General features: G+C 65.7%; 214 protein-coding genes and 8 tRNA genes (1 of these 222 only partly in view). 141 read left to right on the top strand and 81 right to left on the bottom strand.

Annotated elements, in window-relative coordinates; genetic code table 11:
- The 51 genes from tuf (DFR31_RS06060) to DFR31_RS05805 all read left to right on the top strand — a co-directional run bounded on the left by tuf (DFR31_RS06060) (position 1) and on the right by DFR31_RS05805 (position 39,582).
- The gene (gene tuf, locus DFR31_RS06060; protein WP_121441718.1) at positions 1–1,191 is read left to right on the top strand and encodes an elongation factor Tu; all 1,191 of its coding nucleotides are present in this window, start codon (positions 1–3) and stop codon (positions 1,189–1,191) included.
- 46 nt (positions 1,192–1,237) lie between these two features.
- Positions 1,238–1,313, top strand: a tRNA-Trp gene (locus DFR31_RS06055).
- A 69-nt stretch (positions 1,314–1,382) separates the two neighbouring features.
- Positions 1,383–1,760: a preprotein translocase subunit SecE gene (gene secE, locus DFR31_RS06050; protein WP_121441717.1), complete on the top strand. Its 378-nt coding sequence runs from the start codon at positions 1,383–1,385 to the stop codon at positions 1,758–1,760.
- A gap of 3 nt (positions 1,761–1,763) precedes the next feature.
- Positions 1,764–2,297, top strand: coding sequence for a transcription termination/antitermination protein NusG (gene nusG, locus DFR31_RS06045; protein WP_121441716.1), 534 nt, complete (start codon positions 1,764–1,766; stop codon positions 2,295–2,297).
- Positions 2,298–2,377: 80 nt separating this feature from the next.
- A complete protein-coding gene (gene rplK / locus DFR31_RS06040) occupies positions 2,378–2,809 on the top strand; it encodes a 50S ribosomal protein L11 (protein WP_121441715.1) in 432 nt (143 codons plus the stop codon).
- A gap of 1 nt (position 2,810) precedes the next feature.
- Entirely contained in the window at positions 2,811–3,506 is a 696-nt protein-coding gene (rplA, locus tag DFR31_RS06035; RefSeq protein ID WP_121441714.1) for a 50S ribosomal protein L1, read from the top strand.
- Positions 3,507–3,780: 274 nt separating this feature from the next.
- Positions 3,781–4,308 carry a 50S ribosomal protein L10 gene (rplJ, locus tag DFR31_RS06030; protein ID WP_121441713.1) on the top strand — a complete coding sequence of 176 codons (528 nt, stop codon included), beginning with the start codon at positions 3,781–3,783 and terminating at the stop codon, positions 4,306–4,308.
- Positions 4,309–4,389: 81 nt separating this feature from the next.
- Positions 4,390–4,767: a 50S ribosomal protein L7/L12 gene (rplL, locus tag DFR31_RS06025; protein ID WP_121441712.1), complete on the top strand. Its 378-nt coding sequence runs from the start codon at positions 4,390–4,392 to the stop codon at positions 4,765–4,767.
- A gap of 236 nt (positions 4,768–5,003) precedes the next feature.
- Entirely contained in the window at positions 5,004–9,071 is a 4,068-nt protein-coding gene (gene rpoB, locus DFR31_RS06020; RefSeq protein WP_121441711.1) for a DNA-directed RNA polymerase subunit beta, read from the top strand.
- Positions 9,072–9,124: 53 nt separating this feature from the next.
- Positions 9,125–13,405 (top strand): DNA-directed RNA polymerase subunit beta', encoded by a 4,281-nt coding sequence (rpoC, locus tag DFR31_RS06015; protein WP_121441710.1) that lies wholly within the window; start codon positions 9,125–9,127, stop codon positions 13,403–13,405.
- A gap of 136 nt (positions 13,406–13,541) precedes the next feature.
- Positions 13,542–13,916 (top strand): 30S ribosomal protein S12, encoded by a 375-nt coding sequence (gene rpsL, locus DFR31_RS06010; protein ID WP_011628203.1) that lies wholly within the window; start codon positions 13,542–13,544, stop codon positions 13,914–13,916.
- Between the two features lie 49 nt (positions 13,917–13,965).
- Positions 13,966–14,436: a 30S ribosomal protein S7 gene (gene rpsG / locus DFR31_RS06005; RefSeq protein ID WP_121441709.1), complete on the top strand. Its 471-nt coding sequence runs from the start codon at positions 13,966–13,968 to the stop codon at positions 14,434–14,436.
- 24 nt (positions 14,437–14,460) lie between these two features.
- Positions 14,461–16,560, top strand: coding sequence for an elongation factor G (gene fusA, locus DFR31_RS06000; RefSeq protein ID WP_121441708.1), 2,100 nt, complete (start codon positions 14,461–14,463; stop codon positions 16,558–16,560).
- Between the two features lie 63 nt (positions 16,561–16,623).
- Entirely contained in the window at positions 16,624–17,814 is a 1,191-nt protein-coding gene (gene tuf / locus DFR31_RS05995; protein ID WP_121441707.1) for an elongation factor Tu, read from the top strand.
- A 4-nt stretch (positions 17,815–17,818) separates the two neighbouring features.
- A complete protein-coding gene (rpsJ, locus tag DFR31_RS05990) occupies positions 17,819–18,130 on the top strand; it encodes a 30S ribosomal protein S10 (protein ID WP_011628206.1) in 312 nt (103 codons plus the stop codon).
- Positions 18,131–18,204: 74 nt separating this feature from the next.
- Positions 18,205–18,861 carry a 50S ribosomal protein L3 gene (gene rplC / locus DFR31_RS05985; protein ID WP_121441706.1) on the top strand — a complete coding sequence of 219 codons (657 nt, stop codon included), beginning with the start codon at positions 18,205–18,207 and terminating at the stop codon, positions 18,859–18,861.
- Positions 18,861–19,478 (top strand): 50S ribosomal protein L4, encoded by a 618-nt coding sequence (rplD, locus tag DFR31_RS05980; RefSeq protein ID WP_121441705.1) that lies wholly within the window; start codon positions 18,861–18,863, stop codon positions 19,476–19,478. Before rplC ends, rplD begins: the two co-directional genes overlap by 1 nt.
- Positions 19,475–19,774, top strand: a complete 300-nt coding sequence (gene rplW / locus DFR31_RS05975; RefSeq protein WP_121441704.1) for a 50S ribosomal protein L23 — start codon at positions 19,475–19,477, stop codon at positions 19,772–19,774. The genes rplD and rplW overlap by 4 nt, the downstream gene beginning before the upstream one ends.
- A gap of 47 nt (positions 19,775–19,821) precedes the next feature.
- Positions 19,822–20,646: a 50S ribosomal protein L2 gene (gene rplB / locus DFR31_RS05970; RefSeq protein WP_121441703.1), complete on the top strand. Its 825-nt coding sequence runs from the start codon at positions 19,822–19,824 to the stop codon at positions 20,644–20,646.
- 22 nt (positions 20,647–20,668) lie between these two features.
- Positions 20,669–20,941: a 30S ribosomal protein S19 gene (gene rpsS / locus DFR31_RS05965; protein ID WP_121441702.1), complete on the top strand. Its 273-nt coding sequence runs from the start codon at positions 20,669–20,671 to the stop codon at positions 20,939–20,941.
- A gap of 9 nt (positions 20,942–20,950) precedes the next feature.
- Positions 20,951–21,286 carry a 50S ribosomal protein L22 gene (gene rplV, locus DFR31_RS05960; protein WP_121441701.1) on the top strand — a complete coding sequence of 112 codons (336 nt, stop codon included), beginning with the start codon at positions 20,951–20,953 and terminating at the stop codon, positions 21,284–21,286.
- A gap of 12 nt (positions 21,287–21,298) precedes the next feature.
- Positions 21,299–21,979: a 30S ribosomal protein S3 gene (gene rpsC, locus DFR31_RS05955; RefSeq protein ID WP_121441700.1), complete on the top strand. Its 681-nt coding sequence runs from the start codon at positions 21,299–21,301 to the stop codon at positions 21,977–21,979.
- Positions 21,980–21,983: 4 nt separating this feature from the next.
- Positions 21,984–22,397, top strand: a complete 414-nt coding sequence (gene rplP, locus DFR31_RS05950) for a 50S ribosomal protein L16 (protein WP_121441699.1) — start codon at positions 21,984–21,986, stop codon at positions 22,395–22,397.
- Positions 22,397–22,594, top strand: coding sequence for a 50S ribosomal protein L29 (gene rpmC / locus DFR31_RS05945; protein WP_121441698.1), 198 nt, complete (start codon positions 22,397–22,399; stop codon positions 22,592–22,594). Before rplP ends, rpmC begins: the two co-directional genes overlap by 1 nt.
- Positions 22,594–22,857 carry a 30S ribosomal protein S17 gene (rpsQ, locus tag DFR31_RS05940; protein ID WP_121441697.1) on the top strand — a complete coding sequence of 88 codons (264 nt, stop codon included), beginning with the start codon at positions 22,594–22,596 and terminating at the stop codon, positions 22,855–22,857. The genes rpmC and rpsQ overlap by 1 nt, the downstream gene beginning before the upstream one ends.
- Before the next feature lie 59 nt (positions 22,858–22,916).
- Positions 22,917–23,285, top strand: coding sequence for a 50S ribosomal protein L14 (rplN, locus tag DFR31_RS05935; RefSeq protein WP_121441696.1), 369 nt, complete (start codon positions 22,917–22,919; stop codon positions 23,283–23,285).
- 10 nt (positions 23,286–23,295) lie between these two features.
- A complete protein-coding gene (rplX, locus tag DFR31_RS05930; RefSeq protein WP_121441695.1) occupies positions 23,296–23,616 on the top strand; it encodes a 50S ribosomal protein L24 in 321 nt (106 codons plus the stop codon).
- 9 nt (positions 23,617–23,625) lie between these two features.
- Positions 23,626–24,165 (top strand): 50S ribosomal protein L5, encoded by a 540-nt coding sequence (gene rplE / locus DFR31_RS05925; RefSeq protein WP_121441694.1) that lies wholly within the window; start codon positions 23,626–23,628, stop codon positions 24,163–24,165.
- Positions 24,166–24,187: 22 nt separating this feature from the next.
- A complete protein-coding gene (gene rpsN, locus DFR31_RS05920) occupies positions 24,188–24,493 on the top strand; it encodes a 30S ribosomal protein S14 (protein ID WP_121441693.1) in 306 nt (101 codons plus the stop codon).
- A 35-nt stretch (positions 24,494–24,528) separates the two neighbouring features.
- Positions 24,529–24,924, top strand: a complete 396-nt coding sequence (rpsH, locus tag DFR31_RS05915) for a 30S ribosomal protein S8 (protein ID WP_121441692.1) — start codon at positions 24,529–24,531, stop codon at positions 24,922–24,924.
- A 13-nt stretch (positions 24,925–24,937) separates the two neighbouring features.
- Positions 24,938–25,471 (top strand): 50S ribosomal protein L6, encoded by a 534-nt coding sequence (gene rplF / locus DFR31_RS05910; RefSeq protein ID WP_121441691.1) that lies wholly within the window; start codon positions 24,938–24,940, stop codon positions 25,469–25,471.
- Between the two features lie 14 nt (positions 25,472–25,485).
- Positions 25,486–25,839, top strand: coding sequence for a 50S ribosomal protein L18 (gene rplR / locus DFR31_RS05905; RefSeq protein WP_121441690.1), 354 nt, complete (start codon positions 25,486–25,488; stop codon positions 25,837–25,839).
- 15 nt (positions 25,840–25,854) lie between these two features.
- Entirely contained in the window at positions 25,855–26,355 is a 501-nt protein-coding gene (gene rpsE / locus DFR31_RS05900) for a 30S ribosomal protein S5 (protein ID WP_121441689.1), read from the top strand.
- 2 nt (positions 26,356–26,357) lie between these two features.
- Positions 26,358–26,546 carry a 50S ribosomal protein L30 gene (gene rpmD / locus DFR31_RS05895; protein WP_121441688.1) on the top strand — a complete coding sequence of 63 codons (189 nt, stop codon included), beginning with the start codon at positions 26,358–26,360 and terminating at the stop codon, positions 26,544–26,546.
- A 1-nt stretch (position 26,547) separates the two neighbouring features.
- Complete coding sequence (gene rplO, locus DFR31_RS05890) at positions 26,548–26,982, top strand: 50S ribosomal protein L15 (protein WP_121441687.1); 435 nt, start codon at positions 26,548–26,550, stop codon at positions 26,980–26,982.
- Positions 26,983–28,326, top strand: coding sequence for a preprotein translocase subunit SecY (gene secY / locus DFR31_RS05885; RefSeq protein ID WP_121441686.1), 1,344 nt, complete (start codon positions 26,983–26,985; stop codon positions 28,324–28,326). It begins immediately after the preceding gene.
- 114 nt (positions 28,327–28,440) lie between these two features.
- Complete coding sequence (gene rpmJ / locus DFR31_RS05880; RefSeq protein ID WP_121441685.1) at positions 28,441–28,554, top strand: 50S ribosomal protein L36; 114 nt, start codon at positions 28,441–28,443, stop codon at positions 28,552–28,554.
- 79 nt (positions 28,555–28,633) lie between these two features.
- Positions 28,634–28,993 (top strand): 30S ribosomal protein S13, encoded by a 360-nt coding sequence (rpsM, locus tag DFR31_RS05875; RefSeq protein ID WP_121441684.1) that lies wholly within the window; start codon positions 28,634–28,636, stop codon positions 28,991–28,993.
- A 69-nt stretch (positions 28,994–29,062) separates the two neighbouring features.
- Entirely contained in the window at positions 29,063–29,455 is a 393-nt protein-coding gene (gene rpsK, locus DFR31_RS05870) for a 30S ribosomal protein S11 (protein WP_121441683.1), read from the top strand.
- A 14-nt stretch (positions 29,456–29,469) separates the two neighbouring features.
- A complete protein-coding gene (gene rpsD, locus DFR31_RS05865) occupies positions 29,470–30,090 on the top strand; it encodes a 30S ribosomal protein S4 (RefSeq protein WP_121441682.1) in 621 nt (206 codons plus the stop codon).
- A gap of 54 nt (positions 30,091–30,144) precedes the next feature.
- Positions 30,145–31,140 carry a DNA-directed RNA polymerase subunit alpha gene (locus DFR31_RS05860; protein ID WP_121441681.1) on the top strand — a complete coding sequence of 332 codons (996 nt, stop codon included), beginning with the start codon at positions 30,145–30,147 and terminating at the stop codon, positions 31,138–31,140.
- A 37-nt stretch (positions 31,141–31,177) separates the two neighbouring features.
- On the top strand, positions 31,178–31,591 hold the full coding sequence (gene rplQ / locus DFR31_RS05855; protein WP_121441680.1) for a 50S ribosomal protein L17: 414 nt from the start codon (positions 31,178–31,180) through the stop codon (positions 31,589–31,591).
- Positions 31,592–31,669: 78 nt separating this feature from the next.
- The gene (locus DFR31_RS05850) at positions 31,670–32,398 is read left to right on the top strand and encodes an SAM hydrolase/SAM-dependent halogenase family protein (RefSeq protein WP_121441679.1); all 729 of its coding nucleotides are present in this window, start codon (positions 31,670–31,672) and stop codon (positions 32,396–32,398) included.
- A 16-nt stretch (positions 32,399–32,414) separates the two neighbouring features.
- Entirely contained in the window at positions 32,415–32,672 is a 258-nt protein-coding gene (locus DFR31_RS05845; protein WP_121441678.1) for a DUF6489 family protein, read from the top strand.
- A gap of 154 nt (positions 32,673–32,826) precedes the next feature.
- A complete protein-coding gene (locus DFR31_RS05840; protein WP_121441677.1) occupies positions 32,827–33,807 on the top strand; it encodes a malate dehydrogenase in 981 nt (326 codons plus the stop codon).
- A gap of 215 nt (positions 33,808–34,022) precedes the next feature.
- Complete coding sequence (locus DFR31_RS05835) at positions 34,023–35,189, top strand: isocitrate/isopropylmalate dehydrogenase family protein (protein ID WP_121441676.1); 1,167 nt, start codon at positions 34,023–34,025, stop codon at positions 35,187–35,189.
- Positions 35,190–35,207: 18 nt separating this feature from the next.
- Complete coding sequence (locus tag DFR31_RS05830; RefSeq protein WP_121441675.1) at positions 35,208–36,599, top strand: MBL fold metallo-hydrolase RNA specificity domain-containing protein; 1,392 nt, start codon at positions 35,208–35,210, stop codon at positions 36,597–36,599.
- Between the two features lie 99 nt (positions 36,600–36,698).
- Complete coding sequence (locus DFR31_RS05825; RefSeq protein WP_121441674.1) at positions 36,699–37,982, top strand: aspartate aminotransferase family protein; 1,284 nt, start codon at positions 36,699–36,701, stop codon at positions 37,980–37,982.
- Positions 37,983–38,112: 130 nt separating this feature from the next.
- Positions 38,113–38,799 carry a class I SAM-dependent methyltransferase gene (locus tag DFR31_RS05820; protein ID WP_121441673.1) on the top strand — a complete coding sequence of 229 codons (687 nt, stop codon included), beginning with the start codon at positions 38,113–38,115 and terminating at the stop codon, positions 38,797–38,799.
- 58 nt (positions 38,800–38,857) lie between these two features.
- Positions 38,858–38,933: transfer RNA gene (locus tag DFR31_RS05815), tRNA-Thr, on the top strand.
- Positions 38,934–39,294: 361 nt separating this feature from the next.
- Entirely contained in the window at positions 39,295–39,582 is a 288-nt protein-coding gene (locus DFR31_RS05805) for a DUF1330 domain-containing protein (RefSeq protein ID WP_121441671.1), read from the top strand.
- 13 nt (positions 39,583–39,595) lie between these two features.
- Here DFR31_RS05805 and DFR31_RS05800 read toward each other — a convergent pair whose 3' ends face one another.
- The 3 genes from DFR31_RS05800 to DFR31_RS05790 form a co-directional block, all read right to left on the bottom strand.
- Entirely contained in the window at positions 39,596–40,315 is a 720-nt protein-coding gene (locus DFR31_RS05800; protein ID WP_121441670.1) for a hypothetical protein, read from the bottom strand.
- Between the two features lie 350 nt (positions 40,316–40,665).
- Entirely contained in the window at positions 40,666–40,848 is a 183-nt protein-coding gene (locus tag DFR31_RS05795; RefSeq protein ID WP_121441669.1) for a DUF1289 domain-containing protein, read from the bottom strand.
- Between the two features lie 87 nt (positions 40,849–40,935).
- Positions 40,936–41,664, bottom strand: a complete 729-nt coding sequence (locus DFR31_RS05790; RefSeq protein WP_121441668.1) for a glycosyltransferase — start codon at positions 41,662–41,664, stop codon at positions 40,936–40,938.
- Positions 41,665–41,789: 125 nt separating this feature from the next.
- Here DFR31_RS05790 and DFR31_RS05785 point away from each other — a divergent pair, with 125 nt between their 5' ends.
- A complete protein-coding gene (locus DFR31_RS05785; RefSeq protein ID WP_121441667.1) occupies positions 41,790–42,338 on the top strand; it encodes a glutathione peroxidase in 549 nt (182 codons plus the stop codon).
- Positions 42,339–42,682: 344 nt separating this feature from the next.
- Positions 42,683–43,579: a VPLPA-CTERM sorting domain-containing protein gene (locus DFR31_RS05780; RefSeq protein ID WP_121441666.1), complete on the top strand. Its 897-nt coding sequence runs from the start codon at positions 42,683–42,685 to the stop codon at positions 43,577–43,579.
- Between the two features lie 108 nt (positions 43,580–43,687).
- On the opposite strand, the gene DFR31_RS05775 is transcribed toward DFR31_RS05780, so the two are convergent.
- Together DFR31_RS05775 and DFR31_RS05770 are read right to left on the bottom strand one after the other, a co-directional pair.
- Entirely contained in the window at positions 43,688–44,110 is a 423-nt protein-coding gene (locus tag DFR31_RS05775; protein WP_121441665.1) for a DUF3617 domain-containing protein, read from the bottom strand.
- 125 nt (positions 44,111–44,235) lie between these two features.
- Positions 44,236–45,063, bottom strand: coding sequence for a TlpA family protein disulfide reductase (locus tag DFR31_RS05770; RefSeq protein WP_121441664.1), 828 nt, complete (start codon positions 45,061–45,063; stop codon positions 44,236–44,238).
- A gap of 98 nt (positions 45,064–45,161) precedes the next feature.
- Here DFR31_RS05770 and thpR point away from each other — a divergent pair, with 98 nt between their 5' ends.
- Together thpR and DFR31_RS05760 are read left to right on the top strand one after the other, a co-directional pair.
- Positions 45,162–45,728, top strand: coding sequence for an RNA 2',3'-cyclic phosphodiesterase (gene thpR / locus DFR31_RS05765; RefSeq protein WP_121441663.1), 567 nt, complete (start codon positions 45,162–45,164; stop codon positions 45,726–45,728).
- 118 nt (positions 45,729–45,846) lie between these two features.
- Complete coding sequence (locus DFR31_RS05760; RefSeq protein WP_121441662.1) at positions 45,847–46,311, top strand: GlcG/HbpS family heme-binding protein; 465 nt, start codon at positions 45,847–45,849, stop codon at positions 46,309–46,311.
- 48 nt (positions 46,312–46,359) lie between these two features.
- On the opposite strand, the gene DFR31_RS05755 is transcribed toward DFR31_RS05760, so the two are convergent.
- From DFR31_RS05755 to purM, 3 genes are read right to left on the bottom strand one after another with little or no spacing between them, the layout of a single operon-like run.
- On the bottom strand, positions 46,360–47,094 hold the full coding sequence (locus DFR31_RS05755; protein WP_121441661.1) for a DUF3108 domain-containing protein: 735 nt from the start codon (positions 47,092–47,094) through the stop codon (positions 46,360–46,362).
- A 40-nt stretch (positions 47,095–47,134) separates the two neighbouring features.
- Positions 47,135–47,818 carry a phosphoribosylglycinamide formyltransferase gene (gene purN / locus DFR31_RS05750; RefSeq protein ID WP_121441660.1) on the bottom strand — a complete coding sequence of 228 codons (684 nt, stop codon included), beginning with the start codon at positions 47,816–47,818 and terminating at the stop codon, positions 47,135–47,137.
- Entirely contained in the window at positions 47,815–48,858 is a 1,044-nt protein-coding gene (gene purM / locus DFR31_RS05745) for a phosphoribosylformylglycinamidine cyclo-ligase (protein ID WP_121441659.1), read from the bottom strand. The genes purN and purM overlap by 4 nt, the downstream gene beginning before the upstream one ends.
- A gap of 104 nt (positions 48,859–48,962) precedes the next feature.
- Here purM and DFR31_RS05740 point away from each other — a divergent pair, with 104 nt between their 5' ends.
- Positions 48,963–49,994, top strand: a complete 1,032-nt coding sequence (locus DFR31_RS05740; RefSeq protein ID WP_121441658.1) for a DUF2066 domain-containing protein — start codon at positions 48,963–48,965, stop codon at positions 49,992–49,994.
- Positions 49,995–50,021: 27 nt separating this feature from the next.
- On the opposite strand, the gene DFR31_RS05735 is transcribed toward DFR31_RS05740, so the two are convergent.
- The gene (locus DFR31_RS05735; RefSeq protein WP_121441657.1) at positions 50,022–50,795 is read right to left on the bottom strand and encodes a DUF481 domain-containing protein; all 774 of its coding nucleotides are present in this window, start codon (positions 50,793–50,795) and stop codon (positions 50,022–50,024) included.
- Between the two features lie 105 nt (positions 50,796–50,900).
- Between DFR31_RS05735 and hda the strand changes: the two genes are divergently transcribed.
- Positions 50,901–51,638, top strand: coding sequence for a DnaA regulatory inactivator Hda (hda, locus tag DFR31_RS05730; RefSeq protein WP_121441656.1), 738 nt, complete (start codon positions 50,901–50,903; stop codon positions 51,636–51,638).
- Here hda and DFR31_RS05725 read toward each other — a convergent pair whose 3' ends face one another.
- Both DFR31_RS05725 and wrbA read right to left on the bottom strand, forming a co-directional pair.
- Positions 51,639–52,055: a DUF2069 domain-containing protein gene (locus tag DFR31_RS05725; RefSeq protein WP_121441655.1), complete on the bottom strand. Its 417-nt coding sequence runs from the start codon at positions 52,053–52,055 to the stop codon at positions 51,639–51,641.
- Positions 52,055–52,654 carry an NAD(P)H:quinone oxidoreductase gene (gene wrbA / locus DFR31_RS05720; RefSeq protein WP_121441654.1) on the bottom strand — a complete coding sequence of 200 codons (600 nt, stop codon included), beginning with the start codon at positions 52,652–52,654 and terminating at the stop codon, positions 52,055–52,057. Before wrbA ends, DFR31_RS05725 begins: the two co-directional genes overlap by 1 nt.
- Positions 52,655–52,778: 124 nt before the next feature.
- Here wrbA and DFR31_RS05715 point away from each other — a divergent pair, with 124 nt between their 5' ends.
- From DFR31_RS05715 to DFR31_RS05700, 4 genes are all read left to right on the top strand, one after another.
- A complete protein-coding gene (locus tag DFR31_RS05715) occupies positions 52,779–54,116 on the top strand; it encodes a virulence factor BrkB family protein (protein WP_170153610.1) in 1,338 nt (445 codons plus the stop codon).
- Positions 54,113–54,382: an acylphosphatase gene (locus DFR31_RS05710; protein WP_121441652.1), complete on the top strand. Its 270-nt coding sequence runs from the start codon at positions 54,113–54,115 to the stop codon at positions 54,380–54,382. Before DFR31_RS05715 ends, DFR31_RS05710 begins: the two co-directional genes overlap by 4 nt.
- Before the next feature lie 127 nt (positions 54,383–54,509).
- Entirely contained in the window at positions 54,510–54,848 is a 339-nt protein-coding gene (locus DFR31_RS05705; protein WP_121441651.1) for a c-type cytochrome, read from the top strand.
- The gene (locus DFR31_RS05700) at positions 54,848–55,192 is read left to right on the top strand and encodes a c-type cytochrome (RefSeq protein ID WP_121441650.1); all 345 of its coding nucleotides are present in this window, start codon (positions 54,848–54,850) and stop codon (positions 55,190–55,192) included. Before DFR31_RS05705 ends, DFR31_RS05700 begins: the two co-directional genes overlap by 1 nt.
- A 40-nt stretch (positions 55,193–55,232) precedes the next feature.
- On the opposite strand, the gene DFR31_RS05695 is transcribed toward DFR31_RS05700, so the two are convergent.
- The 4 genes from DFR31_RS05695 to sufT all read right to left on the bottom strand — a co-directional run bounded on the left by DFR31_RS05695 (position 55,233) and on the right by sufT (position 58,149).
- Positions 55,233–55,889 carry a PP2C family protein-serine/threonine phosphatase gene (locus DFR31_RS05695; protein ID WP_121441649.1) on the bottom strand — a complete coding sequence of 219 codons (657 nt, stop codon included), beginning with the start codon at positions 55,887–55,889 and terminating at the stop codon, positions 55,233–55,235.
- 124 nt (positions 55,890–56,013) lie between these two features.
- Positions 56,014–56,673 (bottom strand): AmmeMemoRadiSam system protein B, encoded by a 660-nt coding sequence (gene amrB, locus DFR31_RS05690; RefSeq protein WP_121441648.1) that lies wholly within the window; start codon positions 56,671–56,673, stop codon positions 56,014–56,016.
- A gap of 241 nt (positions 56,674–56,914) precedes the next feature.
- On the bottom strand, positions 56,915–57,214 hold the full coding sequence (locus DFR31_RS05685) for a hypothetical protein (protein WP_121441647.1): 300 nt from the start codon (positions 57,212–57,214) through the stop codon (positions 56,915–56,917).
- Between the two features lie 383 nt (positions 57,215–57,597).
- Entirely contained in the window at positions 57,598–58,149 is a 552-nt protein-coding gene (gene sufT / locus DFR31_RS05680) for a putative Fe-S cluster assembly protein SufT (RefSeq protein ID WP_121441646.1), read from the bottom strand.
- Positions 58,150–58,333: 184 nt separating this feature from the next.
- On the opposite strand from sufT, the gene DFR31_RS05675 reads away from it, so the two are divergent.
- Complete coding sequence (locus DFR31_RS05675) at positions 58,334–59,065, top strand: DUF3429 family protein (protein WP_121441645.1); 732 nt, start codon at positions 58,334–58,336, stop codon at positions 59,063–59,065.
- A 20-nt stretch (positions 59,066–59,085) separates the two neighbouring features.
- Here DFR31_RS05675 and DFR31_RS05670 read toward each other — a convergent pair whose 3' ends face one another.
- From DFR31_RS05670 to DFR31_RS05660, 3 genes are read right to left on the bottom strand one after another with little or no spacing between them, the layout of a single operon-like run.
- A complete protein-coding gene (locus tag DFR31_RS05670) occupies positions 59,086–60,009 on the bottom strand; it encodes a PA2778 family cysteine peptidase (RefSeq protein WP_170153609.1) in 924 nt (307 codons plus the stop codon).
- Between the two features lie 23 nt (positions 60,010–60,032).
- The gene (locus DFR31_RS05665) at positions 60,033–60,458 is read right to left on the bottom strand and encodes a PA2779 family protein (protein WP_121441643.1); all 426 of its coding nucleotides are present in this window, start codon (positions 60,456–60,458) and stop codon (positions 60,033–60,035) included.
- 26 nt (positions 60,459–60,484) lie between these two features.
- Positions 60,485–62,053, bottom strand: a complete 1,569-nt coding sequence (locus DFR31_RS05660; protein ID WP_121441642.1) for a bifunctional GNAT family N-acetyltransferase/carbon-nitrogen hydrolase family protein — start codon at positions 62,051–62,053, stop codon at positions 60,485–60,487.
- A 193-nt stretch (positions 62,054–62,246) separates the two neighbouring features.
- Between DFR31_RS05660 and tamA the strand changes: the two genes are divergently transcribed.
- The gene (tamA, locus tag DFR31_RS05655) at positions 62,247–63,986 is read left to right on the top strand and encodes an autotransporter assembly complex protein TamA (RefSeq protein ID WP_245971092.1); all 1,740 of its coding nucleotides are present in this window, start codon (positions 62,247–62,249) and stop codon (positions 63,984–63,986) included.
- Positions 63,983–67,846 (top strand): autotransporter assembly complex protein TamB, encoded by a 3,864-nt coding sequence (tamB, locus tag DFR31_RS05650; protein WP_147436948.1) that lies wholly within the window; start codon positions 63,983–63,985, stop codon positions 67,844–67,846. The genes tamA and tamB overlap by 4 nt, the downstream gene beginning before the upstream one ends.
- A gap of 17 nt (positions 67,847–67,863) precedes the next feature.
- Here tamB and DFR31_RS05645 read toward each other — a convergent pair whose 3' ends face one another.
- Entirely contained in the window at positions 67,864–68,715 is an 852-nt protein-coding gene (locus DFR31_RS05645; protein ID WP_121441640.1) for an SDR family oxidoreductase, read from the bottom strand.
- Positions 68,716–68,814: 99 nt separating this feature from the next.
- On the opposite strand from DFR31_RS05645, the gene trmH reads away from it, so the two are divergent.
- On the top strand, positions 68,815–69,477 hold the full coding sequence (trmH, locus tag DFR31_RS05640) for a tRNA (guanosine(18)-2'-O)-methyltransferase TrmH (protein ID WP_121441639.1): 663 nt from the start codon (positions 68,815–68,817) through the stop codon (positions 69,475–69,477).
- A gap of 10 nt (positions 69,478–69,487) precedes the next feature.
- Here the strand turns inward: trmH and DFR31_RS05635 are convergent, their stop codons facing one another.
- The 5 genes from DFR31_RS05635 to DFR31_RS05615 all read right to left on the bottom strand — a co-directional run bounded on the left by DFR31_RS05635 (position 69,488) and on the right by DFR31_RS05615 (position 75,817).
- On the bottom strand, positions 69,488–70,129 hold the full coding sequence (locus DFR31_RS05635) for a lytic transglycosylase domain-containing protein (protein WP_121441638.1): 642 nt from the start codon (positions 70,127–70,129) through the stop codon (positions 69,488–69,490).
- A 27-nt stretch (positions 70,130–70,156) separates the two neighbouring features.
- On the bottom strand, positions 70,157–71,863 hold the full coding sequence (locus DFR31_RS05630) for a proline--tRNA ligase (protein ID WP_121441637.1): 1,707 nt from the start codon (positions 71,861–71,863) through the stop codon (positions 70,157–70,159).
- Between the two features lie 85 nt (positions 71,864–71,948).
- A complete protein-coding gene (locus tag DFR31_RS05625) occupies positions 71,949–74,030 on the bottom strand; it encodes a putative bifunctional diguanylate cyclase/phosphodiesterase (protein WP_121441636.1) in 2,082 nt (693 codons plus the stop codon).
- Complete coding sequence (locus DFR31_RS05620) at positions 74,027–74,365, bottom strand: hypothetical protein (protein ID WP_121441635.1); 339 nt, start codon at positions 74,363–74,365, stop codon at positions 74,027–74,029. Before DFR31_RS05620 ends, DFR31_RS05625 begins: the two co-directional genes overlap by 4 nt.
- Before the next feature lie 171 nt (positions 74,366–74,536).
- Positions 74,537–75,817, bottom strand: coding sequence for an MgtC/SapB family protein (locus DFR31_RS05615; RefSeq protein ID WP_121441634.1), 1,281 nt, complete (start codon positions 75,815–75,817; stop codon positions 74,537–74,539).
- Positions 75,818–76,021: 204 nt separating this feature from the next.
- Between DFR31_RS05615 and ilvN the strand changes: the two genes are divergently transcribed.
- The 4 genes from ilvN to DFR31_RS05595 all read left to right on the top strand — a co-directional run bounded on the left by ilvN (position 76,022) and on the right by DFR31_RS05595 (position 78,844).
- A complete protein-coding gene (ilvN, locus tag DFR31_RS05610) occupies positions 76,022–76,516 on the top strand; it encodes an acetolactate synthase small subunit (RefSeq protein WP_121441633.1) in 495 nt (164 codons plus the stop codon).
- A gap of 54 nt (positions 76,517–76,570) precedes the next feature.
- Complete coding sequence (gene ilvC, locus DFR31_RS05605) at positions 76,571–77,587, top strand: ketol-acid reductoisomerase (RefSeq protein ID WP_121441632.1); 1,017 nt, start codon at positions 76,571–76,573, stop codon at positions 77,585–77,587.
- Between the two features lie 208 nt (positions 77,588–77,795).
- Positions 77,796–78,275, top strand: coding sequence for an NfeD family protein (locus DFR31_RS05600; protein WP_170153608.1), 480 nt, complete (start codon positions 77,796–77,798; stop codon positions 78,273–78,275).
- A gap of 206 nt (positions 78,276–78,481) precedes the next feature.
- Positions 78,482–78,844 carry a phasin family protein gene (locus DFR31_RS05595; RefSeq protein WP_121441630.1) on the top strand — a complete coding sequence of 121 codons (363 nt, stop codon included), beginning with the start codon at positions 78,482–78,484 and terminating at the stop codon, positions 78,842–78,844.
- Between the two features lie 81 nt (positions 78,845–78,925).
- Here the strand turns inward: DFR31_RS05595 and DFR31_RS05590 are convergent, their stop codons facing one another.
- Entirely contained in the window at positions 78,926–79,132 is a 207-nt protein-coding gene (locus DFR31_RS05590; RefSeq protein ID WP_121441629.1) for a DUF3185 family protein, read from the bottom strand.
- Between the two features lie 135 nt (positions 79,133–79,267).
- On the opposite strand from DFR31_RS05590, the gene pssA reads away from it, so the two are divergent.
- Entirely contained in the window at positions 79,268–80,023 is a 756-nt protein-coding gene (pssA, locus tag DFR31_RS05585) for a CDP-diacylglycerol--serine O-phosphatidyltransferase (RefSeq protein ID WP_121441628.1), read from the top strand.
- Positions 80,024–80,047: 24 nt separating this feature from the next.
- On the opposite strand, the gene DFR31_RS05580 is transcribed toward pssA, so the two are convergent.
- Positions 80,048–81,007: a zinc metalloprotease HtpX gene (locus DFR31_RS05580; protein WP_121441627.1), complete on the bottom strand. Its 960-nt coding sequence runs from the start codon at positions 81,005–81,007 to the stop codon at positions 80,048–80,050.
- A gap of 461 nt (positions 81,008–81,468) precedes the next feature.
- Between DFR31_RS05580 and DFR31_RS05575 the strand changes: the two genes are divergently transcribed.
- Genes DFR31_RS05575 through DFR31_RS05560 form a run of 4 tightly spaced genes read left to right on the top strand, consistent with a single transcriptional unit; the run spans position 81,469 to position 84,579 of the window.
- Complete coding sequence (locus tag DFR31_RS05575) at positions 81,469–83,022, top strand: 2-isopropylmalate synthase (RefSeq protein WP_121441626.1); 1,554 nt, start codon at positions 81,469–81,471, stop codon at positions 83,020–83,022.
- A gap of 3 nt (positions 83,023–83,025) precedes the next feature.
- Positions 83,026–83,868 carry a uracil-DNA glycosylase gene (locus DFR31_RS05570; RefSeq protein WP_121441625.1) on the top strand — a complete coding sequence of 281 codons (843 nt, stop codon included), beginning with the start codon at positions 83,026–83,028 and terminating at the stop codon, positions 83,866–83,868.
- Positions 83,869–83,897: 29 nt separating this feature from the next.
- Positions 83,898–84,383: a ribosomal protein S18-alanine N-acetyltransferase gene (gene rimI / locus DFR31_RS05565; protein WP_121441624.1), complete on the top strand. Its 486-nt coding sequence runs from the start codon at positions 83,898–83,900 to the stop codon at positions 84,381–84,383.
- Complete coding sequence (locus DFR31_RS05560; RefSeq protein WP_425452519.1) at positions 84,373–84,579, top strand: DUF2970 domain-containing protein; 207 nt, start codon at positions 84,373–84,375, stop codon at positions 84,577–84,579. The genes rimI and DFR31_RS05560 overlap by 11 nt, the downstream gene beginning before the upstream one ends.
- Before the next feature lie 25 nt (positions 84,580–84,604).
- On the opposite strand, the gene DFR31_RS05555 is transcribed toward DFR31_RS05560, so the two are convergent.
- From DFR31_RS05555 to DFR31_RS05540, 4 genes are all read right to left on the bottom strand, one after another.
- The gene (locus tag DFR31_RS05555; RefSeq protein ID WP_121441622.1) at positions 84,605–87,358 is read right to left on the bottom strand and encodes a valine--tRNA ligase; all 2,754 of its coding nucleotides are present in this window, start codon (positions 87,356–87,358) and stop codon (positions 84,605–84,607) included.
- A 165-nt stretch (positions 87,359–87,523) separates the two neighbouring features.
- Entirely contained in the window at positions 87,524–88,060 is a 537-nt protein-coding gene (locus DFR31_RS05550; RefSeq protein WP_121441621.1) for a GNAT family N-acetyltransferase, read from the bottom strand.
- Positions 88,061–88,145: 85 nt separating this feature from the next.
- Positions 88,146–88,589 carry a DNA polymerase III subunit chi gene (locus DFR31_RS05545; RefSeq protein WP_170153607.1) on the bottom strand — a complete coding sequence of 148 codons (444 nt, stop codon included), beginning with the start codon at positions 88,587–88,589 and terminating at the stop codon, positions 88,146–88,148.
- Positions 88,590–88,591: 2 nt separating this feature from the next.
- Entirely contained in the window at positions 88,592–90,085 is a 1,494-nt protein-coding gene (locus DFR31_RS05540) for a leucyl aminopeptidase (RefSeq protein ID WP_121441620.1), read from the bottom strand.
- Between the two features lie 160 nt (positions 90,086–90,245).
- Between DFR31_RS05540 and lptF the strand changes: the two genes are divergently transcribed.
- Together lptF and lptG are read left to right on the top strand one after the other, a co-directional pair.
- The gene (lptF, locus tag DFR31_RS05535) at positions 90,246–91,361 is read left to right on the top strand and encodes an LPS export ABC transporter permease LptF (protein ID WP_121441619.1); all 1,116 of its coding nucleotides are present in this window, start codon (positions 90,246–90,248) and stop codon (positions 91,359–91,361) included.
- Positions 91,358–92,440 carry an LPS export ABC transporter permease LptG gene (lptG, locus tag DFR31_RS05530; protein ID WP_121441618.1) on the top strand — a complete coding sequence of 361 codons (1,083 nt, stop codon included), beginning with the start codon at positions 91,358–91,360 and terminating at the stop codon, positions 92,438–92,440. Before lptF ends, lptG begins: the two co-directional genes overlap by 4 nt.
- Before the next feature lie 10 nt (positions 92,441–92,450).
- Here the strand turns inward: lptG and DFR31_RS05525 are convergent, their stop codons facing one another.
- Together DFR31_RS05525 and DFR31_RS05520 are read right to left on the bottom strand one after the other, a co-directional pair.
- On the bottom strand, positions 92,451–93,002 hold the full coding sequence (locus tag DFR31_RS05525) for an RDD family protein (RefSeq protein WP_121441617.1): 552 nt from the start codon (positions 93,000–93,002) through the stop codon (positions 92,451–92,453).
- Positions 93,003–93,037: 35 nt separating this feature from the next.
- Positions 93,038–93,112: transfer RNA gene (locus DFR31_RS05520), tRNA-Glu, on the bottom strand.
- An 83-nt stretch (positions 93,113–93,195) separates the two neighbouring features.
- Here DFR31_RS05520 and pcnB point away from each other — a divergent pair.
- The 5 genes from pcnB (at position 93,196) to panD (ending at position 97,354) form a co-directional block, all read left to right on the top strand.
- The gene (gene pcnB / locus DFR31_RS05515; protein ID WP_170153606.1) at positions 93,196–94,563 is read left to right on the top strand and encodes a polynucleotide adenylyltransferase PcnB; all 1,368 of its coding nucleotides are present in this window, start codon (positions 93,196–93,198) and stop codon (positions 94,561–94,563) included.
- A gap of 37 nt (positions 94,564–94,600) precedes the next feature.
- On the top strand, positions 94,601–95,104 hold the full coding sequence (gene folK / locus DFR31_RS05510; RefSeq protein ID WP_121442184.1) for a 2-amino-4-hydroxy-6-hydroxymethyldihydropteridine diphosphokinase: 504 nt from the start codon (positions 94,601–94,603) through the stop codon (positions 95,102–95,104).
- Positions 95,105–95,158: 54 nt separating this feature from the next.
- Complete coding sequence (panB, locus tag DFR31_RS05505) at positions 95,159–95,992, top strand: 3-methyl-2-oxobutanoate hydroxymethyltransferase (RefSeq protein ID WP_121441615.1); 834 nt, start codon at positions 95,159–95,161, stop codon at positions 95,990–95,992.
- Positions 95,989–96,849 (top strand): pantoate--beta-alanine ligase, encoded by an 861-nt coding sequence (gene panC / locus DFR31_RS05500; RefSeq protein WP_121441614.1) that lies wholly within the window; start codon positions 95,989–95,991, stop codon positions 96,847–96,849. The genes panB and panC overlap by 4 nt, the downstream gene beginning before the upstream one ends.
- Positions 96,850–96,973: 124 nt before the next feature.
- A complete protein-coding gene (gene panD / locus DFR31_RS05495) occupies positions 96,974–97,354 on the top strand; it encodes an aspartate 1-decarboxylase (RefSeq protein WP_121441613.1) in 381 nt (126 codons plus the stop codon).
- An 89-nt stretch (positions 97,355–97,443) separates the two neighbouring features.
- Here the strand turns inward: panD and queG are convergent, their stop codons facing one another.
- A complete protein-coding gene (gene queG, locus DFR31_RS05490) occupies positions 97,444–98,517 on the bottom strand; it encodes a tRNA epoxyqueuosine(34) reductase QueG (protein WP_245971091.1) in 1,074 nt (357 codons plus the stop codon).
- A gap of 49 nt (positions 98,518–98,566) precedes the next feature.
- On the opposite strand from queG, the gene DFR31_RS05485 reads away from it, so the two are divergent.
- The 12 genes from DFR31_RS05485 (at position 98,567) to DFR31_RS05430 (ending at position 112,264) form a co-directional block, all read left to right on the top strand.
- Positions 98,567–100,045 carry an NAD(P)H-hydrate dehydratase gene (locus DFR31_RS05485; RefSeq protein WP_121441612.1) on the top strand — a complete coding sequence of 493 codons (1,479 nt, stop codon included), beginning with the start codon at positions 98,567–98,569 and terminating at the stop codon, positions 100,043–100,045.
- Positions 100,042–100,545 (top strand): tRNA (adenosine(37)-N6)-threonylcarbamoyltransferase complex ATPase subunit type 1 TsaE, encoded by a 504-nt coding sequence (gene tsaE, locus DFR31_RS05480; protein ID WP_121441611.1) that lies wholly within the window; start codon positions 100,042–100,044, stop codon positions 100,543–100,545. Before DFR31_RS05485 ends, tsaE begins: the two co-directional genes overlap by 4 nt.
- A 72-nt stretch (positions 100,546–100,617) precedes the next feature.
- Positions 100,618–101,967 (top strand): N-acetylmuramoyl-L-alanine amidase, encoded by a 1,350-nt coding sequence (locus DFR31_RS05475; RefSeq protein ID WP_121441610.1) that lies wholly within the window; start codon positions 100,618–100,620, stop codon positions 101,965–101,967.
- A 5-nt stretch (positions 101,968–101,972) separates the two neighbouring features.
- Complete coding sequence (gene mutL / locus DFR31_RS05470) at positions 101,973–103,886, top strand: DNA mismatch repair endonuclease MutL (RefSeq protein ID WP_121441609.1); 1,914 nt, start codon at positions 101,973–101,975, stop codon at positions 103,884–103,886.
- A gap of 42 nt (positions 103,887–103,928) precedes the next feature.
- A complete protein-coding gene (gene miaA / locus DFR31_RS05465; RefSeq protein WP_211328265.1) occupies positions 103,929–104,834 on the top strand; it encodes a tRNA (adenosine(37)-N6)-dimethylallyltransferase MiaA in 906 nt (301 codons plus the stop codon).
- Positions 104,835–104,968: 134 nt separating this feature from the next.
- A complete protein-coding gene (gene hfq / locus DFR31_RS05460) occupies positions 104,969–105,235 on the top strand; it encodes an RNA chaperone Hfq (protein WP_121441607.1) in 267 nt (88 codons plus the stop codon).
- Positions 105,236–105,266: 31 nt separating this feature from the next.
- On the top strand, positions 105,267–106,565 hold the full coding sequence (hflX, locus tag DFR31_RS05455; RefSeq protein ID WP_121441606.1) for a ribosome rescue GTPase HflX: 1,299 nt from the start codon (positions 105,267–105,269) through the stop codon (positions 106,563–106,565).
- Positions 106,566–106,658: 93 nt separating this feature from the next.
- The gene (gene hflK, locus DFR31_RS05450; protein ID WP_121441605.1) at positions 106,659–108,041 is read left to right on the top strand and encodes an FtsH protease activity modulator HflK; all 1,383 of its coding nucleotides are present in this window, start codon (positions 106,659–106,661) and stop codon (positions 108,039–108,041) included.
- A complete protein-coding gene (gene hflC / locus DFR31_RS05445; protein WP_121441604.1) occupies positions 108,041–108,928 on the top strand; it encodes a protease modulator HflC in 888 nt (295 codons plus the stop codon). The genes hflK and hflC overlap by 1 nt, the downstream gene beginning before the upstream one ends.
- Before the next feature lie 132 nt (positions 108,929–109,060).
- Positions 109,061–110,266 carry an ATP phosphoribosyltransferase regulatory subunit gene (locus DFR31_RS05440; RefSeq protein WP_121441603.1) on the top strand — a complete coding sequence of 402 codons (1,206 nt, stop codon included), beginning with the start codon at positions 109,061–109,063 and terminating at the stop codon, positions 110,264–110,266.
- Between the two features lie 97 nt (positions 110,267–110,363).
- Complete coding sequence (locus tag DFR31_RS05435; RefSeq protein ID WP_121441602.1) at positions 110,364–111,659, top strand: adenylosuccinate synthase; 1,296 nt, start codon at positions 110,364–110,366, stop codon at positions 111,657–111,659.
- Between the two features lie 140 nt (positions 111,660–111,799).
- On the top strand, positions 111,800–112,264 hold the full coding sequence (locus DFR31_RS05430) for an RT0821/Lpp0805 family surface protein (RefSeq protein ID WP_121441601.1): 465 nt from the start codon (positions 111,800–111,802) through the stop codon (positions 112,262–112,264).
- A gap of 88 nt (positions 112,265–112,352) precedes the next feature.
- Here the strand turns inward: DFR31_RS05430 and DFR31_RS05425 are convergent.
- A tRNA-Leu gene (locus DFR31_RS05425) sits at positions 112,353–112,439 on the bottom strand.
- Positions 112,440–112,635: 196 nt separating this feature from the next.
- On the opposite strand from DFR31_RS05425, the gene rnr reads away from it, so the two are divergent.
- The 10 genes from rnr to radA all read left to right on the top strand — a co-directional run bounded on the left by rnr (position 112,636) and on the right by radA (position 122,143).
- On the top strand, positions 112,636–114,912 hold the full coding sequence (rnr, locus tag DFR31_RS05420; RefSeq protein WP_121441600.1) for a ribonuclease R: 2,277 nt from the start codon (positions 112,636–112,638) through the stop codon (positions 114,910–114,912).
- Entirely contained in the window at positions 114,909–115,652 is a 744-nt protein-coding gene (gene rlmB / locus DFR31_RS05415) for a 23S rRNA (guanosine(2251)-2'-O)-methyltransferase RlmB (protein ID WP_121441599.1), read from the top strand. Before rnr ends, rlmB begins: the two co-directional genes overlap by 4 nt.
- 118 nt (positions 115,653–115,770) lie before the next feature.
- On the top strand, positions 115,771–116,130 hold the full coding sequence (gene rpsF, locus DFR31_RS05410; protein ID WP_121441598.1) for a 30S ribosomal protein S6: 360 nt from the start codon (positions 115,771–115,773) through the stop codon (positions 116,128–116,130).
- An 11-nt stretch (positions 116,131–116,141) separates the two neighbouring features.
- Positions 116,142–116,483, top strand: a complete 342-nt coding sequence (gene priB, locus DFR31_RS05405) for a primosomal replication protein N (protein WP_121441597.1) — start codon at positions 116,142–116,144, stop codon at positions 116,481–116,483.
- Positions 116,484–116,488: 5 nt separating this feature from the next.
- Positions 116,489–116,713 carry a 30S ribosomal protein S18 gene (gene rpsR / locus DFR31_RS05400; protein ID WP_011628333.1) on the top strand — a complete coding sequence of 75 codons (225 nt, stop codon included), beginning with the start codon at positions 116,489–116,491 and terminating at the stop codon, positions 116,711–116,713.
- Between the two features lie 23 nt (positions 116,714–116,736).
- The gene (locus DFR31_RS05395) at positions 116,737–117,615 is read left to right on the top strand and encodes a YybS family protein (protein WP_121441596.1); all 879 of its coding nucleotides are present in this window, start codon (positions 116,737–116,739) and stop codon (positions 117,613–117,615) included.
- A gap of 40 nt (positions 117,616–117,655) precedes the next feature.
- Positions 117,656–118,111 (top strand): 50S ribosomal protein L9, encoded by a 456-nt coding sequence (gene rplI / locus DFR31_RS05390; RefSeq protein ID WP_121441595.1) that lies wholly within the window; start codon positions 117,656–117,658, stop codon positions 118,109–118,111.
- Between the two features lie 99 nt (positions 118,112–118,210).
- The gene (dnaB, locus tag DFR31_RS05385) at positions 118,211–119,599 is read left to right on the top strand and encodes a replicative DNA helicase (protein ID WP_121442182.1); all 1,389 of its coding nucleotides are present in this window, start codon (positions 118,211–118,213) and stop codon (positions 119,597–119,599) included.
- Between the two features lie 34 nt (positions 119,600–119,633).
- Positions 119,634–120,737 carry an alanine racemase gene (gene alr / locus DFR31_RS05380; protein ID WP_121441594.1) on the top strand — a complete coding sequence of 368 codons (1,104 nt, stop codon included), beginning with the start codon at positions 119,634–119,636 and terminating at the stop codon, positions 120,735–120,737.
- Positions 120,738–120,787: 50 nt separating this feature from the next.
- Positions 120,788–122,143: a DNA repair protein RadA gene (radA, locus tag DFR31_RS05375; protein ID WP_121441593.1), complete on the top strand. Its 1,356-nt coding sequence runs from the start codon at positions 120,788–120,790 to the stop codon at positions 122,141–122,143.
- Between the two features lie 7 nt (positions 122,144–122,150).
- Here the strand turns inward: radA and DFR31_RS05370 are convergent, their stop codons facing one another.
- Positions 122,151–122,525, bottom strand: coding sequence for a PilZ domain-containing protein (locus DFR31_RS05370; protein ID WP_121441592.1), 375 nt, complete (start codon positions 122,523–122,525; stop codon positions 122,151–122,153).
- Positions 122,526–122,619: 94 nt separating this feature from the next.
- Complete coding sequence (gene folD / locus DFR31_RS05365; protein WP_121441591.1) at positions 122,620–123,480, bottom strand: bifunctional methylenetetrahydrofolate dehydrogenase/methenyltetrahydrofolate cyclohydrolase FolD; 861 nt, start codon at positions 123,478–123,480, stop codon at positions 122,620–122,622.
- Positions 123,481–123,660: 180 nt separating this feature from the next.
- Here folD and DFR31_RS05360 point away from each other — a divergent pair.
- The 4 genes from DFR31_RS05360 (at position 123,661) to DFR31_RS05345 (ending at position 124,058) form a co-directional block, all read left to right on the top strand.
- Positions 123,661–123,737: transfer RNA gene (locus tag DFR31_RS05360), tRNA-Pro, on the top strand.
- 47 nt (positions 123,738–123,784) lie between these two features.
- Positions 123,785–123,861, top strand: a tRNA-Arg gene (locus DFR31_RS05355).
- A gap of 39 nt (positions 123,862–123,900) precedes the next feature.
- A tRNA-His gene (locus DFR31_RS05350) sits at positions 123,901–123,976 on the top strand.
- 6 nt (positions 123,977–123,982) lie between these two features.
- Positions 123,983–124,058 (top strand) — tRNA-Lys (locus tag DFR31_RS05345).
- Between the two features lie 117 nt (positions 124,059–124,175).
- Here the strand turns inward: DFR31_RS05345 and egtD are convergent.
- From egtD to lgt, 6 genes are all read right to left on the bottom strand, one after another.
- Positions 124,176–125,165: an L-histidine N(alpha)-methyltransferase gene (gene egtD, locus DFR31_RS05340; protein ID WP_211328237.1), complete on the bottom strand. Its 990-nt coding sequence runs from the start codon at positions 125,163–125,165 to the stop codon at positions 124,176–124,178.
- A gap of 6 nt (positions 125,166–125,171) precedes the next feature.
- Complete coding sequence (locus DFR31_RS05335; RefSeq protein WP_121441590.1) at positions 125,172–125,651, bottom strand: DUF427 domain-containing protein; 480 nt, start codon at positions 125,649–125,651, stop codon at positions 125,172–125,174.
- The gene (locus tag DFR31_RS05330) at positions 125,648–126,874 is read right to left on the bottom strand and encodes an SUMF1/EgtB/PvdO family nonheme iron enzyme (RefSeq protein ID WP_121441589.1); all 1,227 of its coding nucleotides are present in this window, start codon (positions 126,872–126,874) and stop codon (positions 125,648–125,650) included. Before DFR31_RS05330 ends, DFR31_RS05335 begins: the two co-directional genes overlap by 4 nt.
- On the bottom strand, positions 126,849–127,625 hold the full coding sequence (locus DFR31_RS05325) for a class II glutamine amidotransferase (RefSeq protein ID WP_121441588.1): 777 nt from the start codon (positions 127,623–127,625) through the stop codon (positions 126,849–126,851). Before DFR31_RS05325 ends, DFR31_RS05330 begins: the two co-directional genes overlap by 26 nt.
- 160 nt (positions 127,626–127,785) lie before the next feature.
- A complete protein-coding gene (locus DFR31_RS05320) occupies positions 127,786–128,973 on the bottom strand; it encodes a M24 family metallopeptidase (protein WP_121441587.1) in 1,188 nt (395 codons plus the stop codon).
- 81 nt (positions 128,974–129,054) lie between these two features.
- Positions 129,055–129,840, bottom strand: a complete 786-nt coding sequence (gene lgt, locus DFR31_RS05315; protein WP_121441586.1) for a prolipoprotein diacylglyceryl transferase — start codon at positions 129,838–129,840, stop codon at positions 129,055–129,057.
- A 402-nt stretch (positions 129,841–130,242) separates the two neighbouring features.
- Between lgt and DFR31_RS05310 the strand changes: the two genes are divergently transcribed.
- From DFR31_RS05310 to DFR31_RS13850, 4 genes are all read left to right on the top strand, one after another.
- Positions 130,243–131,325 carry a porin gene (locus DFR31_RS05310; protein WP_121441585.1) on the top strand — a complete coding sequence of 361 codons (1,083 nt, stop codon included), beginning with the start codon at positions 130,243–130,245 and terminating at the stop codon, positions 131,323–131,325.
- Between the two features lie 398 nt (positions 131,326–131,723).
- Complete coding sequence (locus tag DFR31_RS05305) at positions 131,724–132,776, top strand: porin (RefSeq protein ID WP_121441584.1); 1,053 nt, start codon at positions 131,724–131,726, stop codon at positions 132,774–132,776.
- Between the two features lie 178 nt (positions 132,777–132,954).
- Positions 132,955–134,367 (top strand): DUF945 family protein, encoded by a 1,413-nt coding sequence (locus tag DFR31_RS05300; protein ID WP_121441583.1) that lies wholly within the window; start codon positions 132,955–132,957, stop codon positions 134,365–134,367.
- Positions 134,368–134,492: 125 nt separating this feature from the next.
- Complete coding sequence (locus DFR31_RS13850) at positions 134,493–135,548, top strand: hypothetical protein (protein WP_170153604.1); 1,056 nt, start codon at positions 134,493–134,495, stop codon at positions 135,546–135,548.
- A gap of 56 nt (positions 135,549–135,604) precedes the next feature.
- Here the strand turns inward: DFR31_RS13850 and rimK are convergent, their stop codons facing one another.
- A complete protein-coding gene (gene rimK, locus DFR31_RS05290; RefSeq protein ID WP_121442180.1) occupies positions 135,605–136,510 on the bottom strand; it encodes a 30S ribosomal protein S6--L-glutamate ligase in 906 nt (301 codons plus the stop codon).
- 20 nt (positions 136,511–136,530) lie between these two features.
- Entirely contained in the window at positions 136,531–137,019 is a 489-nt protein-coding gene (locus DFR31_RS05285; RefSeq protein ID WP_121441582.1) for an ATP-dependent zinc protease family protein, read from the bottom strand.
- An 83-nt stretch (positions 137,020–137,102) separates the two neighbouring features.
- Here DFR31_RS05285 and rnt point away from each other — a divergent pair, with 83 nt between their 5' ends.
- Positions 137,103–137,753, top strand: coding sequence for a ribonuclease T (gene rnt / locus DFR31_RS05280; RefSeq protein ID WP_121441581.1), 651 nt, complete (start codon positions 137,103–137,105; stop codon positions 137,751–137,753).
- A 78-nt stretch (positions 137,754–137,831) separates the two neighbouring features.
- Here rnt and grxD read toward each other — a convergent pair whose 3' ends face one another.
- The 3 genes from grxD to pyrC all read right to left on the bottom strand — a co-directional run bounded on the left by grxD (position 137,832) and on the right by pyrC (position 140,805).
- Positions 137,832–138,161 carry a Grx4 family monothiol glutaredoxin gene (gene grxD / locus DFR31_RS05275; protein WP_121441580.1) on the bottom strand — a complete coding sequence of 110 codons (330 nt, stop codon included), beginning with the start codon at positions 138,159–138,161 and terminating at the stop codon, positions 137,832–137,834.
- A gap of 134 nt (positions 138,162–138,295) precedes the next feature.
- Positions 138,296–139,699, bottom strand: coding sequence for a ribosome biogenesis GTPase Der (gene der / locus DFR31_RS05270; protein WP_121441579.1), 1,404 nt, complete (start codon positions 139,697–139,699; stop codon positions 138,296–138,298).
- A 74-nt stretch (positions 139,700–139,773) separates the two neighbouring features.
- Entirely contained in the window at positions 139,774–140,805 is a 1,032-nt protein-coding gene (gene pyrC, locus DFR31_RS05265; RefSeq protein ID WP_121441578.1) for a dihydroorotase, read from the bottom strand.
- A 235-nt stretch (positions 140,806–141,040) separates the two neighbouring features.
- On the opposite strand from pyrC, the gene DFR31_RS05260 reads away from it, so the two are divergent.
- Together DFR31_RS05260 and DFR31_RS05255 are read left to right on the top strand one after the other, a co-directional pair.
- Positions 141,041–142,249, top strand: a complete 1,209-nt coding sequence (locus DFR31_RS05260) for an argininosuccinate synthase (RefSeq protein ID WP_121441577.1) — start codon at positions 141,041–141,043, stop codon at positions 142,247–142,249.
- Between the two features lie 25 nt (positions 142,250–142,274).
- Positions 142,275–143,966: an EAL domain-containing protein gene (locus DFR31_RS05255; protein ID WP_121441576.1), complete on the top strand. Its 1,692-nt coding sequence runs from the start codon at positions 142,275–142,277 to the stop codon at positions 143,964–143,966.
- Positions 143,967–143,989: 23 nt separating this feature from the next.
- Here DFR31_RS05255 and DFR31_RS05250 read toward each other — a convergent pair whose 3' ends face one another.
- Genes DFR31_RS05250 through DFR31_RS05235 form a run of 4 tightly spaced genes read right to left on the bottom strand, consistent with a single transcriptional unit; the run spans position 143,990 to position 147,137 of the window.
- The gene (locus DFR31_RS05250; RefSeq protein ID WP_121441575.1) at positions 143,990–144,592 is read right to left on the bottom strand and encodes an LON peptidase substrate-binding domain-containing protein; all 603 of its coding nucleotides are present in this window, start codon (positions 144,590–144,592) and stop codon (positions 143,990–143,992) included.
- Positions 144,589–145,230, bottom strand: coding sequence for a flavin prenyltransferase UbiX (locus tag DFR31_RS05245; protein WP_170153603.1), 642 nt, complete (start codon positions 145,228–145,230; stop codon positions 144,589–144,591). Before DFR31_RS05245 ends, DFR31_RS05250 begins: the two co-directional genes overlap by 4 nt.
- Positions 145,230–146,597, bottom strand: coding sequence for a UDP-N-acetylmuramate:L-alanyl-gamma-D-glutamyl-meso-diaminopimelate ligase (gene mpl, locus DFR31_RS05240; RefSeq protein WP_121441574.1), 1,368 nt, complete (start codon positions 146,595–146,597; stop codon positions 145,230–145,232). Before mpl ends, DFR31_RS05245 begins: the two co-directional genes overlap by 1 nt.
- A gap of 36 nt (positions 146,598–146,633) precedes the next feature.
- The gene (locus tag DFR31_RS05235) at positions 146,634–147,137 is read right to left on the bottom strand and encodes a hypothetical protein (RefSeq protein ID WP_121441573.1); all 504 of its coding nucleotides are present in this window, start codon (positions 147,135–147,137) and stop codon (positions 146,634–146,636) included.
- A 155-nt stretch (positions 147,138–147,292) separates the two neighbouring features.
- Here DFR31_RS05235 and ppa point away from each other — a divergent pair, with 155 nt between their 5' ends.
- The 7 genes from ppa (at position 147,293) to purD (ending at position 153,217) form a co-directional block, all read left to right on the top strand.
- Positions 147,293–147,820: an inorganic diphosphatase gene (ppa, locus tag DFR31_RS05230; protein WP_121441572.1), complete on the top strand. Its 528-nt coding sequence runs from the start codon at positions 147,293–147,295 to the stop codon at positions 147,818–147,820.
- Between the two features lie 325 nt (positions 147,821–148,145).
- Entirely contained in the window at positions 148,146–148,472 is a 327-nt protein-coding gene (locus DFR31_RS05225) for a hypothetical protein (RefSeq protein WP_121442178.1), read from the top strand.
- 9 nt (positions 148,473–148,481) lie between these two features.
- The gene (prmA, locus tag DFR31_RS05220) at positions 148,482–149,369 is read left to right on the top strand and encodes a 50S ribosomal protein L11 methyltransferase (RefSeq protein ID WP_121441571.1); all 888 of its coding nucleotides are present in this window, start codon (positions 148,482–148,484) and stop codon (positions 149,367–149,369) included.
- Between the two features lie 3 nt (positions 149,370–149,372).
- Complete coding sequence (locus DFR31_RS05215; RefSeq protein WP_121441570.1) at positions 149,373–149,876, top strand: DUF3426 domain-containing protein; 504 nt, start codon at positions 149,373–149,375, stop codon at positions 149,874–149,876.
- Positions 149,877–149,975: 99 nt separating this feature from the next.
- Entirely contained in the window at positions 149,976–150,263 is a 288-nt protein-coding gene (gene fis / locus DFR31_RS05210) for a DNA-binding transcriptional regulator Fis (RefSeq protein WP_121441569.1), read from the top strand.
- Positions 150,264–150,305: 42 nt separating this feature from the next.
- Positions 150,306–151,886: a bifunctional phosphoribosylaminoimidazolecarboxamide formyltransferase/IMP cyclohydrolase gene (gene purH / locus DFR31_RS05205; protein ID WP_121441568.1), complete on the top strand. Its 1,581-nt coding sequence runs from the start codon at positions 150,306–150,308 to the stop codon at positions 151,884–151,886.
- 35 nt (positions 151,887–151,921) lie between these two features.
- Positions 151,922–153,217, top strand: coding sequence for a phosphoribosylamine--glycine ligase (purD, locus tag DFR31_RS05200; RefSeq protein WP_121441567.1), 1,296 nt, complete (start codon positions 151,922–151,924; stop codon positions 153,215–153,217).
- A gap of 108 nt (positions 153,218–153,325) precedes the next feature.
- Here the strand turns inward: purD and DFR31_RS05195 are convergent, their stop codons facing one another.
- Positions 153,326–153,859, bottom strand: coding sequence for a phasin family protein (locus tag DFR31_RS05195; RefSeq protein WP_170153602.1), 534 nt, complete (start codon positions 153,857–153,859; stop codon positions 153,326–153,328).
- A 133-nt stretch (positions 153,860–153,992) separates the two neighbouring features.
- Between DFR31_RS05195 and DFR31_RS05190 the strand changes: the two genes are divergently transcribed.
- Positions 153,993–154,298, top strand: coding sequence for an RNA recognition motif domain-containing protein (locus DFR31_RS05190; protein ID WP_121441565.1), 306 nt, complete (start codon positions 153,993–153,995; stop codon positions 154,296–154,298).
- Between the two features lie 74 nt (positions 154,299–154,372).
- On the opposite strand, the gene DFR31_RS05185 is transcribed toward DFR31_RS05190, so the two are convergent.
- From DFR31_RS05185 to DFR31_RS05165, 5 genes are all read right to left on the bottom strand, one after another.
- Positions 154,373–155,536: a ParM/StbA family protein gene (locus DFR31_RS05185; RefSeq protein ID WP_170153601.1), complete on the bottom strand. Its 1,164-nt coding sequence runs from the start codon at positions 155,534–155,536 to the stop codon at positions 154,373–154,375.
- 154 nt (positions 155,537–155,690) lie between these two features.
- On the bottom strand, positions 155,691–156,395 hold the full coding sequence (locus DFR31_RS05180) for a bactofilin family protein (protein ID WP_121441564.1): 705 nt from the start codon (positions 156,393–156,395) through the stop codon (positions 155,691–155,693).
- Positions 156,305–157,264 carry a M23 family metallopeptidase gene (locus DFR31_RS05175; RefSeq protein WP_121441563.1) on the bottom strand — a complete coding sequence of 320 codons (960 nt, stop codon included), beginning with the start codon at positions 157,262–157,264 and terminating at the stop codon, positions 156,305–156,307. The genes DFR31_RS05180 and DFR31_RS05175 overlap by 91 nt, the downstream gene beginning before the upstream one ends.
- Before the next feature lie 54 nt (positions 157,265–157,318).
- Positions 157,319–157,606, bottom strand: a complete 288-nt coding sequence (locus tag DFR31_RS05170; RefSeq protein ID WP_121441562.1) for an FxsA family protein — start codon at positions 157,604–157,606, stop codon at positions 157,319–157,321.
- Between the two features lie 84 nt (positions 157,607–157,690).
- Entirely contained in the window at positions 157,691–159,604 is a 1,914-nt protein-coding gene (locus DFR31_RS05165) for an ATP-binding cassette domain-containing protein (RefSeq protein ID WP_121441561.1), read from the bottom strand.
- Between the two features lie 133 nt (positions 159,605–159,737).
- Between DFR31_RS05165 and DFR31_RS05160 the strand changes: the two genes are divergently transcribed.
- Together DFR31_RS05160 and DFR31_RS05155 are read left to right on the top strand one after the other, a co-directional pair.
- A complete protein-coding gene (locus tag DFR31_RS05160; RefSeq protein WP_121441560.1) occupies positions 159,738–161,045 on the top strand; it encodes a DUF3422 family protein in 1,308 nt (435 codons plus the stop codon).
- 24 nt (positions 161,046–161,069) lie between these two features.
- Entirely contained in the window at positions 161,070–162,485 is a 1,416-nt protein-coding gene (locus tag DFR31_RS05155; protein WP_121441559.1) for an RsmB/NOP family class I SAM-dependent RNA methyltransferase, read from the top strand.
- A 50-nt stretch (positions 162,486–162,535) separates the two neighbouring features.
- Here DFR31_RS05155 and DFR31_RS05150 read toward each other — a convergent pair whose 3' ends face one another.
- The gene (locus tag DFR31_RS05150; protein ID WP_121441558.1) at positions 162,536–162,745 is read right to left on the bottom strand and encodes a hypothetical protein; all 210 of its coding nucleotides are present in this window, start codon (positions 162,743–162,745) and stop codon (positions 162,536–162,538) included.
- A gap of 152 nt (positions 162,746–162,897) precedes the next feature.
- On the opposite strand from DFR31_RS05150, the gene DFR31_RS05145 reads away from it, so the two are divergent.
- Complete coding sequence (locus tag DFR31_RS05145) at positions 162,898–163,773, top strand: AEC family transporter (protein ID WP_121441557.1); 876 nt, start codon at positions 162,898–162,900, stop codon at positions 163,771–163,773.
- A 10-nt stretch (positions 163,774–163,783) separates the two neighbouring features.
- Here DFR31_RS05145 and DFR31_RS05140 read toward each other — a convergent pair whose 3' ends face one another.
- Complete coding sequence (locus tag DFR31_RS05140; protein WP_121441556.1) at positions 163,784–164,455, bottom strand: ArsR/SmtB family transcription factor; 672 nt, start codon at positions 164,453–164,455, stop codon at positions 163,784–163,786.
- 348 nt (positions 164,456–164,803) lie between these two features.
- Here DFR31_RS05140 and trxA point away from each other — a divergent pair, with 348 nt between their 5' ends.
- From trxA to DFR31_RS05120, 4 genes are all read left to right on the top strand, one after another.
- Positions 164,804–165,139 carry a thioredoxin gene (gene trxA, locus DFR31_RS05135; RefSeq protein WP_121441555.1) on the top strand — a complete coding sequence of 112 codons (336 nt, stop codon included), beginning with the start codon at positions 164,804–164,806 and terminating at the stop codon, positions 165,137–165,139.
- 65 nt (positions 165,140–165,204) lie between these two features.
- On the top strand, positions 165,205–166,170 hold the full coding sequence (gene trxB, locus DFR31_RS05130; RefSeq protein ID WP_121441554.1) for a thioredoxin-disulfide reductase: 966 nt from the start codon (positions 165,205–165,207) through the stop codon (positions 166,168–166,170).
- Positions 166,171–166,172: 2 nt separating this feature from the next.
- On the top strand, positions 166,173–167,153 hold the full coding sequence (locus DFR31_RS05125) for an arsenic resistance protein (protein WP_121441553.1): 981 nt from the start codon (positions 166,173–166,175) through the stop codon (positions 167,151–167,153).
- Positions 167,154–167,390: 237 nt separating this feature from the next.
- Positions 167,391–168,110, top strand: coding sequence for a sulfite exporter TauE/SafE family protein (locus DFR31_RS05120; RefSeq protein ID WP_170153600.1), 720 nt, complete (start codon positions 167,391–167,393; stop codon positions 168,108–168,110).
- On the opposite strand, the gene DFR31_RS05115 is transcribed toward DFR31_RS05120, so the two are convergent.
- The 4 genes from DFR31_RS05115 to DFR31_RS05100 form a co-directional block, all read right to left on the bottom strand.
- Positions 168,103–168,894, bottom strand: coding sequence for an IclR family transcriptional regulator (locus DFR31_RS05115; RefSeq protein WP_170153599.1), 792 nt, complete (start codon positions 168,892–168,894; stop codon positions 168,103–168,105). The two genes, DFR31_RS05120 and DFR31_RS05115, sit on opposite strands and share 8 nt — an antisense overlap.
- Before the next feature lie 162 nt (positions 168,895–169,056).
- Complete coding sequence (locus DFR31_RS05110) at positions 169,057–170,343, bottom strand: TRAP transporter large permease (RefSeq protein WP_121441550.1); 1,287 nt, start codon at positions 170,341–170,343, stop codon at positions 169,057–169,059.
- Between the two features lie 14 nt (positions 170,344–170,357).
- A complete protein-coding gene (locus DFR31_RS05105) occupies positions 170,358–170,948 on the bottom strand; it encodes a TRAP transporter small permease (RefSeq protein WP_211328236.1) in 591 nt (196 codons plus the stop codon).
- Between the two features lie 119 nt (positions 170,949–171,067).
- A complete protein-coding gene (locus tag DFR31_RS05100) occupies positions 171,068–172,297 on the bottom strand; it encodes a TRAP transporter substrate-binding protein (RefSeq protein ID WP_170153598.1) in 1,230 nt (409 codons plus the stop codon).
- A gap of 302 nt (positions 172,298–172,599) precedes the next feature.
- Between DFR31_RS05100 and DFR31_RS05095 the strand changes: the two genes are divergently transcribed.
- Positions 172,600–174,237 (top strand): GMC family oxidoreductase, encoded by a 1,638-nt coding sequence (locus DFR31_RS05095; protein WP_121441549.1) that lies wholly within the window; start codon positions 172,600–172,602, stop codon positions 174,235–174,237.
- Between the two features lie 92 nt (positions 174,238–174,329).
- On the opposite strand, the gene DFR31_RS05090 is transcribed toward DFR31_RS05095, so the two are convergent.
- From DFR31_RS05090 to DFR31_RS05075, 4 genes are all read right to left on the bottom strand, one after another.
- Entirely contained in the window at positions 174,330–175,043 is a 714-nt protein-coding gene (locus DFR31_RS05090; protein ID WP_121441548.1) for a flagellar brake protein, read from the bottom strand.
- Positions 175,044–175,121: 78 nt separating this feature from the next.
- On the bottom strand, positions 175,122–175,928 hold the full coding sequence (gene phnE / locus DFR31_RS05085; protein ID WP_121441547.1) for a phosphonate ABC transporter, permease protein PhnE: 807 nt from the start codon (positions 175,926–175,928) through the stop codon (positions 175,122–175,124).
- A 24-nt stretch (positions 175,929–175,952) separates the two neighbouring features.
- The gene (phnC, locus tag DFR31_RS05080; protein ID WP_121441546.1) at positions 175,953–176,774 is read right to left on the bottom strand and encodes a phosphonate ABC transporter ATP-binding protein; all 822 of its coding nucleotides are present in this window, start codon (positions 176,772–176,774) and stop codon (positions 175,953–175,955) included.
- A gap of 96 nt (positions 176,775–176,870) precedes the next feature.
- Complete coding sequence (locus tag DFR31_RS05075) at positions 176,871–177,728, bottom strand: phosphate/phosphite/phosphonate ABC transporter substrate-binding protein (RefSeq protein WP_121441545.1); 858 nt, start codon at positions 177,726–177,728, stop codon at positions 176,871–176,873.
- Positions 177,729–178,045: 317 nt separating this feature from the next.
- Here DFR31_RS05075 and DFR31_RS05070 point away from each other — a divergent pair, with 317 nt between their 5' ends.
- Positions 178,046–179,203, top strand: a complete 1,158-nt coding sequence (locus DFR31_RS05070) for an OprO/OprP family phosphate-selective porin (RefSeq protein WP_121441544.1) — start codon at positions 178,046–178,048, stop codon at positions 179,201–179,203.
- 122 nt (positions 179,204–179,325) lie between these two features.
- On the opposite strand, the gene chrA is transcribed toward DFR31_RS05070, so the two are convergent.
- On the bottom strand, positions 179,326–180,525 hold the full coding sequence (chrA, locus tag DFR31_RS05065; protein ID WP_121441543.1) for a chromate efflux transporter: 1,200 nt from the start codon (positions 180,523–180,525) through the stop codon (positions 179,326–179,328).
- Position 180,526: 1 nt separating this feature from the next.
- Positions 180,527–180,793 carry a hypothetical protein gene (locus tag DFR31_RS05060; protein ID WP_121441542.1) on the bottom strand — a complete coding sequence of 89 codons (267 nt, stop codon included), beginning with the start codon at positions 180,791–180,793 and terminating at the stop codon, positions 180,527–180,529.
- A gap of 184 nt (positions 180,794–180,977) precedes the next feature.
- On the opposite strand from DFR31_RS05060, the gene DFR31_RS05055 reads away from it, so the two are divergent.
- Positions 180,978–182,306, top strand: coding sequence for a porin (locus DFR31_RS05055; RefSeq protein ID WP_121441541.1), 1,329 nt, complete (start codon positions 180,978–180,980; stop codon positions 182,304–182,306).
- Positions 182,307–182,437: 131 nt separating this feature from the next.
- Here DFR31_RS05055 and DFR31_RS05050 read toward each other — a convergent pair whose 3' ends face one another.
- Genes DFR31_RS05050 through DFR31_RS05040 form a run of 3 tightly spaced genes read right to left on the bottom strand, consistent with a single transcriptional unit; the run spans position 182,438 to position 186,416 of the window.
- Positions 182,438–183,544: an ABC transporter ATP-binding protein gene (locus DFR31_RS05050; protein WP_121441540.1), complete on the bottom strand. Its 1,107-nt coding sequence runs from the start codon at positions 183,542–183,544 to the stop codon at positions 182,438–182,440.
- On the bottom strand, positions 183,541–185,310 hold the full coding sequence (locus tag DFR31_RS05045; RefSeq protein WP_245971090.1) for an ABC transporter permease: 1,770 nt from the start codon (positions 185,308–185,310) through the stop codon (positions 183,541–183,543). Before DFR31_RS05045 ends, DFR31_RS05050 begins: the two co-directional genes overlap by 4 nt.
- A gap of 20 nt (positions 185,311–185,330) precedes the next feature.
- A complete protein-coding gene (locus DFR31_RS05040) occupies positions 185,331–186,416 on the bottom strand; it encodes an ABC transporter substrate-binding protein (protein WP_121441538.1) in 1,086 nt (361 codons plus the stop codon).
- A 226-nt stretch (positions 186,417–186,642) separates the two neighbouring features.
- Here DFR31_RS05040 and DFR31_RS05035 point away from each other — a divergent pair, with 226 nt between their 5' ends.
- Together DFR31_RS05035 and DFR31_RS05030 are read left to right on the top strand one after the other, a co-directional pair.
- Positions 186,643–187,122 (top strand): SRPBCC family protein, encoded by a 480-nt coding sequence (locus DFR31_RS05035; protein ID WP_245971089.1) that lies wholly within the window; start codon positions 186,643–186,645, stop codon positions 187,120–187,122.
- Between the two features lie 21 nt (positions 187,123–187,143).
- Positions 187,144–187,602, top strand: a complete 459-nt coding sequence (locus tag DFR31_RS05030; protein ID WP_121441537.1) for a PAS domain-containing protein — start codon at positions 187,144–187,146, stop codon at positions 187,600–187,602.
- A gap of 59 nt (positions 187,603–187,661) precedes the next feature.
- Here DFR31_RS05030 and ubiG read toward each other — a convergent pair whose 3' ends face one another.
- The 9 genes from ubiG to DFR31_RS04985 all read right to left on the bottom strand — a co-directional run bounded on the left by ubiG (position 187,662) and on the right by DFR31_RS04985 (position 199,514).
- On the bottom strand, positions 187,662–188,429 hold the full coding sequence (ubiG, locus tag DFR31_RS05025) for a bifunctional 2-polyprenyl-6-hydroxyphenol methylase/3-demethylubiquinol 3-O-methyltransferase UbiG (protein ID WP_121441536.1): 768 nt from the start codon (positions 188,427–188,429) through the stop codon (positions 187,662–187,664).
- A gap of 97 nt (positions 188,430–188,526) precedes the next feature.
- On the bottom strand, positions 188,527–189,786 hold the full coding sequence (locus DFR31_RS05020; protein ID WP_121441535.1) for an FAD-binding domain-containing protein: 1,260 nt from the start codon (positions 189,784–189,786) through the stop codon (positions 188,527–188,529).
- Positions 189,783–191,048 (bottom strand): M20/M25/M40 family metallo-hydrolase, encoded by a 1,266-nt coding sequence (locus tag DFR31_RS05015; protein ID WP_121441534.1) that lies wholly within the window; start codon positions 191,046–191,048, stop codon positions 189,783–189,785. The genes DFR31_RS05020 and DFR31_RS05015 overlap by 4 nt, the downstream gene beginning before the upstream one ends.
- A 35-nt stretch (positions 191,049–191,083) precedes the next feature.
- Complete coding sequence (locus tag DFR31_RS05010) at positions 191,084–191,383, bottom strand: hypothetical protein (protein ID WP_245971088.1); 300 nt, start codon at positions 191,381–191,383, stop codon at positions 191,084–191,086.
- 102 nt (positions 191,384–191,485) lie between these two features.
- Positions 191,486–191,977, bottom strand: a complete 492-nt coding sequence (locus tag DFR31_RS05005; protein WP_121441532.1) for a hypothetical protein — start codon at positions 191,975–191,977, stop codon at positions 191,486–191,488.
- 230 nt (positions 191,978–192,207) lie between these two features.
- The gene (locus tag DFR31_RS05000) at positions 192,208–194,160 is read right to left on the bottom strand and encodes a sigma-54-dependent Fis family transcriptional regulator (RefSeq protein WP_121441531.1); all 1,953 of its coding nucleotides are present in this window, start codon (positions 194,158–194,160) and stop codon (positions 192,208–192,210) included.
- Between the two features lie 223 nt (positions 194,161–194,383).
- The gene (locus DFR31_RS04995) at positions 194,384–194,890 is read right to left on the bottom strand and encodes an acetone carboxylase subunit gamma (protein WP_121441530.1); all 507 of its coding nucleotides are present in this window, start codon (positions 194,888–194,890) and stop codon (positions 194,384–194,386) included.
- A 70-nt stretch (positions 194,891–194,960) separates the two neighbouring features.
- Positions 194,961–197,300: a hydantoinase B/oxoprolinase family protein gene (locus DFR31_RS04990; protein ID WP_121441529.1), complete on the bottom strand. Its 2,340-nt coding sequence runs from the start codon at positions 197,298–197,300 to the stop codon at positions 194,961–194,963.
- A 60-nt stretch (positions 197,301–197,360) separates the two neighbouring features.
- Complete coding sequence (locus DFR31_RS04985) at positions 197,361–199,514, bottom strand: hydantoinase/oxoprolinase family protein (protein ID WP_121441528.1); 2,154 nt, start codon at positions 199,512–199,514, stop codon at positions 197,361–197,363.
- Between the two features lie 618 nt (positions 199,515–200,132).
- Here DFR31_RS04985 and DFR31_RS13760 point away from each other — a divergent pair.
- From DFR31_RS13760 to DFR31_RS04955, 7 genes are all read left to right on the top strand, one after another.
- Positions 200,133–200,951 carry a hypothetical protein gene (locus DFR31_RS13760; RefSeq protein ID WP_147436947.1) on the top strand — a complete coding sequence of 273 codons (819 nt, stop codon included), beginning with the start codon at positions 200,133–200,135 and terminating at the stop codon, positions 200,949–200,951.
- A gap of 84 nt (positions 200,952–201,035) precedes the next feature.
- A complete protein-coding gene (locus DFR31_RS04975) occupies positions 201,036–202,697 on the top strand; it encodes an ATP-dependent nuclease (protein ID WP_121441526.1) in 1,662 nt (553 codons plus the stop codon).
- 95 nt (positions 202,698–202,792) lie between these two features.
- Entirely contained in the window at positions 202,793–203,293 is a 501-nt protein-coding gene (locus DFR31_RS04970; protein WP_147436946.1) for a hypothetical protein, read from the top strand.
- Between the two features lie 80 nt (positions 203,294–203,373).
- Positions 203,374–203,865 (top strand): hypothetical protein, encoded by a 492-nt coding sequence (locus DFR31_RS13755; protein WP_147436945.1) that lies wholly within the window; start codon positions 203,374–203,376, stop codon positions 203,863–203,865.
- Between the two features lie 138 nt (positions 203,866–204,003).
- Entirely contained in the window at positions 204,004–204,726 is a 723-nt protein-coding gene (locus DFR31_RS04965) for a hypothetical protein (protein ID WP_121441524.1), read from the top strand.
- A 97-nt stretch (positions 204,727–204,823) separates the two neighbouring features.
- Positions 204,824–206,131, top strand: coding sequence for a hypothetical protein (locus tag DFR31_RS04960; RefSeq protein WP_211328235.1), 1,308 nt, complete (start codon positions 204,824–204,826; stop codon positions 206,129–206,131).
- A 127-nt stretch (positions 206,132–206,258) separates the two neighbouring features.
- On the top strand, positions 206,259–206,537 hold the beginning of the coding sequence (locus tag DFR31_RS04955; RefSeq protein ID WP_121441522.1) for a hypothetical protein. It continues 549 nt past the right edge of the window; 279 of the gene's 828 nt are visible here — the first part of the coding sequence; it begins with the start codon at positions 206,259–206,261; the stop codon falls past the right edge of the window.

Raw genomic sequence — 206,537 nt, 5'->3', positions numbered from 1 at the left:
ATGTCCAAGAGCAAGTTTGAGCGTAAGAAGCCACACGTAAACGTAGGGACCATTGGTCACGTGGACCATGGTAAGACGACGCTGACGGCGGCGATGACGGTGGTGCTGGCGGAAGCGTTTGGCGGTGACGCCCGGGCCTTTGACCAGATTGACAACGCGCCGGAAGAGAAGGCGCGTGGTATCACGATTGCGACGGCGCACGTGGAGTACGAGACCAACGAGCGTCACTATGCGCACGTGGACTGCCCGGGTCACGCGGACTACGTGAAGAACATGATCACGGGTGCGGCGCAGATGGACGGTGCCATTCTGGTGGTATCGGCTGCTGACGGTCCGATGCCGCAGACCCGTGAGCACATCCTGCTGGGTCGCCAGGTGGGTGTGCCGTACATCGTGGTCTACCTGAACAAGGCGGACATGGTGGACGACGAGGAGCTGCTCGAGCTGGTGGAGATGGAGGTTCGGGAGCTGCTGAGCGATTACGACTTCCCGGGTGACGACACCCCGGTGATCACCGGTTCGGCGCTGAAGGCGCTGGAGGGTGATGAGTCGGAGATTGGCAAGCCGTCGATCATCAAGCTTGCCGAGGCGATGGATGAGTACATTCCGACGCCTGAGCGTCCGGTGGATCAGCCGTTCCTGATGCCGATTGAGGACGTGTTCTCGATCTCGGGTCGGGGCACGGTGGTGACCGGTCGTGTGGAGCGTGGTGTGATCAAGACCGGCGAAGAGGTGCAGATTGTGGGTCTGAAGGAGACCCAGAAGACCACCTGCACGGGTGTTGAGATGTTCCGCAAGCTGCTGGACCAGGGCGAGGCGGGCGACAACATTGGTGCGCTGCTGCGTGGTACCAAGCGTGACGAGGTGGAGCGTGGTCAGGTGCTGTGCAAGCCTGGGAGCATCACGCCGCACACCAAGTTTGAGTGTGAGGTGTATGTTCTGAGCAAGGACGAGGGTGGTCGTCACACGCCGTTCTTTAACGGTTACCGTCCGCAGTTCTACTTCCGTACGACGGACGTGACGGGCTCCTGCGAGCTGCCTGAGGGCGTGGAGATGGTGATGCCGGGTGACAACGTCAAGATGACGGTGACCCTGATTGCCCCGATCGCCATGGAAGACGGGCTGCGTTTCGCGGTTCGCGAGGGCGGCCGCACCGTGGGTGCCGGCGTCGTCGCCAAGATCATCGAGTAAGTCGAGTTTCGGGTCGGGGTGTCTGCTGATGCCTCGCCCGTGTTACAGGCCAGTAGCTCAATTGGCAGAGCAGCGGTCTCCAAAACCGCAGGTTGGGGGTTCGAGTCCCTCCTGGCCTGCCATCTATACGAAAACCCAGCGGGCCTAGGTGGCTCGCTGGGCTTTCACGTGTTCGTCCAACCGGTCCCCGAATGAAATCCAGCGTAGAGAGCCAGAGTTCCGGTCTAGACAAGGCCAAGATCATTGTCGCAATCGCCCTGGTCTTTGGGGCCATTGCCGGCTTCCACTATTACGGTGACGAGCCCTTGCTCTTCAGGGTGCTTGGTCTGCTCGCCGTGGTGGCCGCTGCCGGCGGGGTCATGATGACCACCGCGGCGGGCCAGGCCGTGTGGCAATTCGCGCGAACCTCCCGCCAGGAGTTGCGCAAGGTGGTCTGGCCGAATCGGCAGGAGACCCTGCAGACCACCCTTATCGTGTTTGTCATGGTGGTGCTCGTGGCCCTCTTCCTCTGGCTGGTGGATTTGCTGGCCGGTTGGGGTATCGGGCGCATCATTGGCCTGGGAGTCTAATCGATGGCGAAGCGCTGGTACGTGATCCACGCCTATTCCGGCTTCGAGAAGCAGGTTAAGAAGTCTCTTGAGGAGCGCATCAAGCGCGCCGGCATGGAAGACAGGTTCGGCGAGATCCTCGTCCCCACCGAAGAAGTGGTGGAGATGCGCGAGGGCCAGAAGCGCCGCAGCGAGCGCAAGTTCTTCCCAGGCTATGTCCTGGTGCAGATGGAGCTGGACGACGAGACCTGGCACCTGGTGAAGGAAGTGCCCCGGGTCATGGGCTTTATCGGTGGGCGCAGTGATCGCCCGGCGCCGATCTCGGATCGCGAGGCCGAGCAGATCCTGGACCGGGTCAAGGAAGGCGCCGAGAAGCCCCGGCCCAAGGTGCTGTTCGAGGTGGGCGAAATGGTCCGGGTTACCGATGGGCCGTTCGCTGACTTCAATGGCGTCGTTGAAGAAGTCAACTACGAGAAGAGCCGCCTTCGCGTTGCGGTGCTGATCTTCGGGCGTTCCACCCCGGTCGAGCTTGAGTTCGATCAAGTGGAAAAGGGCTGATCGCGAGCCCTGATCGCGACACGTTCCCAATCGTCACAGGGGGAGCCGAGAGGCGCTAGCACCCCGCAAGGAGTCTATCCATGGCGAAGAAAGTTTCTGCCTACATCAAGCTGCAGGTTGGCGCCGGCAAGGCCAACCCCAGCCCGCCGGTCGGCCCCGCGTTGGGTCAGCACGGTGTCAACATCATGGAGTTCTGCAAGGCCTTCAATGCGAAGACCGAGGGCCTGGAAGCCGGTCTGCCGGTGCCCGTGGTGATCACGGTCTACAACGACCGCAGCTTCACCTTTATCACCAAGACCCCGCCGGCCGCCGTGCTGCTGCGCAAGGCCGCCGGCATCCCGAAGGGCAGTGGTGAGCCGAACACCAACAAGGTGGGCACCGTCAGTCGCGAGCAGTTGGAAGAGATCGCGAAGACCAAGGAGCCCGATCTGAACGCTGCCGACCTGGACGCCGCCGTGCGTTCCATCGCCGGCACGGCCCGCAGCATGGGCCTGGACGTGGAGGGTCTGTGATATGGCACGTCTGACCAAGCGCCAGAAGGCTATTCGCGAGAAGGTCGACCTGACCCATCAGTACCCGGCCGCCGAGGCCCTGGGCCTGTTGCGTGAGTTGCCCCGCGCCAAGTTCGAAGAGTCCGTCGAGGTGGCGGTCAACCTGGGTGTTGACCCCCGCAAGTCGGACCAAATCGTCCGTGGCTCCACCGTCCTGCCCAACGGCACCGGTAAGAGCGTCCGCGTTGCCGTCTTCGCCCAGGGCGATGCGGCGGAGGCGGCGAAGGAAGCCGGCGCCGACGTGGTCGGCATGGACGACCTGGCCGAAGAGGTCAAGGGCGGCCACATGGATTTCGACGTGGTGATTGCCGCGCCGGACGCCATGGGTGTCGTGGGGCGGCTGGGCCCGATCCTGGGTCCGCGCGGCCTGATGCCGAACCCCAAGGTGGGCACGGTTACCCCGGATGTGGCCGGGGCGGTCAAGAACGCCAAGGCCGGGCAGGTCCGGTATCGCACCGATAAGGGCGGCATCATCCACTGCGCGATCGGCAAGGTCGACTTCGAAGTTGAGTCGCTGCAGCAGAACCTGCAGGCCCTGATCACCGATCTGCAGAAGTTGAAGCCGGCCAACTCCAAGGGTGTGTACCTGAAGAAGGTCTCGGTGGCTACCACCATGGGCCCCGGCCTGGCGGTGGACCTGGGTTCGCTGGAGATCTGATTACGCATTACCCGGGCGCCCTCGCGGCGCCCACGATGTCTGGAGGCTGTCGATATTAGACGCGGCAGCCGTCTTAGACCGCACGGTGCGCTTCGGCGCTTAAAGGTTCGACCGCCTGCGCAGACGGTGCAGCTCAGACAGGATATCCCTGCATGAGGCCACCGTTGGCACCCCGGCATGCCGGGGTGCAGGCCCTGCTCTCCGGGGCAGGTGCCACGCGGGCCGTCGCAGTCGCGGCGGCTCTGACAACGAGTGTTCCAGGAGGTTTTTTCAGATGGGACTGAGTCTGGAACAGAAAAAGGCAATGGTTCAGGAAGTCGCCGCGGTGGCCAAGGAGGCCTATTCGGCCGTTGGTGCCGAGTACCGTGGTCTGACTGCCGGCCAGATGGACGAACTGCGCCAGCAGGCCCGTGAAAACGGGGTCTACCTGCGGGTCGTCAAGAACCGCCTCGCCAAGCGGGCGGTCGAGGGGACCGAGTTCGAGTGCATTCAGTCCGAGCTTTCCGGTCCGCTGCTGCTGGCCTTTTCTCTGGAAGAGCCGGGTGCCGCCGCGCGCGTCATCAAGGCCTATTCCAAGGAGAACGAGGCTCTGCAGACCCGCCTGGTTGCTGTAGGCGGTGAGGTCTATCCGGCTTCCGAGCTGGAGCGCCTGGCCAGCCTGCCGACCCGCGATGAGGCACTGGCGATGCTGCTGGCGACCATGAAGGCGCCGGTCCAGAAGCTCGCCACCACCCTCAACGAGGTTCCGGGCAAGCTGGTTCGGACGGTGGCCGCAGTCAAGGACGCCAAAGAGGCGGCCTGAAGCCAAGCCCTTTTCTGTTAATCACGCAATGTGGGCCCTGCAGGGGCCTGTTGACTAGAACGCGTCACAGGAGACACAACGATGGCCGTTTCCAAAGAAGATATCCTCGAAACCATTTCCAACATGACCGTAATGGAGGTCGTGGAGCTGATCGAGGAAATGGAAGAGAAGTTCGGCGTGACCGCCGCTGCTGCCGTGGCCGCTGCCCCGGCTGCCGGTGGTGGCGAAGCCGCTGCCGCCGAAGAGCAGACCGAGTTCGACGTGGTGCTGTCCAGCTTCGGCTCCAACAAGGTCGCCGTCATCAAGGCGGTTCGCGGCATCACCGGCCTGGGCCTGAAGGAGGCCAAGGAAGTCGTGGAAGGTGCGCCCTCCCCGATCAAGGAAGGCGCCTCCAAGGAAGAGGCCGAGGAGATCAAGGCCAAGCTGGAAGAGGCGGGCGCCAGCGTCGAGGTCAAGTAACGCTTGTCCTGGACGACGTCCAACGCCTCAGGCGTGCATGGCTGGTGGCGGATTCCGCCACCGGCCTTTTCCTGTTTTCGGGTGCCTGCCCCGAAGGCAGCAGAAATCGGCCGCTAAACCCGCGGTCAGTCAGGGCATTGAAACGTTATCAGGGTTGCGTGGTCCAAAACCACCCGTCCGGGTCTGCCCGCCGGGTATGGCCAGCCAACCCTAGAGCCAAATGCTGAGGAACCTCGATGGCCTACTCGTTCACCGAAAAAAAGCGCATCCGCAAGGACTTCGGCAAACTGCCGAATATCCTCGAAGTGCCTTATCTGCTGGCGACCCAGATCGACTCGTATCGCCAGTTCCTTCAGGAGGACAGGCATGCGGAGAGCCGTGAGGACGTCGGGCTGCACGGTGCCTTCCGCTCCGTGTTCCCCATCACCAGCCACTCCGGCACGGCTGCCCTGGAATACGTCAGCTATCGCATCGGTGACCCCGGCTTCGACGTCAAGGAGTGCCAGTCGCGCGGGCTGACCTACGCGGCGCCGCTGCGCATGCTGGTGCGCCTGGTCATCTATGACAAGGACGGCCAGTCGGTCAAGGACATCAAGGAGCAGGAAGTCTACATGGGCGAACTGCCGCTCATGACCCGCAACGGTACCTTCGTCATCAACGGTACCGAGCGCGTGATCGTCTCCCAGCTGCACCGCTCCCCCGGTGTCTTCTTCGATCACGACAAGGGCAAGACCCATTCCTCCGGCAAGCTCCTGTTCTCCGCCCGGGTCATCCCCTATCGGGGTTCCTGGCTGGATTTCGAGTTTGATCCCAAGGACAACATCTACGTGCGCATCGACCGTCGGCGTAAGCTGCCGGCCACCGTGCTGCTGCGCGCGCTGGGCTTTGACACCCAGCAGATCCTGGATCTGTTTTTCGACAAGAACACCTTCCACTTCCGTGACGATGGCACGGTGGTGCTGGACCTGGTACCGGAACGCCTGCGCGGCGAGACCGCGGCGTTCGATATCAAGGCCAACGGCCAGGTGCTCGTGGAGGCGGGGCGCCGGGTCACCGCGCGCCACATCCGGGAGCTGACCAAGGCCGGTATTGAATCCCTGGAGGTGCCGGCGGAGTACCTGGAGGGCAAGATCGTCGCCCATGATGTGGTGAACACCGCCACCGGCGAGATCATCTGCGAAGCGAACAGCGAGTTGACTGCCGATCTGGTCCAGGCGATCACCGACGCAGGCGTCAAGCAGGTGGATACGCTGTTCGTCAACGACCTGGACCGGGGCCCCTACGTCTCCCAGACGCTGGCGATCGATCCGACCCGGACGCAGCTGGAGGCGCTGGTCGAGATCTACCGCATGATGCGACCCGGCGAGCCGCCGACCAAGGAGGCCGCGGAGAACCTGTTCGAGAACCTGTTCTTCAGCTCCGACCGCTACGACCTCTCGCCGGTGGGCCGGATGAAGTTCAACCTGCGGGTGGGGCGTGACGAGGTCACCGGCCCCGGCGTGCTGGACAACGACGATATCCTTGCCGTCCTGCACGAGCTGATTAACATCCGTAACGGCAATGGTCAGGTGGACGATATCGACCATCTGGGCAACCGCCGCGTGCGGTGTGTCGGTGAGATGGCCGAGAACGTGTTCCGCGTGGGCCTGGTCCGGGTGGAGCGTGCGGTGCGTGAGCGCCTGTCCCTGGCGGAGAGCGAGGGCCTGATGCCGCAGGAGCTCATCAATGCCAAGCCGGTAGCGGCGGCGATCAAGGAGTTCTTCGGCTCCTCCCAGCTGTCGCAGTTCATGGACCAGAACAACCCGCTGTCGGAGGTGACCCACAAGCGGCGCGTGTCCGCGTTGGGCCCGGGCGGGCTGACCCGCGAGCGCGCGGGTTTCGAGGTCCGGGACGTTCACCCGACCCACTACGGCCGGGTCTGCCCGATCGAGACCCCGGAAGGTCCCAACATCGGTCTGATCAACTCTCTGGCGAGCTATGCGCGGACGAACCGCTACGGCTTCCTGGAGACGCCTTACCGACGCGTGGAGAATGGCGTGGTCACCGACAAGGTGGATTACCTCTCCGCCATCGAAGAGGCCCGCTATATCATCGCTCAGGCGAATGCGCGGGTTGGCGAGGACGGGAATCTGCTGGATGAGCTGATCTCGATCCGCCACCAGAATGAGTTCGGCATGGCCACCCCGGACAAGGTCCAGTACATGGACGTGTCGCCGAAGCAGATCGTCTCGGTGGCCGCGTCGCTGGTGCCCTTCCTCGAGCACGACGACGCCAACCGCGCGCTGATGGGCTCGAACATGCAGCGCCAGGCCGTGCCGACGCTGCGCGCCGACAAGCCGCTGGTGGGCACCGGCATGGAGCGTGCCGTGGCCCGGGATTCCGGGGTCATCGTTACCGCGGAGCGGGGCGGTGTTGTCGAGCAGGTGGACGCCGGCCGGATCGTTGTCCGGGTGAACGACGACGAGACCGAGGCGGGCGAGCCGGGTGTCGACATCTACAACCTGGTCAAGTACCTGCGTTCCAACCAGAACACCTGCATGAACCAGAAGCCCCTGGTCAAGCCGGGCGACGTGGTCGCCCGCGGCGATGCCCTGGCGGACGGCCCGTCCACCGACATGGGTGAGCTGGCCCTGGGTCAGAACATGCTGGTGGCCTTCATGCCCTGGAATGGCTACAACTTCGAGGATTCAATCCTGATCTCCGAGCGGGTGGTGAAGGAGGACCGCTACACCACCATCCATATCGAGGAGCTCACCTGTGTCGCCCGCGACACCAAGCTGGGCACCGAGGAGATCACCTCCGATATCCCGAACGTCTCCGAGTCCGCCCTGAACCGGCTGGACGAGGCGGGCATCGTGCACATCGGCGCCGAGGTCAAGGCCGGCGATATCCTCGTGGGCAAGGTCACGCCCAAGGGCGAGACCCAGCTGACCCCGGAGGAGAAGCTGCTGCGCGCGATCTTCGGCGAGAAGGCCTCGGACGTGAAGGACACCTCGCTGCGCGTGCCCACCGGCATGGACGGCAAGGTGATCGACGTGCAGGTCTTCACCCGCGACGGCGTGGAGAAGGACAGCCGTGCGCTGGCCATCGAGCAGGGCGAGCTGGCCGCCATCCGCAAGGACCTCAAGGACCAGGAGCGCATCTTCGAGGACGATGCCTTTGCCCGTCTCGAGCGCACCCTGGTGGGCCAGGTGGCCGAGGGTGGCCCCTCCGGTCTGGCCAAGGGCAGCGAGGTGACCGCTGAGTACCTGCAGAAGCTCGACCGCAAGCGCTGGTTCGAGATCCGCATGCGGGACGAAGAGGCCAACCGCCAGCTGGAGGCCGTGCGCGCTCAGCTGGAAGCCCAGCGCGACTCCCTGGAGCGCCACTTCGAGGAGAAAAAGGGCAAGATCACCGCCGGTGACGATCTGGCCCCCGGCGTGGTCAAGATGGTCAAGGTCTACCTGGCGGTCCGTCGCCGCCTGCAGCCGGGCGACAAGATGGCCGGCCGCCACGGTAACAAGGGCGTCATCTCCATGATCGTGCCGGAGGAGGACATGCCCTTCTCCGAGGACGGCGAGCCCGTCGACGTGGTCCTGTCCCCCCTTGGCGTGCCCTCGCGCATGAACGTCGGCCAGGTGTTGGAAACCCACCTGGGCTGGGCGGCGCGGGGCCTGGGCCGACGCATCGGTGAGATGCTGGAGGCCCATACCAAGATGCAGGAGCTGCGCGAGTTCCTGGCGAAGGTCTACAACGCCAGTGGTCAGAAGGTGGACCTGGACAGCCTCAGCGACGATGAAGTGATAGAGCTGTCCAACAACCTGAAGGGCGGCGTGCCCATGGCTACCCCGGTGTTCGACGGCGCCCAGGAGCCCGAGATCAAGAGCATGCTCGAGCTCGCGGGGCTGCCGGAGTCGGGCCAGGCCATCCTGTACGACGGCCGTACCGGTGAGGCCTTCGACCGGCCGATCACCACCGGCTACATGTACATGCTGAAGTTGAACCACCTGGTCGACGATAAAGTTCACGCGCGTTCTACCGGGCCATACTCCCTGGTCACCCAGCAGCCGCTGGGCGGCAAGGCGCAGTTCGGCGGTCAGCGCTTCGGCGAGATGGAGGTCTGGGCCCTGGAGGCATACGGGGCGGCCTACACCCTGCAGGAGATGCTGACGGTGAAGTCCGACGACGTGGCGGGCCGCACCAAGATGTACAAGAACATCGTGGACGGCGACCATCGCATGGAGGCCGGCATGCCCGAGTCCTTCAATGTGCTGGTCAAGGAGATCCGCTCGCTGGGCATCAACATCGAGCTGGAACAGGACTGAGCGCCCGTCTGACGGGGACTCACTGACACCACTGATCTGTACAGGCAGCGGATATGAAAGACTTGCTGAATCTGTTCAAGCAACCGGGCGCACAACTCGAGGACTTCGATGCCATCCGAATCGGACTGGCATCGCCGGAGATGATCCGGTCTTGGTCCTACGGGGAGGTGAAGAAGCCCGAGACCATCAACTACCGCACCTTCAAGCCGGAGCGCGACGGGCTGTTCTGCGCCAAGATCTTCGGCCCGGTGAAGGACTACGAGTGCCTCTGTGGCAAGTACAAGCGGCTCAAGCATCGCGGCGTGGTCTGCGAGAAGTGCGGCGTTGAGGTCACCATTGCCAAGGTGCGCCGCGAGCGCATGGGGCATATCGACCTGGCCAGCCCGGTCGCCCACATCTGGTTCCTGAAGAGCCTGCCGTCCCGCATCGGCCTGCTCCTGGACATGACCCTGCGCGATATCGAGCGGATCCTCTACTTCGAGGCGTTCGTCGTTATCGAGCCGGGGATGACCCCGCTGGAGCGCGGGCAGCTCCTCTCCGACGAGGCCTATCTGGACGCCATCGAGCAGCACGGCGATGAGTTCGAGGCCAAGATGGGCGCCGAGGCAGTGCTGGAACTGCTGAAGAGCCTGGACATGGAGGGCGAGGCCCGCACCCTGCGCGAGGAGATCGAGGGCACCAACTCGGAGTCCAAGATCAAGCGCCTGTCCAAGCGCCTGAAGCTGATCGAGGCCTTCCTCGAGTCCGGCAACAAGCCGGACTGGATGATCATGGACGTGCTGCCGGTGCTCCCGCCGGACCTGCGGCCGCTGGTGCCGCTGGACGGCGGCCGGTTCGCCACCTCCGATCTGAACGACCTGTACCGCCGGGTCATCAACCGGAACAACCGCCTCAAGCGGCTGCTGGAGCTCTCCGCGCCCGATATCATCGTGCGCAACGAGAAGCGCATGCTGCAGGAGTCGGTGGACGCGCTGCTGGACAACGGTCGTCGCGGCCGGGCCATCACCGGCACGAACAAGCGCCCGTTGAAGTCGCTGGCCGACATGATCAAGGGCAAGCAGGGCCGCTTCCGCCAGAACCTGCTGGGCAAGCGCGTGGACTACTCCGGCCGTTCGGTCATCGTGGTCGGTCCGACGCTGCGCCTGCACCAGTGCGGTCTGCCCAAGCGCATGGCGCTGGAGCTGTTCAAGCCCTTCATCTTCTCCAAGCTGCAGTTGCGCGGCCTGGCCACCACCATCAAGGCGGCCAAGAAGATGGTGGAGCGGGAAACCGGCGAGGTCTGGGACATCCTGTCCGAGGTGATCCGGGAGCACCCGGTCATGCTCAACCGGGCACCGACCCTGCACCGTCTGGGCATCCAGGCCTTCGAGCCCGTGCTCATCGAGGGCAAGGCCATCCAGCTGCACCCGCTGGTCTGCACCGCCTTTAACGCCGACTTCGACGGCGACCAGATGGCCGTGCACGTCCCGCTGTCGCTGGAAGCGCAGCTGGAAGCCCGCGCCCTGATGATGTCCACCAACAACATCCTGTCGCCGGCCAGCGGTGAGCCCATCATCGTGCCGTCGCAGGACGTGGTGCTGGGCCTTTATTACATGACCCGCGAGCGTCTGGATGCCAAGGGCCGCGGCATGCTCTTCGCCGACGTCCAGGAGGTCCACCGGGCCTACCAGAACGGCCAGCTGGATCTGGGCGCCCGTGTGCAGGTGCGGATCCGGGAGGCGGTCTTCGACGATGAAGGCGGCATGAACGAGCGTGTCCACCGGGTGGAGACCATCGCCGGGCGTGCGCTGCTTTACGAAATCGTGCCGGATGGTCTGCCCTTCGAACTGGTGGACCGGGACATGACCAAGAAGTCGATCTCCTCGCTGGTCAACGCCTGCTACCGGCGGGTGGGGCTCAAGGGCACCGTGGTCTTTGCGGACCAGCTCATGTACATGGGCTTTTCCATGTCCACCCGCGCCGGCGTATCCATCGGCGTCAATGACATGGAGGTGCCGGCCGAGAAGGAGCGAATCCTGGCCGAGGCCGAGGAGGAGGTGAAGGACATCGAGGATCAGTACGCCTCGGGTCTGGTCACCAACGGCGAGCGTTACAACAAGGTGGTGGACATCTGGTCCCACACCAACGAAGCGGTCGCCAAGGCGATGATGGAAAAGATGGGTAAAGACGTCGTCGAGGTGGACGGCGCCGAGAAGGAGCAGAAGTCCTTCAACTCCATCTTCATGATGGCCGACTCCGGCGCCCGTGGCTCGGCAGCGCAGATCCGTCAGCTGGCCGGCATGCGGGGCCTGATGGCCAAGCCGGACGGCTCGATCATCGAGACCCCGATCACGGCGAACTTCCGTGAGGGGCTAAACGTGCTGCAGTACTTCATCTCCACGCACGGTGCCCGTAAGGGTCTCGCCGACACCGCTCTGAAGACGGCGAACTCCGGCTACCTGACCCGGCGGCTGGTGGACGTCTCCCAGGACCTGGTGGTGACCGAGGAGGACTGCGGCACCACGGAAGGGCTGCACATGACCCCGATCATCGAAGGCGGGGACGTGGTGGAGACCCTGGCCGACCGTGTCCTCGGCCGTGTGGTCGCCGAGGATGTCTACAAGCCTGGCACCGACCAGGTGGTTGCGGCGGCCGGCACACTGTTGGACGAGGACTGGGTGGAGCACCTGGAGCAGCAGGGCGTGGATGAAGTGCTGGTGCGCTCGCCCATCACCTGTGCCACCCGCCACGGTGTCTGCGCCCAATGTTACGGGCGTGACCTGGCACGGGGCCACGGGGTCAACGTCGGTGAGTCGGTTGGTGTTATCGCCGCCCAGTCCATCGGCGAGCCCGGCACCCAGCTGACCATGCGGACCTTCCACATCGGTGGTGCCGCCTCCCGCGCGGCCTCCATCAACAACGTCCAGGTCCGCAACACCGGCTCGGTCCGGCTGCACAACGTGAAGGTGGTCAAGCACCACTCCGGCAACTACGTTGCGGTCTCCCGCTCCGGTGAGGTGACCGTGATGGATGATCACGGTCGTGAGCGTGAGCGTTACAAGATCCCGTACGGTGCGGTCCTGTCCGTGGCCGACGGTGACCCGGTGGAGTCCGGGCAGATCGTCGCCAACTGGGACCCCCACACCCACCCGATCATCACCGAGGTGGAGGGGCGGGTGCGCTTCTACGACTTCGTAGAGGGCGTGACCGTGTCCCGCGAGGTCGACGAGGTTACGGGGCTCTCCAGTCTGGTGGTCACCGATCCGAAGAGCCGGGGCAACGGCGAGCACCGCCGGATGGTGACGGACGCCAGCGGCAAGCAGGTCGAGGAGCGCGTTGCCTATAAGGACCTCCGGCCCATGATCAAGCTGGTGGACGCGGACGGTAACGACCTGAATATCGCCGGTACCGACATCCCGGCCCATTACTTCCTGCCGGCCGAGGCGATCATCAGCCTCGAGGACGGGGCGGAGGTGAAGGTCGGTGACGCCCTGGCGCGTATTCCGCAGGAGTCCTCCAAGACCCGTGATATCACGGGTGGTCTGCCGCGGGTGGCCGATCTGTTCGAGGCGCGTAAGCCCAAGGAGCCGGCTATCCTGGCCGAGGTCTCCGGCACCGTCGGCTTTGGCAAGGACACCAAGGGCAAGCAGCGTCTGGTCATCACCAAGGCGGACGGCGAGACCTACGAAGAGCTCATCCCCAAGTGGCGCACCGTCACGGTGTTCGAAGGCGAGCACGTGGAGAAGGGTGAGGTCATCGCCGACGGCGAGCCGAACCCGCACGACATTCTCCGGCTGCTGGGCGTCACTGCGTTGGCTGCCTACGTGGTGAAGGAGATCCAGGACGTCTACCGCCTGCAGGGCGTGAAGATCAACGACAAGCACATCGAGGTGATCTGCCGACAGATGCTGCGCAAGGTCGGTGTCAAGGATCCCGGTGACAGCCAGTTGTTGCGCGGCGAGCAGGTGGATCGCGCCCGCGTGCTGGAGATCAACGACACGCTCGAGGATGCCGATAAGGCGCCGGCGACGTTCGAGCCGTTGCTGCTGGGTATCACCAAGGCATCGCTGGCAACCGAGTCGTTCATCTCCGCAGCCTCGTTCCAGGAGACCACGCGCGTGCTGACCGAGGCGGCCACCCGTGGCGCCCGGGACGACCTGCGGGGGCTCAAGGAGAACGTCATCGTTGGCCGCCTGATCCCGGCCGGCACCGGTTTTGCCTACCACGAGGAGCGTCGGCGGGCACAGGCCGACCCGATCGCGGCGGCGGAATCCGCCATGGGGTTGAGCGGTAGTGCACAGCCCGCGGAATCAGACGCGGGTTCTGAGGGCTCCGATACGTCGGAGGAAGGGTAAGGGCTTGTAACCTGCGGGCCTTTCCGGCCCGCAGGCTGTTGACACTCAGGGTGTACAAGCCTAAAATTGCCGACCTTCGACAGGCCGGGCCGCACCCGGCCTGTCGTTTATTCTAATCAGGAAGTGAGCGTTTCCTATGGCGACGATCAATCAGCTGGTCCGTAAGGGGCGTAAGCGCCGTGTGGCCAAGAGCAACGTTCCAGCGCTGGAGGCTTCGCCTCAGAAGCGCGGCGTCTGCACTCGGGTCTACACCACTACGCCGAAAAAGCCGAACTCGGCGCTGCGTAAAGTCGCGCGCGTGCGGCTTACCAACAACTACGAGGTGAGCTCCTACATCGGTGGTGAGGGGCACAACCTTCAAGAGCACTCCGTTGTTCTTATTCGGGGTGGTCGTGTCAAGGACTTGCCGGGTGTGCGCTACCACGTGGTTCGTGGTGCGGCGGATACCGCCGGGGTCGACAAGCGCCGCCAGGGCCGTTCCAAGTACGGCGCCAAACGGCCCAAGTCCTGATCGGCCACGCGGTCGGCAGTCCGGTTTTCTCAAGGGTTAGGTAAAGACCATGCCGAGAAGAAGAGAGGTTCCCAAGCGTAAAGTTCTTGCGGATCCGAAGTACGGAAGCGAGTTGTTGACCAAGTTCGTCAACATGGTCATGCGCGACGGCAAGCGTTCCGTCGCGGAGCGGATCATGTACGGCGCGCTTGAGCGCATTGAGAGCAAGGGTCACGAGACGCCCATGGAGGTGCTCGAGACTGCGCTGGAGAATGTCCAGCCGAAGGTCGAGGTGAAGTCCCGCCGCGTGGGCGGTGCCACCTACCAAGTGCCGGTGGAAGTGCGCCCCGAGCGTCGTACCACCCTGGCCATGCGCTGGCTGCTCGACGCTGCTCGCAAGCGCGGTGAGACCACCATGGCGCTGCGTCTGGCCGGCGAGATGCTGGATGCTGCCGAGAGCCGTGGGTCCGCCGTGAAGAAGCGTGAGGACACGCACCGTATGGCGGAGGCCAACAAGGCCTTCTCCCATTATCGCTGGTAAGCAACGCCAACCGGGGTATTAGCTGTGGCACGCAAGACACCCATTAATCGGTATCGCAACATTGGCATCATGGCGCACATCGATGCCGGCAAGACGACTGCGACCGAACGCATCCTGTTCTACACCGGCATCTCCCACAAGATCGGGGAGACCCACGAGGGCGCCGCGACGATGGACTGGATGTCGCAGGAGCAAGAGCGTGGGATCACCATCACCTCTGCCGCGACGACTGCGTTCTGGCAGGGTATGGACCAGCAATACCCCCAGCACCGGATCAACATCATCGACACCCCCGGGCACGTGGACTTCACCATCGAGGTGGAGCGCTCCCTGCGGGTTCTGGATGGTGCGATCGCGGTGTTCTGTGCGGTTGGTGGTGTGGAGCCCCAGTCGGAGACGGTGTGGCGGCAGGCCACCAAATACGAAGTGCCGCGCATGGCGTTCGTCAACAAGATGGACCGTGCCGGCGCTAACTTCGGGCGCGTCGTCGAGCAGATCCGCACCCGGCTCAACGCCAACGCCGTTCCGCTGCAGTTGCCGATCGGTGCCGAGGACGAGTTCAAGGGCGTTGTCGACCTCATCCGCATGAAGGCGATCTACTGGAACGAGGATGACATGGGCGCGACCTATGAGCAGACCGACGTTCCGGCCGAGCTCGCCGACCAGGCGGCCGAGGCCCGCGAATTCCTGATGGAAGCCGCGGCCGAGGCGGACGAGGAGCTCATGGAGAAGTACCTCGAAGAGGGTGAGCTCACCGTCGAGGAGATCAACAAGGGCATCCGCGTCGGCACCCTCGCCAACGAGATCGTTCCGGCGTTCTGCGGCAGTGCGTTCAAGAACAAGGGCGTCCAGGCGCTGTTGGACGGCGTCATCGAATACCTTCCCTCCCCGGTGGACGTGCCGGCGATCGAGGGTGAGTTGGACGATGCCGAAGGGACCGTTGCCTCTCGGCAGGCGGGCGACGACGAGCCGTTCGCCGCCCTGGCGTTCAAGATCGCGACCGACCCCTACGTGGGCACGCTGACCTTCTTCCGCGTGTACTCTGGCGTGGTGCAGACGGGCGATACCGTCTACAACCCGGTGAAGGGCAAGAAGGAGCGGCTGGGCCGTATCGTCCAGATGCACGCCAACTCCCGCGAGGAGATCAAAGAGGTGCGTGCGGGTGACATCGCCGCTGCGGTTGGCCTGAAGGATGTCACCACCGGCGATACCCTGTGCGACATCACCAACAAGATCACCCTGGAGCGCATGGAGTTCCCGGACCCGGTGATCTCCGTCGCGGTGGAGCCCAAGACCAAGGGCGACCAGGAGAAGATGGGTATGGCCCTGGGCAAGCTCGCCCAGGAGGATCCGTCCTTCCAGGTTCGTACCGACGAAGAGTCAGGCCAGACCATCATCTCCGGGATGGGTGAGCTGCACCTGGATATCATCGTCGACCGCCTGAAGCGCGAGTTCAAGGTCGAGGCGAACGTCGGCGCGCCGCAGGTGGCGTACCGCGAGACCATCCGCAAGACCGTCGAGCAGGAAGGCAAGTTCGTGCGCCAGTCCGGCGGCCGCGGTCAGTACGGCCATGTTCATCTGCGGATCTCGCCGCAGGAGCGCAACGCCGGCTACGAGTTCAAGAATTCCATCGTCGGGGGCGTTGTTCCGAAGGAATACATCCCGTCCGTCGACAAGGGTGCCTTTGAGGCGCTGGAAAATGGTATCCTCGCCGGCTACCCGGCTATCGACATCAAGGTAGAGCTCTACGACGGCTCGTATCACGATGTCGACTCCTCCGAAGCGGCGTTCAAGATCGCCGGTTCGATGGCGATGAAAGAGGGCTTCATGAAGGCCGATCCGGTCCTTCTGGAGCCGATCATGCGCGTCGAGGTCGTTACCCCGGAAGAGTACATGGGTGACGTAATGGGTGACCTCAACCGGCGTCGCGGTACCGTCCAGGGTATGGAAGATGGCCCGTCCGGCAAGATCATTCGGGCGCAGGTGCCGCTGAAGGAGATGTTTGGCTATGCCACTGATCTCCGGTCCGCGACCCAGGGCCGTGCGTCCTATGTGATGTTCTTCGACGAATACCAGGAAGCGCCGGCCAGCATCGCCGACGAGATCGTCAAAAGCGCATCCTGAAGCGAAGCAAAATTTATACGGGCGGGCGCTGGTCGCCCGGGCAAATAAGTAACGAGGTGTGTCGTGTCCAAGAGCAAGTTTGAGCGTAAGAAGCCACACGTAAACGTAGGGACCATTGGTCACGTGGACCATGGTAAGACGACGCTGACGGCGGCGATGACGGTGGTGCTGGCGGAAGCGTTTGGCGGTGACGCCCGGGCCTTTGACCAGATTGACAACGCGCCGGAAGAGAAGGCGCGTGGTATCACGATTGCGACGGCGCACGTGGAGTACGAGACCAACGAGCGTCACTATGCGCACGTGGACTGCCCGGGTCACGCGGACTACGTGAAGAACATGATCACGGGTGCGGCGCAGATGGACGGTGCCATTCTGGTGGTATCGGCTGCTGATGGTCCGATGCCGCAGACCCGTGAGCACATCCTGCTGGGTCGCCAGGTGGGTGTGCCGTACATCGTGGTCTACCTGAACAAGGCGGACATGGTGGACGACGAGGAGCTGCTCGAGCTGGTGGAGATGGAGGTTCGGGAGCTGCTGAGCGATTACGACTTCCCGGGTGACGACACCCCGGTGATCACCGGTTCGGCGCTGAAGGCGCTGGAGGGTGATGAGTCGGAGATTGGCAAGCCGTCGATCATCAAGCTTGCCGAGGCGATGGATGAGTACATTCCGACGCCTGAGCGTCCGGTGGATCAGCCGTTCCTGATGCCGATTGAGGACGTGTTCTCGATCTCGGGTCGGGGCACGGTGGTGACCGGTCGTGTGGAGCGTGGTGTGATCAAGACCGGCGAAGAGGTGGAGATTGTGGGTCTGAAGGAGACCCAGAAGACCACCTGCACGGGTGTTGAGATGTTCCGCAAGCTGCTGGACCAGGGCGAGGCGGGCGACAACATTGGTGCGCTGCTGCGTGGTACCAAGCGTGACGAGGTGGAGCGTGGTCAGGTGCTGTGCAAGCCTGGGAGCATCACGCCGCACACCAAGTTTGAGTGTGAGGTGTATGTTCTGAGCAAGGACGAGGGTGGTCGTCACACGCCGTTCTTTAACGGTTACCGTCCGCAGTTCTACTTCCGTACGACGGACGTGACGGGCTCCTGCGAGCTGCCTGAGGGCGTGGAGATGGTGATGCCGGGTGACAACGTCAAGATGACGGTGACCCTGATTGCCCCGATCGCCATGGAAGACGGGCTGCGTTTCGCGGTTCGCGAGGGCGGCCGCACCGTGGGTGCCGGCGTCGTCGCCAAGATCATCGAGTAAAATCATGGCGAATCAGAGAATCCGAATTCGGCTGAAGGCGTTCGATCATCGCTTGATCGATCAGTCTGCGCGAGAGATCGTAGAGACTGCCAAGCGGACCGGGGCGCATGTAAAGGGCCCGATCCCATTGCCAGTGAAGAAAGAAAAGTTTACGATCCTCATCTCCCCGCACGTTAACAAGGACGCGCGGGATCAGTACGAGATCCGCACGCATAAGCGTCTGATGGATATCATCGATCCCACCGATAAGACGGTCGATGCCCTGATGAAGCTCGATCTCGCCGCTGGCGTAGACGTTCAGATCAAGCTTTACTGAACCCGTCCGTCAAAGCCTATGCCGCCCCGCCGCACTCGCCGGCGGGGGGTACGCTTTGTTGATAGGAGTTAATCATGTCTATCGGAATAGTCGGCCGCAAAGCCGGCATGACGCGCGTCTTTACCGAAGACGGCGCGTCTGTGCCGGTTACGGTTATTGAGGCATCGCCGAACCGGGTGACCCAGGTTCGTACCCCGGAGCGCGATGGCTACAGCGGAATCCAGGTCACGGCCGGTAGCCGCCGGGCCAACCGCGTCAGCAAGCCGCTGGCAGGCCATTTCGCCGCCGCGGGTGTTGATGCCGGGCGTGGCGTGTGGGAGTTCCGCCTGCAGGACGGCCAGGCCATCGAAATCGAGGCAGGTGGCGAGCTCACCGTAGAGGGCTTCGAGGCGGGCCAGGTGGTCGACGTCACTGGCACCAGTAAGGGTAAGGGCTTCGCCGGTACCGTGAAGCGCCATAACTTCAGCACCCAGGACGCCACCCACGGGAACTCGCTGGCGCACCGTGCGCCGGGTTCCATCGGGCAGAACCAGACCCCCGGGCGCGTCTTCAAGGGCAAGAAGATGGCCGGCCAGATGGGTAACAAGCGCAACACCGTCAAGAACCTTGAGGTGGTGCGTGTTGACACGGAGCGCCATCTCCTCCTGGTCCGGGGCTCCGTTCCCGGCGCGGTGGGCAGTGATGTCATCGTGCGCCCCGCGCGCAACCAGCGAAAGAAGGGGGATAGCTGATGGAACTTCAGCTTACGAACGCGCAGGGTCAGGCCGACGGCTCGGTGCAGGTGGCGGATGCGGCCTTTGCTGACCGGTTCCGCGAGGCGCTGATCCATCAGGTGGTCGTGGCCTACCTGGCTGGCGCCCGCGCCGGCACCCGCGCGCAGAAGACGCGCGCGGAAGTTCGGGGCGGTGGCGCCAAGCCCTGGCGGCAAAAAGGCACCGGCCGGGCCCGTGCGGGCACGATCCGTAGCCCGATCTGGGTCGGCGGTGGCCGCGCTTTCGCGGCCAAGCCGCAGGATCATGGGCAGAAGGTCAACAAGAAGATGTACCGCGGCGCGATCCGCTCCATCTTCTCTGAGCTGGCACGCCAGGAGCGCCTGGTGGTCGTCGAGTCGGTCGGGGTCGACGCCCCCAAGACCGCCCAGCTCGCGGAGCGGCTCTCTCAGCTCGGCGTGGAGAGGGCGCTGATCGTGGCCGACGAGGTGGATCAGAACCTCTATCTGGCCGCGCGGAATCTGCCGGGCGTGGACGTCCGGGACGTCCCGGGTCTCGACCCGGTCAGCCTGGTCGGCGCCGAGCAAGTGGTGATCACCGTTCAGGCCCTGCGTCAGGTTGAGGAGTGGCTGTCATGAGAGTTGAGCGTTTGTACGAGGTTGTGCGAGCTCCGCACATCTCCGAAAAGAGCACTTTGGCAGCCGAGGAACGCAACGAAGTCGTGTTCAAGGTCGCCGTCGACGCGCGCAAGCCGGAGATCCGGCAGGCTGTGGAACAGCTGTTCGACGTCAAGGTCCGCGATGTGCGCACCGTCAAGATGAAGGGGAAGCGCAAGCGCTTCGGCCGGCTTGAGGGCAAGCGGCCCGGCTGGAAAAAGGCCTACGTCACCCTGGAAGAGGGTAACGAGATCGACTTCCTCGGCGGGGCCGAGTAACGTTCACGGGCAGCGGCAGGCTGCCCCAGACTGGAACGGGCAGAATAATGGCACTGGTTAAGGCAAAACCGACTTCTCCGGGGCGCCGCTTCGTAGTGACGGTGCGGAACAAGGAGCTCCATGCCGGGGCACCTTACGAGCCGCTGGTCGAGAAAAAGACCCGCAAGGGCGGTCGGAACAATACCGGCCGGATTACCACGCGTCACCGTGGCGGCGGCCACAAGCAGCGCTACCGGGTGATCGACTTCCGGCGGGACAAGGTCGGTATCCCCGGCCGGGTCGAACGCCTGGAATATGATCCCAATCGCAGTGCGAATATCGCATTGGTACTTTATCGGGACGGCGAGAGAAGGTATATTATCGCGCCTCGCGGCGTCTCGACCGGCACGGAAGTCGTTTCGGGCATTGAGGCGCCGATCAAGCCGGGCAATGCCCTGCCCCTTCGGAACATTCCGGTGGGTACGCAGGTGCATTGTATCGAGCTGCGGCCGGGTAAGGGTGCGCAGCTGGCCCGCTCGGCGGGTGCGGGCGCGCAGCTGGTGGCCCGCGAGGGGCGTTACGCCACGTTGAGGCTCCGCTCCGGCGAGATGCGCCAGGTACTCGCGGAGTGCATGGCCACCGTTGGTGAGGTAGGTAACTCTGAGCACGCGCTGCGTTCTCTCGGCAAGGCCGGCGCCACGCGCCACAAGGGTATTCGTCCCACCGTTCGCGGTGTCGCGATGAACCCGGTAGATCACCCGCACGGTGGTGGTGAGGGCCGGACGTCCGGTGGCCGCCACCCGGTATCTCCGTGGGGTGTCCCTACCAAGGGTCACAAGACCCGCACCAACAAGCGCACCGACAAGTTCATTGTGCGCCGTCGGAAACGCTAAGGATTAACGAGGGTCGTCTACCGTGCCACGTTCAGTCAAAAAGGGTCCGTTCGTTGATGGCCACCTTCTGCAGAAGGTGGAAAAGGCGCGCGAGAGCAACAGCAAGCGGCCGATCAAGACCTGGTCGCGGCGGTCTATGGTCCTCCCCCAAATGGTGGGCCTGACTATCGCCATCCATAACGGTCGCCAGCATGTTCCGGTGCTGATCAACGAGAACATGGTCGGCCACAAGCTCGGTGAGTTCGCAGCGACCCGCACGTATCGCGGTCACGCGGCGGACAAGAAGTCCAAGTAGGGGTAAGGCATGGAAACTTCCGCCAAACTCAGGTTCTCGCGTATTTCGCCGCAGAAGACCAGGTTGGTCGCGGACCAGGTGCGCGGGCTGCCGGTTGAGAAGGCTTTAGAGATTCTCGAGTTCAGCCCGAAGAAGGCTGCTGCCATCGTTCGCAAAGTGCTCGATTCGGCGGTCGCCAATGCTGAGCACAATGATGGCGCTGACATCGACGCGCTGCGCGTATCGCGCATCTTCGTGGATGAAGGGCCGATGCTCAAGCGGATTCGCCCGCGAGCGAAGGGGCGGGCCAACCGCATCCTGAAGCGGACCAGCCACATCACCGTCACGGTGGCAGAGCAGCAGTAAAGAGGGGCCGTAATGGGGCACAAAGTACATCCTACGGGTTTTCGTCTCGGTGTCACCGAAGACTGGCGGTCCATGTGGTACGCCGGGAGCAGCAACTTCGGTGAGTATCTGAACACCGACCTGAAGGTGCGCAACTTCATCCGTAAGAAGTTGGCGCACGCCTCGGTGAGCCGGATCCGCATCGAACGGCCCGCGAAAAACGCGCTGGTGACCATCCACACCGCCCGGCCCGGCATTGTGATCGGCAAGAAGGGCGAGGATATCGACCGGCTGCGCGGCCAGGTTGCCCGGCTGATGGGTGTGCCGGTGCACATCAACATCGAGGAGATCCGCAAGCCGGAGCTCGATGCCAAGCTGGTGGCCGAGAGCGTGGCGCAGCAGCTGGAACGGCGCATCATGTTCCGGCGCGCGATGAAGCGGGCCGTCGGCAACGCCATGCGCCTGGGGGCGCAGGGCATCAAGGTGCACGTTTCCGGGCGCTTGAACGGGGCGGAGATTGCCCGCAGCGAGTGGTATCGGGAAGGGCGCGTGCCCCTGCATACGCTCCGCGCGGATATCGACTACGGGGTCGCCGAGGCCCACACGACTTATGGCGTAATCGGCGTCAAGGTCTGGGTCTTCAAGGGCGAGATCATCGACACTGACGCACAGCCGGCGGCTGGCGGTGAAGGCGCCCGGCCGGGCAAGGGTTGAAGTCATGTTACAGCCGAAGAGAACTAAATTTCGGAAACAGCAGAAGGGCCGTAACCACGGTCTGGCGAGTCGCGGGAATTCCGTCTCCTTCGGTGAGTTCGGGCTCAAAGCCGTGACCCGGGGCCCGATCACGGCCCGGCAGATCGAGGCCGGTCGTCGCGCCATCAACCGTCACGTCAAGCGTGGCGGCAAGGTGTGGATCCGGGTGTTCCCGGACAAGCCGATCACGGCCAAGCCCCTGGAGGTCCGTCAGGGTAAGGGTAAGGGCAACGTGGATCACTGGGCCTTCCCGGTCCAACCCGGCCGTGTGCTCTACGAGATCGAGGGCGTATCCGAGGAGCTTGCGCGCGAGGCCTTCCGCCGCGCGGCCGCAAAGCTGCCGGTTAAGACCACCTTTGTGCAGCGGACGGTGCTGTGATGAAAGCGAACGAACTCAGAGAGAAAGACACCAATGCTCTGCAGGCGGAGCTCGGTGAGCGCCTCAAAGAGCGGTTCAACCTGCGGATGCAGCAGGCAACGGGTCAGCTGGCGCGGCCGGATCAGCTCAAGAAGGTTCGTCGCGATATCGCCCGGATCCAGACCGTGCTCAACGAGAAGACTGCAGGTAAGGCGTGATGACTGAGAATCAGAAGGTAACTCGGAACCTCCAGGGCCGGGTAATCAGCAACAAGGCCGACAAGACCATCACGGTGCTGGTGGAGCGGCGGGTTCGTCATCCGCTTTACGGGAAATATATCCGGCGTTCCTCCAAGATGCACGCCCACGACGAGAGCAATGAGTGCCGCGTGGGGGATGTGGTCTCCATCGAGCAGTGCCGGCCGATCTCTAAGAGCAAGGCCTGGCGGCTCGTCAAGGTTCTGGAGCGCGCGGCTCAGTGAGCGCGCGGTAGTCTCGGCCCCAGCGGCCGCAGTGCGGACACAGATAGCGGGATTTCGCCATGATTCAGATGCAGACCACCCTGGGTGTTGCCGACAACTCCGGCGCGCGCCAGGTCCAGTGTATCAAGGTGCTCGGGGGTTCCCGACGCCGCTACGCCGGCATCGGCGACATTATCAAGGTGAGCGTCAAGGATGCGATCCCGCGGGGGCGGGTGAAGAAGGGCGAGGTGTACAACGCCGTCGTCGTTCGCACCCGCAGCGGCGTGCGCCGTCCTGATGGCTCCGTAATCCGTTTTGACGGCAATGCTGCCGTGCTGCTGAACAACCAGCTTCAGCCCATTGGTACCCGCGTATTCGGGCCGGTGACAAGGGAACTGCGCAGCGAGAAGTTCATGCGCATCATCTCCCTGGCGCCCGAGGTTCTTTGAAGAGGTAGTCATGCGCAAGATCAGGCAAGGCGACGAGGTCGTCATCATCGCCGGCAAGGACAAAGGCCGTCGCGGGCGCGTCATTCGGGTTTTCCCAGACCAGGAGAAGGTCCTGGTCGAGAACGTGAACGTGGTTAAGCGCCACCGCAAAGGCAACCCGCAGCAAGGGGAGGCCGGCGGCATTATCGAGCAGGAAAAGCCGGTCCATCAGTCCAACGTGGCGCTCTTTAACCCGGCGACGGAAAAGGGCGATCGGGTTGGTATCCGGGTGCTTGAGGACGGGACCAGAGCCCGTTACTTCAAGTCGAACAACGAACTGGTCGACGGGTAAGGTGCGGTGATGGTCAGGCTGCAAGAACAGTATCAGGCCGAGGTGAAGAGCGCGCTTTTGGAGCGCTTCGGCTACGAAAACGTCATGGAGATTCCGCGGCTCACCAAGGTCACCCTGAACATGGGGCTTGGCGAGGCGGTGCGCGACAAGAAGGTCCTGGAGAGCGCGCAGGCCGAGCTGGCGGAGATCACCGGTCAGAAGCCGATCCTGACCTATGCGCGGAAGTCCGTGGCCGGGTTCAAGATCCGCGATGGCTGGCCGATCGGTTGCAAGGTCACGTTGCGCCGTGAGCGGATGTACGAATTCCTCGACCGGTTCGTCAACGTGGCTGCACCCCGCATCCGCGACTTCCGCGGCTTCAACCCGCGGTCCTTTGATGGCCGGGGCAATTACAACCTCGGTGTCCGGGAGCAGCTGATTTTCCCGGAGATCGACTACGAGAAAGTGGACGCCGTGCGCGGTATGGACATCACCATTACCACTACGGCGAAGACCGACGAGGAAGGTCAGGCCCTCCTCGAAGGCTTCAACTTCCCGTTCCGCAAGTAAACAGACGAGATAGGTTCCGGCGATGGCAAAGGTTTCGATGGTTGAGCGCGAGCGCAAGCGGCAGCGCGCGGTTCGCCGCTATGCAGCCAAGCGCGAGGCGCTGAAGGCAATTATCAACAGCGTTGATGCCACCCAGCAGGAGCGGTTCGAGGCGCAGCTGAAGCTTCAACAGCTGCCGCGTGACTCCAGCCCTGTCCGGGGGAGAAACCGCTGCCGTGTCACTGGCCGCCCGCGCGGCTATTACCGGAAGTTCGGGCTGGCGCGGAACAAACTTCGCGAGGCCGCCATGAATGGCGAGATCCCTGGGCTGGTCAAGTCCAGCTGGTAAGCCGGTCCGCGCTACCCACACAGGCAGGTAAAACCATGAGCATGACCGATCCGATTGCTGACATGCTGACCCGTATCCGCAACGCGCAACGCGCGGAGAAAGCGGAGGTCAGCATGCCGTCATCCAAGATCAAGCAGGCTATCGCCGGTGTCCTCAAAGACGAAGGCTATGTCGAGTCGTTTGAGGTGGTTGGCGATGAGAAAAAGCCGGAGCTTAAGCTGAGCTTGCGTTATTACCAGGGCGAGCCCGTGATCCGGGAGTTGCAGCGGGCCTCCCGGCCTGGTCTCCGGCTGTTCAAGGACAAGGCGTCCCTGCCCCAGGTACGTAATGGGCTGGGTGTCGCGATTGTCTCCACTTCGAAGGGCGTGATGACCGACCGTGCCGCCCGTGAGGCCGGGCACGGTGGTGAGGTGCTCTGCTACGTCTTCTAAGGCAGGTTGAATAATGTCGAGAGTAGCGAAACGACCCGTCAAGGTGCCGTCCGGAGTGGAGGTCAAGCTTGACGGGCAGCAACTGAAGGTGAAGGGCCCGAAAGGGGAGCTGAGCTGGACGGTGCACGATTGGGTGGCCGTTGAGCAGGCGGACGGGGAGCTGCGTGTCCAGGCCCAGTTGGACGACCGCCGCGCCGTGGCGCTGGCAGGTACAACCCGCGCGCTGCTGAATAACATGGTGACCGGTGTCAGCACCGGCTTCGAGCGCAAGCTTGAGCTGCGCGGCGTCGGTTACCGCGCCCAGGTGCAGGGGGCCAACCTGAACCTGACGCTGGGGTTTAGTCACCCGGTCGCGTACGAGATCCCGCAGGGGATCACGATTGAAGCGCCCAGCCAGACCGAGATCGTCGTCAAGGGCGCCGATAAGCAGCAGGTCGGTGAGGTGGCGGCACAGATTCGAGCATTCCGTCCGCCGGAGCCCTACAAGGGCAAGGGCGTTCGCTACGCGGATGAACGCGTGGTCCTCAAGGAAGCCAAGAAGAAGTAGGCAGGTTCAGGCGTATGGATAAGAAAGCAACCCGTTTGCGGCGTGCGCGCCGGGCCCGCGCCAAGATCGCTGAGCTCAAGGTGCACCGGTTGACCGTGCACCGCACGCCGCGACACATGTATGCGCAGATCGTCGCGCCGGAAGGGGGCCGGACCCTGGTGGCCGCCTCCACGGTCGAGAAGGACCTGCGTGGCCGGTCCGAAGGGACCGGGAACTGCTCGGCGGCTGCCGAGATTGGCAAGCTCATCGCTGAGCGCGCCAAGGCAGCGGGCATTGAGCGCGTGGCCTTCGACCGCTCCGGCTTCAAGTACCACGGCCGGGTGAAGACGTTGGCAGATGCCGCCCGCGAGGCCGGCCTGCAATTCTAATCAGGGGCAGGATTCATGGCGAATACTGACGCACAGAGTGACGGCCTTCGCGAAAAGCTCGTCGCGATCAACCGCGTAGCCAAGGTCGTAAAAGGCGGCCGGCAGTTTGGCTTCACCGCGCTGGCGGTCGTTGGCGATGGCGAGGGCAAAGTGGGCTTCGGTTACGGCAAGGCCCGTGAGGTCCCTGCCGCCATCCAAAAGGCGATGGAGAAGGCCCGTGCCAACATGAAGCAAGTTCATCTCGACGGTGGCACGCTGCAGTACCCGGTGACCGCTAACCACGGCTCCAGCAAGGTCTACATGCAGCCCGCCTCCGCGGGTACCGGGATCATCGCGGGCGGTGCCATGCGCGCGGTCTTCGAGGTGGTCGGCGTACAGGACGTTCTGGCCAAGGCCATCGGTTCGCGTAACCCGATCAATGTGGTGCGGGCGACTATCAATGGCCTGACCCAGGTCGATTCCCCGGACGCGGTCGCGGCCCGTCGCGGCAAGAAGGTTGAGGACATCGTAGGCTAGCCATGACGACTCAAAAGCAGCTCAAGGTGACCCAGACGCGCAGCACCATCGGGCGACTCGCGAGCCACAAGGCTTGCGTCGCCGGGTTGGGCCTGCGGCGGATCAATCACAGCGTGGTGGTGGCCGATACCCCGGAAAACCGTGGGATGATCAACAAGGTGGCCTACCTCCTGAACGTCGAGGAGTGCTGAGATGCGACTGAATACGCTTAGCCCTGCAGAGGGCAGCCGCCCGGATGCCAACCGTGTGGGCCGCGGTGCGGCCACCGGGAACGGCAAGACCGCCGGCCGGGGCCACAAGGGGCAGCACAGCCGCTCCGGTGGTTTCACCAAGGTCGGCTTCGAAGGCGGCCAGATGCCGTTGCAGCGGCGCGTACCGAAGGTCGGGTTCCGCTCCCGCAAGGCGTTGCGGAATGCCGAGGTGCGGCTTTCTGAGCTGAACGGCGTCGAGGGCGACACGATTGACCTGCTCAGCCTGAAGCAGGCTGGCGTGATCAACCACGGTGTCCGCACCGCGAAGATCATTGCGTCCGGTAAGGTCGAGCGGGCCGTGACCGTGAGGGGCGTCGGCGTGACCAAGGGTGCGCGCGAGGCCATCGAAGCAGCTGGCGGAAAGGTAGAGGCGTAAGTGGCCACCGGCGGTAGCAATGCGGCGGCGCTGGGCGGCCTCGGTAAGCTTACCGAGGTCCGGCAGCGCCTGGTGTTCGTGCTGTTGGCGCTTATCGTCTATCGCATTGGCACGCACATCACGATTCCCGGCATCGATCCCGATGCGCTGGCTGCCATGGTGGAGCAGCAGCGCGGGACGATCCTGGAGATGTTCAATATGTTCGCGGGTGGGGCGCTCGAGCGGCTCTCCATTTTCGCGCTCGGCATCATGCCGTACATCTCCTCCGCCATCATTATGCAGCTGCTCACCGCGGTCATTCCGACGCTGGAGCGGCTTAAGAAAGAGGGTGAGGCGGGGCGCCGGAAGATAACGCAGTACACCCGGTACGGTGCGCTGGCGTTGGCCATCTTCCAGGGTATCGGGATCAGCATTGCGCTGCAGAGCCAAGGGGTCGCTGCGACACCCGGGCCGGCCTTCGTCTTTATCAGCACGGTGACGCTGGCTACCGGGACGATGTTCCTGATGTGGCTTGGCGAGCAGGTGACGGAGCGGGGTATCGGTAACGGTATCTCGATCATCATCTTCGCCGGGATCGTGGCGGGCCTACCCAGCGCGATCGGCGGCACCCTGGAGTTGAACCGCACGGGCGAGATCGGCGCTGGGGTTATTCTGGCACTGGCTGTCCTCGGCGTGGCGGTGGTGAGCTTTGTTGTCTTTGTCGAGCGAGGGCAGCGCCGCATCACGGTAAATTACGCCCGGCGGCAACAGGGCCGAAAGATGTACCAGGCCCAGAGCAGCCATCTGCCGCTGAAGCTGAACATGGCTGGGGTGATCCCGCCGATTTTCGCATCGAGCATCATCCTGTTCCCCTCGACGTTGGGGCAATGGGTTGGCGAGGGCGCAGGCATTGGTTGGCTGGGGCCGCTGGCGGCGACACTGAGTCCCGGGCAGCCCCTGTATGTCGGGTTCTATGCGGTTGCGATCATCTTTTTCTGTTTCTTCTATACCGCGTTGGTGTTCAACGCACGGGATACGGCGGACAACCTGAAACGGTCCGGCGCCTTTATTCCGGGTATCCGTCCCGGGGAGCAGACAGCGAAGTATATCGACGGGGTGATGAGCCGCCTCACGTTCTGGGGTGCGATCTACATCACTGCAGTGTGCCTGCTCCCGGAGTTCCTGATCCTTTACTGGAATGTCCCGTTCTACTTTGGTGGGACGTCGTTGCTGATCATTGTCATCGTCATCATGGATTTCATGGCGCAGCTCCAGGCGCACCTGGTTTCTCACCAGTATGAGCCCCTGATGAAGAAGGCAAACCTGAAGGGACAGGGTCCCGCCGGCGGTGGGCTCCTCCGATGAGTCCGGGCGCCCTCGGGTGCTACCGGGGGCGCGCTTAACGGGATTTTCTGATATGCTTCGCGCCCACCCGGATCCGGGCAGGCGGGTGAATGGCTTTGGTTTTGGAGACGAATCATGAAAGTACGTGCGTCGGTCAAGAAGATCTGCCGCAACTGCAAGATCATTCGCCGCAACGGTGTGGTGCGAGTGATCTGCTCGGATGGTCGCCATAAGCAGCGGCAAGGCTAAGCGGCCGGTATTGCAGCAGGCCTATTGGTTTAGATACAATCGCGGGTTTTCCGCGGACTGAGACTGGGAGAGAGGGTTCATGGCCCGTATTGCAGGTGTCAACATTCCCGTCCACAAGCACGCCTGGGTGGCGCTGACCTCCATTTACGGCATCGGCCGTACCCGGGCCAAGGCCATCTGTGATGATGCAGGCGTGCCGCGGGACCGCAAGGTGAAGGAGCTGACTGAGCAGGAGCTCGAGGCGATTCGCTCCGCCATCGGCAAGTTCGAGGTGGAAGGCGATCTTCGTCGCGCCGTTGCGATGGATATCAAGCGGTTGATGGATCTGGGCTGCTATCGCGGCATCCGTCACCGTCGTGGTCTCACGGTGCGTGGGCAGCGCACCCAGACCAACGCCCGCACCCGCAAGGGCCCGCGGCGCGGTCCGGCAGGCAAGTAAAAGCCTGGGTGCCCAGCGGGGCAGGGCCTTAAAGGGTTCGAGTGAATCTTCAAGATCAGGATTTAGCAAATGGCGAAAGCAGCGACCCGGTCACGCAGTAAGCGGGCCAAGCGTACGGTGGTTGACGGTATCGCGCATATCAACGCGACCTTCAACAACACGGTCATCACGATCACCGATCGTCAGGGCAACGGGCTGGCCTGGGCCAGCGCTGGCGGCAGTGGTTTTCGTGGCTCCCGGAAGAGCACGCCCTTTGCGGCCCAGGTTGCTTCCGAGCGGGCCGGTCGGGCAGCTCTGGACTACGGTCTGAAGAACCTGGAGGTCCGGGTCAAAGGGCCGGGGCCGGGGCGTGAGTCGGCGGTACGCGCCCTTAACGCCGTGGGCTACCGGATCACCAATATCTCTGACGTGAGCCCTATCCCGCACAACGGCTGCCGGCCGCCCAAGAAGCGCCGCGTCTGATCCAGGAGTAAATCATGGCAAGGTACATCGGTCCCACGTGTAAGCTGGCCCGTCGAGAGGGTACAGACCTCTTTCTGAAGAGCGGGGTTCGTCCGCTCGACAGCAAGTGCAAGCTGGATCAACCCCCGGGGCCCAAGGTTCAGCGCCGCAGCCGGATGTCCGACTACGGGCTGCAGTTGCGCGAAAAACAGAAGGTGCGTCGGATCTACGGCGTGCTGGAGAAGCAGTTCCGGAACTATTACAAAGAGGCGGCACGCCAGAAGGGTGCTACCGGCACGGTCCTGCTGCAGCTTCTGGAAAGCCGGCTCGACAACGTGGTCTACCGTATGGGCTTTGCCAGTACTCGCGCCGAAGCGCGCCAGCTGGTCAGTCATCGCGGCGTCACGGTGAATGGACGGGTGGTCAACGTGCCGTCCATGCAAGTGAAGCCGGGCGAAGTGGTCGGGGTCAAGGAGAAGGCGCAGAAGCAGCTGCGTGTGCAGGCTGCGCTGGAAATGGCGCAGCAGCAAGGCCTTCCGGCATGGGTCGAGGTCGAGCCCAAGAAGTTCGAGGGGACCTACAAAGCCCGCCCGGACCGCGCTGACCTGAGCGCTGAGATCAACGAGTCGCTCATCGTCGAGCTGTACTCCAAGTAATGCCGTCGCGGGCGCTCCGGCGCCCGTGCGTCCAGTCGTAGAGAGGTTTCACCGATGCAGGGGACCTTCAGGGATTTCCTCAAGCCGCGCACCGTCGATATCCAGGAACAGGGGGAGCGCCGCGCCAAGATCGTGCTGGAGCCCCTTGAGCGGGGTTTCGGCCACACGCTGGGTAACGCCCTGCGCCGGGTGCTGCTCTCCTCCATGCCGGGCAGCGCCGTTGTCCAGGCAGAGATAGAGGGCGTGGAGCACGAGTACAGCAGCATGGAAGGGGTTCAGGAGGATGTCGTCGACATCCTGCTCAACCTGAAGTCTCTGGCCGTGCGCATGCACGATCGGGAAGAGGCGGAGATTTCGCTGGAAGTGCAGGGGCCCGGGCCGGTGAAGGCCGGCGATATCGAGGGCGCGCACGACGTCGAGGTGAAAAACCCCGATCTGGTGATCTGTAACCTGACCAAGGACGTCGCCTTCAAGGCGAAGTTGGTGGTGGCCCGCGGTCGCGGCTACGAGCCGGCGACCCAGCGCGAGGGTGAAGAGGATCGGGTCATCGGGCGGCTCCAGCTCGACGCAAGCTACAGCCCGGTCAAGCGCGTCGCGTACACGGTGGAAAGTGCGCGGGTCGAGCAGCGGACCAACCTGGACAAGCTCGTGCTGGACGTAGAGACCAACGGGGTCCTCGAGCCCGAAGAGGCCGTCCGGCTGGCAGCGGGCCTGCTTCGGGATCAGCTGTCGGTCTTTGTGGATCTCGAAGGCGGGGAGTTCGAGGCGGAGCAGGAGGAAAAGGAGCCCGAGGTGGATCCGATTCTGCTGCGGCCTATCGACGAACTGGAGCTCACCGTGCGCTCGGCCAACTGCCTGAAGGCGGAGAGCATCCACTATGTCGGCGACCTTGTGCAGCGCACCGAGGTTGAATTGCTGAAGACACCAAACCTGGGCAAGAAGTCCCTGACCGAGATCAAGGAGACGCTGGCCTCCCATGGGCTGTCCCTTGGTATGAGGCTGGAGAACTGGCCGCCGGCGGGTCTGGGCGACGATCGCGTGGCGGGCTGAAGCCCGGTCGGAAACCGAACAGGAAGGGATCAGGAAAATGCGTCACCGTAAATCCGGACGTCAGCTGGGGCGCAACAGCGCGCACCGTAAGGCGATGTATCGCAACATGGCGGCCTCGTTGTTCAAGCACGAGGCGATCAAAACGACTCTGCCCAAGGCGAAGGAATTGCGCCGCGTTGCCGAGCCGCTCATCACTTTGGCCAAGAACGATAGCGTTGCCGCTCGGCGGAGCGCATTCGATCGGCTGCGTGATAAAGAAGTGGTCGGTAAGCTGTTCGAGGAGTTGGGTCCGCGTTACCAGGACCGCCCGGGCGGCTACCTGCGCATCCTCAAGTGCGGCTTCCGCCCCGGGGACAACGCGCCTATGGCGTTTGTCGAATTGGTGGATCGTCCCGAGCCCGTCGAGGTTGAGGACGAGGAAACCGAAGAAGAGGCCGCCGAGACCAATTGAAGGTCGGAAGCAGCCGCCGTATAAAGAAAGCCGGGCTTCATGCCCGGCTTTTTTTTGGACCAGAATTAAAGAGGCGCCATGTTTATCCTGTTTACCGATTTCGGGTATGACGGACCCTATGTCGGGCAGCTTAAAGCGGTCCTGCTGGGTGGGGCACCGGCGGTACCGGTTGTGGACCTGATGCATGACGCCCCGGTCTTTCAGCCCGAGGCGGCCGGGCAGCTTCTGGCAGCGTATGGGGGTGGGCTGCCCGCCGGCACGATCACCGTGGCGGTGGTTGATCCGGGGGTGGGTGGAGACCGGCGCATGATCGCGGCGCGCGGGGACGCGCGGTGGTGGCTCGGGCCCGATAACGGGCTGCTTGTGCCGACCTTGCGGCGGTGCGCGGACGTGGAGGTGTGGGAGTTGGAGAGGCCGGCGAGCGCAGCACCCACCTTCCATGGCCGGGATGTCTTTGCCCCGGCGGCGCTGGAGGTTCTTGAAAATGGGCGGGTTGAAGGAGAGCCGGTGCCGGCGGGTGACCTGGTCGGCTGGGACAGCCCGCCGTCGCTTTCGCGGATCCTCTATATTGACCGTTACGGTAATGCCGTGACCGGCCTGCAAGGAGAAGCGGTTATGGATCAGGCGGTGATTCGGATCGGGTACCGGGAGTTGCGTTTTGCGCAGACCTTCAGCGCGGTGGCGCCGGGAGAGGCGTTCTGGTATCGGAACTCCAGTGGTCTGGTAGAACTGGCGGTCAATCAGGGAAGGGCGGATGAATGGCCCGGAGTGGAATTAGGGGCCGAGGTGACGGTGAGCACGGCATGAGAATGGAGGTTATCGCATGAAGATCCGGATCGATATCGACGGTAAGCCGGAAGAATTGAGGTCCTTTCTCGGGCTGCCGGATCTGAACCCCGTCCACGAGGCGTTGGTGAAGCAGTTATTGGATCAGCTGGAGGAGACTCGCGACCCGCAGGCGCTGTTGCAAAAGTGGTTTGCCGGGGGAGTACAAAGTGCGGAAACCCTTCAGCGCCTGATTCTGGAGTCGTTGCATGCGCCGGCCGGCGGCCCAGGGCGGTCAGACCAGAAAACCAGGTAAGGTGCTGATTTCGAAGGGGCAAGTGGGGTGCGTTAGGTTTTGCCATGCAGTAGCCGCGCATCTGCTACAATCCGGGCTCCGATAACCAGACCCGGCCTTTGGCCGTTACGAGGCAAAGGGTCAGACATCCGAGAGTTCGAGAGGAGATCGCCCGATGAAAGCACCTGTGCGCGTCGCGGTGACCGGTGCCGCCGGTCAGATTGGTTACAGCCTTTTATTCCGTATTGCTTCCGGCGACATGCTGGGCAAGGACCAGCCGGTAATCCTGCAGCTGCTGGAAATCACCCCTGCCCTGGAGGCGCTGAAGGGGGTCGTGATGGAGCTGGAGGATTGCGCGTTCCCGCTGGTCGCCGGGATCACGACCTCCGACAAGGCCGAAGAGGCTTTCAAGGATGCCGACATCGCCCTCTTGGTCGGTGCCCGTCCGCGTGGCCCGGGCATGGAGCGCAAGGACCTGCTGGAAGCGAACGCCGCGATCTTCTCGGCTCAGGGTAAGGCGCTGAATGACGCCGCCAGCCGTGATGTGAAGGTGCTGGTGGTCGGCAACCCCGCCAACACCAACTCGCTGATTGCCCAGCGCAACGCGCCGGACCTGGATCCGCGGAACTTTACCGCCATGACCCGCCTGGACCACAACCGGGCCATTGCGCAACTGGCGAACAAAACCGGTGCCCATAACACCGAGATCAAGAACATGATTATCTGGGGCAACCACTCCGCCACTCAGTACCCGGATATCAGCAAGACCACCGTCAAGGGTGAAGCCGCGCCCGGGCTGGTGGAGCGCGACTGGTACGAGAACGACTTCATCCCCACCGTCCAGCAGCGCGGCGCCGCCATCATCAAGGCGCGTGGGGCCTCCAGCGCCGCCTCCGCGGCCGGCTCCGCCATCGACCATATCCGCGATTGGGTATTGGGCACGCCGGAAGGTGAGTGGACCAGCATGGCGGTGCCGTCCGATGGCAGCTACGGCATCGAGAAGGGCATCATTTACTCCTTCCCCTGCGTCTGCAAGAACGGTGACTACGAGATCATCCAGGATCTGGAGATCGATGAGTTCAGCCGCGAGAAGATGAAGGCCACCGAGCAGGAACTCAGCGAAGAGCGCCAGGCCGTGGAGCACCTGCTGCCCTGATCGACTGATCGAGTCAGCGTGCGACGGGCGCCCCGGTCGGGGTGGCCTGCACAAAGCGCCGGTGCCCGGATTGGGGCCGGCGCTTTTTTGTGGCTGAAAGGTTCGCGGTGTGCGGGGCGCGCGCATCGTCACGCTACGCCGAGTAGGTTAGGGTGAGGGTATAGGGGCGAGTGGCCAGCGGTGCTCGGCCCCACCGTCCGATAGGAGATGTGCAGATGGCGAAAAACAGAACATGGGGGGTGGCGGTCTGCCCCGGTGACGGCATCGGGCCGGAAGTGATGGCACCCACCGTGGCGGCCTTGCAGAAGGTGGCAGCGAAGGAGGGCCTGGAGCTGAGGCTGCAGCATTACGACTGGCCCGCCCACGCCTGGCACCGAGACCACGGGGAAATGATGCCAGCGGACTGGCGCGCACAGCTGGCCGAGCACGATGCGATCCTGCTTGGCGCGCTGGGGGACCCGGGGCCGAGCAGCGACCCCGACCGGCACCTGCTCCCCGACGGGGTCTCACTGGCACCGCTACTGGCATTGCGCAAGGGGTTTGACCTGTGGGCCTGCGAGCGCCCGGCGGTGCGCCTGCCGGGGACGCCGCAGTACCTCGCGGACCCCCGGGCAGAGGGCCTGGACATGCTGGTGATCCGCGAGAACAGCGAGGGGGAGTACGTGGCCCAGGGCGGACGCCTGGCGCCGGGCACTGCCCGCGAGGTGGCCACGCAGGTGGAGGTGTTCACGCGGCTGGGTACTGAGCGCATCATCCGCCACGCCTTCGAGCGCGCCAGCGCGCGGGCGCAGGCGCGCCAGGCGGGTGAGCGGCCGCCCCGGACATTCCCGTTGCCAGGGGGCGGCGAGGCGGCCGCACAGGTGTGTGCCATCACCAAGCGGAACGCACAGGCCCATTGGGGTGAGATGTGGACGGAGATCTTCGCCGAAGTGGCCGGGGACTACCCGCACATCGCCACCCACCACGAGTTGGTCGATGCGGCGTGCATGAAGTTCGTCACCCGACCGTGGGAATTTGACGTGGTGGTGGCCAGTAACCTGCATGGTGACATCCTCACCGACCTGGCGGCGGTGCTTTGTGGCGGCATGGGCGTGGCGCCTTCCTGCAACATCAATCCGCTGGATCGCAGCGTGCCCCCGCTGTTCGAACCGACCCACGGGAGTGCGCCGGACATCGCTGGCCAGGGGTTGGCCGGTCCGGAGGCCATGTTGCTTACCGCGGCCATGATGTTGGACTGGATGGGTGAGGAGGACCCGGCCGCAGCGCGCGCCGGTGAGCGGTTGCGCTTGGCCGTGGCCGCGGATCTGCAGGAACGAGACGGCGAGGCATCAGGCACCCGGGCAGTGGGTGACGCGGTCCTGGCGCGCCTCGACCAGCTCTGAACGGGGAGGGATTGGCCCATGCAGGTGGAGTTTTTCGGTGCGGCTCGCCAGGTGACCGGCTCCTGTTTCCTGGTTCACTGCGGCAAGAGCCGGGTGTTGGTCGATTGCGGCCTTATCCAGGGCGGGCGCAAGCAGGAGGCGCGCAACCGAGAGGCCTTCCCCTTCGATGCGAGCCAGATCGATGCGATGGTGCTTACCCACGCGCACCTGGATCACTCCGGGCGCATTCCCCAGCTGGTGGAGGCGGGGTTCAGCGGCCGTATCTACACTCAGCGCGCTACCCGCGATCTCTGCCACATCATGCTTAAGGATGCCGGCTTTCTGGCCGAGAAGGATGCCGAGATCGAGAACCGCAAGCGCCAGCGCAAGCACCTGCCGGCGGACGTGGAACCGATGTACACGGTGCAGCAGGCAGAGGCGGCGATGCGCAGCTTCCGCGCCGTGGACTACGACCAGATCATCGATATCGCCGACGGCGTGCGTCTGAGGCTGCGCGACGCCGGTCATATCCTGGGCTCGGCGATCGCCGAGTTGTGGCTGGAAGCGGGTGGCAAAAAGCGGAAACTGGTCTTCAGCGGCGACCTGGGCCACGCCGACGCGCCCATCCTGTGTGACCGCGCCCACGTGGAAGAGGCCGACCTGGTGGTCATGGAGAGCACCTATGGCGATCGTCTGCACCGGCCCTGGGATGAGACCTGGGATGAACTCGGTGAGATCATCTCCAGCGCCAAAGCGGAGCGCGGGAACATCTTGGTACCCGCCTTCGCGGTCGGTCGGACCCAGGAATTGCTTTACGTGTTGGGCCGCAATTTCGACGCCTGGGAACTGTCAGACTGGAGCATCTTTCTGGACAGTCCCATGGCCATCGAGGCCACCAAGGTGTATGCCCGCCATCGCGGGCTGTATGACGATGAGGCGCGGGAGCAGCTGCCCGACCGGAAGAACCCCTTTGAGCTGCCCAACCTGACCCTCAGCCGGACCACCGAGGACTCAATGGCGATCAACCGGATCCAGTCCGGTGCCCTCGTGATCGCCGGCAGTGGCATGTGCAACGGGGGCCGGATACGGCACCACTTCAAGCACAATCTCTGGCGCTCCTCCTGTCACGTGATCATTGTTGGCTTCCAGGCCGCGGGGACCCCGGGCCGGGCCCTGGTCGACGGGGCGCGGGAGCTCAAGCTCTGGGGCGAGACCGTGCGTGTCGGTGCCCAGATCCACACCGTCGGTGGTCTTTCTGCCCATGCAGACCAACGAGAGTTGCTGGCCTGGTATGAGGGCTTCCGCGACCACCCGCCGGTGGCGTTAGTCCACGGCGAGGAGGGGGCCATGGACGCCCTCGCGGAGGAGTTGCACCGGCGTTACAACACCAGCGTGCGCACCCCGTCGGAGGGCCAGGCCATCACCCTCTGATGGCCGCGCGAGACGTTGGTTCGCGGAGGTTTGGCGCCCGTGGAAAGCCGGGTGTAGACTGCGAGACAGGCCAACCCACACAAGCGGAAGGAGGCGACCATGAGCGCAGCCCAGGACACCGGCGGCCGGCACGGCATGCTGTCCCCATTGCTCAAGCAGTCCAGCGGGGTGGTCGCCGAACGCGGCGAGGGGGCCTACATCTTCGACAGGGATGGTACCCGGTACCTCGACTTCACCTCCGGTATCGGGGTCACCGCCACGGGTCATGCCCACCCGAAGGTGGTGGCCGCAATCCAGGCGCAGGCGGAGAAACTGCTGCACGGCCAGTACGCCATTGTCCGGCATCCGGCCATCGTCGAACTGGCGGACCGGCTCGGAGAGCGGATGCCGGGTGATATCGACTCGATTTTCTTCTCCAACGCCGGCACCGAGGCCTGCGAGGCAGCGCTGCGGTTGGCCCGTCACGCCACCGGACGGCCCAACATCATCGTATTCCACGGCGGTTTCCATGGCCGGACCATGGGGTCGCTGTCCATGACCACCTCCAGCGTGGGGCTGCGCGCCGGCCTGCAGCCTATGATGGGGGGCGTCGTGGTGGCGCCCTTCCCCAATGCCTACCGCTACGGCTGGGACGAGGAGGCCGCGGCGGAGTTCTGCCTGCGCGAACTGGACTATATCTTCGCCACCTACAGCAATCCCTGCGAGACGGCCGGGGTGTTCATCGAGCCCGTCCAGGGCGAATCCGGTTACGTGCCTGCGAACACACGGTTCATGCAGGGGCTTCGCGAACGGTGCGATGAGCACAACATGGTCATGATCATGGATGAGGTGCAGTCCGGCTACGGTCGCACGGGCCGCTTCTGGGCCCACAGTCACTTCGATGTGCAACCGGATATCGTGGTGACCGCCAAGGGGCTGGCCAGTGGCATGCCGCTGTCCGGCGTCGGTGCCCCCGCGGCGCTCATGGAAAAGGGCTGGCCCGGTTCACAGGGCGGTACCTATGGGGGCAATGCAGTGGCCTGCGCCGCCGCCCTGGCCACCCTGGACGTCATCGATGACGAGGGCCTGGTGGAGAATGCCGGGGAGCAGGGTGCCTACCTGATGCAGCGCCTGAAGGAGGTGCAGCAGGACTTCCCCGAGGTGGCAGACGTGCGGGGCATGGGGCTGATGATCGGCACCGAGATGGTCGATGAGGCCGGTAAGCCGGACGGTGATCGGGCGGCCCGCATCCTTAAGGCCATGGAGAAACGCAAGGTGCTGATGATCCGCTGTGGCGCCTTCGGCGGCCAAGTGGTGCGTTGGCTGCCACCGCTGATCGTCAGCCGCGAACAGGTGGATACCGCAGTGGATGCCTTCATCGAGGCCTTGCGGGAGACGGCCTGATCGGTACCGGTGAATCGCGACGGCCGTCGGTTACCTTGCCGGCGGCCGACTTGCGACCGGGGACTTGAACAGGTACAAGTTTAGCCAAGGGGCCGAAAAGGTTCGCAGCAAGCGCCGAGAATAAAGAATCATGGACGTATCCTCCATTAAAAGCGCCTACAAGCGTTACGCCCGCCATTACGATCGCTTCCTCGGGCCCATCTTCAATCCCGGGCGAAAGCTTGCCGTACAGATTGCCAATCCCGAGCCCGAGCAACGGATCCTCGAGGTGGGCGTAGGTACCGGTTTGTCGCTGCCCTACTACCGCCAGGATGCCCAGGTGGTCGGTATTGATATCAGCACCGATATGCTGGACATCGCCCGGCAGCGTGCCGATGACGAGGGGTTGCAGCAGGTGGAAGACTTGCTGGAAATGGACGCCGAGGACCTGCGCTTCGACGACAACACGTTTGATTGCGTGGTGGCCATGTACGTGGCTTCGGTGGTGCCCAACCCGGACCGGCTGATTGCGGAAATGCGGCGGGTCTGTCGGCCGGGTGGTGACATCCTGATTATCAACCACTTCGCCTCGCGAAACCCGGTATTGCGCGGCCTGGAACGCGGGCTTAGGCCGTTGTCCAAGCTGTTGGGCTTCCGTCCGGACATGGATCTCGACGTGCTGCCGGACACCGCGGATTTCCCCCAGCTTGAGGTGCGCCCGACGAATCTGGGGGGGTATTGGAAGCTGGTTCACTACCGTAACGGTGATCCGGACTCGGCAACCGCCGCAGCGCCCGTCGACGCCAGCGCTGAGCCGGCCCAGGCCGCCGCGCGCTGAACGCGCGCCCTCTGGCCTTGGGCCGACGGGTGGGGTACAATCCCGCCCTTCTGGCAGTGCCGACGTAGCTCAGTAGGTAGAGCAACTGATTCGTAATCAGTAGGTCGGGGGTTCGACTCCCTCCGTCGGCACCATCTTTCAAGGGGTTATGAGAGCCCTCCACACCCCTTGAAGCCCCATGACGCGTCTGCAGTACCGCTTGATCCCCTCGCTTCCCCGCGTCGAATCATCCGAATATCGCCTCTGCCCTTGCCGGCACATCACCTCCAGCACGTCCCTTTTGAGGGGCTCGGCAGCATCGAGCCTTGGCTCGCCTTGGCGGGGTATAAGGTTTCTACTACCCGGTTCTTCGAGACCGCGGAACTTCCAGACACGGAGGATATCGACCTGCTGGGCTTCCTCACCGGAGGACGCGCTGGGCGTTAGGCCCATGGCACCGGGCGGCGATATGATGCATCGTCTTATGTGACTGGGTTGGTGTCGGGGGCTAACAGCATGGCGGAAGCCTATCTCATTGGACAGATTCGGGTGCGCGACTCGGCCAAATGGGCGGAGTACGTTGCGGCCGTTGGCGATACGCTGACGCCCTGGGGTGCGGAGGTTGTGTTCCGGGGCCGCAAGGCCAACAGCTTTTCCGGTGATACGCCGTTCCAGACGGTGGTCGTGATCCGCTTTCCCACGCTGCAGGCCGTGGACGACTGGCACGCCTCGGCGGCCTACCAAGCGCTGATCCCGCTGCGCGACGAGGCGGCCGAGGTCGTATTGCAGGCGTGGGAGAACTGATCGACGGCAGGCGCTAGGATGTCCGCCGCCGAAGACCTGTCGCGAACAGACCGATCAGGCCTGCAACCAGAAGTGCCAGGCTGTTAGGAACGGGAACGGCCACAGGATCGTCCTCGGAGAAGTCCCAGAAACTCGTGGTCATGCCCCATTCAGGACTCGGTGCGCCCGGGTCGTCCTCGCTCCTGGTGCGACCCCGCCACATCCCCTCGGTGCTCTCTTCGTGGGCCGTTGAAACGAAGGTGGCCCAGTCGCCCTCATGGGTGATCTCGCCATCAGCACGGATATCGATCAGCAGGTTGCCGTCGTCAGGGTCGTAGTAGAAGCTGTCGCCACTGATGCTAAACGGGTGGTCGGAGCTCCCATCCAGCGTCAGGTGCGTAAAGTAGTGTTCGGTCTCGCCAAAATTGTCTTCCAGTGGAAGGTTGGTTTCAGCGGGATCAGCGTCGGTCACCGAGAAACGGATATCGAAAGAACCACTGACTAGGTTGCCTACCCCCGGTGCTGACCAGAACCCGAAAGAATCTATGGTCATTGCCCCAGAGAAGAGGTCACCGCCGTAAATCAACTGAGTCTGATGCGCCAAATCGCAGCCGAAGGGGATGCAATTCCGTCCATCGAGCGACTCTCCGACATCGATCCGGGCCGCAGAGGTCGTACCGGACAGAAAGGCGCCCGGTACTGATAGGGCGATTGCCACCACGATGGGTGTTGTCCAGTTCCTGGTCGGATACATCCCGGCACCTCATGTTTTCGACTGACACGTGCGTTTATAAGCGCAAATGACGTGCCATCCGAATCCCCCGCTGCGTGAAAGGCGCTCATAACGGCCTTCTTGGCAGCATCCACATGCGTGACGACCAGCGTAGAAAAACGGAACGGAGGTGTGTGTAAAGTCTGCTTTACGCGAATCGGATCGGTGCCATCCTAGCGCGCCTGAGTGCGTAAAAACTTCCGACGCATAAGATAATGAGGGCGTCGTGCCGGCAGCTAACAGAGCGCCCCTGGCACGCAAAAGCGACGACACGCTCAGCGTGGTGTTGATGAACCGCTCGGTCATCGACGACTCGCGGTGCGTTAGCTCCTTCAGGGAAGCGCCCGGTGGCCCTGAGCCCAAATTCGGGCCCGTTCCGGGAGCTCTTCCATCACGTCGCGCCGTTCCTGGTCGCTCATGTCACGCCAGCGACCGATCTCATCCAGGCTACGGTGGCAACCGATACACCGTCCGTCCTCGACTTTGCAGATCTTCTTGCAGGGGGAGTCCATCATTCGATTGTCTCAAGTTTTTCAGCCCGCGGGAATTCTGTAAGGGGCTGTTGGGTCGCCCGATTGCTACCGGCGTTGGCATGGGCATGGTCAGCGGTTGCCCGGTCTCCGATACCAGAACCAACTCAACCGCCGAAACCGCCCAGCCCAAGGGAACACCACGAAGACCAGCACCACGAGCGCATGCTGCCAGGTGGCGTACCAGTCCAGCTTACGGCCGGAGGTGACCACCGGGTCGGTGTCCAGGATGCCGAAGGTCAGGCCCTGGCGGCGGGCGCGTTGTCGGAGTTGCCGCGAGTGCCCGATCTCCTCGCCTGCATAAACATGCTCCGGAAACCCGCCGAGCGACCGGTGCCAATCCGCCCGTACGAAAAAGAAACAACCGGCCGCCAGAGAAAACCGGCGCGATAATGCGTTCCAGAAGGACAGCCCCAGCGCCGGGAAGCGGGGGAGGGGGCGATCCATGGCAACGGGCACACCGCCGCCGATCCATCGGTCCGCGAGTGCGTCCCGCACGGCGAGCAGGTGCTCAGATGTGACCCGGGTGTCGGCATCGAGGAACAGCAGCCAGGGGCTCCGGGCCAGTTCAGCGCCCCGGTTTCGCACCCGGGCAATGCGTCGCTCGGGCTCGCGCACTACCCGTGCCCCGGCCTCTTGGGCGATCGCTGCGGTATCGTCATCGGAGCCGTTATCCACCACGATGATCTCCACGCCAAGGTCAGATGCGGTGATGGCATGCCGCAGTGCATCGAGCGTGGCCGGCAGTTGGTCGGCCTCGTTCCAGGCCGGGATGATCACGGAAAGACTGGGCGGCGCCATCCTGAAGTCCGGTGGAGTTTATTGGCTGAACGAGCCGACAAGCATACGGCCTGAATCCACGGGTTGCAGCCACAGGAGCGTGGTAACTTAAGCGCTCTGGCCAAGCGCGTTTGCGGAGGATCGCCATGGGTCGTCTCATGATGGTGGCATGTTTCGTGGCCGGGCTGTTGGCATCGGCCCCTGCCCACGCCGATGGGGTGGATCGCGACGCGCTTTTTGACCACGATTTGCGAGAGCTCCACTCGGACCGGGTGTTAAGTCTGCGAGAGGTCCTGCAAGGGGCGCCGTTGCTGTTGGTGAACACGGCAAGCCGTTGTGGGTTTACCGGCCAATTCGAGGGGCTGGAGGCGCTCCACCGCGAGTTCGGTGACCAGGGCTTGAAGGTGGCCGGATTCCCGTCCAACGACTTCCGCCAGGAACTGGAGGATGAGGCCGTGGTGGCCGAGGTCTGCCGGGTCAATTTCGGCGTGACCTTCACCATGTTCTCACCGATATCCGTTCGGGGCGACGACGCCCACCCGCTGTTCAGGGAGCTGGCGCGCCAGAGCGAACAGCCTGCCTGGAATTTTCACAAGTACGTGCTCGACCGAGACGGCAACGTGGTCGCCAGTTTCCCCAGCCGGGTGGCCCCGGACGATCCGAGGCTGCGCGCGGCCATTCGATCCGTTCTCTGACGACCGGCTTCCCAAGTCACCAGCCTGCCCGGGCCATCCTTTTCCCTGGGTGCGGGCCTAACCGGCGCACCCCTACCCGTAAGCCCTGGGGCGCATGTCTGCTCCCCCCTATGCAGCGTCGTGTAAAAAATGATGACAGACGAGTCCTGGGCAAAGCCAATAGCTATCAGCTCCATGTCACAGTTTTTTACATGCGTAATGGTGCACGGGTGAAGTCCCGCGGAAAAGCCCATAAGAAATAACAGGATCCAGTATTGGCCTAAGTTTTGCTTTGCCATGGGAAGGTAATCCTATTGGACGGCCCACTTGACCAGGGCCGCTGACGTCATCGAGAGGTAATAGCAATGAAAACCAGGGCCTTGGGCGTATCAGTGGCACTGAGTGGGGTTTTGGCCTGTTCCGTCGCCAATGCATCGCTGATCAACTTGCCGGATGTGGACGAGACCTTCGACGGCATTCCGCTGGCGCTCCAATACAACGACTTCTACTCCTACTCCGGGTCGCTGCTTCGGCAGTGGGACTACATCACTCAAGCTCAGTACACCGGACAGGGCACGGGCACACTGGACCTGATCATAGGCACGGGGGCCGGGGGTGCGAACAACCAGGGGGTCGGACCGGATGGCGATTTTAACTTTGAGAACCCCATGCCCTTTCCCGGTGGGGGAACGTCCGAGTTCACGGGCCAGTGGGGTGTGGGTACCCAGGCCAATGGGCCGGTGTTGGTCGACAACCTGCTGGCCTACCTGAATGCGATCAATCCGAGCTCGACTATCCCCGTGTTTCTGTTTGACCACAATCAGACGGGGGGCCAGCCGGACCTGTTTGTACAGGCCGAGGTATACATTCAGGACCCGACGACCGGGGAGCGGGTTGCTCGCTGGTTCTTTGACGACGGGGCGGGCAATCCGGTGTTGGCCCCTGGCGAAGTGGAACTGGTGGGGGATTCCGGTACGGAGTACGTTGCCAATCACAACCTGGGCAGCGGTCGTCTGGACTATATCGTCTTCGCGCCTACCATGGACCTCAGTCAATATGCCGGTCTTGATTATCTGTTTGGGATTGACTTCTTCATGGACGACCTGAACAACGGCTTCGAGGAGTTGTTCCTCAGCGGGCGTTTCGTGGTCAACGACAACGGGAACGGGCAGGTGCCGGTACCCGCTTCAGGGTGGTTGTTCGGGCTCGGGCTGCTCGCCCTGGGGCTCGTGCACCGGCGGCGCACACCCGACCCGGTGTGATCATCTGCGTTCCGGATTGAAACAAGCCAGATTGAAACAAGGAAGGCCCTGACTCAGAGCACCGAGCCAGGGCCTTTTGTACAGTCGTGCGGGAGGGCCCTGCGCCCTTCAGCAGTCGCCGATGCGCTCCCCGACAATCTCCATGTTCATGCGCATGTCACCCATCGGGGTCTCGAAGTCGCCGGTCATCTTGCCCTCCATGCGATCCCCCATCAGCTGCATGTTCATGTCCATCTCCATGGTGCCGCCCTGAGGGTCGGCGCAGCTCAGCCGGTAGCTCACCTCATCGCTGCTGATGGATTCATCCACGACCTCACAGCCATCCTCGTCGTGGAGTTGGATGCCCGCGTCCAAGTCGTCTTCGGTAATGCACTCCTGCGTGGTCTCGGTGTGGTCCGGCATGTCCATCTCGCCTTCCATCACCGTGGTGTTGGTGTATTCCCACAGCCCCGGCTCCACGTTGGGACGGTCGGCCCAGGCCATGGCGGGCAGGGCGAGCAGGGCAGCGGCGGGCAATGCATAGCGCATCATGAGTGCATCTCCTTTGGCGTATCGTTGGCTGAGTCGTTTTCTGATGATGGCCGTTCATGGCCGGGCTGCTGTAGTAACAACCCTCTGGCTCTAGGGTAGCTGCTTCTGCCCCTGCTTTCAGGGGCTCAGTCGGCCACGATGGCCTCTATGCCCCGGGAGAGCCGCGCGCGGCTCAGCTCCCCGAGGTGGCTGTCGACCACGCGCCCCTCTGCATCAATGAACAGGGTGGTCGGCAGGGCACCGGAGCCGTAGTGTCCAGAGAGCCCGGAGCGGGGGTCGAGCAGGATGTGCTCCAGCGGCGCGTCCAGCTCGTTCAGAAAGGCCTGAATGGTGGCCGGGTCCTCGCCCTGGTTGACCAACAGGATGGTGACATCATCCCGTTCCTGCTGGACGTCGCTGAGTACCGGCATTTCCCGGCGGCAGGGCGGACACCAACTGGCCCAGAGGTTGATCACCACGGGTTCACCTCGCCAGTCCCCAAGCGGCCGGACATCGCCGGCCAGGGTCTGTACGTGGGCATCGGGCAGGGTCGGGGGCTCTGGGCTGAGGGTGTGTATGGCCGCGATGCCGACGCCCCAGGTGGCGAGGCCGCCCGCCAGGGCACCCGTCAACGCCCAGCGCTGCAGCGGGCGCCGCCAGGCGAGCAGCGCCCCCAGTGCCAGCATGGCGGCGATTGCGGCCAGCGGTGCGAAGCCGCCGTCGGTGACGTTGATGATGCTCATGGGGGCGGCCAGGTAGTCGTCCCGGTACTGCAGGACAAACCCCAGCCGCCCCGCCAGCAGGCCGGTCAGCCCGGTCAGCAACAAGGGGCCGTCGGCATTGCCGCCCTGGCGGCGACCAATCAACCAGCTCAGGAGCAGGGCCACCACCAGGGCGGCGAGCAGAGGCAGGCGATCCAGCGGCAGGGCCAGCGGGCCCAGGTTGAGTGACATCATCTCGGTAGCAGCGTCCATAGCTTTACGATTGCGGTGTCGGCAGGCCCGCACCGGGCGTACCTTAACAGAGTGGTCCACGACCAGACGGTTCCACGGACGGGTATTCAGGAGGGTTGATGAGCGGGGAAGGACAGGAATCGACGCGCCACCGGGTGTTCTTCGCACTCTGGCCCGAACCTGCGCTGCGCTGCGCGTTGCATCGGCTGGCGTTGGAACTGCGCGGCGGGCGCGCAGTCCCGAAGGGGCATCTGCACCTGACTTTGGCATTCGCCGGTCTGGTCACCCCGGAGCAGTTGACCTGTCTCAAGGCGCAAGCGGACGAGGTGCGTGTGCCAACTTTCCGGCTGCAGTTGCAGCGACTCGCCGGGTTCCGCCGGGCCGGCGTGGCGCACGTGGGTCCGGAGGTGCAGGCGATCCCGGAGGCGCTGATGGAACTGGCCCGGCAGCTGAATCAGGTCCTGGCCGAATGCGGGGTGGCCGCGGAGCGGCGCCAATTTCGCCCTCACGTGACGTTGCGGCGCAAGACGCACCCCCCGAGGGCGCGGGCGGTGGCGCTGCCGGAGTGGAGGGTGCAGCGGTTTGTGCTGGTGGAGTCCGGAGATGCCGGCCGCCCGGGGGCCTATCGATTGCTCGGGGAATGGCCGCTGCGGGACGAATCGGGTGAGGGTGGGGCCGGTGACTGAGCAGGCTACGGACTGCTATGCTTTCATGGTTTGACCAGCTGACCATTGGCAGTCGTGCCCGGTCGGTTGATTCACCGTGTTAGTCACTCAGGCCGCAATACAAAGCGAGGAGAGATCAATGCCTGCAGATGTATATCGCTTGAAAGTCAGCCTGCCCCTGGAGCAGGCCCGCAAGATCATTGCCGGTGCCCTGGCGAAGGGCCGGGACCTGGGGCTGCAACCGCTGACGGTGGTGGCGCTGGATGCCGGCGGCCATCTGGTCGCGGCGGAGCGTGAGGATGGCTCCGGCAACGTGCGTTTTGAAGTGGCCCGCGGCAAGGCCGGGGCGGCGCTCGGTATCGGGATCAGCAGCGGCACCGTTGGTGCTCGCAACCAGGGGCGTGATGCCTTCCTGGCCGCCGTGGCCACGGCCTCGGGTGGCCAGGCCGTGCCGGTGCCCGGTGGTGTGCTGGTGCTTGACGATCAGGACCAGATCATCGGTGCGGTGGGTGTCAGCGGTGATGCCTCTCCGGAGGACGAGAAGGCGGCCGTGGCCGGCATCGAAGCGGCTGGCCTGAAGGCGGGGATCGACCCGGCGGCCTGATCCGTCGGTGCCCTGGGTTCTCCGGCCCGGCGCCGTCGCGGCGTCGGGCTAGAACCCCTCGAAGTGGTCCAGGGTCATGCGGAAGGTGGTGCCATCGGACTCCACGTGCTCCACCCGCACCGGCAGGTAGTGCAGCTCCGGCGCTGACCAGACCCGGGTTTCCCGGCTGCTGCCTTCGCGCAACCGCACGTACTTGATGGCTTCGTAGGTGCCCACCGGGGTTTCCACGGTCTCCTCCCCGGTCAGGCGGAAAGTGTACTCGTCGATATCGCCGTCATCGGCCACGCGGTAGCTCAGGTCGCCGGAGCGGCCCCGCGCCAGGTCCTGCATTAGCGCCAGCGTGGTGACCACGCGGTCCTTGATGCCGTCGGACAGGTCTATTTCCCAGTCACTGTCCGCATCCCGGGCGATACCCGCATCCCAGTCGAAGAGCAGGGTCTCCTGTTCGTCCCGACGGCCCGTGCGCTCGTACTCGTAGCGCTCCGGCCGGAAGCCGTTTTCCCCCACCCAGCCTTCACTGACTTCCCGGGTCTCGTCCCGGTAGGCCATGCGGACGATCCCCCGCGGCGTTGTGGTGACCTCGTAGCGGTAACGGTCCGCCTCCGGGCGTTCGAAGCGGAACCAGCCCTCGCCGATGGTGAAGGCGCCCATGTGCACCCGGTACTGCGCGGCAAAGGGAGGGAGGTCGGTGGCCGCCGCGTCCTGTTCACCGGGAAGCGCGGTGTGCCACGGGGCGAAGAGTGCCGCCAGGGTGATGGTCAACAGGATTCGGCGCACGGGCATCGGTCCCTCCTCGGCAAACAAGGGGCGCGCAGCAGCGCCCCTACAGGGTTTCGGTTCGGGTCTCGGCGGTGATCCGCGGTGTCTGCTCCAGTGGCTGGCCGTCCATCCAGGTGCGGCCGTCGCGCATGCAGACGCGGCCCTCGGCCAGCCAGCGCACCGCCAGCGGGTAGATGCGGTGCTCCTGCACCTGTACCCGCTTGGCCAGGGTCTCCGGGGTATCCTCGGGTTGGACGGGCACCTCCGCCTGCACGATCAGCGGTCCAGCATCCAGTTCGGGGATCACGAAGTGCACGCTGCAGCCGTGAACTTGGACACCTGATTCGAGCGCGCGTTCATGGGTATGCAGCCCGCGGAAGTCGGGCAGGAGAGAGGGGTGGATGTTGATCAGCCGGCCCTCGTAGTGGGCCACGAAGGCATCGGAGAGGATGCGCATGAAGCCGGCCAGCACCAGCAGGCCGGGGGCATAGCCGTCGATCAGCTCGGCCAGCGCGCGGTCGTACCCGGCGCGGTCCTCGAAATCGCGATGCGACAGCACCCGTGCCGGGATGCCCGCCTTCCGGGCGCGCTCCAGGCCGAAGGCATCGGCCTTGTTGCTGATCACCGCCTTGATCTCAATGGGCAACTCGCCGCTGGCCTGGCCGTCGATAAAGGTCTGCAGGTTACTGCCGCTCCCGGAGATCAGTACCACGACCGGCAGCGGCTGACGTCCATCGCCACCGCTCATGCCTGTGCCACCCGCACCCGCGGCGCGTCAGCGTCCGCAGTGACGATCTCGCCGATGCGCCAGGCCTGTTCCCCGGTCTGCAGCAGGCGTTGCACGGCAGCATCCGCCTCCGCGGCCGGCACCACCAACACCATGCCCACCCCGCAGTTGAAGGTACGGAGCATCTCGTCCTCGGCGACCCCGCCGGTCTGTTGCAGCCAGCGGAATACCGCCGGCCAGTCCCAGGGCTGCAGTTGCGCGCCCAGGCCCTCGGGCAGCACGCGGGGCAGGTTCTCGGGCAGGCCGCCCCCGGTGATGTGGGCCATGGCGTGCACCGGTAGGTTGCGCACCAGGTCCAGTACCGGTTTGGCGTAGATGCGCGTGGGGGCCATCAGCAGATCGGCCACCGGCTGGCCGTCCACCTCGGTGGCGGCCCCGTCGGGGGCGCGCTCGAGCACCTTGCGGATCAGCGAGTAGCCATTGGAGTGGGGGCCGGAGGCGCCCAGGGCGATCAGCGCATCGCCGGCCGCCACGCGGCTGCCGTCGATGATCTCGTCTTTCTCCACCACGCCCACGCAGAAACCGGCCAGGTCGTAGTGCCCCTCGGCGTACATGCCGGGCATCTCGGCGGTCTCGCCACCGATCAGCGCCGCGCCGGCCTGGTGGCACCCCTCGGCGATGCCGCGGATGACCGCGGCCGCCACCTCCACGTCCAATTGCCCGGTGGCGTAGTAGTCGAGGAAGTAGAGCGGCTCGGCCCCGGTGACCAGCACGTCGTTGGCGCACATGGCCACCAGGTCGATGCCGATGCCGTCGTGGCGGCCGGTCTCGATGGCCAGCTTGAGCTTGGTGCCCACGCCGTCGGTGCCGGAGACCAGCACCGGGCGGCGGTAGCGGTCCACCGGCACCTCGAACAGCCCGCCGAAGCCGCCCAGCCCGCCCAACACGCCGGGCCGCATGGTACGCTTGACGTCGTCGCGGATGCGATCGACCAGTTCGTTGCCGGCGTCGATGTCCACGCCGGCAGCCTTATAGGTGAGGCCTTCCTGATCCGGACCCACTTGCAACTCCCCCGGGGCTAGATAGTCAAATGAACCCGATATGGTAGCGATCCGGTGGGCCGAAATATAGCCCGGCGCCTCCGACAGCCTGGAGACAATACCTTATGCGACTGGTGTACCTGACCCCGCTGTTGCTGATTGCGCTGATGGCGTTGCCCGCCGGCGCCGCGCCCTTCTACACCGTGGAGGTCTCCGCCGAGACCCGCAGTGACGAGGACCGCGGGCTGGCGCTGAAGGCGGCACTCGCCCGCCAGCTGCAGCGCATGACCGGTACCGCCGACCCCGCGGAGGCGGAGGCGCTGGCCGACCTGATGCTGGCCCCGGAGCAGTTGTTGGCCGGGTATGCCTGGCGTGGCGAGGCGGGCGAGGACCTGCGGTTGCAGGCGCGCTTTGACCCGGAGGCCCTCCAGGCGGCCCTGGCCGATTACACCGGCGAGGTGTGGCTGGGTGAGGGGGCCCGGGTGATCGTCTGGGCCGGTGAGGAGGTGGACGGCAGCCGCAACCTGATGGCCGAGGGCAGCGGGGACACGCTGGCCGAGCGGGTCCGTGCCGAGGCGGCCGCGGTGGGGCTGACGCCCCTGCTGCCCCTGTTGGACCTGGAGGACCGGCGCAACCTGGAGTACAGCCACATCTGGGCCGGCTTCACCGACCGCATCGCCGAGGCCAGCCAGCGCTACGGCGCTCAGCCGGTCGTCACCCTGGCCCTGCGGGAGCGCAGCGGCGGGGACTGGGAAGGGCGGTGGCTGCTGCTGGACGGCCGGTCCACGGGCCAGGATCGCGGCCAGGCCGATAGCCGTGAGGAACTGGTGCAGCAGGCCATGCAGTGGGCGGTGACCACCCTGGCCCAGGCGCGCGGCGTCGTGCTGGCGGGCGAGGCGCAGGCCAGTCTCGATATCCGCGTGGCCATCGACAGCCTCTCGGCCTATGCCGCCGTGCTGGAGTACCTGCAGGGGCTGCCCGAAGTGCGCGAGGCGCGGCTGGCGGGCACCCGCGGCGATGCGTTGGCCCTGGAGCTTGACCTGGCCGTGTCGCCCGAGCGTGCGCTCTCGGCCCTGGAAGGGTCCCGCAGCCTGGAGCCGCAGGCCGAGGGCGAGACGGGAGAGGAGGCGCCGCCGCGCTTCCGCTGGCGGCGTTAGCGATACCCCCGCGGGCGGGGGCGGCGGCTACCAGGTCCAGTTCACGTTCAGCAGCAGCGCGCTGTCGTAGGCTTTCCGGTCCTCGGCGGGCTGGTTGTCGTAGTCGTACTGGTACTGGATGCTCCCGGCCAGGTCGCCGATGACCGGAAAGCGCAGCCCCGTGCGGCTGCTCCACACCCAGTCCTTGGGCTCATCCAGCACCACCAGGCCCTCCTGGCGGTGGAACAGCGTGACGCCGCTTTCCAACTCCTGCTGGTAGTCCATGGCCCAGCGCCAGGCCGGCTCACGCTGCGTGTCCTGCACGTACCGCGTCTCGTGGATGTAGGACAGGCCGGTTTCGGCGGAGAGCTGCACCCGCTCGGTGTCCAGCAGCTGGACGCCGGGGCCGAAGCCGACGGTGCGGCGCAGGCGGATATCCCGGAACTCGTCCCGCAGCAGACTCGCGCTGCTGTTCAAGTACAGGCGGCGGGTCAGGAAGTAGTCATGGCGCAAGGAGCCGCGCAGGTTGTAGACACTCAACTCCCCGTCATCTCTGGCCCGGTTACCCTCGGCACTGGCCAGCACCCGGTTGCGCGGCGAGCGGCTGCGGTGATCCAGCGCCAACTGGCCCGATTCGGTGCGGGTATTGCCCCGGGTCACGCTCAGCCCGGCCGAGATGCGCCCCTCATGGTTCCAGTCGTCGTTCTCCTGGGCATCGGGCGGGCTGGGTGCGCCGGGCAGTGACTGGGCAGCCGTCCACGGCACGAACAGGGCGGCGAGGAGTACCGGGGCGAGTTTCTGGGAGGGTCTGGGGTGCCGCATAAGGATCTGGAACGGGCCTTGCCTGGAGCGTGAATGAGCTGACCGGCTCTTGACACCCCACGGGTCTAGGGGTGCAATGCGGGCCTCCTCCGGAACAGGCGCGACATGGTAACAGACTCCGAGAACAAGCCGACCCCGCCTGCGCAACAGATGGCGCTGGACATCCGCTGGACCGATATCGCCAGCCTGGACTCCTTCGTCGTCGGCGCCAATCAGCAGGCACTGGATGCCGTGAGGCGGGCCGCCATGGGCTTTGGCGAACGGTTGCTCTTCCTTTACGGCAATGGCCCCGTGGGCAAGAGCCACCTGTTGCAGGCGGCTTGCCGGGATGCCGGTGAGCGGGGGTTCAAGGCGGCCTACCTGCCGCTGCGCGAGTTCCAGGGAATGCCGCCGGCCTCGGTGCTGGCGGGCATGGAAAGCATGGAACTGCTGGCGCTGGATGACCTGCAGGTGCTCGCCGGTGAGCCGGACTGGGAGGAGAACTTCTTCTACCTGTTCAACCGCACCCGGGCCAGTGGCGGGCACATGCTGCTGAGCGCGGACTGCCGACCCGCCGACCTGTCGTTGATCCTGCCCGATCTCGCCTCCCGCCTGCAGTGGGGGCTCACCCTGCGCCTGGAGCCGCTGGACGACGAAGGCAAGCTGCAGGGCCTGCAGGCGCGTGCCGCCGCGCGTGGGCTGGAGTTGCCGGAGGACACGGGCCGGTTTCTGCTCTCCCGCTTTCCGCGGGACCTGGGCGGGCTCTTCGAACTGCTGGACCGGCTGGACGGTGCCTCGCTGGCCGCGCAGCGCCGGCTGACCATCCCCTTTGTGCGCCAGGTGCTGGGCGCCGGCGAGGGGTAATCAGCCGCTGTCCTTCTCGCTGTCCGGCACGGCGACCTGTTTCTCCCCGCGTCGGCGCCGGCCGTGCGCCTTGCTGCCGGTAGCTCGGATGTACAGGATGGCCGTTGTGAAATAGACCACCACCAGCGCCACCTCCGCCAGTCCGAGCCAGCGATTGATCCCCGGTGTGGCGGCACTGGCCGCCCCGTGGACGAAGTAGACCAGGATCAGCATGGTGCTCCAGGCCATGGTGTAGCGCCGGGCATGGAGTAGCCCCCGCAGCGGCAGCAACAGGGGCCCGACCAGCGCGATGACCGCCACGGAGATCAAGGCCTCCGGCGGTGGCGACAACCAGATCAGCCAGGCCAGCAGCAGCACCAGCAGGCTCAGGTAGCTGACAACGGCGAGCCGGTGCAGGGTGCGCGGCGATTTCAGCATCAGTTACCCTCCAGCCGGGCCGCTGCCCGGGCCACCCGGCGACCCAGCGCCCGGCAAAGTTCCTGCTCGTCCTCGCTCAGGGGCTGCCGCCCCTCGCCGCCGGCGTGGTGGCTGGCCCCGTAAGGCGTGCCGCCGGTGCGGGTCCGGGCCAGGGCCGGCTCCGAGTAGGGCAGGCCCACCAGGTACATCCCGTGGTGCAGCAGCGGGAGCATCATGCTCAGCAGGGTGCTCTCCTGGCCGCCGTGCAGGCTCGAGGTGGCGGTAAACACGGCGGCCGGTTTGTCACTCAACGCGCCGTTCAGCCACAGGCTGCTGGTGCCGTCCAGGAAGTACTTCAGGGGGGCTGCCATGTTCCCGAAGCGGGTGGGGCTGCCCAGGATCAGCCCGGCGCACTCGCTGAGGTCATCCAGGGTGGCGTAGGGTGGGCCGCTGTCCGGCACCTCGTCGGCGGTGGCTTCGCAGACCGTCGATACCGGGGGTACCGTGCGCACCCGGGCGCGGGAATCCGGCCCGCTCTCCTCGACACCCAGTGCGATCTGCTCGGCCATGTCGGCCGTTGCACCATGTCGGCTATAGTAGAGGATCAGGATATCAGGCATCGTGATGCATCCGCGTGGGGCTGCCGGCCGCTCTGGGGCTGCACCGGCCAGCGGGGTTGAAGGCCCGGCCGATTGTAGCGCACGCCGGGGCGGCTTACAGGCCCGCAACAGCTCAGGAGGCAACTTGGCAGACCCGGTCCGGGCAATTCAGCAACGCTGCCTGGCGGCCAGCGAACGCCTGCAGGGCATCGACTGGCTGCGCGTCAGCGTGGACTTCCTGCGCTACGTGGCAGAGCGTTTCCGGCGGGATGCCTGCCTGCAGAACGCTGCCACGCTCTCCTACACCACGCTGCTGGCGCTGGTGCCGCTGCTCACCATTGGCTTCTCCATGTTTGCCGCGTTTCCGGTGTTCTCCGGTCTGACCGGGCAGCTGCAGGATCTGCTTTTCCAGAACCTGGTGCCGGCCTCCACCGAAGTGGTGCAGCAGCACCTGCAGAGCTTCGTGGACCGGGCTGCCGGGCTTACCGTGGTTGGCCTGATCGCCTTGGTCGTTTCGGCGCTGCTGATGATGGCAGCCATCGACCGGGCCATGAATGATATCTGGCGGGTGCAGCAGCGGCGGCGGCCACTGCAGGGCTTCATGGTCTACTGGACGGTGCTGACCCTGGCGCCGATTCTCATGGGGGCCAGCCTCGGGGTCAGCTCCTACGTGGTATCCATGGCCAGTTTTGGTGATATCGATGCGCTCAGTGGTGTGCGCGGTGGCCTGCTTGCGGCCATGCCGTTCGTCGCCGAAACGCTGGCCTTTACCTTCCTTTACGCGGCGGTGCCAAACCACCGGGTACCCGTCCGCCACGCCCTGCTCGGCGGGGTGCTGGCGGCGGTGCTGTTCGAGATCGCCAAGGGCGGGTTCGGCTGGTACGTGCGTAACATTCCCACCTACGAGGCGATCTACGGGGCGCTGGCGGCGTTGCCGATCTTCCTCATCTGGATCTACCTCAGCTGGATCGTGGTGCTGGTCGGGGCGGAGTTTACCCAGGCACTGGGCAGCTATTCGCTGGCGCGGCATCGCGCGGCCGGCACCGGCCGGGATGCCTTCCGTCTGGCGGTGCACGTGCTCGGCCACCTCTGGAACGCGCAGCGTGATGGGCGCGGGCTGAGCACCCGCGCGCTGGCCCGCCTGGAGCCGGAGGCGGGCGAAATGGGGGTGCTGGAGGTGTTGCGCCCGCTACGCCGGGCCCGGGCCATTCAGCTCAACGGTGATGGCGACTGGATACTGGCCAGGGATCCCTCCCACTACACTCTGCTGGATCTCTACCGCAGCGAGACGTTCCCATTGCCCAGCGTCGCCGCTTTGCGCAAGGATGGAGACGATTGGGACCAGCGGCTGGCCGACACTCTGGAACAGGCCGACACCGGCCTGGCGGAGGGCCTGGCAGAGTCGCTGGATGACATATTCACCACACGGCCCCAGATCCGGTCGGTGGTCCGTCAGGCCAACAGCCCGAGTGAGGAGCAATGAACGAGAGCAGACGTTTCTTTGTGTCCGGTACTGTGCAGGGAGTCTTCTTCCGCTCCAGCACCAAGCGCCATGCCGAGCAGTTGGGGCTTAGCGGCTACGCTCGCAACCTGGTGGACGGGCGGGTGGAGGTGCTCGCCCATGGGCCAACGGATGCCCTGGATGAACTCGCCGCCTGGCTGGAAGAGGGCCCGCCCAACGCCCAGGTCACCGGGGTGGAGGCCGCGCCCGACACGGAGCAGCCGACGGAAGGGTTTCGCACCCTCTGAGCCGTATTGCCCGAGTAGGGTAATCGGGCAATTTCCCCTATCTGTGCTAAACAGAAGAAAGAGAAAAAAGAAAGGGTTTTGGGGGTCGTGGGGCCCACCAGCCCATCCAGCACAAAGGGGGAGATCTATGCCCATCATCCGATCCACGGCTGCCGGGGTTACCCTGGCCGCCGCCTTGTTCTTGGGGCCGGCGCAGGCTGGTGACCCGGTGGCCGGCCAGCTTAAAGCCGATACCTGCATGGGCTGCCACGGCGTGGTCGGGCAACGCAACGTGTACCCCAGCTACCACGTCCCCAAGCTGGGGGGACAGCATGCCGAGTACCTGGTCGATGCCCTCATGGCGTTCCGTGAGGGCGTCCGCGATCACCCCACCATGAACGCCCAGGCGCGCAGCCTGAGTGAAGAGGATATCGAGGATATTGCGGCTTATTTCGCGGCCAGTGAGCCGTCTTCCAGGGGGCGTTGATGATGAAGGGTTTCAGTGTCTGGGTGATCATGGGCATGGGGTTCGCGATGGCGCTGCCGGCAGCGGCCATCGAGCGGGGTGACCCGGTGCGGGGCGAGGATTTGTCTGCGGCCTGCATTGCCTGCCACGGTGAGGATGGCAACAGCCCCGATCCGCAGTATCCCAAGATCGCGGGCCAGCATGCGGACTACCTCGCCCGGATGCTGCGGCGTTACCGGGATACAGACATCGCCAACCCGATCATGAACGGCATCGCGGCCGAGCTGAGTGATTCGGAAATCCGGGATCTGGCGGCATTTTACGCCGAGCAGGAGGGGCCTTTGCATACCCCGCGCCGGCGTTAGCCGGCCGGCGGTGGTGCGGCCGCCCGTGGCAGCCGGGAGCTCAGCGCAGCCGGACCAGCAGGGCCGAGGCATCCCCCTCGCCACCCGCCTCGCGTGCCTGCATGACGATATGCCGGGCGGTGTCGGTCAGGTCGTCCGCAGCGCCCTGCAGCAAGGTCTTCAGCGTGGCGCTATCCACCGCAGAGGAGACCCCATCGGAGCACAGCAGGAACAGATCCCCGCTTGCCCGGTCCAGGTCGTGCAACTCCGGGCGCACGCGGGGGCGCTCCCCCAGCGCTTCGTAAGCCCCTCGCCCCGAGCCCAGGCAGAGCAATTCGCCGTCCCGCAACCGGTAGACCGGCGAGTCCCCCACCAGGGCCAGACTGACCGACGCCGGTGCGACGGTGAGCAAGGCCAGGGTGCTGCCCATGCCCCGATGGCGCCGATTGCGCTCCGTGTGCGCCAGGAGCGCCTGGTTGGCCAGCTGAGCAAGCTTGCGGGGCTCACCGCCGGACTCCAGCCACGTGTGATCGGCGCCATGGTGATTGCGGGTGATGGCCAGGATGGTGTCCACCGCGAGCCCTGCAGCCACCTCGCCATGGGGGCGGTTACTGGCGCCGTCGGCCAGTACGGCCACCCCGGCGGGCAGGTCGTAGCCGAAATGGTCTTCATTGTGGGAACGGCCGGGGCCCGGTTCGGTGAAACCACCTGCTTGCATGGCGAGACGCCCTCGTGATCTGCGGGATGACTGTCCGGATTGTGCCAAGCCCCGTGCTTTCAGGAAAGCCGGGGCCCGGGCACCAATTGGTGGCGCCCGCTCGCCCGCAGCGGCATCGGGGCGGTCAGGGATAGAAGCTCAGCGCCAGAGGGCGACCGTGCTCCGCCTCGGTCACGGGTTGGCAGGTCAACCGGCGCGTCGCTGCCTCGGCCTCCAAACGCCGGGCCAATGTGCTTTCCGGTTGATCCACCACGATCAGCAGGCCCTCGTCATCGTTCAGCGCGCCCTGCAGCAGGCGGGTGGCGGCGCGGGCTGCGCCCACGGGCAGCAGCGCTGGCACTAGGCGGAACCGGTGCAGGGTGCGCTGCAAGTAGGGCAGCGGGGCCTCCAGACGGTGTTCCAGGTCATGGGCTTTGTCGTCCGTGAAGCCGCCCAACTCGTCCACCAGCTCTGCAACCCGCTGCTGATCAACCGCCAGGCGGCCCAGCGGGGTTTGAAAGTGGCCGTGACCATCGAAATGAGGTGCGTCGTCATGGCCGGTGTAGGGGCTCTCGGCCACCAGGTAGACCCGCCGCAGTTGCGACGCACAGCCCTGCAACAGGGTGCACGCGCTTGCAATGGCCTCGCCCGCCCGGGCCTGGCTGCGCGGTGGCAGCACCATGGCCCGTGGCGGGCTGCCCAGCAGTGGTCGGGCCTGCAGCAAGGCATCGAGTGAGCGACGCAGAACCTCCGGATGCCCCGGGTAGAACAGGCCTGCGACGACAGGACGGCGGACATGGCTCATGGTGATCTCCCCTGGCGACAACGACCGGAGCGCGGTGCGGGCTGACAAAAACCCGGCCGCGTCCCCGCATGACCGGCAACTGCTGGCTTACTGCAAATCTATGTCATGGGGGGTGGCTTGCAAGGGGCAGCGGGCTGTTTTCCGATCTGCAGCATCGGCGTGGGGTGGGGCAAACGAAAAGCGGCCACCCCGTCCCCGGGGTGGCCGCCGATACGCGCGGGCCTGTTGCCGTGCTTCGGGATCAGGCCACGCGGCGATCCCGGGCCTCGTTGCTCGCCTCGGCGTGGGCGTTTACCGCGTGCAGGGTGTGCTCGTCGTACTGATCGGGGCGCGGCTGCTCCTCTACCGGAAGCACCTGGCCACGACGGCCCAGCATGGCGGAGAGCTTGCGCCCAAGCCCCTGCAGCGCCGCACGCAACACCATGGCCCGCTGCTCGGCCATGGCCTGCTGCATCCAGGCCTGACGCTCTGCCTCGGTCATCTCGGTGAGCTGCTCGCAGGTTGCTGTCACCCGATCCAGATCACGTACCATTTCAGCCATACCGCACCTCCTGAAGGCGTATCGTCATCGCGACGATCGCCGCACCCGTCGATTCAAAAACCTGCTCCGAATATCCGTTTCACGACGCCCTTGGCGGGCGTGTTGCCCGGTGGTCACCGGGCCAGCTGTCTGGTGTTGATGTCCGGCGCCGGAGGGCTGCCTGGAGCGCGGGGTGTCAGCGGGATGATGCCTGCCCCTCAACGTTGGCCGTATGGTATGACCACGCACCGCCTTGGGGCAATGGGTGCAAGCACCGAAAATGATTCAAGGTTTTTATGGTTCCCTGCAGGTCCCTTGGTTATACCTGATGTACCCGTCAAGGGCTAAGGGAACTGGTTGATTAATAAAGGGTTTGGCGGGCGACAAGGGCGCCCGCCGGAAGGTTAGATCAGGCCGGTCTGCAGCCGTGCCGCCTCGGACATCATGCTCTGGTTCCAGGGTGGGTCGAAGACCAGTTCCACGTTGACGTCCTTGACCGTCGGAATCATCCCCACCTTGACACGAACGTCGTCGGCCAGGATATCGCCCATGCCGCAACCGGGTGCGGTCAGGGTCATGCGGATGTCCACCCGCCGCTGGCCATCATCGTCCTTGGCAATGTCGCAGCCGTAGATCAGGCCCAGTTCCACGATGCTGATCGGGATCTCGGGGTCGTAGCAGGTATCCATCTGCTCCCAGATCAGTTTCTCCACGTCCTCGTCGGTGGCATTGGGGGGGAGTTCCGGGGGTTGTGGCGGCTCCTTGCCAATGGCGTCGGCGTCCTTGCCATCCAGCCGGAACAGGTGCCCCTGGATGTAGACCGTGAAGCTGCCGCCCAGCGCCTGGGTCAGCACGCCCTCGGCGCCTTTGGGGATGGTGCCGGACTCGCCGGCCGGGATGACGACTGCCTCGCAGTCGCGTTCGAACACCACCGGTTCGCCCCTGGGGCTGTACATGAACGCCTCCTAAACCCAAGTGTTTGGCTCAGCAATTGCCGTATTCTACCAAGGGCGTAGCCAGACGCCAGCGGTGTGACCTGCGGGCGCGGGGTCCGTGGCGTCTGCCCATTGTCGCACCGGGGTGAGCCCCCTAAGCTGTTCCAGTGACCGGCAAGCGGCCCTAGGGGCCCTGGGAGGGGCAGTGACAACGCACGAAGAAGCCATTCAACAGGAGATCGATGACCACGGGGTCGTGGTGTTTTGCTCCGGTTTGACCGAGACCGAGCTGCTGAGGGAGGCGGCGCAGGCGCGCGGACACGCCTACCGGGAGGTCCGGATGGGTATGGGTGATGCGGCCATGCGCGAGCGCTTCCACACGCTGCAGGCCATGACGGGGCGGGAGACCCTGCCCCAGGTGTTCGTGGACGGGCAGTTCGTTGGGGGCATGCAGGATTACCTGGCCCAGGGTGCGGCGGCCGGCATGGGGGCGGAGGCGCAAACCTGGGTCAAGCGCCTCGGTTATGCCGGCCTCCTGCCCTTTGCCTTCGGCGTGCTGGTGCTGCTGTTCGCCTCGGCGCACTCCCCGACCGGGCAGTTCTTCTCCCTCTGGACCATGGCCTACGGGGCGGTGATTCTCAGTTTCCTGGGTGCCACGCACTGGGGCGTGGCATTGGCCCGGGGGCAGGCGACCGGGGGCGCGGCCGACTACATCGCCAGCGTCGTGCCCGCGCTGGTGGGCTGGCTATCACTGCTGCTCCTACCCTGGGCGGGGATGCCGCTCCTGCTGGCCGGCTTCCTCGGTTGGTGGGGGTACGAGCGCAGGGTTGCCGCCCGCTTGCAGCTGCCCGACTGGTACCAGCGTCTGCGGTTCCGGCTGACCGGCCTGGTGAGCCTGATGCTGGCGTTGGCGGCACTGCTGGTCTGGCTGGGTTAGCGCGGCCGGCGGATTGACGGTCAGTCGTTGGCGGCGCGGTCACCGGCCTGTTCCCGCAGCGTGTCCAGCGTCTGCTGGAACTGGTTCCGGTGCGGGCCGCCCTTGGCCACCGCCCGTTCCGCCATGTCCAGTGCGGAGGACCATTGGCCCTGCTCGGCGAGTATCCAGGCCAGGTTGTTGTAGACGGCACCGGATGCCGCACCCCGGTCCAGGGCCTGCTTCAGGTGGGTCTCCGCTTCCTCCAGCTCGCCCCGGGAGAAGTGCAGGTTGGCCAGCGCCACCGCCATCTGGGGGCTCAGAGGCCAGCGGCTGATGCCGGCCTGCCAGGCCTGCTCGGCCGCCTCCTGCTGGCCGGTGGCCTCCAGGGCGTGGGCCGCCTCCATGTAGCGTCCCGGGTCGGCACTGGCCGGGACGCGCCCGGGCTCCACCACGACCAGCGCCCAGCGCTCCCCGCGGTTCCAGGTGCGCAGGAAGGTGTTTACCGCGGTGCGGTGCCGTTCGTGGGGACCGGAGCGCAGGATGAACTCGTCGGTCTCCGGGTCGAGCCCCACCAGCACCGCGTAATGCCATCGGGGCGCGATGGCCAGCCCCAGGTTCTGCAGGACCACGACCGGGTGGCCCGCCTCCAGTTCTGCCAGCACCGCCTCGGTGCGCGGGCGCAGCACGTAGGCCAGTCGCCCCTGGTGGCGGGCCTGGGCCACCAGCTCGCTTTGCAGGCTGCCGCTGCGCTCCGGGACATGCAGTGACGGGATCAATTCCTCCGGGGTGGTGTCGACACCGCTCCAGCCGAGCACCGTGGCCAGGGAGGCCGGGCCGCAATAGAGTGTCTCGTCCGGGTGAAATGGCACCCCGGCGATCTCCTCTACCGCGGGCGGCTCCTCCGGCATGCCGTCGCGAAGACTGCTGGTGCTGGCGCAACCGGCCAGCACCAGCAGGCTGATCAATATCGCACCACTCCGCCAGAGCATTACTGCGCCGTGCGGGTGACGAACGGGTAGACGTCGGTGAAGCCGAGGATGTCAGTGATCAGCAGCACGAGGAAGATCAGGACCGCAGCGCCCACGACGCTCCCCACGCCGGCTCCGGCGGGCATCTCCTCGATGCGCTCATGCATCTCGGCTACCTCCTGATCGGTCAGCAGATCCACCCGCTGCTCCGCCTCGGAGGGGTCCACGCCCCATTGCACCAACCGGTCGCGGACATCATCACGGGCCAGGAAGGCCTGTACTTCGGCGCGCTGCTGCTCCACGCGCATCTCATCCACCAGGGTCTCGGTGCCCACCATGCCGGGGTGGTCCATCTGGGCGGCGATGGGCGCGGCCATGCTGAAGAGCATCAGCGCGGCGAGGAGCAGGGCAGTGAAGCGGCGGACTTCGGGGTGGATCAGGCTCATGGCGTCACTCCTTGATGGCTTTGGGGTCAATCCTGGCGGCCGAGCCACTGGATGCGGTAAAGGTCCAGCCGCCGGTCTCGGTAATTGCGCACGGAACCCTCGTTACGCAGTTCGGTGAGCTTTTCCAGGTCCAGGTCGACGATCAACGTCATTTCCGTGTTGGGGGTGGATTCCGCCACGATGGCATCGTGCGGAAAGGCGAAGTCGGCCGGCGAGAAGACGGCCGACTGGGAGTACTGGATGTCGATGTTCTCGATATCCGGCAGGTTACCGACACTGCCGGTAATCACTGTATAGCATTCATTCTCTATGGCACGTGCTTGCGCACAGCGGCGCACACGCAGGTAACCGGTCTTGGTGTCCACCCAGTAGGGCACGAACAGGATCTCCACCCCCTGCTGGGAGAGGATGCGCGCCAGCTCGGGGAATTCCGAGTCGTAGCAGATCAGCACCCCCACCCGACCGGCGTCGGTGTCGAACACCTTCAGGCTGTCGCCGCCCCGTACACCCCAGTAGCTTCGCTCATCCGGCGTGATGTGCAGCTTGTACTGGTGGTCGATGGTGCCATCGCGCCGGCACAGGAACGAGACGTTGTAGAGCACCTGGTCCCGGTAGACCGGCATGGAGCCGGCGACGATATTGATATTGTAGGACACCGCCAACCGGGACATGGCCTCGCAGATGTCGTCGGTGTACTGCGCCATGCCGCGGATGGCCTCGGCCGGGTTGTCCTGGTTGAACTGCGCCAGCAGCGGGGCGTTGAAGAACTCCGGGAACAGGGCAAAGTCGGCGTTGTAGCCGGCCACTGCGTCCACGAAGAACTCCACCTGGCCCATCAGGTCCTCCAGCGAGCTGACCGTGCGCATCTGCCACTGCACGGCGCCCACCCGCACCACCTTGCTGCGGGTGGCGATCAGCGGGGTTTCATCCGCCTCATAGAAGATGTTGTTCCACTGCACCAGGGTGGCGTAGGCGTGGGACTCCCGGTCCTCCGGCATGTAGTCGGTGATCACCCGGCGCACGTGGAAGTCGTTGGCGAGCTGGAACGAGAGGATGGGGTCGTGGATCTCGCTCTGCTTGACCAGCTCGATGTAGTGCTCCGGGGTCATCTCGTCGGCGTGCTTGCGGTAGCCGGGGATCCGGCCGCCGGCGACGATGGCGCGCAGGTTGAGTTGCCGGCAGAGCTCCTTGCGGGCGTCATACAGCCGCCGGCCAAGGCGCATGGCCCGGTACTCCGGATCGACGAAGACGTCCACTCCGTAAAGCACGTCGCCCTTGGGGTCGTGGGTGGTGAAGAAACCGTTGCCGGTGATCTCCTCGTAGGTATGGCGATCACCGAAGCGGCTGTAGTCCACGATCAGCGTCAGGGCGGCGGCCACCACCCGGCCGTTGTCCTCCACGCAGATCTGGCCCTCGGGGAAGCGGTTGATCTGCGCCGCGAACTGCTCCCGCGACCAGGCGCCCCCCATGGCCCCGGGGTAGACATGGTCCATGATGTGCTTGATGTCCGGGTAGTCCTCCAGGGTGAGGTTGCGGAGGCGTAGCCGATGTTCCTCGAGGTCGGAGCTGGTCGGGGCGTTGTCCTGTTCGCTCATAGGGCGGATTCCGGAAGCGGGCGCGATGCAGCGATTGTATAGGCGATCTTCCGCGCGGGGCCAGCCCGATGGCGAGCCAGGCGGCCAGGCGCGCCTTGCGCGGGTGCTGTGTCGGTTGCTACAAATGCGGTAATGTTTCCGGCCCGGCCCGGATACCCCGACAGGGAGCCCGCCTCTTCCCGTGAGAACCCGTTTGCACCCAATTGCCCGCCGCTGCCTCGTTCCCGTGGGCGTGCTGGTGCTGTTGTTCCTGCCTGCCCTGCAGGCCGCCTGGGCGGTGGAGGTGCAGGTGGAAGGGGTCAGCGGTCAATTGCGCGACAACGTCGAGGCCTGGATCGGCGAGCCTGCGGGGGACAGCCGCAGGGCGCTGCGGGCCTACCAGCGCCAGTTGCCGGAGCGGGCCGGGCAAGCGCTGCAGGCACTGGGTTACTACGAGCCGGAGATCGACGTGGAGCGCGAGGAGACCGACAACGGGCCCCGTTTCATCCTGCGCATCGATGCCGGCGAGCCGGTGCGTATCGCGCTGGTGGACCTCCGCATCGACGGGGAGGCCGCGGAGGACAGCGCCTTCGACGGCATTCAGGCGCGGTTGCCGGTCCAGCCCGGGGCGGTGTTGCGCCATGACCGTTACGAGACCGCCCGCCGCCAGTTGCAGACCCTGGCCCTCGACCGGGGCTATTTCGACGCCCGCTACACCCAGCGGCGGGTGGAGGTGGACGTGGAGGCCGGCGAGGCCACCGTCATCCTTCATTTCGACAGCGGTCGCCGCTACAGCATGGGTGATGTGCAGTTCTCCGAAACCGCGCTGGCGCCCTGGTTCCTGGAGCGGCTGGTGCATTTCGAGCCGGGGGACCCCTACGAATCGCGCCACGTGAGCGAGTTGAACCGTGCTCTGCTGAACAGCGGCTATTTCGCCCAGGTGTCTGTCCGCCCCGAGCCGCGCGAGGCCGATGAAACGCTGCGTGTCCCGGTGCAGGTGGAGTTGACCGCCGAGCGGCCCCACCAGGTGCGCACCGGTGTGGGCTATTCCACGGACGTCGGGCCGCGGATCCGTGCCGGCTGGTCCCGCCCGTGGGTCAACCGGCGTGGGCATACCCTGTCGGTGGACACGGAACTGTCCGAGAAGCGCCAGAACATCTCCACCCGCTACGGCATTCCGCTGCGGGACCCACTGCGCACCCAGCTGGTCCTGCAGGGGGGCTTCCAGTACGAGGACATCGAGGACACCGAGAGCGAACTCTACACCCTGTCGGTGCAGCACCAGCACCGCTTTGAGAGCGGCTGGCAGCAGAATCTGGGCATCCGGTGGGACCGGGAGCGGTTCACCATCTCCGACGAGACCCGCACCACCACGCTCTACCTGCCCGGGGGCAGCTGGTCGCGGAACCGCGCCCGCGGTGGCGCCGACCCCCATTGGGGTGACCGGCTGCTGTTCAGCGTCGAGGGCACGGATGAGTGGATGGGTTCCGATATCGACGTCTTCCGGGTGCGCACCGGGGCGCGGCTGCTGCGCAGCTTTGCCGATAACCACCGCGTCCTCCTGCGTGCCGACCTGGGCGGGCTGACCTCCAGCGAGTTCGAGAAGGTGCCGCCGACGCTGCGGTTCTTTGCTGGCGGCGACCAGAGCGTGCGTGGTTATCGCTACCAGACCCTGGCCCCGGAGGATGACGAGGGCGACGTGATCGGCGGTAAATACCTGGCGGTGGCCAGCGCGGAGTACGGTTACACCTTCCGGCCCAACTGGCGCCTGGCCGCCTTCACCGACGCCGGTAACGCCTTCGATGACTGGGATGACCCGGACCCGCAGGTGGGCGCCGGTTTCGGTATCCGCTGGATCTCGCCGGTGGGCCCCATCCGGCTGGACTTCGCCTCGGCACTGAGCAAGTCGGGTAACCCCTGGCGGCTGCATTTCTCCATGGGGCCGGAGATATGATGCGGGTAGTGCGGCTCACCCTGCTCGGGTTGCTGGTCCTGGTGTCTCTGCTTGCCGGGACGCTCACCTGGCTGGTGGGCACCCCCTCCGGCGCCCGGGCCGCGGCGGACCTGGCCCAACGGTTTGTGCCCGAACTGGAGCTTGAGGTGACCGGTGGCAGCCTCTGGAGCGGCCTGGAGCTCTCATTCGCCCGCTGGCAGGACGGCGAACTGCGGGTGGAGACCGGGCGCGTGGTCACCGGCTGGGATATGGGCTGCCTGACGCGGCGGGCCTTTTGTCTTCAGGCCCAGGTCCATGACCTGGAGGCCCTCATCCCCGAGGGCGACCCCGGCGACGCCCCGGACCCGGAGGAGGGCGCGCCCGATACCCCCATGGAGCGGCTCGACCTGCCCCTGGCCATCCAGGTGGAGCGGCTGGAACTCCGCGGTGCTCGGGTGCAGGTGGCAGAGCACGACATCGCGCTCGACTTCCTCAACCTGGAGGGGGACTTGAGCGGCGATGTGCTCAACCTGGAGCGGACGGAAACGCGGGGGCTCCGGGTCCGCCTGCCCGAGCCGGCGGACGAGGAGGACGCGGCCGACGCCGGAGAGGCCGCGCCGATGGCCGACTTCCAATATCAGCCGCCGGAACTGCCCGACCTGCAACTGCCGCTGGATGTGCACCTCCAGACCCTCCGTATGCGCGACAGCGCCCTGTGGCTTCCCGGCGAAGATCAGCCGATGCCCCTGCCCGATGTGGACCTTACGGCCAGTCTTGAAGGTCAATCCCTGGGGCTGGCCCGCCTGGACCTCTCTCACCCCTACGGGGAGCTGCGCAGCCGCGGGCAGCTGGCGTTGGGGGGCGACTGGGACGTGGCCCTGGATCTGGACGTGGTGGCCGGCGAGGCGCTTGCCGACAGCCTGCCACTGGTCCTGCCCGGCGCCCCGGAATTCAGCCTCAGGATGGAGGGTGCGCTCAAACAGGAGCTGCAGCTCGCCCTGGAGGCGGTCACCGGCCACCAGGCACTGGCATTGGATGCCCGCCTGACCCCCTTGGATGAGCAATTGCCCTTCGAGCTGACGCTGCGCTGGCCGCACCTGGGCTGGCCGCTGGACGATCCGGGGGGTTACCGCAGCCGCGACGGGGCGCTGAACCTGACCGGCGACCTGTCCGGGTGGCAGGCCAGCCTGCGCAGCGAAGTGGCCGGCCCCGAGCTTCCGGCCGGGCTGCTGAGGCTGGACGCCCACGGCGATCTCACCTGGGCGCGGCTGGAGGCCCTGACCCTGGAGGCGCTGGAGGGCACCGCGGAACTCTCCGGCGCCGTCGACTGGTCCGGGGTGCTGCAGTGGGATATCGACCTCGCGCTGCGAGACCTGAACCCGGGGAGCTTCTGGGAGGGGGCGCCGGAGCAGGTCTCGGGCCGGGTCGAGAGCCAGGGGCAGCTCACCGAGGCCGGGCCGGACCTTCGCGTGCGGATCCCCGGCATTGAGGCCCTGGTGCAGGACTACACCCTGGCGCTCGATGGGGCGGCCGGAATGGACCCGGCCGGCCACCTGCACTTCGACGACATCAACCTCCGGGTGGACGGGCAGGCGGGGCTCACGGTGGCCGGGGCTCTCACCGACCGCTGGGACCTGGACGGCGAGATCAGCCTGCCCGACCTGTCGGCGCTGGGCGTGCCGGACCTGGCCGGCGCCCTCGCGGGGCGTTTCCAGTTGCGCGGCGAGCGCGACCGGCCCGACCTGGAGGCGGAGCTCAGCGGCGATACCCTGTCCGGCCCCGGGGGCGTGGGGCTGGGGGCATTGGAGTTGACCGCCCGCGTGCCCGCCCTGGGGCAGGAGGACAGCCGGCTGGCCCTGCGCCTGTCCGACCTGTCGGCCGGGCCCGAGCACCTGAACGACGTGGCACTGGAGATCACCGGCCGCGAGGCGGCGCACCGGCTCGACCTGCTGGCGGATGGCCGCGGCGGGCTCGAGCTGGACCTCGCCCTCACCGGTGCCTTCGACCGCGAGACCGGCGACTGGGAGGGGGAGCTGGCCCACGCCCTGGCCATGGCCCGGCGTTACGGCCACCGCCTCAACCTCGAGCAGCCCCTTGACCTGGCCTGGGACGCCGAGGCGGGCCGTCTGCGGCTCGCCGCCCATTGCTGGACGGTCAATGAGCAGGGCCGCCTCTGCATCGACGAACCCGCGGCGCTGGGCGCCGACGGTGAACTGGCCTTCAGCCTCAGTGATTACGACCTGCAGGCGGGGCTCAGGCCCTGGCTGCCGGAGGACCTGGCGCTGGTCGCGGGGCTCGATGCGGAGGGGCAGGTGGCCTGGGGCGATGCGCTCACCGCCCAGCTCGCCCTGTCCAGCGAGGACGGCCTGCTGCGGCTGCGCCTCGACGAGGAGGACGAGGAGGAGGACTTCGAGGAGCTTCGTTACGACGCCTTGACCGCACAGCTGGACTACCGCGAGACCGAAGCCACCCTGGCGGTCGATTTCACCACCCCGGAGCTCGGCGGCGCCCGCCTGCGCGTCACCACCGACCCGCGGCCGGAGGCCCGCGAGCTGGACGGCGAATTGGTGCTGGAGGATCTGGATCTCTCCATGGCCCGGCCCTTTGCCCCCGACCTGAGCCGCCTCGAGGGGGTGATCGCTGCCCGCGCCGAGATCGGGGGGCATTGGGAGGATCCCCAGGTTACCGGCCAGGTCACCCTGGCGGACGGGCTGGTGGACGGGCCGGACCTGCCAGTCACCCTCAGCGATCTCCGGCTCGACGTGGACGTGGCCGGCAGCCGGGCCGACTATCGGGGCGAGTTCCGCGCCGGCGACGGCCGCGGGCAGCTGCACGGGCGGGTGCTCTGGGGCGGCGACGAGTGGCGCGTCATGGCCAACCTGGACGGTGACGCCCTGGAGGTCTTCCTGCCGCCAGGGCTGGACCTGGCGGTCTCCCCGGCCCTGCGCGCCGTGGTGCGGCCCAACCACGTGTTGCTGCGCGGTCGCGTCGATGTGCCCCGGGGCATGATCGATATCCAGGACCTGCCGGAACAGGCCGTTGGTCTCTCCCGTGACGTGGTCGTGGTGCGCCGCACCGAAGAGATGCCGGTCACCGATGAACAGGCCCTGGAGGGCTGGGACCTGGACGTGGATATCGAACTGCGCCTGGGCGCGGACGAACTGGCGCTGTCCGCCTTCGGACTGACCGGGCGCCTGGAAGGCAATATGCGGGTCCGCCTGCGCGACGACGTGCCGGAGGGGGTGGGCGAGATCCGCATCGTCGACGGCCGCTACCGCGCCTACGGCCAGAACCTGCGGATCCGTCGCGGCACCCTGCTGTTTGCAGGGCCGGTGGATCAGCCGGAGCTGGATATCGAAGCGGTGCGCAATGTGAGTCGCTACGACGTGGTGGCCGGCATCCGCGTCGAGGGGCGCGCCGATGATCCACGCGCCCGCCTGTTCGCCGAGCCGGCCATGCCCGATGACGAGGCCCTCTCCTACCTGATCCGGGGCCGTCCGCTGAGCGCTGAAGGCGACGGCGCCGAGGCGATGATGGCCTCCGCGGCCCTGGGGCTTGGCGTCAGTGGCGCCTCCGGCATCATCGGTGGGGTCGGCGAGGCGCTGGGCGTGGAGGACGTGGAGGTGGAGGCCGTGGGCGAGGGCGACGAGACCCAGGTGGTGGTCGGCGGCTACCTGAACCCGCGGCTCTACATCAGCTACGGCGTGGGGGTGTTCAGCCCCGACAACACACTGACCCTACGCTACCAGCTGGCCCGACAGCTGTTCCTGGAGGCGGTCAGTGGCGTCGAGAACGCCCTGGACCTGATGTACCGGTTCGAGTTCGGTGGCCGGGGCGGGGAGGCCGCGCCACCGGAGCCGGCCACCGACAACGGGGAATAGCCCGGGCCCGAGCGGGATCAGGAGGGGGGCTGGTCCCGGCACCGGCGTACAAAACCGTAGCCGCTGCGGAAATCCGGGTACATGAAGCGGAAGCCGGAGGCCAGCAGAAAGCTGTTGCTCAGCCGTTTGCCGGTGACCGCCGTTTCGTTCTCGTCGCGCGGCGGGTAGGGCACGCCCAGCCGGTCCGCCAGCCAGTCCGCCACCACGCAGTGCTGCACCGGCTCGCAGTCGGTGCCGATGTACAGGGTCGGTTCCACCTCGGGCAGCGCCAGGTGGGTCAGCACCCGCACGCAGTCCTCCTCATGGATCCGGTTGGTCCAGTGATGGGGCCGGCAGGGCTTACCCTGGCGGACGGCCTCCACCAGGTGTTCCCGGCCCGGACCGTAGATGCCGGAAAAGCGCACCACGGTCGCTTCGCTGTCGCTCTGAAAGGCCAGTTGTTCCGCCGCCAACAGGGCCTCCGCCCGCTGGGTGGCCGGCTCCGCTTCGGTCCATTCGTCGACCCAGCGGCCGTCGTCCCGGCCGTAGACGGAGGTGCTGGAGACGAAGATCAGGCGCCTTGGTGTTGCCCCCGCACGCTGCAGGCCGTGCAGCAGGCCGATCATGCCGTCGTGGTAGGTGCGCCAGTAGCCGGCATCGCTGTAGTCATCCGGCGTCAGGATGCAGTAGATCAGGTCCACGTCCCCCGGCAGTTGCAGCAGGCTGTCCGGTTGGTGGAGGTCCGCGGCCAGCGGCGTCAGCGGGGCGGGAATGGCCTCGGGATGGCGCCGCAGGCCGGTGACCCGGTGGCCGGCATCGGCCAGGGCCTGGCCCAGGGCGATGCCCAGCCGCCCACAACCGGCGATCAGTACGTGTTCCTGGCTTGCCATGGTGCTCTCGCTTTCCGAAAACGCCCGCCACAAGCGGCCCGGCGGGCAATGGGTGTATAGTAGCGTCCCCCAAAACATGCAATGGATCAAACCGGAGTCATGACCGCACGACGCCTGCACCGTATGCGCCAGACCCTGGAGCACCGCCAGCCCGACCTGCAGGTCCTGCTGGACCAGGTCCACAAGCCGCACAACCTCTCCGCCATCCTGCGCACCTGCGATGCGGTGGGCGTGCCCCGGGCGCACGCGGTCTCGCGGCACCAGGACTTCACGGTACACCGCGCCGCCTCCTCCGGTACCGGCCAGTGGGTGGACGTGCAGACCCACACTGACCTGCCTGCTGCCATCCGCACCGTGCAAGGTGCAGGGATGAAAGTTTACGCCGCCCACCTCTCGGAGGTTGCGGTGGACTACCGGGCGGTGGACTTCACGCAACCCTGCTGCCTGCTGCTGGGCGCGGAGAAGGAGGGGGTGAGTGCCGAGGGGGCCGAACTGGCGGATGGGCACGTGATCATCCCCATGTTCGGGCTGGGCGCCTCGCTGAACGTCTCGGTGGCGGCGGCGGTGATCCTGTTCGAGGCCCAGCGCCAGCGACTGGCCGCCGGTCTCTACGAGCAGCCTCGGCTACCGGAGGCGGAGATCCGCCGCACCCTGGTAGAGTGGCTGCACCCGCGGATCGCCGAGCGTTGCCGCAACGAGGGGCGCCCCTACCCGGAACTGGACGAGGATGGGGCCGTTATCTGGCAGCCGGCCACGTCGTAAAGCGCCCGGCTCAGTCAAACCGGTAGTGGCGGTTCAGCGCCCGGTAGACCCGCTCCGGGTACCAGGTCTGGCCCAGGCTGCCGTTGTAGCGGGCCAGCGCGCGGGTCGTGTCGCCGTTCTCGATGTCCAGGTAGTGGGCCAGGATGGTGGTGCCGAAGCGCAGGTTGGTCCGCAGGTCGAAGAGGTTGTCGCCCGCCTCGCCGATCTCGTCCAGCCAGAAGGGCATGATCTGCATGATGCCCCGCGCCCCGGCGGTGGAGACGGCGAAGCGGTTGAAGTTGCTCTCCACGTGGATGACCGCCAGCACCAGCTGCGGGTCCAGCCCGGCGCGGCTGGCCTCCGCGTGCACCTTGCGCAGGATGCGCATGCGTTTGTCCGGATCGGGCACCTGTCGGTCGAGCTGCTGCGACATGGCCACCAGCCAGACCTGGGCGGCGTGGCGGTTGTCGAAGCTCTCGTTGCTGTCCATGGCCTCGCGCAGCGCCTCGCGCAGGGCCGGGTCCGGCGCTTGGCCCTGACTCGGTTCACCGGCCGGCAGGGCGGCGCTGAACAGCAGGAACAGCAGGGCGGCGAGGCCCGCGGCCCGGCGCCAGTACTGGGGCGCCGCGCTCCGGCGGGCGGCCGCGTGGTCGGGACCGGGCTGCGCTTGCATGGTTATCCTGCCGCTCGTGTGCGACGGTTAACCTAACCGCGCCTGCAGGAACCCATGCACCTCGGCCAGCGGCACCTCGGTACTCTCGCTGTCCCGCCGCCCGCGGTACTCCAGCACGCCGTTCTTCAGCCCGCGGTCGCCAATCACCACCCGGTGGGGGATGCCGATCAGCTCCACGTCGGCGAACTTGACCCCGGGGCGGGCATCGCGGTCGTCGAAGAAGACCTCCACCCCTGCATCTAGCAGCTCGGCGTAGAGTTTTCCCGCCTGCTCGGCCACCGCCTCGGAGCGGTTCATGCCGATGGGCACCAGGGCGACCTGGAAGGGGGCGATCGGCTCGGGCCAGATGATGCCGTTGTCGTCGTGGTTCTGCTCGATGGCGGCGGCCACCACGCGGGAGACGCCGATGCCGTAGCAGCCCATGGTCACGGTCTGAGCGTCGCCGTCCTCGTTCAGCACGGTGGCCTTCATCTTCTCGCTGTACTCGCGGCCCAGCTGGAAGATATGGCCCACCTCAATGCCGCGGGCGATCTCCAGCGTGCCCTTGCCGTCCGGGCTGGGGTCGCCGGCCACCACCTCGCGCAGGTCGGCCACCTCGGGCAGCGCCACGTCGCGGCCCCAGTTGATCCCGAAGTAGTGCTTGTCATCGCTGTTGGCACCGGCGGCAAAGTCGCTCATCACCGCCACGCTTCGGTCCACCACGCAGGGGATCGGGAGGTTGACCGGGCCCAGTGAACCGGGGCCGGCACCGATGGCGTCGCGGATCGCCGGTTCGTCGGCCATCACCAGCGGCTCGGCCACTTGGGGCAGGGCAGTGGCCTTGACGTCGTTCAGGGTGTGATCACCGCGCACGATCAATGCCACCAGCCCGCCCTCGGCGCCGTGCACCACCAGGGTCTTGATGGTTTTCTCGATGGGCAGCCCGTAGTCCTTGACCAGGTCGTCGATGGTGCGGGCGCCGGGGGTGTCCACCAGGCGCATGTCCTCGCCGGGGGCCGGAGTGCCGCCGGCGGGGGCCGGAGCCTCGGCCAGCTCCACGTTGGCGGCGTAGTCGCCCTCCGTGGAGAAGGCCACCGCGTCCTCGCCCGACTCGGCGAGGACGTGGAACTCGTGGGAGACGCTGCCGCCGATGTTGCCCGAGTCGGCCGCCACCGCGCGGAACACCAGCCCGGTGCGCTCGAAGATCCGGCTGTAGGCGTCGTACATGACCTGGTAGGTGCGCCCCAGGCAGTCGTCGTCCAGGTGGAAGGAGTAGGCGTCCTTCATCAGGAACTCGCGGGCGCGCATCACCCCGAAGCGGGGGCGGATCTCGTCGCGGAACTTGGTCTGGATCTGGTAGAGGTTGAGCGGCAGCTGGCGGTAGCTCTTCACCTCGCGGCGCACGTAGTCGGTGATGACCTCCTCGTGGGTGGGGCCGAAGCAGAAGTCGCGCTCATGCCGGTCCTGCAGGCGCAGCAGCTCCGGGCCGTACTTGTCCCAGCGGGTGGACTCCTGCCAGAGCTCCGATGGCTGTACCGCCGGCATCAGCAGCTCATGGGCGCCGGCGCGGTCCATCTCCTCACGCACGATCTGCTCCACCTTGCGCAGCACCCGCAGCCCCAGCGGCGTCCAGGTGTACAGGCCGGCCGCCAGTTTGCGGATCATCCCGGCGCGCAGCATGAGCTGGTGGCTGACGATCTCGGCGTCGGCGGGGGTCTCCTTGCTGGTGGAGAGCGGAAACAGGCTGGCTCGCATCGGCGTCTTTTCCTTCTTGATTGAAAACCTGGCCCGGAAGGATACAACAGCCCGGGGCGGGGACGAACCCGGTGCCCGACCGGCCCTACCCGCGCAGCCAGCTCTTGAGCGGGGCCAGAGGTTGCGGGCGGGCATACAGGTAGCCCTGGGCGTGCGGGCACCCGTTGCGTGCCAGAAAATCGGCCTGGGTCCGGGTCTCGACGCCCTCGGCAATCACATCCAGGTCCAGCGCCCGGGCCATGGCGAGCAGCGCCCGGACCAGTTCGCGGTCGCCGGGATCGTGCTCCAGGTCGGCGATGAAGGATCGGTCCAGCTTGAGCCGGTGAATGGGCAGGAGCTTGAGCCGGGCGATGTTGGAGTAGCCGGTGCCGAAGTCGTCTACCGCCAAACGGATTCCTGCCGACCCGATGGCATTCAGCGTCTCGGTTACCCCCGCCTGGTCGGTAAAGAGTGCGGATTCGGTGATCTCCACCTCCAGGCAGTCGCTCGGCAAACCGGCCCTGGCGAGACGTTCGGTGAGCATTGCCGGCAGGGATTCATCCAGCTGGCAGGGAGAGAGGTTGAGGGCGAAGCGGGCATGTTGCAATGCCGGCCAGGTCTGCAGCAGGGTCCTTGCTTCCGAGATCGCAGTGTCTATCACCCATCGCCCCAGATGAAGGATCAGCCCCGACTGCTCGGCAAGGGGGATGAACTCGGCGGGACTGATCGGCTGCCCGTCATCGCGCGGCCAACGGGCCAGGGCCTCAAGGCCGGTTACCCGGCCATCCTCCAGGCTGACCTGGGGTTGCCAGGCCAGTTCGAGCCTGTCGTTTTCCAGCGCCTCGCGAAGGTCCGCAACCCGACGTACCCTTTGCCGGGCGCGTTCATGGGCATCAGGTGAGTAAAGGCTGAAGCCGCCCTTGCCGGCGGTCTTCGCCTGAAAGAGGGCCGAGTGGGCACTGGCCAACAGGGTATCCGCGTCTGCGCCATCGTCCGGGTAATGACAGATGCCGAGGCTGGCGGAGACAAAGAACGATTCCTGGTCCACGGGAATGGGGCGTTCCAGGGCGTGCAGCAGGCGCTGGGCAAGGGTGTGAATGTTGACCTCGCCACCTTCTGAGAGGATGACAAACTCATCGCCCTCGAGGCGCGCCAGGTCGTCGCTCTCTCGCAGACAGCCCTGCAGTCGCTTGCCGATCTCCACCAGGACCTGATCACCGCTGTTGTGGCCATAGGTGTCGTTGATCTCCCGGAACCGGTCCAGGCCCAGGCAAAGCAGTGAAAACGAGAATTTGCGGTGTCCAGCCAGTGCGGTGATCCGCCTGAGGCGCTCAAGGAAGAGAGCCCGGTTGGGCAGTCCGGTCAGGCTGTCGTAGTTGGCCAGTATATGCAGCCGATCGCGCAGCTCCTTGTGTTTGGTGATATCGGAGAAGACCCCGACGAAATTGGTGATGCGACCTGTCTCGTCCCGGATGGCATCCACGTGCAGCCACTCCGGGTAGACGTCGCCGTTTTTTCGCCGGTTCCAGATCTCCCCCTCCCAGCGCCCGTGCGCCTGCAGTTGCTGCCACATATTCCCGTAATACTCGGCGCCATGCCGCCCGGAGGAGAGCAGGCTGGGGGTGTGGCCGAGGGCCTCCCGGGGGGCATAGCCGGTGGTCTGCGTGAAGGCGCGGTTGACGGAGATGATCCGCTGCTCGGCATCCGTCACCATGATGCCCTCGGAGGTGGCGTTGAACACCGCACTGGCGATCTCGTGGGCGTGGAGTTCGTCCTGCAGTTGCGCGATCAGGGCCTCGCGCTCCTCGCGGAGTTTCTGTTCGCGGGCCAACAGAACCGAAAAGAGGCAGGTATGGGAGGTGACGCCGATGCACTCGCCCTGCGCATCCACCACCGGCAGGTGCAGGGTGTGCGCGTGGTCCAGTGCATCCAGCACTTCCTTTACCGGGGCCTCTGCGCTGAGGGGTTTCGGGGGGCGTTTGACCAGCAGGTCGGCGAAGATCCGGCCGGGGAAGAGGGCGGCCTGGCGCTCCTCCACCAACCCCATGAAGCGGCCCGACTCGTCGAGCACGACAAAGGCACGCACCGGTTCCTTGCTGTCGCGCACCACGTCGCGGTAACGCTGAATGGTGGCCACCTCGATCCAATGACCGCAGAGCAGGTCCGAAGCCCGTAGCTCCCCGTTCATCTTGCCTCCGAGTCAATCTGGACCTCGATCTCCATCTCCAGATGGACGATCTCCTCCGGGCCCATCAGGGGCTTGACTCGACTGAGAACGAAATCCCGGATCTGGTCGCGACTGAGCTTGCGCAGCACCGCACTGCGTACCAGGACATCGCCGATGACTTCATCCTCAATTTCCAGGTGTTCGTATGGTGTGATGGTGAGCAGGTCCAGCGCCTTAGCCACGGCCATGTGGCCGATGGGCGATTCGCACCCCAAGACCAGGCCATCGTGGATGGGCGGCAGGGAGAACTCCTTGACGCTGGCGCGGATGACGTAACGGCTGCTGTCCCTTGGCATGATTCTGGTTTTGATTGGGCTGGCTTTGTTCAACGGGAAAGAGGGTTGCGCGTGCCCGCAGTGGGCCCGCGGGACTCGCCGGCAGTACCGCCGAGAACCGCAATGCGCAAAGGTTCAATACGCCAAAGATTAGCAGGTTTTCCACTGCGGGTCGTTGATCCCCGGGCAGAGCTATTGCCACCAGGCGACGGTCAGTCCGGCGGCCAAGGACAGCAGCATCGGGCCGGTGACCCGCTTGCCCAGCGCCCCGGTGCCGATCACCCCGGCCAGTGCGCCCTTGATGAGGTTGTTCACCGAGGCGGCGATGACGATGCCCAGCACCGCCGTGTCCAGGCTGATAGAGACATTCGACATGCGCGTGAGCGACAGGGTGATGGCGTCCACGTCCGCCAAGCCGGACGACGCGGCCAGCAGGTAGATGCCGGCATCGCCCAGCCAGTCGCGCAGCCACTCGCCCAGGAACATGATGGCGGTGAGCAGTGCCCCGAACACCAGCGCCGACTTGAGATCCAGCGGATTCTGCTTGAGCTTGGGCTGCGTCACCTCCCGCGACTGGCGCTGCCGATACCAGATGAGCAGCGCGGGCAGATAGAGCAGGCTGGCCATGACGATCACCGGCAGCACCAGCGGCGGAATGAGCGCCGGGTTGATGATCAGCCCATAGAGCAGGATGCGCGGGAACATGGTGCCGCAGGCGATCAGGATGCCGGCGGCCAGCAGGGGGCTGAGCCCGGGGGCGTGGCGCGACTGCCGGGAGAAGTGCAGGGTGAGGGCGGTGGAGGAGCTCAGGCCCGCGAACAGGCTGGTGAACAGTATCCCCTTCTCGGTGCCCCCCACCCGCACCGCGAAGTAGCCCACGAAGGAGACCGAGGCGATCAGCACCACCAGCCACCAGATTTCGTAGGGGTTGATGGCCCCGCCGGGGCCCATGCCCTCGTCCGGCAGCAGCGGGAGGACCACCACCGAGATCAGCAGCAGCTTGAAGGCCGCGTCCAGCTCGTGGGCGTGCAGCCGGTTGATCAGCCCGTGAATCTCCTGCTTGTTGTCCAGGATCACGGCGGTGATCACCGCACCCGCGGTGGCGATCACCAGGTCCACGGCCACGGCAATGGCGCCGAAGGCGAAGGTGAGGAGCAGGCCGACCGTGCCGGTGATGCTGACGTTGCCCGCGTGCTCCGCCTGGGTGCGGTACGCGACCAGCACCAGGGCGGCGAGACCGATCAGCATGACCGGGAAGGCCCAGGGGGTGAGGTGCTCGGAGAGTACCGCCGAAAGCCCGCCGAGCAGGCCCACCAGGGCGTAGGTGCGGATGCCCGCCACCCGACGGCCAGCCTCCAGCGCCCGCGATTCCCAGCCGCGCTCCAGGCCGATCAGTGCGCCCAGTAGCAGTGCCACGGCCAACTGCAGGATGGTCTCGTTGCCGGCGATGAACTGCTCGGTGAGTTCTTCCATAAGGTGTCCGCCCCCCTGTGGTCACCTTAGCGGTTGTCAGGGGCTGGTAACAGCGGCAGCGCGCCACCTTGACGCTTTGCCCCATCCCGAGTAGTTTTGCTCCCTTTCCTGCGAGCGCTTTATTCCAAGCCTCGGTGCGGCTCAGCCCGGTGGCCCGGGCGCTTGTCGCCACTCCGGGGCAGATCCAGAAGGGACCAGCGGACCATGCGGCATATCATTTCCATATTGGTGGAGAACGAGTTCGGCGCGCTTTCGCGCATCGCCGGGCTGTTCACGGCACGGGGCTACAACATCGAATGCCTCACCGTAGCCCCCACCGACGACCCCACCCTGTCGCGCATGACGCTGGTGACCATCGGTGATGACCGCATCATCGAGCAGATCATCAAGCAGCTGAACAAGCTGCTGGACGTGGTCAAGGTCATGGACATGACCGAGGGGCGGCACATCGAGCGGGAAATGATGCTCATCAAGGTGGCCGCCGCCGGTGCGGAGCAGCGCGAGGAGTTCAAGCGCCTGACCGACATCTTCCGCGGGCGCATCCTCGACGTGACCGATCGCATCTACACCATCGAACTCACCGGGCCCAGCGACAAGCTGGACGCCTTCCTGGATGTGCTGGGCCACAGCGCCATCCTGGAGGTGGTGCGTTCCGGTGTCATCGGCATCGCCCGCGGCGAGAAGCACCTGCGGGTCTGATCTTTCAAGCTATGGGCGCCGTGGCGCCGCAACGTGAATCCTGAAGGGGTAGTCATGCAAGTCTATTACGATAAAGACGCCGATCTCTCCATCATCCAGGGCAAAAAGGTGGCCGTCATCGGCTACGGCTCCCAGGGCCATGCCCACGCCAACAACCTGAAAGAGTCCGGCGTGGACGTCGTGGTGGGGCTGCGTGAAGGTTCCGGCTCCGCGGCCAAGGCCAAGAACGCCGGCCTGGAAGTGGCCAGCATCGAGGAGGCCGCCGCCCAGGCCGACGTGGTCATGATCCTGGCCCCGGACGAGCACCAGGCGGTGATCTACCACAACCAGATCGCCCCCAACGTGAAGTCCGGCGCCGCCATCGCCTTCGCCCACGGCTTCAACATCCACTTCGGCCAGATCCAGCCCGCCGACGACCTGGACGTGATCATGATCGCGCCCAAGGGCCCCGGCCACCTGGTCCGCTCCACCTACGTGGAGGGCGGTGGCGTGCCCAGCCTGATCGCCATCCACCAGGATGCCAGCGGCAAGGCCAAGGACATCGCCCTGTCCTACGCCTCCGCCAACGGCGGCGGCCGTGCCGGTGTCATCGAGACCAGCTTCCGCGAGGAGACCGAGACCGATCTGTTCGGTGAGCAGGCCGTGCTCTGCGGCGGCATCACCGCCCTGATCCAGGCCGGTTTCGAGACCCTGGTCGATGCGGGTTACGCCCCCGAGATGGCCTACTTCGAGTGCCTGCACGAGACCAAGCTGATCGTCGACCTGCTCTACCAGGGCGGCATCGCCAACATGCGCTACTCCATCTCCAACACCGCCGAGTACGGTGACTTCACCCGTGGCCCGCGTGTGATCAACGAGGAGAGCCGCGAGGCCATGCGCGAGATCCTGGCCGAGATTCAGGAGGGCGAGTTCGCCCGCGAGTTCGTGCTGGAGAACCAGGCCGGCAACCCCACCCTCACCGCCCGTCGCCGGCTGGCCGCCGAGCACGAGATCGAGGTGGTGGGCGAGCGCCTGCGCGGCATGATGCCCTGGATCAACGCCAACAAGCTGGTGGACAAGGACAAGAACTGAGTCCTGCAGCCTGACGCTCGCCCTGGACGGGGCGGGCCGTTCTCGGAGGCCGGGTTCCCCTTGGGGGGCCCGGCCTCCGTGCGTTCCGACCCGTTCATTGGCGGTGGGCCGGGGTTTCGGGCCGCCCCTGGGCTTGCCAGGCCCCACATGACACGGGATGCTGTGGCAAACGATGGGACCCTGGCATGGACTCAAGGAGAGACAGGGCATGAGCGAGCATTTTGATCCCTGGGTGGTGTGGCTGGTCGCCGGGCTGGCGCTGATACTGGCCGACCTTTTCCTGGCCGGTGGTACCAGTGGCGTGTTGCTGCTGCTCGGGCTGATGGCCTTGGCGGGCATGGCGGCCGCGCTGCTGGGGCTTGAGCTGACCGGGCAACTGGCGGTAGCGGGGGTGGCCGGACTGCTCCTGTTCCCGGTGGTGCTCTGGTTCATGCGCCGGATGAGCGGTCGGCGCAGTGGCGCGGCCGGGCAGGATACGCGGGTAAGCGGGGAGATCTACGCGGTGCAGCAATGGGGCGACCGGTTGGGGATCCACGTGCTGGGTGATTTCTTCCCTACCCGGCTTGAGCCCAGTTCAGCGGAGCCGGACCGGCCCCTGGCCCCGGGCGAACGGGTGCGGGTGGTGCGTTTCCGGGGGATCACCGCCGAAGTGGTGCGGGTTACCGACACCGACGAAGGGGCGGAGTGACCGGCAAAAATATGACTGATTGATCAGTCACCTGGCGTGTTACGGCGTTCCATTCAGATCGGTGTGGGGGATATTCGAGAAAGGTCTACCCCATCTTTGAAAATCATGTTGCGGCGCACCAAATGCTTTGCTATTGTGCACTGCATCAGGACGAGGTTGCTTCCGATCCTGAACCCCAATTGCAGAGTATCTTTAAGGTGACGCACATGAGCAACGAGACTATCCAGCAATTCAGCGATCAAGCCAGCAAGTTCTTCGTGGACCCGGCCCGCGCCTACGCCGGCCTGGGCCTGGACTACTTTGAGAAGCTGGTCAACATCCAGTTCGAGGCTGCCAAGGCCAACACCGAGACGGCCCTGAAGCAGGCCCGCGCTGCGCTGGACATCAAAGACCAGAAGGACTTCCAGAGCTACGTGGAAGGTCAGCGCAAGCTTGCCGAAGAGATCGGTCAGCGCGCCAAGGGTGAAGCCGAGAAGGTCGTGGCCCTGAACCAGGAACTGGCGCAGAACGCCCAGAAGCTGGCCCAGGACAGCGCCCGTGAGTTCGGCAAGGTGGCCCAGTCCAAGTAAGGACTGACCACTGCGGGTGCTCCGCGCCCGTCACTGGCCGGAAAAGGCCCCGGGGTGCTGCACTCCGGGGCCTTTTCGTTGTTACCGCTTGCCGAAGATCAGCAGCATCAGTCCCACGAAAGCGCCCACGCCGCCGCTCAACAGCACCATGGCCGTCTGATCGGTGAAGTTGCCGGTCGCTTCCCACTGGGCCTGCTCCTCCGGCGTCTGGGCCATGCCCCAGCCGAAATAGAGCACCACGGCGGCCGCGGTAAGAATGACGAGCCCGAGTATCCGTTTCCAGTGCATGTGCCTACCCTGTCTGCCTGTTGTCTGCCAACGTTGCGATGGACCACACGGCGGGTCTCGCCCGGGGGTCGGTCCGATCCGGCTTCAGAGGTTACACTAGGCTACTGATCCCGACAGCCAGTAAAGCGAACCCCAATGGATGCGACCAAGCGCCGCCGCGGTATCTACCTTCTGCCCAACCTGCTGACCACCGGCTGCCTGTTCTTCGGCTTCTTTGCCATCATCTCCGCCTTCAACGGCGATTTCCGGAACGCCGCCCTGGCGATCTTCATCGCCATGGTCTTCGATGGTCTCGATGGCCGCGTCGCCCGTATGACCAACACCCAGAGTGACTTCGGCGTCCAGTACGACAGCATTGCCGATATGGTCAGCTTCGGGGTGGGGCCGGCACTGGTGGCTTGGCTCTGGGCGCTGTCGGGCACCGCGGTGCTGCCCGGGCCTTTCGCCAAGCTGGGCCTGCTGATCGCCTTCATCTACGCGGCCTGTGCGGCGCTGCGCCTGGCCCGGTTCAACACCCAGGTGGGCGTGGCGGACAAGCGCTACTTCCAGGGGCTGCCCAGTCCCGCCGCTGCGGGGGTGGTCGCGGGCCTGATCTGGGTGGGGGATCACCTGGGGGTCAGCGAGAGCAGCGCACTGATCACTGCCAGCGTGGTTGTGCTGGCCGCCGGGCTGCTGATGGTCAGCCGGATGCGCTACTACAGCTTCAAGGAGGTGGACTTCCGCTACCGGGTGCCCTTTTTCACCATGGTGGTGGTGCTGCTCGGGCTGGCCTTTCTGCTCATCCACCCGCCCACGGTGCTGTTTGTCGGCTTTCTCGCCTACCTGGTCTCCGGGCCGGTGATGACGTGGAACCAGCGGCGTCGACGGTTGCGTGGTGGTCGCGCCGGCTGATGGGGCCACGGCGGCTCGACTGCATCAGGGCCAGCGCCGCCGGACCAGCCAGTACCGTCGCCGGGCGCGCGGCGGGGCCTTCATCCTGAGGGCCACCGGCTCGCTCGGTAGCCCGTGTAATGCCGTATCGGGCGTTGCCTGCTTTTCCAGCCTGTGCAGCCGTTCGATACGCACCTCCGTGGGCGGGTGGGTGCGTAACCAGGGTGGGGCCAGCCGGGGGCGGCGGCCGAACAGGCTGCGCAGCCAGCCGCCGTTGTAGCGTTCCAGCTTCACCAGGGCCGAGACCAGGCCCTGGGGGTCACCGGTCAGGCTGGCGGCCTCGATGTCCGCGGCGTACTCGCGGTTGCGTGACAGCGCCAGCTGGAGCAGCGTGGCGGCGCTGGGCGCGATCAGGATGGCCAGGAACAGCAACCAGGGCAGCGCCAGATCCCCCGCCATCCACCAGGGCAGCAGTATGAGCAGCGTCAGCTGGCCCAGCACCGCGGCCCAGAAGGTCAGGCGCGCCATGGCATCGGCCATGGCCATTACAGTGGTGTCGTTGTGGCGCAGGTGGCTCACCTCGTGGGCCAGTACCCCGGCCAGCTCCCGCAGTGTGAGCGTGCGCAGCAGGCCACCGCTCACCGCGATGCCGCCGTCATCCCGGTGGCCCACCGCAAAGGCGTTCAGGGCCGGTGAGGGCAGGTAGTAGAGTGTCGGGTCATGGCGCAGGCCGGCCCGTCGGTAGAGCGCCGCCAGCAGCCGGTAAAGGTCCGGGGCCGCTCCGGGCGGCAGCGGGGAGGCGCCGGAGCGGGCGAGTAGCAGGCGCGCCGGCAGGCTGCGCGCCACCAGGCTGGTCACCACGGCCAGTGCCATGGCCCAGACCAGGCCGACGCCGCCGGCCAGTAACCAGCCCATCAGCCCCAGCAACAGGGTCAGGCCGGTGAGCAGCAGGACGGCGCCCAGCAGGTTTTGCAGCTTGCGCTGTGCAAGGTGTGTCGGGTCCATCGTCCCCTTATCTCCGATTGGCGCCGCTCCGCGCAAGCGCAATACGCGCTACCCGTGGCGGCGGGCAAACGACGCGGGGCGCGGTCAATGGGGGCGATTGGAAAAAGTCATCAACGGCCCGGCCACCGGGGTTGCCAGCTCACTGGAGAGGCGTTTATAGTCAAGTTCATCCGGTTATACCGACACGCGTTTTAATCATCACGGGCAGAGTGCTCTACACCGAATGATCTTCCAAGGGTTATCCAGCGACGCAATGCCTACCGGCGCCTCCCGGCGTCGTGCGTCGTCCCTGTCCGGTCGCCCGCTGCTCACCTTCACCAGTCTGCGACTGCTGCTGCCGTAAGGCAGCCTATCCGACCCGATCCCACAGCCCTGAATTCCCCCAGGCCCGCGCCTCGGCAGCGGGATGGTATTCGTTTAAGGTAGGCGGCACGCACGGCCGGCCTCCCGGGAGAGTCATCATGAGCGACAAAGAACATCTCATTATCTTCGATACGACCCTGCGCGACGGTGAGCAGAGTCCCGGCGCCTCCATGACCCGCGAGGAAAAGGTGCGCATCGCCCGGGCGCTGGAGCGGCTGAAGGTGGACGTGATCGAGGCGGGGTTCCCGGCGGCCAGCGTCGGTGATTTCGAATCGGTGAGCGCGGTGGCCCGCGCCGTGAAGGACAGCCGGATCTGCGGACTGGCCCGTGCCCGGGAGGACGATATCCGGCGCGCCGGCGAGGCGCTGCAGGAGGCCGAGGCCGGCCGTATCCACACCTTCATCGCCACCTCGCCCATCCACATGGAAAAGAAGCTCCGGATGACGCCCGACGAGGTGGTGGCGGAGGCGGTGAAGGCGGTGAAGCTGGCCCGCTCGCTCTGCGATGACGTGGAATTCTCGCCGGAGGACGCGGGCCGTTCCGACCCCGAGTTCCTCTGCCGGATCATCGAGGCGGTGATCGATGCCGGCGCCGGCACGGTGAACATCCCGGACACGGTGGGGTACAACCTGCCGGAGCAGTTCGGCGCGCTGATCAAGCGGTTGCGCGAGAACGTCCCCAACTCCGACAAGGCGGTTTTCTCGGTGCACTGCCACAACGACCTGGGGGTGGCGGTGGCCAACTCCCTGGCAGCGGTGATGAACGGCGCGCGGCAGGTGGAGTGCACCATCAACGGGCTCGGCGAGCGTGCCGGCAACGCCGCGCTGGAGGAGCTGGTCATGGCGGTGCGTACCCGGCAGGACTACTTCCCCTGCGACACGCGCATCGAGGCGAGGGAGATCGTGCCCGCCAGCCGCCTGGTGGCCAATATCACCGGCTTTCAGCCCCAGCCCAACAAGGCCATCGTCGGGGCCAACGCCTTTGCCCACGAGTCGGGTATCCACCAGGACGGGGTGCTCAAGCACCGCGAGACCTACGAGATCATGCGCGCCGAGGACGTGGGCTGGCACACCAACCGGATGGTGCTGGGCAAGCACTCCGGGCGCAACGCCTTTCGGGCCCGGCTCAAGGATCTGGGCATCGAGTTCGACTCTGAGGAGCAGCTCAACGAGGCCTTCCAGCGCTTCAAGGGTCTGGCGGACAAGAAGCACGAGATATTCGACGAGGACCTGCAGGCATTGGTCACCGAAGCCAACATGGCGTTGGAGAACGAGCGCTACCGCCTGGTGGCCCTGCATGTCTGCTCCGAGACCGGTGAAACGCCCGAGGCCACCGTCACCCTGATGGTGGACGGCCGGGAGCGGCGCGCCGTGTGTCCGGGGAGCGGCCCGGTGGATGCGGCCTTCAAGGCCATAGAGGAGTTGATCGGCGCCTCCGACACCGAGCTGCTGCTCTACTCGGTGAGCAACATTACCACCGGCACCGACTCCCAGGGCGAGGTGACCGTGCGCCTGGAGCGCGGCGGGCGAATCGTCAACGGCCAGGGCTCGGACACCGATATCGTGATCGCCTCGGCCAAGGCCTACCTGAACGCCCTGAACAAGATCGACCAGGGTGAGTTGCGGCGCCACCCGCAGGCGGCGGACGTATAAGCCATGGACGAGGAGGCCGCTCGCCAGGCCCGTCAGCGTGTGCGCCTGCAGCAGCTGGGCGTGACCTGCTATCGGCCGCGGCCCGCGGCGGTGGCGGCGCCGGTCCGGCGGCCGGTTCCGGCAGAAGCGGCGCAGGCGTCGGGGGAGGCGGAGCCGCCCCCAGAGCCGGTGCTTGAGCCGGTGGTGCAGCCACAAGGCGGGCCGGCGTCAGCGCCGGACCAGGGCCAGTCGCCGGGTACGGAACAACCGCCGGCCCCGGCCCGGGCGCCGGTCGAATCCGGTCTCGACGGCCTGGACTGGGACGCCCTTGAGGCTCGGGTGGCCGACTGCCGGCTCTGCGGGCTGTGCGAGGGGCGGACTCGTACGGTCTTCGGTGTGGGTGACCGGCAGGCGGACCTGGTGCTGGTGGGCGAGGGCCCCGGGGTGGAAGAGGACCGGCGCGGCGAACCGTTCGTGGGCCAGGCGGGTCAGCTGCTGGACCGGATGCTGGCGGCTATCGGCCTGGACCGCCACCACGGGGTCTATATCTGTAACGTGGTCAAGTGCCGGCCGCCGCGCAACCGCGACCCGAAGGCGGATGAGGCCGCCGCCTGCCAGCCCTACCTGCAGCGGCAGCTCTCGCTGCTCCAGCCCCGACTCATCGTCGCCCTGGGGCGTGTGCCGGCGCACCACCTGCTGGGGGTCACCACTCCGCTCGGGCGCCTGCGCGGGCAGCTTCACCGTTATGCACCGGTGGATGTCCCCTTGCTCGCCACCTATCATCCTGCGTATCTGTTGCGTAATCCCGCGGACAAGGCGAGGGCCTGGGCGGATCTCAAGTACATCCGCCGCATCCTGGCGGAATAGCCTCGTCCCCCGGCCCACCGGAGGCGCCCATGGTAGCCGTTGTAGCCCCGCAACCCGGACGGATCCGGGACATGATTGAGGCGGATCTGCCCGAGGTGCTCCAGGTGGAGCAGCGCGCCTACTCCTGGCCCTGGACCTACGGTATCTTCCGCGATTGCCTGCGTGCCGGTTACCCGGGGTGGGTGTGCGTGTGCAGCGGGCATATCGTCGGTTTCGTGCTGGTGGCGGCGGCCGCCGGCGAGGGGCACATCCTCAACCTTTGTGTCAGCCCCGACAGGCGCCGAGAGGGCGTGGGGCGCGCCCTGATCGACCGGGTGATCCAGGAGGCGCCGGCCCACGAGGTGCAGGAGCTGTTCCTGGAGGTGCGGCCGAGCAACAAGGCGGCGCAGGCGCTTTACCGCAGTGTCGGCTTCGAGCAGGTAGGCCGCCGGCGGGGCTACTACCCGGCCGCCGGCGGGCGGGAGGACGCCTTGGTGCTCGCGCGGCTGATCGAGGAGGATGGCCGTGGGGCGTGATCAACTCAGCTGGTGGCAGGTGCTGCTGAGTACCCTGGCGGCCGCCTTCGGGGTGCAGTCGGAAGCGGCTCGCCGGCGGGACTTCGCGCAGGGGCGCCCCGGCGTTTTTATTGTCGCCGGGGTGGTCTTCACCCTGCTGTTCATCCTGGTCCTGGTGCTGATCGTGCGGGTGGTTCTGGCCCAGGCCGGCGGTTAGCGCCGCCCGCCCGGGGCCGGCCCGGTCAGACCCGGGCGATCTTCTCGCGCTGGGCCTCTATCTTCTCCAGTGCACTGCGCTGCTCGGTGAGCTTGGCCCGCTCCTTCTCCACCACGGCCTCGGGCGCCTTGCTGACGAAGTTCTCGTTGGCCAGCTTGCCCTCCAGCCGCTGCACCTCCTTCTGCAGCCGCTGGCGCGCCTTGTCCAGGCGGGCCAGCTCGGCCTCCTTGTCGATCAGGCCGGCCATCGGCACCAGGACCTGCATATCGCCCACCAGCGCGATGGCCGACTCCGGCGCCTCGCCGCCCACCTCCTCGATGGACTCGAGCCGTGCCAGGGTCTTGAGGAAGGCCTGGTAGTTCTCCAGCCGGGCCCGGTCCTCCGGGGTGGTGTTCTGCAGCAGTACCGGCAGGGGTTTCGCCGGGGACAGGTCCATCTCGCCGCGGATCCGGCGCACGCCCAGCACGAACTGCTTGATCCAGGCGATATCCGCCTCGGCGGCGTTGTCTACCAGGCCGGCCTCCGCCACCGGGTAGGGCTGGGTCATGATGCTGTCACCCTGCTTGCCCGCCAGCGGCGCGATCTGCTGCCAGACGGCCTCGGTGATGAAGGGCATGATCGGGTGGGTGAGCCGCAGGGCGGCCTCCAGCACGCGTACCAGGGTGCGCCGGGTGCCGCGCAGCAGCGCCTCGTCGTCCGACTGGGTGAGCACCGGCTTGGACAGCTCCAGGTACCAGTCGCAGTACTCGTCCCAGATGAACTCATGAATGGCCTGGGCGGCGAGATCGAGCCGGTAGCCGTCCAGCGCCTCGCGCACCCGCAGCTCGGTGCGCTGCAGCTGCGAGATGATCCAGCGGTCCGCCACCGAGAGCTTGATGTTCTCCGCGGTCAGGCCGGTGTCCTGGCCCTCGGTGTTCATCAGCACGTAGCGGGCCGCGTTCCAGATCTTGTTACAGAAGTTGCGGTAGCCCTCGGCCCGGCCCAGGTCGAAGACCACGTCGCGGCCGGTGGTGGCCAATGAGGCGAAGGTGAAGCGCAGCGCATCGGTGCCGTGGGCGGGGATGCCGTCCGGGAATTGCCGGCGCGTGGTCTTTTCGATCTTCCGGGCCATCTGCGGCTGCATGAGCCCGCTGGTGCGCTTGGCCACCAGGTCGTCCAGCTCGATGCCGTCGATGATATCCAGCGGATCCAGGACGTTGCCCTTGGACTTGGACATCTTCTGGCCGTCCGGGTCGCGCACCAGGCCGTGGATGTAGATCTCGCGGAAGGGCACGTCCCCCATGAAGTACATGCCCATCATGATCATCCGGGCCACCCAGAAGAAGATGATGTCGAAGCCGGTCACCAGCACCGAGGTGGGGTAGAAGGTGCGCAGGGCCTCGGTGTTGTCGGGCCAGCCCAGGGTGGAGAAGGGCCAGAGCGCGGAGCTGAACCAGGTGTCCAGCACGTCCTCGTCCTGGTGCAGCGGCACGTGGCCCAGGTTGTGGCGCGCGCGCACCTCCTCTTCGGTGCGGCCCACGTAGACGTGGCCTTCGGCGTCGTACCAGGCGGGGATGCGGTGGCCCCACCAGATCTGACGGCTGATGCACCAGTCCTGGATGTTGTGCATCCACTCGTAGTAGGTGCGGTCCCAGTTGCCCGGGATGAAGCGGATGCGGCCGTCCTCCACCGCCTCGATGGCCGGCTTGGCCAGCGGTTCGGCGCGCACGAACCACTGGTCGGTGAGGAAGGGCTCCAGCACGGCGCCGCTGCGGTCGCCCCGTGGCACCATCAGGGTGTGCTTCTCCACCTTCTCGAGCAGGCCCTGGGCTTCCAGGTCGGCAACGACGCGCTCGCGCGCCTCGAAGCGGTCCAGCCCCTGGTAGGCCTTGGGGGCGTGCTCGTTGATGGCGGCATCCGGTGTCAGGATGTTGATCTTGGGCAGATCGTGGCGCTCACCGATGGCGTAGTCATTGAAGTCGTGGGCCGGGGTGATCTTGACGCAGCCGGAGCCGAATTCCGGGTCCACGTAGTCGTCGGCGATGATCGGGATCTGGCGCCCGGTCAGCGGCAGGTCCAGCGTCTTGCCCACCAGGTGGCGGAAGCGTTCGTCCTCCGGGTGCACGGCCACGGCGGTATCACCCAGCATGGTCTCCGGGCGCGTGGTGGCCACCACCACGTGGTCCGACGCGTCGGAGAGAGGGTAGCGCATGTGCCAGATGTGCCCCTGCTCCTCCTTGCTGGCCACCTCCAGGTCGGAGACGGCGGTGTGCAGCACCGGGTCCCAGTTGACCAGCCGCTTGCCCCGGTAGATCAGGCCGTCCTCGTAGAGCCGCACGAAGACCTCGCGCACGGCGTGGGACAGGCCCTCGTCCATGGTGAAGCGCTCGCGGGACCAGTCCACCGACGCCCCCATGCGCCGCAACTGCCGGGTGATGGTGCCGCCGGATTCGGCCTTCCACTGCCAGACCCGCTCCAGGAATTTCTCCCGCCCCAGGTCGAAGCGGGACTTGCCCTCGGCCTCCAGCTGGCGCTCGACCACCATCTGGGTGGCGATGCCGGCGTGGTCGGTGCCCGGCTGCCAGAGCGTGTCACGGCCGCACATGCGCTGATAGCGGATCAGCGCGTCCATGATGGTGTCCTGGAAGGCGTGGCCCATGTGCAGGGTGCCCGTCACGTTGGGTGGCGGGATCATGATGCAGTAGGGCTCGCCCTCGCCGGCGGGTGCGAAGTGCCCGTGCTCTTCCCAGTAGGCGTACCACTTGTCTTCGATGGCTTGCGGCTGGTAGGTCTTTTCCATGTATCCGGTCTGATCCGATTGGCTTGGGGGCGTGGAAAACTCGTTATCTTACCGCAGTTTCCGGCGAAAAGCAGGGCAACACCGCCGCCCCGGCGCCGGGTTTCCGGCAGGCCGGGGTGCTCGTGCGCGCGGCAAACGGTGAAGCCGGCGGGTTGCAGGTGATGTCTAGGGCGTCAGCGTCTTTTCCGCGATGACGCAGGCGGGGTCGTCCGGGTCCTGGCGGATGTTGAAGCCCAGCAGCACGGCCAGGTTGATCATGCCGCGGTTGTCCCGGGAGATGGTGCCGTACGCCCGTTGATAACCGGCAGCGGCGGCGAGCTGCAGGGCCATGCGCAGGGCCTGCTGGGCCAGGCCCAGGCCGCGCACCTCGGGGCGCAGGGAAACGGAGAACTCGCAGTCCCGGCCGTTGTGCTCGCCGGTGATCCGGGCGCCGCCGAGTATCTCCCCGGCCAATTCATCCTGCCCCTCCAGTACCAGGCAGAAATCGCGCGTCAGGTCGGGCGTGCAGAAGGCCTCCGCCGCCGCCTCGCTCAATTCCGGCACGGCGTGCAGCATGCGGAACCAGCGTTCCTGCGGCGACAGGGCCTGATAACCGCGCATCAGCGACGGGGCGTCGCTCGGCTGGATGGGGCGCAGCGTGTAGCGTCGGCCATCTTTGGCCTCGACGACAGCGCGTGGCAGTGTGTTGTCAGTGTCCGTCATCAGTATGCAATGTCTGCGGTGCAGGGTTTACGGCCATGAGCCTGATAGGGGTAAGCTTAGCCCATCCCGCATCAGCCCCTCGGCGCTAGTCCACGTCATATTTCTCGGGCGTCACGCCGGCCTGGTGGTAATGCCGGAAATGCGCGCGGGTCTGTTCCAGGACCTCACGGGCCTGCACCACGACCTCAAAGACCCGCCGGAAGGCCTGCCATGCCGGTGGCACCTCCGGGCCGAGGTTGATCAGCAATGCGTCCTCGGAGAGGGCCTCCGGCCGGTCGCCGATGACCACCGCCTCGCCCTCGGCCTGCGCCTGCAGTGCGTGGGGGATGAAGCTCTCCTTGCGGAAGGTCCACAACAGGGTGTCCAGGCGCTCGGCCTGCTGTGCACCGCCCACCTGGATATGGATATGCCCCACACCGTGGGCCAGGCCCTTGGCGACGAGCCCGCAGGCGAAACGTTCCCGCTGAACCGGGTCATGGGCCCGGTTCAGTACGTAGAAGCGCACGACGGGGTTCGTGGAGTCGCTCACCTTCAGACCCCGGCCCGGTCCATCAGGTAGCGGGTCAGCAGCGGCACGGGGCGGCCGGTAGCGCCCTTCTGGTCGCCGCTGAGCCAGGCGGTGCCGGCGATATCCAGGTGGGCCCACTGGTACGCCTTGGTAAAGCGGGCCAGGAAGCTGGCGGCGGTGATGGTGCCCGCCGGGCGGCCACCGATGTTGGCCATGTCGGCGAAGTTGCTCTTCAGTTGCTCGTCGTACTCCGGGTCCAGGGGCAGTTCCCAGCAGGGGTCGCCGCTGGTCTCACCGGCCTCGCGCAGGGCCTGGACCAGCGGTGGGTGGTTGCCCAGCACCGCACTGCGGTGGTGGCCCAGGCCGATGATGCAGGCACCGGTGAGGGTGGCGATGTCGACGATCTCCTGCGGCTTGAACTGCTCTGACCAGGTCAGGGCGTCACACAGCACCAGCCGCCCCTCGGCGTCGGTGTTGAGGATCTCCACCGTCTGCCCGGACATCGTCTTGACGATATCGCCGGGGCGGACGGCCTTGCCGTCGGGCATGTTGTCACTGGCCGGGACCACGCCCACCACGTTGATCGGCAGGTTCATCTCGGCCACCGCCTGCAGGGTGCCGAACACGCTGGCCGCGCCGCACATGTCGAACTTCATCTCGTCCATGCCCGCGCCGGGTTTCAGCGAGATGCCGCCGGTGTCGAAGGTGATGCCCTTGCCCACCAGCACGTAGGGCTGCTCGTCCTTCTTGCCGCCATGCCACTCCATGGCGATCAGCCGCGGCTCCTCCTGGCTGCCCCGCGCCACCGCCAGCAGGGCGCCCATGCCCAGCTTTTTCATCTCCTTGCGGTCGAGGCTCTGCACCTTCAGCTTGTCGTGGCGCTTGCCCAGCGCCTTCGCCTGGTCGGCCAGATAGGTCGGGGTGCAGACGTTGCCGGGCCGGTTCCCCAGATCGCGCGCCAGGCTCATGCCCTGGCCCACGGCCATGCCTTGGGCCAGGGCGGTCTCGGCCGCCTTGGCCTGGTCCTTGTCGGTGACGCCCAGGGTCAGTTTCTTGAGCGGCTTTTTCGGCGTCTCCGCCTCGCTCTTCAGCTCGTCGAAGCGGTAGAGGGCGCCGACCACGCCGATGGCCAGCTGCTGCACCCGCCAGGCCAGGTCACGGGCCTTGACCTTCACCTCGTGCAGGTAGAAGGCGGCCTCGCCGGCGGCGCAGTCCTGCACTGCCTGGGCCGCCGCGGCGACCGCCTTGCGGTAATTGCGCTCGTCGAGCTCGCTCTCCTTGCCCAGGCCCACCAGCAGAACCCGCGGGGCCTTGACGGTGTCCAGACCGGTGAGCAGGCGGGTCTGGCCGGGCTTGGCCTCGGTGTCGCCCCGTTTCAGTGCGGCGGTCACGGCGCCGCCGCTGGCCTCGTCCAGCTGGGCGGCGGCGGGGGTCAGGCGCCGGCGTTCAAAGACGCCCACCACAATGCAGGGACTGCTGATGCTCTCGGCGCTCTTGTTCTTGATGGTGTAATCCATGGATCGCTCCCTTGTGGGCCTGGAAGGGCGCCGCGGCTCGCCAGGGCGGGCGGCCCTCGGTTAAGCTTCGGCGCCTTGCTTCGAAGTGTTAGTCACCGTGTCTGCCGTCGAGTAGTCTAATCTGCGCACCGTTCGCTTTGCAGCCGTAGAGGCCCCCGGTTTGTCGCCAATCCGTATCCCCATCGTCGACCGCTACCTGGTACGCGAGGTGTTGTTCGCCTGGCTGGCGGTGCTGTTGGTGCTGTTTGCGGTGCTGGCCACCAACCGGCTGATCCGTTACCTGGGTGACGCCGCCGGTGGCGAACTGCCGGCGGGAGTCATCCTGACCCTGCTGGGGCTGCAGACGGTGCGCTACCTCGGGCTGATCCTGCCGGCGAGCTTTTTCCTGGGCATTGTCCTCGCCTTTGGCCGCTTGTACCGCGACAGCGAGATGGCGGTGATGTCCGCCTGCGGCATCGGCCCCTGGCGCCAGTTCCGTGCACTGCTCTGGCTGGCGGTGCCGCTGGCCGCGCTGGTGGGCATGCTCTCCCTCTACTGGGGGCCCGCCGCGGCGCACAAGGCGGAAGTGGTGCAGGCCGAGGCGGAGGCGGATATGGAGTTCGCCGCCCTCCAGGCCGGGCGCTTCCTCCAGGCGCGGGGCGCCACCGAGGGTACCCTCTACCTGGAGCGGCTGAGCGAGGACCAGCGCGAGATGGAGGATGTATTCATCCGCTCGCAGAACAACGACGACCGGGTGATCCTCGCCGCTCGCCGCGGCATCCAGGAGGAGGACCCGATCACCGGGGACCGCTACCTGGTGCTGCTGGATGGCTGGCGCTACGACGGCGAGCCCGACCGCGCGGACTGGCGGGTGACCCGCTTCCAGCGCCACGGGGTCCTGGTGGAGGAGCGGCCGGAGGATATCGATATCCGCGCGCGGCGCAACGCTCAGCCCCTGGCCGAGTTGTGGGGGTCGGATACCGCCGCTGACCGGGCCGAGGTGCAGTGGCGCCTGGCCATGCCGGTGATGACCCTGTTACTGGCCTTGCTGGCGGTCCCCCTGAGCAAGAGCGCACCGCGGGACGGCCGTTACGGGCGGCTGCTCTCGGCGGTGCTGGTCTACGTGGGCTATTTTCAGCTGCTGACCGTGGGCCAGGACTGGCTGGAGGGGGGGCAGGTCCCCGCCGCGCTGGGCTTGTGGTGGTTGCACGGGGCAGTCCTACTGGCCGGGGTCGTGGGGCTGCTCTGGCGCTTTGATCTGCTGCCCTCCCGCGGTGGGCGGAGGGAAGCCTCATGATCCGGCTACTCGACCGCTACCTGATCGTGACCGTGGTGGGCAGCGCCCTGGTGGCGCTGGTGGTCATCATGTCACTGGATTTGGTGTTCACCTTTGTCGACGAGGGCGGTGACATCGGTACCGCCGACTACGGCGCGCTTACCGCACTGGGGTACGTGCTGCTCAGCAGTCCGGCGCGCGCCTACGAGGCCTTTCCCTTCGCCACGCTGATCGGCGCACTGATGGGGTTGGGGGCACTGGCCTCGCGCAATGAGCTGACGGTCATGCGCGCCGCCGGGGTGTCGGTGCTGCAGATCGCCCGGGCGGTGGCCGCCGGGGGGCTGATCCTGGCCATGATCGCCATGGCCATGGGCGAGTGGGTGGTGCCGCCGGCAGAGCGTGTGGCCACCGAACTGCGCGCCAGCGCCATGGCGCGCGAGGTGGGCATCAGCGGGGCCGGGGGGCTCTGGGCCCGGGACGGCACCCAGTTCATCGAGGTGGGGCGGGCGCGCAGTGCCGGTCACCTGGAGGACGTGACCATCTACGAGTTCGAGGAGCGGGCCGGCGAGCCCATGGCCCTGCGCCGGGTGCTGAGCGGCAGCGAGGCGTTCTACCGCAACGGTCACTGGGCTCTGAGTGAGCCGCGCGAGGTGCACCTGCATGACGAGGGCATCTCCACCTCGGAGCTGGGTGAGAGCAAGAGGTGGGAGAGCGCCCTGTCCCCGGCGGTGCTCGGCGTGGTGGTCGTGGACCCGGAGAGCCTCTCCATGGCCGACCTGCGCACCTACATCAATTACCTGGAGGCCAACGAGCTGGACAGCAGCGAGTGGCGTCTGGCGTTCTGGGTGAAGGTGGCCACGCCCATCTCCACCCTGGCCATGCTGTTGCTCACCATTCCGCTGGTCTTCGGCGCCGTGCGCTCCACCGGGGCGGGGCAGCGCATTTTCATCGGCGTGCTGGTGGGGGTGGTCTTCTTCCTGGTCAACCGCATGCTCAACCACGCCGGGGTGGTGTTCGGCCTGCCGCCGGCGGCCAGCGCGCTGTTGCCGGCCATCGCCTTTCTGCTGGCCGGCATCGTCGGCATCATGCGGGTACGCTGAGCCGGCGCGGTCAGTCCGCCGGGTCGGCCTTGGGCCGCTTGGGTTCGCGCACCACCAGGGTGTTGGCCAGCCGGTCGTGCCAGCCGCGCCGCCACTCGTCCACGCGGATCCAGCCGAACATCAGCACCAGCGGTAGGCTGGCGAGCAACAGGGTGAAGTGCTGTGAGCCCCGGCTCTGCACCTGGGACCAGTCGGAGAAATAGGCCCAGTAAAGCCCCGCGAAGACCAGCGCCCAGCCGATGGCCGGCAGCAGGATGCGCACCAGCGCCGTACGCACGCCGATCAGTTGCCCGTCGGGGTGCACCACCCGCAGCCGCCAGGTCTTCATGCCCAGGGTCTGGCCGCCGCGTACCCAGAAGAAGACGAAGAAACCGCCGGTGAGCAACAGCAGGTAGAGCTGGTAGAGAAAGCCGGCCACCGTGCCCGGCTCGATGGCGTCGCCGCCGGTGAAGACCAGGGGCAGCGCACCGCCGATCAGGAGAATGGCGATCACCAGCATCAGGTCGTAAACGAACGCCAGGATCCGGACCGTGAGACTCGCGGGGTAGGCGTGCTGGGACATCGGCGGGGTCTGGTGCTTTGAATTAAGAGGGGAGATGGCGCTCCCACGGGGAATTGAACCCCGGTTTCCGCCTTGAGAGGGCGGCGTCCTGACCGCTAGACGATGGGAGCGTTTCTGGTTTGCCTGCTCGGCAGCGCCGAACAGGGGTGGTATTATACGCGCCCATTTCGCAGTCTCAAGTGCCAATTTCTACGTGACGGAACAGACCATCAACCCTAACAACCCTGCGATCATCCCCCGGGATCGGCATCGCATCTCCCGCGCTGACATCAGCGAGAACGCGCTCAAGGTGCTCTACCGGCTGAAGAACGCCGGGTACGGCGCGTATCTGGTCGGCGGCGGCGTGCGCGACCTCTCCCTGGGGCACGAACCCAAGGATTTCGACGTGGCCACGGACGCCCGGCCGGAGGAGGTCCGGGAGTTGTTCCGCAATTGCCGCCTGATCGGCCGCCGATTCCGCCTGGCCCACGTGCAGTTCGGACGCGAAATTATCGAGGTTGCCACCTTCCGCGCCCTGCACGATCCGGACAGCCCGGATGAGGACGAGGACGAGGCGGAGGGCAGCGAGGCCGAGTTCGACGGCGGCGATGGCGACAACGGCGAGGTGGCCTTCGAGAACGGCCGCATCGTGCGCGACAACGTCTACGGGACCCTGGAAGAGGATGCCCTGCGGCGCGATTTCACCATCAACGCCCTCTACTACAACATCGCCGATTTCACGGTGGTGGACCACGCCGGCGGCCTGCAGGACCTGGAGCAGGGCGTCATCCGCCTGATGGGGGACGCCGAGACCCGCTACCGGGAGGATCCGGTGCGGATGCTGCGGGCGGTGCGGTTCGCGGCCAAGCTCGGCTTCCGCATCCACCCCGACACCGCCCGGCCCATCCCGGAGATGGCGCACCTGCTCGCGGAGGTGCCCCCGGCACGGCTGTTCGAGGAGGTGCTGAAGCTGTTCATGGGCGGCCTGGGGGCGGAAACCTTCGAGATGCTGCGCCAGCATGGGCTGTTCGCGCCGCTCTTCCCCATGACCGAGCGCGAGATCGAGGCGGACGAACACGGCCTGGTGCTCAGCTTTATCGCCCAGGCGCTGAAGAATACCGACGAGCGTATCGAGAACGGCAAGCCGGTCACCCCGGCCTTCCTGTTCGCCGCGCTGCTCTGGCCGGCGGTGGTGTCCCGCTCCCTGGCCCTGCAGGCCGAGGAGGATGTGCCGCCGGTGCCTGCGCTGCAGCAGGCGTCGGCCGAGATCCAGCGCCGGCAGCGCCAGAGCGTGGCCATCCCCAAGCGTTTCGGTATCCCCATGGGCGAGATCTGGACCCTGCAGCCGCGCTTCGACCAGCGGGCCGGCAAGCGGCCGCTGCGTTTCATGGGCCATCCGCGTTTTCGTGCCGCCTACGACTTCCTGCTGCTGCGCGCCAACATCGGTGAGGTGCCCGGGGCGCTGGCCCAGTGGTGGACGGAGTTCCAGGAGCTGCACCCGGAGCAGCGCGCCCAGGTGGCCCTGAACAACCAGCCCGGGGGGCGTGGTCGGCGTGGCGGCCGTCGTCGGCGGCGGCGCTGAGGCCCCGCGGGGCGGTCTCCGCCCCGGGAGTACGGCAGTGGCCGAGTGGGTGACCGCGTACCTGGGGCTGGGCAGCAACCTCGACGGCCCCTGCGGGCAGGTGGAGCGCGCCATCGATGCCCTGGCGCGCTTGCCCGGCTGCCGTGCGGCGCGCAGTTCCTCGCTGTACCGCAACCCGCCCATGGGGCCCGTCGACCAGCCCGATTACGTCAACGCGGTGGTGGCCCTGGAGACCCGGCTGGCGCCGCTGGAACTGCTCGACCACCTGCAGGCCCTGGAGCGGGCCCACGGCCGGGTGCGAGGGCGGCATTGGGGCGAGCGCACCCTGGACGTGGACATCCTGCTCTACGGCGATCAGCGCATCCGTGAGCCCCGCCTGACCGTGCCCCACCCCGGGCTGCCGGAGCGCGCCTTCGTGCTGTATCCTCTGGCCGAACTGGTGGCCGCGCCGCCGCTGCCCGGCCTCTCGTCCCTGAAGGCGCTGCTGGCCGGCTGCGACGGGGAGCAACTGCAACGTATCGCGCCGCCGCCTCTGCCCTGAAGCCTCGGGCGGGGGCGGGCCCTGTTACACCCAGTTGGGAGATAAGCTGTAGCCATGTATTCCGGTGATCAGTCCCAGACCCGCCGTCCGGTCACCACCGGACGGCTGCAACGGATGAAGGCCGACGGCGAGAAGATCGTCTCGCTTACTGCCTACGACTATACCTTCGCCGTGGCCGAGGATCGGGCCGGCGTGGACGTCATCCTGGTGGGCGACTCCCTGGGGATGGTAATGCAGGGGCGGGAAACCACCGTGCCGGTCACAGTGGATGACATGGTCTACCACACCCGCTGCGTGGCGGATGCCCGCACGGCCGCCCTGGTCGTTGCCGACATGCCCTTCATGAGTTACGCCACCGTCGAGGACGGCCTGCGCAATGCCGGCCGGCTGATGCAGGCGGGCGGGGCGCAGATGATCAAGCTGGAGGGGGCCGGCGAGCAGGCGGAACTGGTCTCGCGCCTGGCCCGGGCCGGTATCCCGGTCTGCGCCCACCTGGGCCTGCAGCCGCAGCTGGTGCACAAGCTAGGCGGCTACCGCGTCCAGGGCCGGGACAGCGCCGCGGCCGATGCCATGCTGGCGGACGCGCAGGCCCTGCAGGACGCCGGCGCCGACCTGCTGGTGTTGGAGTGCGTGCCGTCCGCGCTGGGCAAGCGGGTCAGCGGGGGGCTGGAGATCCCGGTGATCGGCATCGGGGCCGGCCCCGACTGTGACGGCCAGGTCCTGGTGCTACAGGACATCCTCGGCATCACGCCGGGCCGTATCCCGCGCTTTTCCAGGAACTTCATGGAGGGAGCAGAGAGCATCCCCGGGGCGCTCGAGGCGTACGTCTCGGCCGTGCGCGAGGGCCGCTTCCCCGATGCCAGCCACTCCTTCGGGGACGCGTCGTGAAACGCCTGCGGCGCACCGCCGACCTGCAGGCGCAGGTGGCCGACTGGCGCCGCGCCGGCCTGCGCGTGGGCCTGGTGCCCACCATGGGCAACCTGCACGAGGGGCACCTGGCGCTGGTGGACCACCTGGCGCCGCGCTGCGACCGGCTGGTGACCAGCATCTTCGTCAACCCGTTGCAGTTCGGCCCGGGCGAGGACTACGAGAGCTACCCGCGCACCTTCGCCGAGGACTGCAGCAAGCTGGAGGCGCGGGGGGTGGACGCCGTGTTCGCGCCGCCGGTGGAGGACATGTACCGCGGCGGTACCCGCCAGGCCACCCGCGTGGAGGTGGGGGCGCTGGGTGAACGGTTGTGTGGTGCCAGCCGCCCCGGCCACTTCACCGGCGTGGCCACCGTGGTGGTCAAGCTGTTCAATCTGGTGCAGCCGGACGTGGCGGTGTTCGGGCGCAAGGACTACCAGCAGCTGCGGGTGATTGAGCAGGTGGTCTCGGACCTGAACCTCCCGGTGGAGGTGCTGGGCATGCCCACCGTGCGCGAGGCCGACGGCCTGGCCATGAGCTCGCGCAACGGTTACCTCACCCAGGCGGAGCGCCACCAGGCGCCGGCGTTGCAGCGCACCCTGCAGGGCATGGTCAAGCGGCTCCGGGCGGGGGATACCGATTTCCGCCGGCTGGAAGCGCGGGGACGGGCCATGCTGGAGGAGCAGGGCTTCAGGCCCGATTACCTGGAGATCTGCCGTGCCGATGACCTCACGCCCGCCGGTCCGGGGGATCATCGCCTGGTGCTGGCCGGGGCGGCCTGGTTGGGTCGGGCGCGATTAATCGATAATATCGAGTTGGAATTGAACCCGACTGAATAAATCAGCATAATCCGCGACTGAAATGTGCGGTTGCACATGAACGCCTCGTCACTCCTGCCGCGTGTGCCATTGCGCGGCCGCGGACCGAACGGCGAGTTGTACGGCAATAGAACGGTGATTCGGTATGCAATTGAACATGCTGAAATGCAAGCTGCACCAGGCCTGCGTGACGGACACGGAGCTGGACTACGAGGGCTCCTGCGCCATTGATGCCAACCTCATGGATGCCGCCGGCATCCGCGAGTACGAGCAGATCCACGTCTACAACCTGGCAAACGGTGAGCGTTTCACCACCTATGCCATCCGGGGCGAGGCGGGTTCGCGGATGATCTCCATGAACGGTGCGGCCGCGCACCTGTGCAGCGACGGTGATCGCATCATCATCTGCTGCTACGCCAACGTGGATGAGGCCGATCTGGACAAGCATGAGCCGGCGCTCGTCTACTGCGACGGTGACAACCGGATCACCCATCAGCGCAACGGGATCCCGCTGCAAGTGGCCTGATCCTGCCGGCCCGGCCGCCGGGTCGCAGCAGCCGCAAAAAGCCGTCCCCGGTGATGCCGGGGGCGGCTTTTTGCCGTCCGGGCCCGGCCTCAGCCGCCGGACGGGGATCGTAGCCGGTTCAAGGCCCAGGCCACATGCTCGCGCACCAGTTCTGACGGATGCGCCCGCCGCGCCTCCAGGGCCGCCACCGCCTCGGCGCTGGCGGGGCCGTTCCCCAGCGCAACGGCCAGGTTGCGCAGCCAGCGCTCGTGCCCGAGGCGGCGGATCGCCGAGCCGGCCATCCGGTCCAGGAACTGCTGCTCCGTCCAGCCGAAAAGCGTTACCAGGTCCGTCTGGTCCAGGCCGTGCCGGGGCTGGAAATCCGCCTCGGCGGTGGGCTGGGCGAACTTGTTCCAGGGGCAGACCAGCTGGCAGTCGTCGCAGCCGAACACCCGGTTGCCTATCAGCGGGCGCAGCGCCTCCGGGATCGGGCCGTCGTGCTCGATGGTCAGATAGCTGATGCAGCGCCGGGCGTCCAGCTGGTAGGGGCCGATGATGGCCCGGGTGGGGCAGATATCGATACAGGCCCGACAGCTGCCGCAATGGCCCTGCCGGCGGGGCGGGTCGGCGGGCAGGGGCAGGTCGGTGAACAGTTCCCCCAGGAAGAACCAGGAGCTGGCATCCCGGTCCATGAGCAGGGTGTGCTTGCCAATCCAGCCCAGGTTGGCCTCCCGGCCCACCGCCTTCTCCAGCACCGGCGCACTGTCCACGAACGCCCGGTAGCCGTGCGGCCCCACCTCGGCCTCGATCCGCCGGGCCAGTCGTTGCAGCCGCTGGCGCATCAGCTTGTGGTAGTCCCGGCCCAGGGCGTAGCGGGCGACGTAGGCCTTGCGGCCATCCTGCAGAACGGACCAGGGCTCGGCCCCTTCGGGCTGGTAGTTCAGGCGCACGGAGATGATCCGACGGGTGCCGGGGAGCAGGCGCGCCGGGCGGCTGCGCTTGACGCCGTGGCGCCCCATCCAGCCCATCGTGCCCTGCCAGCCGTGCTGGAGCCAGCGCAGCAGCCAGTATTCGTCCTGGCGCAGGTCGGGGTCGGCGATCCCCACCCCCGTGAAGCCCATCTCCCGCGCCCAGCTGCGGATGCGGCCGGCGAGCGCCTGCATGCTGTCGGCTGTCATATCCATCCGTGTATTGTAAGGTTTCAGGACATCAATCGCGCTGTGGACTGTACGCATGGAAAGACTCCCGGAATACCTCTACACCCCGGTCCAGGTCCAGGAATTGGACCGCCGGGCCATCCAGGATCACGGCCTGCCCGGACTGTCGTTGATGGAGCGTGCCGGCCGGCGAGGCTGGGAGGTGCTGCTTAACCACTGGCCCCACGTCCGCCGTCTGCGGGTGCTCTGCGGTGGCGGGAATAACGGGGGCGACGGTTACGTGGTCGCGCGCCTGGCCCGGCGCGCCGGACTGACGGTGACGGTGCAGGCGCTGTCGGACCCGGACAAGCTCCAGGGCGATGCCGCCACGGTGGCCAAGCGTTACCGGGAGGAGGGCGGCCGGATCGAAGCCTGGAATCCGGCCGGCCTGGCGGACGAGGACGTCGTAGTGGACGCCCTGCTGGGCACCGGGCTCGACCGGCCCGTGGAGGGGCGCTACCTGGAGGCCCTTCGGGCAGTCAAGGCGGCGGAGGTGCCCGTGCTGGCCATCGACGTGCCTTCCGGGCTCAATGCCGCTACCGGGGCGGTCATGGGCGAGGCGGTCGAGGCGGCGTGCACCGTGACCTTTATCGGCCTCAAGCCCGGGCTGCTCACCGGGGCCGGGCCCCATTGCGCCGGCCAGCTCCATTTCGACGACCTGGGCGTGCCGGCGGAGATCTACCAGGGCATGAAGCCGGTGGCCGCACTCTGCCGTGAGGCGCTGCGGTTGCAGCGCCTGGCTCCGCGTCAGGCCCACGCCCACAAGGGCAATTTCGGTCACGCCCTGGTCATCGGTGGCGACCTGGGCATGGGTGGCGCCGTGCGGATGGCCGGCGAGGCGGCGGGTCGCGCCGGGGCGGGGCTGGTCAGCCTGGCCACCCGGCCGGCCCACGTCTCGGCCATCCTGGCCGCCCGGCCGGAGATCATGGCCCACGGCCTGGAGGGCCCGGAAGGGCTGGTGGCCCTGCTGGACAGGGCCACGGCGTGGGCCCTGGGGCCGGGGCTGGGCCAGGACCCCTGGGGCCAGGCGCTGTGGGACGTGGCGATGCAGACCGATCATCCCTGCGTGCTGGACGCCGATGCCCTCAACCTGCTGGCGCGGGCCCCGCGCCCCTGTCCCAACGCGGTACTGACCCCGCACCCGGGCGAGGCTGCGCGCCTGCTCGGTGTCAGCACCGCCGAGGTCCAGGCCGACCGGCTGGACGCCGCCCGCAGGCTGGTCGAGCGTTACCAGGCCGTGGTGGTGCTCAAGGGGGCGGGCAGCGTCATCGCTGCCCCGGACGGGGGGCTGCGCCTGGCCACCGCCGGCAATCCGGGCATGGCCAGCGGCGGCATGGGGGATGTGCTCACCGGCGTGGTGCTGGGGTTGCTGGCGCAGGGCATTGCCCCGGCGGAGGCCGCCGAGATCGGCGTGCTGGTACATGCGCGGGCCGCCGACCGCGCTGCGGAGGCCGGTCAGCGCGGACTGCTTGCCGGTGACGTGCTGGATGCCCTGCGGGCGGAGGTCAACCCGTGAGCGTGCTCAACAGCCTGACGTTGACGCTCCCGGACGAGGGCGCGACCCGGTCGCTGGGCGCCGCGCTGGCAGAGGCGCTGCCCGCCGGACTGGTCTGCCTGCGCGGTGAGCTGGGGGCCGGCAAGACCACCCTGGTGCGCGGCCTGCTGCGCCACCTGGGCCACGAGGGCGCGGTGCGCAGCCCCACCTACACCCTGGTGGAAACCTACACCCCCGGGCAGCGCCGGGTACACCACCTGGACCTCTATCGTCTGGCGGATCCGGAGGAGCTGGAGTTCATCGGGCTGCGCGACCTGCTGCAACCCGGGGACCTGGTGCTGGTGGAGTGGCCCGAGCGGGGCGCGGGGGTGCTGCCTGAACCGGTGCTCACGCTCACCCTGGAGCACACCGGCGCAGGGCGCGAAGTCCACCTGGAGCGTGGGCCAGACCCAGAGGCGGTGGACCTCAGCCGGCTTCATCTGGTTTACAAGGAGTTGGCCGCAACTCACCAGTCAGGCTGAAAATTCCTTGAAAAAATAGCGGCGCTGTGTCTTACTGAAAGGCGTACTGTCCCGTTTTTCAGGCGCTGTCCCATGTCGCTGCGATTGCAGATCATCCTCTTCCTGCTGCTGCTCGGTCTGACGGCCACCGCCGTGGCCCAGACAGAGATCAGCGGCGTGCGTACCTCCGATTCGGGGGATACCACCCGGGTGGTCTTCGACCTGGGGGGCGCGGTGGAGCACAAGGTCTTTACCCTCCAGGACCCGGACCGGGTGGTCATCGATATCGCGGGCGCCAGCGCGGGCGACCTGTCGCTGGCCGAGGCCGGGGTCGTCCAGCGGCTGCGGACCGGCAGTCGGGACGACGGTGTGCGGCTGGTGCTGGATGTCTCTCGCCAGGTGCGGCCGCGCTCCTTCCTGGTCGCCCCGGGCGGTGACCGCGGGCACCGGCTGGTCGTTGACCTGGAGCCGCACGGGCGGGATGAGAGTGGCGACGGGGGCGAGTCGACCGCCTCGGCGGACAGCGAGCGCTCCAGCGCCTCGCGCAGCGCGCCCACTCGGTCGATGAGTAACGGCGCGCGCCAGCGCGACCTGGTGGTGGCCATCGACGCCGGCCACGGCGGGGTGGACCCCGGTGCCATCGGGCCGGGGGGCACGTTTGAAAAGGATATCGCCCTGCAGGTCTCGCGGCGCCTGGCCCGCCTGCTGGAGGACATCGACGGCCTCAAGCCGTTGATGATCCGCGATGGCGATTACTACATGGGGTTGCGCGACCGCACCCGCCGGGCGCGCGAGAACAACGCCGACCTGTTCGTCTCCATCCACGCCGACGCCCTGGACAACCCCAGTGTACGCGGCAGCTCGGTTTACGTGCTCTCGGAGCAGGGCGCTACCTCCGAGGCGGCGCGCATGCTGGCCCAGCGAGAGAACGCCGCGGACTTCATCGGAGGGGTCTCGCTCAAGGACAAGGATGACATGGTGGCCTCCGTGCTGGTGGATCTCTCCCGCGCGGCCACGGTGGAGTCCAGCCTGGAGCTGGGGGACAAGGCGCTGGAGGAGCTGGGGCGGACCAACCGCCTGCTGCGCGGCCGGGTGGAGCAGGCGGGCTTCGCGGTGCTGAAAAGCCTGGATATGCCCTCCATGCTGGTGGAGCTGGGCTTTATCTCCAACGCCGAGGAGGAGCGCCTCCTCAACCAGTCGGAGCACCAGCAGAACCTGGCGCGGGCGCTGGCCCGCTCCATCGAACGCTATGCCGAGGATGTCATGCTCCCGGAGCTGCGGATGGCATCCGAGGAGGGCGGTGGCGGTGAGTACGTGGTGCAGCGTGGCGACACCCTGTCAGGCATCGCCCAGCGCCACGACGTCCCCGTCAGCCGGCTACGCGACGCCAACGACCTGAACGGCGACAACATCGTGGTGGGGCGGACGCTGGTGATACCATAGGTCCGATGGTCAGGCCCATTCAGCAATTACCCCTGCAGCTCGTTAACCAGATCGCCGCCGGCGAGGTGGTGGAGCGCCCCGCGTCCGTGCTCAAGGAGCTGGTGGAGAACAGTCTGGACGCCGGTGCACGCAGCCTCGCGGTGGAGCTGGAACAGGGCGGCAAGCGCCTCATCCGCGTGCGCGACGATGGCAGTGGCATCCCCCGCGAGCAGCTGGCCCTGGCCCTGCAGCGCCATGCCACCAGCAAGATCGCCTCGCTCAGCGAACTGGAGCAGGTGGCCAGCCTGGGGTTCCGCGGCGAGGCCCTGCCGAGTATCGGCGCCGTCTCCCGGCTGCGGCTCACCTCCCGTCCCCCGGAGGAGGGGCACGCCTGGTGTGTCCGTACCGACGGCGACAGTGCGCCCGCCGGCCCCGAGCCGGCGCCGCACCCGCCCGGGACCACCGTGGAGGTGCGCGATCTTTTCTTCAACACCCCGGGCCGGCGCAAGTTCCTGCGCACCGACCGCACCGAGTTCAACCACGCCCAGGAGGCCCTGCGCCGCCTGGCGCTGGGGCGCTTCGATGTGGCCTTCCGGCTGCAGCACAACGGACGGAGCGTCATCGACCTGCCGCCGGCCGGTGACCGGGAAGCCGCCGAGCGCCGGCTGGCGCAGCTGCTGGGCGAGGGCTTCCTGGGGGAGTGCATCCACGTGGAGTGCGCTGCCGCCGGGCTCAGCCTGCGGGGCTGGCTGGCCCTGCCCACCTTCTCCCGCAGTCAGGGGGATCTGCAGTATTTCTACGTCAACGGCCGCATGATCCGCGACCGCATGGCCGGCCACGCCCTGCGCCGGGCCTACGCCGACGTGCTGTACCGCGACCGCTACCCGGCCTACCTGCTCTACCTGGACATCGACCCGGACCGGGTGGACGTGAACGTGCACCCGACCAAGCACGAGGTGCGGTTCCGGGACAGCCGGCTGGTCTACGACTTTCTCTTCCGGCAGGTGCGGGAGGCGCTGGCGCAGGTGACGCCGGGTGCACCGGAAGGCGTCGCCGGGTCGCCCGGCCCCGTGGATACGGGCCCCCCGCCGGGGCAGGCCGATGCCCGGGCGGGGCACCAGGCGCTGGTGGGGCGGGGTGCTGCCCCGGCGACCGGTGGGCCGCCCGCCGGACCGCCACCGCGTCAGCACGGCTTGGGGTTGCCGCTGGCCGAGGCGCGGATGCTCTACGGCGAGCGGCAACCCGGGCAGGGGGCTGGCGAACCACCCGCCGGCCCGGCGGATGTGGCTGCTGCCGGGCCGTCCGGGCCCGTGGCTGACGGGGAAGCGGCGGGGGTCGTCGGCACCGCGCGTCACGGCCCCCCGCTCGGCCACGCCCTGGCCCAGGTGCACGGGGTCTACATTCTGGCGCAGAACGACCAGGGGCTGGTCCTGGTGGACATGCACGCTGCCCACGAACGGGTGGTCTACGAGCGCATGAAGGCGCAGCTGGCGGCCGATGGCGTTGCCAGCCAGTCATTGCTGGTGCCCGAGGGGTTGAGCGTGGCCCCCGCGGAGGGGGAGCAGGTGGAGCAGTCCGGCGATCTGTTCCGCCGTCTGGGCTTCGAGGTGGACAGGGTGGCCCCGGACCGGGTGCTCGTTCGCGCGGTGCCGGCGCTGCTGGCGCAGGCCGAGCCGGCGTCCCTGGTCCGCGACGTGCTCACGGACCTGCAGGCGCAATCGCGCAGCCGCCGGGTGGAGGAGGCGCTCAACCACGTGCTCTCCACCATGGCCTGTCACGGCTCCGTGCGTGCCAACCGCCGGCTGACCCTGCCGGAGATGGACGCCCTGCTGCGCGACATGGAGGCCACCCCCAACAGCGGGCAGTGCAACCACGGGCGGCCCACCTGGACCGTGCTGGACATGGACGCCCTGGACCGACTGTTCATGCGGGGGCAGTAGGCGGTGAGCGCGCAGGAGCAGCCCCTGCCGGTCCTCTTTCTGATGGGGCCCACCGCCACCGGCAAGACTGACTGCGCGGTGGCGCTGGCGCGCGCCCTGCCGGTAGAGATCATCAGCGTGGACTCGGCGCTGGTCTACCGCGGCATGGATATCGGTACCGCCAAGCCCCCACCGGAACTGCTGGCGGAGATCCCGCACCGGCTTATCGACATCCTGGACCCGGCGGAGGCCTATTCTGCCGCCCGCTTCCGCGCGGACGCCATCGCCGCCATCCGCGAGATCCACGCCGCCGGCCGGGTGCCACTGCTGGCCGGCGGGACCATGCTCTACTTCCGTGCGCTGGAGCACGGCCTGTCGGAATTACCCGAGGCCGACCCGGCGGTCCGTGGGCGCCTGGAGGCGGCGGCCCGGGCACGGGGCTGGGGGGCGCTGCACGCCCGCCTGGCGGATGTCGACCCCGAGGCGGCGGCGCGCATCCACCCCAACGACGCCCAGCGTATCCAACGGGCGTTGGAGGTTTGGGAACTTACCGGCCAATCCCTGTCTGACTTACAAAGGGCGGGGCAACAACAGTTGCCCTGGCCCGTGGCCAAGTGGGTGCTGATGCCCGAGGCGCGGTCGGACCTCCACCGGCGTATTGCCCGGCGGTTCGATCAGATGCTGGCGCAGGGGTTTATCGACGAGGTGGCCGCCCTGCGCGCTCGGGGCGATCTGCACCCGCAACTGCCGTCCATGCGTTCGGTGGGTTACCGGCAGGTCTGGGATTACCTGGACGGCCGGTATGGGCGCGAGATGCTGCGCGAGCGCGGTATCGTCGCCACCCGGCAGTTCGCCAAGCGCCAGATCACCTGGCTGCGCCGTGAGCGCGGGGTGACCGCCTGGTTGACGCCGGAGCAGGCGCAGGCGGCGCTGCTGGGGCAGGTGCGGCGCACTCTGGCCCAAACGTAATGCGGTCGCGTCTGTGAGGCCCTGTGATAGACTTTGTACAGCACTATTTTTTGGGGCGAGCCCGACGTCTTTTGGGCGGAATTTGAGTGACCGGCGCAAGCCCGGACAACAAGAAAGGTTTAGGAGTCAAGCTGATGGCCAAGGGGCAATCGTTGCAGGAACCCTTCCTGAACGCACTGCGCAAGGAAAAGGTGCCGGTATCCATCTACCTGGTCAACGGGATCAAGCTGCAGGGGCAGATTGAATCGTTCGACCAGTTTGTGATCCTGCTGCGTAACAATGTAAACCAGATGGTTTACAAGCATGCCATCTCCACTGTCGTGCCGGCCCGTAACGTGCGCACTGCGCCGCCGGCCGTGCCCGACACCCAGCAATCCAGCGAGGAATTCGGCAATATCTGAAGTCACCCCCACAAACACGGCCCCGGCGGCCTTGTTCGATCGCCCCGAAGGCGGTGAACGGGCGCTGTTGGTCCATCTGGACCTGGATGGTGACCCCCGGGATACCCTGGATGAGTTCCAGGCGTTGGCCGAGTCGGCAGGGGCCGAGACGGTGGATACCGTCCGGCACCGGCGCCACAGCCCCGACCCACGGTATTTCCTGGGCCGGGGGAAAGTGGAAGAGATCGCGGCGCGCATTCCCGCCGACGGCATCGAGTTGGTGTTGATCGATCACGCCATCAGTCCGGCGCAGGAGCGTAACCTCGAGCGCGAGTTCCGTTGCCGGGTACTGGACCGCACCGGGCTCATCCTGGACATCTTCGCCCAGCGCGCCCGCTCCCACGAGGGCAAGCTGCAGGTGGAGCTGGCGCAGCTGCGCCACATCGCCAGCCGACTGGTACGGGGTTGGTCCCACCTGGAGCGGCAGAAGGGCGGTATCGGCCTGCGCGGCCCGGGTGAGACCCAGCTGGAGATGGACCGCCGGATGCTCGGCACCCGCATTAAGCAGCTGGAGCGCAAGCTGGACAAGGTGCGGCGTCAGCGCGCCCAGGGGCGCCAGGCGCGGCGCCGGCAGGAGTTCCCGGTGGTCTCGCTGGTGGGTTACACCAACGCCGGCAAGTCCACCCTGTTCAATGCACTGACCGGCTCCGGCATCTACGCCGACGACCGGCTGTTTGCCACGCTGGACACCACCCTGCGCCGCCTCGAGTTACCCGACGGCCAGCCGGTGATCATGGCCGACACCGTCGGTTTTATCAGTGACCTGCCTCACGGCCTGGTGGCGGCATTCCGCTCCACCCTGGAAGAGGTGGGCGAATCGGACCTGCTGCTCCACGTGGTGGACGCCGCCGACCCGGACCGCGCCGACCACAGCCGCGAGGTGCAGGGCGTGCTCGCCGAGATCGGTGCCGGCGAGGTGCCGGTGCTCACGGTCTACAACAAGGCGGACCTCTGCCAGCACCCGGTGGGTGTCCTGCGCGACGAGGAAGACCAGCCGGAGGCCGTCTGGGTGTCCGCGGCCGAGAGCCGGGGGCTGGATGACCTGCTCGGCGCGGTGGCCGAGGAACTGGGCAGTGGCCGGGTGCGGGGTCGGGTTCACCTGCCCGTACACCAGGGGCGCCTGCGGGCCCGGTTCTATCAGCTCGGTCAAGTGCTGGACGAGCAGGTACAGGACGACGGCTCGCTGGACCTGCTGGTGGACCTGCCCCGGCGCGAACTCGAGCGCCTGCAGAGCAACGAAGGCCTGGAAACACCGCTGGAACCGGAGTACCCGGCGGACAGTCCATCCTGAAGGGCGCCTTGCGGTTTTCACTGCGGCGTCATTACAATCACCGGTTGCGCCTTCCGGCGCATCTAGATCCAACCCTTAACCACGGAGACATCCATGGCGTGGAATGAGCCAGGCGGCGGCAACCGCGATCCCTGGGGTGGTGGCGGCAACCGCGGTGGCGGGGGCGGCGGCGACAATCAGGGCCCGCCCGACCTCGACGAGGCCATCAACAAGATGCGTGACAAGGTCACCCAGCTGTTCGGCAGCAAAAAGGGTGGCGGCGCCGGTGACGGCGGTGGTTCCGGCCAGAACTTCAAAGGGCCGGGTGCCAAGGGCATCGCGCTGCTCGGCGGCCTGGTGGTGGCCGGCTGGCTGGCCTCCGGCATCTACATTGTCGACGAGGGCCAACGCGGCGTGGAGCTGACCTTCGGCGCCAACACCGGCGTGACCCAGCCGGGGCCCCACTGGCACTTCCCGCGGCCCATCGGCAGCGTGGAGCGGGTGGACGTCTCCGAGGTGCGGACCATCGAGATCGGTTACGAATCCATGGGTGATCGCACCCGCGCCGTGCTCCGTGAGGCGCTGATGCTTACCCGGGACGAGAACATCGTTAACCTCAAAGTGGCGATCCAGTACCGGATCAGCGACCCGGCCGAGTACCTTTTCAACTTCCGTCAGCCGGACGACACCCTCAAGCAGCTGGCCGAGAGCGCCCTGCGCGAGGTGGTCGGCAAGGCCGAGGCCCCTGAGGATGCTGATGTGAGTCCGGGCGAGGAATTCGGTCAGATTGCCGACGAACTCGCCGACGAGCTCACTGAGGAAGAGCTGGAGTCCCTGCTGGCCGGTGCCGACGACACCGCCAGGGCGGCCATCACTCCGCTGGAGTGGGTGCTGACCCAGGGGCGTGCCCAGGTGGCGGATGAGTCCGAGCAGCTCATTCAGACAGCCTTGGACCGCTACCAGGCCGGCCTGACGCTGGTTCGGGTGGCCATCCAGGACGCCCAGCCGCCGGAAGAGGTTCAGCCGGCCTTCGCGGACGCCATTCGCGCCCGTGAGGACCAGCAGCGCACCATCAGCCGGGCCCGTGCCTATGCGAACGCACTGATTCCGCGCGCCGAGGGTCAGGCGGCCCGCCAACGCGAGGAGGCGCAGGCCTACCGTGAGCAGGTCGTGGCGCAGGCCGAGGGTGAGACCGACCGCTTCACCGCGCTGCTGGGCGAGTACCAGAACGCACCGGAGGTTACCCGTCAGCGCCTCTATCTGGAGACCATGGAGCGTGTCCTGAGCAGCACCAGCAAGATCATGATGGACGTGGAGAGTGGCCAGTCACTCATGTACCTGCCTCTGGACCGCATGCTCGAGCGTAGTGACGCCGTGCAGGAGGATGACAACGATGAGGCGCGGGATCTTTCCATGGCGCCTCCGCTGGGCGGCAGGGATGCGGTCACACCGACCGAACGCGCCCGTGACTCGCTGCGGACCCGGGAGGTGCGCTGATGAACCAGATGGTCAAGACAGTCGTGGTGCCGGTCCTGGTAGTGGCCGCCATCCTGGCCTACTTCTCGGTCTTTACCGTGGACGAGCGGGAGTTCGCCCTGAAATTCCGCTTGGGTGAGGTCGTGCGTGACGACTTCGAGCCCGGGCTGCATTTCAAGCTCCCCTTCGTCAACAACGTGCGCAAGTTCGACCGCCGGGTGCAGACGCTGGACGCTGAGCCACAGCGCTTTCTGACCGCCGAGAACAAGAACCTGATCGTGGACTCGTTCGTCAAGTGGCGGATCGAGGACCCGACCGAGTTCTTCGTCTCCTTCGCGGGCGGTGACTTCCAGCGGGCCAACTCCCGGCTGCGAGAGATCGTGCAGCAGGGCTTGCGGGACGAGTTCGGCCAGCGCACGGTGGAGAACGTTATCTCCGGCGAGCGCGTGGAGATCATGGACATCCTGCGGGAGCGGGCCGCGGACTCCGCGAAGGACGTGGGCATCGAGGTGCTGGATGTCCGGCTGAAGCGCATCGACCTGCCGGAGGATGTCAACGAGTCCATCTTCCAGCGCATGGCGGCCGAGCGTGAGCGGGTGGCCCGCGAGCTGCGCGCCCTGGGTGAGGAGGCCGGTGAGCGGATCCGCGCCGAGGCCGATCGCCGCCGCACGGTGATCCTGGCCGAGGCCTACCGTGATGCCGAGCGCCTTCGTGGTGAGGGTGACGCCCAGGCCGCGTCGATCTACGCCAACGCCCACGGCGAGGATCCAGAGTTCTACGCGTTCCACCGGAGCCTCGGGGCCTACAGCGCCACCTTCCGCTCCAAGGAAGATATCCTCGTGTTGTCGCCGAACAGCGAGTTCTTCCAGTACTTCAATAATGGTATGAACGGGCTGGAGATGCCGTAACCGGTTTCCAGCGCCGGAATCGGGGCCGGGCCGAGAGGCCCGGCCTTTTTTATGGCAGGTAAACGGGTATCATGCTCGGCAAACGCACGTGCACCGGACCTGTCGTACTTTCCCGGAACTGAAGGACTTCCCATGAGCGATTCCGCCTTCAGCAAAGACAACCGCTGGCTGCTGCCAGAGGGCGTGGACGAGTTGCTGCCCGGCCAGGCCGGGCAGCTGGAGGGCCTGCGCCGCAAGCTGCTCGACCAGTTCAACAGCTGGGGCTACGAGTTGGTGATGCCGCCGTTCATCGAGTACCTGGACTCGCTGCTCACCGGCACCGGCCACGACCTGGACGTGCAGACCTTCAAGCTGACCGACCAGCTTACCGGACGGCTGATGGGGGTGCGCGCGGACATCACCCCGCAGGTGGCGCGCATTGATGCCCATCGACTTCGGAGGGAGGCGCCCACCCGCCTCTGCTACATCGGTAGCGTCCTGCATGCGCGACCGGAGGGCATCTCCCGTTCGCGCAACCCGGTGCAGCTGGGTGCCGAGCTGTTCGGGCACGCCGGGGTGGAAAGCGACATCGAGATCATCTCGCTGGCGGTGTCCAGTCTGCGCACGGCCGGCATCAGCCAGCCCTACCTGGATCTGGGCCACGTGGGTGTCTTCCGCGGGCTGGCCCGGGCGGCCGGCTGCGACGCCGCGCAGGAAGCGGCGTTGCTGGAGGCCCTGCAGCGCAAGGCGGTGGCCGAGATCGACGAGTTGCTGGACGAGGCCGGCATCGATCAGCCCTGGCGGCGCATGCTCCGCGCGCTGCCCCAGCTCAACGGCGGCGTCGAGGCCCTGGATCACGCCGGCGAGGTGCTGGCGGAGGCGCCGGAGAGCGTCCGTCAGGCCCTGCGCAATCTCTGGGGCGTGGCCGCCGGCCTCGAGCGCCGGCTGCCCGACCTGCCGCTGCACTTTGACCTGGCCGAGTTGCGCGGATACGGCTACCACACCGGCATCGTCTTCGCGGCGCTGGTGCCCGGCTACGGCTCCGAAGTGGCCCGCGGCGGCCGGTACGACGACATCGGCCGCGTGTTCGGCAACCCGCGCCCGGCCACCGGCTTCAGTGCCGACCTGCGCACGCTGGTCCAGGTCTCGGACGGCGTGCCGACGGCAACGGCCCGTGGCGGCATCCTCGCCCCCTGGGGCGACGAGCCGGACCTCATGCGCGCCATCGAGGCCCTGCGCGGTGAGGGGGAGCGGGTGGTGCAGGCGCTCCCCGGTCAGCAGGGTGGCGCCTCAGCGCAGGGCTGTGATCGCCGCTTGCAACAGGACGATCAGGGGCATTGGGTCACCCAGCCCCTTTAGCGGTGGTGGCATCGTGGGCGTGGCCCGCTCAACCGCGTGAACCCCGGCCCGCGCCGGAAACCAGAATCAATCGGACATACCGGATAACGGCAAGATCATGGCAAAGAACGTAGTTGTAGTCGGCTCTCAGTGGGGTGACGAGGGCAAGGGCAAAGTGGTGGACCTGCTCACCGAGCGCACCGGTGCGGTGGTGCGTTTCCAGGGTGGCCACAACGCGGGCCACACGCTGGTCATCGACGGGGAGCAGACCATTCTGCACCTGATCCCCTCGGGCATCCTGCGCGAGGGTGTCCAGTGCCTGATTGGCAACGGCGTGGTGCTGGCGCCCGACGCCCTGCTGGAAGAGGTGCAGGAGTTGGAGGGCAAGGGTATACCGGCCCGCGAGCGCCTGCGCATCAGCCCGGCCTGCCCGCTGATCCTGCCCTGCCACGTGGCCCTGGACAAGGCGCGCGAGACGGCGCGCGGCCAGGCCCGCATCGGCACCACCGGGCGTGGCATCGGGCCGGCTTACGAGGACAAGGTGTCGCGCCGCGGCATTCGCGTCGCCGACCTGTTCCACCGCGAGCGGCTGGCCGCCAAGCTGGGCGAACTGCTCGACTACCACAACTTCGTGCTCCAGCACTTCTTTCATGAGCAGCCCATCGACTTTCAGGACGTACTGGAGCGCTGCCTGAATTACGCCGAGGAGCTGCGGCCCATGGTGGCCGACGTGGGGCTGCTGCTGCAGCAGCACATGGAAGCGGGCCGTGACCTGCTGTTCGAGGGGGCCCAGGGCACGCTGCTGGATATCGACCACGGCACTTACCCCTTCGTGACCTCGTCCAACACGGTGGCCGGTGCCGCCGCAACCGGTACCGGGGTGGGGCCGCGCGACCTGCACTACGTGCTGGGCATCACCAAGGCCTACACCACCCGGGTCGGTTCCGGCCCCTTCCCGACGGAGCTGGACGACGAGATCGGCGACCTGCTGGGTGAGCGTGGCCGCGAGTTCGGCGCTACCACCGGGCGCAAGCGCCGCTGCGGCTGGTTCGACGCCGTGGCCCTGCGCCGCGCCGCCCAGATCAACAGCCTCTCCGGCCTGTGCATCACCAAGCTGGATGTGCTGGATGAGCTGGAGACGTTGCGCATCTGCGTGGGTTACCAGTGCGGTGATGAGCTGTGGGAGAGTCTGCCCCCGGGGGCGGAGCTGCTCGCCGACTGTCAGCCGCAGTACATCGACCTGCCGGGCTGGCAGTCCAGCACGCTCGGGGTGCAGGACTGGGAAGAGCTGCCGGAGAACGCGCGCAACTACCTGCGCAAGCTGGAAGAGCTGATCGGTGTGCCGGTGGCGATCGTGTCTACCGGGCCTGATCGCAACGAGACCATCGTGTTGCAGAACCCCTTCGAGGCCTGATCTCCCGGCTATCGCGCGTCCGGTGGGCTGTTCGCCGGGCGCGCGTCCCTCCCCGTGGCCCCTTCCCGGTCCGTGGAACGGCGTTGCCCTCCCCATTGTCCAACGGCCGTGACACGTTTGGACAAGCGAGGGAAGGCATTATGCAGAAGCGAACCACCATGCTGGCTGCGTTACTGGCCGCGGCGCTGGTGCTGGGCGGCTGTGCCCAGCAGGGCGGACCCACGCAGGAGCAGACCGGGGCGGTGGTCGGCGGCGCGCTGGGCGGCATTCTCGGTTCCCAGGTGGGTGGCGGCACCGGGCAGACCGCGGCCATTATCGGCGGCACGCTGGCCGGCTCCGCGATCGGCGCCAGTATCGGCGAGACCATGGACGAGGTAGACCGGCAGCGGATGGGGCAGACGCTGGAGACGCAGCCCGACCACCAGTCCTCCGAGTGGCAGAACCCGAACACCGGCCATGAATACCAGGTCACGCCTACCGAGACCCGGGATGCGGGCGGTCAGCCCTGCCGGACCTTCGAGACAGAGGCGGTGATCGACGGACAGCGCGAGACCGTGACCGGCGAGGCGTGCCGTACGGCGGACGGGCAGTGGGAGATGCAGTAGGCGCCCCTCGTGGCGCCGGCGGCTGCGCCGCTCGCCCAAACCCAAACAAAAAAGGCCGGACCCTTTCGGGACCGGCCTTTCGCGGTGTTGGTGCCGAGGAGAGGACTTGAACCTCCACGGGGTTGCCCCCACCAGCACCTGAAGCTGGCGCGTCTACCAATTCCGCCACCTCGGCGTGTCGTGGTGATGACTCACCGTCGACTGGGCGCAAACTATACGGATCCGCCCCGGGGTCGTCAACACCTCCGGCGCGATTTCTCGTGCCGCGCGGTTTGCATTGGCCGGTGCAGGGCGTATCCTTCGAGCCATTGACCCCGGGTGTGGCCGACAAATAACTGACACGATTCGAAAACAGGACCGAAGATAACAGAATGGCAAAACGCAAACGCAGCAAGTTACCCCAGCAGGGCCCCTACCTGGACCGCGAGCAGCAGAAGTACGACCGCCCGGTGCCCAGCCGTGAGTACCTGTTGGAGGTGATCGGCGCCCATGGTCGCCCCTTTACCCGCCAGGAGCTGGCAGAGCTGCTGGAGTTGACCGACCCCGACCAACAAGAGGGCCTGCGCCGCCGCCTGCGTGCCATGGAGCGCGACGGTCAGCTGGTGCGCAACCGCCGACGCGGTTACGTCATTGTCGACAACCGGGACCTGGTGCGCGGCCGCATCCAGGGCCATCAGAACGGCTCCGGCTGGTTGCGTCCGGACGACGGCAGCGCCTGGGTCTACCTGCCCCCGCGCCAGATGCGGGCGCTGATGCACGGCGACCGGGCCATTGCCCGCGTGGTCGGTCTGGGCGAGGACAAGCGCCCCGAGGGGGAGCTGGTCGAGGTGCTGGAGCGCGCCAACAGCCGGTTGCTGGGCCGCTACTTTGAAGAGAGCGGCATCGGTTTCGTCATGCCCGAGAACAAGCGCATGAGCCACGACATCATCGTGCCGGCCCACGAGGGCGCCGGCGCGGTGAGCGGCCAGATGGTGGTGGTGGAGATCCGGTCCCAGCCCACCGAGCGCCGCCAGGCCCTGGGTCAGGTGGTCGAGGTGCTCGGCGAGCACATCGACCCGGGCATGGAGATCAAGGTCGCGGCCGAGACCTACGGTATCCCCGTGGAGTGGCCCGAGGCCGTGGATCGCGAGATCGCCCACCTGGGCGAGCAGGTGCCGGAGGCGGCCAAGGCCGACCGGGTGGACTTGCGCGATACGCCGCTGGTGACCATCGACGGCGCCGATGCCCGCGACTTCGACGACGCGGTCTACTGTGAGCCTACCCCCAGCGGGTGGAAGCTCACCGTGGCCATCGCCGACGTCTCCCACTACGTGCGCCCGGGCACCGCGCTGGATGACGAAGCGCAGAACCGCGCCACCTCGGTCTACTTCCCGCGCAACGTGGTGCCGATGCTGCCCGAGGTGCTCTCCAACGGCCTGTGCTCGCTCAACCCCAAGGTGGACCGGCTGTGCATGGCCTGCGAGATGCTCATCGACCGCAACGGTGAGATCAAGCGCTCGCGCTTTCTGCGCGCGGTCATGCGCTCCCACGCCCGCTTCACCTACGAGCAGGTCTGGGGTCTGCTGCAGGGAGATGACCCGGAGGGCGCCGCCGAACACGCCGACCTGTTGCCGCACCTGCACCACCTCTACGAGCTGTACGGGGCCCTGCGCAGCGCACGCGAGCGGCGCGGCGCCATCGACTTCGAGAGCAGCGAGGCGGACATCGAGTTCGACGAGCAGGGACGCATCGTCAGCATTGCGCCGACCCGGCGCAATGACGTGCACAAACTGATCGAGGAGTGCATGATCGCCGCCAACGTCTGCGCCGCCCGCTTCCTGGAGCGTCAGCGCATCGGCGGACTCTACCGCGTGCACGACACCCCGCCGGAGGACCGGCTGGTCTCGCTGCGCGAGTTCCTCAGCGGTATCGGTCTGCAACTCGGGGGCGGCGACAAGCCGCGCGCCGCCGACTACGCCGAGATCATGCAGCAGGTGAAGGACCGGCCCGACCGCCACCTGATCGAGACCGTGATGCTGCGCTCCATGCAGGCGGCCGACTACCGACCGGACAACTCCGGCCACTTCGGCCTGGCGCTGGACGCCTATGCCCACTTCACCTCGCCCATCCGCCGTTACCCCGACCTGATGATGCACCGGGCCATCGGCCACATCCTCGACGGCGGCACCGGCGGCAGCTACCCGGTGCGCCACGATGAGCTGGTGGCCCTGGGCGAGCATTGTTCCACCTGTGAGCGGCGGGCCGACGATGCCACCCGCGATGCCCTGCTCACGCTCAAGTGCGAGTACATGCAGCAGCACCTGGGCGATGAGTTCAACGGCGTGATCAGCGGTGTCACCAGCTTCGGCCTGTTCATCGAACTGGAGGACCTGTTCGTCGACGGCCTGGTCCACGTGACCCAGCTGGAGAGTGACTTCTTCCACTTCGACCCGGTGGGCCACCGCCTGCTCGGCGAGCGCAGCGGCAAGGAGTACCGTCTGACCGACCGCGTGCGCGTGCAGATCGCCCGGGTGGACAAGGACGAGCGCAAGATCGACTTCAGCATGGTCGCCCACCCGCTGGACGCCGAGGGCAATCCGCTGCCCGGTGCCGAGCAGGGCGGTGGCAAGCGCGGCGGGGGGCGCAAGCGCCGGAGCCGCCGGCAGTGAGCGAGACGGAGCTGCTTTACGGCCTGCACGCGGTGCGGGCCGCGGTGGCGTGCGATGCCGATGCCATCGAGGCGGTCTGGGTGGAGAAGGGTCGCCGCGACGCCCGGCTGGCCCGGGTGCTGCGCACCCTGGAGGGGCGCGACCTGCCCATCCAGCGGGTACCGCGCAAGCAACTGGACGAGCTGACCGGCGGTGCCGTGCACCAGGGGGTGGTCATCCGTTACCGCGGCCCGACGCCGCTCGATGACAACGACCTGGCCGCCCACCTGGACGGGCTGCCCGCCCCGCCCCTGCTGCTGGTGCTGGACCAGGTGCAGGACCCGCATAACCTCGGCGCCTGCCTGCGCAGCGCCGAGGCCGCCGGCGTGCACGGGGTGATCGCCCCCCGTGACCGGGCGGTGGGCCTGACGCCGGTGGTGCACAAGGTCTCCAGCGGGGCGGCAGCGCGGGTGCCCTATTACCAGGTCACCAACCTGGCCCGCACGCTGGCCGGACTGCGCGACCGCGGCCTGTGGGTGGTGGGCGCGGCCGGCGAGGGTGGGGCCGAGCACTGGCAGGCCGACCTGACCGGGCCGCTGGTCCTGTGCATGGGGGCCGAGGGCAAGGGCCTGCGCCGGCTCACCCGCAAGGCCTGTGATGTGCTGGTGCGCATCCCTATGACCGGGCGGGTGGAGAGCCTGAACGTCTCTGTGGCCACCGGCATCCTGCTCTGGGAAGCGCTGCGCCAACGCCAGCTTTGATCTTTGTTGACAGGCGCCTTATACTTGCGCGCTTGTCAAAACCTTGCCTCACGGTTGTATGCCGGAGGCTGTTCAGGCCGGCAACGCAAAGTCGGCCGGATACCCGAAAGGAGTGAAAATGCGACACTACGAAATCGTTTTCATGGTCCATCCGGACCAGAGCGAGCAGGTGCCCTCGATGATCGAGCGCTACACCGGCATCGTCGAGTCCAAGGGCGGCAAGGTGCACCGCCTGGAAGACTGGGGTCGCCGGCAGCTCGCCTACCCGATCAACAAGCTCATCAAGGCCCATTACGTCCTGATGAACGTCGAGTGCGGCAAGGACGAGCTGGACGAGCTGGAATCGCTGTTCCGCTTCAACGACGCCGTCATCCGGAACATGGTCCTCAGCCGTGAAGAGGCCGTGACCGAGGCCTCCCCGCTGGCGCGCAGCCAGGAGAAGGACGAGGAAGAGGGCGACCGCAAGGCCGAGGCCTGAGGCCCGTCCCGGTGCCCGACGGGCAGCCCAGTAACCGGGTGATCTTCACCGGGGTGCTGGTCGACCGGGTCAGCCTCCGCGAGTCCCCCGCCGGCATCCCCATCGCCCGCTTCGCGCTGGACCACCAGTCGGAGCAGATCGAGGCCGGGGTGCCCCGCAGCCAGACACTGCGGCTGGGGGTCAGGGCCGCCGGCAAGGCGCTCTGCGAGGGGTTGGGCCAGTTGCCCGCCGGTACACCGCTGGAAGTCCGGGGCTACCTGGCGCGTACCGACCAGCGCGAGGACTACAAGCTGATCCTCTGCGCCCGGCGCATCACCCGGCTGGACACAACCGAAGAACATCATCAGGAGTAATCGACATGGCACGCTTCTTCCGTCGCCGCAAGTACTGCCGCTTCACCGCCGAGGGTGTGAAAGAGATCGACTACAAGGATCTCAACACCCTGCGCAACTACGTCACCGAAACGGGCAAGATCGTCCCGAGCCGGATCACCGGCACCAGCGCCCGCTACCAGCGTCAGCTGGCCCGGGCCATCAAGCGGGCCCGTTACCTGGCCCTGCTGCCCTACACCGACCGCCACTGATTCGCGGTCACGGCAGATAGGTCATGCGCGGTCTCGCCACCTTCGTGATGGGTGGGCGCTGGCAGGCGGTGGCCGTGGCGGCCGGCGCCGGTCTGGTGCCCCTGCTGGGGTGGGTCGGTGCCGCCGTACTGGCCCTGGTGACCCTGCGCCGCGGGGTCGCCGATGGCCTGGGTGTCGCGGTACCGGCCCTCGCCGGATTGGGGGCGCTCTACTGGCTGCTGATGGGCACGCCAGCCCCGGCGTTCCAGCTGGGGATCGAGCTCTGGGCGCCGGTGCTGCTGCTGGCCTTCTGGCTGCGGCGAACGGTCTCGCTGAGCGCCACCCTGCAGATCCTCGGGGTGCTGGGCGGGCTGGCGGTGCTCAGCCTGCACCTGATGCACGGCGATCTGCACGCCTACTGGCGTGAGGTCATGGACGGCATCCTCGGGGGCATGCCGGAGGGCGACCCCACCTGGCAGATGTTCGACGAGAGCATGCTGCCGCGGATGACCGGCTTCTGGGCCGTGGGGCTCATGGGGGCTGCGCTGCTGGCGCTCCTGCTGGGCCGCTGGTGGCAGGCGCTGCTCTACAACCCGGGTGGCTTCCAGGCCGAGTTCCACGGCCTGGACCTGGGCCGGGAGGCGGGCATTCTGGCGCTGATGCTGGTCGCTGCCAGCATGTTCACCGGAGTCGGCCTGGTGGCTGACCTGGCCCTGGTGGCCAGCGCACTGTTTGCGGTGCAGGCCATGGCCGTGGCCCACGCCTTCGTCAAGGCGCGGGGCATGAGCGTGGCCTGGCTGGTGACGGCCTATCTGCTGATGCCGATCGTGTTTCAGTTGGTGGCCCTGATCGGCATTGCGGATGCCCTGTTCAAGTGGCGCCGCAAGCTGGACGATCAGGATCAGAACGATTACCCGGGCTGAGTGCGCGGGTCTACATTCCGACTGTCGAGGTCTGAGAACGATGGAAGTCATACTGCTGGAAAAGGTGGCCAACCTGGGTGATCTGGGTGATCGCGTGAAGGTCCGTGCGGGCTACGGCCGCAACTACCTGCTGCCCCAGGGCAAGGCCAAGCCGGCCACCCAGGAAAACATCCGCTACTTCGAAGAGCGGCGTGCCGAACTCGAGCGTCAGGCCCAGGAGGTCCTGGCCGCGGCCGAGGCCCGCAAGGAGCAGCTCGAGGGGCTGTCCGTCACCATCAGCGCCAAGAGCGGTGACGAGGGCAAGCTGTTCGGCTCCGTCGGTACCCAGGACGTGGCCGATGCCATCACCGCCGCCGGCGTCGAGGTGGAGCGCCGTGAGGTGCGGATGCCCGAGGGCCCGATCCGCGTCACCGGCGAGTACGAGCTGGAGCTCGGCCTGCACACCGACGTGACCGCCATGGTCAAGATCGTGGTGCAGGGCGGCGACGAGGCCTGAGCGGCGCCCACGCGCAGGCCACGCGACCCGCGCCCCGGCATGCCGTCGCGCCATTAGCGCGGTACAATGCCGGGGCCGGTCCGCGATCCGCTCGGTGATATGGTGCAGAACCCTTCCGATAGCGCTGAGACAGAAGCCCTCAAGGTCCCGCCGCACTCGCTAGAGGCGGAGCAGGCCGTCCTCGGCGGCCTGATGCTGGACAATAACGCCTGGGACCAGGTTGCGGACCGGGTCACCGAGGAGGACTTCTACCGCCGCGATCACCGTCTGATCTGGCGGGCTATTGCCACCATGGCCGACGAAGGCCACCCGGTGGACGCGGTCACCATCTCCGAGTGGCTGAAGAACAACGAGCTGCTGGAGGCTGCCGGCGGCATGGCCTACCTGGGTGCGCTGGCCAGCGACACCCCCAGTGCCGCCAACATCAAAGCCTACGCGGACATCGTCCGCGAGCGCTCCGTCATGCGGCAGCTTATCCGCGTCGGTACCGACGTGGTGCAGAGCGCGTTCCAGCCCGAGGGCCGCGACAGCAAGACCCTGCTGGACGAGGCCGAGCGCAATATCTTCCGCATCGCCGAGCAAACCGGCCGGCACAAGCAGGGCTTCCGCGGGCTGAAGGAGCTGCTGCCGGGCGTGGTGGAGCGCATCGACCAGCTCTACCGCCAGGAGGGCGAGGTCACCGGCCTGGCCACCGGGTTCGACGACTTCGACCGCATGACCTCCGGCCTGCAGGACGGCGACCTGGTCATCGTTGCAGGACGCCCGTCGATGGGCAAGACCACGTGGGCGATGAATATCGTCGAACATGCGGCCATGAAGCAGGACGCGCCCACGGCGGTATTCAGCATGGAGATGCCGGGCGATTCGCTGGCCATGCGTATGCTCTCCTCGCTGGGGCGGGTGGAACTGCAACGCATTCGCTCCGGCCGGCTGGAGGATGACGACTGGCCACGGCTCACGTCTACCCTAAGCCTGCTCTCCCAGGCCAAGCTGTTCATCGACGATACCCCCGGGCTATCGCCCTCGGAGATGCGCGCCCGCGCCCGCCGGCTCAAGCGCGAACATGGGCTCGGGCTGATCGTTATCGATTACCTGCAGCTGATGCAGGTGCCCGGTGCCAAGGAGAACCGCGCCCAGGAGCTCTCCGAGATCTCCCGCTCCCTCAAGGGCATCGCCAAGGAACTGGACGTCCCGGTCATCGCCCTGTCCCAGCTCAACCGCTCGCTGGAACAGCGCCCCAACAAGCGTCCGGTCATGTCCGATCTTCGCGAATCTGGCGCGATTGAGCAGGATGCAGACGTGATCGTCTTTATCTACCGGGACGAGGTGTACAACCCGGACACGCCGGAGAAGGGCGTGGCGGAGATCATTATCGGCAAGCAGCGTAACGGCCCCATCGGCACGGTGAAGCTCACCTTCCTGGGCCGGTTCACGCGCTTTGAGAACCACATCGAGGAATACTACCCCGCCGGCGGGATGCCCGAATGAGCCGGCACCGCGACGGGGCAGGGAGGGGGCGCTGATGCGCGGCGAGGCCAGGCCAACCCGGGCACGAATCTCACTGGACGCCCTGCGTCACAACTACCGGGTGCTGCGCGCCAGTGCCTCCGATGCCCGTGTGATGGCGGTCATCAAGGGCGATGGCTACGGCCACGGGCTGGAGCGGGTGGCACGCACCCTCATGCCCGAGGCCGAGTGCTTCGCCGTCAGCGGTGTGGACGAGGCGCGGCCAATCCGCGCCGCAGGTGCCACGCAACCCGTGGTGTTGCTGGGCGGCTTCTTCTCCGCCGACGAGATCCCGCTGCACGCCCGCGAGGCCTTCCAGCCCGTTATCCACTCCCACTGGCAGGTGGAGGCCCTGGCGGCCGCCGGCCACCATGAGCCGCTGGATATCTGGATCAAGGTCGACAGCGGCATGCACCGGCTGGGCTTTCTGCCCGACGAGGTGGCCGGGGTGCACCGCCGCCTGTCGGCGCTGCCCGGTATTCGCGAGATCGGCTTTCTCACCCACCTGGCCGAGGCCGACGATCGCGACAGCCCGCGAACCCCGGAACAGCTCCGCACCTTCGAGCAGGCCTGCGCCGGCCTGCCCGGGCCGCGCAGCGCGGCCAACTCCGCCGGCACGCTGGGCTGGCCCGCCGCCCATTGCGACTGGGTTCGGCCGGGCATTTCGCTCTACGGCGCCACGCCCTTTGTCGACCAGGGCCGTGCGCGCCCCGACCTGCGCCCGGTTATGACCCTGGAAAGCGGCCTGATCAGCGTCAAGCAGCTCCCCGCCGGCGCACCCATCGGCTACGGCAGCACCTGGCGTTGCCCGGAGGCCATGCCGGTGGGGGTGGCGGCCATCGGCTACGGGGATGGCTACCCCCGCCACGCCCCCAGTGGCACGCCGCTCCTCGTGGATGGTGTCGAAACACAACTGCTTGGGCGCGTCTCCATGGACCTGATTACCGTGGACCTGCGCCCCTGCCCACAGGCCCGGCCCGGTGCCCGGGTGGTGCTCTGGGGCGACGGTCTGCCGGCGGAGACCGTGGCCGACCGCGCCGGCACCATCGCCTACGAACTGTTCTGCCAGGTCACGCCGCGCGCACCGCGCCAGGTGGTCGAGAGCCAACCCCGGACCTGAGTACCGCAGCCGGTCCGCCGGAACTGTCACAGGAACCGCGAAACGCAACCATGGCCCGTACCAAGACCGAATTCGTCTGCACCGACTGCGGGGGCATCACCCCCAAGTGGCAGGGCCAGTGCCCCGACTGCGGGGCCTGGAACACCCTGGAGGAGACCACCCGCGCACCGGCGGCCCCGGGCAAAGGGCGCGTGGGTCTTGCCGCCCGCTCCGCCGTGCAGACCCTGGACCAGGTCTCGCTGGAAGAGGAGGCCCGCCATCGCACCGACTCGCGGGAACTGGACCGGGTGCTTGGCGGCGGGTTGGTCAACGGCGCGGTCATCCTCCTGGGGGGCGATCCGGGCATTGGAAAGTCCACCCTGCTGTTGCAGACCCTCTCCAACCTCGCGCGGGACCACGCCGCCCTCTATGTCACCGGCGAGGAGTCGCTGCAGCAGGTGGCCCTGCGCGCCAGCCGGCTGGGGCTGCCCCGGGACCGGCTGGAGGTGCTGGCGGAGACCAGTGTCGAGGCCATGCTGGCCACCGCCGAGGCCCGTCGGCCCCGGGTGATGGTGGTGGACTCGGTGCAGACCGTCTTCACCGAGGCGCTACAGTCCGCCCCCGGCTCCGTCTCCCAGGTGCGCGAGTCCGCCGCCCAGCTGGTGCGCTACGCCAAGCGTAGCGGTACCGCGCTCTTCCTGGTGGGACATGTCACCAAGGAGGGGGCGCTGGCCGGGCCCCGGGTGCTGGAGCACATGGTCGATACCGTGCTCTACTTCGAGAGCGACTCCGGCAGCCGCTTCCGCCTGCTGCGGGCGGTGAAGAACCGCTTTGGCGCGGCCAACGAGCTGGGCGTCTTCGCCATGCAGGAGGACGGTCTGAAGGAGGTGCGCAACCCCTCGGCCATCTTTTTGTCCCGCCATGAATCGGCGGTGCCCGGCAGTCTGGTGACCGTCACCCGCGAGGGCAGCCGACCGCTCATGGTGGAGGTGCAGGCGCTGGTGGCCGACAGCCCCCTGAGCAACCCGCGCCGGGTGGCCGTGGGGCTGGATGGCAACCGCTTGTCGCTGTTGCTGGCCGTGCTGGCCCGCCACGGTGGCGTGGCCATGCACGGGCTGGACGTCTTTCTGAACGTGGTCGGGGGTGTGCGGGTCAGCGAGACCGCCAGCGACCTGCCGGCAGTGCTGGCAGTGCTCTCCAGCCTGCGTGACCGGCCGCTGCCATTGGATACGGTGGTGTTCGGGGAAATCGGGCTCGCCGGCGAGATCCGCCCGGTGCCCAACGGCGAGGAGCGGTTGCTGGAGGCCGCCAAGCACGGCTTTCGTCGCGCCATCGTGCCGCGCAAGAACCGGCCGCGGAAGCTGCCGGAGGGGCTGGAGGTGGTCGGCGTGGAGCGGCTGCAGGAGGCCATGGAGGCCGTGTTCTAGCGCACCGTCAGTCCTGAGGCGCCAGCTGCTCCAGCTCCCGGTGGATCAGCTCCACGTCGCCGGAGTTGGCCTCCAGCAGTTGGCGCAGCAGGGTCAGGCTGTCCACATCGATCCGCTCGCACCGGAAGCCGATCACCTTGCCGTGCAGGTGCGCCGGCTTCAGCTCCATGACGATCCGGTCCTCTGCCGTGAGGCTCAGGGTCAGGGTATACAGCGCCTCCGCCTCGGCCGTCTCGCCCCAGGTCGCCGGCACGGCCAGCATGGCGCCCTTCATCGACAGGTCCACCACCTCAACCGGTACGGCACCATCGGGCCCGTCCAGCCGGGCCGGGGCCTGGAAGCGCACCCGGGTGAAGCGCCGGCGGTCTGCTTGGTCGGTCATCTGGCCTTCCCTTGTCCGTTGCTTGAAGCGGCGCCGTCGACCGGCGGCGCGCGGCCCGTCGGCTGAAACGGCAGTGCCTCAACTATAGAGCCGTTCAGCCCCGGCTGTCACGGGCCCGGGCGGCCTCCAGGGTGTTGGCCATCAGCGTTGCCACGGTCATGGGGCCGACACCGCCCGGCACCGGGGTGATCCAGCCGGCGTTCTCCTTCGCGCCCTCGAAGTCCACGTCGCCGGTGAGCTTGCCCGACTCCAGCCGGTTAATGCCCACGTCGATGACGATCGCCCCGGGCTTGATCCAGTCGCCGGGCACGAACCCGGGCCGGCCCACCGCGGCCACCACGACATCCGCCGCCTTCACCCGCTCGGCCAGGTTCTGCGTGCGGCTGTGGCAGATGGTGATGGTGCAGCGGGCGTTCAACAGCTCCATGGCCATGGGGCGGCCGACGATGTTGGACTGGCCGATGATCACCGCGTCCTTGCCTACCAGGTCGATGCCGGTCTTCTCCAGCATGGTCATGACGCCGTGCGGGGTGCAGGGCCGCAGGCCCGACAGGCGCAGGGTCAGCCGGCCCATGTTCACCGGGTGGAAGCCGTCCACGTCCTTTTCGGGGCTGATGCGGTCGATCACCGTCTGCTCGTCGATATGATCGGGCAGGGGGAGTTGCACCAGTATGCCGTCGATCTCGTCGCGGCCGTTCAGTTCGTCCACCAGGGCCAGCAGTTGCTCCTGGGTGGTCTCCGCGGGCAGCTCGTGGGCGGTGGAGTGCATGCCCAGCTGTTCGCAGGCCTGGCGCTTCTTGCCCACGTACACCGTGGAGGCGGGGTCGGCGCCCACCAGCACCACGGCCAGTCCCGGCTGGCGGCCACCGGCGGCCACGCGGGCCTCCACCTGCTTGCGAACGTCCTCCCGCAGCTCTGCCGCGATGGCCTTACCGTCCAGAATCTGTGCGCTCATGCTGGTACCCGCTGATTGATGCGAAGGGTGGGGCCGCGACGGCCCGTGACTGGAAAGCCCCGAATTCTGTCACGCCCTACCGGCTGCCTCAACTTGGGTCATAATTTCATTTGACCCGGCTGTGGGGCAGTTGTATTATCTGCGTCCCGATCACGCTGCCCGGGCAGCCGGGTATTGCAACGGGGTGTAGCGCAGTCTGGTAGCGCTCCTGCTTTGGGAGCAGGAAGTCGGGGGTTCAAATCCCTCCACCCCGACCAAATCCTGCAAAGCAGGGCCAAGTCGGCTGGGCCGGGGCACCGAACAAGCGCCCGTAGCTCAATCGGATAGAGCATCGGCCTTCTAAGCCGACGGTTGCAGGTTCGAGTCCTGCCGGGCGCGCCAGTTTTCGGCCCCGCAGGCAGCGTTGTAACAAGCATTATGGTGGGCGTAGCTCAGTTGGTAGAGCTCCGGATTGTGGCTCCGGCGGTCGTGGGTTCAAATCCCATCGCTCACCCCATCTTCAGGGCCGTTAGCTCAATTGGTAGAGCAGCTGACTCTTAATCAGTAGGTTCGGGGTTCGAGTCCCTGACGGCCCACCAGTAAAATCGGGCGGTTACATCCGTAGCCGCCGGTTTTCCTCCAGTCAGTACCCCCCGCGCCAGCCAAACCGGCCCCTTACTGCGTTCTGCCACCGCAAGCGTCGCAGCTCCGGGCGATCACGTCGTGAGCCAGAGGACGCTGAACCATTCACGGTCATCGCTCCACTGTGCCGAGACCCGGAACCCCGCCTGCGCGGCGAGGCGCTGCATGCCCTCGGCGGAGTACTTGTAGCTGTACTCGGTGACGATGTGCTCATCGTCGTGGAACCCGTGCGTCCGGCCGCCAACGCGGATGGTCTGCCGCCCGCGGCTCACCAGGTGCATCTCGATGCGGCTGCACTCGTCATTCCACAGCGCCCGGTGGCGAAAGCCCGCCGGGTTCACCTCGGCGCCCAGCTCGTCCCGCATGCGCACCAGCAGGTTTCGGTTGAACGCGGCGGTCACCCCGGCGGCATCGTCGTAGGCGGCCTCCAGAATGCGCGGGTCCTTGCGCCGGTCCACGCCGAGGAGCAGCCCGCCCCGGTCGTCCAGCAACCCGCGGAACCCGCGCAGCAGGTCCACCGCCGCCTCCGGCGGGAAGTTGCCGATGGTGGAGCCGGGGAAGAACACCACCCGTCGGCGCGTTTCCGGGATGTCCGACGGGAGGCTGAACGGTGTGGTGAAGTCCGCGCACACCGGGGTGATGGGCAGGTCGGGGAATGCCCCGCGCAGATGCGACAGATTGGCGTGCAGGTGCTCGCCGGAGATCTCGACGGGGGCATAGCCGGCGGGGGCGCAGAGGTGTCGCAATAGTCGGCCCACCTTGGCGCAGCTGCCGCTGCCGGGCTCGATCAGCAGCACCCCGGGGCCGAGCTGGTCGGCAATGGCTGGCGCTGAACGCTCCAGAATCGCCATCTCCGTGCGCGTCAGGTAGTACTCCGGCAACTTGCAGATCCGATCAAACAGCCGGGAGCCGGTCGCATCGTAGAAGTACTTGGGGGACAGCATCGCCGGTGATTGCGCCAGCCCTTCCAGGACATCATGCAGGAACCCCTGTGTGTCCTCAGCGTGGTTTATCGGTGCCTCGGCGTACTCAACGCCTGCCTGCATTGCGGTGTGATCGCCCATGGCCGTCTACCATCCCTCCGTCCCAGGTTCGCCCTTGAAGGGGCCGTGAATATTGCTGGTGATCCAGCCGCCGTAGAAGCTTCCCGCCTGGGCCCGAACGCGTTCGTCGCCCACGTAGCAGGCGTCCACCCGCCCAGCATAGAAGGAGACGTAGCCCGCGATATCTGCATGGGAGGCCACCGGGTCGTCGTAGGCCCAGCAGACGTCTCGCACGGTGCCCGACGCCGTCTGCAGGTCCCAGTAACGCGCGTGCCCCTTGAATTCGCAGAAGGTGCGCGTCTCGCTGGGCGTGAGCCGGGACCAGTCGATACGCGCGGGGGGAAGGTAGTAGCAGGGTGGGTGGGACGTCTCCAGCACCCGGAACCCGCCGTCGGCATCCGCCAGGGGCCCGCCCTCATGGATGACCCGGAGGCGCGCATGCACGGGCTCTACCCGGGGTGGGCGCGGGTAGTCCCAGACGGACTCGGTCTCAGATGGACGGGTCATGGCGTTTTTACCTCGCTTGGCGGCGTATCCCAGGCCAGCCGCAGGCCGGCCTGCTGATGCCGGACGTGACGCTGGAAAAAGTTGCGGAAAGAGGACCGCTTGATGCCCGGATGCGTGAATCGGCAGCCACCGCGCAAAACCGGGTGTTCGCCGTCGAACCAGGGCATGGAATAGCCGTCGTAGGGGAACGGCCTGAAACCGGGGTAGGGGGCCAGGGGGTTGCTGCACCACTCCCAGACCCGACCGGTATCGGTCAGCAGCCCCTGGCGGTCGGCCGCCTCCCACTCGAACTCGTGGGGCAGGCGGGCCCCGGCCCAGCGCGCGAACGCCTCGGCCTCGTAGTGGCTGATGCCGCTGACCGGCGCATCGGGCTGGAGCGGCTCGTATCCGAGGGGGCCGCTAGAAATGAAGCGCCCCCCTTCGAGCGGATGCCAGTTCCACGGGTATGTGACCCGATTCCGCTCGCGCCAGGCCGCGCCCTCGTTCGACCAGCAGGTGTCGTCGCCGTAACCGCCGGCCGCCATGAAGGCCAGCCACTGGGCGTTGGTTACCGGGCGGCGCGCCAGCCAGGCGCCCTCCAGTTGCACGGTGTGGCTCGGCCGCTCGTTATCGTAGGCGCGCACATGGTCGGCCCCGACGCGGTACCGCCCCGGGGCCAGGTGAATGGCGTCGGGCCCGGTTGGCGCGGAGTAGGGTGTTCCGTCTCCATCGGGCCCGGGCGCTGAGGCGGGCTCTGATGCGGTGATGGCCGTCAGACAGTAGAGCAGCGTCTCGTGGTGCTGGGCGAAGTGCTGCTCCAGAAAGTGGAGCAGGTAGTCATCCGCCATCAGGGGGTGGGCGTTCAGCCAGCCGGGCGGGTCGGCAAACCGGCTCAGGGTGCGCTCATGCACCCCGGTGGTCCACGCCATGAGCGCGTCCCTCGCCGGCAGGCGGGTTGCGCGCTCATCCTTTGGGCTCAGTTCCGGGAAATAGAGGGCGTGCAGCGCGCTGTCCGGGGCAGCCTCGCCCACACGTTCTTCCACCCAGTGGTGTTCCATCAGGGCGCAATGGCCAAGGTGCCAGCCGACCGGGCTCAGCTCCGGATGGTATTGCCGACGCAGTTGCGCCTCGGTAAGCGTCTCGGCGAGAGCCCGCGCCCGCCCATGGTGGCTGGCCAGGGCCTGAAGCGCGTCGGCCCGGTCCCGTGGCGCGACCGCTTCAGAGGGGTATAGGGGAAACCGCATCGGCGCCAGGCTCCAGGGTGAACGTATGGTGCGGGGGGATGGGTGTCCAACCGTCGTGGTTGTCCAGAGGCTCCGAGGCAATCAGGGCGCCGCCGCGGAACGCCGGATGTGCGGGGTGGGCGTACAGGCTGGGGCAGTCCATGCCAACGGCATGGCGCACACCAATGAGCCGAGCCCCCTGCGCCACGACCAGGTTGAGTAGTGCATGGGCGTCGGCGGTGGCCAACCAGTCCTGAACCCGTGCCAGTGTGGGCCGCAGGGCGGCTTCCAGTCCGTTGTCAGATGACGCTGCCTCCTGGCGCAGCAGGGCAAACAGGTATTCAGAGTCGGTGGTGCCGTGAATGTCCGCCTCAAATCGGCTCTCCAGAGCACGCCGGAAACGACCTCGGAGGGCAGTGCCAAACGCTTCCATGAAACCGTTATGCAGAAATAACAGGTCGTCCCCGATAAAGGGCTGCGTGTTGGCGTATCCGTTGGATAGCGGGTCTGTTGCGCTGCGGACGTTACCTACCCAGAGGGCGCTCTCCAGCGACCGGCCCAGTGATTCCAGGTTGGGGTCTGCCCAGGCGGGCAGTGTTGAGCGGTAGGTGGCGGGGCGCCCGGCGGCATCAAGCCACCCGATACCCACACCGTCGGCATTGACCGTGGCGGACAGGGTCTCACGTGGGGCGTGCGCCTGCTGGATCAGGCTGTGTGGCGGGTGGTTCAGGAAGATTTCCAGCGGTAGCCGAGGCCCGGTATAGGCTGCCATTCTGCACACGGTGCTGGTCCCTCAATCAGCGTCATGTCACGAACCGCGTGGTTACGGGTTCAATATCAACATATATTCATATAGCCGCCGTATAGCTTCAGTACAAGTATTTCAGGTATCTTGCTGTGGTTCACGCTTTGCGCAGCCCGCCACTCCAGCCTCATGGCCGCTCATTAAGCGCCCAGTCGTTGTTGGTAAGGGGCACGCCGCCAGTGGCGGTGACCTGCACGGTATCGCTGATGCCAATGCCCCACTGCCCGGGCAGGCGGAGGCAGATCGGCAGATGCAAGACCATGTTTTCCTCGAAGGGGCGCATTTGACCGCGGGCGATAAAGCCCGTCCCCTCCACCCAACTGGGCGGGAACTGCGCGCCCACGGCGTAGCCGAACACGCCGGAGAAAAACAGGCGATCGGCGTGGGGCGCCAGCACTTTCTCCGCCGCCTGCGCCGCATCATCAAACGTCCGGCCGGGCCGCATGGCGTCTGTCAGCGCTTCAAAAATACCCCGGCAGACATCCCGCACCGCCTGCATCTCGGGGCTGGCGCGGCCGGCCACCGCGGTGCGCATCATGGGCGCGGTGTAGCGCTGATAAGCCGATCCAAACTCCAGAAACACCGGATCGCCGGCAACGATCGGTGTGCGCTTGTGGTTCAGGTGAATCACGCTGCTGCGTTGCCCGCTGGTGACGATCGGCTGCAGGCTCATGAATTCACTGCCTTCTGCCATAAGCGCCCTGGCACCCTCGGCGGCCACATCACTGTCCGTGATACCGGGCGTGATGATTGCCTCGGCCGCAGCCAGCCCGGCGGCGGTGATCCGGGCACTTTCCCGCAGACAGGCCAACTCCACCTCCCGTTTGACCAGTCGCTGACCATCCAGTAGCGCTCCGCCATCGCCATGAAAACGCTCCTGCCCCAGGCGCTCCTGCAGGGGCTGGATGACGCCCAGGCGCAGCCCGGCGCTGAAGGTGTCCAGTCCGATAGCGCGGCAGGGTGCCAACAGATCGGCCAGCGGCGTGATCACCTCATCAATGCCCTCCCACCGGTAACCGATCACCTCATCCACAGTGGCAGTCACCACGGCGGGGCCTGTCTCGATGGATGGCACCTGCAAGACCAGGCGGTTCGCCGTCACCACCAGCGCGGTGTGCACCGAAACCTCAAAGGTGTGGTAGCCGGTGAGGTAGAAGATGTCGGCCGGATCAGTGAGCAACAGGGCGTCTCGGCCTGCGTGCTGCATCAGGGCGCGGGTCTGGTTCAGGCGGGTGGAGAACTCCTCGTTGGAGAAGGGCAGTTCGGCCCCTTGCAGCCAATCAGAGAGGGCTTGGCGATAGGCGTTGAAATCCATCAGGGCTCCCGGGCGAACAGGTCCATGCGGCCGTGATTATTGCCCCGGATTGTAGAAGCCGGCTGGCCGACCCGCTCAAGGTCAGCCCTTGCTCTTGCCGTAAGCCAGCCACAGCAGCAATGCCCCGCCCAGAATCATCGGCAGCGTCAGCACATGCCCCATGGTCACCCAACCGAAGGCCAGGTAGCCGATGTGCGCGTCCGGGAGCCGGACGAACTCCACCAGGAAGCGGAAGGTACCGTAGCCGACCAGGAAGACCCCGCTGACCGCCATCGCCGGGCGGGGGCGGCTGGAGAACCACCAGACGATAGCGAACAGTACCAGCCCCTCCAGCAGGGCCTGGTACAGCTGCGAGGGGTGGCGCGGATCCGGGCCCAGGGGTGGGTAGACCATGGCCCAGGGCAGGTCGCTGGGCGCCCCCCAGAGCTCGCCGTTAATAAAGTTGCCGATGCGTCCGAAGCCGAGCCCCGGTGGGATCAGCGGTGCCACGAAGTCGGTCATGCGGAAGAACCCGCAGCCCACCTTGCGCTGGAACAGCCAGCAGGCGATGAATACCCCCAGCATGCCCCCGTGGAACGACATGCCCCCCTCCCAAAGCCGCAGCAGCGAGAGCGGGTCTGCGGCGATGCCGCCCAGGTTGTAAAACAGGTGGTAACCCAGCTTGCCGCCGGCCACTATGCCCACCGCGATATAAAAGACCAGGTCGTCCACCTGGGTCGGGGTGAGGGGCGAGTGGGGCCGTTTCGCGCGGATGCGGCCCAGCCACCAGCCGGCGGCAAAGCCGAACACGTACATCAGGCCATACCAGTGCACGGCCAGGGGCCCGAGCTGGATGGCGACCGGGTCGATGTCAGGATAAGTGATCATGCGCGCATCATACCCGTTCGCCCGGCTGACGCGCAGCGCCCGACGGTGTGGTTTGCGCACTGCCCACCCATCCCCTCGGTGTCCGCGCCCAACCCGGCCAAACTTTCCTCAGCACCTGAGCTTCTGCCTGCAAGCTGCTGCAAGGAAAGAGATTTCTCGGTCTATTCAGCATGTTGCGCGAAAAAAACAGCAATAGTGCCGGGGCGATGCCGCCTAATGTCGTCAAAAAACAACGCCATCGCCTTAATTTTTTTGCTTTTCAGACTTGCACGCCTCCAGAGCGTGTTGTATAAAACTCCCACGTGACGTTGCCACGCGACATCACTAAAAAATGTTGCAGGTAAGCAACAACCCGAGAGGGAAGCGAAATTCGCCGCTACTGTTTCTGAGGAGAAACGCCCCATGAAGAAGATCATCACCTTTGCCGCCGCCGCGGCCATGGCCTCCCCGCTGGCCATCGCCACCGCCGCCGCCGGCGACCTGGACATCTACGGCCGTGTTCACATGTCCGTGGATCACCTGGACGACCGTGACGAGTCCAGCCAGTTCCTGTCCTCCAACGGTTCCCGCCTCGGCATCCGCGGTTCCGAGTACCTGGGCATGGGCCTGACCGGTATCTTCCAGTACGAAGTAGCCGCTATGCCCACCAACAACGACGATGGCCTGTTCCGCGACAACCGGACCAGCTACCTGGGTCTGCAGGGCGATTTCGGCACCATCCTGGGTGGCCGCATCGACGACCCGCTGAAGACCGCCATCGACCAGAACCAGCTGTTCGGTGACCGTCTGGGTGACGTGCAGAACCTGACCAGCACCCCGGGCAACAACACCCGCCACGACAACGTGCTGGCCTACGTGACCCCCGAATTCGAGGGTTTCAGCGGCACCTTCGTTTACGGCCCGGATCAGGGTGTGGACAAGGGTGACCGCTTCGTGGTCGAAGGTCGCTACGACAACCAAGTCGGCGCAGGCAACCTGTTCTTCTCGCTGGCCTACCTGCAGGCGAACGAGGGTGTGGTCGACGAAAAGCTGGACCTCGGCTTCGACGAGAAGCACAAGGTTTGGCAGGCCCTGGCTTCTTACTCCGTAGCCGACACTTGGCGCGTCATGGCGCTGTATCAGGATTACAGCAGCAGCGATCTTTTTGACGAAGCGCAGGGTGATGATGGCAGCGGCGATGACCGGGTCTACGGCATTGGTGCTGGCTTCCACGTCGCCCCGCAGGTCGAGCTCAAGGCGCACGTGATGCATTATGACTCCGACCTGAGCAGCGACGACTCCACCATGTACGCCCTGGGCGCGGACTACTACTGGACCGACCGCACCACCCTGTACGGTGTTTACTCCATCATGAACAACGACAGCAACGCTGCTCGTGACATGAGCTCCTTCGGTCGCGAGACCGGCACTGGTGATGAAGGCACCACCGTTGGTGCTGACGACAACCAGTGGGGCCTGTCCGTCGGCATCATCCACAACTTCTGATCAACGATCAGCAGTTGTCTGATGTCCGCCTGATCTGATCAGGCGCACTCAAACGGCCACCCAATCGGGTGGCCGTTTTTGTTCATCGCTCCCCTTCCTGTTTTCCCCACACGATGGGCAGCAACGCGCCCCATCGGTCGCACGGTTAGACCGTCGGCGGCTCTCGCCTGCCTTCCCCAGTGTCCCTTGTAGGTATGCCCCAAAACAGTGCGTCCAGCCCGCGCGGCACTTCCGTTGGGCAAAAGCAACGCCCTGTTTGCCGCACTGCAAAAAAATGCTTGCAAATCCCCTGGAGAGGGCTTAAAACGACGGATGACAGTGAGGTGCAGCACACGGTGGCCGTTGTGTAATCGCAACACTCACTGGCTTTTCTCAGGCAAGTAGCAAGGACTGACACCATGAAGAAGCAATTCATCGCAGCATCCGCGGCGGCCCTGATGGCCTCCCCCCTGGCCGTCATGGCCGGCGACCTGAACATCTACGGCGAGGCCCACCTCTCCGTCGATCACGCCGACGACCGGAGCGACAGCAGCCAGTTTATCGGCAACCGCTTCTCCCACCTGGGCATCACCGGTTCCGAATACCTGGGCATGGGCCTCACCGGTATCTTCCAGTACGAGACCACCGTTGAGTTCACCGATGGCGGAGACCTGTTCGGCGACAACACGGAGTCCTTCCTGGGTCTGCAAGGCGGCTTCGGCACCCTGATCGGCGGTCAGCTGGACGATCCGCTGTTCGCCACCCTGGACGGCCTAGACCTCTTTGCCGACCGTGTCGGCAGTGTGCACACCATGGCACGCCCCGATGGCGCGGTTAGCCACAACAACGTGCTGGCCTACGTGACCCCCGATTTCAACGGCTTCTCCCTCTCCGCCGTTTACGGTCCGGAGCAGGGCACCGATAAGGGTTCCCGCTTCGTTGGTCAACTGGACTTCGAGGGCGAGGTCGAGGCCGGCGGCACCATCAGCGCTAGTCTGGGTTACTTGCAGGCCAATGAGGGCGTCGTCGATCCGGCTGACCCGGATTCAGAAGACAAGCTGAAAATCTGGCAGGCCACGTTCGGCTACGAGATGACCGACGTCTGGCGCGGTTTCGCCTTCTATCAGGACTACAGCAGCAGTGATGAAGGCACTGGCCTGGAAGATGACAAGGCCTATGGTGCCGGTGTCGGCTTCATGGTCAGCCCGCAGGTCGAGCTGTTGGCCCAGATCAGCCACTACGACGCCGATGACAGTGACATGCGCGCTACCACTTACGCGCTGGGCGCGGATTACTTCATCAGCGATCGCACCACCCTGTACGGCATCTTCGGCATGACTCGCAACAAGAGCGACTCTTCCGCCGTACCGACCGATGTCGACTACTACGCTAGCTCGGGCAGCGAAGGCATCAGCCCCGACGCCGGCGATAACCCTTGGGTCCTCTCCCTGGGTGTGGTCCACAGCTTCTGATCAGCCCTGCTGACCAGGAAGGACCGGGGAAGGCGTCAGCCGATTGGCTGGCGCCTTCCTTCGTTTTGGGCTGGTGGCACGGCTGCGTCGGGGTGCGCTTTGCCCCGAGGCGACGGCGTTGCCGGCCTTCAGGGCGCCTGCTACTGTTAGCCCTCCCTCCCAACAAGGATTTAAGCATATGAAAAGGATCTTCTTCGCGCTGGCGGCCATCGTTGCTCTGACACTGGCTGCCGCACCGGTAATGATGGCCGGCCCCACCCAGGATCATTTCGCTGAGTGGGTTGATCTGCTCGACAGCTCTCAGCAGGTCCGTGCCTCCGGGAATGGCTACGAGCGCGGCCTGTACACCAGCACCGCGGAACTGGAACTGCGTTGGCCCGAGTTGGCCGGCCCGGGCGAGGATGCCCCGGGCATGCGGGTGCATCTGGATATCGGCCATGGGCCCTTCGCCGGCGGCGGCCTGAATGCGGCGCGCATCCAGACCCGGCAAATCGACCTGCTGGACGTGGACCCGGGCATCGAGGATGCCCTGGCGGGCATCGACCTGCTGGGGCTGGATGCGCGCGTCGGTTTCGACGGGGCGCTGAGCGGCACATTCAACGGTGATGCCTATCGGTCGGAGGTGGTCGATTGGCTGGGGCTTGCCGGCCGCTTCTCGGTGCCCGCTGCCCAGGACGAACTGGCCCTGGATGCCACCGCCCCCGGGCTCAAGCTGACCGAGCCGGACGACGCGGCCCACGCCATCCATATCCAGGGTATGCGGCTGACCGGTGACCAACGTCTCGCGGCACCGGCGCTCTGGCTCGGCGACAGCGAGCTGACCGTGGAGCGCTTCACGGTGGAGGCGGAGGGCGAGACGGTCGTCCTGGAAGACCTGGGGCTGGACATGCGCATGGCGCGTGAACCCGAAGGGTTGAGTGTGGCCATGGGGCTGCGCAGCGGCCCCTTCGACCTGGCCGGCCAGTGGCAGGGCGAGGCCCTGCAGTTCAGCACGGCGCTGTCGCGCATCGACTGGGACAGTGCGGTGCGGCTGGCGCCGCTCCTTCAGCGCTACGAGCTGGAGCAGGACGACCCGCAATACCAGGTGGAGCTCTTTTCCACCCTGGCCAGCAGCACTGCCGACCTGCTGGCCGCGGCCCCCGAACTGCGACTGGGGCCGCTCAGCCTCGACCTGGGCGAGGGGCCGGTGGCCAGCCGCCTGCAGGTGCAGGTAGTGCCCGAGGCGCTCGGACCCATGGCGATGATGGGGGAGCCGGAGGCGATCCTGTCCGCCCTGCGCGCCGAGTTTGAACTGGAGGCCAGCCGCGATTCGCTGGTGGACCTGGTGGCGGGCGCCTTGGCCGGCACGATGATGACCCGGATGCTGCAACAGGGTGAGCTGCCCGACGATGACATGCAGGCAATGCTGGAGGCGCAGGCGGACGCCGAGGCGGCACAGACCATTCGCGGCCTGGAAGGGGCCGGCCTGCTGGTGCCGGGTGAGAACGGTGGCCTCAGCATGCTGATCCGCATGGACCAGGGGCAGTTCTCGCTGAACGGTGAATCGATCACCCTGGCCGAACTCGAGTGGCTGCTCGGTGGTCTGTTGTAAACGAAGAGCAGGGGCCCGGTTGCGTGCCGCCGGGCCCCAATTCGGGCTTGCCGCGAGCTGGCGGCAGGCTTACCCTTGAGCCCTTCTGCGTCCCATTCCTATTGACCTGCCGGGTGATCATGTCCGTGTCACGCAAGTTGCTGTCTTTGTTTGTCCTGTTGTTGACCGCCGCCCTGCTGGCGGCCTGCGGCACCGGTGGTTCCGGGTCGTCGGAGCGCGAGCACCGTACCCCCTGGGACCATGATCGTGGGGATCAGCGGGGTGTGCTGACCTGCGTCTTCTGGCCCGAGCAGTGCGAGGACGACGAGGACGCCGAAGAGGAGCGGCGTCCGCTGCTGGACCGGCTGCTCGGCCGTGGTGGTGATGACGACGCCGCCAGTGAGCGCGAGGAAGCGATGGAGCGCCGCATCCAGGAGCTGGAGCGTTCCCTGCAGCAACAGGCGCTGGCCGCCGAGGGCACCGAGCGCGGCGTGCACCGCCCGGCGGAGCGCCCGGAAGGCGAGCTGCTGCCCCACGTGGGTGTGATCATCCAGTCCCCGGACGGTGAGCTGGAGACCCGCCTGGGCAACACCCTGGCCGGCGTGGCCCGGGACTACCCCCTATTGTTCTCTGGCAGCGAGCTGGTCCGCACCCAGATCGCCGATTACGGCTGCACCGAGGGTGACATTACCGATTGCCTGGCCGGCCTGTCCCGCTACCCGGGGCTGCGCATGCTGGCGCTGATTGAGGTGGAGCCGCGCGGCGATGACCGGGTGCGGATGCGCACCACCACCTTTGACGTGGGACTGGACGCGGAGTACGGCAGCAATTCGGTGGAGTTGCCGGCCCTGGAGGGCCAAGTGGCCCGGCCGGCGCTGGAGGCCTACGCGGACCGGGTCCTGCTCGGCCTGCTGGACCGCATGGGCAACGCGCCCTGGTTCACCCACAGCTTTGCCGAAGAGGATGGCGTCTACTTCCTTGGTGCCGGTGAGGCCGCCGGCCTGAGCGAGGGCATGGAGCTTAAGGTGCGCGATGGCGGTCGGGTGATCCGCTCCCCGAGCGGCCGGCCCGTGGCCTGGGTGCCGGGCGCGGTGAAGGGCGTACTCGAGGTGGAGACGCTGGTCGGTGAGAACCTGGCCCAGGCCCGCCTGGTCAGCGGTGATGGCCCGTCCGAGGACGACCCGGTGATGCCGGCGCGCTGATGGCGCCGGCCCCCCGCCCATCCCGGTTCGAGTGGGGCGGGCAGGGGGGTGGCCCGCTAGCCCCGGCCCCGGGTGCGGGTCTTGCCCAGCCGGGCATGCTTTTCCATGAACTGGTAGATCGTGCCGGCAATGTCCTTGCCGGTGGACTTCTCGATGCCCTCTAGCCCCGGTGAGGAGTTCACTTCCAGCACCAGCGGGCCGTGGGCCGAGCGGATGATATCTACCCCGGCCACGTTCAACCCCATGATGCGCGCCGCGCGTACGGCCATGGTGCGCTCCTCCGGGGTGATGCGGACCACGCTGGCCTGACCGCCCCGGTGGATGTTGGAGCGGAACTCCCCCTCCTTGGCCTGGCGCCGCATGGACGCCACCACCCGCTCGCCCACCACGAAACAGCGGATGTCGGCCCCGCCGGCCTCGCGGATGTACTCCTGCGCCAGGAAATGCACGTTGAGCCCGCGGAAGGCGTCGATCAGGCTCTCGGCCGCCTGACGGGTCTCCGCCAGCACCACGCCCTTGCCCTGGGTGCCCTCCAGCAGCTTGATCACCATGGGCGCGCCGCCCACCAGGTCGATCAGGTCGTCGGTGTCGTCCGGCGAGTAGCCGAAGGTGGTGCGGGGCAGGCCGATACCCTTGCGGGCCAGCAGTTGGGTGGAGCGGAGCTTGTCCCGGGCGCGGGTGATGGCCACGGACTCGTTCACCGGGAAGGTGCCCATCATCTCGAACTGGCGCAGCACCGCCGTGCCGTAAAAGGTGATGGAGGCGCCGATGCGCGGGATAACCGCGTCGATGGCCTCCAGGTTCTCCCCCTTGTAATGGATCTCCGGCCGGTGGGGGCTGATGTCCATGTAGCAGCGCAGTGGATCGATCACCCGCACCTGGTGGCCACGCTCCCGCCCGGCCTCTACCAGCCGCCGGGTGGAGTAAAGCCGGCTGTTGCGGGAGAGGATGAGAATGTTCATCGGTTCGGCCATGTAAGCGGTTACTCGTGGTGGTGCTGAATGGGCCGGCGGGGGCCGGGGGCATGGCTGTCGGCACCGCCGAGCCAGGAGCGGCTGGGGTCTACCAGCAGGTGGCCGCGCATGGCGCGCCGGCCGATTAGCATGCGAAACCCCATGCTGTCCCGGTTGGTCAGTGTCAGTTCGATATTCCAGCGTTGATCGCCAATCTGCAAGGGGGTGCGGATGACCAGGCGGCGCTCCCGGTGGCCGGTGGAACTGGTCACCACCCGCTCATCCAGCAGGTCGGCCACGCAGTCCACCGTCGTGTGGGTGTCGCGCTGGATGGGGTGGACCTGAAAGACCACCCGGTCGCGTCCGGCCTCGCGGAAACGGTGCACGTGGATGGCGTGGATGGCCGAGGTGGCCGCGCCGGTATCCACCTTGGCCTTGATCGCGTCGATGCCCAGGGCGGGCAGGGCCACCCACTCGCGCCAGCCCACCCAGAGCCGCTTGCGTGCCTTTGGTGCCATCACTGCCTTCCTCGCCGGTAGCCGGTTGCAAGCGGGTAACCGGCTGCTTAAGATGCGCCGTTCACCTTCCGTCCGAGATCACCATGAGCGAACCCAACCCGGTAGGCAACAATTTCAGTCAGCGCATCAGCAAACGGTTCCGCGGCTTTCTGCCCGTCGTCGTGGACGTGGAGACCGGTGGTCTGAACTCCGCCACCGACGCCCTGCTGCAGATCGCGGCCGTGGTCCTGCGGATGGATGAGCACGGACGGCTCTACCCGGCAGCCACGCACACCTGCCACGTGAAGCCCTTCGAGGGGGCCAACATCGAGCCCAAGGCGCTGGAGTTGAACGGGATCGACCCCGACCACCCGCTGCGCATGGCGCTGCCGGAGGACGAGGCGCTGAAGAAGATCTTCCGCCCGATCCGCCAGGAGGTGCGTCAGACCGGGTGCAACCGTGCCGTGTTGATCGGCCACAACAGCTTCTTCGACCTGGGGTTTCTGAACGCGGCGGTGGAGCGCTGCGGGATCAAGCGCAACCCCTTCCACCCCTTTACCAGCTTTGATACCGCCACGCTGGCGGGGCTGGCCTATGGGCAGACGGTGCTGGCCAAGGCGCTGGTGGCCTCGGGGGAACAGTGGGACGGGAAGGCGGCCCACTCGGCCATCTACGACGCCGAGAAGACCGCGGACCTGTTCTGCGGCATCGTCAACCGCTGGGACGCGAATATCGGTATCCCGGAACCGTTCTGACTCTGGGGCCGCCAGGGCGGGCGCGGTGCGGCCTGACGGGGCTGTCAGGCACCCCGGCCGCGCCCCCGAGGCCGGTACTCAGGAGTCGGCACTCTCCGCGGCCTTGTCGACCATCTTCTGCAGGTCGCCGCTCTCGTACATCTCCATGATGATATCGCAGCCGCCCACCAGCTCGCCGCCGATGTAGAGCTGGGGGATGGTCGGCCAGTTGCCGAACTCCTTGATGCCCTGGCGGATGGCCTCGTCCTGCAGCACGTCCACGTAGGCGAACTCCTTGCCGCAGCCGGCCAGGGCCTGGGCCGCGCGCATGGAGAAGCCGCACTGGGGCTGCTGGGGGGAGCCCTTCATGTACAGCAGAATGGGGTTCTCTTTGACTTGCTTGCCGATGGCTTCCTGTACCTGATCCATGCTGATTAACCTGTCTCGTTGGCGAATGGGTTAGCCCTGATTCTAAGGCGAAGCCGCCCGGGTAAAAACCCAGCAGCGCGCTCGAAAACCTAGTGTAACACTCAGCTTTCGTCCGTGGCGTAATCGCCGGCAGGTCAGCGCTTGACCATGCGCATCAGGCGCTTGCGCCGCTTCTGCTGGCGCGGGGTGAGTTTGTTTTTGCGGCCCTCGTAGGGGTTCTCGCCGCTGCGGAACTCCAGCCGCACCGGGGTGCCGTAGAGATCCAGCTCGTCCCGGAAGGCGTTCTCCAGGTAGCGCTTGTAGGCGCCGGGCAGCTTCTGCACCTGGTTGCCGTGGATCACGATGACCGGCGGGTTCTTGCCCCCCTGGTGGACGTAGCGCAGCTTGATCCGCCGGCCCTGCGCCAGCGGCGGGGCGTGAGCGGCCACGGCGTCGGACAGGATCTCGTTGAGGATGGGGGTGGGCAGGTCGCGCCGGGCGGCCTCCAGCGCCTTGTCCACGGCTCCAAAAAGCAGCCCCACGCCGGAGCCGTGCAGCGCGGAGATGAAGTGGCGGCGGGCGAAGTTCAGGAAGGCCAGCTTGCGGTCCAGCCCGGTCTTCACCGCCTGGCGCTTGTCGGCGTTGAGCCCGTCCCACTTGTTGACTGCCAGCACCAGGGCACGCCCGGACTTGAGTACGTGGCCGATCAGGTGGGTGTCCTGGTCGGTGATGCCCTCGCGGGCGTCGATCACCAGGATGACCACGTGCGCGGCCTCGATGGCCTTGAGGGTCTGGATGACGGAGAACTTCTCCACCGTCTCGCGCACCCGGGCGCGGCGACGCATGCCCGCGGTGTCGATCAGGGTGTAGGGCCGGTCGTCCCGCTCGAAGGGGATGAAGACGCTGTCGCGGGTGGTCCCGGGCATGTCGTAGACCAGCACCCGCTCCTCGCCCAGCAGGCGGTTGACCAGCGTGGATTTGCCCACGTTGGGCCGGCCGACGATGGCGATACGGGTAGCGCCCTCCGCCTCCTCCACCTGCAGCTCGTCGTGCGCAGAGGTGAAATCCTCGGGCAACTCGTCCAGCACCCGGTCCATCAGGCCGGCCACGCCCCGGCCGTGCGCGGCGGCGATGGGCAGGGGCTCGCCCAGCCCCAGGGCGTGGAAATCAGCGGTGGCCAGGCGGTGGTCCACGCCGTCGGTCTTGTTGACCACCAGCCAGACCGGTTTGCCCTGGCGGCGCAGGTGGGCGGCCAGTTCCTCGTCCGCGGCGGTGGCGCCGGTGCGGCCGTCCACCATGAACAGGATGGCGTCCGCCTCTTCGATCGCGGCCAGCGCCTGAGCCCGCATGCCGGCCTCGACCCCCTCGGGGTCGTCGCCCAGCCCACCGGTGTCCACCACGATGTAGGGCCGCTCACCCACCTTGCCCACGCCATACTGGCGGTCGCGGGTCAGCCCGGGGTGGTCGGCCACCAGCGCGTCGCGGCTGCGGGTCAGTTGGTTGAACAGGGTGGATTTGCCCACGTTGGGGCGGCCCACCAGGGCGATTACAGGGTCCATGCGGCCTTCTTCAACGGGATCGGATGCCTTGCGGGACGGCAAGAATACCAGATGCCGCCCCGCACCACGCAGCTTTACGCCACCCGCCAGGCGACCTCGCCGCCGGCGCGGAAGGGCACCAGTGTGTCGTCGCCCGCGGGGTAGGCTTCGGGGACGGGGGTGGGCGCCTTCTCGAGGGTGACGGTGTCGGCGTTGCGCGGCAGGCCGTAGAAGTCGGCGCCGTGGTGGCTGGCGAAGCCCTCCAGCTTGTCCAGCGCACCGGCCGCCTCGAAGACCTCGGCGTAGAAGGGCAGGGCGGCGTGGGCGCTGTAGACCCCGGCGCAGCCGCAGGCCGACTCCTTGGCGCCCTTGGGGTGCGGGGCGCTGTCGGTGCCCAGGAAGAAGCGCGGATGGCCGGAGGTGGCCGCGGCCACCAGCGCCTCGCGGTCCCGTTCCCGCTTGAGGATCGGCAGGCAGTAGTAGTGCGGCCGCACCCCGCCCACCAGCATGTGGTTACGATTGGCCATCAGGTGCTGGACGGTGAGGGTGGCCCCCACCCGGTCCGGCGCCTGCTCCAGGTAGTCCACCGCCGCCTTGGTGGTGATGTGTTCGAACACCACCCGCAACCCGGTGTGCCGTTGCACCAGCGGGTCCAGCACCTCGTCGATGAAGTGCGCCTCACGGTCGAAGATGTCCACCTCGTCGCGGGTCACCTCGCCGTGCACGCACAGCGGCAGGCCCTTCTCCGCCATGGTGGCCAGGGTCTCGTCGCAGCGGGCCAGGTCGGTGACGCCGGCGTCGGAGTTGGTGGTGGCGCCGGCCGGGTAGAGCTTGACCGCGTGCACGAAGCCGCTTTCCGCCGCTTTCTCGATCTCAGCCGGTGGGGTGTTGTCGGTGAGATAGAGGGTCATCAGCGGTTCGAAACGCATGCCCGCCGGCAGCGCGGCCAGAATGCGCTCGCGGTAGGCCGCCGCCTGGTCCACGGTGGTCACCGGCGGTTTCAGGTTGGGCATGATGATGGCCCGGCCGAAGACCGCGGCAGTGTGCGGCAGCACGGTGGCCAGCAATTCCCCGTCGCGCAGGTGCAGGTGCCAGTCGTCCGGTCGGGTCAGGGTGATACGTTGCACGGTGCGGTTCCTCTGTCGATGGCCGTGGGACAGCGGCAATGATACGCGTCCCGCCGTTTGCCGTCAGGTCGCTCCGGGCCTGGGTACGGGAGCGGGTGCGCTTGATTTGAAATCCCGCTGCAGGGATGATGATTCGCCTGATCCATCCATTTTTCCCGGCCGCCGGGGGTGCGCATGAGCACCCGGGCGTCGGGCCCCGTGGGGCACGGGGTACAGCATGAAGCGAAGGGGAGACATGAGCGACGTCAAAAAGGTGGTGCTCGCCTATTCCGGCGGCCTGGATACCTCGGTGATCCTGCAGTGGCTGCGTGAGACCTACGATTGCGAGGTGGTCACGTTCACGGCCGACCTGGGCCAGGGTGAGGAGCTGGAGCCGGCGCGCAAGAAGGCCGAGGCCTTCGGCATCAAGGAGATCTACATTGACGACCTGCGCGAGGAGTTTGCCCGAGATTTCGTCTTCCCCATGTTCCGGGCCAACGCCATCTACGAGGGTGAGTACCTGCTGGGTACGTCCATCGCCCGGCCGCTGATCGCCAAGCGCCAGGTGGAGATCGCCCGCGAGACTGGTGCCGATGCGGTCTCCCACGGTGCCACCGGCAAGGGCAACGACCAGGTACGCTTCGAGCTGGGCTACTACGGCCTGGAGCCCAACATCAAGGTCATTGCCCCCTGGCGCGAGTGGGACCTCAACTCCCGCGAGAAGCTGCTGGCCTACGCCGAGAAGCACGGCATCTCCATCGAGGGCAAGCAGGAGGGCGGCTCGCCCTACTCCATGGACGCCAACATGCTGCATATCTCTTACGAGGGCGGCGTGCTGGAGGACACCTGGACGGAGTGTGAGGAGGTCATGTGGCGTTGGACCAACTCGCCGGAGTCCGCCCCTGACGAGCCCCTGTACATCGACATCGAGTTCCAGGGCGGCGACCCGGTGGCCATCGACGGCGAGAAGCTGAGCCCCGCCGGGCTGCTGGGCCGGCTCAACGACCTGGGCGCCAAGCACGGTATCGGCCGGATCGACATCGTTGAGAACCGCTACGTGGGCATGAAGTCCCGCGGCTGCTACGAGACCCCGGGCGGCACCATCCTGCTGCGTGCCCACCGCGCCATCGAGTCCATCACCCTGGACCGCGAGAGCGCCCACCTGAAGGACGAGGTGATGCCCAAGTACGCCGAGCTGATTTACAACGGCTACTGGTGGAGCCCCGAGCGCGAGGCCATGCAGGCCCTGATCGACGCCACCCAGCGGCGGGTCAACGGCGTGGTGCGGCTCAAGCTCTACAAGGGCAACGTGATCCTGGTGGGGCGCGATTCTTCCAACGACTCGCTGTTCGACCAGACCATCGCCACCTTCGAGGACGACCGCGGCGCCTACGACCAGAAGGACGCCGAAGGCTTTATCCGCCTGAACGCCCTGCGCCTGCGCATCGCCCAGCGGCGCGGTTAGCCCCGCGCACGGCGAGCGGGTGCACATGGACTGGGCGCAAGGGCAGGGCCCCGAAGGGGCGGCGGAGAGGGATGCGCTGCTGCTGGAGCGCGTCCTGGACCTGGTGGGCGATGGCGTGGTCATCGCCGACGGGGCCGGTCTGGTGCTGTCGCTCAACCCGGTGGCGGAGCAGTTGACCGGCTGGTCCATGGCGGAGGCCATCGGCCAGCCGGTGGACCGGTTGCTGCCGCTGGTGGACGAGACCACCGCCGAGCGGCTGCCCGACCTGGCCGCGCTCTGTCTCGCGGACGGCGAGACCCGCCAGGAGGACGAGGCGGTGCTGCCCGACCGCTACGGCGAGGGCGAGGCCTGGGTCAACGTGACCGTGAACCTCTGCCGGATGCCCGGCGGCGAGGACCGCCTGCTGGTGACGCTGCGCGATGTCACCGAACAGCTGGGCATGGCCCGGGTGATGTTTTACCAGGCCAACCACGACGCCCTCACCGGACTGGTCAACCGCAAGGAGTTCGAGACCCGGCTCTGGCACGCGCTGGAGAACACCGGCGAGCTCGGCCGGCCGCACGCCCTCTGCTACCTGGACCTGGATCAGCTGCAACTGCTCAACGACACCTGCGGCCAACTGGCCGGGGACGAGTTGCTGAAGCAGGTGGCGGACCTGCTGCAGGACCAGGTCCGCGATTCCGACACGGTGGCCCGCCTGGGCGGGGATGACTTCGCCATCCTGCTCTACGGCTGCCCGATGGACGAGGCCAAGCGGCTGGCCGGACGGCTGTCGGCGGCGGTGGCCGGGATGGGCTTTGCGTGGGGCGGCCAACCCTTCCCGCTGAGCGCCAGCCTGGGCCTGGTGGCGCTGGACGACGACCACACGCCGGGCGAGTTGCTGGCGGCGGCCGAGGCGGCCTGTGACATGGCCCAGGAGGGCGGACAGGGCCAGGTGCGGGTGGTGCGGGCCGGTGACCGCCTGCTGGCCGAGCGCCACGGCGAGATGCAATGGACCCGGACCATCCGCAACGCCCTGGACGAGGACCGCTTCCGCCTGCGTATGCAGCGCATCGACCCGCTCAAGCCGGGGTTGCCGCAGATCGGCGAGGTGCTGGTGAGCCTGGTCTCCCCCGAGGGCGAGCCGGTGGCGCCCGGCGCCTTCCTGCCGGCGGCCGAGCGCTACCAGCTGATGCGCGCCATCGACAGCTGGGTGGTCACCGCCACCCTGGAGGCGCTGGCGGATGGCGGCACGGTGCTGTCCGGGCTGGACCTGGTCAACATCAACCTCTCCGGTCAGTCCCTCGGCCAACCGGGGTTCATGGATGATCTGGTCAAGCAGTTGGCGCGCACCGGTGTTGACCCGCGCCGGATCTGCCTGGAGATCACCGAGACGGCGGTGATCCGCAATCTGTCCCACGCCCGCCTGTTCATGCGGGCCCTGCGGGGGCGGGGCTGCCGCTTCGCGCTGGATGACTTCGGCTCCGGCCTGTCCTCTTTCGGTTACCTGCGCAAGTTGCCGGTGGACTACGTGAAGATCGACGGCCAGTTCGTGCGCAACATGGTGCGGGACTCGGTGGACCGCTCCATGGTGGAGTCCATCCACAACGTGGCGCAGGTGATGGGGCTGAGGACGATTGCGGAGTTTGTCGAGGACGACGCCACGCTGCGGGCGCTGCGTGCGCTGGGGGTGACCTACGGCCAGGGCTTCGGGCTGCACCGCCCGGAGCCGGTCTGAGGCCGCGCGGGCCCCGAGGCGGGCTATTCCTGTGGCGCGTCGTCGGTCGTCTGGGCGTGGTTGAGGGCCTCGTGGAGCACGGCCAGGCGCTCCACCGGGTCATCCAGCTCCAGCAACTGCTGCCGGTCCTGTGGCGGGATGGGCAGCAACTCCGCCAACCGGCAGCCCACCCATTCGGCGTCCCCGGGGTGGCGGGACAGGGCCGCCCAGGGCCCGCGAATCTGTTCAAGGATGCGGTCCAGCAGTGCCGCCAGTGCGGCGTGCTCTTCCGGCAGCGGTGTGGCCGGCGGCTGCGGCAGCCACTCCACCTCCGCCCGCTGCAGCCCGTTCTTTTCCACCTCGCGCGAGACGATGCGAAAGCGCTGCTCGCCGCGGACGGTGATCCCCAGCAGGCCGTCAGTGCGTTGCTCCCAGTCGACGATCCGGGCCAGGGTGCCGACCGCTTCCGGTTCTGCCGGCTGGCCCGCCTCCCGGCCGTCCACGATACGGCAGACGCCGAAGCCCCGGTCCTCGCGCAGGCATTCGGCCACCATGTCCAGGTAACGGGGCTCGAACAGCCGAAGCACCAGGGGGCCGCCGGGGAAGAGTACGGTCTGCAGTGGGAAGAGGGGGAGCCGGTTGTTCACGCCTTGCCCCCTCCGCTGGCCGTGGGGCTCAGCCGCTCGCCCCAGGCGGGCAGCAGCGCCTGGGGGGCGCCCAGTTGGTCGAGTATGCGTGCCACGATGAAGTCCACCAGCGCCTCCACCGATTGCGGGTGATGGTAAAAGCCCGGGTTGGCCGGCAGGATGACGCTGCCCATGCGGCTGAGTCGCAGCATGTTCTCCAAGTGGATGTCGGAGAAGGGCGTCTCCCGGGGCACCAGGATAAGCCTACCCCTCTCTTTTAGCACAACGTCCGCTGCGCGTTCGATCAGGTTGTCGCTGGCACCGGTGGCGATGGCCGAGAGGGTCCCCATGCTGCAGGGGCAGACCACCATCTGCCGGGGGGCGCCGGAGCCGGAGGCCACCGGCGCGGTCCATTGCCGCTCGCTGAATACAGCCAGCGGGGCACTGTCGGGCAGCCGGCACCACTCGAGCAGGCGCCGCTCCATGGCCGCCGGTTTGCTGGGCAACTGCAGCTCGGTCTCCATTCCCAGAACCACCCGCGCCGCCTCGGAGAGCAGCAGGTGGACCGGGGTGTCGGTGTGCAGCAGGCACTGCAGCAGGCGCAGCCCGTAGGGCATGCCGGAGGCGCCGGTCAGGGCGAGGGTGACGTGGTTGCGCATCAGCTGGAGACCTCCTGTGGTGCCAGCGCGGCCAGCAGCCGGGTGTGTATGCCGCCGAAGGCCCCATTGCTCATCACCACCACCCGGTCGCCGGCGCGGGCTTTTTCCCTGATCTCCTGGACCAGGCCCTCGACGCTGTCGGCCACGGTGGCGGCCGGTTCCATGCCATGCAGGGCATCGGCGACCCGCCAGTCCAGGCCGGTCCCCTGCAGGGCGAAAACGGCGTCCGCCGGGGCCAGGGCGGTGCGGAGTTGGTCGCGGTGGAGGCCCATGCGCATGGTGTTGGAGCGCGGCTCCAGCACGGCCAGCAGCCGCCCGGGCCCGGGGCGCATCGCCTCCAGGGTGGCGCGGATGGCGGTGGGGTGGTGGGCAAAGTCGTCGTACACGCGGACGCCGCCGGCCTCGCCGCGCAGCTCCAGCCGCCGTTTGACGCCGCGGAAACCTTCCAGCGCCGCCAGACCAGTCGCCAGGGGCACGCCCGCGTGGCGGGCGGCCAGCAGGGCGGCGGCGCAGTTGGCGGCGTTGTGGAGCCCCGGCAACGGCAGTCGGGCGCAGTGCTCCGCGCCGTCTGGGCCGCGCAGCAGCAGGTCGCCGCTGTCGTTCACCCGGTAGCGCCAGTCGCTGTCCACGCCGGTGCCCAGGCCCAGGACGGGCGTCCAGCAGCCCTGGTCGAGGGTTTCGGCGACGCTGGCCTGGTCTTGGTTGGCGATGATCAGGCCCTGGCCGGGCACGGTGCGCACCAGGTGGTGGAATTGCCGCTGGATGGCCGCCAGGTCGGGGAAGATATCCGCGTGATCGAACTCGATGTTGTTGATGACCAGGGTTCGGGGGCGGAAGTGGACGAACTTGGAGCGCTTGTCGAAGAAGGCGCTGTCGTATTCGTCGGCCTCGATCACGAAGAAGGGCCCGCCGCCCAGTCGGGCCGAGCGGCCGAAGTTGGCCGGTACACCCCCCACCAGGAAGCCGGGCTCCAGCCCGGCGTACTCCAGGATCCAGGCCAGCAGGCTGGCCGTGGTGGTCTTGCCGTGGGTGCCGGCGACGGCCAGCACCCAGCGCCCCTGCAGCAGGTGCTCGCCGAGCCATTGCGGCCCGGAAGTGTAGGACATGCCCTTGTCGAGGGCGTGCTCCACCGCCGGGTTGCCGCGGGAGAGGGCGTTGCCGACGATCACCTGGTCCGGTGCCGGTGGCCCCTCCAGGTGCTCGGCGTGGTAGCCCTCGCGCAGGTCCACCGCCTGCTCGGCCAGCATCGCGCTCATGGGCGGATAGATCCCCTGATCGCTGCCGCTGACCGTGTAACCGGCCTCCCGCGCCAGCAGCGCCAGTCCGCCCATGAAGGTGCCGCAGATACCTAGTATGTGTAGATGCATGTCGGCTCCCTGGTTGGTGCCGTGGTGCCCCGGGGATCAGTCCAGGGCGGTCACGATCTGCAGCACGATAATCATATAGGCCACGGCCGCCAACACGCCCAGGCTGCGGCGGATGTCCATGGCCTCGGAGAGGATGAAGCCCAGCACCGCCAGGCGCCAGGCCCAGATGGCCAGCGCCACGATCAGGAGGCCCGCGCCCGCCTCGTCGGCCCCGGCCACCTGCAGCTGCACCCCCAGCATCGGGATGCTGAGCAGCAGGTCGGTGCCGAAGACCGCGCTGGCGGTCTGGTTGAACCGGGGCAGCGCCCCGCGCAGGCGCAGGGCCAGGTAGACCAGCCCCAGCGTGACCCCGGCGGCCACCAGCAATTGCAGTTCCACGGGGCCCGAACCGGGCAGTATGCCGGCGGCCAGGTAGCCGATCCCGAGGCTGCCGGCGACCAGCAGTACCAACAGGTTAGGCGAGGCGGAGAGGTCTGCCGGGCTGGACCGGAAGACCAGAATGCGCAACAGCGCACGCAAGTTTTCCACAAAAAAAGGCATAGTTGGGTGATTGTCCCGGTGGTGGGTGATGGGGTGGAAGATTCCTTATCCTGCAATGCAGCATTTTCCGGCTTGATCCATTATACTCCCGCGTATTCCGCGCCCGGGCAAGGCTCCGGGCCCCGGCAACATGCACGACACAACGGAGAGCGCTCATGATCCTGGAACGGGTAGGCCCTGGCGACAAAGCCCCTGAAGAGGTCAATGTCATCATCGAGATCCCGCTGCGCGGCGAGCCGGTGAAATACGAGGTGGACAAGGACAGTGGTGCGATGTTCGTGGACCGTTTCATGGGCACGGCCATGCACTACCCCTGCAACTACGGCTACATCCCCAACACCTTGTGCGACGATGGCGATCCGGCCGACGTGCTGGTCCTGACCCCCTTCCCCGTGATCACCGGCTCCGTCATCAAGTGCCGCCCCATCGGCGTGCTGAAGATGACCGACGAGGCGGGCGAGGACGCCAAGGTGCTGGCTGTGCCGGTGGGCAAGCTCACCGCCATGTACGAGGACGTGAACAACCCCAGCGACCTGCCTCAGATCATGCTCGACCAGATCAGCCACTTCTTCGAGCACTACAAGGACCTGGAGCCGGGCAAGTGGGTGCGTATCGATGGCTGGGAGGATTCCGAATCCGCCCGCGAGGAGCTCCGCAAGTCCATCGAGAATTACGAGGGCTGAGCTGCCCGACGCAAAGCGCTGGGGCGGAGAAGCTGCAGTATTTTCTCCGCTTTGGCGCGCATCGGACTAAAAATTCTTGAGAAAATTGGATTCCGGCTTGGCCAGTTCGGAATTCGGTCTTACACTAATACCAAGGAATCCGTCAGGAGTTCTGGGGCAGAGGTATCGCCGGGCATTTATTGCCCATCCTGCGGTCCAAGGTACAGACGGTCGGTGACAGTTCGTTGGACTTCCTGTTACAGGTTCGCGATACTGCGCCGCTAACTCAGACACAGGCGACTCGCCGCTGCTCTTGCAGGGCAGCGACCAGCTAGAGGTGGTGATCATGGCCCGTGCCATGACGGCAGATCAGCTGCGTAGAGAGAACGAAGCCTTTCGGTGTACGGCCGGCGTCAGCCAGCACAACCGTAAGGAAGGGTTCCGTCCGGCGTTTCTCGACAGTGAGACGGGGGTAGTCTACCTCTCCCGCAACCGGGACGGCTCCGTGGCCCCCTTCCACCGTCTGGACGGCCTCCCGGAGGAGCTGGTCTGGCGGCGCGACGAGCAGGGCCGTGTCTTGGCCGTCAAGCCCTCGCTGGTCTCGGGCTTCGAGCGCGACGGGCACTTCTTCACCCGCGAGCAGGCCGCCTGTCTGGTCATCGACGCCAGCTGAGCCCGCCCCGTGTCCCATACCCAGATCACCCTGGACTGTGACCAGTCGCAGTTGTCGCGCGTCGAGGCATTGCTTGAAGACCTGGGCGCGCTCGCGGTCACCCTGAATGAACCCGACGATGAAGAGGTGCTGGAGCCGGGGCCCGGCGAACAGCGCCTCTGGTCGCACATGCGGCTGACCGCGCTGTTCGATCCTGACGCGGTGGACCCGCTACACGTTCAGGCCCGGCTCGGCGAGGTGCTTGGCGCAGCACCTGCGGGCTGGCACGTGGAAGCCTTGGAAGACCGGGCGTGGGAGCGGGCCTGGATGGACGACTTCCACCCCATGCGTTTCGGCGAGCGGCTCTGGGTGGTGCCCTGGGGGCAGACCCCGCCCGCAGCCGACGCGGTCAATCTGCGCCTCGACCCGGGGCTCGCGTTTGGTACCGGCACCCACCCCACGACCGCGCTCTGCCTCCGCTGGCTCGACGCTCAGCCGCTGGATGCCCGCACGCGCCTGGTGGATTACGGCTGTGGCTCCGGCATACTCGCCGTCGCCGGTTGTTTGCTGGGTGCCGGCGAATGCATTGCCGTGGACAACGACCCGCAGGCCCTGCAGGCCACCGCCGAGAACGCCCGCCGCAACGGGGTTGGCGAGCGGATCCGCATTCAGGCCCCGGACCAGGGCCTGCCCCGCGGGCGGGCGGATGTGCTGGTGGCCAATATCCTGGCCGGTGTGCTCCTGGCGCTGGGGGAGCAACTGGCGGAGGGCGTGCGGCCTGGGGGGCGGGTGGCCCTGTCCGGGATCCTGCGCAGTCAGGTGGCGGCGGTGCAGGCATGCTATAGTTCGTGGTTTGAAATGGGTGAACCGGCGTACCAGGGGGACTGGGCCTTGCTGACAGGTACCCGGCGGGGGTAAGGGATGACCGCAGAGCACCGCCCGGGAACCGGCCCCGCGTGGGCGGCTTGGGGCCTTTCGGCGCTGCTTCTGCTGCTGTTGCTGGGGCAGCTCAGCTACCTTTACCGGGAAGCGTTGGCGCAGCAGCCACAGCTGCGGCCCTGGGCAGATGGGGTCTGCGCAGTGGCCGGCTGTACCCTTCCCCGCTATCGCGAGCCCGAGGCGTTTCGGGTGGACGAGCGCACATTCGAGTTTCACCGGCACCGGGATGACGTGCTCGTCCTGCGTGGCAGGCTGGTCAACGGGGCGCCGTTCCGGCAGGATTTCCCCGAAATGCACGTGCACATGCGTGACATGGACGGGCATACGCTGGGGGCGCGCTGGTTCACCGCCGAGGAGTACCTGGACGCCGCCGAGCCCGTGGCACCGGGCCGGGCGGGCCTGGCCCCGGGACAGGTGGTAGGCCTGCACCTGGAGTTGATGGTGCCCCTTGATGAGGTGCCCAGCGTGGCACTGGGCTTCCGGTGAGGCCCGTAGCACCCGTTTGTGATGGCCCCGGGTTGCGGCTTGCATTGCCCGGGGATCCGCAGGACACTCTGCAGCCTTTCCCCGTGACAGATGCGCCTTATGGAACAACAGTTACCCTCCAAAACAACGAATTCCTCCACGGGCGTGGACAACGGCGGCGCGATCGCGCCGCTGCGCGAGGCCGTCTCTGAGGCCCTGGATCAGTATTTTCAGCAGCTAAACGGGCATGATTGCTACGGCCTGCACCAGCTGGTGATGCGCGAGGTGGAAGTGCCGCTGATCCAGGCCGCGATGGCGTACGCTGACGGCAACCAGACGCGCGCCGCCCAGCTGCTGGGGATCAACCGCGGTACGCTGCGCCGCAAGCTGCGCGAGTACCAGCTGTAACGCCCGATTTCAGCCCCAATCCAACCCAGAAGGACAGCTCCCATGGCCACAGCGAGTGACCTCCGGCCGGTGCGCCGGGCGTTGATCAGTGTTTCCGACAAGACCGGCATCGAGCAGTTCGCCCGGGCCCTGCACGAGCAGGGGGTGGAACTGCTCTCCACGGGCGGTACCGCGCGCCTGCTGCGCGACGCCGGGCTGCCGGTCACCGAGGTTTCGGACTACACCGGCTTCCCCGAGATCATGGCCGGCCGGGTCAAGACCCTGCACCCCAAGGTGCACGGCGGCCTGCTGGGGCGCCGTGGCACCGATGACGCGGTCATGGCCGAGCAGGGCATCCAGCCCATCGACCTGCTGGCGGTGAACCTCTACCCCTTCGAGCGCACCGTCGCCGACCCGGACTGCAGCCTCGAGGACGCCATCGAGAACATCGACATCGGCGGGCCGGCCATGCTCCGTGCCGCCGCCAAGAACCACGCCGACGTGGCCGTGGTCACCGATCCGGCGGACCACGAGGCGTTGATCGACGCGCTCAAGCGCGAGGGCGGTCTGCGCCTGGCCACCCGCTTCAACCTGGCGGTGAAGGCCTACGAGCACACCGCCCGTTACGACGGGGCCATAGCCAGCTACCTGGGGGCCCGCGTGGAAGAGGGCGAACCGGCCCGGTTTCCGCGGACCTTCAACGTGCAGTTCGAGAAGGCGCTGGACATGCGCTACGGCGAGAATCCCCACCAGGCGGCCGCCTTCTACCGCGAGCACGATATCGCCGAGCCCTGCGTGGCCACCGCCGAGCAGTTCCAGGGCAAGGCACTGTCCTACAACAACGTGGCCGACACCGACGCCGCCCTGGAGTGCGTGAAGGCCTTCGAGGCCCCGGCCTGCGTCATCGTCAAGCACGCCAACCCCTGCGGCGTGGCCATCGGCGAGGACCTGCTCAGCGCCTACGACCGCGCCTTCGAGGCGGACCCCACCTCGGCCTTCGGTGGCATCATCGCCTTCAACCGCGAACTGGACGGTAAGACCGCCGCGGCCATCGTCGAACGCCAGTTCGTGGAGGTGATCATTGCCCCCACGGTGAGCAGCGAGGCCCGGGAGGCGGTGGCCGCCCGCAAGAACGTGCGACTGCTCGCCTGCGGCCAGTGGGGCGCGGAGCGTGCCACGGGGCTGGACTACAAGCGGGTCGGCGGGGGGGTGCTGGTTCAGGAGCGGGACATCGCCCGCGTCCCCCGCGCGGACCTCAAGGTGGTCACGAAAAAGCAGCCGGACGAGCAGACCTGGAACGACCTGCTGTTCGCCTGGGAGGTAGTGCGCTACGTCAAGTCCAACGCCATCATCTTCGCCTCGGGCGGGCGCAGCCTGGGTATCGGTGCCGGGCAGATGAGCCGGGTGTTCAGCACCCGCATCGCCCGCGACAAGGCCGCCGAGGCGGGCCTGAGCGTGCAGGGTGCGGCGATGGCCTCCGATGCCTTCTTCCCCTTCCGCGACGGCTTGGACCAGGCCGCAGAGGCGGGGATCGGCTCGGTGATCCAGCCGGGTGGCTCCATGCGCGACCAGGAGGTCATCGACGCCGCGGACGAGCACGGCCTGGTCATGGTATTCACGGGTATGCGGCACTTCCGGCATTGAGCCGGGCCGCCCAGCAAGACGACGGAGTACGCTAAATGAAAGTGCTGGTAGTGGGTAATGGCGGGCGCGAGCATGCCCTGGCCTGGAAGCTGGCGCAGTCGCCGCGCGTCGAAGAGGTGTTGGTGGCGCCGGGTAATGCGGGCACGGCCCTGGAGCCCGGGGTGCGCAACGTGGCCGTGGGGGCCAGCGACATCCCCGCGCTCGTTCAGCTGGCGCGCAACGAAGAGGTGGCGCTGACCGTGGTCGGCCCCGAGGCCCCGCTGGTGGCGGGTATTGTCGATGCCTTCCAGGACAACAACCTGCGCTGCCTGGGCCCCACCCGCAGCGCGGCGGAACTGGAGGGCTCCAAGGCCTTCACCAAGCACTTTCTCGCCCGGTACGAAATCCCCACCGCCGAGTACCAGGTGTTCACTGACCTGGAGTCGGCCCAGGCCTATATCCGCGAGAAGGGCGCGCCCATCGTGGTCAAGGCCGATGGCCTGGCGGCCGGCAAGGGCGTCACCGTGGCGCAGACCTTGGGCGAGGCCCTGCTGGCCGCCGAGGAGATGCTGAGTGGCACCGCCTTCGGCGAGGCCGGGCAGCGGATCGTGGTCGAGGAGTTTCTGCAGGGCGAGGAGCTGAGCTTCATCGCCCTGGTGGACGGCGAGCACGTGCTCCCGCTGGCCTCCTCCCAGGATCACAAGGCCCGTGACGAGGGCGACCAGGGCCCGAATACCGGCGGTATGGGGGCTTACTCCCCCGCGCCTGTCCTTACCGCGGAGCTGTATGACCGGGTGATGGAGCAGGTCATTCACCCGACGGTGCGGGGGCTGGCCGAGGAGGGGCGCCGTTACACCGGTTTCCTGTACGCCGGGCTCATGGTGGACGGGCAGGGCGGCGTGAAGGTGCTGGAGTACAACTGCCGACTGGGTGACCCGGAGACCCAGCCCATCCTCATGCGTCTGGACAGCGACCTGCTGAGCCTGTGCGAGGCGGCATTGGATGGCCGCCTGCCGGAGGTCGAGGCGGAGTGGAAGCCGCAGGCGTCGCTGGGCGTGGTCCTGGCCGCGGGTGGTTACCCGGGCAGCTACCGCAAAGGGGATGTGATCGCCGGGCTGCGCGAGGCCTACCCGGAGGGCATCAAGGTGTTCCACGCCGGGACCGCGCTCGATGATGACGGCCAGGTGCTGACCAACGGCGGGCGGGTGCTCTGCGCCTGTGCGCTGGGGGACACCGTGGGTGAAGCGCAGGCGGGGGCTTACCGGTTGGTGGACGAGATCAGCTGGGAGGGTGCCTTCTGCCGGCGGGACATCGGCTACCGCGCCATTGAGCGGGAGCAGTCACAGGGCTAAACCGCTCCGACGCCATTCCCGCGGCAGAAAAAAGCCGCCGTCCCCTGGAGGGGGCGGCGGCTTTTTTTGGTCGCCTGCCGCGAGGGCAGGCGGCGCAGCCTCTGCCGCTTACGCGGACTTGCTGCTGGAGCTGGAGCGGCTGCTGGTCTTGCTGCTGCTGCCGGCCGTGCTGGAGCTGCTGCGACGGCTGCTGCTGGCACCGCTGGTGCTCTTGCTGGTGGTAGAGCTGCTGCCGGTGCTCTTTTTGGTCGAGTCAGCGCTGCTGCTGGTGCCCGGGATGACGGTCAGCGGCACGCCGGTCTCGGTGGCCAGCTTGCTCACCTGCTCGCCAAAATCGCGGCCCAGGTCGGCCAGCTTGTTGGCGTCCTCGTTGATCTTGCGGTTGCACTGCTCCGCCAGGGCCTTCTGGCTCTCCAGGTAGTTCTGGAGACTGGCCTGATCGCTGATTTCCAGGATCTGGCGCGCCTGGTTGAAGGTCAGCTCGGACCAGGAGCGGGCGATGTCCAGCTGCAGCTGGCTGTACTGCTCGACACCGTCCAGCATCAGGCTGAACATGCGGCGCATGGGCTCGCCCTGGCTCTCCAGCTGCTTGCGGACGGTCTCGATCTGAGACTGCATCTGTTCGTTGATCTGTTCGTACATGGTGATACCTCCAAAGGCATGATTGATAGCTTGTGCGTTGCAACATAGCACGCGTTTTGGTGCGTTGCAACAAGCGCCAAAAAGCCTTCTATACTGCTTGGGTAGGCCATGCCGGACGGGAGAGGATGCCACCATGACAAGGCAGCAGATCTACGTGGGCAACCTGCCCACGGACTGTGACGAACAGGCACTGCAGACGCTATTCCAGCCCTTTGGTCGGGTCTGGTCCGCGCGCCTGGTGCTGGATCGCAGCAGCGGTGAGCCCAGGGGGTTCGCCTTTGTGGAGATGGACCCGGAGGCGGCCCGGGAGGCTATTGCCGCGCTGGATGGGCGCCATTACCGGGGGCGCGCCCTGCGGGTGAACCCGGCCCACGAGAAGCAGCCCCGGGGGCCGCGCGCCCTGCGCCTGCGCCGACGGGTGGTTCACCGATCGCTTTGACCGCCCGGCCGGGCACAAAAAACCCGGCAGGCCCCACAGGCCTGCCGGGTTCGTGTGCCGGCGAGCAGCGGCGTTTACCGCTCCTGGCCGCCGCCCCCGTAGGGGGTGCTCTGCTGACCGGGCGACTGGTCCAGGTTGCCGTAGCTGCTGCCGACCGGCTGTTGCTCGCTGCCGGCCGGCGGCGGCGTTTGCGGCTGTTGACCGGTCGGTTGCTGGGCCGGTGCCTCGCTGGCCATGGCCTGCTGGGTGTTGTGGTAGGCCCAGGCGAAGTAGCCCCGCGCGTTGGCGGTGACCGGGTCGTTTACCAGCAGGGCCTGGGACATGCGCGGGCGCAGGTATTTCTCCAGCACCTGGCCGCCACCGCCGGTGATCAGGATGTGATCGTACTCGGCGAGTTGCCACTGGGAGCGCACCTCCACCAGCAGCTTGGTGGCCAGCTCCTCGAACACCTGGTCGCGCAGCCCGCTGATGTCCACCGGCTGGCCGGAGACATTGATGGAGCCGGAGATGATGGAGTCGTCCAGCGTGTAGGTCTCGCGCTCCAGGCCGTACTCGGTGCTGAGCGACGAGGAGATGGTGTCGTAGCCGGTGGAGATGCCGATGGGCACGGTGCGGCTGAACGCCGGCGAATACTCGCCGTCCACGATGGTGGCCAGGTCGCTGGTGCGGAAGCCGATATCGATGATGCCGATACGGCCCTTGAGCATCGGGTTGCTCGCGCGCAGCTGCCCGCGGTTGTCGAGCACCTCGGACCAGTAGGTGCCCACCGGCTGAGGCACCACCTCGATCCGGTCGATGCGGATGCTCACCCCGAAGCGCTGACCGCCGGTCTGGCGGATGACCTCGTGGTCACCGCGCAACTGCCGTGTAAGGTCGTCCGCCAGGTGCATGCGGCCCGGGGGCAGACCGGTGACCACGTAGAAGTTGTTCATGGTCTCGCGGCAGTACATGGAGAGCGCGCCGAGAAAGAGGATGCGCAGGTCGTCGCCTTCGGAACGGGTGGGGGAGAGGCCGCGATGGGCGATCCGGGAGTGGCGGATGGCCAGGTCACCCAAAAAGTAGTGCTTGCCGTTTACGGTGACCCGCAGGTCCTCCGTGGGCGGCGGCTGGCGGAAACCCAGCGCCATGGGGGCCCCGGAGGAACCCTCGCCGACCACGCTGGGGAAGACGTGCCCCTCCCGGCCGTCATCTGATTTGATGAAGCCGTAGCCCATGTCCAGACCGATGCAACGTTCCACTGGCAGATCCCCCCTGGATGACTGTCTGCTGTCGCCGTCCCGGCCTGGCTCAATGAAGCCGGGCGGGCGCGCCGATGACTACTGATTCATTAACGTTATTGCCGGATGCTATCACAGCCCGGCAGCCGGCCACCATGACCGGTCCGCCGGGTCTTCACCGCCGGTCCCAGACCGTCTGGTGGGGCGCGGGCTGCGGTGTCACCTGGTTGTCCTTGCTCGCGGAGCGACCCGGGGCTTCGGCCATGTTGTCCCGGGCTGCGGCGGGCGGCCGGTCGGTCTCTACCTCCTCGGCGGGGGTGTCGTCCTCGGGCTGTGACGCCTCCGGCAGCGGTTCCTCTTCGGTGGTGGCATCGTCTGCCTCCGCTTTGGCGGGCGCCGGCTCCGGCGCTTCCTCCGCATCCACCTCGTCGTCGGTAGTGGCGGTGGGCTCGTTAACGGCGGGCTGGTCCTGGACAGACCCGGCTGCGAGGGCCTGCGCCTGCTGGTCCGGCAGAGCCAGCCGCTCCTCGTCCCGGGAGTGGCTCTGACCGCGGAACAGTCCACCCGGCTCAATGACAAAGGCATCGCTGTAGACCTCGCCGAAGACCTTGCCGTTGGTGACGATCTCCAGCGAGTGGCAGTCGACGTCACCCTCCAGGTGACCGCTGACCACAAGCCGTTCGGCCTGGATGCCCCCTTCCAGCCGGCCGCTCTCGCCGATGGATACGTCACCTTGGGCCCGGATGGTACCGCGTACGGTGCCGTCCAGGTGCAGTGCCGATTCGCAGGTCAGTTCTCCGGAGAACTCGGTGCCCGCAGCGATAACTGTTGTTCCTGAAGGCTTAGATTGCGTTTTATTCCCTTTGCCAAGGAGTCCCATTGTACCCGGCCCTCTTCTTCAAACAGTGCTTCGTAGTTATCGATATCCCAGGCGACGAACGGCTCCGGGTTGAGTTTGCGTTGCAGGTGCCAGACCTCGTAGTGCAGGTGCGGCCCGGTGGCCTGCCCGGTGCTACCCACCGTGCCGATCACGGTGCCCTCGCGGACGAACTCGCCCTGCTGGACCTGGATCTCGTGCAGGTGGGCGTAGTAGGTCTTGAAGGAGAAGTTGTGGTCGACGATGACCAGCTTGCCCAGACCGCTGTTGTGGCGGGCGGCGTAATTGACCACCCCGTCGGCGGTGGCCACCACCTCGGTGCCCCGGTCCGCCGCGTAGTCGGCCGCGCCATGGAAAGAGCGCTCGCCGGTGACCGGGTGCTTGCGCCAGCCGTAGCCGCTGGTGAGCCGGCTGTCGCCGTCCACCGGGTGGCCGCTGGGGAGTTGTTGCAGCATCAGCGCGCGCTCAAGCGCGGTCTGGCTGGCTACGTCCAGGCGCTGGCTGCGCTCCTGCTCCGGCTCCGGGCGCAGGCCCACCATGGCCTCAATGTGCCCCAGCTCCAGGTCGAGCTGGTTGAGTTCTGCGGACTGTTCGTCGATGACCCGGCTCAGTTCCGAGTTGCGCCGCTCGATGGCCTGCACCACCCGGGTCTTGTGCTCCTGCAGGTGTTCGTACTCGCGTTGGACGTGGTCGCGCCGTTCGGCCAGTTCGGCCAGGTTGTGGTTGAGCCACCAGATGAGCGCCGTGCCGACCAGAAACGCCAGGGCTACAGCCCCGACCACCCCCATTGCCACCCGCTTGACCAGCTGGTGCAGTGAGTAGTGCCGGGACCCCCGGTAATCGGTAATCGTCAGGGTGAAACGATCCCTCACAGTCCTTCGCCCGTTTTGTTCTGTGGTGTGCCCGGGGCAGGACGCCGGCGGCGACTAGGGTCGCTGATCCTCGTCCCGGCGGTACTCGCCTTCGATGATGTTGCCACCGCCGCGAGGCTGCTGTTGCTGGTGACGCGCCCGGCCGCGTTCTGCGGCCTGACGCAGCTGGCGGCGCAGCCACCACAGGCGTGCCGCAAAGACCACGGCCCCCACGGCGGCCACACCGAGCAGGGCCAGGAAGACAAAAATGCCCAGAAAGGCGGTGAAGCCGATCACCACGATGGCGCCGAGCACGCCGATGACCCGGCCGATCAGGTTGCCGGGGGTATTTGCTGTTTGCATACGACCTCTGGTTTCGCCGGGCGACCCGGCGACCAATGTAACACCATATCCCGGCAGGCAGAATGCCGGCCGGGCCTGGTGGAGTCAGACCTGGCGCTGGGCCTCCAGTTCCTCCCAGCGTTCGAAGGCGGTCATCAGCTCCGTCTCCAATTCGTTCAGCTCGGCCTGGAGTCGGGGGATGTCATCCGGGCTGTCCCGGTAGATGGCGGGGTCGGCCAGCCGTTGCTGCACTTCGGCCTGCCGCGCCTCCAGCCGTTCTATGGTCTCCGGCAGGCTGGCCAGTTCCCGCTGCGCCTTGTAGCCCAGCTTGGCCGGCCGGCGGCTGCTGGCCGCTGGGCGCCCGCCGTCGGGGCGGACGGCGGCCGTGGCAGCGCGGGCCTGCCGCGCCTGTTCGGCATCGCGCTGTGCACGGTAGCGCAGCCAGTCACTGTAGCCCCCGGCGTGCTCGGTGATGCGCCCCTCGCCCTCGAACACCCAGGTGCTGGTGACCACCTGATCCATGAACTCGCGATCGTGGCTGACCAGCAGCACGGTGCCGTCGAAATCCGCCAACCGATCCTCAAGCAGCTCCAGCGTCTCCATGTCCAGGTCGTTGGTGGGTTCGTCCAGCACCAGCAGGTTGGCCGGACGGGTGAACAGCCGGGCCAGCAGCAGCCTGGCCCGCTCACCGCCGGAGAGGCTGCGCACCGGGCTGCGCGCCCGGTCGGGGGTGAACAGGAAGTCCTGCAGGTAGCCCAGCACGTGGGTGCGCTTGCCGCCCACCTCGATGAACTCGCGCCCCTCGGCGATGTTGTCCGCCACGCTGCGGTCGTCGTCCAGCGTCTCGCGCAGCTGGTCGAACCAGGCCACCTCCAGCCGGGTGCCGGTGCGGATGTGCCCCTCGGTGGGCTGGATGCGTCCTAGCAGCAGGCGGAGCAGCGTGGTCTTGCCCACGCCGTTGGGGCCCACCAGTCCGATGCGGTCGCCGCGCAGCACCGTGGAGGAGAAGTCGCGGATCAGCGCCCGGCCGTCGGGTAGCGTGAAGCCCACGTGCTCGGCCTCGGCCACCAGCTTGCCCGATTGCTCGGCCGACTGGATGTCCAGGCGGCTGGTGCCCTGGGTGGTGCGGCGGGCAGCGTGCTGCTCACGCAAGGCCTGCAGGGCGCGGACCCGGCCCTGGTTGCGCGTGCGCCGCGCCTTGATGCCCTGGCGAATCCAGGCCTCCTCCTGTGCCAGCAGCTTGTCCTGCCGCGCCTGGGCCTGCGCCTCGGCGTTCAGCCTCTCGTCGCGCCGGCGGAGGTAATTGTCCCAGTCGCCCGGGTAACTGTGGGCCTGCCCCCGGTCGATCTCGACGATGCGGGTGGCCACCCGGCGCAGGAAAGCGCGGTCGTGGGTGACGAAGACCACGGCGGCATCGGTGGTGGCGATCACCTCCTCGAGCCGTTTGATCGCCTCCAGGTCCAGGTGGTTGGTGGGCTCGTCCAACAACAGCAGGTCCGGTTCGCGGACCAGTGCCCGGGCCAGCAGCACCTGCCGGCGCAGACCGCCGGAGAGCTCGTCGAAGCGGGCGTCCGCCGGCAGGCCCAGCCGGCTCAGGGTGGCTTCGACGCGGTTGTGCAGCGCCCAGCCGCCCCGGCTTTCCAGCTCGTGCTGCACCCGTTCCAGGCTGTCCATGGCGGCGGGGTCGCCGGTGGCCACCTGGCCGCTGATGCGGTGGTAGCGCTCGACCAACTCACCCAGCTCGCCCAGCCCTTCGGCCACCACGTGGTAGACGGAGCCGGCCATGCGCTCGGGGATGTCCTGGGGCAGCAGCGCCACGTTGAGTTTGTCCAGTCCCTCGATGCGGCCGCTGTCGGGGATGTGCTCGCCGGCCAGCAGTCGCAGCAGCGAGGACTTGCCGCAGCCGTTGCGGCCGAGCAGCGCGATGCGCTCACCCGGTTCCAGTTGCAGGCTGACCCCGTCCAGCAGGGTCGGGCCGCCGAAGGCCAGGTGGATGTCGTGCAGGTGGAGCAGCGCCAATTCAGGTCCTCATCGCATTGCCGAGGGGGCAGACATTCTACATCGTCCGGAGGCCACCGTAGAGCCGGGCGTGCGCGAGTGCGACAGAACACCAGCTTTGCCCCGGCCACGCGCTGCGGTATCTTTCCCCCGCATGAACCAAGACAGCGAGAACCAGCACCTGCCCGATCACCCGCTACGCCGTGCGATTCACGACGAGGTCCATGCCCGGCCTTTCGAGATCCTGCGCGCACCGGTGCGGGTGTCGCACCTGGCCATGCTCTCCGGCCGTTACGGGGCTGCTGATGACCGTGAACACGTGGCCGAATTGTGCCGCCGCTTCGGTGTCGCGCCGCCAACGCCGGGTGCCACCCACCTGAGCGCTGACTTCGGGCCGTTCCGCTTGAAGTGGGAACGGCGTACGGAGTTCTCCACGTACACATTCTTTGTCCAGGGTGAGTTCGATAACCCCTTTACCGAGCCCGCGATCTGTCAGGTGCCGCTGGACTGGCTGCAGGCGCTGCCTGGCCAACGCATGGTGGGCATCCACCTCGGGCTGGAGGCCGCGGACATGCCCGCCCGCAGCCTCACCGAGACGGTAGCCCTGTTTAATCAGAACACCGTCGTGGGCAGTGTGGTGTCCGACGGTGCGGCCCGGGCCTGGACCGATTTCCGCATCCACCAGGACGGCTACTCGCGCTTTCTGGTGCGAGACATCCGCCTGCGGGAGCGCCAGGCGGGCCGTGTGGTGCAGCGGCTACTGGAGATCGAGACCTACCGCATGATGGCCCTGCTCGCCTTCCCGGTGGCGCAGGAGGTCAGCCCGGAGCTGACGGCGCTGGAGGAGCGGTTGGCGGACATGACCCAGCAGCTGGCGGACATTCGCGCGCTGGAGGACGAGCAGGGGCTGCTTGCCGAGCTCTCCTCGCTGGCCGCCAAGGTGGAGCGCATCGGCAACGCCACCCACTATCGCTTCAACGCGGCGCGGGCCTACTACTCGCTGGTGGGGCGACGCATGGCGGAACTGCGGGAGCAGCGGGTGCCGGGCTTGCAGACCGTCAAGGGGTTTCTGGATCGGCGCCTGGAGCCGGCGATGCAGACCTGCGAGTCGGTGGCCCGTCGCCAGGAGTCCCTGGCGTTGCGGGTGGCACGCACCGCCGACCTGCTGCGCACCCGTGTGGACGTGGCCCTGGAGGCGCAGAACCGCGATCTTCTGGACTCCATGAATCGCCGTGCCCGCCTGCAGATGCGCCTGCAGGAGACGGTGGAAGGCCTGTCCGTGGTGGCCATCAGTTACTACGGCGTCTCGCTGGTGGGCTACCTGCTCGGCGCTGGCCATGCCGCTGGCCTGGACGTCCCCGTGGACCTGCTGCGCGGCGCGGCGGTGCCCGTGGTGGTGGCCGCTGTCTGGCTGGGCGTGCGCTGGGTCAAGCGGCGCGTGGTCGGTCGCAGCGGACACTGACCCGGCGTGGATACAGGAACCCCGATGCCCGTCAATGACTGCCTGGACCGCTACCGCGAGGTGGTGGATGACTGGCCGGCCTTCCGGGCCGCGGTCTCCACGCCCCTCCCCACCACGATCTGGGCCCATCCCGAGCGCATCAGCCGCGACGCGCTGCAGGCGCTGCTGGCAGAGGACGGGGTGGAAGCCAAGCCGGTAGGCTGGCACCCGCGCGCCCTGCGCCTGGCCGAGGGGCTGCGCCCGGGGGTGCACTGGGGCCAGGCCGCCGGGCTGTACCACGCCCAGGAGGAGGCGAGCATGGTGCCGGTCACCCTGCTGGACCCGCAGTCCGGCCACCGGGTGCTGGACCTGTGCGCCGCGCCGGGTAACAAGACCGCGCAGGCCGCGCTGGCACTGGGCAACCGCGGCACCGTGGTGGCCAATGACGTGGCCAAGGGGCGTTTAGCGGCCATCCGCCACCTGATCAAGCGGCTGGGCCTGATGAACGTCTCGGTCACCTGCCGCCCGGCGCAGGACTACTCGCCGCAGGCCGGCGGGTTCGACCGCATCATCGCCGACGTGCCCTGCACCTGCGAGGGCACGGTGCGCAAGTCCAGCCAGCGCTCCGCGCAGGCGCTGTGCGAGACCCGCGAGCGCCTGACCAGCCGCCAGGTGGCCATTCTGGACAAGGCCGTGCGCCTGTGTCGGCCCGGCGGGCGGATCGTCTACTCCACCTGCACCTTCGCCCCGGAGGAGAACGAGCAGGTGGTGGACACCCTGCTGCGCCGTTATCCGGACGACCTGCGGCTGCTGCCGGTGAGCCTGCCGGGGCTGCACCTTTCTTCCGGGCTGACCGAATGGCAGGGGCAGAGCTTCCTGCCCGCCCTGGTGAATGCTGCGCGCCTCTGGCCGCACCACAACAACACCGGCGGGTTCTTCATAGCACTACTCGAAAAGGTCGGGGGCAGTTGCCGCGAAGCGGAACGTGCCGAGGAGGTGCCCGCCGACGATCACTGGATCCGCGGCATCCTGCAGCGCTACGCCATTCCCGACACGGTGCTGGAGGGTCTGCGCCTGGTGCACCGCGGGCGCAAGTACGCCCAGCTGATCGCCGCCGACCACGAGCCGCCGGTCCGGCCGGAGCGCGCCTTCTTCGGTTTGCCGACGGTGGGCGTGCAGGTCAAACCGCCCAAATTGACCACTGCCGGGGTGATGGCGCTGGCCCCTCATGTCCGGCGCAATGTGGTGGATCTGGATGATGTGCAGGCCCAGGGCTATACCGCCCGTCAGGTGGTCACGCTACGGCCGGGGCAGGGCATTGAGCTGGGTGAGAGCGGCTCAGTGGTGGTGCGCCGCCGAGGTTATGGCCTGGGGCTGGGTGTCGTCAGCCCGGTGGAGCAGGATGGCAGCCGCCAGCTGACCAGCCTGTACCCGCGGAGCTGGGCCTCAGAGGTGTCCTGAGCGGCTGCCTTCGGGGACCATGAGCGGGGAGCGTCGCCCGAGGTTTGCGGTCAGCGTTGGTGCCGCCAGATGCGCAGCCGCGTGATGACGTACCAGGCGAAGCCGCCCAGTACCAGTACGTGGGGCAGGCTCGCCTCCAGGTCACTGACCGGGCTGTCGCTGCGCCACTGCACTATCAGCCAGATGACGCCGGCCAGAATGACCAGCAGGGCGGCGATGATGTGGAGCATCAGGTGGCGGGGCGTCGGTTTCGGGTCCATGGGCGTGGTGTGTGTCGTCCGTCGAAGGCGCACATTGTAGCGATCCCCGGGTTGCCGTGCAGCGGTTGCACCGGGCCGGCCGGTTGCGCCGGGGTGCAATCCTGCAGAGAATACTCGGCTTTTCGCCCACTGCTTACCCCGGACCACGCCGTATGCTTGCCGAACTGTTCGCTGTCATGGCCCCCGTGCTCGCCGGTGCCGGGCTGGGGTTCACTTGGGTGAAGCTCGGTCACCCCTACCCGGTGGATTTTGTCACCCGCCTGGTATTCAACATCGGCACGCCGGCGCTGGTGCTGGCAGCGGTCTCCGGGGCGGACATCGATCTGGGCGGCTTTGGCCGCACCATGCTGGCCACGGCACTGGTGGTGCTGGCGATGGGGGCGGCGACGGTGTTCATGGCTCGGCTGCTGAACAGGGACTGGCGCGTGGTACTGGCGCCGATGATGTACCCCAACACCGGCAACATGGGGCTCCCGGTGGTGCTCTACGCCTTCGGCGGTACCGGCTTCGCCTTCGGCATCACGGTGATGATCACCGTTACCCTGTTCCAGTTCACCCTGGGGACGGTCATGGCCAGCCGGGGCAACCCCCTGAAGACCCTCGTTCGGACCCCCACCGTCTACGCCATCGTCATCGTGGTGGCGCTCCTGATCACCGACACCGATCTGCCCCTTTGGCTGGACAACACCGTGGACCTGATCTCCGGTTTCACCGTGCCGCTGATGCTGATCACGCTGGGCGTTTCCCTGGGCAGCATCCAGGTGACCAGCCTGATGTCGGGGGTGACCTTCAGCCTGTTGCGGATCCCGGTGGCAGCGCTACTGGCCTGGGGCGTGGGCTATATGGTGGGGTTGCCGCCCATGGCCCACGCCATCCTGATCCTGCAGATGAGCATGCCGGTGGCGGTGTTCAATTACCTGTTTGCGGTACGCGCGGACCGTGAACCGGAGTACGTGGCCAGCCTGGTCTTCGTCTCCACGTTGCTGTCTTTGGTCTATCTGCCGGTGCTGCTGGCCATTCTGATGTAAGTGAACGGAATCAGTCATCCTCCACTGGCAGGCCAGCGGCCTTCCACTCCGGGTAGCCGGACTCCAGCCGCAGCGCCCGGACACCCCGCTCGCGTAGCAGTCGCACCGCGTCGTGGGAGAGGGCGCAGTAGGGGCCGCGGCAGTAGGCGACTACCTCGCGGCCCTCAGGCAGGTCCCGCAGCCGCCGCTCCAGTTCCCGGGCGGGGATGTTGATGGCACCCGGTAGGTGGCCCACGCGGTATTCCTCTTCCGGGCGCACGTCCAGCAGGGTCACTGAACCCTCCCGGACCCGCTCTAGTAGATCATCCGTGGGCAGGGCCTCCAGCGCCTCCGAGCCATCAAAGTAGTCCTGAACCAGCCGCTGCACCTCGGAGAGGTTGTTTTCAGCTACGGCGCGCAGGCTGTTGACCAGGTTGACCACGTCGTCGCCGGCCACCCGGTAGTGGATGTACTTGCCCTCACGACGGGTGCGGACCAGCCCGGCGCGGCGCAGGTGCTGCAGGTGTTGGGAGACGGTGGCCAGGCGCAGGCCGGTCAGTTGGGTGAGGGTCTCCACCGTCCGCTCGCCCTGGGCGACATGCTCCAGCAGTTCCAGCCGGTAGGCATGGCCCAGGGCCTTGCCGACGGTGGCGATCTGGGCGAGGAGGTCGCGCTTGCGGGTGGTTTCGGGGGTGTCGGTCATGGTTATTCCTGCGTTGCTGCCGCCCGCGCGTCTGGGGCAGCTTGGGCCAGCGGGCCTAGTCTATGTCGATCGGGGGCGGCGTGCACATGGGACCGTATAAAAACCATCCGGTGTCTTCTGCCTGCCGTTGGCGCCGACCACGGCGTCGGCCATCAGAAAGACATCGACCCGGTGCAACACTAACCGAGTACAGAGAGGCCGCCGGGCGTGACGGTATGGATCCGGAGCTGGAGGTTGGCAAGCCCGTGTTAATAAATTAAGATCAACGAATATATTGATCGACTGGCCGCCGGATGTGCCCATTCGCGGTCGTGAGCCGAATTACCCAACGAGGAGCGGAGGGCGACCATGCCTATCGACGTGTCTGCACAGGATTTCAACGACAAGGTACTGAATAGTGACCGGCCGGTGCTGGTCGATTTCTGGGCCCCTTGGTGCGGCCCCTGCAAGATGGTGGCGCCGATCCTGGACGAACTGGCCGAGGAGTTGGGTGACCGGCTGACCATCGCCAAGGTCAACGTCGACCACAACCAGGAGCTGGCCGCTCAGTACGGCCTGCGCGGGGTGCCCACGCTGATGCTGTTCAACGGCGGCGAGTTGGTCAGCCAACAGGTCGGTGTGCTCAACAAGGCGCAGCTGCGGGACTGGGTGGAACAGCACGCCAGCGAGGGTCAGTCCGGCTGATCACCGCCCGCAGGCCCCGGGCGCCGGGGCCCCCAGCATTCCCTTGATACGAAGGAGATCGCCCCATGAGCGAGCCACGCCATGTCCCGCTGCTGATTCTGGGCTCCGGCCCGGCGGGCTACACCGCCGCTGTCTATGCCGCCCGCGCCAACCTCAATCCGGTGCTGGTGACCGGGATGGAGATGGGCGGCCAGCTCACCACCACCACCGACGTGGACAACTGGCCCGGTGACGCGGAGGGCGTTCAGGGCCCGGAACTGATGGAGCGCATGAAGGCGCACGCCGAGCGTTTTAACACCGAGGTGGTGTTCGACCATATCCACACGGCCCATCTCACTGACAAGCCTTTGAGGTTGGAAGGGGACGCCGGCCAGTACACCTGTGATGCGCTGATCATCGCCACCGGCGCCTCGGCGCAGTACCTGGGGCTCGCCTCCGAGCAAGCCTTTATGGGCAAGGGCGTTTCCGCCTGCGCCACCTGCGACGGTTTTTTCTACAAGCAGAAGCCGGTGGCCGTGGTCGGGGGTGGCAACACCGCGGTGGAGGAGGCGCTGTACCTGTCCAACATCGCCTCCCACGTCACCCTCATCCACCGCCGCGACAAGCTGCGCGCCGAGAAGATTCTGCAGGACAAGCTGTTCGAGAAGGTGGCGGCGGGGGCGATCACCGTCCGCTGGGATACGACCCTGGACGAGGTGCTGGGCGATGACAGCGGCGTGACCGGCCTGCGGCTCCGTTCCACCAGGGATGACAGCACCGATGAGCTGGCCGTGGACGGCGTGTTCATCGCCATCGGCCACAAGCCCAACACGGACCTGTTCGAAGGACAGCTGGAGATGGAGAACGGCTATATCCAGGTGCGCAGCGGTCTGAACGGCAACGCCACGGCCAGCAGCGTGCCTGGTGTTTTCGCCGCCGGCGATGTCTCCGACCACGTCTATCGCCAGGCGGTCACCTCAGCCGGGACCGGCTGCATGGCTGCGCTGGACGCTGAGCGCTACCTGGACAACCTGGACCACGACACCCGCTGACCATGAACTTTTTTCAGATCCTGTCGAAGATCACGGGCAAGCTCACCCTTGCCATACCCGCCATGATGCTCGCGGGCTTCGCCTTCGGGGCACTGGCCCCGAGTGGCTGGCTGCAGACGCTGATCCTGCCGCTGACGTTCCTGATGGTCTACCCGATGATGGTCAACCTGAAGGTGCGCTCCGTACTGGAAGGGGTCGACGGGCGGGCCCAGGGGCTGGCGTTATTGGTGAACTTCGGCGTTATTCCCTTCATCGCCTTTGCCCTGGGGCTGCTGTTCCTGGCCGACCACCCCTATTTCGCCCTGGGGCTGCTGCTGGCAGCCCTGCTGCCCACCAGCGGCATGACCATCGCCTGGACCGGTTTCGCCAAGGGCAACGTGCCGGCCGCCATCAAGATGACGGTGATCGGGCTGCTGGTAGGCTCGTTGGCCACACCGTTCTACGTGCAGTGGCTGATGGGCGCCGAGGTGCCGGTGGACCTGCTGACGGTCTTCCGCCAGATCGTCATCATCGTGCTGCTGCCGCTGATTGCCGGGCAAATCACCCAGTACTACCTGCGCCGGCGGTACGGGCAGGCGGGCTATCAGAAGCAGTGGGCCCCGCGTTTCCCGCCGCTCTCGTCCCTGGGGGTGCTGGGCATTGTCTTCGTGGCCATGGCCCTGAAGGCGGAGGACCTGATCGCCAACCCCGGTGACCTGCTGACCATCGCTGTGCCGGTCATCCTGCTTTACCTGATCAACTATGCCATGAGCACCGGCATCGCCCGGGTACTGCTGGGTCGGGGTGAGGGCATCGCGCTGGTCTACGGGACCGTGATGCGCAACCTGTCCATTGCCCTGGCGCTGGCCATGAACGCCTTCGGTGAGGCGGGTGCCGATGCGGCCCTGGTGGTGGCGTTGGCGTTCATCATCCAGGTTCAATCGGCCGCCTGGTCGGTGAAACTGACTGACCGGGTGTTCGGTAAAGCACCAGCGGAGGCTTAGGCGCCTGACCCCTGTCGTTCCCCCCGGAGCGCGGCTCCGGCTTGCCCCCACGGTGACTGTCCCGGATATCGAGATGAGTGTTTCCTAAAAAAGTGATACATTTTGTCTCGAATGAAGGGAATGAAGTCGTGATGGCCCGCGACGCGGCGATTACGCGAGCGGGCCCGATAGCAGGGTGGGAACGATGGGGGTGTTATGGAGTCGTTGGTCACAAGTGGTGAATTAACCCCGGGAATCGTGGCTTACGCCACCCTGGCTGTCTTTCTGGCGGGCATCGTGCGCGGTTACACCGGGTTTGGCTTTAGTGCATTGGTACTGCTACTGCTCTCCCTGGTGTTTCCCCCGGCCGCCGTTGTGCCCGTGCTCCTTCTGCTGGAGATAATCGCCAGCCTGCACATGCTTCCCGCGGTATGGCGTCAGGTTGACCGGCGAATCCTGACCTGGCTGATGCTGGGGTCCTGTATCAGCGTGCCGGCTGGGGTGTTTCTGCTGGCCAGCCTGCCGGATGACATGATGAGGCTGATCATCTCCCTGCTCGTCTTGGCCTCCGCCTTGCTGCTCTGGACGGGGTTCCGGTTTCGATCGGAGGCCGGCCGGGGCCTGGTGTTCGGCACGGGTATCGTGTCCGGTGCCATGACCGGGGCGGCGGGCGTCGGCGGGCTGATCGTGGTGGTGATGTTCCTGTCGGCCAACGTCTCCATCGTCGTGGTCCGGGCCACGATGGTCGCCTTTCTATTGCTGAAGGATATCCTGACGATTGGGGTCGCCGGCGCCTACGCGCTGGTCAGCACCTATACGTTGCTGGTGGCTGGCGCCATGGTGGTGCCGCTGTTCATCGGTATCAAGGTGGGGCACCGGCTGTTCAACGTGGCCAACCCGGACCGCTTCAAGCAGTTTGTGCTGGTGCTGTTGATGGTGCTCTCCGTGGCCGGGGTGGCGCGGGCTATCCTCAGTTAGCGGAAGCTGTGCCCTCCTGATCGTGAATGATCGTGGCCAGTTTGTCAGCGGACTCCTGCAGCAGGGGGATATGCGTTTTCAGGTCGGCCAGCGATTTACGGAACACCGGGGCATGGATGGACACGGCGGCAATTGGCGGGCCGGCCGGTGGCGGTATGGGGACCGAAACGGCGACCATGCCCTCGATGAACTCCTGGTTGTCGGTGCCCACCCGCGCCTTGCGAATGGTCTCGAGTTCCGCCTCAAGTTCTGTGGGGTCCGTGATGGTATGCGGCGTCCAGGAACTCAGTGGCAACGTCGACAGCAGCCTGCGCCGCACCCGTTTGGGTTGGAGGCTGGTGAGGAGTTTTCCGGTTGCCGTGCAGTGCAGGGGGACCTCGGAGCCGATGGCCAGCCGGATGCTCAACGGCCACGCGGAATCGATCCGGTCGATGTAGGTGATGTGGTTGCCATCCATCACCACCAAGTTACAGGCCTCGCCCGCCGTCGCCGCAATACGCTCCAGGATGGCATGGCGGGGGGCTTTTGCCGCCTTGCTCTGCAGCACCCGGCAGGCCACCCGGTTCAGGACCGGGCCCGGCGTGAAGCTGCGGCCGTCGGTGTCACGGACCAGGTAACCCTGCTGCTCCAGCAGGGTCAGCAGGCGGTGCGCCGTGGGCTTGGGCAGGTCCACCGTCTCGGTGACCAGGGGCAGATCCACCGGCCCGTCCGCTTCCACGACAGCACTCAGAATGCGCAACAACCGCTCACCGGTTGATCCTTTGGCTCTCTGCTTTTTCTCCATTTCTGATCCCCGGCGGGATGAGCCCGCATCGTTTGCTCCCTGATTTTCCCGAGGAAGATACCACATGGCCTGCCTCGGAGCGGTGGCGGTGCCCGACGCAAAAAAGGGACGCCCGATGGTCACGGGCATCCCTCTCAGGCGTCGCATTGGGTGCCGCCGCCTTCATCGTCCGCCAAATTGAATCAGCCAGGTGGACAGCGGCGGGTAAAACGCGATGATCATCCAGGCGATGAGCAGCACTACGAGGTAGGGCATGATGAATGGCACCAGCCTTAGATACGAGATGCCAGTAATGCCACTGGCCACGTACAGGTTCAGCCCGTAGGGCGGGGTGATGAAGCCAATGGCAGCCCCCACCAGGAAGATCACGGCGAAGTGCGCGGGATCCACCCCGATGCTGACAGCGATGGGTGCCAGGATGGGTGCCAGGATGATGGTAACCGGAAGGCTCTCCAGCACCGTCCCGAAGATCAGCACCGTGATCATGCAAGCGATCAGGATGGTGTAGTACCCACCGAGACCGGTCAGCAGGTCGGTGATCACGGCGCCAGCTCCAAGGATGGAGAGCAACTGCTGCATGACCACGGACACGGCGATCAGCGGGCAAAGCATGCCGGCAATCTGGCCCGACCGCATCATCACGTCGGGTAGCTTGGTGATCTTAATCTCGCGGGTGACCAGCATGCCGGCCAACAGGCAGAAGCCAACGGTCATCCCTGCCGCCTCGGTCGGGGAAAAGGCGCCGGAATAAATCCCGTAAAGAACGATGCCGATGGCGAGGAAGCCCAGGTAGGCCTTGGCACCCGTGCGCATCACCCGCTTGCCCTCCAGGCGAATGATCTTGCCCCAGGAGAACTTGTACGACACCAGGAAGCAGGCGAGCTGCATTGCGGCAACCATCAGGATGCCGGGCAGCATGCCGGCGATGAACAGGTCGATAATCGACAGGTTCATCAAAAAGCCGTAGACGATGAAGATGATACTGGGCGGGATGATGATCCCGACCACACCGCCTGCCGCGGCCGTGGCGGCCGAGAATCGACCGTCATAGCCGTTTTTCCGCATTTCGGGATCCATTATGGAGCCGATGGTCGCCGTGGTTGCCGAGTTGGAACCCGAGATCGCCGCGAACATACCGCAGGCCCCGAGGGTTGCCATCCCCATACCACCGCGAATCCAGCCGAGCAGCGCGTATGCGAAGTCGGCCAGCCGCTTGGCAATACCGCCTGCCTTGATCAAGTCACCGGTCAGGACAAACAGCGGCAGCGCCAGCAAGGCGAATGAACTCAGACCGGTGAAAAGTGTTCCGCCCAGGTTGGCCAACGTAAAATCAATAACGATGCTGACACCGATGATCCAGAAACCAATGACCAGGAAAATGGGCACGCCCAGCATAAACAGCGTGAACACACCCAGAGATACCAATGTAATAAGCGTGCCGTCACTCATTGGATCGACTCCGGTTAATCAAACAATGATTGTTGTACGCGGAACGGTTCACCACGACGGAATGTAATGGTGTCCTGAATCATGTTTTGTATTGACCGAATGATGATCAATCCAAAGCCAACTGGCGTGGCAAGGTAAAACCACCATTGCATCCAGTTGTCCGTCCCGGAAACGGTGGCCCAGTTCATATATGACGAATGAACCTGCAGGCCGGACCAATAAATAACGATAACGCTGAAGGTGATCCAGAGGATTCCATCCAGCATGAACGAGGCGTATTGCCCCCAATGAGGCAGCCGCGCCCGAACCTCCGTAAATGTGAGATGCGCCCGTTTCTTGACGTTATAGGCTGCCCCCAGCCAGGTCAGCCAGAGAAACATGTAAACGGGAACAGAGGTGCTCCAGGCAAACGATCCGCCCGTTGTGAATCGGCGAACCACCTCTACGAAAATGATGCCGGCCATCAGGCCGTAGGCAACGATTATGAAGCATTTCTCAATGTTTCTATCCAGCCAGAACAAGGGGTAAAAAAGCATTTTTTTCAATGACCCCTGCTTGGCAGTCTGGCCCATTACAGCCTGGCTGCGATCAGTATCCTGAGACATAAGAGTACCCTTACCCGATGGGTAATACGCAACACTCCATTGCGGGCATCGCTCGCAATGGCAAACCATGAGGGGCTGCTGCGCGGACTAAGCTCAGTCCGCGCAGCAGCGGGTTTGGGTTACGCGTTATTCCACCAGCGCCGCGGTTTGACGTTGGCGACAGGCATATCGCTGGGAATCTCCCTCGCGATAGCGTGTATTTCCTTGTACACGTCATGCCCGCCGGACCAGTCATTCAGGCGGTCACGCCAGCGCTCCCACGGCTCGGGGTTATACTCGGGTGCGCATAGCTCCTCGGCTTTGCGGATCTCTTCTTCCGGGAGTCGTGCCACCCTGACTTCGTTTTTGCCGAACAGGGTATGGGGTTCGGGATCCGGGTAAGCACCCACGATATCGGTAAGTGCCGATTCATGAACGCCCTGGACATGGACCTGCGCGGTGTATGCAGACTCCATGACCGCGTCCTGCAGCTCCGAGGAGAGAGAATCGAATTTGCGCACGTCCATGGCGGTGTGTTCGGTGCCACAGAAGAACCGTAGATCCACCGCCTGGCTGAGTACCGGCGTCAGGCCGGAGTAGGCGGCGGCACCCATCCAGGTCTCGGCACCGTCGATCAGACCCTGGCGAAGGGCATCTAGCGTCTCCTCCCAGGCGACAGGACGGGGGTTCAGGTCGAGCAGCTGCATGGCGATGCGCCCGAGCTGGGTGCCCGTGACACGGTTGCGGGTGCCCTGGATGTCCTCGAGTTTGGAGACCGTCGGCTCATCCCGGAACGTGCGGCCCATCATCAGGCCGCGGAGCTCACAGTGGGTAAAGAGGAAGTGCAGGTTGTGCCGCTGGCGCAGCGGCTCACGGAGCAGTTCCTCGCTTTTGGGGTGGTAGAAGAAGTAGTACTGGGAGGCCCGGCTGGGGAACATGTAGGCGAAGTCCAGCACGTTGTAGTAGGGGGCCCCGTCTGCGGAGTTCTGCGTAGATGCCGAGAAGACGTCCACCACACCCTGCTGGGTGTTGTTTACGCAGTCCAGCTGGTTGCAGATCTGGTTGCTGCCGATGAACTCGACCCGAATCTTGCCTTCAGTCCGCTCCTCCAGATCCTGTACCCAGAACAGCTGGCCGGATTTCTGGATGTCAAGGTTGTCCTCGTTGAAACCGGATGCGCCAAAGCGCCAGGTCACCTCGGGAGAGTTGCGAGTGCGTCTATCGTTGGTCTTCTCTGCAGCTTTTGCCAGCTGGGGTGCTGTGACAAGGCCGGTGAGACCGGATGCAGCGATCAAGGTCGACGTCAGGCCGTAGCGGCCAGCGATTCCCAGGAAGTCCCGGCGAGACACGCCTTTCAGCTTGTTGATCATGGGTTCTCCTCCCAACCTCTGACGCCTCTTTGGGCGCCCTTGTCTAGTAGTTGTATTGCCCGCAAAAATGAAACGGACAATCTCACTCTTGCACACTCAGGACGTTTGTCAACAAAAAATTGTGCGGAAAAGTTGCAAGAAAATTGATGTTATTGCCTCTCACGCCGAAGTGCACTGCAGCCTTTGCAATGCCTCCGACATGCTCTACAGTGAAACACAGTGTCTCAAAAAACAAGCAAAAGACCTCTTGGGGCAGTGGGTCACACACTGCCCGGGCGGCTGACCACGAAGGGGGAGAGGGTATGGAGAGCAAGCAATACGACTTTGTCGTTGTCGGAGCGGGTTCTGCGGGTTGCGTTCTGGCCAATCGCCTCAGCGAGGATGGTCGGTACTCCGTGCTGTTGCTGGAGGCCGGGCCCGTCGATAACTATCCGTGGATTCACGTCCCCATTGGTTACGGGAAGACGATGTTCCACCCCACGCTGAACTGGGGCTACACCACGGAGCCTGACGAGGGCATCGCCGGCCGGCGGATGTACTGGCCCCGCGGCAAGGTGCTGGGTGGTTCCAGTTCAATCAACGGGCTGATCTATGTCCGCGGTCAGGCCGAGGACTTCGATGACTGGGCAGCGATGGGCAACCCCGGATGGGGGTGGGACCAGGTGCTGCCATACTTCCGTCGGTCGGAGGACCAGGAGCGAGGAGAGGATGCCTATCATGGTGCCGGAGGGCCCCTTGCGGTGTCGTCTGTCCATGAGAATCACCCGCTGGTGGAGGCGTTCATCAGCGCGGGCGAGCAGGCCGGCTTTCCCAGGTCCGAGGACTTTAATGGTGCGAGCCAGGAGGGTGTCGGCTACTTCCAGCTGACGACTAAAAATGGTCGCCGGTGCAGCTCCGCCAAGGCCTTTCTACGCCCGGCCAGGCAACGCTCCAATCTCACGGTGGAGACGAATGCCCAGACCAACGGTCTCGTGATTGAGGGTAACCGGGTGCTGGGTGTCAGGTACCGGAAGGAGGACACCGACTTCACGGTGCATGCGCGCCGGGAGGTGGTTCTGTCTGCCGGCGCCATCAATTCGCCTCAGATCATGGAGCTCTCGGGGATCGGAGACCCCGAAATCCTCAAGGAGGCCGGGTTGCCGGTGGTGCACCCGATGAAGGGTGTGGGTCGTAACCTGCAGGACCACCTCCAGGCGCGAATCATCAGTCGCTGCACCCAGTCGATCACCACCAACGATGACCTGGCGAGCATGGTGCGCAAGGCGCGGATCGGTCTGAAGTACCTGTTGTTCCGCAGGGGGCCCCTTGCGGTTGGCATCAACCAGGCCGGCGGCTTTGTCAAAACCAACGACGCGGATAGCCGTCCGGATATCCAGTTCCACTTCGGCACGCTGAGTTCCGACAAGCCCGGGGCGCCGGTGCACGAGTTCCCCGGTTTCACCCTGTCTTCGTGCCAGCTTCGTCCCGAGAGCCGGGGTGAGGTGCACGTCGCATCCAACGACCCGTACGAGTACCCGCGCATTCACCCGAACTATCTGTCCGAGGAGAAGGACTGTGAGGTTATGATCGCCGGCTTCCGGCTGTCCCGCCGTATCCTGGAGAAGCCGGCGATGCAGCCGTTCGTGGCGGAGGAGCACTCGCCCGGGCGGGACATTCAGAGCGACGATGAGATCCTTGATTACCTCCGCCGGGACGCCACCACCATTTTCCATCCCACCGGCACATGCAGGATGGGCCGCGCCGAGGATGACATGTCGGTAGTGGATGCCCGGCTCCGGGTCCACGGCCTCGAGGGGCTGCGGGTGGCGGATGCCTCGATCATGCCGACGATTGTCTCGGGCAACACCAACGCCGCCTGCATCATGATCGGCGAGAAGGCATCCGATATGATTCTGGAGGATGCCGCCGAAGCGGTGTGCAACCAGGCTGCATCCGCCTGAGTCAGCGCAGCGTGCGTGAATCCGGCGCCCGGTCAGCGAAGATCAATACCTCGACCGGGCGCCGCGACGGCCGGGCCCGCAGCCGGCGACCGTCAGGACGGCAGCAAGGCGGTCAACTTCTCGTAAAGCGCCACCTGTTCGGTTTGAAATTGAATGCCCAGTTCGATTCGGGACTGATCAGCGTGACAGCGGCGGACCACGCCCTCGATCTGCCGAGGGGTTTCTTCGTCGGTGGTGGGAATGCGCAGTTCTACCTGCGGGGCGTGTTCAGGATCCGGTGCGGCTACACCGGCCGAGCGCACCAGCACCACCTGACAGCCCCCGGCGCTGATATCGATGATGCTTGCATCATGTCCTGTGCCCTGCAACTTGAGATGGCAAGGGATGAACGTGTCCAGTCGCCGCGACTGGCGGACGCTGTGGGCTTCAACACGCTCCGGCCAGTTCAGGAAAACCAGCGGCAGCGGCTCCACCACGGTACCGCTGACGAAGGTCCGGAACCCGAAGATGACCCCGTCGTGCAGGTAGCGCACGAGCAGCGGGTCGCCATAGGAGAAGAGCCGCCTCAGCCGTCCGGAGCCTTCCAAGCCGACAGCCTGCACGATCAGGCAGCGATCCTTGACCATGCCGGCCAGCTTGGCCTTGATCCGCATGCCGCTGTTGGGCCCGGTGATCTGCAGGCTGTTGCCGAGTTCGATCGCCAGGCGTGAGCCGTCTTCGCTGGCGCTTTCCGCCGGGGGTTTGGCGTCCATTATCCCGTCCTGATCTGTGCCGACCCGGCCAAGGATGCAGTAGTTTGCACCCATCTGCCAAGTGTCGCACGCAAGTCCTGCTCATCAGGTGAGGTAATGGCGCGCGCACCCTCTCCCAGTAGCGGTCTGAGCTTACAAGACCCGACGCCGGATTGCCGAGGACACCTGCTCGAACCCGATGACCACCACCAGGATGACCAGGATGATCGTGAGCGCCTGGTCGTAGCGGAACATGCGCATCGCGGTGGACAGCTCCACGCCGATGCCGCCTGCGCCCACCAGCCCGAGAACGACTGCGGAACGGATGGCCTTCTCCACGCCGTAAAGGCTGGTGGCCGTCAGCGACGCCATGGATTCCGGAATGATTGCGCCAAAAATCACCGAGAGGCGGCCGCTGCCGGTGGAGGACAACGCCTCCGACGGCCCGGGACTGATCTCTTCGATCCGTTCGGAGAAAAAGCGGGCGCAGAAACCGATGGTGTCCATGATGATGGCCAGAATGCCGGCCAGCGGCCCGAGGCCCACGGCCACCACGAAGATCAGCGCCCAGACCAGCTCCGGTACGGTGCGCAGGGTGGCAACGACCATCCGGCTGAGCCACCGGACAAAGCCGTTGGGCGAGGTGTTGGACGAACAGAGCAGGGCGATGGGCAGGCTCAATATGACACCGAAGGTCACCCCGACTAGCGCCATGTTCACCGTCTCCAGCATCGCCTTGGCAATGGGGGTCAGGCGGCTGGTGTCCGGCGGCCAGGCCTGCGCGAAAAAGGTGCCCAGGTTGCCGAACCCCTGAACCATGCGGGCCAGGGTGACATCGGCGGATAAAAACCCCTGGATGAAAAACGCGGCAAAGCCGACCAGGATCACCCAGCTGAACACCGAAGGGGAGGTGAAGCGCGGCGGTGCCAGTGCCGCGACGCGTTGATCTACCGTAGACATGCGGAATACCCGGAGTTGGTTGAATCAGGAGGCGACGGCGATTGGCTCGCGCTGCGGGGTGCCGGAGCCGCCGGGCTCGCCCGGCTGGCCGTCCACGCGAACCTCGCCGTGGTACAGGGTTTCTAGCTCATCGGCGGAAAAGCCGGATGCGGGGCCGTCCAGTTCGACCCGTCCGGCCTTCATGCCGATCACCCGATCGCCGTAGGCCAGCGCCACATCCAGCTGGTGCAGGGTGCAGATCACCGTCATGCCCTCCTCGCGGATGACCTCCCAGAGCAGGTCCATGACCTCGCGGCCGGCGCGGGGGTCCAGACTGGCGATGGGCTCATCGGCCAGCACCACCTCGGGGCCCTGCATCAGCATTCGCGCGATGGCCACCCGCTGTTGCTGTCCGCCGGAGAGGGTATCGGCTCGTTGCCCCGCTCTGTCCGCGAGCCCCACCCGATCCAGGCAGTGTATGGCCCGGTCGCGCTCCTCGGCCGGGGCAAGGGGTTGAGCCACGCGCAGGATCCCGAGCCGGTGTCGGCCCAATGCGCCGTAGAGCACGTTCTGCAGCACACTGCAGTTGCCCACCAGGTTGAATCGCTGGAACACCATGCCTACCCGACGGCGCATCTGTTTCATTTCCCGGCGGCCGGCCTGGCGCACGTCCGTCTCAACCATCCGGATTTGCCCGGCATCCGGCCGGGTCAGACCGATCAGGCAGCGCATCAGCGTGGACTTGCCGCAGCCATTGGCCCCGAGCAGGATCGCCCCTTCGCCGGCGGGTACGTTGAAATCCAGCCCGCGGAGCACATGCACCTTGCCGAAGTGTTTCTGCAGCCCCCGGACCTCAATCGGATTCATCGTTGAATACCTCCAGGCCCCTCGACCGTTGTCCTCGGGGCGGAATGGAAAAGGCCCGGGGACAGTGCCCGGGCCCGGGTTCTCACCAATGCGGTATCAGTCGAGGGGCAGACCCACCAGGTCGTAGGCCTCGGTGATCATGTCGAACTCGGCCTCGGTCAGGTCGTTGACGAAGCGGGCCTCGGTGTACTTGTCCCGCTCGCCCGGCCCGAGGATCGCGTCCATCAGCGATTCCGCGTCAGCCATGATCTGCTCGTTGACGTGTGCCACGCAGGCTTCGTCCAGACCGCCGCGGGCGACGAAGATGTCCCGGGGCATGGTGTCGCTCTCGGCGATCACGCGGTAAGCACCCTCCGGGTCGCGCTCTTTGAGTCGGGCCACGTCCCGCACGCCACTGCCCATGGCGTCCACGTCCCGGTTGATCAGGGCCTCGAAGCGGGCGCCGTCCAGCAGGTGCGTGTTCAGATCACGGTCCAGATCCAACCCGGCCTCCACCAGCATCCAGGAGGGCACGATGTGACCGGTGGTGGAGCCCGGATCCTTCAGGGCCACCTCCTTGCCGCGCAGGTCATCCAGGCTGTGGATGTCGCTATCGGCGTGGACGACGAACGCGGTGCCGTACTCGGCCCGCTCGATGCCCACCATCATCTGGACGTCCTGCCGGGCACGCATCACCGCGTACTCCGACGGGCCGGCCAGGATGATGTCCACCTGGTCGAATTGCAGGGCGTTCACGGCGGCCGTGCGGTCGCTCACCGGAAAGAATTCAATCTCCGATCCAACCGCCTCGCCCAACGCATCACCAAAGGGGCCGAAGGCGCGGACCATCTCTTCCATGCCCTCGATGCCGGTGTCCGCGAAGCGCAGGGTGTCCGGGCAGGGGCCCGCCCAGGTGGCCGTGGTGGTGAAGCCGGCCGTCAGGGCCAGTGCAGTGCTCAGGATGGTCTTTTTCATTTCAGTCCTACCGGTAACTTGGGGTTTCGGTTTGCGTGCCCGGCCTGTCTGCTCAGGCGGGGCAAACCCTCGCAAGCCCGGGTGACCATTCCGTGTCCCTTCGATGACGGAACCATGACGGGGCGCGGTTATGTGGTCTGCTTGGTGTCCCGATGCAACAGGGCGTCGCGGGAAGGCAACGAGTCATGGAATAGCCACCGCTTCGTCACGGATCCGTAATGCCCCTTCCTTATCGTCCCGGCCTGTCGACGGCACGGCTCTCCCGAGCACTCTGCCGTTGGCTCGATGCCACAAGATGATCAATTGAGGAGGGGTTAATGAAACCCGTGACCTACACCAGTCGTATCGCCGTGGCCCTGGGGCTGGGCCTGGCGGTCAGCCTGCCCGCCGCCGCTGATGTCACCTTTGACCCGCGCGGCCGCCTGCATCTGGACGCAGCCGCACACAACACGGATAACGTGGAAGATGAGTTCCAGGACGGGTTTCTCGTCCGTCGTGCCCGGCTGGGTGGTAGCGGCTCTCTGGGGAGTGGCTGGGACTATCAGCTGGAGTTCGACTTTGGCGGTGACGGCGACAGCTTCAGCTACAACGACCTGAAGATCAGCCGCGCCCTGGGTGCCGGCACCCTGCAGATCGGCCAGTTCAAGGTGCCCCAGGGGATGGAGACCCTGACCAGCTCCAACCGGATGACCTTCATCGAGCGGGCCTCTTCCCAGGCGTTCACCGACTCCCGCCGCATTGGTGTGGGGTACGATCAGTCCGGCGACAACTACCATTTCGCCCTGATGGGTTACAGCCACGCGATCGGTGATGACCCCGACGGCGATGCGCCGCTGGGGGCTGCCGGCCGCGCCACCTTCAACCCGATCACCGGCAACCAGACCCTGCACCTGGGCGCTTCCCTGTCCCATGAGCGGCTGGACAGTGATACCCGTGAGGGTGCGGTGCGCTTCCGCGACCGGCCGGAATCCCGCCCCACCGAGGGCACTCGTCTGATCGACACCGGGGGCATCGATGCCAAGTCCACCACCAAGGGTGGCCTGGAGCTGGGCTTCCTGAGCGGTCCCTTCCACATGAGCGCCGAATACCTGCGGGCCGACATCAATGGCGACGGCGATCAGCGCGATCTCACTTTCGATGGCTGGCACGTGCAGGCCGGTTATGTTCTGACCGGCGAGACGCGGGGCTACCGACCCACCGGCTTCCGTACCATCAGTCCGGCGAGCTCCGCCGGCGCCTGGGAGATTGCGGCCCGCTACAGCTCCGTCGACCTCAATGACCGGGACGTCCGGGGCGGCGAGCAGAAGAACGTGACCTTGGCGCTGAACTACTACGTCAACGACAACCTGCGCTTCATGGCCAACTACATCATGGTGGACGTGGACGACAGTGCACAGGTCGAGAGCCTGACGGACGGGGCCTCCGACGAGGACAGCCCCAACATCTTCCTGGCACGGATGCAGTACAACTTCTGATCGGCCTGGTTGACCTCAGAACCAGCGGCACCATTCCGCCGGCGGGGCTTAGCCCTGCCGGCGGTTTTCTATGTGGGCCTCGCATTCACGGTACGCCCGCCGGGGTGTTTCCCGTTGCCACGCTACAGGGTGATCAACACCCCGCCGCCGGCGAGCAGGATCACGACTCCCCAGGCCGGTAGCTTCCAGACGGTGAGCAGCAGAAACCCCGCCAGGGCCAGCGCGGACTCGTGGGGCCCGAGGATGGCGCCGGTCCAGACCGGGTCGTAAAGCGCTGCCCCCAGGATGCCCACCACCGCGGCATTGGCCCCCCGCATCAGGGATCGGGCGTGGTGCCATTGGCGAAACCGGTCCCAGTGGGGCAGCACCGCCACCAGGAGCAGCAGCCCCGGAATGAAGATCACGACCAACGCCAGGAGGGCGCCGAGCCATGCCGAGGGCACCGGCGAGATCAGCGCGCCCAGGTAGGCGGCGAAGGTGAACAGCGGCCCCGGCACGGCCTGCGCCGCACCATAACCGGCGAGGAATTCATCCGCCGTCACCCAGCCGGACTGGACCACCTCGGCCTCCAGCAAGGGCAGCACCACGTGGCCGCCGCCGAACACCAGTGCGCCGGCGCGGTAAAAGGCATCGATGACCGCCAGGGTCGGCACCGGCAGGGCCCAGACCAGCAGCGGCAGACCGACCAGCAGCGCGACGAAGACCAGCCCGGCGAGGTTGCCGGCGCGTGGGGATACCGGTACCGACAACCGGCCGCCGTCACCCCCGGCCTGATCGCGACACAGCAGCAGTCCGGCCAGGCCGCCCAGGGCGATCGCCGAGACCTGGCCCAAGGGCCCGCTCATCAACACCACAGTGAAAACGGCGGCAAGGGCGATGCCCGCCCGGCGGCCGTCCGGACAGAGGTTGCGCGCCATGCCCCAGACCGCATGGGCCACGATCGCCACGGCGGTGACCTTCAGTCCGTGGATGATGCCGAGACTGACCGGGCCCTCCAGGGTCGAGGCGCCCAGCGCGAACAGGACCAGTACGATAGCCGAGGGGAGTGTGAAGGCGGTCCAGGCAGCCACGGCACCCCACGCCCCGCCCCGCATCAGCCCCAATGCGAAGCCGACCTGGCTGCTGGCCGGTCCTGGCAGGAATTGGCAGAGCGCCACCAGATCGGCGTAGGCCTGCTCCGAGAGCCAGCGCCTGCGGAGCACGAACTCCGTGCGGAAGTAGCCCAGGTGGGCTATTGGGCCGCCGAAGGAGGTGAGCCCGAGTAACAGGAACGCGGTGAAGACTTCTCTTACGCGTCCGACCGGTCCGGCGGCGTGCGGCATATCATGAGTGCTCTACCCAGTCGCGGAAAACGGTGCGGAGCCGCGCCACCCCTTTGCGGCGCTGCTCGCGGATCACTCGCAGTTTAGCGTGTATTTCGTCCTGCTCCGAGGGCGTGATATCGGTCCGCAGCTTGCTCTCCAGCTTCCGCTGCTTGCCACGCAGGTCGCGCAGGACCTTGCGGAGCGCCTGCATCTCATCCCACGTCTTGCTGCGCCCGTTCTGGCGGAGAAGATCGTCCAGGCGGTTGAGGAGAGTATGGGTCTTCATCAGGGCTGACTCCCCGCCTGTGTCGCGGTACCAGGCGAATTCCGTTGGGTTGTCCCGCCAAGATAAAGCGTGATCGTGACGTCAAGATGAGCCTTTTGTTGCTGCTCCGCTGTCACGGTGGGTTCATTAAATGGTCACAGGCAGTCGTTAGGCTCCGCCTCTCGTTTCTCCGGAGGCAAACGGAATGACGGCTGCGATCTCGAGCGACTCGTTGCGTAAATCCTTCGATGGCCGGGCTGTACTGCGCGATATTTCCTTCGAGTTGCCCGCCGGCCAGTGTCTGGTACTGCTGGGCCCCAGCGGTTGCGGCAAGAGCACATTGCTGAACATCGTCACCGGCATGCTGCAGGCGGATGGCGGCGAGTTGTGGTGTGACGGCCAACTTCTGGACTCGTCGGCTCGCGCCGTCCACCGCCCCATGAAGAAGCGCGGCTTCGCGATGGTTTTCCAGGACTTCAGTCTCTGGCCGCACATGACCGTGGCCGACAATGTGGCCTTCGGGCTCAGGGTCCAGGGCGTTCGCGGGGCCGAGCGGCGCAAGCGGGTGGCCGACGCGCTTGAGCAGGTGCAGATGGACGAGCTGGCAGACCGCAAGCCCAACACCCTGTCCGGTGGTCAGGCACAGCGGGTGGCGATTGCCCGGGCCATCGCCGTCCGGCCCCGCCTGCTCCTGCTCGACGAGCCGCTATCTGCCCTGGATGCCAAGCTGCGGGACGAGCTGAAAGTGGAGATCAGTGCGCTTATCCGGAAGACCGGCGTGACGGCGCTCTACGTCACCCACGACCAGGCGGAGGCCTTTACCCTGGCCGCCCGAGCCTCGTTCGCGCCGGTCCTGGACAGCCAGCGGGGTGTCTGGAGCCACCTGGGCGCGTCCTTCAACTACCGCGAGAACGCCTACGAATACGAGAAATCCCGGGGCAGGGAGCGTGAGTACGAGGACGTCCGCATGCGCACCCGCCTGGGTACCCGCGCAGTGGATGGTCGGATGATCGGCGAGAATGACATGGAGGCGGTCAGCGACTGGACGACCTACGCCCTGGAGGGCGCTTTCGGCGTCGGCCCGTTCTCTTTGCAGGGTGAGTATATCCGACAGGAACTCAACAGGGACGAGGATTCCCGCGGCTTTGATGACCCGGATGTCACCAAGATGGAGCATGATGGGTTCTACATTCAGGCCAGCTACTTCCTGACCGGGGAGCAGCGGAACTATCGTGCGTTCAGCGGGGACTTCGGTGCGACCGAGATCCTGCGGCCACTCAGCGCCGGGGGGCGCGGCGGCGTTGAACTGCTCGCACGCTTTGCCCGGGCTGATTCCTACGAGCATCACGAGCCGGACGATCGCCAGAAGCTGGATCACTGGACCATCGGGCTGAACTGGTATCCCGAGAACGACATTGTTCTTAAGCTCAACGCCATGTATGTCGACGCGGAGCGGGGAGAGCGGGGCATTGGTGAGGGACGCAAGACCTGGGACAGCATGGTTTATGCTGCGCGGTTCCAGTACGAGTTCTGATCAAGCTTCGGGCCTGTGACCCATAGTAATAAAAAGCGGTAATTAAAGCGGCCCCACCCGGGGCCGCTCTTCGTTTGGGAGGCAAGGAGGGTTTGGGAGGCAAGGAGGCGACTGAGTGCCTGGTGTGGCTATCAGGCCGTCAACGGATACACCCGGACATGATCGGCCGGCACCTGAATCGCGGTCTCACTCCCCACAGGTAGAGGCGCATCGCCGTGCAGCAGGATCGGCCGCTCGTTCCATTCACAGCAGATGCGCCAGCCCACGCCTTCGTAGTGGCAGTGACTCACCCGGGCCCTCAATAGCTCCTCGGGCGGGGTGGTGCTGTCGCCGTTGGCGACCTTCAGGGCGTGGGGCTGGGCCATGAGCACCACCTGCTCTCCGGGGCGGCCACCACCGTTCCCCCAGCGGCCGCGCAGGCGCAGGTCGCCGTTGCGGACCACCACGTGCTCCCCGTCCACCTGTTCCAGTTCTCCCTCCAGCCGGTTGGTGAACCCCAGCAGGCCCGCCACCCAGGTGCTGGCCGGGCGCCGGAACAGCTCGCCACTGGGGCCGGCCTGTTCCACCTGGCCATCGCGCATGATCATCAGCCGGTCGCCCAGGGTCAGGGCCTCCTGTAGATCGTGGGTCACGTAGATGGCCGTGGTGCCGATGCGGCGGAGCAGGGCGGCCAGCTCATCACGCATCTGCAGGCGCAGGCGGGCATCCAGGTTGGACAGGGGCTCGTCCAGCAGCAACAGCCGTGGCGCGGTGGCCAGGGCGCGGGCGATGGCCACCCGCTGCTGCTGGCCGCCGGAGAGCTGGCGGGGGTAGCGATCCCCCAGCCCATCCAGTTCCAGCAAGGCCAGCAGCTCCCGGGTCTTTTCCGCCCACTGCGCCCTGGGCAGTCGCCGGTGGCGCATGCCGAACTGGATGATGCGGGCCACACTCATGTGAGGCCAGAGGGCAAAATCCTGGAACACCATGTTCACCGGCCGTTTCTCCGGCGGCAGGGCGTGTCGGTCATCGGCCATCCGGGCACCGCCGATGTGGATGGTACCGCCGTCGGGCTGGTCCAGCCCGGCGATCTGGCGCAGCAGGGTGGACTTGCCGCACCCGGAGGGCCCCAGCACGGCGATGATCTCGCCCGGCTGCATGGTCAGGGAGACGTTGTCGAGAATGGTGTTGTCGCCGATCCGGCGGCACAGGTCGCGGACCTGCACCTCCGGTTGAGTCTTCTGAGTTTGCTGCTGTGTCATTTGTGGCTGACCTCGGCGTCAAAGTAGCTGCGGAAGGCCCAACGCACCGACCAGCGCGTGGCCACGATGATGGCGGCGGTGATCAGACAGACCACCACGGTGGCGGCCGTCGCCCAGCCGTACTCCACGGTGCGGAAGCGCTCGTCGATCACCACCGGGATGGTCGGGAACCCGGGGGGCTGGAGCATGGTGGTGATGGCCAGGTCGAAGACGCTGGTGGCGAACACCGCCAGGGTGGCCGACAACAGACCGGCCAGCACCATGGGGATGAGGATGACCCGCATGCGGGTGAACAGCCCCGCGCCCTGCAGGGCCGCGCTGGCCAGGAAGGAGCGGGGGGTCTGGGTGATGGCACCGAGCATGACGCGGACCGCGATGGGTACCGAGGCCGCCGCCGAGCAGAGCACGATCACCCAGCCGCTGCCGTAAACCTGGATGCCGATATCGGCCAGCCAGCGCTGGTTCCACCAGAAGATGTAGCCCACCGCCAGCACGATCCCGGGCACGGCCAGGGTCACCATGGAGGCCACATCAATGAAGCGGCGCATCCGGTGCTGGCTGTAGGCGAGCAGGTAGGCCGCGAAGAAGCCCACGACCATGGCAATGGCCGCCGCCCCGAAGGCGATACTGAAGGAGTTGCGCAACGCCGGCAGCAGGGCGGATCCCTCGCCGAGCACGGCCCGGTAGTTGTCCAGGGTCAGGTTGCTCCAGGTCAGGCCCAGGCTGTACCGGTCCATGAAGGAGACCGACAGGCTGGTGCCCAGCGGGGCGAAGATGGCCAGGCTCAGGAAGGTGACATTGAGCACCATCAACACCGGCCAGAAGCGCGGGCGCGGCCGCTCGCGGGGCGCGGCCGCCGCCGTCAGGAAGTCCGACCCCCGGCCGCGCAGGGCCCAGAGCTGCAGCGCAATGGCCAGCGCCACCAGCGAGCAGAGCACGAAGGCGAGCACCGCCGCCCCCTCGAAGGAGACCGGTACGGTCTGCACCTCCGCCCGGATGGTGTAGGGGATCAACGGGAAGCGGAACACCGACAGGAAGGCGGCGGGCAGGCCGAAGTCCCCGATGCTGTCTACGAACACGAGCAGGGACGCGGCCAGCAGCGCGGGCAGCAGGAGCGGCAGACGAATCGCCAGGAAGGTGCGCCAGGCGGAAGCGCCGCACAGCCGCGCGGCCTCACCATAGCGCCGGACATCCCACTGCAGGGCGGCGCTCATGGCCAGGTAGGCCAGCGGAAAGTTGGTCAGGCTCATTACCAGGATCAGCCCCGGCAGGGAGAAGATCATATCGCCCAGCCACGGCATGCCCAATTGCGCGGCGGTGCCGCCGCTGCGGGAGAACAGCACCCAGCCCTGGGCGATGATGAACGAGGGCATCACCAGCACGAACCAGGCCGAGAAGTCGATCAGGCCTGCGGTGGGGAACCGGTAGTTGTGGCGCACCCAGGCCAGTCCGGCGCCAATCAGCGTCCCCAGCACCATGGTGCCGCCGGCCAGCATCACCGAGTTGGTGACGGCGGTACGCCAGAGCCGGCGCTCCCACAGGTCGCGGAAGAGCTGGAACTCGCCCAGGCTGAAGTCCCCGAGGTAAAGCCGGGGGAAGGCCAGGTGCAGCAGCATGGCCGTCAGGGGCAGGGCTACCAGAACGATCATGGCCAGCGTCACCAGCCAGCCCAGCACTCCCTCGGAACCGGGCAGAAAACGCCGCCAGCCAAACGAAGAAGCCCCGGGGTGCGCTGGGCGCGCCCCGGGGGTTGCGGTTGTGGTCATATCAGCAGTCTGATCGGACATCACATGCTCTGGTCGCTGAACCAGCGCTTGATCTCGTGCTCCTTCTCACCGGCCCAGACGTAGTCGGAGAAGATGTAGGGGGTCACTTCACCCAGGAAGTCGTTGGGCGGCAGCAGGTCGTTGGGGCTGACACCCTCGATGACCGGCACGAAGTACTTGTTGCGGTGCTCGATCTGCGTCAGGTACGCCTGGGTTTCGGCGCTGAGCAGCCATTCGATGAAGGCCTTGGCGTCCTCGGGCACGGAGGTGTCGGCGGAGATGCCGACGCCGCGGGCGGAGCCGGGGGTGCCTTCCTCGGGGTAGACGATGCCGATGTCCTCGCCCTTTTCCACCTCACCGTAGGTGTTGGGCTCTTCCAGGCCGGCCACGCAGATCTCGCCCGCCGCCAGGGCCTCGGCCACCGGGCTGTTGGAGCGGTACATGCGCACCCCGTTGTCGAACACGTCCTGCCAGAAGGCGTAGCCGTCCTCCATGTTTTCCTCGAAGAACCAGGAGACGTAGGGGTAGGCCGGGCCGGAGATGGCCGGATCAGGCATGCCCACGCGGCCCTCGAACTGCGGGTCGCGCAGGGCGTCCCAGCCGGTGATGTCCTCGGTGCCCTCGCAGGAGGGGTTGTAGACCAGCAGGGCCGGGGCGCTGATGGTGACCGGCCACCAGGCAGCTTCCGGGTGCTGCTGGTAGATCTCGTTGGCCATGTCGGTGTAGTTCTGGGCTGCTTCCGGCTGCCAGCCGTCGTCCAGCAACTGGCCTTCGCTGTACAGCCGGTGCACGCTGCCATGGCCCATCACGTACACCACGTCCCACTGCGGGTTGGCACGCTCGGCCTCGATGCGGGCCAGGATCTCGCCGCCACTCATGTCGACGATCTGAACCTCGATGCCGGTGTCCTCGGTGAAACGCTCGGCGATAGCACTGCCGTGGTCGTGCAGGTAGACGGTGAGCACGTCATCGGACAGTTGCACCTGGCCGGCATCCACATCGTCGGCATCGATGGTCTGGCCGGCGTGGGCGGTGGCGTGGATCAGCAGGCCGGTGGCGGCTGCCGCTGCCAGGCTGGCGAGAGTCGTGCGCTGCTTTTTCATCATTCAAAGCTCCTGCGGGATGGGCCCCGAAAACGTCTGCTGCGGGTGAGTGGTAACGGGTGCGAACTATGCCCGCGGCGTATGACGTTCTTTTGAAGCCGTTGTTACAGGAGCGGGGAATGCTGCCATTTGTGACGCAGGCGACAGTTGATCGATCAGGGATACGGGGCCATGCTTTAGGCTCACGGGTGACGCGCCCGGGTGACTTGCCGTTGGAGCAGGGGGTGCCGTGTTCGGAAGCCAGGCTGTTGTCGGTGAGTGTGATATTCGTATCCGCCGGCCCGTGGAGTCGGTTTTCAGCTTTATCGCCGATGACTTCGAGCGGAATTACCCCCGTTGGTCGCCGGAGGTCCAGCAGCTCCAGGTGCTAAGCGCGGGCGCCATGGACGAGGACTGGTTTGCCCGGCAGACACGCATCGACCAGGGGCACAAGACGGTCTCCACCTTCCGCGTGTCGCGCTTCCAGCGCCCGCTGGAGCTTGTGTTCGTTGGCGTCTCCTCCGATTTCATCTGCACTTACCGTCTCGATCGCACGGGTTCGGGGCAGGATGAATCGCTGCTCCTCTTTCGCTTTGAATTCCCGCGCCTTGAGTTGCGCCTTAGGCCCTTCCGAAAGCTGGTCCAGGTCTCTGTTCAAGAGGGTGCGGAGCGCACCGTTCACAATCTCAAGGGTCTAATCGAAGAGGGTGGCCACGCGCCCGACCCCTGACCCCTGCATGAGGGCACTGCCATGACCTTCGTCGTAGAGAAAGACCCGGGCGTCATCCCGGCGGTGTTGACCGAAATGCTCGACAATTGCGTCACGGGGATCACCCTTGCGGACCCGGACGAGCCGGACATGCCGCTGGTTTACGCCAATGCGGTGTTCGAGCGGATGACTGGCTATGGCCAGGACGAGACCATCGGCCATAACTGCCGGTTTTTGCAGGGGGAGGATACGGATCAGCCGGAGGTGGCGGCCTTGCGCGACGCGATTGCCGCCGAGCAGTCGATCACGGTGACATTACGGAATTACCGCAAGGACGGGACGCTGTTCTACAACCGCTTGTCGTTGACGCCGCTGCGGGACCCCCGTGGCCGGCTCATCTATTACCTGGGGGTGCAGTACGACATCACGGCCCAGGTCGAGGCGGAGGCAGAGAACGAGAGACTGCGCGCGCTTCTGGACCAGGGGGGTAGCGAGGCCTGACCGCCACCGCCACTCACAGTCCCCCGAGCGACCCCGGGGCGCGGGTCACTCGGGGGTCATCAGGTCGCCGAGGGATGGCCTTTTCGGGCCAGCACCATGTAATTGACACTCATCGAGGGTGACAACCACATCTTCCGGTTCAGCGGGTTCACCTTGACCCCCGTCTGCTCAATCACGGTCAGGTCGTCCTCGGCCAGCAGATCCCGGGTCTCGGTCGGGGTGACAAACCGTTTCCACTGGTGGGTGCCCTTCGGCAGGATATTGAAGACGTACTCCGCACCCAGAATGGCCACGATGAACGAGATCGGGTTGCGGTTTATGGTCGAGACAAAGGTGTGCCCGCCCGGGCGTACCATACGGTTGACGCTCCGCATGAATGCCGGCAGGTCCGCCACGTGCTCCACCACCTCCATGTTGAGCACCACGTCGAACTGCTCACCCCGGTCGGCCAGGGCCTCGGCGCTGTTCAGCTCGTAGTCGATCGCCAGCCCCTGTTCGCGGGCGTGCAGGCGGGCCACGGCGATATTGCTGTCCACCACGTCCACACCGAGCACGTCGGCCCCGAGTCGGGCCATCGCTTCGCTCAAGAGCCCGCCACCACAGCCGATATCCAGCATCCGCAGGCCAGCGAGCGGTTGATCAACCGCCGCGTCACGGCCCAGTGAGCGGCAGAGCTGGTCCCGGATGTAGTCGGTGCGCAGGGCGTTGAGCACGTGCAGGGGCCACAGTTTGCCATCCGGTTGCCACCACATCTCGGCCAGCCCGCGGTAGCGGGCCACCTCTTCCGGGTCGACCGTCCGATCCTGCTCGGCGTGATTGCTCGACATATTGCTGTGCTCCGGCCTGGGCCGCAATGAACCGACGGTCAGTTTAATGCGCCCCCTGCAATGTGTCGAAGCCGTCGGGCACTCCAGCGCGGCGGAGTCAGGACCTGATAAGCCCGTTCTGGCGGAGCAGCTCCGGTATCCGTCGCCGGAAGCGGAAAAACCCGTGGGTGGCGTGTGGCCAGGCGAGGTGGTCCCACGTCCTGCGCAGCTGGATCACTCCAATCCCCTCGGTGGACAACACATCGGTGACCCGGCGCAGGCCCTCCGCAATGGGCCCTACCGGGGCCTCCGGCGTGATAACGGTTCGCACGCCGGCCTGCTGGCATTGCAACCGCAATGCCTCAGCGGATAGTGCCTGCATCCGTGCCACCGCCGGTTGGCCCTCGCGCTTCAGCCGCTCCACGGCATCCGCGACCAGATTGTTGACGAAGTCCCTGGCCCTTTCGCCGAAGGGCCAGGGGGTGTCCGGGTGCCCGGCGGCGGCAACCGCCACGGCGCGGATCTCCGTGCCGGGAGGGATCAGCTCATCGCCCCGCAGGTCATCTCCGTGCAATAACAGCAGGGCAGGGCCGGCGGCGGGTGGTTGGGCCGGTGCCTTCAGCGGCGTCGGCTTGGGCGGTGTTTCCTGCCGAATGGGCTCGGCGGTCTCCGCAAGCCCGACCGGCCGGTACCGCCCGCTCGTGAACCGCGCGATGTTGTCGGGTGTCGCCCGGTAGGTTTTGCCCGGGGTCTGGATGCCGGCCACCCATCGCCAGCCCAGCGTGTTGGAGGCTGGGTCGGCATCCAACAGGTGGCGCAGGAAGAAGTCCGCACCCAGTGTCCAGGGCAGTCTCAGGGTGAAGACCCAGATGGAAGCGAACCACATGCGGGCGTGATTGTGCAGGTAGCCGGTCTGCACCAGCTCCCGGGCCCAGTCGTCGAAGCCCCCAATGCCTGTCAGCCCTGATTCGGCGCGATTCACGCTATTGGACAGAGCGTTTTCGGTCGCCAGGCGCGACCGCTCGGCTGCGAGCTCCTCGAGATAGCTGTCCCAGACCTGGGGACGCATCTGCAGCCAGCCCTTCCAGTAGGTGCGCCAGAACACCTCCTGAATGAACTTCTCGGCGGCATCCGGGGAATGGTGTTGCAGGGTGGTTGCCACGACCTCCCGCTCGGTGATCACGCGGTGGCGGATGTAGGGCGAGACCATGGAGACGTTCTCCCGAAGGCTTGGCCCCGCATCGTGGTTTCGGTCGGCGGCATAGGCCTGACCGGCATGGGGGACAAAGCCCCGCAGCCTCCGAAGAGCCTCCGCCCGGCTGGGCGGGAACAGCGTATCCGCCGGTGCGGTCACGGTCCCGCCCCCGGGTCGGGTCATGACTCGCCCGACCCGGTTTCGCCCGTTTTGCCCTCGGGTTTCTTGTCGCCCTGGTGGCCCAGAGCGTCTGCCTCGTCCAGCCGCGGGTGGTTGTCCAGGAACTCCCGGTGCGGGTCGTCCAGGGCATCCAGCGCCTGCAGGCTGTCGGTGATGGCGTGAATGGCCGCTACCACGTCGCGGGTGTTGGCGGTCTCCGAGATGGTGTGCATGTTGCGGATCGGAAAGCCGACAGAGGTGGCCACACAGTCTACGGAGGCCAGCACGCCGGCCATGCCATCGGTGCCGGTGTCATTGCCCACCACATCCCGCTGTACCGGGATCCCTTTCTCCCTGGCGGTGTGCTCGATGACCCGGTTGAGCTGCTCGCTGGCCACGGAACCCACCGAGAGGGTGAAGCCCTTGCCCATCTCCAGCGGCTGCATGCGGCGGTCGCCGATGCCGGGCGCGGCCACGTAGTCGTGGTTCACGTCCACGGCGATGATCGCATCCGGCTTGAGCTCGCCGGCCAGTACGCGGCTGCCGAAGCGGCCGATCTCCTCGTAGCTGGCGATGGCGAACATCACGCGGACTTTCTCCGTGCCACCCGCCTCGGCGATCAGCCGGGCGACCTCGGCGGTAACAAAGCAGCCCAGGCCGTTGTCCAGATAGGCGCCGTAGAAGGTATCCGGGCTGAAGCCGTGGCGAATGGGCCGGTTGAAGAGGATCGAATCGCCCGGCCGGACGCCCAGGTTCTCCACCTGCTGCTTTTTGTTCTCGCCGTGGATTTGCAGGTCCAGGTAGATCTGCTCTTTCTTTATGCCCTGTTCGCCGGTGCGCTGCTTCGGGTCGGAGAAGTGGATGGCGCCCAGCGCCTCCACCGTGCCGCCCTCGATGCGCCGGTACTGGCCCGGCGCCTCCGGGTCTTCGCTGAAGAGCGTGACCTCGTGGCCCACCAGCACATTGGGCAGAAAGGCGTCGGTGTTGATCCAGATCTTGCCGTCATCGCCGATGGAGCGGACCTGCATGCGGATCTTGTCCGCGTGGCCGATCACCATGACCTTGAACAGGTCATCCCGCCCCGGATGGGTATCCAGCACCACCCCGGCATGCCCCTTGAACTGGTGCAGGTGCCAGTTGGTCGGCGCGAACTGCTCGAAGTGGGGTTTGAGTACGCCGTAGGTCATGGCGCCCTCCAGCCCCACCGGGCTGGGTGCCGCAAGAATGCGCCGCATCAGGTCGAACTGCGCTTCGGGCATGGGATCGGTCCACGGGGTTTCGCTCATAGCACTCTCTCTGTCAGGTGGAATAGGGCGTGCGCTCAGGCGTGGCCTGGCGGGTGACTGATGGTGCGGCCGGAGAGCTCTTCCATGGCCACCTCCGTGGCCAGGCTCTCGGCCACCGGGTCGCTCTCGCCGCCGAGCGCACGATGTCGGTAGTACCAGCCCATGAGCAGATTGGCCACGTTCTCCTCCGGTGCGTCCATGAAGGTCTCCGGGGCGATGTCGTTGGCCTCGCAAATCTGCTCGATCACGTTCCAGTCGAAGCTCACCGACCCGTCCGGTTCCCGGGTCAGGTGCAGGTCCGAGAACGCCAGGTCGTTGGGGATTTCAATTTGCATGGTCTGCTGTCCCATAGGGGCACTTCACTCGTCGACTCGTCGCCTACCAGTTTCCCGGGAGCGATCGGTTCTGTAAATGGGGGTGGGGCGAGGGCGTTGCCGTTACTCCTCGCCGATCGGTTCGATGCGGTGCCGGTCCGTGGCGTGGACCATGTCCACGCAGTGTCCGCCGCGGAAGCGGAACAGGGAGATTCGGTGTGGTTCGCCATGCAGGCAGATGCCGGTGTCGCCGGCCACCCAGATGCTTCCGGCCTCGGCCAGCGCCCCGGCGGTCACGCCCGGCTCCTCACCCAGCCGTGAGCGTGCGCTCATTGCCTCGCCGGTCCGGGCCTCGCGCAGCGGGCCGCTCGGGGCCGGGTCGATGCGCTGGTCGTGGGGCAGCCGGCAGATGAGTGCCAGTGCATCCCGCTCCCGCTCCGGGCTGATGTTGATCAGCACGATGGCATCGTCCGGTGTCAGCAGGAGGTATAACGGCCCGCGGTAGCTGTAACTGGCCGCACAAAAGTCATCCACCGCCGCCCCGAAGGTCCAGTTGGGCACCAGCAGGCTGAAGTCAGGGGCGATGAAGCGATTGATCGTGTAGAGACGGGCCAAGGTGATGCGCCTTCTGGTTCCGTTGTGAGGTGCTTAGGATGGCACGGGTTGCGGTGGAAGGCATCCGGCGCTGAAGGTACGCCTTGGCGTATGGACTTCCCCCACGTTCGATTGTAGAGGACCTCGATGTAGTCGAAGATTTCGGTTCGGGCGAGATGGGCGCGCGGAATGGCCCTGCCCCCTCAGGGCACGAGCAGGGTTGGAGGAGAATACAGATCGCAGGGGTGTGGTCAGGTCGCCATCCGGCGGCGTCGGGGAATGGGGATCTGCTGCTCGCGGATACGGCAGTAAAGGGTGGAGCGCGCAATGCCCAGTTGGTTTGCGGCTTTGGAGACATTCCCGTTGCAGGCTCTCAGTGCTTGTTCGATGGCACAGCGCTGAAGCGAGGCCAGGTCCTTGCAGCCGTTTGGGGTTGACGCCTCCGTCCTCACCTCTCTGCTGTGGATTGGGCTCAATACCTCATCCGGCAAGTCGTCAACGTCAATCCAAGGTGCATCACTGAGCGCCGCCGTGGTGGTGATGACATTCTTTAGCTGACGGACATTGCCAGGCCAGTGGTAAGCCAGTAGCGCGTCCATTGCGGCCCTTGTGAGGCGTGGCGTGGGGCCGCCGCTCTGCTGGGCCTGCTGGTGAAGGTAATACTCCGAAAGCAGGGCGATATCATCGCCACGTTCCCTCAGGGGAGGAATCTTCAGGCGGAGCGCGGCGATGCGGTAGAACAGATCTTGGCGGAAGCGACCGGCGTCGACTTCTTCCGGTAGGTTTCGGTTGGTCATCGAGATCAGGCGGGCCTGCACCCTACGCGGCTGGTGGCTTCCGATGCGGTAAACCACGCCATCTTCCAGAATCCGCAGCAGTGTGGGTTGCAGATCCAGCGGCATTTCGCTGACTTCATCCAAGCAGAGGGTGCCGCCGTCTGCCGCCTCCAGTTTGCCCGGACGCCCCTCCTGACTCGCACCTGTGAATGCCCCGCCGACATAACCGAACATCTCCCCACCAATGAGATCCTTCGGCAAGGCCCCGCAGTTGACTGGAATAAAAGGTCCCGACTGGGTGCTCAGGGCATGCACACCGCGGGCGAACAACTCTTTTCCAACACCCGTCTCGCCTTCGATCAGGATTGGTGCGTCAGTCGCTGCCAGGCGATGAGCTCGCTCGCAAGCCGCCCGCATGGCGGGGCTGTCGCCGATAAGGCTGTCCAGGGAGATGGAACCGCTTTCGTCCGCTTTGCTGGATTTGGTAACGGCCGGCCGGATGCCTGGTGTGTGGCGATTCTGGCGCGGTGCAATGATAACCCCAAGGTATTCATCGCCCTCCTTGATCGGCTCCGTGCTGGCAGTGGGCAACTCTGTGTGCAGCTTGTCGCACCATTCTTCCGGGGGCGTGTCACGTATCAGCGGGATATCGCCCTCGTAAAAAAGGTTCCGAGAGGCCCGGGTAAGCTGGTTCTGTACCGCCTCATTGCCGTGGACCACCACGCCGTTCCGGCTGACGACCATTACATCTCGCTGGTTCCAGCGCTGGCTTTTGGCGAGAAAGCGCTCCATCAGTCGGCGATGGTCTGCTTCGGCGCTTTGCATCAACTCGCCCTCGATCTGGCGCGCTACTGCAACCACGTAAGCCAAGCTTTGGGGGTTGAAGGTCTCTGCGGGGCCAGACAAGTCCACAACCCCCAGGATACGGCGTGTGGTTGGGCTGAATACTGGTGCCGCAGCACATGTCCAACGCTGAACACGACAGCAGTAGTGCTCATGGCCGTGGATCTGCACGGGTTGCTGGCTCGCCAGAGCCGTGCCGATCGCGTTGGTCCCGATGTGGCCCTCATCCCAGAGCCCCCCACGACGCAGCCCGATATCGTACCCGAGCTCGATGACGCGGCGGTCCCCCACGGTTTCCAGCACGGTGCCGTGAGCATTGCTGAGCATCACCATGGCCCGTGCATCATGGAGAAATTGTCGACCTTGCTCCAGTGCTGGTCGGGCGGCCGCGAGAAAGCCTCCGCTCTGTTGTCGGATCCGCAGCAATTCCCCTTCGCTCAGCGCAAGGGTGTGGGGTCGATCAATGGGTACATTGTTGTCGAGAGAACGCTTCCGGGATGCCAATACCTCACGACGGACATCCTCCGGAGCCTCTCCTCGGCTGAGAAAGGTCTCCCAAGCGCGGTGGATCTTTCGATCCTTCATTCTGTCTCCTCCCACGCAGGCTTTGCGCCTGCCGGGTGCATTGGATTATTTTTTTATACTCTTATTTATAGCACTCGCCTCCGGAGCCTGCAGCCGCGGCAATACAGTGCCCGCGAGGGTACCCTCTCGACGGTGATGGGTTCGTCGGGTGTCCATGCCCCATTTGCGGAAAAGCCGGGAGAGTACCTGCGGCGGTGCCCTCCCGGCGTTTTAATTACCTCTATTAGCTATCTGCTCGTTCAGGTACTTCGAGGCCTAACCAGTCCTTGTAGAAGGTCTCGATATCCGGCTCGAAATCATGGATGACCGGGTACCAGGCAGTGGGTGCCTCAACATCCAGAAGGTCGCCGCTCAGTGGGCAGTAGTACTCCCGGATGGTCTGCCAGCCTGAGGATGGCGCCATCAGTTCCGGGTAGATCTCATTCAACTCCTCCTGGCTTTCGCGCACGTAAACCATGGCGTGCAGCTTCCAGTTCTCCCGGTAGTCGCAGAAGACGTGGCCGGCCTCCGACTTCACTACCCAGCGATGGGTGTCCTTTTCCTGAACGATGTAGAGTTTGGGGCCCAACGGCAGGATGATGCGGTCATCCCATGGCACCCGCTCTTGAAGGATGCTGAGGTAGGTTTCAAAGCGCCCCTCATCCTTCGGTGTGGAGAGCATCTTGTGAAGGGTGTCCGGATCGATTGTGCCGTCAATAAGGTCGGCGATCTTGTTGCGTTCGTAAGCCATCTTGCATGCTCCTGTTCTGAGTCGGGCAGGGCTGGCCCGGTGCCCGCGGTCGGCTACCGGGCCACGGCCTCTATTCCTCTTCCACCAGCTTGACGGTGCGGACGTCGGGCAGCTCGGACAGATCCATGTGGTAGTGCGAGCCGTAGTGCGGGATACCGAGTTCCTCCTCGCGCAGCTCCCAGCTTTCGGGCAGGTCCCAGAAGGCCTTGAACTCGGCAAGGAACCGGGGGCTGAGCTTGAAGGAGGAGGCGAACATCTGCTGCACTTGGGTGCTGGCGTCCTTCTTCAGGATTCGCTCGCGCTCCTGTTTCATCCACTCACGGGTAGGCATGGCTCGGGCCAAGCGCGCCTTGCGCAGGGCCTGGCGGCGCTCGCTGGTGGCCTTGCTGTCGACCTGGTAACCAGTATCGGTTTCGCGGACCACCACGCCGTAAATCCTCTCGGCGAAGCGTGGCAGGATGTGTCCGTTTTCCAGGTCGTTCGCTACCATCGCCGGGTCGCGCTCCAGCGGGTCACCGAAACCAGGGCCACCCTTCATTGTGTTGAGATAGAGGTCGTAGTCCTTGAACATCTCCTCCGTGGTGATGGCCTGCTTGTCCCGCTTGACCTGAGCATTGGGAATCAGTTTTTCGTAGCTGCGCTCGCCGGGGTCGACATCGCCTCCCAACGGGATGGGTTTGCCGGCCTCGATAAGCTCCTTGATCCCGGTGTCGTGCGCGGCGAAGCGGTAGCCGGATGCTGCGGGGAAGCCGCCCATCAGGCCCCAGTCAGAACTGATGTGCCCGTTGCCCATGAAGAACATGGTCCAGTCTTTGGCGTTCCAGACCATGCGCAGGCTTTCCCAGCCGCTGCCGCCACGGTACTTGCCAGAGCCACCGGAACTGGCCTTGATCTGCCTGCCCAGGTAGACCAACGGCTCCGCCAGCTCCCAGATCTCCATATCGCCCATGTCGCCTTCCGGGTTCCAGATAGCGGCGGCATGGCTGATGCCATCCCCGAAGGCTGAGGCACCGACACCGTTGGCGGCGCACTCGAAGCTGTTGACCGCGTGGATCTCGTCGTACTGGTTGAAGCCCCCGCCCTGTAGCCAGTTGGAGGTGTTGGCGTTGCCGGCGTTGACCTCCTCCAGGTAGCCGCGGCCGAAGTAGGACCGGCTAAGCCCCCGCCACAAGGCGGTCCAACTGGAGACCAGGAAGTGCCAGGAGTAGGAGAAGGCCACCCGCCGGTCATCGGGGTTCATCCAGGTCCCTTTCGGTAGCCGGAACTCGGTACCGTAGGCGGCCCCGTCGTTGATCATCTCGGTGGGGATGAGGGTCTGGGTCATCATCACCCAGATGCCGGAGGTGAAGCTCACCTGGTGGGCGTTGTAGGTATGCCAACCCCAGCGTGTGGCCCCATCAAAGTCCAGCTTCCAGGTGCCGTCCCCCCGTATTTCGATCTCCGACGGGGTGTGCATGATGGTATCCACCTTGGCGAAGTCGGAGGGTACCCGCACGTCCTCGTGCTTGTAGGGGACATCCACGAACCCGACCTGGCGGTACTTCCCGGGGATGGTCATGGCCTTGATGCGGTTCTGCAGGCCCCGCCGGCCATGCTCTACCGACTCGTAGCAGAAGCGCCAGTAGGCATCGATGCCTTCATCGCGGATCAGTTCCTCCACCATGTCCCGGATCATGTGGCAGCCGGCAACACGGGTGCGCTCGTCCAGCATCCAGTACCGGGTCGTGCGCACCATGCGCTGGCTTTCGTGCAGCCAGTCCCGGAAGAGGGTGTCGTTGGCGCCGATCTTCCGGCAGGTGACCGAGTAACCGTCGCCGAAGCGCTGGATCTGGCCGGTGGCCATGGAGCCCGGACCCACCGCACCGGTGTCGATAACGTGGGTGACGCCGCCTACCCAGCCCACCAGTCGTCCCTCCCAGAAGATGGGTACGATGGTGTGGATGTCGCATGGGTGCACGTTGCCGATTAACGAATCGTTGTTGCAGAAGATGTCTTTGTCCTGAACGCCAGGGTTATGCTCCCAGTCGTTCTCGATCATGTATTTAATCGCAGCGCCCATGGTGCCCACGTGGATGATGATGCCCGTGGACGTGACAATGGCGTCGCCGGCGGCGTTATAGAGGGTGAAACAGAGTTCCCCCTCTTGCTCTACGATCGGCGAGGCGGCAATGCGTTTGGCAGTTTCGCGGGCATCCACCACACCCGCGCGGAGTCGGGAAAACATCTTGTTGTAGCGGATGGGCTCTTCATCCCGCAGGCTGAGCTCGGTCAGGCCTGCGTAGCTGCCCGTGTTGCGGGTAGCGTCCAGTACGCCGTCGCGGTGCTGCTTAAGCGTTTGGCCTCCGCGCACGATGCCAGTGGTCGGTATAGTGGCCCCTGCGGACTGGGGCTCAATGCGCTCGTATGACATGGTCGTCTCTCCAGGTTCTCATTCGGTCTGGCTCAAAGGCGTAATTAGGGCGCTTTTGGCCTACAGCTCTTTCAGGTGGAACAGCCGGTGCTCGTCCAACCAGGTGCGGAAGCCGTCGGGCACCACGAATGTGGTGGCGTCGGATTCGATGATGGCCGGGCCCTCGATCTCGTTTCCGGGTAGCAGCGCTTCCATGTGATAAAGCTCTGCCTGAACCCAACGGCGCTGGTGGTAGAACTGGCGTGTGCCCAGTCGCGCCTCTGCGATCGGTTCCTTGTCGGCGAGGGGTTCTTTTGGAATGCGCGGTTTGGGGATGGGCACGGAGCCGCGCATGATTGCGCCGGTGACCGAGTAACCGAGTTCCGGGGAGCGAGCTGACTCGGCATAGACGCGGCCGTAAGTCTCGTTGAAGGCCTCCTCCAGCTTCACCCAGTCGTCCTCAGACGCCACTTCCGGCAGCGGTGAATCGATCTCCAGGTCATTCAGTTGGCCGCGGTACTGCATGCGGTAAGCCGGCTGCAGCCGGACCTGGTCGGCGCTGTAGCCGTTGACCCGGAATTCCTCCAGAACATTCTGGGTCAGTTCGCTCCAGGCCTCCTGCAGGGTCTTCGCGGCCGCCTGGCGCTGGTCGCCCGGTGCGTGCTGATCGAGGTTGATATCCAGGCTCTTGTCGTAGCGGTACTCGAAGTCGGCAGCCGCACAGCCGAAGGCGGAAAAGCCCGCCGCCCAGGCCGGTACGATCACATCCTCAAAACCCAGCCCGCGGGTGTAGCCGTAGGTATGCACTGGTCCAGCACCCCCATAGGAGAAGCAGACGAAGCTTCGGGGGTCGTAACCTTTGGCGGAGATCATGGAACGGATGTAATCGTGCAACTCCGAGTCGAGCAGTTCGATCACGCCGGCCGCCGCTTCCTCGACCGACAGGCCCAGCGGGTCAGCGAGCTGTTCCTTGATGGCGTCGTGTGCCCGTTGCGGGTCCAGCTTGATAGCGCCACCCAGGAAGTTATCGGGGTTGAGATAGCCCAGCACCATGTGGCAATCGGTGATGGAGACCGTCTCGATACCGCTCTCGGCCCAGCAGACGCCAACGCGGTAACCCGCAGAGTCCGGTCCCAGCTTGATTGCGTGGGTGTAAGGGTCCAGCCGGACAAAGCTGCCGGCACCCGCGCCCACCGAGTCCATGGCCACCAGCGGAAGCGAGAGCACCAAGCGAGCCATATCCGGGTCGGTGCGAATGGTCAGCTCGTTCTGGGTGATGAGTGCCACGTCGAATGACGTGCCCCCGATATCGGAGCAGGCAATGTTTTTGTAGCCCAGCGTTTCACCCAGGTACTTGGCGCCAATCACGCCCCCGATAGGACCAGATGAGATGGTCCGAGCCAGCTCCTTCGCCTGCCAGCTAATGGTGCCGCCATGCGTGGCCATGACGCGGAAGTCGAACTTCGTCCCTTTCTTTTGAAAGGACTGGGAGATCTTTTTCAGTGTCTCTCTGGAGGGCTCTGCCGCGTAGGCCTCGAGAATGGTGGTGTTGGTACGGTGAGACTCTTTGCGCACGGGGTAATAATCCACCGAGGCGAAAACGGGAATGTTTTTCCCCGACTTCTTGACCTCCTCACGCACGATATCCCGCACCCGCCGCTCGTGGTCCGGGTTCTTGTAGGAGTGCAGCAGGCTGATGACGATGCTGTCCACGTTGGTGGAGATCACCTCGCGTGCCGCCTGGCGTGCTGTCTCCTCCCGGAGTGGGATAACCACATTGCCGAACATGTCAACGCGTTCTACTACGCCGCGTGTGCGCTGGCGCGGGACCAGTGGCTCGTCGTAGTAGTGGGTGTTGATGTGAATCCGATCCTCATAGGCAAAGCCGAGGTACGCCTGGATGGCTCGGCCCATGCGGTGGAAGTCCTCCATGCCCTGGTTGACGATCAGCCCGCAGCGCAAGCCCTTCCGCTGCACTACGCGGTTGAGCAGGGCTGTGCCGGAATACACCCCGGTCTGGAGTTGGGGCAGGGCCTCCTCCAAGGGGATATCCCACAGTGCCAGGGCATCTTCGCTTGAGTAGAGCAGGCCGACAGACTCGTCGTCGGGAGTGCTTTGAGCTTTACCGACCACGAACTCACCCTGGCCGTCCACGAAGAACGTGTCGGTCATAGTGCCGCCGGCATCAATGCCCAGGACCTGAACATCTCTTGATACGGGTTGGACTGCGCTCACGATGGTCTCCTCCTAGCTGTCTTTTTTTGGCGCCTTTTTTTGGGGCGCAGCCTGAAGAGCGCAAGCGGTGTGCCATATTCTGGTGCGCAGAGGTTTTTACGCAAAAACAAGAAGATATGAAGGTCTGTTGCCTAATGCAGGACTGCTGATGCGGTTGTAGTGACCGTATTTCGGACAGTTAGAGGTGTTCGGATGACGGACAGTGATGCTTCCGGGAGGCCTGCGACGACGCAACCGATGTGACGTCGCGCACGACCTTGCTATTCTGCATATATCAACATCGCTCACCCCCGGAGGGCAGTTTGGCCGGCCCGGAACAGCTGAAGGGGCAGATCTTCAAACGGCTGGTCGACCTAAGCGCCGTGTCGCCGGGTGCGGGTCAAGGTGCAGGACATGAGGGCTCGATGGGACTCAGGCAGCAAGGGCGAGTGGGTGTGATGGAGCGGGCGCTGATTGGCTGTGGTGGGGGGTCGGGTTCGGTGTCTGTATAGCACTGGGTGGAGTTGACGTTGATTTGAGGTTTGCTGGGGCACAAGTGACTGACGGTGTACGTGTTTTTTTTGGTATGGATTTGCCCGCGACGAAAACCCCTCTGGTGATATGCGGCTGCAGCATATTATGACTTATACAGACGCAGTAGAATCAACTGTTATGCCGGATGAATATTTATCCATGAGATTCCTTGAGTACGCACTGAAACGAGCACTACGTAAACCTGCCCCGAATCCCATACCTAGAAGTGGCGAGGCTGGGGCTGCCGTTGATGGCTACGTAGTCTATCTGCGGGCGGAACATGGAGATTTGCACGTGCTGGTAGACGAGTTTGATGGCCGTGTTGTACAGGGTAGAGCTCTTCATGAAGGTACTTTTGAGCTTCAGACTTCTATTCCCACATACAACCTTAGGCATTTCGTACCCGAGATACAGCATTATTACGGGTTATGGAATTTCAACTATTCATCTGCATTACGATTCATTGTGCGGGACCTCCTTCATTTTCCAGTTTTCGTGGTTGCTTTTGATGTTATACAGCAGGCTCTGTTTAACCGTAAAAGGCTTGTTCGGAATGAGCGAATAACTCTATTACGAGATCTTGTGGAGCATACGATTAAAAACCCACAGTTCAAGATAAGCCATATCGGTGTGATGAGTGAAATCTATACAAACCGTTGGGTGCATCATCCCTCAAAGAGCGGCGTACTGGAATACTATAAGCTTGCACTCGATTCCTTGGCCCAAAGTGGCGACCTAAAGTCTGACGGGAGTTGTTACAGTGTATCGCCAAAGGCGTTGGAAACATTGGCGCAGTATGAGGAGCAGGAGCGAAAGCATCGTGACAACGTAAAGCAAAAGCGCGCACTAAACTGGCTTACATTTGTCTTGGTGCTCTTGGCTGCGCTTCAGGTTTATGGAGTGCTTTCAAGCAACGGGGCATAACAAGTTGCTGCACGCGGATAAATTACTCGCTGCGCTCCTAATTTACCGGTGAGCAAAGCGTTGGGCGCCAAGCAAGGGAGCACTATGAAAGCTGTCGAAATTAAAATCCACAACTTCCGTTCAATCTGCGATGCGTCGATAACGCTAGCGGAATACGGAATTCTTGTGGGCGTCAATAACGCAGGGAAAACAACAGTCATTGATGCGATCCGGGCCTTCTATGGAAAAGGGGTCAAGTTTGATAAGAGTCGTGACTTCCCTCACAAAGGTGCGGAAGATAATGAGTCATGGGTTGAGATTGAGTTTAAGCCTTCTGCTGAGGAGATCGGTACATTAAAAGATGAGTACCGGTCGGAAAACGATACGTTTAGAGTAAGAAGTTATCTCTCCTCAGATCAAAAAGACAAGGAAGGAAAAGAGCGTTCTGGCCCATATGCCTATGTGAATGGTGAATTATCCGAAGAAAGATTTTACGGCTTCAAAAACGTGGGGCAGGGTAAATTTGGCGAGATCATCTATATTCCGGCAGTTTCTAAGATTGACGAGCACACAAAATTAACAGGCCCCTCGGCACTCAGAGACCTTGTAAATACGGTTCTCTCAAGGGTAATGGAAGAGTCAGGTGCCTACCAGGCATTAAGTGAGTCATTCAGTGAGTTTGAGGGCGCGATCAAGACTGAATCTACTGCGGAGGGTTATTCGCTTCAAAGTATTGAAACTGACATTTCGGAGGAACTGTCTGATTGGGGGGCGGGATTTAGGCTAAATATAAGCCCAGTTGGCGTAGATGACATTATAAAAGGCCTTGTTAACCACGAGATCATTGATCAGTCAATGGACAAAGCTCAACCAATTTCGGCGTACGGCCAAGGATTTCAAAGAAGCGTTATCTATACTTTGATTCGTGTAGCGGCGAGGTACGGTCCCAAAAAGAAGTCCCCAAAAAAGAAGGAATTTTCGCCTGAGCTGACATGGATATTGTTTGAAGAGCCAGAAGCATTTCTACATCCAACTCAGGTAAGCTCATTGAACTCAGATCTGAGGTCTTTGTCAGAAAGTTTAGGCTCGCAGGTGCTTCTGTCTACTCACAACCCGCAATTCGCTACTCACAGTATCCGCAATATCACGGCAATCTGCAGGTTGCAGAGAGAAGATTGCAGAACAAGAAGCTACCAAGTATCGAGTGACGAGCTAGACAGGGTTCTAACAGTGAATCAACAGGATGCCCAGGCGTGGCAGGCTGCAGGCATCCCCATTGACCAAGACGATCTCCAGACTGACATGGAGGCCGTAAAATACGCGCTTTGGTTGGACCAAAAACGAAGTTCAGCATTCTTCGCCGAAAAGGTGCTGTTAGTCGAGGGCCCAACCGAAACAGCTCTCTTAACTTATATGTTTGACCACGGATTGTTGCCGGATTGTAAGGGTGTATTTGTTCTCGACACTATTGGCAAATATAACATTCACCGGTTTATGCGGTTATTTCAGTCTTTTGGCATCAGGCATTATGTGCTTTACGACTTCGATAATGGAAGACATGCGCCAATAGACCAGACGATTCAGGCAGCATCCAATGAGTTTACCGGAGGTATAGATACGTTTCCTGAAGACTTGGAGAGGTTTATTGGTATCGCACCGGCAGGGCGTCCTCACCGAAAACCCCAGCATGTGATGCTTCAGGTGGCACAGAACGGTATTGATCTGAATCCTCTTGCTGCGAAGATTAATGCGCTCGTTTCACAGTAGAAAAGCGCCCAACAAGGCGCTCCACTTGACCGCTATTCCGCTCCCGCTCCATAGCGGCAAGTGAGCTTGGGCGTTGGGCGTAAAGGAGAAGATTGATGCTTCGATCAGCAGTGGTAATGGCTTCGGTCATGCTGTCGCTTTCAGTTTACGCAGATTCCTTCCACGTTGCTGTCCAGTACGATTGCAAAAAAGCAGAGGATTTTGTCGCCGTCTACTACCTCGGTGCGTACAACGAGGAGGGTGAGGAACTGATGCAGCGATTGGGGAAGGATGGAATCAACCCTTGGGAACTTGTTGAAGTGACCGGCGACAGAATCACTACAGAGAACACTGTGCGAAGGGAATGCGAACTGAGCGATGGATCCTATGTCGTGGAAATCGGACCCTCGCCAGGCAATCGCAACATTCAAGGCCGCTGCGGTGCTCATATGTCAGCATGGGTTACGTTCCACAAGGAAAACAAGTTGCTCTTACGCACCGGTTTCGAAGGCGACTGTCTTGATCTCGAGTCGCCAATCATAACGAGCGCGCTTTGGCGCTCTGGGGCGGAAGAAGCCGACATCACGGAAGTGCGTTTTTCCGAATTCTACAAGTAGGCGCCCAACAAAGCTCTTCAGCCGACGTGCAAAAGGCACGCGGCTGAGAGCTAACGTTAGAAGGCAGGCTATAGAGGTCTATGAATACCAATAGCGAACAGTGGGTTATGGCAGCGTATATGGTTGAGACTGCACATGGCTACCTCAAGGCTGCGGAGTCTCTTTGGAGCCAGAATTTCAGTGTGTCCGTAGTCAATGCAGCTCTCTCTGTTGAAATTATATTGAAGAGCTTTAATGCCAGAGTCTCTGCGAATTCTGGATTGCTGAACGAGAAGTACAATTTTAACGACAGTGCTCTTCCGAAGGGTGCGAATAAGCATGATTTAATAGCGTTGTTCAATGCCCTTCCTGCTGATGTAAAAAGGCAATTTGAAAGCAATTATACCATCGACATTTTAGAGGCCTACAGGTATACGTTCGTAAAGGATAGATACATGTACGAACCGAATGCACGGGGCGGGGCAACTGGAGCATTGCTTGGCGTTGCTGATACTTTCATTAAGAAAACAGTTGCGTTATACAAGCAAAGAGGATGCTCCGACAGATGGATACAGGATTATCCGAATGTGTAACATGCTTCTAACAAACGGCAGCAGGCGGATAGCCTACACTGCGCGGTTTTGTGTTACTCGCTGTCGCTTAAACATTAACACAAAATCGCTACGTTACGGCTACCGCTGTGCCGGGCGTTAGGTATGAAGGGAGAGTCAGTGCCGAAGATCAAATTTGAGGATCGAGCCGTAGCTTTCATTGACGTCCTTGGCTTTAAGCAGGTCGTCGACGCGGCAGGCCAAGGCGGGCAAGAGCATACGGAACTAGAGTCATTAATTGACGTGTTGGAGAGTGCTGTTCCAAAGCTGGATGGGACGGTAGATCACACGGTGCCCAAGGACTTAATTCCAAAGCACCTCTACATATCAGACAGCATCATTCTGAGTGCTCCGCTGACCTCAAGCCAAATGCCCAGTTACCGCGGATTGTCGATTCTGGTAATGCGCGTTATTCAGATAAGTCATATTTTGCTGTCTAGAGGATACTTGCTCCGAGGAGGAATATCCGTCGGCGGCGTTTGGCACACCGATTCAAACATCGTAGGCCCTGCTTATCAGGAGGTATATCAGATAGAGACAAAAACCCTTGTTCCCCGGGTCGAGTTGTCACCGAATGCCAAAAACCATTGGGTTAGCACTGAGGGTAGTTCCAACACGATGTGCCTTGAGTACATGAACCACTTCATAGTCAACGTGTTGCATGACTACTACATACAAGACAAATCCCATGGTGCGGCGGAGCGGGCCTTTGAAAATTACTCTCGTATCATTGAAGCCAATTTGGGGGCCAATCATCCAGAGCCAGTCAGGTACAAGTGGTGGTGGTTTAAAGAGTACCTTGAGAGCGAAGTTAAGCGGAATGCCTTCATCATTCATACCTAACAATCGGCTGCACGGCGACCGATTTTTCGCCGTTTCGCGGCTCAAAATCAGCGCGTGAGCCGGGCGTTAGCTGCCTTTTTGCAGCACAGAGAGAATAATGAAAAAATCAGCCGGGTACATTCTCAGATTTTCAGCCGAACGGCAGCAAGTCTTTGACGATAGATTTGATGAGGGAAAATTTGCCGAGGCTGTTCCTGAGTTTGAGCATAGCCGAAATGTGCCTCTTGTATGTTTCGTTGTCTCAAGGGAAGGCAATTTAACGCATATTTGCCTTGGCTCCCGAGGTCGGCTTGCCGGCACCGATCTTAGACGATTAAACATGGGCAGTTTTTTCACCGTAAAACCTCCCATTCCTGCCAACAAAATAATCTCCCGTGTTTCAAATAGAAGCAAATCTAGAGTCGAAGCGCGCTTAAGTTATGGAGGGCTTTTATCACCAAAAGCATTTGAGGAAGTTATATCAGCTGTAAGTGATTTGTCTCCGGAATCAGCACCAATTCTAGCTAAATATCGCGAAGAGCGCCGAACCAGAATAGCTACACTGCCCGGTGAAATATTGCATTCATTGGCGGAGCAAAAGGAAGCTGTTGGAACAGCTTTAGGAATTGCCGGGATAGATCGAAATGAAATTTCTGGTTGGGATTATTCAGTGGAGTCTGGGCCGGTATCATTTATTGCTGGTCTCCCTAAAGTAAGGCTCCGAGAAGACCAGATGGTTGCAAATGACCTAAAAGAATTCCCAGGGCATGAAGAAGTTCAGTCGTATGTTCACGGCTCTACTGTTTTTGAGAATACCCAAAGCAGACTTACCGTGATTCTGGCTAATAGACTCCCTCTCGAAGAACAAACTGGAACAGATCTTATTTACTATAATGAAACATTTCAGTGTTTCTTGATGGTTCAATACAAGGCTATGGAGCATGAAAATGGAGAGGCGGTATTTAGATTCCCTAACTCACAATTGACGGAAGAAATTCGAAGAATGGATGCCCTACTAACACAATTGGGTGCCGCGAATTCAAATACAGAAGCTGATGGCTTTAGATTGTCTGAAAACCCATTTTTCCTAAAAATATGTCCTCGACTTGTTTTTAATCCAGACAATATTGGACTTTCAGTAGGAATGTATTTACCACTAGATTATTGGAAACTAATATCTATGCATCCAGATACTGTAGGGCCAAAGGGTGGAAAAAGGCTTTCGTATAAAAATGTACGCCGATACTTTGGAAATACTGAATTTATCAATATAGCTTCCGGTGGTTGGGTCGGAACAAATATCCATCAATCTTCCATTCTTAGAGATGTTATTCGAAGCACTTTAGAATCTGGTAGGGCTGCTGTTATCGCTGTAAATGAGGAGCTTGATGACCGACACCGGCGGCAAGATGATGACGGCAGCTAACAAGCGCTTCCAGACTGACGCCAAAACCCACGCGCTTTTGTGTTACTCGCTGCGCTCAAACAATAACACAAAAGCGCTTCGGTTTCGGCGCAGCTGAAGCGGGCGTTAGGGACCCAAGGAGCACAATATGACAGATGAAAATAACTCCGAAGATGAAGTCCCAAAAGGAAAGAGAGTCGCGAAATATTCACGTGGGGCGCTTCAGGCGATCGGAGGTGCTATTCCTTTCGCCGGTGGTGTGTTCTCAGCTATTGCAGGCGCTTGGTCCGAAGCGGAGCAGGATAGGGTAAATCGATTTTTTGAGCACTGGATACGAATGCTTCAGGATGAGCTGAAGGAAAAGGAAGAAACCATTATCGAGATTATGGCTCGCCTTGACCTTCAGGATGAGTCCATCGCGGAACGA

It is taken from the genome of Alkalispirillum mobile (genome assembly GCF_003664325.1).
Classification (GTDB): domain Bacteria; phylum Pseudomonadota; class Gammaproteobacteria; order Nitrococcales; family Halorhodospiraceae; genus Alkalilimnicola; species Alkalilimnicola mobilis.
The sequence above is the reverse complement of the archived record's forward strand: the minus strand, read 5'-3'. Positions and strand labels throughout refer to the sequence as shown.

What these genes read in the sequence shown, in the direction of transcription:
- DFR31_RS05735 (WP_121441657.1), bottom strand. Translation starts at nt 50,795, where the DNA reads ATGCGGCACCCCAGACCCTCCCAGAAACTCGCCCCGGTACTCCTCGCC.
- rpmC (WP_121441698.1), top strand. Translation starts at nt 22,397, where the DNA reads ATGAAAGCGAACGAACTCAGAGAGAAAGACACCAATGCTCTGCAGGCG.
- DFR31_RS05330 (WP_121441589.1), bottom strand. Translation starts at nt 126,874, where the DNA reads ATGCGGTTTCCCCTATACCCCTCTGAAGCGGTCGCGCCACGGGACCGG.
- rpsD (WP_121441682.1), top strand. Translation starts at nt 29,470, where the DNA reads ATGGCAAGGTACATCGGTCCCACGTGTAAGCTGGCCCGTCGAGAGGGT.
- DFR31_RS13755 (WP_147436945.1), top strand. Translation starts at nt 203,374, where the DNA reads ATGAATACCAATAGCGAACAGTGGGTTATGGCAGCGTATATGGTTGAG.
- mutL (WP_121441609.1), top strand. Translation starts at nt 101,973, where the DNA reads ATGGTCAGGCCCATTCAGCAATTACCCCTGCAGCTCGTTAACCAGATC.
- DFR31_RS05620 (WP_121441635.1), bottom strand. Translation starts at nt 74,365, where the DNA reads ATGCCAAGGGACAGCAGCCGTTACGTCATCCGCGCCAGCGTCAAGGAG.
- DFR31_RS05255 (WP_121441576.1), top strand. Translation starts at nt 142,275, where the DNA reads ATGGACTGGGCGCAAGGGCAGGGCCCCGAAGGGGCGGCGGAGAGGGAT.
- DFR31_RS05595 (WP_121441630.1), top strand. Translation starts at nt 78,482, where the DNA reads ATGAGCAACGAGACTATCCAGCAATTCAGCGATCAAGCCAGCAAGTTC.
- DFR31_RS05705 (WP_121441651.1), top strand. Translation starts at nt 54,510, where the DNA reads ATGCCCATCATCCGATCCACGGCTGCCGGGGTTACCCTGGCCGCCGCC.
- fis (WP_121441569.1), top strand. Translation starts at nt 149,976, where the DNA reads ATGGAACAACAGTTACCCTCCAAAACAACGAATTCCTCCACGGGCGTG.
- DFR31_RS05755 (WP_121441661.1), bottom strand. Translation starts at nt 47,094, where the DNA reads ATGCCCGTGCGCCGAATCCTGTTGACCATCACCCTGGCGGCACTCTTC.
- DFR31_RS05335 (WP_121441590.1), bottom strand. Translation starts at nt 125,651, where the DNA reads ATGACCCGTCCATCTGAGACCGAGTCCGTCTGGGACTACCCGCGCCCA.
- DFR31_RS05395 (WP_121441596.1), top strand. Translation starts at nt 116,737, where the DNA reads ATGCGCGGTCTCGCCACCTTCGTGATGGGTGGGCGCTGGCAGGCGGTG.
- DFR31_RS05300 (WP_121441583.1), top strand. Translation starts at nt 132,955, where the DNA reads ATGAAAAGGATCTTCTTCGCGCTGGCGGCCATCGTTGCTCTGACACTG.
- trmH (WP_121441639.1), top strand. Translation starts at nt 68,815, where the DNA reads ATGACCGCACGACGCCTGCACCGTATGCGCCAGACCCTGGAGCACCGC.
- DFR31_RS05580 (WP_121441627.1), bottom strand. Translation starts at nt 81,007, where the DNA reads ATGGACCCGACACACCTTGCACAGCGCAAGCTGCAAAACCTGCTGGGC.
- DFR31_RS05310 (WP_121441585.1), top strand. Translation starts at nt 130,243, where the DNA reads ATGAAGAAGATCATCACCTTTGCCGCCGCCGCGGCCATGGCCTCCCCG.
- DFR31_RS05770 (WP_121441664.1), bottom strand. Translation starts at nt 45,063, where the DNA reads ATGGACGCTGCTACCGAGATGATGTCACTCAACCTGGGCCCGCTGGCC.
- DFR31_RS05725 (WP_121441655.1), bottom strand. Translation starts at nt 52,055, where the DNA reads ATGCTGAAATCGCCGCGCACCCTGCACCGGCTCGCCGTTGTCAGCTAC.
- DFR31_RS05140 (WP_121441556.1), bottom strand. Translation starts at nt 164,455, where the DNA reads ATGACCGACACCCCCGAAACCACCCGCAAGCGCGACCTCCTCGCCCAG.
- hflC (WP_121441604.1), top strand. Translation starts at nt 108,041, where the DNA reads ATGAACCAGATGGTCAAGACAGTCGTGGTGCCGGTCCTGGTAGTGGCC.
- DFR31_RS05695 (WP_121441649.1), bottom strand. Translation starts at nt 55,889, where the DNA reads ATGCAAGCAGGTGGTTTCACCGAACCGGGCCCCGGCCGTTCCCACAAT.
- wrbA (WP_121441654.1), bottom strand. Translation starts at nt 52,654, where the DNA reads ATGCCTGATATCCTGATCCTCTACTATAGCCGACATGGTGCAACGGCC.
- rplC (WP_121441706.1), top strand. Translation starts at nt 18,205, where the DNA reads ATGTCTATCGGAATAGTCGGCCGCAAAGCCGGCATGACGCGCGTCTTT.
- DFR31_RS05700 (WP_121441650.1), top strand. Translation starts at nt 54,848, where the DNA reads ATGATGAAGGGTTTCAGTGTCTGGGTGATCATGGGCATGGGGTTCGCG.
- DFR31_RS05590 (WP_121441629.1), bottom strand. Translation starts at nt 79,132, where the DNA reads ATGCACTGGAAACGGATACTCGGGCTCGTCATTCTTACCGCGGCCGCC.
- DFR31_RS05525 (WP_121441617.1), bottom strand. Translation starts at nt 93,002, where the DNA reads ATGTCCCAGCACGCCTACCCCGCGAGTCTCACGGTCCGGATCCTGGCG.
- DFR31_RS05555 (WP_121441622.1), bottom strand. Translation starts at nt 87,358, where the DNA reads ATGGAAAAGACCTACCAGCCGCAAGCCATCGAAGACAAGTGGTACGCC.
- DFR31_RS05305 (WP_121441584.1), top strand. Translation starts at nt 131,724, where the DNA reads ATGAAGAAGCAATTCATCGCAGCATCCGCGGCGGCCCTGATGGCCTCC.
- rpsK (WP_121441683.1), top strand. Translation starts at nt 29,063, where the DNA reads ATGGCGAAAGCAGCGACCCGGTCACGCAGTAAGCGGGCCAAGCGTACG.
- phnC (WP_121441546.1), bottom strand. Translation starts at nt 176,774, where the DNA reads ATGAATCCGATTGAGGTCCGGGGGCTGCAGAAACACTTCGGCAAGGTG.
- rpsF (WP_121441598.1), top strand. Translation starts at nt 115,771, where the DNA reads ATGCGACACTACGAAATCGTTTTCATGGTCCATCCGGACCAGAGCGAG.
- lptG (WP_121441618.1), top strand. Translation starts at nt 91,358, where the DNA reads ATGATCCGGCTACTCGACCGCTACCTGATCGTGACCGTGGTGGGCAGC.
- DFR31_RS05830 (WP_121441675.1), top strand. Translation starts at nt 35,208, where the DNA reads ATGCAGGTGGAGTTTTTCGGTGCGGCTCGCCAGGTGACCGGCTCCTGT.
- DFR31_RS05110 (WP_121441550.1), bottom strand. Translation starts at nt 170,343, where the DNA reads ATGAGTGACGGCACGCTTATTACATTGGTATCTCTGGGTGTGTTCACG.
- lgt (WP_121441586.1), bottom strand. Translation starts at nt 129,840, where the DNA reads ATGATCACTTATCCTGACATCGACCCGGTCGCCATCCAGCTCGGGCCC.
- DFR31_RS13760 (WP_147436947.1), top strand. Translation starts at nt 200,133, where the DNA reads ATGACTTATACAGACGCAGTAGAATCAACTGTTATGCCGGATGAATAT.
- rpsL (WP_011628203.1), top strand. Translation starts at nt 13,542, where the DNA reads ATGGCGACGATCAATCAGCTGGTCCGTAAGGGGCGTAAGCGCCGTGTG.
- rpsN (WP_121441693.1), top strand. Translation starts at nt 24,188, where the DNA reads ATGGCAAAGGTTTCGATGGTTGAGCGCGAGCGCAAGCGGCAGCGCGCG.
- amrB (WP_121441648.1), bottom strand. Translation starts at nt 56,673, where the DNA reads ATGAGCCATGTCCGCCGTCCTGTCGTCGCAGGCCTGTTCTACCCGGGG.
- DFR31_RS04990 (WP_121441529.1), bottom strand. Translation starts at nt 197,300, where the DNA reads ATGTCATACGAGCGCATTGAGCCCCAGTCCGCAGGGGCCACTATACCG.
- DFR31_RS05090 (WP_121441548.1), bottom strand. Translation starts at nt 175,043, where the DNA reads ATGGGTGCAAACTACTGCATCCTTGGCCGGGTCGGCACAGATCAGGAC.
- egtD (WP_211328237.1), bottom strand. Translation starts at nt 125,165, where the DNA reads ATGGGCGATCACACCGCAATGCAGGCAGGCGTTGAGTACGCCGAGGCA.
- DFR31_RS05040 (WP_121441538.1), bottom strand. Translation starts at nt 186,416, where the DNA reads ATGATGAAAAAGCAGCGCACGACTCTCGCCAGCCTGGCAGCGGCAGCC.
- DFR31_RS05095 (WP_121441549.1), top strand. Translation starts at nt 172,600, where the DNA reads ATGGAGAGCAAGCAATACGACTTTGTCGTTGTCGGAGCGGGTTCTGCG.
- DFR31_RS05055 (WP_121441541.1), top strand. Translation starts at nt 180,978, where the DNA reads ATGACGGCTGCGATCTCGAGCGACTCGTTGCGTAAATCCTTCGATGGC.
- DFR31_RS05320 (WP_121441587.1), bottom strand. Translation starts at nt 128,973, where the DNA reads ATGGATTTCAACGCCTATCGCCAAGCCCTCTCTGATTGGCTGCAAGGG.
- DFR31_RS05805 (WP_121441671.1), top strand. Translation starts at nt 39,295, where the DNA reads ATGGCGGAAGCCTATCTCATTGGACAGATTCGGGTGCGCGACTCGGCC.
- DFR31_RS05845 (WP_121441678.1), top strand. Translation starts at nt 32,415, where the DNA reads ATGAAGATCCGGATCGATATCGACGGTAAGCCGGAAGAATTGAGGTCC.
- rplV (WP_121441701.1), top strand. Translation starts at nt 20,951, where the DNA reads ATGGAAACTTCCGCCAAACTCAGGTTCTCGCGTATTTCGCCGCAGAAG.
- rplK (WP_121441715.1), top strand. Translation starts at nt 2,378, where the DNA reads ATGGCGAAGAAAGTTTCTGCCTACATCAAGCTGCAGGTTGGCGCCGGC.
- DFR31_RS05115 (WP_170153599.1), bottom strand. Translation starts at nt 168,894, where the DNA reads ATGGAGAAAAAGCAGAGAGCCAAAGGATCAACCGGTGAGCGGTTGTTG.
- DFR31_RS05285 (WP_121441582.1), bottom strand. Translation starts at nt 137,019, where the DNA reads ATGGCACCAAAGGCACGCAAGCGGCTCTGGGTGGGCTGGCGCGAGTGG.
- rplD (WP_121441705.1), top strand. Translation starts at nt 18,861, where the DNA reads ATGGAACTTCAGCTTACGAACGCGCAGGGTCAGGCCGACGGCTCGGTG.
- rnr (WP_121441600.1), top strand. Translation starts at nt 112,636, where the DNA reads ATGGCAAAACGCAAACGCAGCAAGTTACCCCAGCAGGGCCCCTACCTG.
- DFR31_RS05850 (WP_121441679.1), top strand. Translation starts at nt 31,670, where the DNA reads ATGTTTATCCTGTTTACCGATTTCGGGTATGACGGACCCTATGTCGGG.
- DFR31_RS05760 (WP_121441662.1), top strand. Translation starts at nt 45,847, where the DNA reads ATGCCTGCAGATGTATATCGCTTGAAAGTCAGCCTGCCCCTGGAGCAG.
- DFR31_RS05660 (WP_121441642.1), bottom strand. Translation starts at nt 62,053, where the DNA reads ATGAGCGAACAGGACAACGCCCCGACCAGCTCCGACCTCGAGGAACAT.
- rpsH (WP_121441692.1), top strand. Translation starts at nt 24,529, where the DNA reads ATGAGCATGACCGATCCGATTGCTGACATGCTGACCCGTATCCGCAAC.
- DFR31_RS05075 (WP_121441545.1), bottom strand. Translation starts at nt 177,728, where the DNA reads ATGAAAAAGACCATCCTGAGCACTGCACTGGCCCTGACGGCCGGCTTC.
- DFR31_RS05195 (WP_170153602.1), bottom strand. Translation starts at nt 153,859, where the DNA reads ATGTACGAACAGATCAACGAACAGATGCAGTCTCAGATCGAGACCGTC.
- DFR31_RS05145 (WP_121441557.1), top strand. Translation starts at nt 162,898, where the DNA reads ATGCTTGCCGAACTGTTCGCTGTCATGGCCCCCGTGCTCGCCGGTGCC.
- radA (WP_121441593.1), top strand. Translation starts at nt 120,788, where the DNA reads ATGGCCCGTACCAAGACCGAATTCGTCTGCACCGACTGCGGGGGCATC.
- rimI (WP_121441624.1), top strand. Translation starts at nt 83,898, where the DNA reads ATGGTAGCCGTTGTAGCCCCGCAACCCGGACGGATCCGGGACATGATT.
- DFR31_RS05225 (WP_121442178.1), top strand. Translation starts at nt 148,146, where the DNA reads ATGGCCCGTGCCATGACGGCAGATCAGCTGCGTAGAGAGAACGAAGCC.
- trxB (WP_121441554.1), top strand. Translation starts at nt 165,205, where the DNA reads ATGAGCGAGCCACGCCATGTCCCGCTGCTGATTCTGGGCTCCGGCCCG.
- rnt (WP_121441581.1), top strand. Translation starts at nt 137,103, where the DNA reads ATGAGCGAACCCAACCCGGTAGGCAACAATTTCAGTCAGCGCATCAGC.
- rplL (WP_121441712.1), top strand. Translation starts at nt 4,390, where the DNA reads ATGGCCGTTTCCAAAGAAGATATCCTCGAAACCATTTCCAACATGACC.
- DFR31_RS05550 (WP_121441621.1), bottom strand. Translation starts at nt 88,060, where the DNA reads ATGACGGACACTGACAACACACTGCCACGCGCTGTCGTCGAGGCCAAA.
- der (WP_121441579.1), bottom strand. Translation starts at nt 139,699, where the DNA reads ATGGACCCTGTAATCGCCCTGGTGGGCCGCCCCAACGTGGGCAAATCC.
- DFR31_RS04995 (WP_121441530.1), bottom strand. Translation starts at nt 194,890, where the DNA reads ATGGCTTACGAACGCAACAAGATCGCCGACCTTATTGACGGCACAATC.
- DFR31_RS05190 (WP_121441565.1), top strand. Translation starts at nt 153,993, where the DNA reads ATGACAAGGCAGCAGATCTACGTGGGCAACCTGCCCACGGACTGTGAC.
- hfq (WP_121441607.1), top strand. Translation starts at nt 104,969, where the DNA reads ATGGCCAAGGGGCAATCGTTGCAGGAACCCTTCCTGAACGCACTGCGC.
- panB (WP_121441615.1), top strand. Translation starts at nt 95,159, where the DNA reads ATGTATTCCGGTGATCAGTCCCAGACCCGCCGTCCGGTCACCACCGGA.
- rpoC (WP_121441710.1), top strand. Translation starts at nt 9,125, where the DNA reads ATGAAAGACTTGCTGAATCTGTTCAAGCAACCGGGCGCACAACTCGAG.
- rplB (WP_121441703.1), top strand. Translation starts at nt 19,822, where the DNA reads ATGGCACTGGTTAAGGCAAAACCGACTTCTCCGGGGCGCCGCTTCGTA.
- DFR31_RS05635 (WP_121441638.1), bottom strand. Translation starts at nt 70,129, where the DNA reads ATGCAAGCGCAGCCCGGTCCCGACCACGCGGCCGCCCGCCGGAGCGCG.
- rimK (WP_121442180.1), bottom strand. Translation starts at nt 136,510, where the DNA reads ATGAACATTCTCATCCTCTCCCGCAACAGCCGGCTTTACTCCACCCGG.
- DFR31_RS05105 (WP_211328236.1), bottom strand. Translation starts at nt 170,948, where the DNA reads ATGTCTCAGGATACTGATCGCAGCCAGGCTGTAATGGGCCAGACTGCC.
- DFR31_RS05155 (WP_121441559.1), top strand. Translation starts at nt 161,070, where the DNA reads ATGCCCGTCAATGACTGCCTGGACCGCTACCGCGAGGTGGTGGATGAC.
- ppa (WP_121441572.1), top strand. Translation starts at nt 147,293, where the DNA reads ATGATCCTGGAACGGGTAGGCCCTGGCGACAAAGCCCCTGAAGAGGTC.
- DFR31_RS05370 (WP_121441592.1), bottom strand. Translation starts at nt 122,525, where the DNA reads ATGACCGACCAAGCAGACCGCCGGCGCTTCACCCGGGTGCGCTTCCAG.
- rplJ (WP_121441713.1), top strand. Translation starts at nt 3,781, where the DNA reads ATGGGACTGAGTCTGGAACAGAAAAAGGCAATGGTTCAGGAAGTCGCC.
- DFR31_RS05630 (WP_121441637.1), bottom strand. Translation starts at nt 71,863, where the DNA reads ATGCGAGCCAGCCTGTTTCCGCTCTCCACCAGCAAGGAGACCCCCGCC.
- rpsJ (WP_011628206.1), top strand. Translation starts at nt 17,819, where the DNA reads ATGGCGAATCAGAGAATCCGAATTCGGCTGAAGGCGTTCGATCATCGC.
- DFR31_RS05180 (WP_121441564.1), bottom strand. Translation starts at nt 156,395, where the DNA reads ATGGGACTCCTTGGCAAAGGGAATAAAACGCAATCTAAGCCTTCAGGA.
- DFR31_RS04970 (WP_147436946.1), top strand. Translation starts at nt 202,793, where the DNA reads ATGCTTCGATCAGCAGTGGTAATGGCTTCGGTCATGCTGTCGCTTTCA.
- rpoB (WP_121441711.1), top strand. Translation starts at nt 5,004, where the DNA reads ATGGCCTACTCGTTCACCGAAAAAAAGCGCATCCGCAAGGACTTCGGC.
- thpR (WP_121441663.1), top strand. Translation starts at nt 45,162, where the DNA reads ATGAGCGGGGAAGGACAGGAATCGACGCGCCACCGGGTGTTCTTCGCA.
- DFR31_RS05860 (WP_121441681.1), top strand. Translation starts at nt 30,145, where the DNA reads ATGCAGGGGACCTTCAGGGATTTCCTCAAGCCGCGCACCGTCGATATC.
- alr (WP_121441594.1), top strand. Translation starts at nt 119,634, where the DNA reads ATGCGCGGCGAGGCCAGGCCAACCCGGGCACGAATCTCACTGGACGCC.
- DFR31_RS05000 (WP_121441531.1), bottom strand. Translation starts at nt 194,160, where the DNA reads ATGAAGGATCGAAAGATCCACCGCGCTTGGGAGACCTTTCTCAGCCGA.
- DFR31_RS05625 (WP_121441636.1), bottom strand. Translation starts at nt 74,030, where the DNA reads ATGAACGGGGAGCTACGGGCTTCGGACCTGCTCTGCGGTCATTGGATC.
- chrA (WP_121441543.1), bottom strand. Translation starts at nt 180,525, where the DNA reads ATGCCGCACGCCGCCGGACCGGTCGGACGCGTAAGAGAAGTCTTCACC.
- ubiG (WP_121441536.1), bottom strand. Translation starts at nt 188,429, where the DNA reads ATGTCGAGCAATCACGCCGAGCAGGATCGGACGGTCGACCCGGAAGAG.
- sufT (WP_121441646.1), bottom strand. Translation starts at nt 58,149, where the DNA reads ATGTACAGCCCCAGGGGCGAACCGGTGGTGTTCGAACGCGACTGCGAG.
- DFR31_RS05740 (WP_121441658.1), top strand. Translation starts at nt 48,963, where the DNA reads ATGCGACTGGTGTACCTGACCCCGCTGTTGCTGATTGCGCTGATGGCG.
- panD (WP_121441613.1), top strand. Translation starts at nt 96,974, where the DNA reads ATGCAATTGAACATGCTGAAATGCAAGCTGCACCAGGCCTGCGTGACG.
- rpsC (WP_121441700.1), top strand. Translation starts at nt 21,299, where the DNA reads ATGGGGCACAAAGTACATCCTACGGGTTTTCGTCTCGGTGTCACCGAA.
- DFR31_RS05800 (WP_121441670.1), bottom strand. Translation starts at nt 40,315, where the DNA reads ATGTATCCGACCAGGAACTGGACAACACCCATCGTGGTGGCAATCGCC.
- dnaB (WP_121442182.1), top strand. Translation starts at nt 118,211, where the DNA reads ATGGTGCAGAACCCTTCCGATAGCGCTGAGACAGAAGCCCTCAAGGTC.
- rpmJ (WP_121441685.1), top strand. Translation starts at nt 28,441, where the DNA reads ATGAAAGTACGTGCGTCGGTCAAGAAGATCTGCCGCAACTGCAAGATC.
- rplA (WP_121441714.1), top strand. Translation starts at nt 2,811, where the DNA reads ATGGCACGTCTGACCAAGCGCCAGAAGGCTATTCGCGAGAAGGTCGAC.
- DFR31_RS05780 (WP_121441666.1), top strand. Translation starts at nt 42,683, where the DNA reads ATGAAAACCAGGGCCTTGGGCGTATCAGTGGCACTGAGTGGGGTTTTG.
- DFR31_RS04975 (WP_121441526.1), top strand. Translation starts at nt 201,036, where the DNA reads ATGAAAGCTGTCGAAATTAAAATCCACAACTTCCGTTCAATCTGCGAT.
- DFR31_RS05030 (WP_121441537.1), top strand. Translation starts at nt 187,144, where the DNA reads ATGACCTTCGTCGTAGAGAAAGACCCGGGCGTCATCCCGGCGGTGTTG.
- rplX (WP_121441695.1), top strand. Translation starts at nt 23,296, where the DNA reads ATGCGCAAGATCAGGCAAGGCGACGAGGTCGTCATCATCGCCGGCAAG.
- DFR31_RS05050 (WP_121441540.1), bottom strand. Translation starts at nt 183,544, where the DNA reads ATGACACAGCAGCAAACTCAGAAGACTCAACCGGAGGTGCAGGTCCGC.
- DFR31_RS05775 (WP_121441665.1), bottom strand. Translation starts at nt 44,110, where the DNA reads ATGATGCGCTATGCATTGCCCGCCGCTGCCCTGCTCGCCCTGCCCGCC.
- rpsG (WP_121441709.1), top strand. Translation starts at nt 13,966, where the DNA reads ATGCCGAGAAGAAGAGAGGTTCCCAAGCGTAAAGTTCTTGCGGATCCG.
- DFR31_RS05790 (WP_121441668.1), bottom strand. Translation starts at nt 41,664, where the DNA reads ATGGCGCCGCCCAGTCTTTCCGTGATCATCCCGGCCTGGAACGAGGCC.
- DFR31_RS05835 (WP_121441676.1), top strand. Translation starts at nt 34,023, where the DNA reads ATGGCGAAAAACAGAACATGGGGGGTGGCGGTCTGCCCCGGTGACGGC.
- DFR31_RS05150 (WP_121441558.1), bottom strand. Translation starts at nt 162,745, where the DNA reads ATGGACCCGAAACCGACGCCCCGCCACCTGATGCTCCACATCATCGCC.
- DFR31_RS05435 (WP_121441602.1), top strand. Translation starts at nt 110,364, where the DNA reads ATGGCAAAGAACGTAGTTGTAGTCGGCTCTCAGTGGGGTGACGAGGGC.
- purD (WP_121441567.1), top strand. Translation starts at nt 151,922, where the DNA reads ATGAAAGTGCTGGTAGTGGGTAATGGCGGGCGCGAGCATGCCCTGGCC.
- DFR31_RS05100 (WP_170153598.1), bottom strand. Translation starts at nt 172,297, where the DNA reads ATGATCAACAAGCTGAAAGGCGTGTCTCGCCGGGACTTCCTGGGAATC.
- rpsR (WP_011628333.1), top strand. Translation starts at nt 116,489, where the DNA reads ATGGCACGCTTCTTCCGTCGCCGCAAGTACTGCCGCTTCACCGCCGAG.
- DFR31_RS05575 (WP_121441626.1), top strand. Translation starts at nt 81,469, where the DNA reads ATGAGCGACAAAGAACATCTCATTATCTTCGATACGACCCTGCGCGAC.
- nusG (WP_121441716.1), top strand. Translation starts at nt 1,764, where the DNA reads ATGGCGAAGCGCTGGTACGTGATCCACGCCTATTCCGGCTTCGAGAAG.
- DFR31_RS05070 (WP_121441544.1), top strand. Translation starts at nt 178,046, where the DNA reads ATGAAACCCGTGACCTACACCAGTCGTATCGCCGTGGCCCTGGGGCTG.
- rplI (WP_121441595.1), top strand. Translation starts at nt 117,656, where the DNA reads ATGGAAGTCATACTGCTGGAAAAGGTGGCCAACCTGGGTGATCTGGGT.
- DFR31_RS05430 (WP_121441601.1), top strand. Translation starts at nt 111,800, where the DNA reads ATGCAGAAGCGAACCACCATGCTGGCTGCGTTACTGGCCGCGGCGCTG.
- rplW (WP_121441704.1), top strand. Translation starts at nt 19,475, where the DNA reads ATGAGAGTTGAGCGTTTGTACGAGGTTGTGCGAGCTCCGCACATCTCC.
- DFR31_RS05485 (WP_121441612.1), top strand. Translation starts at nt 98,567, where the DNA reads ATGGAAAGACTCCCGGAATACCTCTACACCCCGGTCCAGGTCCAGGAA.
- ilvN (WP_121441633.1), top strand. Translation starts at nt 76,022, where the DNA reads ATGCGGCATATCATTTCCATATTGGTGGAGAACGAGTTCGGCGCGCTT.
- DFR31_RS05170 (WP_121441562.1), bottom strand. Translation starts at nt 157,606, where the DNA reads ATGCAAACAGCAAATACCCCCGGCAACCTGATCGGCCGGGTCATCGGC.
- DFR31_RS05795 (WP_121441669.1), bottom strand. Translation starts at nt 40,848, where the DNA reads ATGATGGACTCCCCCTGCAAGAAGATCTGCAAAGTCGAGGACGGACGG.
- DFR31_RS05665 (WP_121441643.1), bottom strand. Translation starts at nt 60,458, where the DNA reads ATGAGCCTGATCCACCCCGAAGTCCGCCGCTTCACTGCCCTGCTCCTC.
- DFR31_RS05710 (WP_121441652.1), top strand. Translation starts at nt 54,113, where the DNA reads ATGAACGAGAGCAGACGTTTCTTTGTGTCCGGTACTGTGCAGGGAGTC.
- rpsM (WP_121441684.1), top strand. Translation starts at nt 28,634, where the DNA reads ATGGCCCGTATTGCAGGTGTCAACATTCCCGTCCACAAGCACGCCTGG.
- rplE (WP_121441694.1), top strand. Translation starts at nt 23,626, where the DNA reads ATGGTCAGGCTGCAAGAACAGTATCAGGCCGAGGTGAAGAGCGCGCTT.
- DFR31_RS05600 (WP_170153608.1), top strand. Translation starts at nt 77,796, where the DNA reads ATGAGCGAGCATTTTGATCCCTGGGTGGTGTGGCTGGTCGCCGGGCTG.
- DFR31_RS05615 (WP_121441634.1), bottom strand. Translation starts at nt 75,817, where the DNA reads ATGGAAGAACTCACCGAGCAGTTCATCGCCGGCAACGAGACCATCCTG.
- DFR31_RS05015 (WP_121441534.1), bottom strand. Translation starts at nt 191,048, where the DNA reads ATGAGCGAAACCCCGTGGACCGATCCCATGCCCGAAGCGCAGTTCGAC.
- tuf (WP_121441718.1), top strand. Translation starts at nt 1, where the DNA reads ATGTCCAAGAGCAAGTTTGAGCGTAAGAAGCCACACGTAAACGTAGGG.
- phnE (WP_121441547.1), bottom strand. Translation starts at nt 175,928, where the DNA reads ATGTCTACGGTAGATCAACGCGTCGCGGCACTGGCACCGCCGCGCTTC.
- DFR31_RS04960 (WP_211328235.1), top strand. Translation starts at nt 204,824, where the DNA reads ATGAAAAAATCAGCCGGGTACATTCTCAGATTTTCAGCCGAACGGCAG.
- purH (WP_121441568.1), top strand. Translation starts at nt 150,306, where the DNA reads ATGGCCACAGCGAGTGACCTCCGGCCGGTGCGCCGGGCGTTGATCAGT.
- DFR31_RS05125 (WP_121441553.1), top strand. Translation starts at nt 166,173, where the DNA reads ATGAACTTTTTTCAGATCCTGTCGAAGATCACGGGCAAGCTCACCCTT.
- DFR31_RS05020 (WP_121441535.1), bottom strand. Translation starts at nt 189,786, where the DNA reads ATGACCCGACCCGGGGGCGGGACCGTGACCGCACCGGCGGATACGCTG.
- trxA (WP_121441555.1), top strand. Translation starts at nt 164,804, where the DNA reads ATGCCTATCGACGTGTCTGCACAGGATTTCAACGACAAGGTACTGAAT.
- rplR (WP_121441690.1), top strand. Translation starts at nt 25,486, where the DNA reads ATGGATAAGAAAGCAACCCGTTTGCGGCGTGCGCGCCGGGCCCGCGCC.
- DFR31_RS05475 (WP_121441610.1), top strand. Translation starts at nt 100,618, where the DNA reads ATGTCGCTGCGATTGCAGATCATCCTCTTCCTGCTGCTGCTCGGTCTG.
- DFR31_RS05060 (WP_121441542.1), bottom strand. Translation starts at nt 180,793, where the DNA reads ATGAAGACCCATACTCTCCTCAACCGCCTGGACGATCTTCTCCGCCAG.
- grxD (WP_121441580.1), bottom strand. Translation starts at nt 138,161, where the DNA reads ATGGATCAGGTACAGGAAGCCATCGGCAAGCAAGTCAAAGAGAACCCC.
- miaA (WP_211328265.1), top strand. Translation starts at nt 103,929, where the DNA reads ATGGGGCCCACCGCCACCGGCAAGACTGACTGCGCGGTGGCGCTGGCG.
- rplQ (WP_121441680.1), top strand. Translation starts at nt 31,178, where the DNA reads ATGCGTCACCGTAAATCCGGACGTCAGCTGGGGCGCAACAGCGCGCAC.
- DFR31_RS05045 (WP_245971090.1), bottom strand. Translation starts at nt 185,310, where the DNA reads ATGACCACAACCGCAACCCCCGGGGCGCGCCCAGCGCACCCCGGGGCT.
- rpsQ (WP_121441697.1), top strand. Translation starts at nt 22,594, where the DNA reads ATGACTGAGAATCAGAAGGTAACTCGGAACCTCCAGGGCCGGGTAATC.
- tamB (WP_147436948.1), top strand. Translation starts at nt 63,983, where the DNA reads ATGATGCGGGTAGTGCGGCTCACCCTGCTCGGGTTGCTGGTCCTGGTG.
- rplN (WP_121441696.1), top strand. Translation starts at nt 22,917, where the DNA reads ATGATTCAGATGCAGACCACCCTGGGTGTTGCCGACAACTCCGGCGCG.
- hflK (WP_121441605.1), top strand. Translation starts at nt 106,659, where the DNA reads ATGGCGTGGAATGAGCCAGGCGGCGGCAACCGCGATCCCTGGGGTGGT.
- DFR31_RS05440 (WP_121441603.1), top strand. Translation starts at nt 109,061, where the DNA reads ATGAGCGATTCCGCCTTCAGCAAAGACAACCGCTGGCTGCTGCCAGAG.
- DFR31_RS05260 (WP_121441577.1), top strand. Translation starts at nt 141,041, where the DNA reads ATGAGCGACGTCAAAAAGGTGGTGCTCGCCTATTCCGGCGGCCTGGAT.
- queG (WP_245971091.1), bottom strand. Translation starts at nt 98,517, where the DNA reads ATGGATATGACAGCCGACAGCATGCAGGCGCTCGCCGGCCGCATCCGC.
- DFR31_RS05245 (WP_170153603.1), bottom strand. Translation starts at nt 145,230, where the DNA reads ATGCGCAACCACGTCACCCTCGCCCTGACCGGCGCCTCCGGCATGCCC.
- rplP (WP_121441699.1), top strand. Translation starts at nt 21,984, where the DNA reads ATGTTACAGCCGAAGAGAACTAAATTTCGGAAACAGCAGAAGGGCCGT.
- rpmD (WP_121441688.1), top strand. Translation starts at nt 26,358, where the DNA reads ATGACGACTCAAAAGCAGCTCAAGGTGACCCAGACGCGCAGCACCATC.
- DFR31_RS05325 (WP_121441588.1), bottom strand. Translation starts at nt 127,625, where the DNA reads ATGGCAGCCTATACCGGGCCTCGGCTACCGCTGGAAATCTTCCTGAAC.
- DFR31_RS05685 (WP_121441647.1), bottom strand. Translation starts at nt 57,214, where the DNA reads ATGGCTGAAATGGTACGTGATCTGGATCGGGTGACAGCAACCTGCGAG.
- rpsE (WP_121441689.1), top strand. Translation starts at nt 25,855, where the DNA reads ATGGCGAATACTGACGCACAGAGTGACGGCCTTCGCGAAAAGCTCGTC.
- DFR31_RS05540 (WP_121441620.1), bottom strand. Translation starts at nt 90,085, where the DNA reads ATGGATTACACCATCAAGAACAAGAGCGCCGAGAGCATCAGCAGTCCC.
- mpl (WP_121441574.1), bottom strand. Translation starts at nt 146,597, where the DNA reads ATGCATCTACACATACTAGGTATCTGCGGCACCTTCATGGGCGGACTG.
- DFR31_RS05825 (WP_121441674.1), top strand. Translation starts at nt 36,699, where the DNA reads ATGAGCGCAGCCCAGGACACCGGCGGCCGGCACGGCATGCTGTCCCCA.
- folD (WP_121441591.1), bottom strand. Translation starts at nt 123,480, where the DNA reads ATGAGCGCACAGATTCTGGACGGTAAGGCCATCGCGGCAGAGCTGCGG.
- pssA (WP_121441628.1), top strand. Translation starts at nt 79,268, where the DNA reads ATGGATGCGACCAAGCGCCGCCGCGGTATCTACCTTCTGCCCAACCTG.
- rplF (WP_121441691.1), top strand. Translation starts at nt 24,938, where the DNA reads ATGTCGAGAGTAGCGAAACGACCCGTCAAGGTGCCGTCCGGAGTGGAG.
- DFR31_RS05785 (WP_121441667.1), top strand. Translation starts at nt 41,790, where the DNA reads ATGGGTCGTCTCATGATGGTGGCATGTTTCGTGGCCGGGCTGTTGGCA.
- DFR31_RS05645 (WP_121441640.1), bottom strand. Translation starts at nt 68,715, where the DNA reads ATGGCAAGCCAGGAACACGTACTGATCGCCGGTTGTGGGCGGCTGGGC.
- ilvC (WP_121441632.1), top strand. Translation starts at nt 76,571, where the DNA reads ATGCAAGTCTATTACGATAAAGACGCCGATCTCTCCATCATCCAGGGC.
- rplO (WP_121441687.1), top strand. Translation starts at nt 26,548, where the DNA reads ATGCGACTGAATACGCTTAGCCCTGCAGAGGGCAGCCGCCCGGATGCC.
- DFR31_RS05235 (WP_121441573.1), bottom strand. Translation starts at nt 147,137, where the DNA reads ATGCCTTTTTTTGTGGAAAACTTGCGTGCGCTGTTGCGCATTCTGGTC.
- purN (WP_121441660.1), bottom strand. Translation starts at nt 47,818, where the DNA reads ATGAGCGGTGGCGATGGACGTCAGCCGCTGCCGGTCGTGGTACTGATC.
- DFR31_RS05010 (WP_245971088.1), bottom strand. Translation starts at nt 191,383, where the DNA reads ATGCAAATTGAAATCCCCAACGACCTGGCGTTCTCGGACCTGCACCTG.
- DFR31_RS05820 (WP_121441673.1), top strand. Translation starts at nt 38,113, where the DNA reads ATGGACGTATCCTCCATTAAAAGCGCCTACAAGCGTTACGCCCGCCAT.
- DFR31_RS05215 (WP_121441570.1), top strand. Translation starts at nt 149,373, where the DNA reads ATGACCGCAGAGCACCGCCCGGGAACCGGCCCCGCGTGGGCGGCTTGG.
- DFR31_RS05160 (WP_121441560.1), top strand. Translation starts at nt 159,738, where the DNA reads ATGAACCAAGACAGCGAGAACCAGCACCTGCCCGATCACCCGCTACGC.
- DFR31_RS05570 (WP_121441625.1), top strand. Translation starts at nt 83,026, where the DNA reads ATGGACGAGGAGGCCGCTCGCCAGGCCCGTCAGCGTGTGCGCCTGCAG.
- secE (WP_121441717.1), top strand. Translation starts at nt 1,383, where the DNA reads ATGAAATCCAGCGTAGAGAGCCAGAGTTCCGGTCTAGACAAGGCCAAG.
- DFR31_RS05840 (WP_121441677.1), top strand. Translation starts at nt 32,827, where the DNA reads ATGAAAGCACCTGTGCGCGTCGCGGTGACCGGTGCCGCCGGTCAGATT.
- hda (WP_121441656.1), top strand. Translation starts at nt 50,901, where the DNA reads ATGGTAACAGACTCCGAGAACAAGCCGACCCCGCCTGCGCAACAGATG.